This is a genomic window from Mycobacterium triplex, from assembly GCF_000689255.1.
Classification (GTDB): domain Bacteria; phylum Actinomycetota; class Actinomycetes; order Mycobacteriales; family Mycobacteriaceae; genus Mycobacterium; species Mycobacterium triplex.
This window is the reverse complement of sequence record NZ_HG964446.1, coordinates 5,486,751-5,713,117: the sequence shown is the minus strand read 5'-3', so window position 1 is coordinate 5,713,117 and position 226,367 is coordinate 5,486,751. Positions and strand designations below refer to the sequence as shown.

At 66.2% G+C, this 226,367-nt stretch carries 232 protein-coding genes, 5 tRNA genes and 4 pseudogenes (1 of these 241 only partly in view); 120 read left to right on the top strand and 121 right to left on the bottom strand.

Going from position 1 to position 226,367, the window contains the following annotated elements; all coding sequences use genetic code 11:
• From BN973_RS31460 to BN973_RS26530, 3 genes are all read left to right on the top strand, one after another.
• Nucleotides 1–294, top strand: partial view of an MAP_0585 family protein gene (locus BN973_RS31460; RefSeq protein ID WP_036471691.1) — the 3' portion only. Its footprint begins 630 nt before the window's first position; the window shows 294 of its 924 coding nt (coding positions 631–924); the start codon falls outside the window, past its left edge; its stop codon occupies nt 292–294.
• 19 nt (nt 295–313) lie between these two features.
• A complete protein-coding gene (locus BN973_RS26535) occupies nt 314–1,084 on the top strand; it encodes an enoyl-CoA hydratase (RefSeq protein WP_036471689.1) in 771 nt (256 codons plus the stop codon).
• Nucleotides 1,085–1,190: 106 nt separating this feature from the next.
• Nucleotides 1,191–2,828 (top strand): diflavin oxidoreductase, encoded by a 1,638-nt coding sequence (locus BN973_RS26530; RefSeq protein WP_036471688.1) that lies wholly within the window; start codon nt 1,191–1,193, stop codon nt 2,826–2,828.
• Here BN973_RS26530 and BN973_RS26525 read toward each other — a convergent pair whose 3' ends face one another.
• Nucleotides 2,829–3,098 carry a hypothetical protein gene (locus BN973_RS26525; RefSeq protein WP_051641500.1) on the bottom strand — a complete coding sequence of 90 codons (270 nt, stop codon included), beginning with the start codon at nt 3,096–3,098 and terminating at the stop codon, nt 2,829–2,831. It abuts the gene before it with no gap.
• Between the two features lie 111 nt (nt 3,099–3,209).
• On the opposite strand from BN973_RS26525, the gene BN973_RS26520 reads away from it, so the two are divergent.
• A complete protein-coding gene (locus BN973_RS26520; protein WP_051641499.1) occupies nt 3,210–3,656 on the top strand; it encodes a cytochrome P450 in 447 nt (148 codons plus the stop codon).
• 16 nt (nt 3,657–3,672) lie between these two features.
• On the opposite strand, the gene BN973_RS26515 is transcribed toward BN973_RS26520, so the two are convergent.
• Both BN973_RS26515 and BN973_RS26510 read right to left on the bottom strand, forming a co-directional pair.
• Nucleotides 3,673–4,122, bottom strand: a complete 450-nt coding sequence (locus tag BN973_RS26515; protein ID WP_036471686.1) for an ATP-binding protein — start codon at nt 4,120–4,122, stop codon at nt 3,673–3,675.
• A gap of 135 nt (nt 4,123–4,257) precedes the next feature.
• A complete protein-coding gene (locus tag BN973_RS26510; RefSeq protein WP_084163555.1) occupies nt 4,258–4,701 on the bottom strand; it encodes a hypothetical protein in 444 nt (147 codons plus the stop codon).
• A gap of 381 nt (nt 4,702–5,082) precedes the next feature.
• Between BN973_RS26510 and BN973_RS26505 the strand changes: the two genes are divergently transcribed.
• Nucleotides 5,083–5,865, top strand: a complete 783-nt coding sequence (locus BN973_RS26505) for a DUF732 domain-containing protein (protein ID WP_036471683.1) — start codon at nt 5,083–5,085, stop codon at nt 5,863–5,865.
• A gap of 19 nt (nt 5,866–5,884) precedes the next feature.
• Here the strand turns inward: BN973_RS26505 and BN973_RS26500 are convergent.
• Both BN973_RS26500 and BN973_RS26495 read right to left on the bottom strand, forming a co-directional pair.
• Nucleotides 5,885–5,956: transfer RNA gene (locus BN973_RS26500), tRNA-Thr, on the bottom strand.
• Between the two features lie 28 nt (nt 5,957–5,984).
• Nucleotides 5,985–6,710 (bottom strand): hypothetical protein, encoded by a 726-nt coding sequence (locus BN973_RS26495; RefSeq protein ID WP_036471681.1) that lies wholly within the window; start codon nt 6,708–6,710, stop codon nt 5,985–5,987.
• A 158-nt stretch (nt 6,711–6,868) separates the two neighbouring features.
• Between BN973_RS26495 and BN973_RS26490 the strand changes: the two genes are divergently transcribed.
• Nucleotides 6,869–7,588 (top strand): response regulator transcription factor, encoded by a 720-nt coding sequence (locus BN973_RS26490; protein ID WP_036471679.1) that lies wholly within the window; start codon nt 6,869–6,871, stop codon nt 7,586–7,588.
• A gap of 14 nt (nt 7,589–7,602) precedes the next feature.
• Nucleotides 7,603–9,100, top strand: a pseudogene (locus BN973_RS26485) (sensor histidine kinase).
• Here the strand turns inward: BN973_RS26485 and BN973_RS31835 are convergent.
• From BN973_RS31835 to BN973_RS26435, 10 genes are all read right to left on the bottom strand, one after another.
• Nucleotides 9,072–9,476 (bottom strand): HIT family protein, encoded by a 405-nt coding sequence (locus BN973_RS31835; protein ID WP_036471677.1) that lies wholly within the window; start codon nt 9,474–9,476, stop codon nt 9,072–9,074. The pseudogene BN973_RS26485 and the gene BN973_RS31835 overlap by 29 nt on opposite strands.
• 38 nt (nt 9,477–9,514) lie before the next feature.
• Nucleotides 9,515–9,934 carry a ketosteroid isomerase family protein gene (locus BN973_RS26475; RefSeq protein WP_036471676.1) on the bottom strand — a complete coding sequence of 140 codons (420 nt, stop codon included), beginning with the start codon at nt 9,932–9,934 and terminating at the stop codon, nt 9,515–9,517.
• A gap of 17 nt (nt 9,935–9,951) precedes the next feature.
• The gene (locus BN973_RS26470; RefSeq protein WP_036471675.1) at nt 9,952–12,006 is read right to left on the bottom strand and encodes an FAD-dependent oxidoreductase; all 2,055 of its coding nucleotides are present in this window, start codon (nt 12,004–12,006) and stop codon (nt 9,952–9,954) included.
• Nucleotides 12,007–12,021: 15 nt separating this feature from the next.
• The gene (locus BN973_RS26465; protein ID WP_036471674.1) at nt 12,022–13,149 is read right to left on the bottom strand and encodes an NDMA-dependent alcohol dehydrogenase; all 1,128 of its coding nucleotides are present in this window, start codon (nt 13,147–13,149) and stop codon (nt 12,022–12,024) included.
• A gap of 205 nt (nt 13,150–13,354) precedes the next feature.
• Nucleotides 13,355–13,909 carry a nuclear transport factor 2-like protein gene (locus BN973_RS26460; protein WP_036471673.1) on the bottom strand — a complete coding sequence of 185 codons (555 nt, stop codon included), beginning with the start codon at nt 13,907–13,909 and terminating at the stop codon, nt 13,355–13,357.
• A gap of 3 nt (nt 13,910–13,912) precedes the next feature.
• On the bottom strand, nt 13,913–14,119 hold the full coding sequence (locus BN973_RS26455) for a ferredoxin (RefSeq protein ID WP_036471671.1): 207 nt from the start codon (nt 14,117–14,119) through the stop codon (nt 13,913–13,915).
• A gap of 6 nt (nt 14,120–14,125) precedes the next feature.
• The gene (locus BN973_RS26450) at nt 14,126–15,478 is read right to left on the bottom strand and encodes a cytochrome P450 (protein ID WP_036471670.1); all 1,353 of its coding nucleotides are present in this window, start codon (nt 15,476–15,478) and stop codon (nt 14,126–14,128) included.
• Nucleotides 15,475–16,299, bottom strand: a complete 825-nt coding sequence (locus tag BN973_RS26445; protein ID WP_036471669.1) for an SDR family oxidoreductase — start codon at nt 16,297–16,299, stop codon at nt 15,475–15,477. The genes BN973_RS26450 and BN973_RS26445 overlap by 4 nt, the downstream gene beginning before the upstream one ends.
• Entirely contained in the window at nt 16,299–17,522 is a 1,224-nt protein-coding gene (locus tag BN973_RS26440; RefSeq protein ID WP_036471668.1) for a cytochrome P450, read from the bottom strand. The genes BN973_RS26445 and BN973_RS26440 overlap by 1 nt, the downstream gene beginning before the upstream one ends.
• Nucleotides 17,523–18,158: a TetR/AcrR family transcriptional regulator gene (locus BN973_RS26435; RefSeq protein ID WP_036471667.1), complete on the bottom strand. Its 636-nt coding sequence runs from the start codon at nt 18,156–18,158 to the stop codon at nt 17,523–17,525.
• Nucleotides 18,159–18,381: 223 nt separating this feature from the next.
• On the opposite strand from BN973_RS26435, the gene BN973_RS26430 reads away from it, so the two are divergent.
• The 4 genes from BN973_RS26430 to BN973_RS26415 are packed head-to-tail and all read left to right on the top strand — an operon-like array spanning nt 18,382 to nt 21,889.
• Nucleotides 18,382–19,848 carry an aldehyde dehydrogenase gene (locus BN973_RS26430; protein WP_036471666.1) on the top strand — a complete coding sequence of 489 codons (1,467 nt, stop codon included), beginning with the start codon at nt 18,382–18,384 and terminating at the stop codon, nt 19,846–19,848.
• A 15-nt stretch (nt 19,849–19,863) separates the two neighbouring features.
• Nucleotides 19,864–20,613, top strand: a complete 750-nt coding sequence (locus tag BN973_RS26425; protein WP_036471664.1) for an SDR family oxidoreductase — start codon at nt 19,864–19,866, stop codon at nt 20,611–20,613.
• Nucleotides 20,610–21,467: an NAD(P)-dependent oxidoreductase gene (locus BN973_RS26420; protein WP_036471663.1), complete on the top strand. Its 858-nt coding sequence runs from the start codon at nt 20,610–20,612 to the stop codon at nt 21,465–21,467. The genes BN973_RS26425 and BN973_RS26420 overlap by 4 nt, the downstream gene beginning before the upstream one ends.
• Nucleotides 21,467–21,889 carry a carboxymuconolactone decarboxylase family protein gene (locus BN973_RS26415; RefSeq protein WP_036471662.1) on the top strand — a complete coding sequence of 141 codons (423 nt, stop codon included), beginning with the start codon at nt 21,467–21,469 and terminating at the stop codon, nt 21,887–21,889. Before BN973_RS26420 ends, BN973_RS26415 begins: the two co-directional genes overlap by 1 nt.
• A 27-nt stretch (nt 21,890–21,916) precedes the next feature.
• Here the strand turns inward: BN973_RS26415 and BN973_RS26410 are convergent, their stop codons facing one another.
• Nucleotides 21,917–23,002: an aldo/keto reductase gene (locus tag BN973_RS26410; protein ID WP_036471661.1), complete on the bottom strand. Its 1,086-nt coding sequence runs from the start codon at nt 23,000–23,002 to the stop codon at nt 21,917–21,919.
• A 78-nt stretch (nt 23,003–23,080) separates the two neighbouring features.
• Here BN973_RS26410 and BN973_RS26405 point away from each other — a divergent pair, with 78 nt between their 5' ends.
• Both BN973_RS26405 and purD read left to right on the top strand, forming a co-directional pair.
• Entirely contained in the window at nt 23,081–23,488 is a 408-nt protein-coding gene (locus BN973_RS26405) for a MarR family winged helix-turn-helix transcriptional regulator (RefSeq protein ID WP_036471660.1), read from the top strand.
• Between the two features lie 25 nt (nt 23,489–23,513).
• Complete coding sequence (gene purD, locus BN973_RS26400; RefSeq protein ID WP_036471659.1) at nt 23,514–24,782, top strand: phosphoribosylamine--glycine ligase; 1,269 nt, start codon at nt 23,514–23,516, stop codon at nt 24,780–24,782.
• Here purD and BN973_RS26395 read toward each other — a convergent pair.
• Together BN973_RS26395 and BN973_RS26390 are read right to left on the bottom strand one after the other, a co-directional pair.
• Complete coding sequence (locus tag BN973_RS26395) at nt 24,779–26,362, bottom strand: gamma-glutamyltransferase family protein (RefSeq protein WP_036471658.1); 1,584 nt, start codon at nt 26,360–26,362, stop codon at nt 24,779–24,781. The genes purD and BN973_RS26395 overlap by 4 nt on opposite strands.
• A gap of 45 nt (nt 26,363–26,407) precedes the next feature.
• A complete protein-coding gene (locus tag BN973_RS26390) occupies nt 26,408–27,325 on the bottom strand; it encodes an alpha/beta hydrolase-fold protein (RefSeq protein WP_036471657.1) in 918 nt (305 codons plus the stop codon).
• Between the two features lie 73 nt (nt 27,326–27,398).
• Between BN973_RS26390 and BN973_RS26385 the strand changes: the two genes are divergently transcribed.
• Entirely contained in the window at nt 27,399–28,016 is a 618-nt protein-coding gene (locus BN973_RS26385; RefSeq protein WP_036471656.1) for a TetR/AcrR family transcriptional regulator, read from the top strand.
• 4 nt (nt 28,017–28,020) lie between these two features.
• Here BN973_RS26385 and BN973_RS26380 read toward each other — a convergent pair whose 3' ends face one another.
• Nucleotides 28,021–28,758, bottom strand: coding sequence for a DUF429 domain-containing protein (locus BN973_RS26380; protein WP_036471655.1), 738 nt, complete (start codon nt 28,756–28,758; stop codon nt 28,021–28,023).
• Nucleotides 28,759–28,839: 81 nt separating this feature from the next.
• On the opposite strand from BN973_RS26380, the gene purB reads away from it, so the two are divergent.
• From purB to BN973_RS26365, 3 genes are read left to right on the top strand one after another with little or no spacing between them, the layout of a single operon-like run.
• The gene (purB, locus tag BN973_RS26375; RefSeq protein WP_036471654.1) at nt 28,840–30,258 is read left to right on the top strand and encodes an adenylosuccinate lyase; all 1,419 of its coding nucleotides are present in this window, start codon (nt 28,840–28,842) and stop codon (nt 30,256–30,258) included.
• Nucleotides 30,255–31,502: a cytochrome P450 gene (locus tag BN973_RS26370; RefSeq protein WP_036471653.1), complete on the top strand. Its 1,248-nt coding sequence runs from the start codon at nt 30,255–30,257 to the stop codon at nt 31,500–31,502. Before purB ends, BN973_RS26370 begins: the two co-directional genes overlap by 4 nt.
• Nucleotides 31,499–32,476, top strand: a complete 978-nt coding sequence (locus BN973_RS26365; protein WP_036471652.1) for a tellurite resistance/C4-dicarboxylate transporter family protein — start codon at nt 31,499–31,501, stop codon at nt 32,474–32,476. Before BN973_RS26370 ends, BN973_RS26365 begins: the two co-directional genes overlap by 4 nt.
• On the opposite strand, the gene BN973_RS26360 is transcribed toward BN973_RS26365, so the two are convergent.
• On the bottom strand, nt 32,473–33,093 hold the full coding sequence (locus BN973_RS26360; protein ID WP_036471651.1) for a hypothetical protein: 621 nt from the start codon (nt 33,091–33,093) through the stop codon (nt 32,473–32,475). The genes BN973_RS26365 and BN973_RS26360 overlap by 4 nt on opposite strands.
• A 57-nt stretch (nt 33,094–33,150) precedes the next feature.
• On the opposite strand from BN973_RS26360, the gene BN973_RS26355 reads away from it, so the two are divergent.
• Entirely contained in the window at nt 33,151–34,056 is a 906-nt protein-coding gene (locus BN973_RS26355; protein ID WP_036471650.1) for a phosphoribosylaminoimidazolesuccinocarboxamide synthase, read from the top strand.
• Nucleotides 34,053–36,203 carry a S9 family peptidase gene (locus tag BN973_RS26350; RefSeq protein ID WP_036471649.1) on the top strand — a complete coding sequence of 717 codons (2,151 nt, stop codon included), beginning with the start codon at nt 34,053–34,055 and terminating at the stop codon, nt 36,201–36,203. The genes BN973_RS26355 and BN973_RS26350 overlap by 4 nt, the downstream gene beginning before the upstream one ends.
• Here BN973_RS26350 and BN973_RS26345 read toward each other — a convergent pair.
• On the bottom strand, nt 36,132–36,578 hold the full coding sequence (locus tag BN973_RS26345; protein WP_036471648.1) for a DoxX family protein: 447 nt from the start codon (nt 36,576–36,578) through the stop codon (nt 36,132–36,134). The two genes, BN973_RS26350 and BN973_RS26345, sit on opposite strands and share 72 nt — an antisense overlap.
• A gap of 93 nt (nt 36,579–36,671) precedes the next feature.
• Here BN973_RS26345 and BN973_RS26340 point away from each other — a divergent pair, with 93 nt between their 5' ends.
• On the top strand, nt 36,672–37,235 hold the full coding sequence (locus BN973_RS26340) for a TetR/AcrR family transcriptional regulator (protein WP_036473107.1): 564 nt from the start codon (nt 36,672–36,674) through the stop codon (nt 37,233–37,235).
• A 15-nt stretch (nt 37,236–37,250) separates the two neighbouring features.
• Here the strand turns inward: BN973_RS26340 and BN973_RS26335 are convergent, their stop codons facing one another.
• Entirely contained in the window at nt 37,251–38,891 is a 1,641-nt protein-coding gene (locus BN973_RS26335; protein ID WP_051641649.1) for a DHA2 family efflux MFS transporter permease subunit, read from the bottom strand.
• Nucleotides 38,892–39,095: 204 nt separating this feature from the next.
• Nucleotides 39,096–40,715, bottom strand: coding sequence for a DHA2 family efflux MFS transporter permease subunit (locus BN973_RS26330; RefSeq protein WP_232232153.1), 1,620 nt, complete (start codon nt 40,713–40,715; stop codon nt 39,096–39,098).
• Nucleotides 40,716–40,937: 222 nt separating this feature from the next.
• On the opposite strand from BN973_RS26330, the gene BN973_RS26325 reads away from it, so the two are divergent.
• Nucleotides 40,938–41,642, top strand: coding sequence for a DUF2334 domain-containing protein (locus tag BN973_RS26325; RefSeq protein WP_036471647.1), 705 nt, complete (start codon nt 40,938–40,940; stop codon nt 41,640–41,642).
• Between the two features lie 49 nt (nt 41,643–41,691).
• A complete protein-coding gene (locus tag BN973_RS26320; RefSeq protein ID WP_036471646.1) occupies nt 41,692–43,359 on the top strand; it encodes an FAD-binding dehydrogenase in 1,668 nt (555 codons plus the stop codon).
• Nucleotides 43,360–43,362: 3 nt separating this feature from the next.
• On the opposite strand, the gene BN973_RS26315 is transcribed toward BN973_RS26320, so the two are convergent.
• On the bottom strand, nt 43,363–44,001 hold the full coding sequence (locus BN973_RS26315; protein WP_036471645.1) for an MBL fold metallo-hydrolase: 639 nt from the start codon (nt 43,999–44,001) through the stop codon (nt 43,363–43,365).
• Here BN973_RS26315 and BN973_RS26310 point away from each other — a divergent pair.
• From BN973_RS26310 to purQ, 3 genes and pseudogenes are all read left to right on the top strand, one after another.
• Nucleotides 43,978–44,711 (top strand): annotated as a pseudogene (locus BN973_RS26310) (ATPase). The gene BN973_RS26315 and the pseudogene BN973_RS26310 sit on opposite strands and share 24 nt — an antisense overlap.
• 55 nt (nt 44,712–44,766) lie before the next feature.
• The gene (purS, locus tag BN973_RS26305) at nt 44,767–45,006 is read left to right on the top strand and encodes a phosphoribosylformylglycinamidine synthase subunit PurS (RefSeq protein ID WP_036471643.1); all 240 of its coding nucleotides are present in this window, start codon (nt 44,767–44,769) and stop codon (nt 45,004–45,006) included.
• The gene (gene purQ, locus BN973_RS26300; protein ID WP_036471642.1) at nt 45,003–45,677 is read left to right on the top strand and encodes a phosphoribosylformylglycinamidine synthase subunit PurQ; all 675 of its coding nucleotides are present in this window, start codon (nt 45,003–45,005) and stop codon (nt 45,675–45,677) included. The genes purS and purQ overlap by 4 nt, the downstream gene beginning before the upstream one ends.
• Here purQ and BN973_RS26295 read toward each other — a convergent pair.
• On the bottom strand, nt 45,648–47,060 hold the full coding sequence (locus BN973_RS26295; RefSeq protein ID WP_198048963.1) for a WS/DGAT/MGAT family O-acyltransferase: 1,413 nt from the start codon (nt 47,058–47,060) through the stop codon (nt 45,648–45,650). The two genes, purQ and BN973_RS26295, sit on opposite strands and share 30 nt — an antisense overlap.
• Nucleotides 47,061–47,248: 188 nt before the next feature.
• Between BN973_RS26295 and BN973_RS26290 the strand changes: the two genes are divergently transcribed.
• A complete protein-coding gene (locus BN973_RS26290; RefSeq protein WP_156959189.1) occupies nt 47,249–48,088 on the top strand; it encodes a mycofactocin-coupled SDR family oxidoreductase in 840 nt (279 codons plus the stop codon).
• On the opposite strand, the gene BN973_RS26285 is transcribed toward BN973_RS26290, so the two are convergent.
• The 3 genes from BN973_RS26285 to BN973_RS26275 form a co-directional block, all read right to left on the bottom strand.
• Nucleotides 48,085–48,891: a lysophospholipid acyltransferase family protein gene (locus BN973_RS26285; RefSeq protein WP_036471640.1), complete on the bottom strand. Its 807-nt coding sequence runs from the start codon at nt 48,889–48,891 to the stop codon at nt 48,085–48,087. The genes BN973_RS26290 and BN973_RS26285 overlap by 4 nt on opposite strands.
• 186 nt (nt 48,892–49,077) lie before the next feature.
• Nucleotides 49,078–49,542: a type III secretion system chaperone family protein gene (locus tag BN973_RS26280; RefSeq protein ID WP_036473101.1), complete on the bottom strand. Its 465-nt coding sequence runs from the start codon at nt 49,540–49,542 to the stop codon at nt 49,078–49,080.
• 143 nt (nt 49,543–49,685) lie between these two features.
• On the bottom strand, nt 49,686–50,894 hold the full coding sequence (locus tag BN973_RS26275; RefSeq protein WP_036471639.1) for a cytochrome P450: 1,209 nt from the start codon (nt 50,892–50,894) through the stop codon (nt 49,686–49,688).
• A 199-nt stretch (nt 50,895–51,093) separates the two neighbouring features.
• Between BN973_RS26275 and BN973_RS26270 the strand changes: the two genes are divergently transcribed.
• Nucleotides 51,094–51,492: a VOC family protein gene (locus BN973_RS26270; protein WP_036471638.1), complete on the top strand. Its 399-nt coding sequence runs from the start codon at nt 51,094–51,096 to the stop codon at nt 51,490–51,492.
• Here BN973_RS26270 and BN973_RS26265 read toward each other — a convergent pair.
• The 9 genes from BN973_RS26265 to BN973_RS26225 all read right to left on the bottom strand — a co-directional run bounded on the left by BN973_RS26265 (nt 51,486) and on the right by BN973_RS26225 (nt 58,895).
• A complete protein-coding gene (locus tag BN973_RS26265; RefSeq protein WP_036471637.1) occupies nt 51,486–51,953 on the bottom strand; it encodes a cupin domain-containing protein in 468 nt (155 codons plus the stop codon). The two genes, BN973_RS26270 and BN973_RS26265, sit on opposite strands and share 7 nt — an antisense overlap.
• A gap of 42 nt (nt 51,954–51,995) precedes the next feature.
• Nucleotides 51,996–53,141, bottom strand: coding sequence for a hypothetical protein (locus BN973_RS26260; protein ID WP_139830140.1), 1,146 nt, complete (start codon nt 53,139–53,141; stop codon nt 51,996–51,998).
• Nucleotides 53,142–53,180: 39 nt separating this feature from the next.
• Nucleotides 53,181–53,864: a haloacid dehalogenase type II gene (locus tag BN973_RS26255; RefSeq protein WP_036471634.1), complete on the bottom strand. Its 684-nt coding sequence runs from the start codon at nt 53,862–53,864 to the stop codon at nt 53,181–53,183.
• Between the two features lie 2 nt (nt 53,865–53,866).
• Nucleotides 53,867–54,460, bottom strand: a complete 594-nt coding sequence (locus BN973_RS26250) for a TMEM175 family protein (RefSeq protein ID WP_232232152.1) — start codon at nt 54,458–54,460, stop codon at nt 53,867–53,869.
• 28 nt (nt 54,461–54,488) lie between these two features.
• Nucleotides 54,489–55,364 carry a DUF427 domain-containing protein gene (locus tag BN973_RS26245; RefSeq protein WP_036471633.1) on the bottom strand — a complete coding sequence of 292 codons (876 nt, stop codon included), beginning with the start codon at nt 55,362–55,364 and terminating at the stop codon, nt 54,489–54,491.
• A 40-nt stretch (nt 55,365–55,404) separates the two neighbouring features.
• Nucleotides 55,405–56,448 carry a zinc-binding alcohol dehydrogenase family protein gene (locus tag BN973_RS26240; protein WP_036471632.1) on the bottom strand — a complete coding sequence of 348 codons (1,044 nt, stop codon included), beginning with the start codon at nt 56,446–56,448 and terminating at the stop codon, nt 55,405–55,407.
• A 137-nt stretch (nt 56,449–56,585) separates the two neighbouring features.
• Nucleotides 56,586–57,248 carry a TetR/AcrR family transcriptional regulator gene (locus BN973_RS26235; RefSeq protein ID WP_036471631.1) on the bottom strand — a complete coding sequence of 221 codons (663 nt, stop codon included), beginning with the start codon at nt 57,246–57,248 and terminating at the stop codon, nt 56,586–56,588.
• Nucleotides 57,245–57,946, bottom strand: coding sequence for a TetR/AcrR family transcriptional regulator (locus BN973_RS26230; RefSeq protein ID WP_036471630.1), 702 nt, complete (start codon nt 57,944–57,946; stop codon nt 57,245–57,247). Before BN973_RS26230 ends, BN973_RS26235 begins: the two co-directional genes overlap by 4 nt.
• 79 nt (nt 57,947–58,025) lie before the next feature.
• Nucleotides 58,026–58,895 (bottom strand): alpha/beta fold hydrolase, encoded by an 870-nt coding sequence (locus BN973_RS26225; RefSeq protein ID WP_036471628.1) that lies wholly within the window; start codon nt 58,893–58,895, stop codon nt 58,026–58,028.
• A 260-nt stretch (nt 58,896–59,155) separates the two neighbouring features.
• On the opposite strand from BN973_RS26225, the gene BN973_RS26220 reads away from it, so the two are divergent.
• Entirely contained in the window at nt 59,156–60,856 is a 1,701-nt protein-coding gene (locus tag BN973_RS26220) for an MOSC and FAD-binding oxidoreductase domain-containing protein (RefSeq protein WP_036471627.1), read from the top strand.
• A gap of 104 nt (nt 60,857–60,960) precedes the next feature.
• Here the strand turns inward: BN973_RS26220 and BN973_RS26215 are convergent, their stop codons facing one another.
• Together BN973_RS26215 and BN973_RS26210 are read right to left on the bottom strand one after the other, a co-directional pair.
• A complete protein-coding gene (locus tag BN973_RS26215) occupies nt 60,961–61,761 on the bottom strand; it encodes a family 1 encapsulin nanocompartment shell protein (protein WP_036471626.1) in 801 nt (266 codons plus the stop codon).
• Entirely contained in the window at nt 61,758–62,789 is a 1,032-nt protein-coding gene (locus BN973_RS26210; protein WP_036471625.1) for a Dyp-type peroxidase, read from the bottom strand. The genes BN973_RS26215 and BN973_RS26210 overlap by 4 nt, the downstream gene beginning before the upstream one ends.
• 94 nt (nt 62,790–62,883) lie before the next feature.
• On the opposite strand from BN973_RS26210, the gene BN973_RS26205 reads away from it, so the two are divergent.
• Together BN973_RS26205 and BN973_RS26200 are read left to right on the top strand one after the other, a co-directional pair.
• On the top strand, nt 62,884–64,140 hold the full coding sequence (locus BN973_RS26205; RefSeq protein ID WP_084163664.1) for a M18 family aminopeptidase: 1,257 nt from the start codon (nt 62,884–62,886) through the stop codon (nt 64,138–64,140).
• A gap of 34 nt (nt 64,141–64,174) precedes the next feature.
• Nucleotides 64,175–64,522, top strand: coding sequence for a VOC family protein (locus BN973_RS26200; protein ID WP_036471622.1), 348 nt, complete (start codon nt 64,175–64,177; stop codon nt 64,520–64,522).
• Here BN973_RS26200 and BN973_RS26195 read toward each other — a convergent pair.
• Nucleotides 64,516–65,100 (bottom strand): TetR/AcrR family transcriptional regulator, encoded by a 585-nt coding sequence (locus tag BN973_RS26195; protein WP_036473096.1) that lies wholly within the window; start codon nt 65,098–65,100, stop codon nt 64,516–64,518. The genes BN973_RS26200 and BN973_RS26195 overlap by 7 nt on opposite strands.
• 132 nt (nt 65,101–65,232) lie before the next feature.
• Between BN973_RS26195 and BN973_RS26190 the strand changes: the two genes are divergently transcribed.
• Complete coding sequence (locus tag BN973_RS26190; protein ID WP_051641648.1) at nt 65,233–66,246, top strand: phosphotransferase; 1,014 nt, start codon at nt 65,233–65,235, stop codon at nt 66,244–66,246.
• 2 nt (nt 66,247–66,248) lie between these two features.
• On the opposite strand, the gene BN973_RS26185 is transcribed toward BN973_RS26190, so the two are convergent.
• The gene (locus BN973_RS26185) at nt 66,249–66,647 is read right to left on the bottom strand and encodes a nuclear transport factor 2 family protein (RefSeq protein ID WP_036471620.1); all 399 of its coding nucleotides are present in this window, start codon (nt 66,645–66,647) and stop codon (nt 66,249–66,251) included.
• A gap of 125 nt (nt 66,648–66,772) precedes the next feature.
• Here BN973_RS26185 and BN973_RS26180 point away from each other — a divergent pair, with 125 nt between their 5' ends.
• The 3 genes from BN973_RS26180 (at nt 66,773) to purL (ending at nt 71,799) form a co-directional block, all read left to right on the top strand.
• Nucleotides 66,773–67,561: a helix-turn-helix domain-containing protein gene (locus BN973_RS26180; protein WP_036471619.1), complete on the top strand. Its 789-nt coding sequence runs from the start codon at nt 66,773–66,775 to the stop codon at nt 67,559–67,561.
• Between the two features lie 49 nt (nt 67,562–67,610).
• Nucleotides 67,611–69,425 (top strand): molybdopterin-dependent oxidoreductase, encoded by a 1,815-nt coding sequence (locus BN973_RS26175; protein ID WP_084163553.1) that lies wholly within the window; start codon nt 67,611–67,613, stop codon nt 69,423–69,425.
• 97 nt (nt 69,426–69,522) lie between these two features.
• Nucleotides 69,523–71,799, top strand: coding sequence for a phosphoribosylformylglycinamidine synthase subunit PurL (purL, locus tag BN973_RS26170; protein ID WP_169718197.1), 2,277 nt, complete (start codon nt 69,523–69,525; stop codon nt 71,797–71,799).
• A 6-nt stretch (nt 71,800–71,805) separates the two neighbouring features.
• Here purL and BN973_RS26165 read toward each other — a convergent pair whose 3' ends face one another.
• Both BN973_RS26165 and BN973_RS26160 read right to left on the bottom strand, forming a co-directional pair.
• Nucleotides 71,806–73,113, bottom strand: a complete 1,308-nt coding sequence (locus BN973_RS26165) for an HAD family hydrolase (protein WP_084163552.1) — start codon at nt 73,111–73,113, stop codon at nt 71,806–71,808.
• A 21-nt stretch (nt 73,114–73,134) separates the two neighbouring features.
• A complete protein-coding gene (locus BN973_RS26160; protein WP_036471617.1) occupies nt 73,135–74,349 on the bottom strand; it encodes an MCE family protein in 1,215 nt (404 codons plus the stop codon).
• A 19-nt stretch (nt 74,350–74,368) separates the two neighbouring features.
• Here BN973_RS26160 and BN973_RS26155 point away from each other — a divergent pair, with 19 nt between their 5' ends.
• The 3 genes from BN973_RS26155 to purM all read left to right on the top strand — a co-directional run bounded on the left by BN973_RS26155 (nt 74,369) and on the right by purM (nt 77,576).
• Nucleotides 74,369–74,758 carry a sterol carrier family protein gene (locus tag BN973_RS26155; protein WP_036471616.1) on the top strand — a complete coding sequence of 130 codons (390 nt, stop codon included), beginning with the start codon at nt 74,369–74,371 and terminating at the stop codon, nt 74,756–74,758.
• Between the two features lie 136 nt (nt 74,759–74,894).
• Complete coding sequence (purF, locus tag BN973_RS26150) at nt 74,895–76,421, top strand: amidophosphoribosyltransferase (protein ID WP_036471615.1); 1,527 nt, start codon at nt 74,895–74,897, stop codon at nt 76,419–76,421.
• A 60-nt stretch (nt 76,422–76,481) separates the two neighbouring features.
• Entirely contained in the window at nt 76,482–77,576 is a 1,095-nt protein-coding gene (purM, locus tag BN973_RS26145; protein WP_036471614.1) for a phosphoribosylformylglycinamidine cyclo-ligase, read from the top strand.
• A 63-nt stretch (nt 77,577–77,639) separates the two neighbouring features.
• Here purM and BN973_RS26140 read toward each other — a convergent pair whose 3' ends face one another.
• Complete coding sequence (locus tag BN973_RS26140; protein ID WP_036471613.1) at nt 77,640–77,819, bottom strand: DUF3073 domain-containing protein; 180 nt, start codon at nt 77,817–77,819, stop codon at nt 77,640–77,642.
• Nucleotides 77,820–77,966: 147 nt separating this feature from the next.
• Complete coding sequence (ygfZ, locus tag BN973_RS26135; protein WP_036471612.1) at nt 77,967–79,061, bottom strand: CAF17-like 4Fe-4S cluster assembly/insertion protein YgfZ; 1,095 nt, start codon at nt 79,059–79,061, stop codon at nt 77,967–77,969.
• A 138-nt stretch (nt 79,062–79,199) separates the two neighbouring features.
• Here ygfZ and BN973_RS26130 point away from each other — a divergent pair, with 138 nt between their 5' ends.
• Nucleotides 79,200–80,072, top strand: coding sequence for an aminodeoxychorismate lyase (locus tag BN973_RS26130; RefSeq protein WP_139830147.1), 873 nt, complete (start codon nt 79,200–79,202; stop codon nt 80,070–80,072).
• A 242-nt stretch (nt 80,073–80,314) separates the two neighbouring features.
• Here the strand turns inward: BN973_RS26130 and BN973_RS26125 are convergent, their stop codons facing one another.
• From BN973_RS26125 to lmeA, 9 genes are all read right to left on the bottom strand, one after another.
• Entirely contained in the window at nt 80,315–81,826 is a 1,512-nt protein-coding gene (locus tag BN973_RS26125; protein ID WP_036471610.1) for a sensor domain-containing protein, read from the bottom strand.
• Nucleotides 81,827–81,977: 151 nt separating this feature from the next.
• On the bottom strand, nt 81,978–84,320 hold the full coding sequence (locus BN973_RS26120) for a RyR domain-containing protein (protein ID WP_232232150.1): 2,343 nt from the start codon (nt 84,318–84,320) through the stop codon (nt 81,978–81,980).
• Nucleotides 84,321–84,468: 148 nt separating this feature from the next.
• Entirely contained in the window at nt 84,469–85,134 is a 666-nt protein-coding gene (locus tag BN973_RS26115; RefSeq protein WP_036471608.1) for a nitrobindin family protein, read from the bottom strand.
• Nucleotides 85,135–85,298: 164 nt separating this feature from the next.
• Complete coding sequence (locus BN973_RS26105) at nt 85,299–85,601, bottom strand: DUF1416 domain-containing protein (RefSeq protein WP_036471607.1); 303 nt, start codon at nt 85,599–85,601, stop codon at nt 85,299–85,301.
• A 1-nt stretch (nt 85,602) separates the two neighbouring features.
• A complete protein-coding gene (locus BN973_RS26100; RefSeq protein WP_036471606.1) occupies nt 85,603–86,436 on the bottom strand; it encodes a sulfurtransferase in 834 nt (277 codons plus the stop codon).
• 37 nt (nt 86,437–86,473) lie between these two features.
• Nucleotides 86,474–86,944 carry a DUF4395 domain-containing protein gene (locus BN973_RS26095; protein ID WP_036471605.1) on the bottom strand — a complete coding sequence of 157 codons (471 nt, stop codon included), beginning with the start codon at nt 86,942–86,944 and terminating at the stop codon, nt 86,474–86,476.
• A 97-nt stretch (nt 86,945–87,041) separates the two neighbouring features.
• Nucleotides 87,042–87,125: an Ms5788A family Cys-rich leader peptide gene (locus BN973_RS32230; RefSeq protein ID WP_414098614.1), complete on the bottom strand. Its 84-nt coding sequence runs from the start codon at nt 87,123–87,125 to the stop codon at nt 87,042–87,044.
• Between the two features lie 41 nt (nt 87,126–87,166).
• On the bottom strand, nt 87,167–87,589 hold the full coding sequence (locus tag BN973_RS26090; RefSeq protein ID WP_036471604.1) for a thioredoxin family protein: 423 nt from the start codon (nt 87,587–87,589) through the stop codon (nt 87,167–87,169).
• The gene (gene lmeA / locus BN973_RS26085; RefSeq protein ID WP_036471603.1) at nt 87,586–88,398 is read right to left on the bottom strand and encodes a mannan chain length control protein LmeA; all 813 of its coding nucleotides are present in this window, start codon (nt 88,396–88,398) and stop codon (nt 87,586–87,588) included. The genes BN973_RS26090 and lmeA overlap by 4 nt, the downstream gene beginning before the upstream one ends.
• Nucleotides 88,399–88,585: 187 nt before the next feature.
• Here lmeA and BN973_RS26080 point away from each other — a divergent pair, with 187 nt between their 5' ends.
• From BN973_RS26080 to pstB, 6 genes and pseudogenes are all read left to right on the top strand, one after another.
• Nucleotides 88,586–89,362, top strand: coding sequence for a winged helix-turn-helix transcriptional regulator (locus BN973_RS26080; protein ID WP_139830141.1), 777 nt, complete (start codon nt 88,586–88,588; stop codon nt 89,360–89,362).
• Nucleotides 89,359–90,306 carry a mycothiol synthase gene (gene mshD / locus BN973_RS26075; RefSeq protein ID WP_036471602.1) on the top strand — a complete coding sequence of 316 codons (948 nt, stop codon included), beginning with the start codon at nt 89,359–89,361 and terminating at the stop codon, nt 90,304–90,306. The genes BN973_RS26080 and mshD overlap by 4 nt, the downstream gene beginning before the upstream one ends.
• Nucleotides 90,307–90,501: 195 nt before the next feature.
• Entirely contained in the window at nt 90,502–91,563 is a 1,062-nt protein-coding gene (pstS, locus tag BN973_RS26070) for a phosphate ABC transporter substrate-binding protein PstS (protein ID WP_084163663.1), read from the top strand.
• Nucleotides 91,564–91,610: 47 nt separating this feature from the next.
• Nucleotides 91,611–92,630 (top strand): annotated as a pseudogene (pstC, locus tag BN973_RS31210) (phosphate ABC transporter permease subunit PstC); the annotation flags it as partial.
• Complete coding sequence (gene pstA, locus BN973_RS30790) at nt 92,631–93,551, top strand: phosphate ABC transporter permease PstA (protein ID WP_232232235.1); 921 nt, start codon at nt 92,631–92,633, stop codon at nt 93,549–93,551.
• 13 nt (nt 93,552–93,564) lie between these two features.
• Nucleotides 93,565–94,341 (top strand): phosphate ABC transporter ATP-binding protein PstB, encoded by a 777-nt coding sequence (pstB, locus tag BN973_RS26060; protein ID WP_025738017.1) that lies wholly within the window; start codon nt 93,565–93,567, stop codon nt 94,339–94,341.
• Nucleotides 94,342–94,346: 5 nt separating this feature from the next.
• Here pstB and phoU read toward each other — a convergent pair whose 3' ends face one another.
• The 5 genes from phoU to BN973_RS26035 form a co-directional block, all read right to left on the bottom strand.
• Nucleotides 94,347–95,015: a phosphate signaling complex protein PhoU gene (gene phoU / locus BN973_RS26055; RefSeq protein ID WP_036471600.1), complete on the bottom strand. Its 669-nt coding sequence runs from the start codon at nt 95,013–95,015 to the stop codon at nt 94,347–94,349.
• Nucleotides 95,016–95,072: 57 nt separating this feature from the next.
• Complete coding sequence (locus tag BN973_RS26050; RefSeq protein WP_232232234.1) at nt 95,073–97,130, bottom strand: LCP family protein; 2,058 nt, start codon at nt 97,128–97,130, stop codon at nt 95,073–95,075.
• A 310-nt stretch (nt 97,131–97,440) separates the two neighbouring features.
• A complete protein-coding gene (dusB, locus tag BN973_RS26045; RefSeq protein WP_036471596.1) occupies nt 97,441–98,574 on the bottom strand; it encodes a tRNA dihydrouridine synthase DusB in 1,134 nt (377 codons plus the stop codon).
• 7 nt (nt 98,575–98,581) lie between these two features.
• Entirely contained in the window at nt 98,582–99,610 is a 1,029-nt protein-coding gene (locus BN973_RS26040; protein ID WP_036471594.1) for an acyl-ACP desaturase, read from the bottom strand.
• Nucleotides 99,611–99,740: 130 nt separating this feature from the next.
• Nucleotides 99,741–100,352 (bottom strand): TetR/AcrR family transcriptional regulator, encoded by a 612-nt coding sequence (locus tag BN973_RS26035; RefSeq protein ID WP_139826937.1) that lies wholly within the window; start codon nt 100,350–100,352, stop codon nt 99,741–99,743.
• A gap of 68 nt (nt 100,353–100,420) precedes the next feature.
• Here BN973_RS26035 and BN973_RS26030 point away from each other — a divergent pair, with 68 nt between their 5' ends.
• Nucleotides 100,421–101,503 carry an oxygenase MpaB family protein gene (locus BN973_RS26030; protein ID WP_036471593.1) on the top strand — a complete coding sequence of 361 codons (1,083 nt, stop codon included), beginning with the start codon at nt 100,421–100,423 and terminating at the stop codon, nt 101,501–101,503.
• Here the strand turns inward: BN973_RS26030 and BN973_RS26025 are convergent.
• The gene (locus BN973_RS26025) at nt 101,481–101,987 is read right to left on the bottom strand and encodes a nucleoside deaminase (protein ID WP_036471592.1); all 507 of its coding nucleotides are present in this window, start codon (nt 101,985–101,987) and stop codon (nt 101,481–101,483) included. The two genes, BN973_RS26030 and BN973_RS26025, sit on opposite strands and share 23 nt — an antisense overlap.
• A 121-nt stretch (nt 101,988–102,108) precedes the next feature.
• Here BN973_RS26025 and BN973_RS26020 point away from each other — a divergent pair, with 121 nt between their 5' ends.
• Nucleotides 102,109–103,008, top strand: coding sequence for an SAM-dependent methyltransferase (locus BN973_RS26020; RefSeq protein ID WP_036471591.1), 900 nt, complete (start codon nt 102,109–102,111; stop codon nt 103,006–103,008).
• Between the two features lie 3 nt (nt 103,009–103,011).
• Here BN973_RS26020 and BN973_RS26015 read toward each other — a convergent pair whose 3' ends face one another.
• Nucleotides 103,012–103,818 carry a TIGR04255 family protein gene (locus BN973_RS26015; RefSeq protein WP_036471590.1) on the bottom strand — a complete coding sequence of 269 codons (807 nt, stop codon included), beginning with the start codon at nt 103,816–103,818 and terminating at the stop codon, nt 103,012–103,014.
• Between the two features lie 132 nt (nt 103,819–103,950).
• On the opposite strand from BN973_RS26015, the gene BN973_RS31205 reads away from it, so the two are divergent.
• Nucleotides 103,951–104,136: a hypothetical protein gene (locus tag BN973_RS31205; RefSeq protein ID WP_139830142.1), complete on the top strand. Its 186-nt coding sequence runs from the start codon at nt 103,951–103,953 to the stop codon at nt 104,134–104,136.
• Between the two features lie 24 nt (nt 104,137–104,160).
• On the opposite strand, the gene BN973_RS26005 is transcribed toward BN973_RS31205, so the two are convergent.
• Nucleotides 104,161–104,236 (bottom strand) — tRNA-Lys (locus tag BN973_RS26005).
• A gap of 111 nt (nt 104,237–104,347) precedes the next feature.
• Here BN973_RS26005 and BN973_RS26000 point away from each other — a divergent pair.
• From BN973_RS26000 to BN973_RS25985, 4 genes are all read left to right on the top strand, one after another.
• Nucleotides 104,348–104,420 (top strand) — tRNA-Glu (locus BN973_RS26000).
• Between the two features lie 48 nt (nt 104,421–104,468).
• Nucleotides 104,469–104,542 (top strand) — tRNA-Asp (locus tag BN973_RS25995).
• A gap of 35 nt (nt 104,543–104,577) precedes the next feature.
• Nucleotides 104,578–104,654, top strand: a tRNA-Phe gene (locus tag BN973_RS25990).
• A 107-nt stretch (nt 104,655–104,761) separates the two neighbouring features.
• Nucleotides 104,762–105,712, top strand: a complete 951-nt coding sequence (locus BN973_RS25985) for a C1 family peptidase (protein WP_036471588.1) — start codon at nt 104,762–104,764, stop codon at nt 105,710–105,712.
• On the opposite strand, the gene BN973_RS25980 is transcribed toward BN973_RS25985, so the two are convergent.
• From BN973_RS25980 to BN973_RS25970, 3 genes are all read right to left on the bottom strand, one after another.
• The gene (locus BN973_RS25980; RefSeq protein WP_036473084.1) at nt 105,709–106,173 is read right to left on the bottom strand and encodes a PPOX class F420-dependent oxidoreductase; all 465 of its coding nucleotides are present in this window, start codon (nt 106,171–106,173) and stop codon (nt 105,709–105,711) included. The two genes, BN973_RS25985 and BN973_RS25980, sit on opposite strands and share 4 nt — an antisense overlap.
• A gap of 64 nt (nt 106,174–106,237) precedes the next feature.
• The gene (locus BN973_RS25975) at nt 106,238–106,717 is read right to left on the bottom strand and encodes a hypothetical protein (protein ID WP_051641495.1); all 480 of its coding nucleotides are present in this window, start codon (nt 106,715–106,717) and stop codon (nt 106,238–106,240) included.
• A 305-nt stretch (nt 106,718–107,022) separates the two neighbouring features.
• Nucleotides 107,023–107,664, bottom strand: a complete 642-nt coding sequence (locus tag BN973_RS25970) for a TetR/AcrR family transcriptional regulator (protein WP_051641494.1) — start codon at nt 107,662–107,664, stop codon at nt 107,023–107,025.
• Nucleotides 107,665–107,786: 122 nt separating this feature from the next.
• Here BN973_RS25970 and BN973_RS25965 point away from each other — a divergent pair, with 122 nt between their 5' ends.
• The 3 genes from BN973_RS25965 (at nt 107,787) to BN973_RS25955 (ending at nt 110,754) form a co-directional block, all read left to right on the top strand.
• Nucleotides 107,787–109,151, top strand: coding sequence for an FAD-binding oxidoreductase (locus BN973_RS25965; protein WP_036471586.1), 1,365 nt, complete (start codon nt 107,787–107,789; stop codon nt 109,149–109,151).
• A gap of 27 nt (nt 109,152–109,178) precedes the next feature.
• Nucleotides 109,179–109,880 (top strand): M15 family metallopeptidase, encoded by a 702-nt coding sequence (locus BN973_RS25960; protein WP_036471585.1) that lies wholly within the window; start codon nt 109,179–109,181, stop codon nt 109,878–109,880.
• Nucleotides 109,881–109,941: 61 nt separating this feature from the next.
• Nucleotides 109,942–110,754: a methyltransferase domain-containing protein gene (locus tag BN973_RS25955; protein ID WP_036471584.1), complete on the top strand. Its 813-nt coding sequence runs from the start codon at nt 109,942–109,944 to the stop codon at nt 110,752–110,754.
• 4 nt (nt 110,755–110,758) lie between these two features.
• On the opposite strand, the gene BN973_RS25950 is transcribed toward BN973_RS25955, so the two are convergent.
• Nucleotides 110,759–111,595, bottom strand: a complete 837-nt coding sequence (locus BN973_RS25950; protein ID WP_084163550.1) for an SDR family oxidoreductase — start codon at nt 111,593–111,595, stop codon at nt 110,759–110,761.
• 70 nt (nt 111,596–111,665) lie between these two features.
• On the opposite strand from BN973_RS25950, the gene BN973_RS25945 reads away from it, so the two are divergent.
• Genes BN973_RS25945 through BN973_RS25930 form a run of 4 tightly spaced genes read left to right on the top strand, consistent with a single transcriptional unit; the run spans nt 111,666 to nt 115,656 of the window.
• Nucleotides 111,666–113,243: a methylmalonyl-CoA mutase family protein gene (locus tag BN973_RS25945; RefSeq protein WP_036471582.1), complete on the top strand. Its 1,578-nt coding sequence runs from the start codon at nt 111,666–111,668 to the stop codon at nt 113,241–113,243.
• Nucleotides 113,244–113,684 (top strand): cobalamin-dependent protein, encoded by a 441-nt coding sequence (locus BN973_RS25940; RefSeq protein ID WP_036471580.1) that lies wholly within the window; start codon nt 113,244–113,246, stop codon nt 113,682–113,684.
• The gene (locus BN973_RS25935) at nt 113,669–114,625 is read left to right on the top strand and encodes an LLM class F420-dependent oxidoreductase (RefSeq protein WP_036471579.1); all 957 of its coding nucleotides are present in this window, start codon (nt 113,669–113,671) and stop codon (nt 114,623–114,625) included. Before BN973_RS25940 ends, BN973_RS25935 begins: the two co-directional genes overlap by 16 nt.
• Entirely contained in the window at nt 114,622–115,656 is a 1,035-nt protein-coding gene (locus BN973_RS25930; protein WP_036471578.1) for a CaiB/BaiF CoA transferase family protein, read from the top strand. Before BN973_RS25935 ends, BN973_RS25930 begins: the two co-directional genes overlap by 4 nt.
• Nucleotides 115,657–115,720: 64 nt before the next feature.
• On the opposite strand, the gene BN973_RS25925 is transcribed toward BN973_RS25930, so the two are convergent.
• Nucleotides 115,721–116,623 (bottom strand): LysR family transcriptional regulator, encoded by a 903-nt coding sequence (locus BN973_RS25925; protein WP_036471576.1) that lies wholly within the window; start codon nt 116,621–116,623, stop codon nt 115,721–115,723.
• A gap of 149 nt (nt 116,624–116,772) precedes the next feature.
• Here BN973_RS25925 and BN973_RS25920 point away from each other — a divergent pair, with 149 nt between their 5' ends.
• Complete coding sequence (locus BN973_RS25920; protein WP_036471575.1) at nt 116,773–117,666, top strand: SDR family oxidoreductase; 894 nt, start codon at nt 116,773–116,775, stop codon at nt 117,664–117,666.
• A 102-nt stretch (nt 117,667–117,768) separates the two neighbouring features.
• Here the strand turns inward: BN973_RS25920 and BN973_RS25915 are convergent, their stop codons facing one another.
• From BN973_RS25915 to BN973_RS25905, 3 genes are read right to left on the bottom strand one after another with little or no spacing between them, the layout of a single operon-like run.
• Nucleotides 117,769–119,031: an amidohydrolase family protein gene (locus BN973_RS25915; RefSeq protein WP_036471574.1), complete on the bottom strand. Its 1,263-nt coding sequence runs from the start codon at nt 119,029–119,031 to the stop codon at nt 117,769–117,771.
• A gap of 26 nt (nt 119,032–119,057) precedes the next feature.
• Nucleotides 119,058–119,372 (bottom strand): DUF4286 family protein, encoded by a 315-nt coding sequence (locus BN973_RS25910; protein WP_036471573.1) that lies wholly within the window; start codon nt 119,370–119,372, stop codon nt 119,058–119,060.
• A 21-nt stretch (nt 119,373–119,393) separates the two neighbouring features.
• Nucleotides 119,394–119,756, bottom strand: a complete 363-nt coding sequence (locus BN973_RS25905) for a 2Fe-2S iron-sulfur cluster-binding protein (protein WP_036471572.1) — start codon at nt 119,754–119,756, stop codon at nt 119,394–119,396.
• 121 nt (nt 119,757–119,877) lie between these two features.
• On the opposite strand from BN973_RS25905, the gene BN973_RS25900 reads away from it, so the two are divergent.
• The 4 genes from BN973_RS25900 to BN973_RS25885 are packed head-to-tail and all read left to right on the top strand — an operon-like array spanning nt 119,878 to nt 124,017.
• Complete coding sequence (locus tag BN973_RS25900; protein ID WP_036471571.1) at nt 119,878–121,281, top strand: class I adenylate-forming enzyme family protein; 1,404 nt, start codon at nt 119,878–119,880, stop codon at nt 121,279–121,281.
• Nucleotides 121,259–122,164, top strand: coding sequence for an acyl-CoA dehydrogenase family protein (locus BN973_RS25895; protein WP_036471570.1), 906 nt, complete (start codon nt 121,259–121,261; stop codon nt 122,162–122,164). Before BN973_RS25900 ends, BN973_RS25895 begins: the two co-directional genes overlap by 23 nt.
• Nucleotides 122,151–123,248, top strand: coding sequence for an acyl-CoA dehydrogenase family protein (locus tag BN973_RS25890; protein ID WP_036471569.1), 1,098 nt, complete (start codon nt 122,151–122,153; stop codon nt 123,246–123,248). Before BN973_RS25895 ends, BN973_RS25890 begins: the two co-directional genes overlap by 14 nt.
• Nucleotide 123,249: 1 nt before the next feature.
• A complete protein-coding gene (locus BN973_RS25885) occupies nt 123,250–124,017 on the top strand; it encodes an enoyl-CoA hydratase/isomerase family protein (protein ID WP_036471568.1) in 768 nt (255 codons plus the stop codon).
• A gap of 36 nt (nt 124,018–124,053) precedes the next feature.
• Here BN973_RS25885 and mbp1 read toward each other — a convergent pair whose 3' ends face one another.
• Together mbp1 and BN973_RS25875 are read right to left on the bottom strand one after the other, a co-directional pair.
• On the bottom strand, nt 124,054–124,296 hold the full coding sequence (gene mbp1, locus BN973_RS25880; protein ID WP_036471567.1) for a microaggregate-binding protein 1: 243 nt from the start codon (nt 124,294–124,296) through the stop codon (nt 124,054–124,056).
• A 141-nt stretch (nt 124,297–124,437) separates the two neighbouring features.
• Complete coding sequence (locus tag BN973_RS25875; RefSeq protein WP_036471566.1) at nt 124,438–125,307, bottom strand: proline iminopeptidase-family hydrolase; 870 nt, start codon at nt 125,305–125,307, stop codon at nt 124,438–124,440.
• 159 nt (nt 125,308–125,466) lie between these two features.
• Here BN973_RS25875 and BN973_RS25870 point away from each other — a divergent pair, with 159 nt between their 5' ends.
• From BN973_RS25870 to BN973_RS25860, 3 genes are all read left to right on the top strand, one after another.
• Nucleotides 125,467–126,606 (top strand): thiolase family protein, encoded by a 1,140-nt coding sequence (locus BN973_RS25870; RefSeq protein WP_036471564.1) that lies wholly within the window; start codon nt 125,467–125,469, stop codon nt 126,604–126,606.
• Nucleotides 126,607–126,613: 7 nt separating this feature from the next.
• The gene (meaB, locus tag BN973_RS25865; protein WP_036473081.1) at nt 126,614–127,501 is read left to right on the top strand and encodes a methylmalonyl Co-A mutase-associated GTPase MeaB; all 888 of its coding nucleotides are present in this window, start codon (nt 126,614–126,616) and stop codon (nt 127,499–127,501) included.
• Between the two features lie 128 nt (nt 127,502–127,629).
• The gene (locus BN973_RS25860; protein ID WP_036471563.1) at nt 127,630–128,529 is read left to right on the top strand and encodes a thiamine pyrophosphate-dependent enzyme; all 900 of its coding nucleotides are present in this window, start codon (nt 127,630–127,632) and stop codon (nt 128,527–128,529) included.
• Here the strand turns inward: BN973_RS25860 and BN973_RS25855 are convergent.
• Complete coding sequence (locus BN973_RS25855) at nt 128,522–129,160, bottom strand: response regulator (protein WP_198049001.1); 639 nt, start codon at nt 129,158–129,160, stop codon at nt 128,522–128,524. The genes BN973_RS25860 and BN973_RS25855 overlap by 8 nt on opposite strands.
• A 128-nt stretch (nt 129,161–129,288) precedes the next feature.
• On the opposite strand from BN973_RS25855, the gene BN973_RS25850 reads away from it, so the two are divergent.
• Nucleotides 129,289–130,491, top strand: coding sequence for a sensor histidine kinase (locus BN973_RS25850; RefSeq protein WP_036471561.1), 1,203 nt, complete (start codon nt 129,289–129,291; stop codon nt 130,489–130,491).
• A 79-nt stretch (nt 130,492–130,570) separates the two neighbouring features.
• Here BN973_RS25850 and BN973_RS25845 read toward each other — a convergent pair whose 3' ends face one another.
• Both BN973_RS25845 and BN973_RS25840 read right to left on the bottom strand, forming a co-directional pair.
• The gene (locus BN973_RS25845; protein ID WP_036471560.1) at nt 130,571–132,184 is read right to left on the bottom strand and encodes an FAD-dependent oxidoreductase; all 1,614 of its coding nucleotides are present in this window, start codon (nt 132,182–132,184) and stop codon (nt 130,571–130,573) included.
• A gap of 14 nt (nt 132,185–132,198) precedes the next feature.
• The gene (locus BN973_RS25840; protein WP_036471559.1) at nt 132,199–132,876 is read right to left on the bottom strand and encodes an IclR family transcriptional regulator; all 678 of its coding nucleotides are present in this window, start codon (nt 132,874–132,876) and stop codon (nt 132,199–132,201) included.
• A gap of 127 nt (nt 132,877–133,003) precedes the next feature.
• Between BN973_RS25840 and BN973_RS25835 the strand changes: the two genes are divergently transcribed.
• From BN973_RS25835 to BN973_RS25800, 8 genes are read left to right on the top strand one after another with little or no spacing between them, the layout of a single operon-like run.
• A complete protein-coding gene (locus tag BN973_RS25835; RefSeq protein ID WP_036471557.1) occupies nt 133,004–133,867 on the top strand; it encodes an alpha/beta fold hydrolase in 864 nt (287 codons plus the stop codon).
• Nucleotides 133,867–135,573, top strand: coding sequence for a bifunctional 3-(3-hydroxy-phenyl)propionate/3-hydroxycinnamic acid hydroxylase (locus BN973_RS25830; protein WP_036471556.1), 1,707 nt, complete (start codon nt 133,867–133,869; stop codon nt 135,571–135,573). The genes BN973_RS25835 and BN973_RS25830 overlap by 1 nt, the downstream gene beginning before the upstream one ends.
• On the top strand, nt 135,521–136,438 hold the full coding sequence (locus BN973_RS25825; RefSeq protein WP_036471554.1) for a 3-carboxyethylcatechol 2,3-dioxygenase: 918 nt from the start codon (nt 135,521–135,523) through the stop codon (nt 136,436–136,438). The genes BN973_RS25830 and BN973_RS25825 overlap by 53 nt, the downstream gene beginning before the upstream one ends.
• Nucleotides 136,435–138,141: an FAD-binding protein gene (locus BN973_RS25820; protein ID WP_036471552.1), complete on the top strand. Its 1,707-nt coding sequence runs from the start codon at nt 136,435–136,437 to the stop codon at nt 138,139–138,141. The genes BN973_RS25825 and BN973_RS25820 overlap by 4 nt, the downstream gene beginning before the upstream one ends.
• Before the next feature lie 18 nt (nt 138,142–138,159).
• On the top strand, nt 138,160–139,467 hold the full coding sequence (locus BN973_RS25815; RefSeq protein ID WP_036471551.1) for an LLM class flavin-dependent oxidoreductase: 1,308 nt from the start codon (nt 138,160–138,162) through the stop codon (nt 139,465–139,467).
• 6 nt (nt 139,468–139,473) lie between these two features.
• Entirely contained in the window at nt 139,474–140,307 is an 834-nt protein-coding gene (locus tag BN973_RS25810; RefSeq protein WP_036471549.1) for a coniferyl-alcohol dehydrogenase, read from the top strand.
• Nucleotides 140,295–141,287 carry a cyclase family protein gene (locus tag BN973_RS25805; RefSeq protein ID WP_036471547.1) on the top strand — a complete coding sequence of 331 codons (993 nt, stop codon included), beginning with the start codon at nt 140,295–140,297 and terminating at the stop codon, nt 141,285–141,287. Before BN973_RS25810 ends, BN973_RS25805 begins: the two co-directional genes overlap by 13 nt.
• Nucleotides 141,284–142,111, top strand: coding sequence for an alpha/beta fold hydrolase (locus BN973_RS25800; protein WP_036471546.1), 828 nt, complete (start codon nt 141,284–141,286; stop codon nt 142,109–142,111). The genes BN973_RS25805 and BN973_RS25800 overlap by 4 nt, the downstream gene beginning before the upstream one ends.
• Here the strand turns inward: BN973_RS25800 and BN973_RS25795 are convergent.
• The 5 genes from BN973_RS25795 to BN973_RS25775 all read right to left on the bottom strand — a co-directional run bounded on the left by BN973_RS25795 (nt 142,108) and on the right by BN973_RS25775 (nt 149,214).
• Entirely contained in the window at nt 142,108–143,763 is a 1,656-nt protein-coding gene (locus BN973_RS25795; RefSeq protein ID WP_036471545.1) for a multicopper oxidase family protein, read from the bottom strand. The genes BN973_RS25800 and BN973_RS25795 overlap by 4 nt on opposite strands.
• A gap of 109 nt (nt 143,764–143,872) precedes the next feature.
• Nucleotides 143,873–144,595, bottom strand: coding sequence for an SDR family NAD(P)-dependent oxidoreductase (locus BN973_RS25790; RefSeq protein WP_036471544.1), 723 nt, complete (start codon nt 144,593–144,595; stop codon nt 143,873–143,875).
• Between the two features lie 22 nt (nt 144,596–144,617).
• A complete protein-coding gene (locus BN973_RS25785) occupies nt 144,618–145,382 on the bottom strand; it encodes an SDR family oxidoreductase (protein ID WP_036473080.1) in 765 nt (254 codons plus the stop codon).
• 96 nt (nt 145,383–145,478) lie between these two features.
• Nucleotides 145,479–148,241: a helix-turn-helix transcriptional regulator gene (locus tag BN973_RS25780; protein WP_051641645.1), complete on the bottom strand. Its 2,763-nt coding sequence runs from the start codon at nt 148,239–148,241 to the stop codon at nt 145,479–145,481.
• Between the two features lie 97 nt (nt 148,242–148,338).
• The gene (locus BN973_RS25775; protein WP_036471543.1) at nt 148,339–149,214 is read right to left on the bottom strand and encodes a hypothetical protein; all 876 of its coding nucleotides are present in this window, start codon (nt 149,212–149,214) and stop codon (nt 148,339–148,341) included.
• 138 nt (nt 149,215–149,352) lie between these two features.
• On the opposite strand from BN973_RS25775, the gene BN973_RS25770 reads away from it, so the two are divergent.
• The 9 genes from BN973_RS25770 (at nt 149,353) to BN973_RS25730 (ending at nt 159,401) form a co-directional block, all read left to right on the top strand.
• A complete protein-coding gene (locus tag BN973_RS25770; protein ID WP_036471541.1) occupies nt 149,353–150,162 on the top strand; it encodes an SDR family NAD(P)-dependent oxidoreductase in 810 nt (269 codons plus the stop codon).
• A 92-nt stretch (nt 150,163–150,254) separates the two neighbouring features.
• Nucleotides 150,255–150,920: a TetR/AcrR family transcriptional regulator gene (locus BN973_RS25765; RefSeq protein WP_036471540.1), complete on the top strand. Its 666-nt coding sequence runs from the start codon at nt 150,255–150,257 to the stop codon at nt 150,918–150,920.
• 11 nt (nt 150,921–150,931) lie between these two features.
• Nucleotides 150,932–151,126 carry a ferredoxin gene (locus BN973_RS25760; protein ID WP_036473076.1) on the top strand — a complete coding sequence of 65 codons (195 nt, stop codon included), beginning with the start codon at nt 150,932–150,934 and terminating at the stop codon, nt 151,124–151,126.
• A 1-nt stretch (nt 151,127) separates the two neighbouring features.
• Nucleotides 151,128–152,384: a cytochrome P450 gene (locus tag BN973_RS25755; protein ID WP_036471538.1), complete on the top strand. Its 1,257-nt coding sequence runs from the start codon at nt 151,128–151,130 to the stop codon at nt 152,382–152,384.
• 176 nt (nt 152,385–152,560) lie between these two features.
• On the top strand, nt 152,561–153,622 hold the full coding sequence (locus tag BN973_RS25750) for an amidohydrolase family protein (protein WP_198049000.1): 1,062 nt from the start codon (nt 152,561–152,563) through the stop codon (nt 153,620–153,622).
• A complete protein-coding gene (locus tag BN973_RS25745; RefSeq protein WP_036471535.1) occupies nt 153,622–154,875 on the top strand; it encodes a M24 family metallopeptidase in 1,254 nt (417 codons plus the stop codon). Before BN973_RS25750 ends, BN973_RS25745 begins: the two co-directional genes overlap by 1 nt.
• Entirely contained in the window at nt 154,865–155,992 is a 1,128-nt protein-coding gene (locus tag BN973_RS25740) for a M24 family metallopeptidase (protein ID WP_036471534.1), read from the top strand. Before BN973_RS25745 ends, BN973_RS25740 begins: the two co-directional genes overlap by 11 nt.
• A gap of 2 nt (nt 155,993–155,994) precedes the next feature.
• Complete coding sequence (locus tag BN973_RS25735) at nt 155,995–156,990, top strand: enoyl-CoA hydratase/isomerase family protein (protein WP_036471532.1); 996 nt, start codon at nt 155,995–155,997, stop codon at nt 156,988–156,990.
• Entirely contained in the window at nt 156,990–159,401 is a 2,412-nt protein-coding gene (locus BN973_RS25730) for a CaiB/BaiF CoA transferase family protein (protein ID WP_036471531.1), read from the top strand. The genes BN973_RS25735 and BN973_RS25730 overlap by 1 nt, the downstream gene beginning before the upstream one ends.
• Here BN973_RS25730 and BN973_RS25725 read toward each other — a convergent pair.
• Nucleotides 159,398–160,237 carry an SDR family NAD(P)-dependent oxidoreductase gene (locus BN973_RS25725; RefSeq protein ID WP_036471530.1) on the bottom strand — a complete coding sequence of 280 codons (840 nt, stop codon included), beginning with the start codon at nt 160,235–160,237 and terminating at the stop codon, nt 159,398–159,400. The two genes, BN973_RS25730 and BN973_RS25725, sit on opposite strands and share 4 nt — an antisense overlap.
• A gap of 88 nt (nt 160,238–160,325) precedes the next feature.
• Between BN973_RS25725 and BN973_RS25720 the strand changes: the two genes are divergently transcribed.
• Nucleotides 160,326–160,811 carry a MarR family winged helix-turn-helix transcriptional regulator gene (locus BN973_RS25720; RefSeq protein WP_036471528.1) on the top strand — a complete coding sequence of 162 codons (486 nt, stop codon included), beginning with the start codon at nt 160,326–160,328 and terminating at the stop codon, nt 160,809–160,811.
• Nucleotides 160,812–160,820: 9 nt separating this feature from the next.
• Complete coding sequence (locus BN973_RS25715; RefSeq protein ID WP_036471527.1) at nt 160,821–161,237, top strand: DUF5313 domain-containing protein; 417 nt, start codon at nt 160,821–160,823, stop codon at nt 161,235–161,237.
• A 3-nt stretch (nt 161,238–161,240) separates the two neighbouring features.
• Here the strand turns inward: BN973_RS25715 and BN973_RS25710 are convergent, their stop codons facing one another.
• Nucleotides 161,241–162,080, bottom strand: a complete 840-nt coding sequence (locus tag BN973_RS25710; protein WP_036471526.1) for a mycofactocin-coupled SDR family oxidoreductase — start codon at nt 162,078–162,080, stop codon at nt 161,241–161,243.
• A gap of 276 nt (nt 162,081–162,356) precedes the next feature.
• Complete coding sequence (locus tag BN973_RS25705) at nt 162,357–163,007, bottom strand: TetR/AcrR family transcriptional regulator (RefSeq protein ID WP_036471525.1); 651 nt, start codon at nt 163,005–163,007, stop codon at nt 162,357–162,359.
• A gap of 240 nt (nt 163,008–163,247) precedes the next feature.
• Between BN973_RS25705 and BN973_RS32225 the strand changes: the two are divergent.
• Nucleotides 163,248–163,901, top strand: a pseudogene (locus BN973_RS32225) (acyl-CoA dehydrogenase family protein); the annotation flags it as partial.
• 96 nt (nt 163,902–163,997) lie between these two features.
• Nucleotides 163,998–164,423 (top strand): acyl-CoA dehydrogenase family protein, encoded by a 426-nt coding sequence (locus tag BN973_RS32220; RefSeq protein ID WP_414098610.1) that lies wholly within the window; start codon nt 163,998–164,000, stop codon nt 164,421–164,423.
• Here the strand turns inward: BN973_RS32220 and BN973_RS25695 are convergent.
• The 8 genes from BN973_RS25695 to BN973_RS25660 are packed head-to-tail and all read right to left on the bottom strand — an operon-like array spanning nt 164,420 to nt 170,486.
• A complete protein-coding gene (locus BN973_RS25695) occupies nt 164,420–164,734 on the bottom strand; it encodes a DUF4190 domain-containing protein (RefSeq protein ID WP_051641493.1) in 315 nt (104 codons plus the stop codon). The genes BN973_RS32220 and BN973_RS25695 overlap by 4 nt on opposite strands.
• Before the next feature lie 46 nt (nt 164,735–164,780).
• Nucleotides 164,781–165,590 (bottom strand): acyl-CoA dehydrogenase family protein, encoded by an 810-nt coding sequence (locus tag BN973_RS25690; RefSeq protein ID WP_036471523.1) that lies wholly within the window; start codon nt 165,588–165,590, stop codon nt 164,781–164,783.
• A 3-nt stretch (nt 165,591–165,593) separates the two neighbouring features.
• Complete coding sequence (locus BN973_RS25685) at nt 165,594–166,700, bottom strand: acyl-CoA dehydrogenase family protein (RefSeq protein WP_036471522.1); 1,107 nt, start codon at nt 166,698–166,700, stop codon at nt 165,594–165,596.
• 7 nt (nt 166,701–166,707) lie between these two features.
• Complete coding sequence (locus tag BN973_RS25680) at nt 166,708–167,142, bottom strand: nuclear transport factor 2 family protein (protein ID WP_036471521.1); 435 nt, start codon at nt 167,140–167,142, stop codon at nt 166,708–166,710.
• A complete protein-coding gene (locus BN973_RS25675; protein WP_036471520.1) occupies nt 167,114–168,352 on the bottom strand; it encodes a metal-dependent hydrolase family protein in 1,239 nt (412 codons plus the stop codon). The genes BN973_RS25680 and BN973_RS25675 overlap by 29 nt, the downstream gene beginning before the upstream one ends.
• Nucleotides 168,353–168,355: 3 nt before the next feature.
• Nucleotides 168,356–168,679, bottom strand: coding sequence for a hypothetical protein (locus tag BN973_RS25670; RefSeq protein WP_036471519.1), 324 nt, complete (start codon nt 168,677–168,679; stop codon nt 168,356–168,358).
• Entirely contained in the window at nt 168,663–169,940 is a 1,278-nt protein-coding gene (locus tag BN973_RS25665; protein ID WP_036471518.1) for an aromatic ring-hydroxylating oxygenase subunit alpha, read from the bottom strand. The genes BN973_RS25670 and BN973_RS25665 overlap by 17 nt, the downstream gene beginning before the upstream one ends.
• Nucleotides 169,941–169,961: 21 nt before the next feature.
• Nucleotides 169,962–170,486, bottom strand: coding sequence for a carboxymuconolactone decarboxylase family protein (locus BN973_RS25660; protein ID WP_036471517.1), 525 nt, complete (start codon nt 170,484–170,486; stop codon nt 169,962–169,964).
• A 421-nt stretch (nt 170,487–170,907) separates the two neighbouring features.
• Here BN973_RS25660 and BN973_RS25655 point away from each other — a divergent pair, with 421 nt between their 5' ends.
• The 9 genes from BN973_RS25655 (at nt 170,908) to BN973_RS25615 (ending at nt 178,645) form a co-directional block, all read left to right on the top strand.
• Nucleotides 170,908–172,206, top strand: coding sequence for an amidohydrolase family protein (locus BN973_RS25655; RefSeq protein ID WP_036471516.1), 1,299 nt, complete (start codon nt 170,908–170,910; stop codon nt 172,204–172,206).
• A gap of 72 nt (nt 172,207–172,278) precedes the next feature.
• A complete protein-coding gene (locus tag BN973_RS25650; protein WP_036471515.1) occupies nt 172,279–173,445 on the top strand; it encodes an acyl-CoA dehydrogenase family protein in 1,167 nt (388 codons plus the stop codon).
• Between the two features lie 56 nt (nt 173,446–173,501).
• Nucleotides 173,502–174,326, top strand: a complete 825-nt coding sequence (locus BN973_RS25645; RefSeq protein WP_036471514.1) for an enoyl-CoA hydratase/isomerase family protein — start codon at nt 173,502–173,504, stop codon at nt 174,324–174,326.
• Between the two features lie 4 nt (nt 174,327–174,330).
• Nucleotides 174,331–175,479 (top strand): thiolase family protein, encoded by a 1,149-nt coding sequence (locus BN973_RS25640; protein ID WP_036471513.1) that lies wholly within the window; start codon nt 174,331–174,333, stop codon nt 175,477–175,479.
• A gap of 114 nt (nt 175,480–175,593) precedes the next feature.
• Nucleotides 175,594–176,220 (top strand): TetR/AcrR family transcriptional regulator, encoded by a 627-nt coding sequence (locus BN973_RS25635; RefSeq protein ID WP_036471512.1) that lies wholly within the window; start codon nt 175,594–175,596, stop codon nt 176,218–176,220.
• On the top strand, nt 176,217–176,732 hold the full coding sequence (locus BN973_RS25630; protein WP_036471511.1) for a hypothetical protein: 516 nt from the start codon (nt 176,217–176,219) through the stop codon (nt 176,730–176,732). The genes BN973_RS25635 and BN973_RS25630 overlap by 4 nt, the downstream gene beginning before the upstream one ends.
• A 146-nt stretch (nt 176,733–176,878) precedes the next feature.
• A complete protein-coding gene (locus tag BN973_RS25625) occupies nt 176,879–178,162 on the top strand; it encodes a cytochrome P450 (protein ID WP_036471510.1) in 1,284 nt (427 codons plus the stop codon).
• Complete coding sequence (locus tag BN973_RS25620) at nt 178,159–178,347, top strand: ferredoxin (RefSeq protein ID WP_036471509.1); 189 nt, start codon at nt 178,159–178,161, stop codon at nt 178,345–178,347. Before BN973_RS25625 ends, BN973_RS25620 begins: the two co-directional genes overlap by 4 nt.
• A gap of 13 nt (nt 178,348–178,360) precedes the next feature.
• The gene (locus BN973_RS25615) at nt 178,361–178,645 is read left to right on the top strand and encodes a DUF1330 domain-containing protein (protein ID WP_036471508.1); all 285 of its coding nucleotides are present in this window, start codon (nt 178,361–178,363) and stop codon (nt 178,643–178,645) included.
• 3 nt (nt 178,646–178,648) lie between these two features.
• Here the strand turns inward: BN973_RS25615 and BN973_RS25610 are convergent, their stop codons facing one another.
• From BN973_RS25610 to BN973_RS25580, 7 genes are all read right to left on the bottom strand, one after another.
• Complete coding sequence (locus BN973_RS25610; RefSeq protein ID WP_036471507.1) at nt 178,649–178,849, bottom strand: ferredoxin; 201 nt, start codon at nt 178,847–178,849, stop codon at nt 178,649–178,651.
• A 10-nt stretch (nt 178,850–178,859) separates the two neighbouring features.
• A complete protein-coding gene (locus tag BN973_RS25605) occupies nt 178,860–180,065 on the bottom strand; it encodes a cytochrome P450 (RefSeq protein ID WP_036473072.1) in 1,206 nt (401 codons plus the stop codon).
• A gap of 120 nt (nt 180,066–180,185) precedes the next feature.
• The gene (locus BN973_RS25600; protein ID WP_084163547.1) at nt 180,186–180,995 is read right to left on the bottom strand and encodes an NAD(P)-dependent oxidoreductase; all 810 of its coding nucleotides are present in this window, start codon (nt 180,993–180,995) and stop codon (nt 180,186–180,188) included.
• Nucleotides 180,992–181,807: an NAD(P)-dependent oxidoreductase gene (locus BN973_RS25595; protein ID WP_036471506.1), complete on the bottom strand. Its 816-nt coding sequence runs from the start codon at nt 181,805–181,807 to the stop codon at nt 180,992–180,994. Before BN973_RS25595 ends, BN973_RS25600 begins: the two co-directional genes overlap by 4 nt.
• Complete coding sequence (locus BN973_RS25590) at nt 181,804–182,727, bottom strand: alpha/beta hydrolase (RefSeq protein ID WP_051641492.1); 924 nt, start codon at nt 182,725–182,727, stop codon at nt 181,804–181,806. The genes BN973_RS25595 and BN973_RS25590 overlap by 4 nt, the downstream gene beginning before the upstream one ends.
• A 7-nt stretch (nt 182,728–182,734) precedes the next feature.
• Nucleotides 182,735–184,390: a thiolase C-terminal domain-containing protein gene (locus tag BN973_RS25585; RefSeq protein WP_036471505.1), complete on the bottom strand. Its 1,656-nt coding sequence runs from the start codon at nt 184,388–184,390 to the stop codon at nt 182,735–182,737.
• Between the two features lie 135 nt (nt 184,391–184,525).
• The gene (locus tag BN973_RS25580) at nt 184,526–184,834 is read right to left on the bottom strand and encodes a hypothetical protein (protein WP_036471504.1); all 309 of its coding nucleotides are present in this window, start codon (nt 184,832–184,834) and stop codon (nt 184,526–184,528) included.
• A gap of 176 nt (nt 184,835–185,010) precedes the next feature.
• Between BN973_RS25580 and BN973_RS25575 the strand changes: the two genes are divergently transcribed.
• From BN973_RS25575 to BN973_RS25565, 3 genes are read left to right on the top strand one after another with little or no spacing between them, the layout of a single operon-like run.
• Entirely contained in the window at nt 185,011–185,934 is a 924-nt protein-coding gene (locus BN973_RS25575; RefSeq protein WP_036471503.1) for an NAD-dependent epimerase/dehydratase family protein, read from the top strand.
• A gap of 11 nt (nt 185,935–185,945) precedes the next feature.
• Nucleotides 185,946–186,689, top strand: coding sequence for a hypothetical protein (locus tag BN973_RS25570; protein ID WP_036471502.1), 744 nt, complete (start codon nt 185,946–185,948; stop codon nt 186,687–186,689).
• Between the two features lie 6 nt (nt 186,690–186,695).
• Nucleotides 186,696–187,652: an LLM class F420-dependent oxidoreductase gene (locus BN973_RS25565; RefSeq protein WP_036471501.1), complete on the top strand. Its 957-nt coding sequence runs from the start codon at nt 186,696–186,698 to the stop codon at nt 187,650–187,652.
• Here the strand turns inward: BN973_RS25565 and BN973_RS25560 are convergent, their stop codons facing one another.
• From BN973_RS25560 to BN973_RS25550, 3 genes are read right to left on the bottom strand one after another with little or no spacing between them, the layout of a single operon-like run.
• Complete coding sequence (locus BN973_RS25560) at nt 187,653–188,828, bottom strand: acyl-CoA dehydrogenase family protein (protein ID WP_036471500.1); 1,176 nt, start codon at nt 188,826–188,828, stop codon at nt 187,653–187,655.
• 28 nt (nt 188,829–188,856) lie between these two features.
• Nucleotides 188,857–189,153 (bottom strand): ferredoxin, encoded by a 297-nt coding sequence (locus BN973_RS25555; protein ID WP_036471499.1) that lies wholly within the window; start codon nt 189,151–189,153, stop codon nt 188,857–188,859.
• Nucleotides 189,150–190,457, bottom strand: coding sequence for an NADH-ubiquinone oxidoreductase-F iron-sulfur binding region domain-containing protein (locus BN973_RS25550; RefSeq protein WP_036471498.1), 1,308 nt, complete (start codon nt 190,455–190,457; stop codon nt 189,150–189,152). Before BN973_RS25550 ends, BN973_RS25555 begins: the two co-directional genes overlap by 4 nt.
• A 36-nt stretch (nt 190,458–190,493) precedes the next feature.
• Between BN973_RS25550 and BN973_RS25545 the strand changes: the two genes are divergently transcribed.
• Nucleotides 190,494–190,967, top strand: coding sequence for a hypothetical protein (locus BN973_RS25545; RefSeq protein ID WP_036471497.1), 474 nt, complete (start codon nt 190,494–190,496; stop codon nt 190,965–190,967).
• A 17-nt stretch (nt 190,968–190,984) separates the two neighbouring features.
• On the opposite strand, the gene BN973_RS25540 is transcribed toward BN973_RS25545, so the two are convergent.
• The 7 genes from BN973_RS25540 to BN973_RS25510 form a co-directional block, all read right to left on the bottom strand.
• Nucleotides 190,985–191,851: an alpha/beta fold hydrolase gene (locus BN973_RS25540; protein ID WP_036471496.1), complete on the bottom strand. Its 867-nt coding sequence runs from the start codon at nt 191,849–191,851 to the stop codon at nt 190,985–190,987.
• A gap of 15 nt (nt 191,852–191,866) precedes the next feature.
• Nucleotides 191,867–192,265, bottom strand: a complete 399-nt coding sequence (locus BN973_RS25535; RefSeq protein WP_036471495.1) for a Rieske (2Fe-2S) protein — start codon at nt 192,263–192,265, stop codon at nt 191,867–191,869.
• A 1-nt stretch (nt 192,266) separates the two neighbouring features.
• The gene (locus BN973_RS25530; protein WP_036471494.1) at nt 192,267–193,412 is read right to left on the bottom strand and encodes an amidohydrolase family protein; all 1,146 of its coding nucleotides are present in this window, start codon (nt 193,410–193,412) and stop codon (nt 192,267–192,269) included.
• Nucleotides 193,413–193,442: 30 nt separating this feature from the next.
• Entirely contained in the window at nt 193,443–194,534 is a 1,092-nt protein-coding gene (locus BN973_RS25525; protein ID WP_036471493.1) for an amidohydrolase family protein, read from the bottom strand.
• Nucleotides 194,535–194,816: 282 nt separating this feature from the next.
• Entirely contained in the window at nt 194,817–195,725 is a 909-nt protein-coding gene (locus tag BN973_RS25520; protein ID WP_269147653.1) for an NAD(P)-dependent oxidoreductase, read from the bottom strand.
• Between the two features lie 2 nt (nt 195,726–195,727).
• Nucleotides 195,728–196,108: a carboxymuconolactone decarboxylase family protein gene (locus BN973_RS25515; protein ID WP_036471492.1), complete on the bottom strand. Its 381-nt coding sequence runs from the start codon at nt 196,106–196,108 to the stop codon at nt 195,728–195,730.
• A gap of 10 nt (nt 196,109–196,118) precedes the next feature.
• Nucleotides 196,119–197,543: an aldehyde dehydrogenase family protein gene (locus tag BN973_RS25510; RefSeq protein WP_036471491.1), complete on the bottom strand. Its 1,425-nt coding sequence runs from the start codon at nt 197,541–197,543 to the stop codon at nt 196,119–196,121.
• Nucleotides 197,544–197,667: 124 nt separating this feature from the next.
• Here BN973_RS25510 and BN973_RS25505 point away from each other — a divergent pair, with 124 nt between their 5' ends.
• The 3 genes from BN973_RS25505 to BN973_RS25495 all read left to right on the top strand — a co-directional run bounded on the left by BN973_RS25505 (nt 197,668) and on the right by BN973_RS25495 (nt 200,611).
• Nucleotides 197,668–198,291 carry a nitroreductase family protein gene (locus BN973_RS25505; RefSeq protein ID WP_051641644.1) on the top strand — a complete coding sequence of 208 codons (624 nt, stop codon included), beginning with the start codon at nt 197,668–197,670 and terminating at the stop codon, nt 198,289–198,291.
• A 162-nt stretch (nt 198,292–198,453) separates the two neighbouring features.
• Nucleotides 198,454–199,452 carry an acyl-CoA dehydrogenase family protein gene (locus tag BN973_RS25500; protein WP_036471490.1) on the top strand — a complete coding sequence of 333 codons (999 nt, stop codon included), beginning with the start codon at nt 198,454–198,456 and terminating at the stop codon, nt 199,450–199,452.
• Nucleotides 199,436–200,611, top strand: coding sequence for an acyl-CoA dehydrogenase family protein (locus BN973_RS25495; RefSeq protein ID WP_036471489.1), 1,176 nt, complete (start codon nt 199,436–199,438; stop codon nt 200,609–200,611). Before BN973_RS25500 ends, BN973_RS25495 begins: the two co-directional genes overlap by 17 nt.
• A gap of 51 nt (nt 200,612–200,662) precedes the next feature.
• On the opposite strand, the gene BN973_RS25490 is transcribed toward BN973_RS25495, so the two are convergent.
• The 6 genes from BN973_RS25490 to BN973_RS25465 all read right to left on the bottom strand — a co-directional run bounded on the left by BN973_RS25490 (nt 200,663) and on the right by BN973_RS25465 (nt 205,064).
• Nucleotides 200,663–201,235, bottom strand: coding sequence for a hypothetical protein (locus BN973_RS25490; protein ID WP_036471488.1), 573 nt, complete (start codon nt 201,233–201,235; stop codon nt 200,663–200,665).
• A complete protein-coding gene (locus BN973_RS25485) occupies nt 201,232–202,125 on the bottom strand; it encodes a hypothetical protein (RefSeq protein WP_036471487.1) in 894 nt (297 codons plus the stop codon). The genes BN973_RS25490 and BN973_RS25485 overlap by 4 nt, the downstream gene beginning before the upstream one ends.
• Nucleotides 202,126–202,180: 55 nt before the next feature.
• Complete coding sequence (locus BN973_RS25480; protein WP_051641643.1) at nt 202,181–202,537, bottom strand: hypothetical protein; 357 nt, start codon at nt 202,535–202,537, stop codon at nt 202,181–202,183.
• 184 nt (nt 202,538–202,721) lie between these two features.
• Complete coding sequence (locus BN973_RS25475; protein ID WP_036471486.1) at nt 202,722–204,086, bottom strand: cytochrome P450; 1,365 nt, start codon at nt 204,084–204,086, stop codon at nt 202,722–202,724.
• Nucleotides 204,087–204,099: 13 nt separating this feature from the next.
• Entirely contained in the window at nt 204,100–204,300 is a 201-nt protein-coding gene (locus BN973_RS25470) for a ferredoxin (protein ID WP_036471485.1), read from the bottom strand.
• A gap of 62 nt (nt 204,301–204,362) precedes the next feature.
• Nucleotides 204,363–205,064 (bottom strand): SDR family NAD(P)-dependent oxidoreductase, encoded by a 702-nt coding sequence (locus BN973_RS25465; RefSeq protein ID WP_036471484.1) that lies wholly within the window; start codon nt 205,062–205,064, stop codon nt 204,363–204,365.
• A gap of 440 nt (nt 205,065–205,504) precedes the next feature.
• On the opposite strand from BN973_RS25465, the gene BN973_RS25460 reads away from it, so the two are divergent.
• The 9 genes from BN973_RS25460 (at nt 205,505) to BN973_RS25420 (ending at nt 216,553) form a co-directional block, all read left to right on the top strand.
• Nucleotides 205,505–206,710: a CaiB/BaiF CoA transferase family protein gene (locus BN973_RS25460; protein WP_036471483.1), complete on the top strand. Its 1,206-nt coding sequence runs from the start codon at nt 205,505–205,507 to the stop codon at nt 206,708–206,710.
• A 355-nt stretch (nt 206,711–207,065) separates the two neighbouring features.
• Nucleotides 207,066–207,884, top strand: a complete 819-nt coding sequence (locus BN973_RS25455) for an MlaE family ABC transporter permease (protein WP_036471482.1) — start codon at nt 207,066–207,068, stop codon at nt 207,882–207,884.
• 9 nt (nt 207,885–207,893) lie between these two features.
• Nucleotides 207,894–208,739 (top strand): MlaE family ABC transporter permease, encoded by an 846-nt coding sequence (locus tag BN973_RS25450; protein WP_036471481.1) that lies wholly within the window; start codon nt 207,894–207,896, stop codon nt 208,737–208,739.
• A gap of 36 nt (nt 208,740–208,775) precedes the next feature.
• Nucleotides 208,776–210,026, top strand: a complete 1,251-nt coding sequence (locus tag BN973_RS25445; RefSeq protein ID WP_407067568.1) for an MCE family protein — start codon at nt 208,776–208,778, stop codon at nt 210,024–210,026.
• Nucleotides 210,023–211,045 carry an MCE family protein gene (locus tag BN973_RS25440; RefSeq protein ID WP_036471480.1) on the top strand — a complete coding sequence of 341 codons (1,023 nt, stop codon included), beginning with the start codon at nt 210,023–210,025 and terminating at the stop codon, nt 211,043–211,045. Before BN973_RS25445 ends, BN973_RS25440 begins: the two co-directional genes overlap by 4 nt.
• Nucleotides 211,045–212,163, top strand: a complete 1,119-nt coding sequence (locus BN973_RS25435) for an MCE family protein (protein ID WP_036473060.1) — start codon at nt 211,045–211,047, stop codon at nt 212,161–212,163. The genes BN973_RS25440 and BN973_RS25435 overlap by 1 nt, the downstream gene beginning before the upstream one ends.
• Nucleotides 212,160–213,578, top strand: coding sequence for an MCE family protein (locus tag BN973_RS25430; protein WP_036471479.1), 1,419 nt, complete (start codon nt 212,160–212,162; stop codon nt 213,576–213,578). Before BN973_RS25435 ends, BN973_RS25430 begins: the two co-directional genes overlap by 4 nt.
• On the top strand, nt 213,575–214,825 hold the full coding sequence (locus BN973_RS25425; protein WP_036471478.1) for an MCE family protein: 1,251 nt from the start codon (nt 213,575–213,577) through the stop codon (nt 214,823–214,825). The genes BN973_RS25430 and BN973_RS25425 overlap by 4 nt, the downstream gene beginning before the upstream one ends.
• Nucleotides 214,826–216,553, top strand: a complete 1,728-nt coding sequence (locus BN973_RS25420) for an MCE family protein (protein WP_036471477.1) — start codon at nt 214,826–214,828, stop codon at nt 216,551–216,553.
• Nucleotides 216,554–216,615: 62 nt separating this feature from the next.
• On the opposite strand, the gene BN973_RS25415 is transcribed toward BN973_RS25420, so the two are convergent.
• The 3 genes from BN973_RS25415 to BN973_RS25405 form a co-directional block, all read right to left on the bottom strand.
• Complete coding sequence (locus tag BN973_RS25415) at nt 216,616–217,137, bottom strand: Rv2253/PknI dimerization domain-containing protein (protein ID WP_036471476.1); 522 nt, start codon at nt 217,135–217,137, stop codon at nt 216,616–216,618.
• A 122-nt stretch (nt 217,138–217,259) separates the two neighbouring features.
• Nucleotides 217,260–217,874 (bottom strand): hypothetical protein, encoded by a 615-nt coding sequence (locus BN973_RS25410; RefSeq protein WP_036471475.1) that lies wholly within the window; start codon nt 217,872–217,874, stop codon nt 217,260–217,262.
• Nucleotides 217,871–218,659: a hypothetical protein gene (locus BN973_RS25405; protein WP_036471474.1), complete on the bottom strand. Its 789-nt coding sequence runs from the start codon at nt 218,657–218,659 to the stop codon at nt 217,871–217,873. The genes BN973_RS25410 and BN973_RS25405 overlap by 4 nt, the downstream gene beginning before the upstream one ends.
• Nucleotides 218,660–218,861: 202 nt before the next feature.
• Between BN973_RS25405 and BN973_RS25400 the strand changes: the two genes are divergently transcribed.
• Nucleotides 218,862–219,263 (top strand): hypothetical protein, encoded by a 402-nt coding sequence (locus tag BN973_RS25400; protein WP_232232148.1) that lies wholly within the window; start codon nt 218,862–218,864, stop codon nt 219,261–219,263.
• Between the two features lie 14 nt (nt 219,264–219,277).
• Here the strand turns inward: BN973_RS25400 and BN973_RS25395 are convergent, their stop codons facing one another.
• Entirely contained in the window at nt 219,278–219,880 is a 603-nt protein-coding gene (locus BN973_RS25395; protein ID WP_036471472.1) for a TetR/AcrR family transcriptional regulator, read from the bottom strand.
• A gap of 104 nt (nt 219,881–219,984) precedes the next feature.
• Between BN973_RS25395 and BN973_RS25390 the strand changes: the two genes are divergently transcribed.
• The 4 genes from BN973_RS25390 to BN973_RS25375 are packed head-to-tail and all read left to right on the top strand — an operon-like array spanning nt 219,985 to nt 222,454.
• Nucleotides 219,985–220,761 (top strand): hypothetical protein, encoded by a 777-nt coding sequence (locus BN973_RS25390; RefSeq protein WP_036471471.1) that lies wholly within the window; start codon nt 219,985–219,987, stop codon nt 220,759–220,761.
• Complete coding sequence (locus BN973_RS25385; RefSeq protein ID WP_036471470.1) at nt 220,758–221,573, top strand: hypothetical protein; 816 nt, start codon at nt 220,758–220,760, stop codon at nt 221,571–221,573. The genes BN973_RS25390 and BN973_RS25385 overlap by 4 nt, the downstream gene beginning before the upstream one ends.
• Nucleotides 221,570–222,169 (top strand): cytochrome c oxidase subunit 3 family protein, encoded by a 600-nt coding sequence (locus BN973_RS25380; RefSeq protein ID WP_036471469.1) that lies wholly within the window; start codon nt 221,570–221,572, stop codon nt 222,167–222,169. The genes BN973_RS25385 and BN973_RS25380 overlap by 4 nt, the downstream gene beginning before the upstream one ends.
• Before the next feature lie 3 nt (nt 222,170–222,172).
• Nucleotides 222,173–222,454: a cytochrome C oxidase subunit IV family protein gene (locus BN973_RS25375; RefSeq protein WP_036471468.1), complete on the top strand. Its 282-nt coding sequence runs from the start codon at nt 222,173–222,175 to the stop codon at nt 222,452–222,454.
• 6 nt (nt 222,455–222,460) lie between these two features.
• On the opposite strand, the gene BN973_RS25370 is transcribed toward BN973_RS25375, so the two are convergent.
• Complete coding sequence (locus BN973_RS25370) at nt 222,461–223,756, bottom strand: cytochrome P450 (protein WP_036471467.1); 1,296 nt, start codon at nt 223,754–223,756, stop codon at nt 222,461–222,463.
• A 187-nt stretch (nt 223,757–223,943) separates the two neighbouring features.
• Between BN973_RS25370 and BN973_RS25365 the strand changes: the two genes are divergently transcribed.
• Nucleotides 223,944–224,645, top strand: a complete 702-nt coding sequence (locus BN973_RS25365) for a TetR/AcrR family transcriptional regulator (protein ID WP_036471466.1) — start codon at nt 223,944–223,946, stop codon at nt 224,643–224,645.
• Here BN973_RS25365 and BN973_RS25360 read toward each other — a convergent pair.
• Nucleotides 224,561–224,935, bottom strand: a complete 375-nt coding sequence (locus BN973_RS25360) for a hypothetical protein (protein WP_407067612.1) — start codon at nt 224,933–224,935, stop codon at nt 224,561–224,563. The two genes, BN973_RS25365 and BN973_RS25360, sit on opposite strands and share 85 nt — an antisense overlap.
• Nucleotides 224,936–224,994: 59 nt before the next feature.
• The gene (locus BN973_RS25355) at nt 224,995–225,738 is read right to left on the bottom strand and encodes an enoyl-CoA hydratase/isomerase family protein (protein WP_036471464.1); all 744 of its coding nucleotides are present in this window, start codon (nt 225,736–225,738) and stop codon (nt 224,995–224,997) included.
• A gap of 110 nt (nt 225,739–225,848) precedes the next feature.
• On the opposite strand from BN973_RS25355, the gene BN973_RS25350 reads away from it, so the two are divergent.
• Nucleotides 225,849–226,271: a lipoprotein LpqH gene (locus BN973_RS25350; protein WP_036471463.1), complete on the top strand. Its 423-nt coding sequence runs from the start codon at nt 225,849–225,851 to the stop codon at nt 226,269–226,271.
• Nucleotides 226,272–226,367: the final 96 nt, after the last annotated feature.

Below are 226,367 nucleotides of genomic sequence, written 5' to 3'. Positions count from 1 at the left end.
GGCCGCGGCGCACCGCCGCCTCCGCCGCCGCGGGGCTGGGGCTGGAACGACGGCCCGCCTCCGGGCCACCCGCCGCCACACTGGTATGGCCCACCGCCTGCAGGTGGCTGGAACGGGCCGCCGCCTCCGGGTGGCTGGAACCGTCCATGGGCCGGGCCGCCGCGTGATGTGGTTTATGCCCGCTCCGACTTCGGGCCGTTCGCCTACAACACCTTCACCGTCGTTCCGGTCTTCAACTGGCAGTTCGGCGGTTGGGGTTACTGGTTCTTCGGCGTGTGGATCCCGCTTTACTGACCACCACGAAATCCCTTAGTTGGAGCGACGATTCGTCAGGCTGGGCCGCGATGGCGGCCTAGTCACGATCGAGTTGACCAATTCCAAGACGCTCAATATCTTGGGTAGCGAGGCCATCGAGGAACTGACTCGGGCATTTCGCGAGATCGGGCACGACGCCGACGTCCGCGTCGTGGTACTGCGCGGAGCGGGCGAGCAGGCATTCATCGGTGGTGCCGACATCAACGAGATGGTCGCCCTGGACCGGTCCAGCGGCGAGGCTTTCATCCGACGTCTCGCGGGCTTGTGCGAGTCGATTCGCGAATGCCCGGTGCCCGTCATCGCCAGGCTCGCGGGTTGGTGTCTTGGCGGCGGCCTGGAAGTCGCGATCTGCTGCGATCTACGGATCGCGGAATCGGGCGCGCAATTCGGCATGCCGGAAGTGGCCGTCGGCATTCCGTCGGTGATCCATTCCGCCCTGCTGCCCGCCCTGATCGGGGCCTCGCACGCGGGCTGGCTGTTGCTGACCGGCGAAACGATCGACGCCGAGACCGCGGCCGGCTGGGGACTCGTCCACGAGGTCGTGGCCCCCGAAGACCTCGACCGCCGCATCGCCGAGCTCACCACGAAACTCAGCGGATTCGGCACAGCTGCGCTCCGCCAGCAAAAACGCTTACTCAACAAATGGTTCGATATGACCGTCCACGGGGCGATCGAAGACAGCGTCGAGCAGTTCGGTCTGGCATTCCTGACGGGGGAGCCCCAGCAGCACATGCAGGCATTCCTGTCCCGTAAGCGCGACAAGAGCTAATCGAGCCCTTCCGCGATGCGGTTGTTGCGGCTGATGCGGACAAAAACTAAGGTAAGGCTAAGCTTATAGACCGTAGGTCTCGCGTGCGACAACAACGGGAGCGATCATGACTTCTCGGCCGGAATTCTCGCTGGTTGTCGGCTACGGCAGTGACATGGGTAATGCCGAGGACGCCGCCATGACGTTCGCCGAAGCTGTCGAAGAAACCCTCGGCGTCAGCGCCACCGCGGTCGAACTCAACCAGGTTGAGCCGGCCGACCTGCAATCGGCGACTCACTTCGTCGTCGTGTGTTCGACGTGGGGCGAGGGTGAGTTCCCGGACAACGCCTCCCTGTTCTGGGAGGCGATCAGCGCCGACGGCGCCGCGCGGCTTGATCATTTGCGGTTCGCGGTGCTTGCCCTCGGGGACACCGGCTACGAACTGTTCTGCAATGCCGGTCGGCTCCTCGACGAGCGACTGGAAGCCCTGGGCGGTATCCGCCTGATGGACCGGGTCGATGTCGACGGCGTCTATGTGGCCGAGGCCGAGGCGTGGACGAATGATCTCGTCAAGCTGCTGGTGGCCGGTCGCAGCGATCCCGGTCCCGCAGTCGTCGACGCGTCGGAGCCGCGCCCGTCCGACAATGCCGAACAAGCGCGCCGCGAACGCGGCCATCCGCTCTTCGATGCGCGCATCGTGGTCAACCGGGTGCTCACCAGCACCGAGTCCGACAAGGAGGTCCGCCATTACGAGGTGGACCTCGCCGGCTCCGGAATCGCTTACCACGCAGGCGATTCCATTGCCGTGCACGCCAGCAACGACCCGATCCTGGTCGACGCGTTGCTGAGTGAACTCGGTGTGGGCGCCGACCGCGCGGTGGCCGGATTCGATGAGCCGCTTGGCACGCTGCTCGCCGACCAACTCGAGATCCGGACGCCGTCGCGAGCTCTGCAGACATTGGTCGCCTCCCGAACTCGCGATGCGGCCGTCGCCAGCGCGCTGAGTGCCGACGCGGTAGCCGGGCCGGGCTCATGGCTGTACGGCAAGGACGTGCTCGACCTGATCAGGATGGGCGAGTTGAATGTCGACGAAGTCGTCGATACCCTGCGCCCACTTCAGTCGCGCGACTACTCGATCGCGTCGAGCCCACTGGTGCACCCCGACCAGGTCCACCTGACCGTGGCGACCGTGCGCTACACGGTCGGCGATCGCCGGCACGGCGGCGTGGCGTCGACCTTCCTCGCCGAGCGCGGCGACACGGTACGGGTTCACCTGCGGCCCAACCATTCCTTCCGGCTGCCCGCGCCCGACGTGCCCATCATCATGATCGGTCCGGGGACCGGCATCGCACCGTTCCGGGGCTTTCTGCAGGAACGACAGGCGATCGGCGCGTCCGGTCGGTCGTGGCTGTTTTTCGGGGACCGGCGACGTCACTGCGACTTCCTCTACGGCGACGAACTCAACGCGTTCGTCGAGTCCGGCACGCTGACCCGACTCGACTGCGCATTCTCCCGCGACGGGGTCCCCGGAGACCCGAAATGCTATGTCCAGCACCGCATGTGGGAGAATTCGGCGGAAATCTTCAGCTGGTTGCAGGATGGCGCGTACGTCTATGTGTGCGGCGACGCCGAGCGAATGGCCAAGGACGTGGACGCGGCCCTGCGCGGCATTGTGGCCAGTGGCGGCGGGATGGACGACGGCGCCGCACACGCGTACGTCAACGACCTGATGAAAAACCACCGCTACTTGCGCGACGTCTACTGACTAGTCGGCGCCGATCGTTTGGATGCGGGCACCCAGGACTTCGGTCCACTCGGCCAGGTATTGATCGTCGGCGACCTGCGCCTGGGACTGGTGAAACAGTCTGGTGGCGAAGCGCGCGCCGAGGATGCCGTTGACACCGATCGCGGCCAGAACCTTGGCCTGTTCTTGGGTCGTTGCGGGCGCCCAAGCGGTAATCCACTCTGCCAGTTCGGTATTGAGTGTGTCGACAAGCGCGGCGTAGGCGGACGTCGTCGAGTTCGAGGTTCTCATCGGCGGCGATATACCCAGCAGGTCGTCGCGGCGCGTCTCGACACGTCACCACCGCGGCGATCATCGGCGTCGCCGGGCACGAAAACAACGGCAAACCTGCTGGGCGCGGCCATGTTTCGGCTCTTGAAACACAAGCCCAACGGAGTTCGGCCCGCCGACACCATCGACGCGGTCGACGATCGACTCGTCAACGAGCTGCTGCGCCTCGACGGCCCCGTACAAGCCGTGGCGCGCACCGCCACCCTCGACCAGATAGTGGGCGGCGTTGCCATCCACGCCGGGGAGCCGGCCGTCGCCGTCATCGGCGCTGCCAACCGCGATCCAGAGGTCTTCAGCTGGCCCAACAGGTTTCAAGTAGACCGTCCCGGGCCCGCACCGCTGACATTCGGCTTCGGACCGCACTACTGCCTGGGTGCGGCGCTCGCCCGGCTCGAAATCACCGTTGCGTTGCAACACATCCTGGCCCGCCGCCCGGTGCTTCGCAGCGATCCGATATGGCGGGACACCCCGACCATCCGGGGGCCCTTGCACTTGACGATCAGCTTCGAGGACGGCTGAAGGGCTTTGAACTGGTTTACGTGAGTACTTTCCGGGGCGCGGAATACTTCATGCAGACGGTGGTGCCGTCGGCGCGCGTGTCGATGGTGCAGTGGTCTGCCACGGCCTGCATCAACATGATGCCGCGTGATGCGCGGGCGTCGTGAGGTTGGCGCGGCACCCGTCGCCGCCAGGTGCCGCGATCGCTGACGCACACGTTGATGGTCTGCGCAGCGGGGTCGTAGCCGGCCTGAAGTCGCATGGTGCCGACCGCATCCTGAGCGTGGTAAGCGTGTTCAACGCAGTTGGCCAGCGCTTCGTTAACCCCAAGAACGATGTCCTCGTTGACCTCCGGGGAGGACTGCGGCAGCTCACGCAGCCAGCCTTGTAACGTGTGGCGCAATTCGGAAGCGGTCGCGGCGTCGGCCGCACCCCCGCAACTCAACTGCGCCGCGGTGGCGGAAACTGCAGGACCCTCAACGCTCATAAGCCTTCGCATACCCGGTCGACCCCGGAGAAAACCAGGGCCGCATATCGCTTCTGTCACAGCTCAGCAGACGCGCTGAGACGTGCCTGAAAGCAATGAGCATTTCTTGAAAGGTGAAGTACTCTCGCCACTAACCTATTGTCCGGCAACGGCATCCATCGGTGGACCTTCGCCGTGTCCATCGTTGCGCTGGGCCAGGCTGGTGGCGAGTGCCCGGTCGCCCTGGACGGTTCCGACGATGTCCACAGCGTCGTTGACGGTTAGAGTCTTGCCGCCGTTGCCGGCGATTACGTTGGTGTCCGGGGTGAGCAGATAGGTCCGCGTGTACCCGCTCGCGCTGCGCGCGGTGATCGAGTCCGCCGACACCGCGATCAAGACTCCCTCTTGACTGACCGGCTGCGGGGCCGGCGCGGGCGCCTCCTCGGCAATCATATGGCTTGGCCCCGTGGGCATTTCGCTGTCGATCCCGGTGACTGCGAGCATCGCGAAGCTCGCCGTACACAACAGCGAAACGGGAGCGGCGGCACCCAGTGATCGGTGTCGCTTGAGCGACCCGGTCATTCGCTGCTTGACGCCCATGATCAATCCCTCTTTCCGGGACAGCCCATCGACATATCGTGGTGCCAACCGGGTCAGATACGTTGAGGAACGACTTACCCGACCCGCCATGCGGGTAAACCCGGTGCCGGTGAACGATGGCCGCGGCACGTTCGGCCGCCTCGTCGTCATCCATCCCGGTCAGGCCGCAATTGTTCGCCTTTTCCGCGGTGTTGACGTTGCGCCGTTTTATCTGACGTATCGGCACAGGGGAAATGCCGGTATTCGCCTTTTTCGGGGGCTCGGCTCCCGTACCGAGCTGTCGGGGTGGCGTCAGCCGGCGGGAACACCCGGCACGCGGTAGCGACCAGCACAGTTGACCGGGACTTGTGACAATCCCGTGACACTCGCAAACTGGATGATGTGCGGGACCGCGAGACGATCGAGGCAGAATTGCGGCGGGTCGCTGCGCGGGGCGGCCAGCTGTCATCCCGAGAGGCCGACGCACTGCTCGACGAGCTCCTGGCCCACAGTTCGGGGATGCCGGTCGCCCACTCGGTGACGGCGTCCGAAAACGAGTTGTTCGTCCCCGACGCCTGGATGCGTGAGAAAACCAGGAAGACCACCCGTCGGCGGCCCCCGGGTGGGCTGCGACGCTTCGGCCTTGTCGCGGCGTTGCCGCTATCTCTGGTAGCCGTCGTCGCCGCGGTGGTGGTGATGCTGGCGCACCATCAGAGTCCCATGGCGCAGTCGGCCGAGACCCCGCCGTCGGCCGCGCCGCCTGAGGAGTCGGCCGCCCCGCCCAAGCCGATCGCGCCGAAGACGCCCGCGCCGCGGATTGATATCGCCGATGCCGCCTTCGTCGGTGCGTTGAAGCACGAAGGCGTGCCGGTTCCCAGTCAGGAATACGTGGTGGCAAAGGGACACGCGGTCTGCGATTTCCTGGCGCACCAACGCAATTTCGCCGACGCCGTCGGATTCGTGCAGCGATCGTCGATCTGGGATGCCAACCAAAGCGCCGACGTCACCGCGGGCGCCATCATCTCGTACTGCCCGCAGTCGCAACCTTCCGTGGCGGACGAGGTGCAGCCGGCCTATCAGAACACGCTGTCTGATCTGCAGGCCATCGAAGGAAAACTCCAAGGCATCCAGGACGACCTGCACGGCATCCAGGGCGGCCTCGACGCCCTCCCGGGCCACCCCTAAACCGCATCATTCAGCGCTGAGCCCCCTGTCAGGATTGAACTGACGACCGCTCGCTTACAAGGCGAGTGCTCTACCACTGAGCTAAGGAGGCCTGGTAAATCGGCTGCCAGCTTAGCCGTTCAGGAGTCGCCCTCGATGATCCGCTGCGAGGGCACCGGTCGGGTAACCGGGCGGCGCCCCGGTCGGCGTCCGGGCAGTGGGATGCGCTCGGCGATATTGCTGAGCGGGTTGACGACCATGGTGAGCGCGTTGACGGCGTCCTGCAAGGTGGCGATGGCCGGCTCCAGCGCCTCCATCCCCGGCGTCAACCGGGCCAGGGTGTCGGCGACGTCGGCAAGTTGGTCCAGTGGACCGTGTTTGGCGGTCAGCTTGTCGATCAGACCGCCCTCCGACAGCAGCCGGTCTGCCAGCCCGTCCTCGGACAGCACCCGTTCGATCAGCCCGTCTTCGGCCAGCAGTTGATCGGCCAGACCGCCCGGCTGCAGCGCCCGGTGTAGGCCGCCGCCCTCCGCGGTCAGGCGATCGACCAGACCGCCTTCCGACATCAACAGGTCGACCACGCCGCCCGGGCGCAGGAGCCGGTCGAGCGGCCCGTCGGCCGCCATCGCGCGTCCCAGCGGCGCGTCATCGTCCATCATTCTGGCCAGCCGATTGGCGCGGTTGATCGCGTCGTCGAGCCCCAACATCGACGTCACCGCGTTGGTGCGGGTTTGACCGCCCTCACCGAGCGATCGCTTCGCCACCGCGACGGCCGCGGTGGCGAGGTTCAGGCTCGCCTCGGCAGCCGCAAGTCCGACTCGGGCGGGCGCGGTCGCCGCGGAAACCATGCTCTTGGCGAGATCCATGGCCCGAGTCTATGCACGACGCGCCCCGAAAAAGTGGGTACCGGTCCAAGCTGATGCACTGATTCCTGGCAGACTACTAGCAGAAGCTTGTCACCGAGCTCTCAGGAATCACACAATCACTGCGAAGACAACGTTCAACCAAGGACGGAACCAACCAGATGACAGCGGCACCCCAGGGCGAAACCAAACCGGAAGCGCGCGTCCTCGTCGTTGACGACGAGGTCAATATCGTCGAACTGCTCTCGGTCAGTCTCAAGTTTCAGGGTTTCGAGGTTTCGACCGCGACCAACGGAGCCCAAGCGCTGGATCGCGCGCGTGAAGCGCGGCCCGACGCGGTGATCCTCGACGTGATGATGCCCGGAATGGACGGCTTCGGTGTGTTGCGCCGGCTGCGGGCCGACGGCATCGATGCCCCGGCGTTGTTCCTGACCGCGCGCGACTCCTTGCAGGACAAGATCGCCGGTCTGACGCTGGGCGGCGACGACTATGTGACCAAGCCGTTCAGTTTGGAGGAGGTTGTCGCGCGGCTGCGGGTCATCTTGCGGCGGGCCGGCAAGGGAGGTGCGGAAACCCACAACGCCCGACTGACTTTCGCCGACATCGAGCTCGACGAGGAAACGCACGAAGTCTGGAAGGCAGGCGAACCGGTGTCCTTGTCGCCGACCGAATTCACGCTGCTGCGCTACTTCGTCATCAATGCGGGAACGGTGCTGAGCAAGCCGAAAATCCTTGACCACGTTTGGCGTTACGACTTCGGCGGGGACGTCAATGTCGTCGAGTCCTATGTGTCGTATCTGCGCCGCAAGATCGATACTGGGGAGAAGCGGCTGCTGCACACCCTGCGCGGGGTGGGCTACGTTCTTCGGGAGCCGCGCTGAGTACGCGCTCGGCCATGCGGGGAAAGCAGCAATCGGTGGCGAAGAAGACAGAATCGACCACACAGGTCCGCCGGGGATTGCCCCTACGAGTGGGTCTGGTCGCGGCAACCCTGGTTTTGGTGGCGTGCGGCCTGGCGGCCTCGGGCATCATGGTCACCTCGATCCTGCGGCACAGTCTGGTCAGCCGGATCGACCAGACGCTGATCGAGGCGTCGCGCGGCTGGGCGCTGGCACCGCGGCGGCAATTGTCGGCGTCGTCCTACGAAGGCCCGGACCCTGGCCGGCCCCCGTCGAAGTACTACGTGCGCGGCGTCGGCACCGACGGCAAACCGTTCACGGCCATCAACGACCGCAACGCCGAACCGGCACTGCCGCCCGACAACGACGTGGGCCCCAATCCGACGACGCTGTCCTCGGTCAACGGCTCCGACATCCAGTGGCGAGCGGTGTCGGTGCACGGGCCCAACGGCCTGACGACGGTCGCGATCGATCTGTCCGACGTCCAGCACACGGTGCGCTCCCTGGTGTGGTTGCAGTTCGGCATCGGGGTCGCGGTGCTGGTGGTGGTCGGCATCGCCGGGTTCGCGGTGGTGCACCGCAGCCTGCGCCCGCTGCTCGAGGTCGAACAAACCGCCGCCGCGATCGCCGCGGGTCAACTGGATCGTCGGGTCCCGGAGCGGGATCCCCGCACCGAAGTGGGCCGACTTTCGTTGGCGCTCAACGGAATGCTCACCCAGATTCAGCAAGCGGTGGCTTCCTCGGAGTCCTCGGCCGAGACGGCCCGCGGCTCGGAGGACCGGATGCGACGGTTTATCACCGACGCCAGCCACGAACTGCGCACCCCGCTCACCACCATTCGCGGATTCGCGGAACTGTACCGGCAGGGCGCGGCGCGCGACGTGGCGATGTTGTTGTCGCGCATCGAAAGCGAAGCAAGCCGGATGGGTCTACTGGTCGACGACTTGCTGCTGTTGGCGCGCCTGGACGTGCAGCGCCCGCTGGAACACCATCGCGTCGACCTGCTCGCGCTGGCCAGTGATGCCGTGCACGACGCGCAGGCCATCGACCCGAAGCGCACGGTCACGATGGAAGTCCTCGACGGCCCCGGCACCCCGGAGGTACTGGGCGACGAGCCCCGGATCCGTCAGGTGCTGAGCAACCTCGTCGCTAATGCCTTACAGCACACCCCGACGAGTGCCGACGTGATCGTTCGGGTCGGCACCGACGGCGACGACGCGGTGATCGAGGTGGCCGACCGCGGGCCCGGCATGAGTCAGCAGGACGCGTCGCGGGTGTTCGAGCGGTTCTATCGCACCGACTCGTCTCGCGCGCGGGCCAGCGGCGGCACCGGCCTGGGGTTGTCCATCGTCGACTCGCTGGTCCACGCTCACGGTGGCAAGGTCACGGTGCGGACCGCGCCCGGCGAGGGGTGCTGCTTCCGTGTCACCCTGCCGCGCGTCAGCGATGTACCCGCCCAGGTGGGCTAAGCCAGTTGCTCCAGGGCCGCCTTGATCCGCGCCTGTGCTTGATCGAGCGATTCCGGCGACGGGTTGCGGTCGACGTTGGCGAAGCCGAAGTCGCTGAGGCTGCGGGTGGGGAACACGTGCACATGCAGATGCGGTACTTCCAGCCCCGCGATGATCAGCCCGGCACGTTCGGCCCGAAACGCCTTGCACACGGCCTTGCCGATCAGCTGGCTCACCGACATCACCCGCGCGAACGCGGGATTGTCGACGTCCTGCCACTGATCGATCTCGGCGCGCGGCACCACCAGCGTGTGCCCTTGGGTCATCGGCTCGATCGTCAGGAAGGCGACGACGTCGTCGTCCTCGTACACGAATCGGCCGGGTAGTTCGCGGTTGATGATCTTGGTGAAGATCGACGCCATGGCCCCAGCATAGGTTCTCCCGATCCGGCGCCCGCGCGTCAGTCCTCCTGGCCGAACTCCATCACATCGAGGTTCCAGTAGCCACGCATGTTGGTGATCAGGCCGGCTTCGTTGACCTTGTAGGTGAACACGCCGCGCACCTTGCTGGTCATGCCGCCCTCAAACTTGCTCTGCAGCACCAGAATATGGGCGATCTCGTTGGGATCACTCGATCCGAACGTCTCCTCGCAGGTGATGGTCAGCTGGTTCTGCGCGATGTTGTTGTCGAAGAACTCGCCGACGGCCGCCTTGCCGCGCACACCGGTGCCATCCGGGTTGGTGACGGACTTGCCGATCGGGTCCTCGATGACGACGTCGTCGGTCATCAACGCCAGCCAGCCGTCGCGGTCTTTGCCCTGCGCGCAGCGCCATGACGACTGCGACGCGGTCAGCGCCGGGGATTGAGCGGTTTGGGTCATCGTTATCTCTCCTGTCACTAGATCGCGCACGCGGCGCGTGCGCCCTCTTCGGTTGCCTTGCGAATGAGCCCCAGCCCGTTGCAATCGCCGGCGGCATGCACGTCGGCGCCGGGCAGCGCGGCCTTCACGCCGTCGAACAGCGTGGTGTCCGGTTCGACGGATCCGGCGATCACGACGCTGTCGGCCGGCAGTTCCCGAGTGGTCCCACCGACGGGCGTGAACGCCACGCCTTGGGTGGTGATGCGGTCGACGGCCGCGCGGATGTGCACGGTGACGCCGAGGCGGTCGAGCCGATCCATGTGCTCAGTCTTGCGCTTGTTGCCCACTTCCGGGGCGATGTCCTTACCGGGCTCGAGGATCGTCACCAGCCGGCCCCGGGCCGCCAGGAACTCGGCGAGTTCCAGCGCGACCAGATCGCCGCCGATGATGACGACGCGCCGGCCGACCGGCATCCAGGCGCGGGTGGCGAGCCGAACGGCGGCCGGGCGCACCAGCCGCTGCCGCCAGCCCGCCAGCAGCGAGGCGCCCAGCCGCTGCCAGGCCGGATCGGTGACGTCGGCGTGGCCGCCGAGTAACTCGCGCAAGCCCGGTCCGGTATGCACGTGCGGCAGATCAGCACCCGGAATCGTCGGCACCGCCACCTGACCCCCGGTGGCCACCACGACCGCGTCGGGCGCCTGTGCGACGACATCGTCAGCCGAGACAGCATGACCCAGATGCACTTTCGCGGTGCTGAGGTTGATCTCGTCGCGCAGGTACCGCAGGAACGGCTGGTTCTCGGGATGCAGTACGGACGCCCAGCGCAGCGCGCCGCCGAGTTGGCCGGCGCGTTCGAAAAGCGTGACGCGGTGTCCGCGTTCGGCGGCCACCCGGGCGGCCTCCAAGCCCGCCGGCCCGCCGCCGATCACCACGACACGCTTGGCGCGACCGGCCCGGGGCGCGGCGAGTTCGCGCTCCTTGCCGGTGCGGGGGTTGACCGCGCAGTCGACCGAGAAGCGCTGTTCCATTGCGTCGATACAGTTTTCGCAGGAGATGCACTTACGGACCCGATGCGGCTGTCCGGCTTGCAGTTTGCGCGTCAGCTCGGGGTCGGCAAGCAGTGGGCGTCCCATCGCGATGAAGTCCGCGCGTCCGTCGGACAGGATCCGTTCGGCCAGGGCGGGGTCGTGGATCCGGCCGACGGCGATCACCGGCACGTCCACCACCTGCTTGACGGCCGCGGCGGCACCGACGTTGAGCGCGTCGCCGTCGTCGGCGGCGTTGACCATGCCGGTGACGAGGCGATCGATAACCCCACCGCTGACGTGAAAGGCGTCGACGCCGGCGGCGACGAGTTCGGGTGCGATGCGGGCGGTTTCGTAGATCGGCCGTCCACCGGCGACCCGTTCGTACCCGGAGATACGCAGCGTGATCGGCAGCGCGTCGCCGACCTCGGACCGAATCGCGGCGAGTGCCTCCAGCACCACCCGCAGCCGGCCCCGGGTCGAATCGCCCCGATAGTCGTCGGTACGCCGATTGCGTTGTGGGGCAAGGAAAGAACCCAGCAGCATATATCCGTGTGCGGCGTGCAGCTCGATACCGTCGTAGCCCGCCTCGGCGGCCCGGCGCACCGCCGCCTTGAACAAATCGAAGATCTCGCAGAGTTGTCGCTTGCTGATCTCGCTGGACGGCCGGCCGGTGAGGTAGGACGGGATCACCGAAGGCCCCAACGATTCGACACCGAAGATCTCGGGCCCCAGCCCGTCGGGACCGGCGTGCACGAGCTGTGGCTGGATCTTGGCGCCGTGTTCGTGCACGACGTCCACCAGCGCCCGATGGGCGTCGACCGCCTCGTCGGTGCCCAGGTGCAGGCCGCCGGGAGTCTCCGGGTGATGGTGGTCAATCCCGGTGGCGCCCAACGTGATCAGCCCAACGCCACCGCGGGCTCGCGCGGCGAAGTAGTCGCGGGTGCGTTCGGACGGCAGCCCGTCGCCGGTGCCGTACATCGTCTCCATCGGAGACATCACGACCCGGTTGCGCACCGTCATGGCGCCGATTCGTCCCGGCGCCAAGAGGTGCGGAAAGCTGGTCACCCAGGACCGGTCGGGTTACCGGTCGGCGTCGGTGTACCGGATAACGCCGCGAATGTTCTTGCCGTCCAGCATGTCCTGGTAGCCCTCGTTGATCTGTTCCAGCCGGTACTGGGTGGTGACCATGTCGTCCAGGTTGAGCTTGCCGGCCTTGTACATCGACAGCAGCTGCGGGATGTCGTACTGCGGGTTACCGCCACCGAAGATGGTGCCCTGCAGGTTCTTCTGCATCAGGGTCAGCATCGCCAGGTTCAGGTTCACGTTGGTGTCCAGCAGGCTGCCGATGGCCGTCAGCACGCAGGTGCCGCCCTTTTGGGTGATGTTGAGGTAGTTGTCGACATCCGCGCCGTGCAGCTCGCCGACGGTGACCACGACCTTGTGGGCCATCAGGCCGTAGGTGACCTCGGCCATGCCCATCAGCGCGGCGTCGATGTCCGGGTAGACGTGGGTGGCACCGAACTTCAGGGCCTGGTCGCGCTTCCACTCCACCGGGTCGATCGCGAAGATGTAGCGCGCACCGGCGTTGACCGCGCCCTGCAGCGCGGCCATGCCGACACCGCCGACGCCGACGATCGCGACGTCCTGGCCCGGCCGGATGTCAGCGGTACGGACCGCCGAGCCGTAGCCGGTGGTGACGCCGCAGCCCACCAGCGCGGCCACCTCGAACGGTACCGACGGGTCGATCTTCACCACGGAGCTGCGGTGCACGACCATGTAGGGCGAGAACGTGCCCAGCAGCGTCATCGGGAAGACGTTCTGGCCGCGCGCCTGGATGCGGAACGTGCCGTCGGACACCGCGGCCCCGCCCAACAGGCCCGCGCCCAGGTCACACAGATTGCGCATGCCGGCCTGGCAGGTCGGACACTGCCCACACGACGGGATGAAAGACAGCACCACGTGGTCGCCGGGGGCGATGTCCTCCACACCGGGGCCGACCTCGGTGACGATGCCCGCGCCCTCGTGCCCACCGAGCACCGGGAAGCCAGCCATCGGGATGCCGCCGGTCACTAGATGGTGATCCGAATGGCACATCCCGGCCGCTTCCATCTGAATCTTGACCTCGTGCGCTTGCGGGTCGCCGATCTCGATGTCCTCGATGGTCCACGGCTGGTTGAATTCCCAGATCAGTGCGCCTTTTGTCTTCATGAAGGTCCTCCGCTAACGTGCCCTGACCCGAGTGCCGGTGAAAGGGGCCGGCCGGGGCCGGATGGCAATTTAGAACGTGTTCTCATTCGCAGACCATTATGACGTGCATCACCGGGCTGTAAACAGCGGGGGACCACCAACCGGTCGGCGCGGCGATCGCGAGCGCGGCGTAGCCGGGCGAGGCGGGTCGGCGCCATTGGTCTAGTCACCAGATCGGAACCGGAGCCTGGCCAAGCGGGTAGTAGCCCGGCAACTTCTCCCCGGCGATGCTGCGCTGGATGCGCTTCTGCATCCCGTCGCTCAGGTCGCCGGATTCGATGAGCTTGCCGAACATGTACGCGACGTGACCGAAGTCGAAGAAGTCACGCTGCCACTCGATGAGCGCTTCGTCGTTGAGCCGGAACCAGCTGCCGCCGATGCCGTAGATCGCGTCCTGGGTGCCGTCGGTCTTGTTGACGATCTGCTTCCAGAACCCGACGATCTCGCCCTGTTTGTCGTCGATGAGCACTTTCTGGTACTCGTAGACCCAGTTCTCCAGGCCCTCCATCTCCAGGCCGAGGGCGACATCGCGAATCTCGTCGACGCCCACGCACATCACGTCTTCCTTGGGGCCGATGTTCCAGCCGTAGGTGGCGTCCTTGGTGTAAAAGTCGGCCAGCGGCTTCCAGTCACCGGCCTTTTCGCAGTCCTTGTTGGCTTGCAGCCAGCGGTCGACCCATGCCTCGAGATCAGCACGCGAGTGTGACGCCTTGTTTGTCATGGGTCAGTCTTCCTTCTCTTTGATGAACAGTGCCTGGGTGGGACACATTTGGACGGCAAGCTCAACTTCGCCGCGGGCTTCTTCCGGCGGTTCCGGGTCGACGATCTCGACCTTTCCGCGCTTGGGGACCCGGAAGACGTCCGGTGCCTCCAGCTCGCACATGGCATGGCCCTGGCACAAGTCCAGGTCGGCCTCGACTCGAAAACTCATGAGCGGTCAGGCTTTCCGCTTGCGGTAGCGGGCCTTGGCGGGCCGGGCCAGCTGTACGACCATCTTGGAGTGGTCGTTGTGGTAGCTGTCGGCCGGCTGGGCCATCTCGAACTCGTACTCGCGCAACAGGACCGAGAAGATCGCCTTGATCTGCATCTGGGCGAATGCCGCACCGACGCACCGGTGCCGGCCGGCGCCGAACGGAATCCAGGTCCATCGATTGACGATGTCGGCCTGCTCGGGTTTGTTGTAGCGATCGGGCTTGAACGCGTCCGGATCGGGAAAGTCCTCCGGAATCCGGTTGCTGATCGCCGGGGAGGCCGCGACGTAGTCGCCGTCGTGGATCGGGAACCCTTCGACCTCGAATTCGCCCTTGGCGACCCGCATCAGGATGATCAGCGGCGGATGCAGGCGCAGGGTCTCCTTGACGACGTTGTCGAGCTTCGGAATCGACCGCAGCGCATGGAAACTCACCTCCTGGCCGTCGGCGTAGAGCTCGTCGAGCTCGGTGAGCACCTCGGCGTACGCCTCGGGATGACGGATCAACTCGATCAAGGTCCACGCGGAGGTGCCCGAGCTGGTGTGGTGGCCCGCGAACATCAGCGAGATGAACATCCCGGTGACCTCGTCGGCGGAGAAGCGCGGATTGCCCTCCTCGTCCTTGATCGAAACCAGCACGTCGAGCATGTCGCGGTCGCTCTTGTCCTTAGGCGGGTTCGCGATGCGCTGATCCATGATTTCCTGAACCAGCGCAACGAGTTTCACGCGAGCCTCATCGCGCAACTTGAAGCTCTCGATCGGCAGGTAGGGGTCGACGTAGCACAGCGGGTCGGTGCCGCGCTCCAACATGTGGTAGTACTCGGCGAACCGGTGGTCGAGCTGTTCGCGAAACTTCAGCCCGATCAGGCAGGCCGTCGAGGTGTAGATGGTCAGCTCGGCGAAGAAGTCGAGCAGCTCGATCTCGCCTTCGTCGCCCCAGTTGGCGATCATCTTCTTGACTTCGCCCTCGATCGTGGCGGCGTGGCCCTTCATCTGCTCGCCGCGCAGCGCGGAGTTGTGCAGCATCTCCTTGCGCCGCTCGGGGCTGGCGTCGAACACCACCCCCTTGCCGAAGATCGGCGTCATGAACGGGTAGGCCTCGGCCTGGTCGAGATCTTCGTCGGCGGACCGGAAGAAGAACTCGTTGGCACTCGCGCCGGACAACAGGATGACGTGCTTGTCGACCAGTTGGAACCAGCCGACGTCACCGCACTCCTCGCGCACGCGCTTCATCAAACCGATTGGGTCGGTGCGGAATTCCTCAAGATGGCCGTGCTCTTCTTCGCCGCCGGAAACCCGGGGCACGATAGCGGTGGTCATGACGGCATCCCCTCTTCGCCGAGTGCGAGTTTCTGGCGGTCCTTGTTGTCGGCCAACGGGGCCTCGGGTTGAAGCTCCATGCTTGCGATGAAGCCACCGCGCGGGGTCTCGGCGACGAAAGCGATTGCTCTGGCCAGATCCGACGCGCGCAGGAAATAGTCGTGTCGGGCCTGGCCCCACTTTGCCCAGTCCTCTAGAGCGGGCCCGATCTTCTCGGCCGGCAGGCTCCAGCCCATGTTGGTCTTCGTCGGGCCGGGGTGCACGATCGAGGCCCGCACGCCGGTGCCCTCGAGCTCCATCTGGAAGTTGGTGACCATCGCGACCAGTGCGGCCTTGGCGGCACCGTAGGCGCCCATGTGCGGCCGCTGACGCAGTGCCACATCGGAACCCACGAAGATCAGGTCGCCGCGCCGGCGCTCGAGCATGCCAGGCAGCACCGCGGCGGCCAGCCGGTTGGCACCGACCAGGTGGATCTGCAGCTGCGACTCGAACTCATCGGTGGTGATTTCGGCGAGCTTGCCGAAGTAGGTGTCGCCCGCGCCGGCCACCAGTATCTCGATGTCACCGAGCGCATCGACAGACTGTGCGACAAAGGATTTCACCGAGTTCGGGTCGGTGACGTCGAGGTGGAATCCGACCGCCTCGCCACCGTCGGCGTTGATCTTGCCGACGATGTCGTCGAGCTTCTCCACCCGGCGGGCGCCCAGGGCAACCGGGAATCCGTGCGCCGCGAGTTCGATCGCGGTGGCCTCTCCGATACCGGAGGAGGCGCCGGCCACGATCACCGGCCGGCGTTCGGGTAGGGGGTCGAAGCGAGGCATCAGCGGGTCTCCACGGTGATGGGTAGGTGAGCGAATCCGCGGACATTGCTGGAGTGGACGCGGACGGCGTTGGCCTCGTCGACTTGATATCCGCGGATTCGCTTGAACAACTCGGTGAGCGCCACGCGGGCTTCCATCCGGGCCAGGTGGGCTCCCAGGCAGAAGTGTGCGCCGCTACCGAAACTCATGAGCTTGGACCCGATCTCACGCCCGATCAGATAGTCGTCGGGGTTGTCGAACACCCGCTCGTCGCGATGGGCGGAACCGGGGAGCAGCAGAAGCACGTCCCCGTCGGGGATCGTGGTGTCGTAGAGGGTGAGCTCGCCGGCCACGGTGCGCGCGAGGATCTGGCTGGACGTGTCGTAGCGCAGTGTTTCCTCGACCCACGGCGTCACAAGTTCGTGGTCGTCGTAGACTGCCGCCAGTTGGTCGGGATTCTTGTGTCCCCAAAATGCGGCGTTGGCAAGCAATTTGGTGGTCGTCTCGTTTCCGGCGATCACCATCAGGAACATGAAGCCGAGCACTTCGTCGTCGGTGAGTCGGTCGCCGTCGATCTCGGCTTCCAGCAGTGCGGTGGTCAAATCGTCGGTGGGCTTGGTGCGCCGGTCTGCGACCATCTGCTGGTAGTAGACGATCAGATTGATCGACGCCTCGACGGCTTCCGGCGGCACGTCGGTGACGCCCTCGTCGCGGTGCATCACGCCGTCGGCCCAGGCCCGGACCTGAACGCGGTCCGCCTCGGGTACACCCATCAGCTCGGAGATCACATCCATCGGCAGCTTGCCCGCGAACTCGTCGACGAAATCCACAGTGGCGGTGCCGGATGCGGCCGCCTCCAGCATGGTGTCGAGGTGCTTGACCGCGATCTCGGTGACTCGCGGTTCGAGCTCGCGGATGCGGCGCGGTGTGAAGCCCTTCGACACCAGCGTGCGCAGCCGCAGGTGGGCCGGATCGTCCATCGCGAGGAAGCTCATCGTCTTGCTGGCGTGCGGGCCGCGCGAGGCCGGGTCCAGCGAGACGCCGAACTTGTTGGAAAGCGTTGTGCTGTTGCGGAATCCCTTCAGCACATCCTGATGCCGCGACAGCGCCCAGAAGTTCAGTTCCTCGTTGCGATACAGCGGAGCCTCGTCGCGCAGTCGCTTGTAGTACGGATACGGGTCTTCGTGGAAGTCGTAGTCGTAGGGATCGAGAACCAGCTCGTGGTCTCCAACATGGATGGTCATCTAAGTTCTTGTCTCCTGGCTCGTCTCCGGAGTGCCGGGCAGGATCAGACTGACCACGTAGGCCAACCGGTCGGCGATCTCGTGGTAGGTGAACTGGCCACTGGCGGCTTGTACCAGTGCGCCGAAGAACGTCATCTCGAGCGCGGACACCGTGCCGGTGTCGGCGCCGGGCCCGATGGCCGTTGCGATGCGGCGGTGGATCTCCGCACCGATCCGGTCACGTGCGGCACCCACCGCGGGATCGGCGCCACCGCCGAGCAGCGCGATCGTGCACGCCGCCCCGACCTCGGGCTCGTCGGCGACCACCAATGCCAGATGGCGCAACACCTTGTCCACCCGAACCGGCATGGGGTCGTTGACATCGGTGAAGAACGGGACCTGCTGCACCAGGTCCAGGTACACCTCGGCGATCAAGTGGTTTTTCGACGAGAAGTAGGTGTAGGCGGTGGCCGGGGCGACTTTGGCGCGGGCCGCGACGGCGCGCACCGTCAGGTCGGCGTACGACTTCTCGCGCAGGGTTTCGATGCCGGCGGCGAGCACCTTGCGGAAGGTCTCCTCCTGGCGGCGATTGCGCGCCGCCTGACCGGGTGGTTGCTCGGTCTGGGCCGTGACCGTAACCAGGGCATCGCTGGACACATGTCCAAGCTATCGGACGGATGGGACAGCAAGCAAGCCCGTCAGCTAAAATTGCAGTTTAATTAGCAGTTATGCCGCAAATTGCGGCCCGTTTCGAGATCGGCTCTTGCACCGCGGATGACCCGACGGCTATGGTTCCAGGGGATATTATCGGACAACTGTCCATTCGAATGGGCGGATCGATTCGCCCCTTGGATTTGCCACGCACAGACGGGAGCGAGAGATGGCCTTGTTGGCCGACGGCGTGAGTGAACTCTTCATCGACGGCAAGATGTCGGCGGGCGGTGCCGGTACCTTCCCGACGGTCAACCCGGCGACCGAAGAAGTGCTGGGAGTCGCGGCTGACGCCAATGCCGACGACATGAGCCGCGCGATCGAGGCCGCGCGTCGCGCTTTCGACGACACCGACTGGTCGCGCAATACCGAACTGCGGGTGCGGTGCGTACGCCAGCTGCGCGAGGCGATGCAGCAGCACCTCGAAGAATTGCGGGAGATGACCATCGCCGAAGTCGGCGCGCCGCGGATGTTGACCGGCATCGCTCAGCTCGAGGTCCCGGTCAACGATCTGGCGTTCGCGGCCGATACCGCCGAATCCTACGAATACAACCAGGATCTCGGCGAGGCCAAGCCGATGGGGATTCCTACCCGGCGCACTATCGCCCGTGAGGCCGTCGGTGTGGTCGGTGCCATCACGCCGTGGAACTTCCCCCACCAGATCAACCTGGCCAAGATCGGGCCGGCGCTGGCGGCCGGAAACACCGTCGTCCTCAAACCCGCCCCCGATACCCCGTGGTGTGCCGCCGTGTTGGGCGAACTCATCGCCGAGCACACCGACTTCCCGGCCGGTGTGATCAACATCGTCACCTCCAGCGACCACAGCGTCGGTGCGATGTTGTCCAAAGACCCTCGGGTGGACATGGTTTCGTTCACCGGGTCGACGGCCACCGGCCGCGCCGTGATGGCCGACGGCGCCGCGACCATCAAGAGGGTCTTCCTCGAGCTGGGTGGCAAGTCGGCGTTCATCGTTCTCGACGACGCCGACCTGGCCGGTGCGGTGGGCGTGGCGGGCTTCTCGGTGTGCATGCATGCCGGGCAGGGATGCGCGATCACCACTCGCCTGGTGGTGCCGCGGGCCCGCTACGACGAGGCCGTCTCCATCGCGGCCGCGACGATGGGCGGCATCAAGGCCGGTGACCCCACTGACCCCGGAACCATTTGCGGCCCAGTCATTTCCGCGCGCCAGCGGGACCGGATCGAGGGCTACCTCGACTCGGCGGTCGCCGAGGGCGGGACGTTTGCCTGCGGGGGAGGCCGGCCGGCCGACCGCGAGGTCGGTTTCTTCATCGAGCCCACCGTGATCGCGGGTCTGGGTAACGACGCCCGCGTGGCGCAAGAGGAGATCTTCGGTCCGGTGCTGACCGTGATCCCGCACGACGGCGACGACGACGCGATCCGCATTGCCAACGATTCGGCTTACGGCTTGTCGGGCACGGTGTTCGGCACCGATCCCGAGCGGGCGGCGCGCGCGGCCGCGCGGGTGCGCGCCGGAACCATCAATGTCAATGGCGGCGTGTGGTATTCGGCCGATGCGCCGTTCGGCGGGTACAAGCAATCCGGCAACGGCCGCGAGATGGGGCTGGCCGGGTTCGAGGAGTACCTGGAGACCAAGACCATCGCGACAGCGGTTTGACCAGAGGAGCGAAGCATGAGATTCGAGAACAAGGTCGCCATCGTCACCGGATCGGGCGGTGGCATCGGCGAGGCCTACGCCGAGGCGCTGGCCCGCGAGGGCGCGGCGGTTGTCGTGGCCGACATCAATGCCGAGGCGGCCGACGGGGTGGCCAAGCAGATCTGCGCCGACGGCGGTACCGCCCTGAGCATCCCGGTAGACGTCTCCGATCCGGAGTCGGCCAAGGCGATGGCCGACCGCACGCTGGCCGAGTTCGGCGGCATCGACTACCTGGTCAACAACGCGGCGATCTTCGGGGGCATGAAGCTGGACTTCCTGCTAACCATCGATCCCGAGTACTACAAGAAGTTCATGAGCGTCAACCTCGACGGCGCGCTGTGGTGCACCCGCGCGGTCTACAAGAAGATGTCCAAGCGCGGCGGCGGGGCTATCGTCAACCAGTCCTCCACCGCGGCCTGGCTGTACTCGAACTACTACGGTCTGGCCAAGGTGGGTATCAACGGGCTGACCCAGCAACTCTCGCGAGAGCTGGGCGGCCGCAACATCCGGATCAACGCGATCGCGCCCGGGCCCATCGACACCGAGGCCAATCGGACCACCACGCCCAAGGAGATGGTCGACGACATCGTCAAGGGACTTCCTTTGTCGCGCATGGGAACTCCCGAGGATCTGGTCGGTATGTGCCTGTTCCTGCTGTCGGACGAGGCCAAGTGGATCACCGGGCAGATCTTCAACGTCGACGGCGGACAGATAATACGGTCATGAGCGACGATTTGCGCCTGGGCTATATCGGGCTGGGCAATATGGGCGCCCCGATGGCCACGAAGATGACCGAATGGCCGGGCGGGGTGACTGTTTACGACATCCGGGCCGAGGCGATGACACCGCTGGCCGAAAAGGGTGCCGGCATCGCCGACAGCGTCGCCGATATCGCCGCGGCCGACATCATCCACGTCACCGTGCTCAACGACGCCCAGGTGCGCGAGGTGGTAGCGGAGTTGGCCGCCCACGCCAAGCCCGGCACCGTCATTGCGATCCACTCGACGATCAGCGACACCACCGCTGTCGAGCTGGCGGCCGAACTCAAGCCGCGCGACATCCATGTCGTCGACGCGCCCGTCAGTGGTGGCGCCGCCGCGGCGGCCAAGGGTGAGCTCGCGACGATGGTGGGCGCCGAGCGTGCGGTGTACGAGCGGATCAAGCCGGCATTCAAGCACTGGGCGTCGGTGGTCATCCATGCCGGTGAGCCGGGTGCGGGCACCCGAATGAAGCTGGCGCGCAACATGTTGACGTTCACCTCGTACGTCGCGGCATGTGAGGCCATGAAGCTCGCCGAGGCGGCGGGCCTGGACCTGCAGGCGCTCGGCCGGGTCGTTCGCCATACCGACGCGCTCACCGGCGGTCCGGGGGCGATCATGGTCCGTGAGGACATGAAAGACCTTGAGCCGGACAACTTCCTGTACGGGCCCTTCCTGCACACGCGCGGGCTCGGCGAAAAGGACCTGAGCCTGGCGCTCGAATTGGGCGAGGCGGTATCGGTTGACTTGCCGCTTGCTCAGCTGGCATACGAACGGCTGGCCGCCGGCCTTGGGGTACCCCACACACAGAAAGAGTCGTAATGGACGAGCTGCGCCGCAAGGGCCTCGAAAAAATGAACGAGGTCTACGGCTGGGAGATGCCCAACATCGAGGGCGACCCGTACTTCGACCTGACCGTCGACCACCTCTTCGGCAGCATCTGGACACGGCCGGGATTGTCGATGCGCGACAAGCGGCTGATGACGCTGACGGCGGTGACCGCGATCGGGAATCGCGATCTGGCCGAAATCCAGATCAACGCGGCACTTCTCAACGGCGAGCTCAGTGAGACGGAGCTGAAGGAGATGGCGGTCTTTTTGACCCACTATCTCGGGTTCCCGTTGGGTTCGGCCCTCAACGGCGCGGTCGATGCCGTCGTGGCCAAGCGTAAGAAGGGGGCCGGCGAAGACAAGAAGGCCAACGTCGAGGGTGCGCTGAAGATGCATTCGGGAAAGAACGACTAAGCCCGCCGAGCAGACACGACTTGCCTCTCAGTACGGCTGGCCGCCTTCGGGCATCACGTATTCCGAGGTCGGTCCGTAGACACCGTTGACGGTTGTGCCGCCGTTGATCATTCCCGGAACCATGTCCAACATGTTTTGGGGGAAGCCAACACTCGGTTTGGTCAGCTTGTCGAGCCGGTCCAATTCCTCGGCGGACAGGTTCACGTCGACGGCGCGGACGTTGTCGTCGAGCTGTGCGAGCGTGCGTGCCCCGATGATGATCGACGAGACGGCGGTCTGGGCGTGCACCCACGCCAGCGCCACGGCGGCTACGTTCGTATCGTGTGCTTTGGCGATGATCTCGAGTTCGTCGATGACCGCGTAGGTCGGCTCGGTGAGTGAGCTGGCCACCAGCGCGCCACGATCGGCGTTGTGCTGACCGGTATTTCGCCGGGTGTACTTGCCGCTGAGCACACCGCTTTTCAGCGGCGACCACGGGGTGATACCGAGGCCGAATTCGCTGGCCATCGGAACCAGCTCTCGTTCGACGGTGCGTTCCAGTAACGAGTACTCGATCTGCAGGCCGATGAACGCCGACCAGCCGCGGAAGCGGGCGATCAGATTGGCCTCGACGATCTTCCATGCCGGGGTATCCGACACCCCGATGTAGCGAACCTTTCCGGCCGCAACGAGGTGGTCGAGTGCCGCCATCGTCTCCTCGATCGGGGTGTTCTTGTCCCACATGTGCAGCCAGTACAGGTCGATGTAGTCGGTCTGTAGCCGTCGCAGCGAATTTTCGCAGGCGTTGATCAGCGATTTGCGGCCCGCGCCACCGCCATTGGGATCGCCGGGATACAAGTTCCCGCTGAACTTGGTCGCGATCACCAGACGATCGCGCCGTGCCGCGTGCCGCCCGACGTGGTCGCCGATGATCTTCTCCGAGTGGCTTCGGGTATAGAAGTTGGCGGTGTCGATGAAGTTGCCGCCGAGTTGGGTGTAGCGATCGATGATCTGTTGAGACTCTTCCACGCTGGTGCCCCAGCCGAGATCTTCACCGAACGTCATCGCGCCCAGACACACGGGGCTGACGCGCAGGCCGGACCGTCCGAGTGTCACGTATTGATCCAGAGGCATGATGGCCGCTTCCTGGTAGATTGTTCGGATATGAGGTTGTTCGCTTCTATACTAGTTTACTACTGAACGATCTGGTCGATGTCTGCGGATGGCGCGGCCAAGATCTGGTCACTGAACTATCGGGTGCTGCTCTCGGTCATCTCGAGTGCCGAGGCCGACATCTGCGCGCTGGGGCTTGAGTCCAAGGAGCTGTTCCTGCTCGCCGAGATCGACGAGCACCCCTACCCGGCCGAGTTGGCCGCGGCACTGAGCATGCCCAAGGCGACGGTGACGCTATATCTGAAGCGGCTCGAGGCCGCCGGATTCGTGCGCCGCGAGATCGACCCGGCCGATCTGCGGCGCCATCGGCTGCTGCTGACCTCGGCCGGTCGCCAAGCCGGCGCCAAGGGCCTGGCGCTGCTGTCCGACGAGTTCGACAAGCGCCTCGGCCGACTCACCGCGGCCCAGCAATCCGACCTGAAAAACCTGCTCGAGAAGATCCTGTAACGCCGTGCCGCTAGTCTGACCTGTCGTGCGCGTTCTGGTGATCGGCTCCGGTGCCCGTGAACATGCCCTGCTGCTGGCTCTCAGTAGAGATCCGCAGGTCACGGGGTTAATCATCGCTCCCGGCAACGCCGGCACGGCCCGGTTGGCCGAGCAGCACGACGTCGACATCAGCTCCGGTGCGGACGTGGTCGCGCTGGCCCGCGAGGTCCGGGCCGACCTTGTCGTCATCGGCCCCGAGGTCCCGTTGGTGCTCGGCGTGGCCGACGCCGTCCGCGCCGCCGGCATCGTCTGCTTCGGGCCCGGCAAGGACGCGGCCCGCATCGAGGGGTCGAAGGCCTTCGCCAAGGAGGTGATGGCGGCCGCCGGGGTGCGGACCGCTTCCAGCGAACTCGTGGACAATCCGGCGCATTTGGATGCGGCCCTGGACCGGTTCGGGCCGCCAGTCGGTGAGCCGGCGTGGGTGGTCAAGGACGACGCCCTGGCGGCCGGCAAAGGCGTGGTGGTGACACCGGATCGCGATGCCGCCCGCGCCCATGGCGCCGGCCTGCTGGAGTCCGGTCATCCCGTGTTGCTGGAGTCCTTCCTCGACGGTCCCGAGGTGTCGCTGTTCTGTGTGGTCGACGGCGAGACGGTGGTGCCGCTGCTGCCGGCGCAGGATTTCAAGCGGGTGGGTGACGGCGACGCCGGCCCGAACACCGGCGGGATGGGCGCCTACGCGCCGTTGCCCTGGCTGCCCGACGACGTGTACCGCGAAATCGTCAGCGAGATCGTCGAACCCGTTGCCGCCGAGATGGTTCGGTGCGGTAGCCCGTTCTGCGGATTGCTCTATGTCGGTCTGGCGATTACCGCAAAGGGGCCGGCGGTGGTCGAATTCAATTGCCGCTTCGGCGATCCCGAGACTCAGGCGGTGCTGGCCCTGCTGGACTCACCGCTCGGACAGCTGCTACACGCCGCCAGCACCGGCGCGCTGGCCGGGTTTGGCGAGTTGCGCTGGAAAGCCGGCGCGGCCGTGACCGTGGTCCTGGCCGCCGAGAACTATCCCGGACGCCCGCGGGTCGGCGATGTCATCGGCGGATCCGAAGCCGACGGAGTGTTACATGCCGGGACGGCGCGCAGAGACGACGGTGCGATCGTCTCGTCGGGTGGGCGGGTGCTGTCGGTGGTGGGCACCGGCGCCGACCTGAGCGATGCGCGCGCGGACGCGTATCGGATTCTCGACTCAATTCGGCTTCCGGGCAGCCACTTTCGCACCGATATCGGATTGCTGGCGCAAGAGGGCAAAATCCACGTCTAGAACGCCGCTGCTTGCCCGTCGCGGCGCGGGTCGCTCGCCGCGACGTACCCGTCGTCGAGACGCCAGATCGCCTGGCAGCTGCCGAATGCGTTGTAGTCGTCGATCATGAGCAGGTCGTGCCCGCGCCGACGCAACTCGTCTAGCGTCGACGCCGGAAAACCCGGCTCGCAGCTGACCTGCATGCCCTGCACCCAGCGAAACCGGGGCCCGTCGCAGGCCGTTTGCGGATTCTGGCCATAGTCGGCGATGCGGACCAACACCTGCACGTGGCCCTGGGGCTGCATCGGACCGCCCATCACCCCGAAGCTCATCACGGGCGCGCCGTTCTTGGTCACAAAGCCCGGGATGATCGTCTGGTAGGGCCGCTTGTTCGGCCCGACTTGATTCGGATGTCCTGGATTCGCAACGAAACCCGCTCCACGGTTTTGCAGTGAGATGCCCGTGCCCGGCACCACCACCCCGGACCCGAACCCCAGGTAGTTCGACTGGATCATCGACACCATCATCCCCGTGGCATCGGCGGCGGTGAGGTAGACGGTGCCCCCGGTCGGGGTGCCCGCCGATGCGGGCCTGGCCCGGTTGCGGTCGATCAGCGCGGCGCGCTGCTTGAGGTACTCGGTGTCCAGTAGGTCCTCGGGGCGTACCGGCATATGGTCGATGTCGGAGACGTAGGCGTCCGCGTCCGCGAACGCCAGCTTGAGCGCCTCGATCTGCAGGTGCACGCTGTCGGCGGAATCGACTGGCAGCGAGGACATGTCGAACTGCGCAAGGATTCCCAGCGCGATCAACGCGACGATGCCCTGGCCATTGGGTGGTATCTCGTGAACGGTGTAGCCGCGGTAGTCTCCGCTGATCGTGCCCACCCAGTCGGCTCGATGGGCGGCGAGGTCGCCGACCCGCAGTGCGCCGCCGTTCCCCGTCGCGTGCGCTTCGAGTCGGGCCGCCAGTTCCCCGCCGTAGAACGACTTGCCGTTGGTCGCGGCGATCTTTTCCAGGGTGGTCGCTTGTTCGGGAAACCGGAAGCGCTCACCGGGTTTCGGCGCCCGCCCGCCGGGCAGAAACGCCTCGGCGAAGCCCGGCTGCGATTCGAACATCGGGACTTGGGCCGCCCACTGCTGCGCAATCGTCGGCGAGACCGGAAAGCCGTTGCGGCCGTAGGAGATCGCCGGCTCGAAGAGGCGCTCGAACGGGAGTTTGCCGAACTTGGCGTGCAACTGGACCCATGCGGACACCGCTCCCGGCACGGTCACCGAATTCCAGCCCGCCACGGGAACACCGTTGCCGCCGAAGTACTCCGGCGTCCACGCCGCCGGCGAACGGCCAGAGGCGTTCAGCCCGTGCAACTGCTTGCCGTCCCAGACGATCGCGAACGCATCCGAGCCGATGCCGTTGGACACCGGCTCCACCACGGTCAGCGTGATGGCGGTGGCGACGGCCGCATCGGCGGCGCTGCCGCCCTCGGCGAGCATCCGAAGACCCGCTTGCGCGGCAAGCGGTTGCGATGTGCTCACGACGTTCGATCCCAGGACGGGCTTTCGTGGCCAGGCGTATGGGAAGTTCCAGTTGAACGGCGCGCTCACCCACGCGAGCGTAGCGCTACGGCTCAAATGCCTTGCTGACAGGGCTTATGCCGTCAACAGCGGTGCCATCCAGGTCAGTTCGGCCGGCAGCTGCGCGCTCCAGAACGCGGGGTTGTGCCCGCCGGGTGAGAAACCACCCGCGGGCGGGTTCGGCAGCTGGGCGATGAACTGCTTGGTCGCGTCGTAGAACGGATCACTGTCGCCGCAGTCGATCCTGATCGGAATGGACGCCAGCGCCGGCATTCCGAACACCGAATTCGCGGCGAAGTCGTCGGGGCCGTCGAAGGCGCCGGGTGCGGCTGCCCCCGAAGACATCCACAGCGCCGGGCTGACCGCACAGATCGCCGCGGTGCGCGCGGGTCCCAGCCGGCCGCCGAGCAGCAATGCGCCGTACCCACCCATGGACCAACCCAAGAAGGCCACCCGGGAGGTGTCCAGCCGCTGGCTGTCCAGCATCGGAATCAGTTCGCCCAGCACCATCGCGCCGGAGTCTTCGCCCGAAGATCGCTTGTGCCAGTAGCCGCCACCGCCGTCGACGGCGACGACCGCGAACGGCGGTAGTCCCGCATTGACGGCTTGGGCCAGACCCTGCTCGACGCCGCCGGCCATCACGGTGGCGGCGTCACTGCCCTTGCCGTGCAGTGCGATCACCGGACGCAGCGCCTTGGTCTGCCCCGGCGGCCGGGCGATCGCCCAGTTCGTCGATATCCCGCCGCGTGCCGCCGACACGAAGGAACCCGTCGTCATCGTCGGCGCCGGGTCCCCGGCGGGAGCCGGCTCGGCGGGAGCGGAAGGTGACGGGGCCAACGGAACCTGCGTGCCGGCCGTCGACACCGGAATGTTGCGAGTTGTACTGGTGTGTAACAGGTTCTCGAGCACGAACGCGCCGGTCGCACCTATTGCCGCGCCGGCACCAAGACCGAGCACCGCGCGGCGGCTCAAGTCGGGCATGCGGGCCATCATGCCATGTTGGTTCGGCGGGCCGTTTAGCGGAAATGGCAATGCAGTACCACTTGGACTGGCACGATGGTCACTCGTGACTGCAGCGGTTACTCCGAAAGGAGAACGTCGACGGTATGCGCTAGTGAGCGCTGCCGCCGAGCTGCTTGCCGAAGGCGGGTTCGAAGCGGTGCGCCACCGAGCCGTCGCACAGCGGGCCGGTCTGCCGTTGGCGTCCACTACTTATTACTTCTCGTCGCTCGACGATTTGATCGCGCGCGCGGTCGAACACATCGCGATGATCGAGGTGGCGCAGCTGCGAGCTCGGGTCAACGCGTTGTCGCGGCGGCGCCGTGGGCCCGAGACCACCGCCGAAGTACTGGTCGACCTGTTGGTGGGCGACCTGTCGGATCAGACCCTTGTCGAGCAACTGATCTCGCGGTATGAGCGAAACATCGCCTGCACCCGCCTGACCGCGTTGCGCGAGACGATGCGCCGCAGCCTGCGCCAGCGTGCCGACGCCGTCGCCGAGGCGATCGAGCGGTCCGGTCGCGCCGTGCGCATCGAGCTGATCTGCACGCTGATCTGCGCGGTCGACGGTTCGGTGGTCTCCGCGCTGGTCGAGGGCCGCGACCCGCGCACCGCGGCGATGGGAACGGTGATCGACATCATCGACGTGCTCGCTCCGATCGACGAGCGGCCGGTGCGGATCTGACCTGTCATTGGTCGGTCGGCAGCGACGGCGTCACGATGTACCCGTCGGCCGCGTCCCCGTAAATCGTGATGCGGCCCGGGCAGCGCTGGGCGAACAGCGCCACATACGCGCAGACCACGGCGTCGACCGGGTCTTCGGCGCGGCGCAGCTCGCTCTTGCGCTGCGCCGTCGCCACCTGTTTGCGCAGCTCAATCCAGTCGGGGTGATCGGCGACGCGCATCGGCACGTCGGTGCCGGCAAGCCGCTCGACACCGTCCATCAGCAGCAGTAACTCGGATTTGAGCCGCTCGAGGGTTCGGCCGGGCTTGGCCTTGTATTTCAGGGTCCGCTCCAGCCGGAACAGCACGACGGTCGCCGCGTGCGGGTAGACCTCGATCGCGCGCCGCACCGCCCGCGAGCGGGGATCCATGTCCAGGCCCAGCGCCCGGGCCAGCCGCGCCGCGCGCGGACCGTTGGCGAACTCGGGTTTCCCGGTGTTGGCCGGATGCGCACCGGCTTCGAACCTGCGGAAGTCGCGGTTGAGCGCGGTCTCGGCGGGGCGCTGACCAGTGGGGTTGTTCACCACCAGCGGCGCGTCGAACCCGACCACACACTCGCCGCCCACGTAAGGGCGCAACGCCGCCAGGATTTCGTCGTCGTCGCGGACCGCGCCGGCGCTCACCAGGCAACCTCCGGAGTCGACGACAGCGACACCGGTCGGGTTGCGGACGCCCCACGCGAGGTCGACGCCGGCGTAGTACATGCCGCGAAACTGTAACCACCGGCGCCGCTACTGGCGCAAATGCGTTGCCAGTCGCAGTCTCGCGGTCGATAAGCTGGCCCAGTGAGCATTCCGAATGTGCTGGCCGCCCGGTACGCCAGCGCCGAGATGGTCGGGATCTGGTCGCCGGAGGCCAAGGTGGTCGCGGAGCGGCGGCTGTGGCTGGCCGTGCTGCAGGCGCAGACCGAACTCGGCGTTCCGGTGCCCGCCGAGGCACTCGCCGACTACGAGCGCGTGCTCGAGGACGTGGACCTGGCGTCGATTGCGGATCGCGAGCGGGTGCTGCGGCATGACGTCAAGGCCCGCATCGAGGAATTCAACGCGCTGGCCGGCCACGAGCATGTGCACAAGGGGATGACCAGTCGGGATCTGACCGAGAACGTCGAGCAGCTGCAGATCCGGCGGTCGCTGGAACTGGTTTTCTCCCACGGCGTGGCGGTGGTCGCGAGGCTTGCCGAGCGGGCGGTGTCCTACCGCGATCTGGTGATGGCCGGACGCAGCCACAACGTCGCCGCGCAGGCCACCACGCTGGGCAAGCGGTTCGCGTCGGCGGCTCAGGAGACGCTGATCGCGTTGACCAGGCTGCGCGAGTTGATCGACCGCTATCCGCTGCGCGGCATCAAGGGTCCGATGGGTACCTCGCAGGACATGCTCGACCTGCTGGCCGGCGACGCGGTGAAGCTGGCCGAACTCGAGCGGCGTGTCGCTGAATTCCTGGGCTTCGCAACGGTTTTGACCAGCGTCGGGCAGGTCTATCCGCGTTCGCTGGATCACGATGTGCTCTCCGCGCTGGTGCAGCTCGGGGCCGGGCCGTCGTCGATGGCCCACACCATCCGGTTGATGGCGGGGCACGAACTCGTGACGGAAGGGTTCGCCGAAGGACAGGTCGGCTCCTCGGCGATGCCGCACAAGATGAACACCCGCAGCTGCGAACGGGTCAACGGGCTGCAGGTGGTGCTGCGCGGGTACGCCTCGATGGCCGCCGAGCTGGCCGGCGCGCAGTGGAACGAGGGCGACGTGTTCTGCTCGGTGGTCCGCCGAGTTGCCTTGCCGGACAGCTTTTTTGCCATCGACGGTCAGATCGAGACATTTCTGACGGTGCTCGACGAGTTCGGCGCTTACCCCGCGGTGATCGAGCGGGAGTTGGATCGCTACCTGCCGTTTTTGGCCACCACCAAGGTGCTGATCGCGGCCGTGCGGGCCGGCATGGGACGCGAGGCCGCCCATCACGTGATCCGCGAACACGCGGTGGCAACGGCTTTGGCGATGCGGGAGCGCGGCGTCGAGCCCGATCTGCTGGACAGGTTGGCCGCCGACGAGCGACTGCCGCTGGACCGCGCGGCGCTGGACGCCGCGCTGGCCGACAAGAAAGCGTTCACCGGCGCCGCCGGCGATCAGGTCGATGAGGTTGCTGCGATGGTGGATTCGCTGGTGGGCCGCTACCCGGACGCGGCCAAGTACGCTCCGGGTGCGATCCTGTGACTCTCGCCGGCGCGCTCTCGGGGATCGATTTCACCGATCTGGATAACTTCGCCAACGGTTTTCCCCATGAGCTGTTCGCGGTGCACCGCCGCGAGGCGCCGGTCTACTGGCATGAGCCGACCGACAACACCCCGGACGGTGAGGGCTTCTGGTCCGTGGCAACCTACGCGGAAAACCTTGCCGTGCTGAAAGACCCGGTGACCTACTCATCGGTGACCGGCGGTACCCGACCGTTCGGCGGGACGCTGTTACAGGACCTGTCCATCGCGGGCCAAGTCCTCAACATGATGGACGATCCGCGGCATTCCCAGATTCGGCGACTGGTCAGCTCCGGGCTGACGCCGCGGATGATCCGCCGCATCGAAGACGACCTGCGGGCCCGGGCACAACGGCTGTTGGATCACGTGGTGCCCGGCGAACCCTTCGACTTCCTCGTCGATATCGCCGCCGAACTGCCGATGCAGATGATCTGCATCCTACTGGGAGTGCCTGAATCCGAACGGCATTGGCTCTTCGAGGCCATCGAGCCGCAGTTCGACTTCGGCGGCTCGCGCAAGGCGTCCCTGTCACAGCTGTCGGCTGAAGAGGCCGGGTCGCGAATGTACAACTACGGCCAAGAGCTGATCGCGTCGAAACGTGCCAATCCGACCGACGACATGTTGTCGGTCGTCGCCAACGCGACGGTCGAACAGGTGGACGGACCGGTCCCGTCCGATCTCGAGGTGTATCTGTTCTTCAGCCTGCTGTTCAGTGCCGGCGCGGAGACGACCCGCAACGCGGTCGCGGGCGGGCTGCTGTCGTTGGCCGAGCACCCGGACCAATTGCGGGCCCTGCGTGCGGATTTCGGATTACTGCCAACGGCCGTCGAGGAGATGGTGCGGTGGACCTCGCCGTCGCCGTCCAAGCGGCGCACCGCCACCCGTGACGTCGTTCTCGGCGGGCAGTCGATCGAAGCCGGGCAGAAGGTACAGATCTGGGAGGGCTCGGCCAACCGCGACGCCGGCGTGTTCGACCGTGCGGACGAGTTCGACATCGGCCGAAAACCCAATCCGCACTTGGGCTTCGGCCAGGGTGTGCACTACTGCCTGGGGGCCAATCTGGCGCGCCTGGAGCTGCGCGTCCTGTACGAGGAGCTGCTGTCGCGCTTCGGCGCCGTGCGGGTGGTGCGGCCGGTGGAATGGACGCGGAGCAACCGCCACACCGGAATCCGGCACTTGGTCGTGGAACTAACCGAGGCATCGTGAGGTTCCGGCTCGCCGACGTCGAGCCGTCACCCGATGTGTTCGCCGCGGTGATGGCGACCGGAATCCTGTCCATCGCCGCGGGCAACCACCACTACGGCGCGATCAGCGAAGGGCTCGGCATTCTCGCTTCGCTGGGCCTGGCGGTCCTGGTCGCGCTCGTCATCGTGACCGGCGCGCGCTGGGACTTCGGCGATCCCGATGTGACGTTGCGGCTGTTCACGTTTGTGGCCGCCTGCGCGGTGCTGGACAGCCGGCTGGCAACCCGGCCGGTCCTGCTGTGGGTGCTGGGGCTTGCCGCGCTGGCGTCCTGGCTGGTGCTGATCGCGCTCAGCGCCCGCAACATGGCGGCGCGACGCTGGAGGGCATTGCGCCACCAGGCGCACGGCGCATGGGAGCTGGCCAGCGTGGGCACCTCCGGCCTGGCGATCTCGGCCGGCAAGGTCGCCCGCTATACGTCCCAGCATTGGTGGCTTTCCGTGGCGGTGCCGATCTGGGTGGTAGCGCTGTGTATCTACGCGCTGATGACCTGGCTGATCCTGTCGCGCACCGTCGCCGAGCGTCAGGATCGGGACGGCTTCGAACCCGACACCTGGATCCTGATGGGCGGCTTGGCGATTGCGACGCTGGCCGGCGACAACATCCATCGCCTGGCCCCGGCGTGGCTCTCCGGGCCGATACTCGTCGTCACGGTCGTGACCTGGGTGGCGGCCACGCTGTGGATACCACCACTGATCTACTTCGGCTTGCACCGGATGAGTCGTCGCCCCGAGATGCTGCACTTCGCCGGGGTGTGGTGGGCGTTCGTGTTCCCGCTGGGCATGTACTCGGCCGCCAGCTACACGATGGCGGCCGAGCTCGGGCATCGCTCGCTGATCACCGTGTCGCTGGTCTTCTTCTGGGACGCGTTGGCAGCGTGGCTGATCGTGGTCGTGGCGGGATTGCTGCGGGCCCGGCGCGCGCTGGCCGCACGCTAGCGCGCGCGCAGCGTGATCCCCGCCGAGCGCAGTTCCAGCGCCGCGAGCGCGCGGATCGTGACGGGGTCCTGCTGACGCCAGCCACCGACCGGATCCGCACTGATCGCGGCCAGCTTCCCCGGTGCACGATTCGTCAGCGCGCGCAGGGCCAACAACTGTTCGCCGGCCGGGGTGGCGGCCAGGGCGGTCACGGTCAGTTTGCGCCGGAAAAACCGCAGCCGCAGGTAAAGCCACGGCATGTCGGCGATCAGGATCGGGGGAGCGACGACGGCCAGGGCGAGCAGCACCGCGAGCCAGCCGGCCGTGGTGACCAGCTCGTGCAGGGCACCCGCGATGTCGAGCGCGGCCTGACTGGCCGAGTTGAGCGGTTTGCTGACATTGTCGCCGACGACCGGAATGTGTTGTGCGCCATGGCCTGCCGAGGCCAGGTTCCCCGCGATGCTGTGGGTTCCATCCTCGACCTGGCGGCCGGCGTCGGCGATCGTCGAGATGGCGTCGTACACGGCGGTGCCGACAAGCAACCAGATCGCCGTCCACACGACGATGACGACGTCGCTGAACAGCTGGGCCAGCAATCGGCCGGGCGTGGTGGCATAGGGCAGGAAGCGCGATCTCATGACCTCGATCCCAGCACAGCTCCAGGACTCCGGTGGGCTTCCCGATAGGCTGGCCCGATGCGCCCTGCACTGTCCGACTACCAGCATCTGGCCAGCGGCAAGGTCCGCGAGCTGTACCGCGTCGACGAAGAGCACCTGTTGCTGGTCGCCAGCGACCGGATCTCGGCGTACGACTTCGTCCTGGACAGCACGATCCCGGACAAGGGCCGCATCCTGACGGCGATGAGCGTGTTCTTCTTCGGCCTCGTCTCCGATCTTGTCCAAGCCCCCAACCACCTGGCCGGGCCGCCCGACGACCCCCGCATCCCCGACGAGGTGCTGGGCCGCGCGCTGGTGGTGCGTCAGCTGGAGATGATGCCGGTGGAATGCGTGGCCCGCGGTTATCTGACCGGCTCGGGGCTGGTGGACTATCAGGCGACCGGCAAGGTGTGCGGCATTGCGCTGCCGCCGGGGCTGGTCGAGGCCAGCAAGTTCGCCCAGCCGCTGTTCACCCCGGCGACCAAGGCCGCCCTGGGCGATCACGACGAGAACATCGCCTTCGACCGGGTGATCGAGATGGTGGGCGGGGTGCGCGCCAATCAGCTGCGCGACCGCACGCTGCAGATCTATGTGCAGGCCGCCGACCATGCCTTGACGAGGGGAATCATCATCGCCGACACCAAGTTCGAATTCGGCACCGACCGCGACGGCAACCTGCTGCTGGCCGACGAGATCTTCACCCCGGACTCCTCGCGGTACTGGCCCGCCGAGGATTACCGCGTCGGGGTGGTGCAGACCAGTTTCGACAAGCAGTTCGTCCGCAATTGGCTCACCAGTCCAGAATCCGGCTGGGACCGGCACGGCACCGAACCGCCACCACCGTTGCCGGACGACATCATTGCCGCCACTCGCGACCGTTATATCAATGCCTACGAACGCATTTCCGGTTTGAGTTTCGGCGACTGGATCGGCCCGGCCGTATGACGGACTCCGGTACCCCACCTGTGGCGAAGCGGGTGGAGACCACCCGCGAGCACCACGGCGATGTGTTCGTCGATCCGTACGAATGGCTGCGCGAAAAGTCGAATCCCGAAGTCATCGGCTACCTCGAAGCCGAGAACGACTATGTCGACCGGTCCCTTGCCCACCTGGAACCGTTGCGGCAGAAGATCTTCGACGAGATCAAGGCACGTACCAAGGAAACCGACCTGTCGGTGCCGACCCGGCAAGGCGACTGGTGGTATTACTCGCGCACTTTCGAGGGAAAGCAGTATCGGGTCCAGTGCCGTTGCCCGGTGGCCGATCCCGACGACTGGGACCCGCCGGCTCTGGACGAGAACACCGACATTCCGGGTGAGCAGATTCTGCTCGATTCGAATGAAGAGGCCGAGGGGCACGACTTCTTTTCCCTGGGCGCCGCCCTGGTCAGCCTGGATGCCAACCTGCTCGCCTACTCCGTCGACGTCGTCGGCGATGAGAAATACACGTTGCGGTTCAAGGACTTACGCACCGGTGAGAAGTATCCCGACGAGATCGCCGACATCGCGAGCGGAGTGACATGGGCGGCCGACCACCGGACCGTGTACTACCTGACGCTGGACGACGCCCATCGCCCGGACAAGGTGTGGCGGTATCGGCTGGGCTCGGGCGATCCGCCGGAATTGGTGTATCACGAAGCCGACGAACGGTTTTGGCTTGGGGCCGGCCTGAGCCGAAGTGAGGCGTATGTCTTCATTGCCTCGGGCTCGTCGGTCACCTCCGAGGTGCGCTACGCCGACGCCGCGGACCCGCACGCCGAGTTCACCGTGGTGCTGCCGCGCCGCGAAGGTGTCGAATACTCGGTGGAGCACGCGGTGGTGGGGGGACAGGATCGATTCCTGATCCTGCACAACGACGGCGCGGTGAACTTCACGCTGGCCGAGGCCCCGGTCAGCGATCCCACGCAGCAGCGCACCCTGGTTGCACACCGCGACGATGTTCGGCTCGAAGCCGTCGACGCTTTTGCGGGCCATCTGGTCATCAGTTACCGGCGTGCAGCATTGCCGCGAATCCAGTTGTGGCCCATCGGTGCCGACGGTGAATACGGTGAGCCCGAGGAAATCGCGTTCGATTCGGAGCTGATGTCGTCGGGCCTGGGTGGCAATCCGAACTGGGTTTCGCCGAAGCTGCGGATCAGGGCGGGATCGCTCGTCACGCCGCTGCGGGTCTACGACGTCGATCTGGGCACCGGTGAGCGCACCTTGTTGCGTGAGCAACCCGTGCTCGGCGACTACCGGCCAAGCGACTACGTCGAACGGCGCGACTGGGCACTCGCCGCCGACGGCACCCGCATCCCGGTGTCGATCGTCCATCGTGCCGGCCTCGAATTTCCGGCGCCCACCCTCATCTACGGCTACGGCGCCTACGAAATATGCACGGATCCAACGTTTTCCATCGCGCGGTTGTCGCTGCTGGACCGGGGCATGGTGTTCGTCATCGCCCACGTCCGCGGCGGGGGAGAGATGGGCCGACTGTGGTACGAGCACGGAAAACTGCTGGAGAAGAAGAACACCTTCACCGACTTCGTCGCGGCGGCACGGCATTTGGTGGATTCGGGTGTGACGCGTCCGCACCAGCTGGTGGCGTTGGGGGGCAGCGCGGGTGGCCTGCTGATGGGGGCGGTGGCCAACATGGCGCCGGATCTTTTCGCCGGGATTCTCGCCCAGGTCCCGTTCGTCGACCCGCTGACCACAATCCTGGATCCCTCGCTGCCGTTGACCGTCACCGAGTGGGACGAATGGGGAAACCCGTTGAGCGACAGCGAAGTCTACGCATACATGAAGTCATATTCGCCTTACGAGAACGTCGAGGCCAAGAAGTATCCCGCGATCCTGGCGATGACGTCGCTGAACGACACCAGGGTCTACTATGTGGAGCCGGCCAAGTGGGTGGCCGCGTTGCGGCACGCGAATACCGATGGAAACCCGGTGCTGCTCAAGACGCAGATGGCGGCCGGCCATGGCGGCGTCAGTGGCCGCTATCGGGGTTGGCAGGAAACCGCATTCCAATACGCGTGGCTGCTAGCCGCTGCCGACGGCGACCGCTACGGCGGCGGCGAGAAAAGCGATCTCGGTGGCGATGCGCTGGGGTAGCCGCGTCGTCATCGACTTGGGCGGGTTGGGCATCCGGGACGCGTAGACGTTGGCCGGGAACATGGCCAGCATCAGCAGCAACAGGCATGCCGCTGCCGTGACCCGGGTCTCGGGAAGCAGCAGCCCGGCCGCGCCCAGCAGCTCCAGCACCCCGGTGATGGTGACAAGCAGGCCGGGAGCGGGCAGTCGCGGCGGCACGATCGCGATCAGGTCGCGGCGCAGCGGCGGGGCGAAGTGGGCGATCCCGGTCAGGACGAACATGGCAGCCAGTCCGACGGCGATCGCCGCGGTCCAGCCGGCGAGGTAACCGACGCCGAGCAAGCCGGCGACCCGGGCGACGATGCTGCCCAACAGCAGGGCGATCAGCGGAGCCATCTCAATTCCAATCTAGACAGTGACAAGTTGGCGCTTTACCCCAGCGTACGGCGGATCTAGTCAATGTCAAGTTCGCTCGATATGCTGGCCGCCATGGACCGCCCGAATTACCACCACGGCGACCTGCGCGCGGTGATCCTGAGCGAAGCGGCACTGCTGGTGGCCGAACGCGGCGCGGACGGGCTGTCGTTGCGCGAGCTCGCCCGGGCCGCGGGCGTGTCACATGCCGCGCCGGCCCACCACTTCGTCGATCGCCGCGGCCTGTTCACCGCCCTGGCCGCGCAGGGGTTCGCGCTGCTGGCCGAGGCGCTGACCAACGCGCGGGGGCACTTCGCCGACGCGGCGCTGGCCTACGTGCGGTTCGCGATCGACCATCCCGGCCACTATCGGGTGATGTTCGACAGGTCGCTGCTGGACGCCGCGGACCCCGAACTGGCCGCGGCGGAAGCCGCTGCCGGTGCCGAGCTCTCACGCGGGGTGGCGACGCTGCGCGATGCCCACGCGCGGGCCGACCCCGCGGGCGCGCAGTTGGCGGCATGGTCACTGGTGCATGGGTTTTCGACGCTGTGGCTCAATGACGCGGTCAACGCCGCGGTCAAACGGGCCGACCCGATGGAAACGGTGCTGCGGATCGCGACGATGCTGTTCGAGGGCTGAGCGGGGTAAGCCGGATCAGGCGGCCGGCGCCTCGGCCGGCTCTGGGTCGTGCTCTGGCTCCGGCCGCTTCATCGGCAGGAACGCCGCCGGGATGATCGTCACCGCCAGCAACGCGACGGCCACCACGAACACCGCGGTATAGGCGTGGGAGAGGCCGTGCGTGACGGTGGTGGCGAATTGGGGGCCCAGGGTGTTCCATGCCGATGCCGAGGACTCGATCGGCATGCGTTTACCGGTGGCTTCTTGTTGCGCCGCGACCAGCTTGTTCGCGGTCACCAGGACCGGGTTGTGGTTGAACAACTGCGTCAGGACCACCGCCATCAACGCCGCCCCGATCGATCCGCTGACCTGCTGGTTGACCGTCACCAGAGTGGTCCCGCGCGCGACCTGATGGGGGGCAAGCGCCTGCAGGACCGCCGCGGACAGCGGCGTGGTGGTGCAGCCGATACCCAGGCCCATGACCGCGAGCCCGATCAGCAGCGTCGGGTTGTAGGCGGCCTCCGTGGCGACTCCCCACGTGAAGATGCCCAGGCCCGCCGCCATCACCGGGAGACCGATCAGCACAATCTTGCCGGGTCCGTGCTTGTCCATGAATGCCCCGGCGAGCGGCATCGTCAACACGGCGCCGAGGCCGACCGGCACCAGATGCATCCCTGACTGCATCGGCGTTTGGTGCATCACGAGTTGGAAGTAGCTCGGGACCAGCAGGCCTACCCCGACAAAGGGGGCACCGAATACCAGCAGGGCAAGATTCGCATGGGTGACCACGCGGTTCTTGAACAGTCGCAGGTCAATGAGCGGGTGTTTGGTGCGGAAGGAGTGGATGACGAATGCCGCGATCAACAACACCCCCGTGATCGTCGGCACCAACACCATGCGATCGGCGACCGTTTCCCGCGCCGGAATGGACGACACTCCGGCCAGGAATAGCGTGACGCCGGGCGGCAGCAGCAGCACGCTTATGACGTCGAGGGATTCCGCGGGGGCGGGGCGATCCTTGGGGAAGGTGATCGCCGCCAGAACGACCGCGAGCAGCCCGATCGGCAGGTTGATCAGGAAGATCCACTCCCAGCCGTAGGCGCCGACCAGCCAGCCGCCCAGGATCGGCCCACCGATCGGGCCGAGCAGGATCGGAATTCCCCCGATCGCCATCAGCCGGCCAACCCGCTTCGGGCCTGCCTCCTGAGTCAGGATCACGAAGCTCAGCGGCATCAGCATGCCGCCACCCACACCTTGCAGCACCCGAAAAGCGATGAGCAGCATGATGTTTGGCGATATCGCGCACAGTAGCGAGCCGAGCATGAACACCAGGACCGACCAGATGAAAAGCCGTTTGGTGCCGAACCTGTCGGCCGCCCATCCGGTAATCGGGATCACGGTCGCAAACGCGAGCATGTAGCCGGCCACCGTCCACGAGACGACGGCCTGGGTGGAATTGAACTGGGTGGCGAAGGTTCCTTGCGCGACCGCGACGACGGTGCTGTCCACGATCGCCATCACGGCGGCCAGACCGCAGACGAACACGACGCGCAACAGCTTGGCGTCGAGTTTGTCGGGGTAGTCGCGGCCGTCCGCAGCCGCCGCACGTCCAATGGAAGCGATGGGCACTGCGACGTTGGGAGCTGCGGAACGCGCATCCATGGCGTCGCTGAGCATGCGGTCGAGCATATCGAGACACCCTCGCGATTTTGTCGCTTTGCCCTGATTGCCGATCTGCTAGCACCGGCCACAAGCCGCTGCGAGCGCCGCCAGTTTGGTGCAACGGATATTTAACGGTCACCCGTCAGTGCGAATTCGGCGCCCGCCGAATGAATTCTGCAGACCGTTCGGGTACATCTGGCAGCGGCCCAGTTCAAGGGCCTATTCGAGGGCTGTTTGGGTGGCGGGCTTTTTCGGCAGAAATGACGCCGGGATGATGGTAAATGCCACCAATATCACCGCGACCACGAATACCGAGGTATAGGCGTGTGAAAGGTCGTGCAGCAGATCGGCGGAAAAATTTGGGTCGAGTGACTGGTGTGGTATTTGTGACGGATCAACCGGAACCCCGGTGATCGCGGCCTGCTGTTGCAACGCCGCCAGTTTGTTAGCGGCGGTGATGTCGTCGCTGCGGTTGAACTGGTTGGTCAGGATCATCGCCATCAGCGCGGTTCCCATTGAGCCGCCCACCTGATGGCTGACGCTCATCAGCGTGGTGCCCCGCGCGATCTGATGCGGCGCCAGCGCCTGCACCGATGCCACCGAGAGCGGCATCATCGTGCACCCCATCCCCAGGCCCATGATCGTCAGCGCGATCAGCAGGGTCGGCGCATAGCCGGCGTGCCTGGCCACCCCGAAAGCGAACGTGCCCAGCCCGGCGATGATCATCGCGATACCGGCCAGCACGTATTTGCCCGGGCCGTGCCGATCCACCAGCGGACCGGCCAATCGCATGGTCAGCATGGCACCGAGTCCCTGCGGGATCAGGTGCACCCCGGCTTGCATCGGCGTCTGGTGCAGGACCTGCTGGAAGTAACTCGGGAGCAGTAGGCCGGCACCGAAGAAGGCGCCCGCGAACAGCAGCATCGTCACATTGGCCCGGGTGAGAACCGGGTTGCCGAACAGATGCAGGTCGATCAGCGGGTGATCGGCGCGTCGCAGCGCGTGCACGACGAACGCGGCGATCAACGCCAGGCCGATGATCGCGGGTATCCAGACGCGACGGTCGGTGAGCGTCCCGCAGCGCGGGATCGACGACACCGCGAACAGAAACGTCGCCAGCCCGGGTGAGAGCAGCAACCCGCCGACGACGTCGAACGTTTCCGACCGTGCGGGGTGATCTCGCGGGAACACCAACCAGGCGAGGACGAACGCGGCCAGCCCGATCGGCAGGTTGATCAGGAAGATCCACTTCCAGCTGGAGGTGTCGATCAGCCAGCCGCCCAGGATCGGGCCGGCGATCGGGGCGATCAACATGGGAATGCTCAAGATCGACATCAACCGGCCGAGACGCGCGGGCCCCGCTTCGCGCGTCATGATCATGAATCCCAGCGGCATCAGCATGCCGCCGCTGATGCCCTGCACGACGCGAAAGATGATGAGCTGCAAGATCGTTGACGCCACCGCGCACAGCAGTGAGCCCAGCACGAACGCCACCACCGAACCCATGAAGAGCCGTTTGGTGCCGAACCGGTCGGCCGCCCAGCCGGTCAGTGGGATCACCGTCGCCAGTCCGAGTGTGTAACCGGTCATCGTCCATGCGACGACGGCCTGGTTGGACTCGAACTCGGCGATGAAGGTGCGTTGGGCGACGGTGACGACGGTGACATCCAGGATCGCCATGATGGTCGCCAGCAGGCACACCCCCGAAATCCGCAACAGCGGGGCGTCGAGTTTGTCCGGATAAACACGTTCCTCGACGCCCAACAGCGCGGCGGGGGCGAGGGGCAGCGCGGCGTCGCCCGCTGCGGAACGGGCCTTCTCCATGGCGTTGCTTAGCATATCGAACCGTTTCCCGATCGCGGTGCCGGTCCGCGTTTGCTCGCGGCGATTCGTCGCCCGGCAGCGCGCCACGGGGCGCATAGTCGATGCGGTAGGCAGCCCAACTCCGTTGCGCGAACACTGCATTCCAGGCTGGAGTGACATCTGGCATACGCGTCGATATACGCCTGCAGTCTGCGTGTCCTTCACCATCCCGACACCTGCGCTCGTCAAACTGCGGTTGTGTCTGGAAAACTGATCGTCTCGGTCTCAGGGATAGGCGAGCGCACCCTGGACGACGTCGAGGCGTTCTGCGCACAGATGGATTCCCGCAAAGTGCCTGTTTCGTTGCTGGTGGCTCCGCGCCTGTCCGGCGACTACCGACTGGACCACGACCCGCGCACCGTCGAGTGGCTGACCGCCCGGCGCGCCGGCGGCGACGCCATTGTGCTGCACGGGTACGACGACGCCGCCACCAAGAAGCGCCGTGGCGAGTTCGCGATCCTGCGGGCACACGAAGCCAACCTGCGGCTGATGGCCGCCGACCGGGTGCTCGAGCACCTCGGACTACGCACCCGGCTCTTCGCGGCACCCGGGTGGACTGTCTCACCGGGCGTTGTCAAGGCATTGCCGGGCAACGGTTTTCGGCTGCTGGCCGATCTGCATGGCGTCACCGACCTGGTGCGCCACACCACGGTGCGCGCCCGCGTGCTCGGCATCGGCGAGGGCTTCCTCACCGAGCCGTGGTGGTGCCGCATGGTGGTGCTGTCCGCCGAGCGGATCGCTCGTCGCGGCGGGATCGTGCGGGTGGCGGTGGCGGCCCGCCAGTTGCGCAAACCCGGTCCGCTGCAAGCGATGCTGGACGCCGTCGACTTGGCTTCGATGCACGGATGCACGCCGACGGTGTACCGCTGGCGGGCCGACAAGGCGATCTCGGACGCGGCCTGACCAAGCCGTCTGATTAATCGGAAGATTGCGGGCACTACCCTGATCCGACATGAGCCATTCTTCGGCGGCAGGCTTCGCCGCTGACGCGATTGTCGTCGGGGCGGGATTGTCCGGTCTGGTGGCCGCCTGCGAGCTGGTGGGCCGCGGCTTGCGGGTGCTGATCCTCGACCAGGAGAACAGTGCCAACCTCGGCGGTCAGGCCTTCTGGTCGTTCGGCGGTCTGTTTTTCGTCGACAGCCCCGAACAACGTCGGCTGGGCATCCGGGACAGTCACGAGCTCGCGTTGCAGGACTGGTTGGGCACAGCGGCTTTCGATCGTGAAGAGGACTACTGGCCCCGGCAATGGGCGCACGCCTACGTGGATTTCGCGGCCGGGGAGAAGCGCAGCTGGCTGCGCGAGCGGGGTCTGAAGATCTTTCCCCTGGTGGGCTGGGCCGAACGTGGTGGCTACAACGCGCAGGGCCACGGCAACTCGGTTCCCCGGTTCCATATCACCTGGGGGACCGGTCCCGCGCTGGTCGACATCTTCGCGCGTCAGCTGCGGGATCGCTCGACGGTCCGTTTCGCGCACCGGCACCAGGTCGACGAATTGATCGTCGAGCGCGGCGCGGTGACCGGCGTTCGGGGGACCGTGCTGGAACCGTCGACCGAAGCGCGCGGCGTGCGCTCATCGCGAAAATCGGTGGGGCAATTCGAATTTCGTGCCTCTGCGGTGATCGTGACCAGTGGAGGGATCGGCGGCAACCACGACCTGGTACGCAAGAACTGGCCCCGGCGAATGGGCCGCGTGCCCGAGCAAATGCTGAGCGGGGTGCCGGCCCACGTGGACGGCAGGATGATCGGCATTTCTCAGCAGGCCGGGGCGCGGGTGATCAACCCCGATCGGATGTGGCACTACACCGAGGGCATCACCAACTACGACCCGATCTGGCCGTTGCACGGCATCCGGATCATTCCGGGCCCCTCGTCGCTGTGGCTGGATGCGGCCGGCAACCGGCTGCCGGTCCCGCTGTATCCCGGGTTTGACACGCTGGGCACGCTGGAATACATCACCAAATCCGGGTACGACTACACCTGGTTTATCTTGAACGCCAAGATCATTGAGAAGGAGTTCGCGCTGTCCGGGCAGGAGCAGAACCCGGATCTGACCGGGCGGAGCGTGCGCGCGCTGGTCCGTAACCGGGCCGGCTCTGGACCGCCCGGGCCCGTCGGAGCGTTCATCGATCGCGGAGTGGACTTCGTCAGCGCAGATTCGTTGGGCGAGTTGGTAACCGGCATGAACAAGCTGCCCGATGTGGCTCCCCTGGACTACGCGACGGTGGAGGCAGCGGTGACTGCCCGCGATCGCGAGGTCGCGAACAAATTCAGCAAAGACGGTCAGATCACCGCCATCCGCGCTGCCCGTGGCTATCTGGGTGACCGGTTGGGCCGGGTGGTGGCGCCGCACCGGTTGACCGATCCGAAAGCCGGGCCGCTGATCGCGGTCAAACTGCACATCCTGACCCGAAAGACGTTGGGCGGCATCGAGACCGACCTGGCCGGGCGGGTTCTCAAGGACGGCGGCACCCCGCTGGCCGGACTGTACGCGGCCGGGGAAGCCGCCGGGTTCGGCGGTGGTGGTGTGCACGGTTACCGAGCCTTGGAGGGCACGTTCCTGGGTGGCTGCATCTTCAGCGGCCGGGCCGCCGGCCGCGGCGCCGCCGACGATATCACCTAGCCACTAGAAGGTGACTGCGCTCTCCTCGGGCAACACCTGGAAGTCGGTGTCGGTCATCTCGGTGAACCGGCCGTAGTAGATCCCCCGTGCGTCGGGAGCGACCACGCCCTGGTGGATGGGCACCGCCCGCGTCGGGGATACCGCGCGCAGGTAGTCGATGGCCTCGGAGATCCGCATCCAGGGGGCGGCCGCCGGCGCGGCCAGCACGTCGACCGGTTCGTCGGGAACGAACAACGCGTCACCGGGATGCATCAATCGCGCACGGTGGTCGCCGTCGCCCACCAGATACGAAAGGTTCTCTATCACAGGGATTTCCGGGTGAATCACCGCGTGCTTTCCGCCGAGCGCCCGAATCGTCAGCTCACCCACCGTCAGCTCGTCGCCCGCGCGCACCGTTTGGAAGGGCGCGTCGAGCTGCGCCGCGGTTTGCGAGTCGGTGTAGAGCGCCGCATTGGGGTTGGCCTCGATCAGGGCGGGCAGCCGTGCCGGGTCGACATGATCCGGGTGCTGGTGTGTGATCAGGATGGCGTCCAGTCCGGTGATGCCCTCGAAGCCGTGTGCGAACGTTCCAGGATCGAAGAGCACGCTAGTGTGGTCGAACTCGGCAAGTAGGCAGGAATGCCCGAAATGCGTCAGTTGCATGTTTACGATTGTGCCCTGACGGGGGTGGTCGTGTGCGGTTAGTTGTCGCGACGATACTGTTCGCCGGCGGCTTGGTGGCTGCCCTGGTCTTCGTGATCCCGGCAGCGGGTGAACCGGAGACCTGCCCGCCCGTCTGCGACCAAATCCCGGCCACCGCGTGGATGCCGCCGCGCGCCGTGCCGCTCAACTCGACCTACAACTGGCCCCCGCTGGCGGGTCTGGCCGTGCAGGTGACCGGGACCGGGGCGGGACCGCGGTTCCGGTTCGAGGAGCTGTGCGCCGCGCGGCCGCCGGCGCAGGACCCCCGCGCCTCGGCGGTGGCGGCGCGCGTGTCGGTGGCGCACCCGGAGGGCCAATGGCAGCTGAAGGCGCAGATCGTGCACTGGCGCGGTGACACGGCCCGGGGCGGCGCGATCGCGTCCTCGGTGTTCGACAACGCCGTCGCGGTGCTGCGCGGCTGCCAGCAAGGGGCACCGTTGCAGTCGCCGTCGATCACCACCGACGAACCGAACCGGATGGCCGCGGTGATCAGCGGCCCGGTGGTCATGCATACCTACCTGGTCGCACACGTCGCGAGCAGCACGATCAGCGAGGTGACGCTGTGGTCTGCGGCGCCGCCGCAGCTGCCGTGGCCCTCGATGGCGGACAATCAGGTGCTGGACTCGATGACGGCCCCGCTGTGCGAGGCCTATATCGCGTCGTGCCCGTAAGCCGCGGCCGGCCGGTAGAGTTGGCGCCGACAGCGACTCGTCAGGAGGAACGCCGGTGGCGCGGGTGATCGTTCATGTGATGCCCAAAGCGGAGATTCTCGACCCGCAGGGTCAGGCGATTGTCGGCGCGCTGGGCCGACTCGGACATCCCGGGATCTCAGATGTCCGTCAGGGCAAGAGGTTTGAGCTCGAAGTCGACGACACCGTCGACGATACCGTGCTCGCCGAGATCGCCGCATCACTGTTGGCCAACACCGTGATCGAGGACTGGACGATCAGCCGGGAAGTGCTGTGACGGCACGGATCGGCGTTATCACCTTCCCCGGCACGCTGGACGACGTGGACGCCGCTCGCGCGGTGCGCCGCGTCGGCGCGGAGGCGGTGAGCCTGTGGCACGCTGACGCCGACCTCAAAGCGGTCGATGCGGTCGTGGTTCCGGGCGGGTTCTCCTACGGCGACTATCTGCGGGCCGGCGCGATCGCCCGCTTCGCCCCGGTGATGTCCGAAGTGGTCTACGCGGCGGGCCGCGGTATGCCGGTGTTGGGGATTTGCAACGGTTTTCAGGTGCTGTGTGAGACCAGGCTGCTGCCCGGGGTGCTGACCCGCAACGCGGGTCTGCACTTCATCTGCCGCGACGTGTGGCTTCGGGTGGCATCGAACTCGACGGCGTGGACGTCGCGCTTCGAGGCCGACGCCGACCTGCTGGTTCCGCTGAAATCGGGCGAGGGCCGCTACGTGGCGCCGGAGAACGTGCTCGACGAACTCGAGGGCGAGGGACGCGTGGTGTTTCGGTACCACGACAACATCAACGGCTCGATGCGTGGCATCGCCGGCATCAGCTCGGCCAACGGGCGCGTCGTCGGCCTGATGCCGCACCCCGAGCACGCCATCGAAGCGTTGACCGGTCCCTCCGACGACGGCCTGGGCTTGTTCTACTCAGCGCTCGACGCGGTGCTCACCGCCTGACTTCGTCTTCGCGGAAATACCTGCGGCCCTGCGTAATTCGGCGAAGGCCTTGGTCATCGCGTCGGTCGCCTCGTGGGGGTCTTCGAACGTCAGGTCGTCGGTGAGCACCGCGATCCCGAGCCCGTCGACATAGCTCCACACCGTGATGTTGACCGGTGCGCCCGGCGAGAGCACCCCGGTGGAGTAGATCTCGGTCACCGCGGCGCCGCCGAAGTGCCCGCGCTCACGCGGCCCGACCACGCTGGAGACCGCGACGTTCATCAGCTTGTTCGGCACGTCATGACGGCCCAGCCAGCGAAACGCCGCCGGGGCGAACGCGGTCGGCAGGTAGGCCATCAGTCGCCCGTAGAGTTCCGGGCCCATGATCTCGTGGTCTTCCTTGGCGATCCGCGTCGCCAGCGAGACCAGCCGCGCCCGCTCGGCGGGGTCGGCGACATGGACCGGCAGCGAAATCATCAGGCCGCTGATCTCGTTGCCGGTGAGGCGGTCCGACTTGTCGGTGGCGGTGGGCACCGAAGCGATGATCGGTCGCCGCGCTTCGCCGTCGTAGTGCAACAGCAGCGTGCGCAATCCGCCGGTGGCGATGGCCAGCACCATGTCGTTGACGGTGCTGTCCAACGCCTTGGCGGTCGCCTTGACCTCGGCCAACGGCAGCGTCGTGCCGGCGAACCGCCGCCGCGGGGACACCACGTGGTTGAGGAATGTCGGGGGTGCGGCGAAGGCGTCGGCCAGATCCGGGTGATCCCCGCGCTGTTTGGACCGGCGTCTTACCCGGCTCATCCCCACCGCGGCGTCCTTGACCAGCCCGGGCAACTCGGCGATTTGCCGGGCATGGTCTCGTGCGGCAGCGCGCAGCAGATCACCCTTCGCCGCGCCGATGCCGGCCTCGTCGGGCTCGCGCTCGTCGGTCACCGAACCCTTGAGATCCATCGCGCGCGCCAGCAGGTTGACCGAGGCGATGCCGTCGGCCAGCGCGTGGTGCACCTTGCCGATCAACGCGAATCGACCGTCGGCAAGCCCTTCGGCGAAATGAAACTCCCACAGCGGGCGACTGCGATCCAGCGGCGTGGACGCTACCTGTCCGACGACGTCGTCGAGTTCGCGGCGGCCGCCCGGCGCGGGCACCTGCACCCGCCGCAGGTGGTAGTCCAGGTCGACGTCACAGTTCTCCTGCCACATCGGGTGATGGAGTTGCCAGGGAATGTCGACGAGCTTGTAGCGCAACGGTTCCAACAGGTGCGGCCGGCGGCGCACGTGTAGCCGGAAGGCCTCGAAATCGAACTCGCCGTCACAGTCGAGTATCGCCACTTTCAACGTGTGCGTATGCAGGTTCGGCGTCTCGCTGTAGAGCAGCATGGCGTCCATACCGTTGAGTCTTTTCACACGCCACCTCGTCGAGTCGACGCGACCTGAAAGCAACTATGCCGTAGCGCTTCCGGGTTTGCTATGGGTCGGCGCTCGCGAATCGTTGGCGGTCGGAGACCGCGCCTCCTTCGTGCTAGGAGACGGGTCATTGTCGGGGCCCTGGAGCAGGCGCACGATCGAGGGATCGGTGCCAGAGGGGGAAGCCAGTGAAACAAGCAGGTACGAGCCTGAAGGGCCGAGTCGCGCTCGTCACGGGGGCGGCCCGCGGGCAGGGACGCGCTCACGCCGTCCGCCTGGCCAACGAAGGCGCCGACATCATCGCCATCGACGCGTGCGCCCCCATCTCCGACACCATCCGTTACCCGGCCGCCACCTCCGCTGAGCTGGTGGAAACAGCACGGGCCGTGGAGGATTCGGGACGCAAGGCGCTGATTCGCGAAATCGATATCCGCAACTTGGCGGCCCTGCAACAGTTGGTTGCGGATGCCGTCGATCAATTCGGCCGGCTCGATGTCGTCGTCGCCAATGCGGGCGTATTGAGCTTCGGTCGCTTGTGGGAGATGTCCGAAGAGCACTGGGACACCGTCATCGACGTCAATCTCAGCGGCACCTGGCGCACCCTGCGCGCCACGGTCCCGGCGATGGTGAAGCTGGGAAACGGCGGATCGATCATCATCGTCAGCTCGACCACCGGACTGAAGGCAACACCTGGCAACGGGCATTATTCAGCGTCCAAGCATGGTCTGGTCGGGCTGACCAACGCCCTGGCCGTGGAATTGGGGGAGTACGGCATCCGGGTCAATTCCGTGCACCCGTACGCGGTGAGCACGCCGATGGGAAGCTCCGAGGAGATGCTGACGTTCCTGGCCGACCACCCGTCGTATTTGCACAGTCTGTCCCCGATGCCGTTTCGGGCGATCGGCGCTCCGGAAGAGTTCATGACGCCCGAGGACATCGCGGATGTCGTTGCCTGGCTTGCCGGAGACGGGTCCGCGAACATGTCGGGCAGCCAGGTCGTCGTGGATCGCGGCCACCTGAAGCACTAGCCCAGGATGGGGAAGCGGCGCCGGGCGGCCAGACGCTTGAGTGCGGCTTGCATCACCGAACGTACGTGCGCGTCGACCTCGTCGATGTCGGGGTCCTTGCCGAACTGGGCGACGACGTCGATCGGCTCGAGCACCTCGGTGACGATCTTGGACGGCAGCGGCAAGTTCGGCGGGAAGATGACGCTCAGCCCGAACGGAAAGCCGAAACTGACCGGCAGAATATCCATGCGCGCCTTGGTGATTCCCAGCTTGCGCGCCAGCCAGTTGCCGCGGGTCAGGAACAGCTGGGTCTCCTGGGCGCCGATCGAGACGGTCGGCACGATCGGCACCCCGGCTTCGACGGCGGTTCGCACGTAGCCGGTGCGCCCGTTGAAGTCGATGGTGTGCGCGCTCAGCGTGGGCCGATACGAGTCGTAGTCACCGCCCGGGAAGACCAATACGACCGCGCCCGAATGCAGTGCGGTAGCGGCATTTTCGCGATTGGCCTCGATCACGCCGACACGGCGCAGCCAGCCGTCCAGAGGCCCGAGGAACACTCCGTAGTGGGCCAGCGTGTACACCGGCCGGTCGTAACCGAACTTGTCGTAGAAGGCTGACGAGAAGATCAGGACGTCGGGAGTGAAGATGCCGCCGGAGTGGTTGGACACCACCAGCGCCCCGCCGGCCGGCGGAACGTTGTCCAGGTCCCGCACTTCGGCGCGAAACCAGCGGTTGACCACCGGGCCGAGGGTGTTCTTCACCTGTTCGGTGAACGCCGGATCCCATTTGGCCGTCTCCCGGCCGTCTTGCTCAGCGTTGCCCATCGCGATTCCCCCCGCGGTTGTTTTCCGCCAGTAGTTGCCAGCGCGAGGCCGTTCCCCCAGGGCGCACCGCGTCTGACATAGGCTACTCTCAATTTGAGAGAATGTCATATCCGTTTGCTGCGGATACCACGCGGGCGTTCTGCTGCCAGCGTCAACCCCGGCCGGAGATGGGTGCGGGGCGGCTCGTCAACCCGCGTCCAGCACCATCGGCTGCGAGGGGCACTCGGCGACGGAGTCCAGATTGGCGAAGAACTCGATCGCGGCGGCGATGGTGTGGTCGATGTAGGTGGCGAAGTCCTCGAAGTCGACGGGTTCCCGGATCTTCCGAGAGCTGCGGGCAACGACGCCGACCCGCTGCGGGTCAGACGACCCGCGGACGGTCACCACGACGTCGCGGCTGCGCCGGTTCCACGAGTCGGCCAGCTCGGCCAGCTCTGCGCCGTCGGCTGCCGGGAAGAAGCAGCCGGGGGTGACTTGAATCGTGAATTCGTCACGGTGCCAACGGGAGATCCCAAGGTGGACATGCAGCCGCCGCGGGCGGGTGTTGGCGACATAGAAAAATTCACCGTCGTGCTGGCCGCGGAAATAGCGGCTGCCCCGGGTGCACAGGTAGCGTTCGATCAGGTCGGCGGAAAACGCCTCAGTCGTCATGAAATACATGGTGCGGCCTGCGGCTTTGCGAATCCTTTGCGCCGAGCAACGTGTCGGCAAAGAATCCGGTGAGAATTTGCTGAGTTTGTAACGATACAGTCACGCGAAGTGAACTGCCCGGCAACGGATTACGGCTGCGAGGTTTAGGGCAGCACACGCACCGGAACATTCGACCAGCCGGCGACATTTTGCATGCTCACCCGTTTGCAGTCGTCCCAGAGCACCTCGTAGCGGGGCATCAGGTCCAGCAGCTTGTTCAGCGCGATCGCGCTTTCCAGGCGGGCCAGTGCGGCGCCCAGGCAACTGTGTACGCCGTACCCGAAGCCGAGGTTCTGCGCCTCGGTGCGATCACGGTCGATGTCGAATTTGTCGGCGTCGGTGAAGGCACTGGGGTCGCGGTTGGCCGAGCCGCCCAACAAAAACACGGGCTTGCCCGCCGGAATCGTGACACCGTGCAGCTGAACGTCTTTGAGCGAGCAGCGGACGTTGTACTGCGCCGGCGCCTCGTAGCGCAACACCTCCTCGACCGCGGCCGGCACCTTGCCGCGATCGTCGAGCAGCTTCTGCCACTGATCGGGGTTGCGGGCGAACTGCACGACCGCATTGCCGACCAACTTGGTCACCGTCTCGGCGCCGGCACCGCCCAAAAGTGTGGCGAAACCTGTGATTTCGAGGTCGTCCAGCCGGGTGGTGCCGCCGTCGTCCCGCTCCACCTCCGCGGCGATAAGACCGCTGATCATGTCGTCTTGCGGCGCCTTTCGGCGTTCCTGGACCAGGTTGAAGTAGTAAGAGCCGATCTGGGTGACCGCCTCCCAATTGGCTTCGCCCATCTCGATCTGCCCCGGCTCGCGATGCAGCGAGGTATCCACCCAGTGCCGGATTTGCTGCCGATGCTCGGCGGGCACACCGAGGACCGTGCTGATCACTTCGACGGGGAACAGCGCCGAGAAGTCGGCGACCACGTCGAAGCGGTCGGGGTCGATTCGCGACAGGTGGTATTCGATCAGCTCGGTGACGGTGTCCTTGAGTGAGGTGATCGCGCGGGGGGTGAAGACCTTGTTGACCAGACTGCGCATCCGCCGGTGCTCCGGGGGATCCATGAAGATCATCGACCTGGAGTCCTTCGGGAGGTCGTTGTTCTTGACCATCGCCAGATCGATCCCGCGCGCCGACGAATACGTCTCGTAGTCCTTGAACGCGGCGCTGACGTCCTCGTGGCGAGCCAGCGCATAGAAGTCGTGCGTTTCGTCGTAGTAGACCGGGGCCTCTTCCCGCATCCGCCGATACGTCGGATACGGGTCGTTGAAGAACTCCTCTGAGAACGGATCGAAGACCAGTTGCGCGGTTGCCATGACTCCTCCTCAAGGCGTGCTGAGCACCTGCTTAGCATTAGCGGCCGGGCCCGGTCAAGGCCCACGCGTCGGAGTTTGCCGGCGCCGGTGAAACTGTCGGTTGTCTGTCGAGTGGGAGTTGCCGGGGCCGATGGTCGCCGCAACCGGCCGCGCTAGCCTTCAGCTATGCGGTCGGCGCACAACGCAAGGAGGACTACGAATGGGGTTTGCGGTGCAACGGTTCGACCATATTGTGGTCAATTGCAACGATATTGAGGCCAGCGCGGCGTGGTACGAGCGAGTTCTCGGGATGAAGCGGGAGACGTTCGGGCCGTCCAACCGGACAGCGCTGTGCTTTGGAAATCAGAAGATCAACCTGCGCCCTGTCGGCGCGCTCGCCGACGACCCCGAGTGGGTGACCGGGACCGTCGAAGCGGCGGGCTCCGAAGATCTGTGTTTCGTCGCCGATTCCAGCCCCGACGAGGTGCGCGCGCACCTGCAAGCGTGCGGCGTGGAGATCACCGCGGGGCCGGTGACCAAGACCGGTGCGCTGGGGTCGATGACCTCGCACTACTGCCGGGACATCGACGGCAACTTGGTAGAAATCGCGGTCTACTGACCGCTTTCGAGCGGATACAGCGCGGGTAGGTTGACCACGATGGCCTCCTGGCTGCTGCGCGCGATCACTACCTCGGCGATCGTGTTGGGGTCGGGGTTCTCTTCCCGGTGCGGCAGATAGGGCGGAATGAAGACGTAGTCGCCGGGTGCGGCCGTGATGCGCACCTCGTCGACGCCGTCGTGAAAGACGAACTCAGGGTTGCCGGCTCGCACATAGATCGCGGTTTCCGACTCGCCGTGGTGATGGTTGGACGAGACGGTCGCGGGTAATGCGTGCGTCTCACCCATCCACAGCTTCTCGGCGCCGACCGACTTACCACTCAGCGCGGCAAACCGGCGCAGTCCTTCCGATTGCGCGGTGTCGGAGCTGATCTCCGACGCCTTGACGTGGTGCACCCGGCGCTGCGTCACCTGCTGCTTGGTGTCGTCGAAGTCAGGGTGAAATCCGTCTGTGGTCGCCATAGTGCGCAATTGTCCCGGTTTTCTGCGCGGCGTGCCGTCGGCTCAGTTGTGTGCGAGCATCGCCGCGTATTTGTGCAGGTCGTCGTCCGGTACCTCGGTGAAGCCGCCGTAGTCCTGGTAGAGCTCGATGCTTGTCGCACCCATCTCGACGCCGTAGCCGATGACGGCACCCAGATCCGGCGGCGCGGCCCCGCCCGTTTGAAACTCCACCTCGGCACCGCTGCGCTTCATCGCCGCGTAGATCCTCTGCAGATCCTTGTTGACCTTCGTCGGCACGTCGAGGTCGTGGTTGTCGAACACGCAGCGGTCACCCGCGCGCTTACGGCAGTCCGCCATCCAGGCCAGCGTGAAATCGACGTCGTGCACCGGCTTGCCGCTGTCGGTGGCCTTGAACGGATTGAGTGGAGTCTCGAAACGAGTCGTCTTCCAGGGCGCGTAGTCGTCGACGATCCGGTTGAGGCAGGCCCGGTAGTTCGCGTCGGTCATTCCGGCTTTGCGCAGTGGTTGCACCGCGGGCGGGCGCGTGTCGATGGAGAACGGCTCGGCGGTGAACATCATGCACGAGGTGACCGCGACCTCGCGGACCAGCGGATCGCCGTCGTACCTGGCGGCGAGCAGTTCCTGCAGATGTGCCCAGCGCAGGTGATACCGATCGTCCCAGACGTGACCCAGGGTGCGGTTCTTCGCGACGCCCCGGAAGTTGGTGTGCACCAACGGGATCTTGCCGCCGCTGTCCTCCATCACCCAGTCGGGCGCCCAGAAGCCGCCCCACACCCGGATCTTCACGGCCAGCGGGGCGTTCGGGTTGTCCTGGTTGTACTTTCGCACATTGGCCAGACCCTGGTCGATCTCGTTGTGGTCGGCCAGGCCGGACGTCGCGGTCGGCTCCAGCGAGCGCCACGAGGCCAGGATGACGATGCCCTGCAGCAGGCCGCTCTTCTGTCGCACGGTATCCAGCGAGTTGTCGGGCTCACCCCATACGGGCGCGAAGCTGTAGGCGCCCATCGAGATCAGGCCACGCAACGGCTCTTTCACTGCCCCGGCTGCCAGTCGCGACGAATCCCGTTGCAATAGTGGTGGATTACCCGGCCAGACGACCAGGACGAAAGCGCACAGGATCGCGACCGGGCGCGCGCACGCGAAACCGGGGCAGGCCCGCCGCGGCGGGTGGGGAGTGCGGCCCCGCACCCGTCGAACAGTATCCGAGTCGGGGGCGGCGTGCGCGGCTCAGCTGCCGATGAGTTTTCCGGCGAGGTCGCGCAAATCGTCGACCACGAGGGTCGGCCGCGGCAGCCCGTCGACCAGCAGTGGGGCATTTCCCGGCCGGGAGACTAGTGCGGTGCTGAAGCCGACGTTGTGCGCGCCCAGCAGATCCCACGCGTGGGCGGCCACCATCATGCAATCGGCGGGCGCCACGCCCAGCGCGTCGCAGGCATACCGGTAGACCACGGGTGACGGCTTGAAGGCGCGACATGATTCCACGCTGAGCTGTTCGTCGAAAAGCGATGCGAGCCCGGCGTTGTCCAGCGGCGTCGCGACCCCGGACCGGTGTGGTGAGTTCGTCAGCGTCACCAGGCGAAACCCGTTGTCGCGCAGCGCGGTGAGGGCTTCGGAGGCGTCCGGATGTGCCGGCATCGTGCGCATCTGCTCCTGCAGGCGACTCGCGTCGGCGTCGGTGACCTGCACCCGATAACCGTCGGCCAGCATGTGCAGTATGCCTCGACCGAGGGTGAAGAAGTCCACATAGCAGTCGGCCATCGTGACCGCCATCGAATACATGACGAGCTGGCCGAACCACTCGCGGAGCACCCGCTCGTCGCCGAACAGCTCCCCGAAAAGCGGTGCTATGGACTCGATGTCGATCAGCGTCTCGTTCACATCGAAAACGAGGACAGACGGTCTCGTCGGCATGCCTACTCCTGTGCCTTCTTGGGAGGTGGAAGGTCCGGCCGTAGGTATCCAACCAGACATGAGCAGATCAACACCATCGCGATGACCGGCCATCTGAGGGCAATCAGGGCGGCCGCGGCGAAGACAAAGATCGTGATGAACGAACGCATCCCCAGCAACCTGCGCAGGCGATGCGAAACATCCTCGTGGGCAGGGCGATCGACGATTTCGGTGCAGAGCAATATGTAGGTGATGTTGACCAGGACGAAGACGGACGCGTACAGCACCACCGGTGCATCGGCCAGCCTGCTGTCGGCGATCCACTCGGTGGTGAACGGAATCAGCGACACCGAAAAGAGATGGGCGAAGTTCGACCACACCAACCGGGGCGTCGCGGTCTGGGCGTAGCCGAACAAGTGGTGGTGGTTGACCCAGACGATCGCAATGAACAGATAGCTGACGACATAACTCAGGCCCGTGGGCCACAGCGGCAGCAGAGCGCTCAGGGTATGAGCACTGGGCGGTTTGAGCTCCAGCACCAAGATGGTGATGATGACCGCGAATACGGCGTCGGAGAACGCCTGCACTCGTTCCGCATTGGCTTTACCCACTGCCACCGCAGTCTCCCCGCGTCGCGTGTCAGGTTCAGTTTGCCCGCGGAGTTCTCCCGAGCACCTCGTCGGTGTCGAGTCCCCGGTCGACGCCGTGCGGAATGACGGTCTGGCCCGGCTCGAGGTGCAGCCGGCGGCCGTCGAGAAAGACGTCGATCTTGTCGGGTTCGAAGGACACCAGGTTGCTGACCCGCTCCACCTCCGTCCACCCGTTGAGGTAGGACCAGGCCGCGCGTTTGCGCTCGCCGATGTCGTAGTAGGAAGCGATGCCCTTGTAGGGGCAGAAGGTTTGTCCGTCGACGGGTTTGAGCGCCGAGTCATCGATGTCGCCGCGGGGCACATACCACCGCGGCGCGAACCCGGATTCGTACAGCGCCAGCGGGTGCTGCGTGTCCGCGATCACCTGATCACCGTCACGGACCACGAGATGCCTTGAGGTCGAACGGATATCGATCCGATGGTAGGCGTCGGCGGCATGCCCGACGATGCGTTCGTCTTCTTCGTAGAAGGCCTCCATGGCGCGCCAGGCGAATGCCACCCGGCCGGCCAATACCGCGGCTTGCTGCGGCAGGCCGGTGTGCCGCCAGGCGCTGTGAATGGCCTCTTGCCCCGAAGCCCGAACGGTGAACCACTGCGTGTCGCCCAGGTCCTTATGCTGCGTGACGCGGTCTTCGGAGATCAGAATGTTCTCTTCGATGTCACCGGTCGGGAAGTAGGCGACGGGGTAGCGTCCCGGCTCGTGTAGCAGCACCACTTCTTCGCTGTCGGCGATCCAGCGGTCGGCGAAGCGCACCCGCATGCGACGGCGCAAGGGCTCGGCGAACAGCAGCCGTGGCGGCAACGGCTGCCCGGTGAGGAAGTGGCCGACCGACCCGGTCGCCAGCGGACCCTGTTGCCATGCTAAACCCATTGTCGTGGACTCACTTTCGCGCGAGTGACGGTCGTTGCCGCTAGTCGATGACTACGACCATCTTTCCGCCAGCCTCGCCAGCCTCCATAATTCGGTGTGCCTCGTGGATCTGGTCGAACGAGAAGACGTGCGACGGCTTCGCATCGAGCTTGCCCTCGGCCACCTGGCGGGCGATGTCCTGCAGGGGCACGTCGGACAATGGGAAGCCGGGAGTTCCAAATACGAAGCTGCCGAAGAAGTTCAGATTCACCCCGCTGGCCATGCGCAACAGCGGGTTGAAGTCGCCTATGGGGTCGAGCCCGCCCAGCCAGCCGGCCAGGCAGGCCGTCCCGCCGCGGCGCAGCAGGTCGAGCGAGTCGAGGATGGTGCTGTTTCCCACCAGGTCCAACACGGCATCGATTTGCTTGGATTCGGCGATGTGGGTGGCGAGGTCGCGCCTTTCCACTTCGACGCGTGACGCACCCAAGTCCTCGAGCGCCGACACGCGCTTCGTGCTGCGGGCGGTCGCGATGACGTGCGCACCGGCGGCGACCGCCATCTTGAGTGCCGCTTGGCCGAACGACGAGGTCGCCCCGCGCAGCAGCAGCGTTTGTCCCGCCTTCAGGTTGAGATTGCGGAAGAGACATGTCCAGGCAACCGCATAGGTTTCCGGCAGGGCGGCCAATTGCGACCATGGCAGTTCGGACTCGATCAGGGCGACGTTCGCGGCCCGTACCCGGGTGTATTGCGCATAGCTGCCGTTGATGGTTCGCCCCAGGCCACCCATCAGGGCCGCGACCTTGGCGCCGACCGGAAACTCGCCGCCCGGGCACGAGTCGACGATGCCCACACATTCGATGCCGCTGACTTCGGCGGCTTCCGCCCATTCCCCGCGGCGCATGTGCAGCTCGGCGTGGTTGACCCCGAATCCCTTGACCTCGATCACCACTTCGCCATCCCGGGGCAGCGGTTTGGGGATTTCGGTGTAGACCAAGCGGTCCAGTCCGCCGAACCCGTTGAGGATGATTGCCCGCATGCTTTCCCCGCCGGGTTGCTCGCGCACCACGGCGGGCGCGGTGGGCGGCGTAGTACTGGTCATCCCCATAGCACCGACCTCCCCCGGGGTTGCGCGAAAACTTTCGCACCTCCGCATTATGCCCCGGTGTCCCACGTAGCCTAAATGGGCTATCTGACCCAATATTATGGGCGAGTAGACCCAAAATTGTCCAGGGCGGGTGCGGATCAGGATTTGCGCCGTTGCGGCGACCGCCTGCGACACTTCTTGTCGGTCTCGGCGGTGAAGGAGCGCACATAGTCGACCGCGGCATTGACCGCGATGCGCAGCGGCGCGGCGTCACCGGTCGCGTGTGTGATCATCGCGCCACCCTGATGCGCGATGACCAGCGAGGCGGCCAGATGTCGCGGGTCGGCGTCGGCGCGCAGGTCGCCGCGCTGACGCATCGCCGCAAGGCCGGTGTGAAACAGCTCGAGCCATAGGTCGTAGCCGTGGGCAAGGTCGTCGCGCACTTCGTCGTCGGCCTCGATCAACTCACCGGCCAGCGAACCATAGATGCACCCGCCCCGCCGGTAGACGGTGTCGATGTCGGCGACGCAGGCGTCGGCCCACGCTTGCAGGTCCTCGATCCGGTCGAGCGCGCCGAGTCGCGGCTGGGTGTGAAACTTCACCACGTCGTTGCGGCGCGCGGCGATGACCTCGCGGGTCAGGTCGCGTTTGTCGCGGAAGTAGTGCGAGATCTGCGACCCGCCCACCCCGGCGGTGCTGCGTACCTCGTCGATGCTGGTGTTGCCCACGCCCCGCTCGAACATCAGCCGGGCGGCGGCCTCGATGATGCGTGCCCGGGTCGCCTGTCCCTTGCGGGTGAATCGTGGCGTGTCGTCAGTCACGTTGCCGCCCTTGGCTTCACGCGCCGACCGCGGGGAAGTCGTGGGGGCCGCGGCGTGCGTTCGTCGGGATCGGCGGCGAACATTCGCAAGTAGTTGACGGCGAACCGGGTGGCATCGGCGTGCGGCCACTCCGCGCGATAGGTGAAGGCCAACGTGGCGCCGCCCTGGTGGGCGCTGATCATGGTGAGCGCCAATCGTCGCGGATCGGCGCTCGCGATCAGCAGTCCATTGTTCTGCATTCGCAGGATCGCCGCTTCCAACAACTCCACCCACTGCCAGTAGCCGGCCGCCAAGGTGGCGCGCGTTGCGTCGTCGGACTTGGCCAGCTGCGCGGTCAGCGCGTGATATGTCGGTGTGCCACCGGAGGTCCCGATGCGCCGGAGGTAGCGCATGTTCAGATCGATCCAACGCTCGAAGTCGTCGAACGTTTCAAGGTCGCCGAGTGCCGGCTGGCGGTGGAAGTCCAAAACCACGCCCATCTGGCGCCTGATCACCGCGCGAATAAGGGCCCTCTTGTCGGCGAAATAGTGGGCGAGCTGCGAGCCGCTGACCGACGCGGCTTTGCGCACGTTCTCCATCTTGGAGGCCGACAGCCCCTTGGTCACGATCAGCTGGGCGGCGGCCTGCACAATCCTGTCGCGGGTGGCACGCCCCTTGGCGGTCAACCGTTGTTCGTCCTGAACATCGGGATGGGCCATCGCGTCAGGCTAGCCCGCGAACGCCCCCGATTATGGGATATGCAGCCCATTGCCGGGCCGTGCCGCCCGCGGGCCGCGGTCAGGCGGGCACCCGATCCGCGAGGAAGTCGCGGATCAGCCCGGCGACTTCGTCGAGTGCGGATTCCAGCAGGAAATGCCCGCCGTCGAGCAGATGAATCTGCGCGCCCGGCAGGTCGTCGGCGAAGGCTTCGGCGCCGGCGGGGCCGAAGATCTCGTCGCCCCGGCCCCACACCGCCAGCAGCGGTACCCGACTGGCGCGAAAGTATTCGTGGACCCGCGGGTACATCGGAGCGTTGGTGGCGTAGTCGCGAAACAGCTTGAGTTGCACCAGGTCGTTGCCGGGACGCGACAGCAAGGCGAAATCGTGATGCCAGCACTCGGGATCGACCAATGTCTCGTCGGCCACTCCGGTGAGGTATTGCCAGCGGGTCGCCTTCAGGGAGAGGAATTGACGTACCGGGGCTTCGGTCTCGGCGCTCGGGTCAGACTGATAGGCCCGCACCACCTTCCAGAACTTTTCCACGAAACCAGCGTCGTAGCCGTTGCCGTTCTGGCTGATGATCGCCGTGATGGCGGACGGATCACGCAGCGCCAGCCGCCAACCGATCGGGGCGCCGTAATCCTGCACGTACATCGCGTACCGCTGGACGCCAAGGCCGCCCAGCAGGCCCGCGGTGAGGTCGGTCAGCGCTTCGAAGGTGTAGTCGAACTCTTCGACGCCGGGCGCGTCCGACAGCCCGAAGCCCAGGTGATCGGGGGCGATCACGTGGTAGCGGTCGGCCAGCGCGGGAATCAGCTGCCGGAACATGTAGGAGCTGGTCGGAAACCCGTGCAAGAGCACCAGCGCGGGCTTTTTTGCGTCCCCCGCCTCTCGGTAGAACAGCCGATGGCCGTCGACGGTCGCGTAACGATGATGAACAGCCGGCATGAGATTCCTCCTGCGCCATGTGGTCCGCCAGACCGCGGTATCCGCAGTTTTGGGATACGTATCCCAGTATGCCCCTAATCGGTGGGCTCGCAATAGTCACGCAGGAGTTGACCGCTTGCCCGCCCTCGAATATTCTGGGTTGGTTATCCCAATATTGTCGCCTTGAGTAGCCTCGGTGGGTAACACGTTGCGCGACAAAATCGTCATCGTGGCTTGGCGCGGTCGCCGATCGAGTGGCGTTGTGGGGTAAGGAGACAACGGTGGGCAGGCTTGTGTCGGTGAACGTGGGCATGCCCACGAATGTGCGGTGGCGGGACAAGACCGTCTATACCGGGATTTGGAAGACGCCGGTCGAGGGGCCGGTCATGGTGCGACGCCTCAACATCGACGGCGACGGTCAAGGCGATCTCGGCGGTCACGGCGGCGAACAACGCGCGGTCATGGTGTACCAGACCGAGTCGTATGAGTTCTGGAAGAGCTACCTCAATCGCGATGATCTGATGCCGGGTCACTTTGGGGAAAACTTCACCATCACCGGGCTGTCCGATTACGACGTATGCATCGGCGACCGCTACCGAATCGGGGACGCCGAGTTCGAAGTCACCCAGCCGCGGGTCACCTGCTTCCGGATCGGGCTGCGGCTCGACGAACCGGAGATGCCCAATCTTCTTGTCGCCCAACACCGGCCAGGTTTCTACTTCCGCGTCATCACCGAGGGCCGCGTCCAGGCCGGTGACCACATCGTGCGGACCCGGCGCGGTCGCCACCAGCTCAGCGTCGCCGACGTCGACGCGCTGTTGTATCTGCCGGACAAAGACACCGAAACGCTTCGCAAGATCGTCGATGTTCCGGCGCTGAGCCCGGGATGGCAGCAATCGTTCAACGACATGCTCGACTCGAGGGAGGAGCCGGCGCCTGCCGTCGGAGTGGAACCGGGGTGGAACGGATTTCGGCCGCTGCGCGTCACCGCCACACATGCCGAGAGTTCGTCGGTGCTGTCGATCCGGTTAAAGGCCGATGACAATGCCTCGCTGCCGCCGCCATTGCCGGGGCAATACCTCACGCTGCGGATTCCCGGAGCCGGCGATCCGGTGCCGCTGCGCAGCTACTCGCTCTCCGGAGATCCCGCGGCCGGCGACTACCGCATCAGCGCCAAGCGCGAAGAGTGCGGCTTGGTCAGTCGGTGGTTGCACGCGCACATAGATCCCGGATCGGTCATCGAAGCCGCGGCCCCGCGCGGCGATTTCTACCTTACCGACGACGACCGGCCGGTGGTCTTGATGTCCGCCGGCATCGGCATCACTCCCGTCTTGGCAATGCTGCATGCGCTCGCGGCGGCCGGTAGTGCGCGCGCCGTGTTCTGGCTGCACACCTGCCGCAATCGCGAAACTCAAGCTTTTGCCGATGAAGTCACGGGTCTGATCGAGTCGTTGCCACACGCGCGCCAGCAGGTGTGCTACACCGAGACGCAGGGGCGGCTGGACCAGTCGGCTATTGCCGCGCTGGGTTTACCGGCTGATGCCGCGGCATATCTCTGCGGCCCAACCCAATTCATGACCGATATGCGCGAGGCCCTGACGGCTGCGGGGCTCGACACGGCGCGTATCCACACCGAGCTGTTCGGTGCGCTACCCGCCATCAATCCCGGCGTGGTCGACGAGGCTGCGCGCGTACCGCCACACGCACCGGCCGGGCCGCCGGGCACGGGGCCGTCAATCACCTTCGCGCGCAGCGGACTTACCGCAAACTGGTCCTCGGACTACGGCACCATCCTGGACTTCGCGGAAGCGTGCGATGTGCCGACCCGCTTCTCCTGCCGAAGCGGTGTCTGCCACATGTGCGTGACCGGCGTCGTCGCCGGCACCACCCGGTATGTCCAGGCGCCGCTGGAGCTGCCCGCACCCGGGACGGTGCTCGTCTGCTCGGCAACGCCGGACAGCGACCTGGTGCTGGATCTCTAAAGGCGTTGTACCACGCGCCAATAGCGCGTTAGCTCGTCGAGCCGGTAATTCTGCAGGCCCCACCGGATTTCCAGGTTCGGTGCAGCACTCGTCGCTGGCGTGTCCTAGGTGCCCAGGGCGACCGACGCCTCGGCGGTGTAGCACAGGAACGTCATCGTCTCCTGCAGATACAGCTGCACGTTGTCGGCGTCGTGGTTGGTGTAGCCGATGGAGACGTCGGTGCCCAATTGCAGATCGAAGTCACCGCCGCGGGTGGTCAGCACGAACGCGCCGTCGATGGCGGGCGCCCAGATGATGTCGCCGTTCACCAGGCGGTTGATGTGCTCGAGGATCGGATAGCCGTGCTCGGTGGTTTCGCTGACCTTGGTGTAGATATCGGCAGACAGCAGCACCGAATACGGGCCGTCGACCCCGGCCAGCCGCAGCTCGGACAGCGCCTGCGTGATGATGTCGGGAATCGCGCGAGGGTCGTCGGGCAACATCAGCGCCGGGTTCGAGCTGCAGTTGCGGATCCCGTCGATCGACGCGGCGGGGTAGCCCTCGAAGATGGCGCGGTCCTCGACGAACGCCAGCTTCTTGGCGGCGGCTTTCACCGGGTCCCAGTCGGAGTCCTGCGAGCCGCGCTCGACGTCGTCGATCTCGTCACGTGACAATGTGAATGGAACCCGCAGGCGGACAAGCGGTTTGCTGGCCCGTAGGTGCGCAATCACACCGTCGGTGGGCGCCGCCACGTCCTGTAGGCGTCCGGTGCTGACCGCGGCGGTGACCGGACCGCCGGGCTCGCTCACGTCGACCACCCGCCGCCCCGCGATGTGCCGTTTGAACGTCCGCGTCGCCTCCAATTCGATTTCGGCCCATGCGGCGTCGGTGATCGGCGCTAGTTCGCGGTAGAGGTTGTTCTTCATTGAGTGGTTCCTTTCAGGCTGCCGATCGACAGTGCGCCGGCGTTCGCGGTGGGCGGTTCGGGTCGCTCGGTCACGAGCGGCGCGGGAAGGGGCGGTGGATCGTCGAGGAAGTCGACGGTGGGGGAGAAGAACAGCCCGCCGGTGACGGCGGTGGAAAAGTCCAAAATGCGGTCGGTGTTGCCGGGCGGGTCGCCGATGAACATGTTGCGCAGCATCCGTTCGGTGACTTGCGGTGTGCGCGAATACCCGATGTAGTACGTGCCGAACTCGCCGGCGCCGAGTTCGCCGAACGGCATGTTGTGCCGCACGATCTTCAGCTCGGTGCCGTCGTCGTCCTCGATGACATTGAGCGCGACGTGCGAATTGGCCGGCTTCACGTCGTCGTCGAGTTCGATGTCTTCCAACTTGGTCCGGCCGATCACCCGTTCCTGCTCGGTGACCGACAGCGATTCCCACGACGACATGTCGTGCAGGTATTTCTGGACGTGCACGTAGCAGGAGCCGGCGAAGTCGGGATCTTCGTCGCCGATTGCGGTGGCGCTCACCGCGATTGGTCCGTTCGGGTTTTCGGTGCCGTCGACAAAACCGAGCAGGTCGCGGTTGTCGAAGAACTTGAAGCCGTGTACTTCGTCGACGACGGTGACCGCGCCGGCCATCGACTTGAGGATGCGGCCGGCCAGTTCGAAGCACACATCCATCGTCTCGGCCCGAATGTGGAACAACAGGTCGCCGGGAGTGGCCGGCGCGGTGTGCCGCGCTCCGCTCAACTCGACGAACGGATGCAGTTCGGCGGGCTTCTTACTCAAGGGAGGCCCGCCGAACAACCGATCCCAGGCATCCGAGCCGATCGAGGTGATCACCGACAGGTGCTTGGTCGGGTCGCGAAAGCCGATGGCGCGCACCAGTCCCGAGATGTCGGGCAGCGCGCCGTGCACGGTCGCCTCGCCGCCGTCGTCGATGGTGACCACCAAAAAAATCGCGGCAGGCGTTAGCGGCGCGAGGATGGGCTGGGGCTGAACCGGAGGCACTCTGGTGACATTAGCGTGGCGACGGTGAGCGCAGGAAGTGCGCCAGTGCGAAGTCGCGCGGTCGGGCCCGATGTGAACTGCCATGATGTTGAACATGTCGGCCAGCGCCGCAGGTCTCTGCGAATTCATCGACGCCTCACCGTCTCCGTTCCATGTCTGCGCCACAGTGGCCGGGCGCCTGCTCGCCGCCGGCTACACCGAACTCCGCGAAGCCGACCCCTGGCCCGGGGAACCGGGACGCTTCTTCACCGTCCGCGCGGGCTCATTGGTGGCCTGGAACACCACCGGCTCCGACGGTGCGTTCCGGATCGTCGGAGCGCACACCGACAGCCCGAACCTGCGGGTCAAGCAGCATCCGGACGGGGTGGTGGCCGGTTGGCAGGTGGTGGCACTGCAGCCGTACGGCGGCGCGTGGCTCAACTCCTGGCTTGACCGCGACCTGGGCATCAGCGGCCGATTGTCGCTGCGGGACGGCTCCGGGCTGGACCACCGGCTGATCCGGATCGACGATCCGGTCCTGCGGGTGCCGCAGCTCGCCATCCACCTCGCCGAGGACCGCGAATCGGTGACCCTGGACCCGCAACGCCACCTCAACGCCGTCTGGGCCGTCGGCGACACGCCGCGCGCATTCGTCGATTACGTGGCCGAGCGCGCCGGGGTGGCGCCGGCCGACGTGCTGGCCGCCGACCTGATGACACATGACCTGACCCCGTCGACGGTGCTCGGCGGCGACGCCAGCCTGCTCAGCGCCCCCCGGCTGGACAACCAGGCCAGTTGCTACGCCGGGCTGGAGGCGTTGCTGAGTGCCGAGCCGAGCGGCAACGTGGCGGTGCTGGTGCTGTTCGACCACGAGGAGGTCGGGTCGTCGTCGGATCACGGTGCGCAGTCCAACCTGCTGAGCACCGTGCTGGAACGCATCGTGCTCGCGGCCGGCGGCAGCCGGGAAGACTTCCTGCGGCGGCTGCCGGCCTCGCTATTGGCCTCGGCCGATATGGCGCATGCCACCCATCCGAACTACCCGGAGCGCCACGAGCCTTCCCACCCGATCGCGGTCAACGGCGGGCCGGTGCTCAAGGTGCACCCCAATCTGCGGTACGCCACCGACGGGCGTACGGCGGCGGTGTTCGCGCTGGCGTGTGAGCAGGCCGGGGTGGCGCTGCAGCGCTACGAGCATCGCGCCGACCTGCCGTGCGGTTCCACCATCGGGCCGCTGGCCTCGGCGCAAACCGGCATCCCCACCGTCGACGTCGGCGCCCCCCAGCTCGCGATGCACTCCGCGCGCGAACTGATGGGTGCTGCCGACGTAGCCGCCTATTCCGCTGCGCTGCAAGCGTTTTTCTCGCCGCAATAGTCTGCGCGGGTCGTCGGGCCTAGAGTCGATCGGTATGACGCTCAAAGTGGAGATGGTCACCTTCGACTGCGGCGATGCCGCGAAGCTAGCCAGTTGGTGGGCCGACCAGTTCGGTGGCACCACACAGGAATTGATTCCCGGTGAATTCGTCGCGGTGATGCGTCCGGACGGACCCCGGTTGGGATTTCAGAATGTGCCCGATCGCACGCCCGGAAAGAATCGGTTGCACCTCGATTTCGCCGCCGACGATGTCGACGGCGAGGTGTCGCGGCTGACCGCGGCGGGAGCCACCGAGCTGGGCCGACACCGGTTCAGCGAGAACTTTCGCTGGGTGGTGCTGGCCGACCCGGAAGGCAACGCGTTCTGCGTGGCAGGTCAGTGATTCGATACGCCGTCGAACAGCGCGTCGACGAGCCCGTCGAATCCGGTGCCCGCCGTCGTCCGCGTGAGCGCGTGGAAGAGCAGGGTGCCGACCAATGCTTGTGCGACGGCATCGATGTCCGCGTCGGCGCGGAGTTCTCCGTCCTCGACGGCTAGGCGCAGCCGCGTCGTCAATCCCGCGAGCTGCGGGGCGCTCAATTGTCGATAGAGATCCTCGCCGTCGCCCGGGCGCGCGGCGGCCGCGGCAACGAGCGCCCGCACCAAGGCGGCGTTCGACGGTTCGGCCAAGAACTCGGCATGCTCGGTCAGCCAGGTCTGCAGATCGGCGCGGACGTCTGCGGTCTCGGCGACCGGGAATGACCCCGACCCGCCGTAGGCTTCCAGCACCGCTTCGGCGACCATCGGCGCCTTCGACGGCCATCGCCGGTAGAGGGTCTTTTTCCCGACGCCCGCGCGTGCCGCGACGCTTTCCATCGACAGTTCGGCGTAACTGCCGGCGGTGAGCAGTTCGCGGGTGGCGTCCAGGATCGCGTGATGCAGCCGGCTGTCGCGGGGCCGGCCGCCGCGCTCGGCGGGCAGTGGCGGCACCGGGTCGGGTTGGGCTACCTTCATCGTGCACAGTTTAGGAAACGATACGTGTCGTTTCTACGAAAGGACTCGCCGGTGAGTGCGTGGGTGCCGAAGAGCTGGGACGAGATCACGCCCGAATGGATGTCGGCGGCACTGGCCGCGGACTTTCCCGGCGCCGAGGTCGACACGGTCTCCGTCGAGCTTCGTGACGACGGCACCAATCGCCGCGCCCGGTTGGGCGTCACGTATCGGGCCGGGGCGGGGCCGGCGACGGTCTTCGTCAAGGCCGCCGATCCCGCGCACAAGGCGCTGATCCGATTGACCAGTGGGATGTTCCACGAGCCGAGGCTCTTCACCTGCGGGGTGGATCTGCCGCTCGAGCATCCCGCCGTCTACACCGCGCTGATCGACGAGGCCGACTACGACTTCGTGCTGGTGATGGAAGATCTCCGCGCCCGGGGCGCCGATCCCCGCGACGGCAGCCGGCCGATGACCGTCGAGCAGGTCGCCGCCGGCGTGCGCGGCCTGGCCCGCATGCACGGCAAATACTGGGGCGAACGGGTGCACCGCGAGCCGGCGCTGGACTGGCTCGAGCCCTTCGTGACGTGGGAGGGCATGCAGGCGGCACCGTTACCCGTCGCGCTGGAAAGCCTCGGCGCCGACGCACCCGCCCAGGTCATGTCGTTGACCATCGACGAGCTGATCGAGTCCGTCTGGAAGCCGTACATCAGAACGCTGACCACCTCGCCGCAGACCCTGCTGCATGGCGACCCCCACATCGGTAACACCTACCTGCTGCCCAGCGGAGAGGTCGGGTTCCTGGACTGGCAGGTGGCCCGCAGGGGCAATTGGTCGCTGGACCTGGGCTACTTCCTGCAGGGCGCGCTGACCGTCGAGGATCGTCGCAACAGCGAACGCGACCTGCTGGCCGAATACCGAGACTCGCTGGGTTTACCGGCCGGCGAGCTGCCCAGCGCCGAGGAGATCTGGTTGCGCTACCGGGCGTCCGTTGCGCACGGACTGACCCTGTGGCTGGTGACCGCCAGCGCCGGCGAGTGGCAACGCACCGACGTCTCGGTCCCACTGGCGCAGCGGTATTCGTTCGCCTACGCCGACCTCGATACCTCCTCGGCGCTGGCCGAGATCGCGGGCTGAGTTCAGCCCTGCGGTAGAAACGGCGGGTCGTAACGGATCACGTTCTCCACGACCAGGCCGTCGCGAGTGCGCACCCGGTCGAGGCCGCGGATCTGCAGCGGGCCGTCCGGCCCGGTGGCCCGGCCGATGTAGTGCAAGAACACCAGCTCCTCGCCCTCGGCGGAACCGGCCACCGTCGCGCTGTCGACGACCTCGAGCTGCAAATCCGGTGCGGCTTTTAGGATTTCGGCGATCTTGGCGGTGTATGCCTCGACCCCGCGGACCGGTTCCGGGTCTCCCGGCCAGTAGCCGACGATGTCATCGTCCAGAATGTCCAATCCGCGCGACAGGTCGGGTGCGGCCCAAAATGCCGCGAACAGCTCGGCGCTGAACTTGCGCGAAGCGGAAGCGATGTCGGTCATGATTCCCTCCTGGGGCAGACGCTCCGATTGAGCGCGTTCGCAGCAAGGGTGTCGCGGCGTGGCGCAGCGGCACAATTACCTCCGAGGTCATCGCCGCGGGTACCGATTGTGGCTACCGTGAGTGCGTGAGCCACGCGCCGGTCGGTGTCCTGTTGCGTGAATGGCGCACGCGCCGACGAGTCAGCCAGCTTGACCTGTCGCTGAGCGTGGGCGTGTCGGCGCGACATCTGAGCTTCATCGAGACCGGGCGCTCCCGCCCGAGTCCGGAGATGGTGCTCACGCTGGCCGAGGGCCTCGACATCCCGCTGCGGGAGCGCAACACGCTGCTGCTGGCGGCCGGGTTTGCCCCGCGCTACCAGTCGCGGCCGCTCGAGGACGCCGCCCTGTCCCCGGCCCGGGACGCCGTGCAACGCCTCCTCGATGCGCACGACCCCTACCCGGGCGTGGTCATCGATCGGTGCTGGAACATCGTGGGGGCCAACGCCGCCGCGGCTGCGCTCACGGCCGGCCTGGCCGGGGAACTGCTCGGCCCGCCGGCCAACGTCTACCGGCTGTGCCTGCATCCCGACGGTCTGGCCGGGCGGACCCTGAATTTCGGAGAATGGGCGGGCTACCTGTTGCACCAGCTGCAGCGCACGATCGCGCTGACCGGCGACCCGGCAGTGCGGGCCCTCGGCGACGAGGTACGCGAATACCCCGGCGTCGCCACTGCTGCCAAACCGTGGGGCACGCCGTCGGACGGCGCGTCGCTGCTCGTTCCGCTGGTGCTCGATGCCGGCGGCGGTCAGCGGTTGTCGATGTTCACCACGCTGACGACCTTCGGGACGCCGCTCGAAGTCACGCTCGCCGAATTGGCCGTCGAATTGTTCTATCCGGCCGACGCCGAAAGCGCCCGCCTGCTGCGCGGCGAGTAGGTTTTAGATTGACGTTTTGGTGCCGGCGTCACAGGGAGGAAGGCACACAATGGCTGACCATCCACCCAGCAATGGATCCGCCACGGTTGCGCGAGCCCGTCTCGAGTCGTTGCTCGACCAGCGTGCGCGCCGGCGGCTGCTGGATCAACGCATCGACCTCGACGAGTGGGCGGGGGGATTGCCGCAGCAGGAAATGGCGCGTCTGCCCTCGGTTCGGATCGGCCGACGCTGGTTCAACCTGCTGTGGTTGCTGCCGCTCGGGGTGGCCGGAATGCTGGTGGCAGTCGCGCTGGCACAGCAGTTGCGCCAATACGAGTGGATGCAGGCCTTCATCGAGCGTTACCCCGGGACATCGAAAAGCTTTGCACCACCGGTGTATTCGGGCTTTCCGAGTTGGCTGCGCTGGCAGCATCTGTTCAACATCGTCTTTATGATGTTCATCGTCCGCGCCGGGCTGCAAATTCTCGCCGACCATCCGCGGCTGTACCTGAACGCGGGATGCCGACCGGGAACCGAATGGTTGCGGATCCGCGGTCCGGTCCCGGCCGATCGCCAGGACCGCAGCGACGCCGCCCGGGTGTGGACGGCCAAGGACGATTCGGTGGCCATTCCGAAGTGGTTGGGCATACCCGGGTTTCGGCATTCGATCGGGCTGGCCCGGTGGTGGCATTTCAGCTTCGACCTGTTGTGGCTCGCCAATGGATTGATCTTTTACGTGCTCCTCTTCACGACCGGGCAGTGGCGCCGGATCGTCCCGCAATCGCTGGATGTCGTCCCGAACGCGCTGTCGACGGCGATCCAGTACGCCTCGCTGGACTTCCCGGCCAACCATGGCTTCACCAGCTACAACGGCATGCAGATCACCGCCTACTTCACCACCGTGTTCATTGCCGCACCACTGGCGTTTGTCACCGGCCTGCTGCAGGGCCCGGCGATCGCGGCGTGGTTGGGTTTCGGTCGGGGTCCGCTGAACCGACAGGTGGCGCGCACCGTGCATTTCGCGGTGCTGGTGTGGATGGTCTTTTTCATCGCGGTCCACACCGTCATGGTCTTCGTGACGGGATTCGTCGGCAACGTGAACCATATTGTGTTCGGTACCAACACTCAATCATATTGGGCGGTAGTGATTTACGCCTTGGCCATGGCGGTCATCGTGGCGTTGTGGATGCTCGCGTCCCCCTTCACGGCGCGATATCCCGGCGTGGTCCGCCGGGTTGGTCGCGGGACGGTCGGCTGGGCCAAGGAACTGCTGGAACTACCGCATCCCAACGCGACGTATTCCGAAAAGGACATCTCGCCGTACCTGTGGCCCAACGGCACGATCCCCGATTCCGAGCGCTATCGCCGGCTGCAGGCCGCCAACTGGTCGCACTATGCGTTGTGCATCGAGGGCCTCGTCGAGAATCCGGTCAGTCTGTCCTACGACGAGTTGCGCGCGCTGCCCAAACACGACCAGATCACCCAGCATTACTGCATTCAGGGTTGGTCGGGGGTGGCCAAGTGGGGAGGCGTGCGGATGTCGGACATCCTCGATGTGGTGCGCCCGCTGCCCTCGGCTCGCTGGGTGGTCTTTTATTCGTTCGCCTACGGGGCCGGCGGACCGGCCGAAGGCCGCTACTACGACTGCCACAAGATCGAGCACATGTGCGAGCCGACCGCCATGCTGGCCTACGAGATGAACGGTCAACCACTCACCGAAACCCACGGCGCGCCGTTGCGCCTGCGAAACGAACGGGAGCTCGGCTTCAAACAGGTCAAATGGATCGAGGCGATCGAGTTCGTGGAGAGTTTCGACCACCTCGGACTGGGACACGGCGGCTATAACGAAGACCACGAATACTACGGCTATCGGATGCCGATCTGAGGCCCGTCGCTATCCGCGATTCGGCGAGCCGGAGCCGAACGGCCCGGGACCCTAGACTGTGTGCGTGACTGTCTCAGGAGCGGGCGCCCGCACTCATGTGGCCGACACCGTCGAACATGCGGCCGCCACCCCCGACCAGCCGCAGCCCTTCGGTGAATTGGGTCTAAAAGACGACGAGTACCAGCGGATTCGCCAGATTCTGGGCCGCCGGCCCACCGACACCGAGCTGGCGATGTACTCGGTGATGTGGAGCGAGCACTGCTCGTACAAGTCGTCCAAGGTCCATCTGCGCTACTTCGGCGAGACCACGACCGACGAGATGCGCGCGGGCATGCTGGCCGGCATCGGCGAGAACGCCGGCGTCGTCGACATCGGCGACGGCTGGGCCGTCACGTTCAAGGTCGAGTCGCACAACCACCCGTCCTATGTCGAGCCCTACCAGGGCGCGGCCACGGGTGTCGGCGGCATTGTGCGCGACATCATGGCCATGGGCGCCCGGCCGGTCGCCGTGATGGATCAACTGCGGTTCGGCCCCGCCGACGCGCCCGACACCCGCCGCGTGCTCGACGGCGTGGTCCGCGGTATCGGCGGCTACGGTAACTCGCTGGGCCTGCCCAACATCGGCGGCGAGACCGTCTTCGACGCGTCGTATGCGGGCAATCCGTTGGTCAACGCGCTGTGCGTGGGCGTGCTGCGCAAGGAGGACCTGCACCTGGCATTCGCCTCGGGAACCGGCAACAAGATCATCCTGTTCGGTGCGCGCACCGGCCTGGACGGGATCGGCGGGGTGTCCGTGCTGGCGTCGGAGACCTTCGGCGGCGACGAGGGCGGCGGCCCCGGCCGCAAGAAGCTGCCGTCGGTACAGGTCGGTGACCCGTTCACCGAGAAGGTGCTCATCGAGTGCTGCCTGGAGCTGTATGCGGCCGGCTTGGTGATCGGCATCCAGGATCTCGGTGGTGCCGGGTTGTCTTGTGCGACTTCAGAACTCGCATCGGCCGGTGACGGCGGTATGGAAGTGGAGCTGGAGAGCGTCCCGTTGCGGGCGGCCAATATGACCCCCGCCGAGATCCTGTCCAGCGAGTCCCAGGAGCGGATGTGTGCCGTGGTCGCTCCGGAGAATGTCGAGGCCTTCCTGGCGGTGTGCCGCAAGTGGGAGGTGCTGGCGACCGTGATCGGCGAGGTCACCGACGGTGATCGGCTGCGCATCACCTGGCACGGCCAGACCGTGGTCGACGTGCCGCCGCGCACCGTGGCGCATCAGGGCCCGGTCTACGAGCGTCCGGTGGCGCGCCCGGAATCGCAGGACGCGTTGAATGCCGACAGCTCGGCCACGCTGCCCCGGCCGGCCACCGGTGACGAACTGCGCGCGACTTTGCTTGCGCTGCTGGGCAGCCCGCACCTGTGCAGCCGGGCATTCATCACCGAGCAATACGACCGGTACGTGCGCGGCAACACCGTGCTGGCCGAGCACGCCGACGGCGGAGTGCTGCGCATCGACGAGGCCACCGGCCGTGGTATCGCGCTGTCGACCGATGCCTCGGGGCGCTACACCAAGCTGGACCCCTACACCGGAGCCCAGCTGGCGCTGGCCGAGGCCTACCGCAACGTCGCGGCCACCGGGGCCGTGCCGGTCGCGGTGACCAACTGCCTCAACTTCGGCTCGCCCGAAGATCCCGGAGTGATGTGGCAGTTCTCGCAAGCCGTCCGGGGACTCGCCGATGGCTGTGTGGCCCTGGGGATTCCAGTGACCGGCGGCAACGTCAGCTTCTACAACCAGACCGGAACGGTCGCCATCTTGCCGACTCCGGTGGTTGGCGTGCTCGGCGTCATCGACGATGTCGATCGGCGCATCCCGACCGCCCTGGGCACCGACCCGGGAGAGTCCCTGCTGCTTCTCGGCGACACCCGCGACGAGTTGGACGGGTCCATCTGGGCCCAGGTGACCGGCGATCATCTCGGTGGGTTGCCGCCGGCGGTCGACCTGCAGCGCGAGAAGCTGCTGGCCGAGGTGCTCAGCGCGGCATCGCGCGACGGGCTGGTGACCGCGGCCCATGACCTGTCCGAGGGCGGGCTGGCCCAGGCCATCGTGGAATCGGCGCTGGCAGGTGAGACCGGTTGCCGCATAGTGCTTCCCGAGGGCAGTGACCCGTTCGTGACGCTGTTCTCCGAGTCGGCGGGCCGGATGCTCGTGGCGGTGCCGCGCACCGAGGAGAGCCGGTTTCGTTCCATGTGCGAGGCGCGCGGACTTCCTGCCGTCCGCATCGGCGTCGTCGACCAGGACTCGGACGCACTCGAGTTTCAAGACCTGTTCACGGTGTCACTGGCCGAACTGCGCGCGACATCCGAAGCGGTGCTGCCGCGATTCTTCGGCTGAGCCAAGCTATCCCGCGTGTACCCGATCCTGTTGGTCGGGGACGACGCTGCCGTCGGGTCGTAGCAGCGGTGCCCGGCCGCCGTCGGGAGCGTCGAAACCCTGTGTCGCACAAGGGTAGGGCGGGCGCACACCCAATGGATTGGTGAACATCGGGTTGACCAGCCATCGCCCGTCGGGATTGGCGTAGGCCCGGCACATCAACTCGATCTGGTTGCGATTGATCACCAGGCGCAGCGCGGTCGCGTCCGCGGTGAAGGTGACGTCTCCGTCGGAGTCGCCGGCCCCGAACACCTGGCGCCGCGGCTCGGCCGACTGGTCGAACGCCGACGGCCCCCGGATGCCGAACACCTGCTCGTTGATCCGGCAGCGCTTGCCCTCGTTGAAGGGAATCGACGGTTCGCCACCACAGGACGCCAATCGGGAGGTCAGGACGTCGCCATCGTGCTCGGTGCGGGTGCCCATCACATGGTCGGCGGCGATTCCGAGATCGGCGGCCCAGACTCGCACCACCGGCTCGGGCGACGCGGAGATAATACGCACGTCAAATCCGTTGGCCTGCAGGGTAGCAACCAGATCTCGCATCTGGGCGTAATAGCGCACCCACCCGATTTGGCGGGTGCTGCCCACCTGTTGTTCGGTACCCTCGGGCGCCTCGAGGTTTTCCCGCCGGGCCGCTTCGCTGAATCCGTTGATGTCGGCCTCGGTCCAACCGGCCAGCAGTTGCGACCCCCAGGCGGCGGAGGGATTGATGCGTCGGTGGTTGTAACCGGCGAATGCCGCTGCGCCCGTGCGGGTCTGACGATCGCTGGCTATCGAGACCAGTTCGTCGGCGCATCCGGCGTTGGTTCCCGTCGGCAGCGGCTCACCCGGAGGGGCCAGCGCGCCGCACGCGGATGCCAGTTCCGCGGCGGCCGGCGCGGTGAGGTATTGGCTTGTCTCGCTCCAATTTCCACCGGGAGGTTGACGCACCTTGGAGTTGCGCACCATCCAGAAGAAGGTGGCGTCGCCACCGTCGTTTTTCACCATCGTGTTGTCCCAGTCGAACACCGCCAGCGGCGGGTCGTCCGCCTCGGGTTCCAGCTTGCCGCAGCTGCCGAGGTGGCTGATCATCGCGTTGAGCCGGTCACGGTTGTCGCCATACCAACCTGGATCGGCGGCCAGCGTGCGACAGCCGTTGTCGCTGGCGTCGCCTTCGCGATGGTCACCGGAGTCGCCACAACCCGACACCGACAGCGCCAGCGCGGTGATCGCCAATGCCACGAGTCGACGAGCGACAGTCGCCGCCCGGTGAGCGGCCAAGCGTGCGATAGTCATTGCGTCTTTTCAGGTCTCTCTTCAGGGGTTGATCGTGTTGTCGCCCAGTTGGCGGCCCCACACATACTCCACCGCGACCGGTGAACCGACCTCAAAGTGGTTGTAGGGGGCCACGCTCGCGCCGGTATCCATGACGAGCATCGGAGCAGGCCACAGTTCGCGGGTGATCGACTGCCAGCATCCCGGGCGCCCGCCGGGGCCGCCCCTGGCGTTGGTCCGGGGCAGGTTTTCTGGGTAGGTGTACGGATTGGGCGCTCCCGCAATCGAGCCCGACGAGTGGGCCCCCAGCGCGTATCCGTTATCACCGAGCGCAACGTGAAGCTTGGGTGCGACCTGGTTGAAATTGCGGATGGTGCAAAAGATTTCGGGGCTGTACTCGTCCAGCAGCTGGGCGGTGGGGACGAGATCGGCCGCGCCACGCGCCAGGTAGGGTCCGCTTCGGCCGAACAGGTCGGCGCCGCTGCTGCCCAAGCCCGCCGCCGCCAGCAATGCCGCATCCAGATCTCCCTGCTGCCGGTTGAGTGTCCGCGCGGTGGTCACCGCGTGGTCGAGCGCGTCCCACAGGTCCGGTGCGGCGTCGGCGTAGGTGTCGCCCAGCGCCGCCAGCCGCGCAATGTCGAGGTGAATCATCGGCAGCTGCGGGTTAACGTCGTCGAGGATCGCGTTGCCGTTGAGTAGCGAGGCGCCGAATTTCTCGCCCAGCCCGGCCAGCGCCTGTGCCGCGGCGGACAGCGTCAGGTTCACCTTGACCGGATCGATCTTCTCGGTGATCGAGGTCAGTGTCTCGAACAAGGTGTTGAACTCGGTCGTCACCGTGGTCGCGTCGATCACCATTGAGGGTGTAATCGATTGTGGCACAGGGTTTTTAGGAGATGCCAAGGCGACGTACTTGTTGCCGAACACGGTGCTCGCCTTCACCTCGGCCGCCACGTTGGCCGGAATCATGTTGACGTACTTCGGCGTCACGTCCAGCACCACTTTGGCGGCCGGCTTGCCGTCCCGGGTGATCTCGGAAATGCCGGCCACCCGGCCGATCTCGACACCGTTGTAGGTGACCTTGGAGCCGGGGTCCATCACCAAACCCGCGCGCGGGGCCACCATGGTCAACTTCGTCCTCGGTGTGAAGTCTCCGCGAAATTGCGAGTACAAGACCAACCCGAGAAGCCCCATGACCACGATCGTCACGAGGCCGACGGTCTTATACGGGGGCGGCGGCCTGGACCGACGACGCTCCATGATTCTGAGACCCTAGGGTATGGCCGCCCGTGATAGTGCTGATCCGGCCAAGACACGTGAGGTCCTTACGACCATGGCGGACTGGTTGCGCGACGAAACCCGTCCGGCACCCGATCGCGCCACGCTGGCGACCGCGGTGCGGCTCACCGCGCGCACCCTGGCCGCGCTGGCGCCCGGTGCCAGCGTCGAGGTCCGGATCCCGCCGTTCGTCGCGGTGCAATGCGTGGCCGGGCCGAAACACACCCGCGGTACCCCGCCCAACGTCGTCGAGACCGATCCGCGGACCTGGCTGCTGCTGGCGACCGGAAGGTTGGCGCTCGCCGACGCGAAGGCCGCCGGATCACTGACGCTGTCGGGAGCCCGCGCGGGTGAAATTGACCACTGGCTGCCCCTGTTCGATGTGGGCTGAAGATAACTCTGAACTGCAGGTTTAGGGTGACACGCCGATAATTTCGGCGTTCAACACGCCCAACAGATTCGTCCGCGGGGCTTACGTGCCCGTAAACTCCGAAGCGTCACTACCCCGCGCTAGGGAGCCGCCCACCGTGACCGCCCAGGAATCCGAGCAGGACCTGAACTCGCCCCGCGAAGAGTGCGGTGTATTCGGGGTATGGGCCCCGGGCGAGGAAGTTGCCAAACTCACCTACTACGGCCTCTACGCGCTGCAGCATCGCGGCCAGGAAGCCGCCGGTATCGCCGTCGCAGACGGATCCCAGGTGCTGGTCTTCAAAGACCTCGGCCTGGTCAGCCAGGTGTTCGACGAGCAGACGCTGGCCGCCATGCAAGGCCACGTCGCGATCGGGCACTGCCGGTACTCCACCACCGGCGACACCACCTGGGAAAACGCCCAGCCGGTGTTCCGCAACACCGCCGCCGGCACCGGGGTTGCCTTGGGACACAACGGGAACCTGGTCAACACCGCCGAACTCGCCGCGCGCGCGCGCGACGCGGGGCTGATCGCCAAACGCGCCCCGGCCCCGGCGACGACGGACTCCGACATCTTGGGCGCGCTGCTCGCCCACGGCGCGGCCGACTCCACCCTGGAGCAGGCGGCGCTGGAACTGCTGCCGACCGTGCGCGGCGCCTTCTGCCTGACATTCATGGACGAGAACACGCTGTACGCCTGCCGCGATCCCTATGGGGTGCGGCCGCTTTCGCTGGGACGCCTGGACCGCGGCTGGGTGGTGGCCTCCGAAACGGCCGCGCTCGACATCGTCGGCGCCTCGTTCGTCCGCGACATCGAACCGGGTGAATTGCTGGCCATCGACGCCGACGGCGTGCGCTCCACCCGCTTCGCCAACCCCACCCCGAAGGGCTGCGTCTTCGAATACGTCTACTTGGCCCGGCCGGACAGCACCATCGGCGGTCGGTCGGTGCACGGCGCCCGGGTGGAGATCGGTCGCCGGCTGGCTCGCGAATGCCCGGTGGACGCCGACCTGGTGATCGGCGTCCCGGAATCGGGCACCCCGGCCGCGGTCGGATACGCGCAAGAGTCCGGCATCCCGTACGGGCAGGGCCTGATGAAGAACGCCTACGTCGGGCGGACATTCATCCAGCCGTCCCAGACGATCCGGCAGCTGGGTATCCGGCTCAAGCTGAACCCGCTCAAAGAGGTGATCCGCGGCAAGCGGCTCATCGTGGTGGACGACTCGATCGTGCGGGGTAACACGCAGCGCGCGTTGTTGCGCATGCTGCGCGAGGCCGGCGCCGTCGAGGTGCATGTGCGGATCGCCTCGCCGCCGGTGAAGTGGCCGTGCTTCTACGGCATCGACTTCCCGTCGCCGGCCGAATTGATCGCCAACGCCGTCGAGGACGAGGCGGAAATGCTCGAGGCGGTGCGGCACGCCATCGGCGCCGACACGCTGGGCTACCTCTCGCTGCGCGGCATGATCGCCGCGACCGAGCAGCCGGCCTCCCGGCTTTGCGCCGCCTGCTTCGACGGCAAGTATCCGATCGAGCTGCCGAGCGAAACCGCACTGGGCAAGAACGTCATTGAGCACATGCTCGCCAATGCGGCGCGCGGTGCGGAGCTCGGCGATGTTGCGGCCGACGAGGTTCCCGTCAACCACTGATCGGGTCCTTCAAAGACGTTTGATTCCGACGGGAAGCGTCTACCGGTAGCCTTTATCGCGATGACGGATCCCGCAAAAAGCCCCGGCGAAGAACCGGGCAGCCAGGGCATTACTTACGCGTCGGCCGGGGTGGATATCGATGCCGGCGAGCGCGCGGTCGATCTGTTCAAGCCGCTGGCGGCAAAGGCCACCAGGCCCGAGGTGCGCGGCGGGCTGGGCGGATTCGCCGGATTGTTCGCGCTGCGGGGCGACTACCGCGAACCGGTGCTCGCCGCCTCCAGCGACGGCGTCGGCACCAAGCTGGCGGTCGCGCAGGCGATGGACAAGCACGACACCGTCGGCCTCGACCTGGTGGCCATGGTGGTCGACGACCTCGTTGTCTGCGGCGCCGAGCCGCTGTTCCTGCAGGACTACATCGCCGTCGGCCGCACGGTGCCCGAACGGGTGGCCGCGATCGTCGGCGGCATCGCCGAGGGATGCGTGCGGGCCGGTTGTGCGCTGCTGGGCGGCGAGACCGCCGAACACCCCGGCTTGATGGAACCGGACCACTACGACATCTCCGCGACCGGAATCGGTGTGGTCGAGGCCGACGACGTGTTGGGTCCCGACCGGGTCAAGCCCGGCGACGTCATCATCGCGATGGGGTCCTCGGGCCTGCATTCCAACGGGTATTCCCTGGCCCGCAGCGTCCTACTGGAGATCGATCGGATGAACCTGGCCGGCTACGTGGAGGAATTCGGTCGCACGCTGGGCGAAGAGTTGCTCGAGCCCACCCGGATCTACGCCAAGGACTGCCTGGCGCTGGCCGCCGAAACCCATGTCCGCACGTTCTGCCACGTCACCGGCGGCGGATTGGCGGGCAACCTGCAGCGCGTGATCCCGCACGGGCTGACCGCCGAGGTGGACCGCGGCACCTGGACGCCGGCGCCGGTGTTCGCGATGATCGCCCAGCGCGGCCGCGTCTCCCGCGAAGAGATGGAAAAGACCTTCAACATGGGCGTCGGCATGATCGCCGTCGTCGCCCCCGAAGACACCGACCGCGCCCTGGCGATATTGACCGCGCGCCACCTGGACTGCTGGGTGTTGGGGACGATCTGCAAAGGCGGGAAAGAAGGCCCGCGCGCGAAGCTGGTTGGGCAGCACCCCAGGTTTTAAGAGCCTGCGTCTAGCTGGGAGCAAGACTGTGCCGATGCACGCGGCATCGGCACGGGGTAAGTTCTAGCGGCGCCAGTCGTCTTCGCGATCCCAAGATTCGTCGGCGCCATCCAGGTCGCCGGATTGGTCCACACCGGTCCCCGCCAGCTCGCGCTGAAGCCGATCGAAGTCGGTCTGCGGGGAGCTGTATTTAAGTTCTCGAGCAACCTTGGTCTGCTTTGCCTTAGCCCGGCCGCGGCCCATGGGGGAACCCCCTCGCGCAATAACGGAGCGGCCTAACAAGTAGGCGGCTCCGATCTCTTGGTGTCGTTATTGTCCTGCCAACAGCTTACCGTGCCTCGCGGATGAGCGTCGGTGCCCCCTGCCCGCCGTGTTGGACTTCAACGGACATTATCGCGTCCCGCCCCGCAACCGCTCGACGGCGAGCCGTCCGGCGCCGATCTGGTCGCTCGGCGGCAGCGAATCGGTGTCGATAACCGCCGCTACCGACCCTTCCGCGCCCGTCGTCAATTGGGTGTCGGCAGGTATCCCGCGCTTTAGCAACGCCAGCGCGATCGGCCCCAGATCCACGTGGTCGACGACGGTGCCCAGCCGTCCCACCGAGCGCCCGGCCGCGAGCACCGCGTCACCGGTCAACGGCCGGTCCACCGAGCCGTCGAGGTGCAACAGCACCAGCATTCGGGGCGGTTTGCCCAGGTTGTGGACCCGGGCGACGGTTTCTTGCCCGCGGTAGCAGCCTTTGTCCAGGTGGACGGCCCCGACGCCGGGACCACCGATCCAGCGCACCTCGTGCGGAATCGTGCGTTCGTCGGTGTCGACGCCCAGGCGCGGGCGCAGGGCCGCAACCCGGTTGGCTTCGTAGGCCCACACCCCGGCCGGTCGCACGCCGGCCCGGGTGAAGCGGGCTTCCCAGTCGGCCACATCGGCGCGCGGCACCACCAAATCGAGTTCGACCTGACCGGCGGCCGACGCCGGCATCCGCCGCACAAAACCACCGCTGGCCAGCGCGATTGCGGCCAGTTCGGCGGGCAGGGCGTCCAGGCCGAGCACGTCGAGCACCGCCCGGTCGGCCAGGTGCGGACCGATCAGCGACAACACCGCCAGGTCGGCGGCCGCGGGCGTGACGGCCGACCAGAACACCATCTTGCTCAGGTAGCCCAGCAACGGCTCACCGCGCCACGGCTCGGTGTCGAGGTAGGTGATGCCGCCGAGCTCGGTCTGCATCCAGTGGTCCTCGACGCGGCCCTGCCCGTCCAGGCTGAGATTCTGCGTGCTGGCGCCGTCGGGAAGTTCGCTGACGTGTTGGGTCGAGATGTTGTGCAGCCAGCTTTGCCGGTCCGCGCCGGTCAACGTGAGGACCGCGCGGTGCGAACGGTCCACGAGCACAGCCTCGGTCTCGGCGGCGCGCTGCTCGCCGAGCGGATCGCCGTAGTGCCAGACCGCGCCGGCGTCGGGCCCGGAATCGGGTGCGGGTACCGCAGTCATGTGCGCCGCTCCTCCTCATCGTTTCGCCCTGCATCGTCGACGGCGCGGGTCACACGTCAACTCTACGGACCGGCGTCCGCCCGGCTGCGCTTGTCGCCGCGACGGCTAGGCTCTGTCGGCATGGCAGCCCAGACGGGTGTGATCGTCACCCTCGACGGCGAAATACATCCGCCCGGCACCCCGCTCTTGCACGCCGACGATCTCGCGGCCGTCCGCGGTGACGGGGCCTTCGAGACCCTGTTGGTCCGCGACGGCAGCGCCTGTCTCGTCGGGCCGCATCTGCAGCGTCTCACTCAGTCCGCCAAATTCATGGATCTGCCCGAGCCGGACCTGCCGAAGTGGCGGCGCGCGATCGAGATCGCCACCCGGGAGTGGGTGGGTGGCTCGGCTGCCGAAGGCGCGCTGCGGTTGATCTACAGCCGGGGTCGCGAGAGTGGTTCGCAGCCGACCGCGTACGTGATGGTCAGCCCGGTCCCGGAAAGGGTTGCCGTAGTTCGCCACAACGGGCTCGCGGCGATCACGCTGGACCGTGGACTACCCGCCCTCGGTTCCGGAGCGATGCCGTGGCTGCTGGCCGGCGCGAAAACCCTGTCGTACGCGGTGAATATGGCCGCCTTGCGGTACGCGGCCCAACGGGGCGCCGGCGACGTGATTTTCGTCAGCTCGGACGGCTACATCCTGGAAGGCCCGCGTTCGACGGTGGTGATCGCCACCGAATCTTATGCGGGCCCGGACAGTAATCTGTGCCTGCTGACGCCGCCGCCCTGGTATCCGATTCTGCGTGGCACCACGCAGCAGGCGCTGTTCGAGGTGGCACGAAGCAAGGGCTACGACTGCGACTATCGCGCCCTGCGGGTCGCAGATCTGCATGCCGCCCAAGGGATTTGGCTGATATCAAGCATGACGCTCGCGGCCCGCGTGCACACGCTCGACGGTCGTCCGATGGGCCGATCACCGATGGCCGAGGAATTCGCGCAACTGGTGGACGCGGCGATCATCAGCGATCGCTGAGCGCTGAATTGTGTTGTCGGCTCGTTCAGCGGCGGGTACGGTCGGCCGTACACAGGGAAGGAGGTGGTCCGCGAAATTGATAGCTTCATGGACATGTGAGGTGGCTACGCGCTAGCTGCAATGGCTCGGAAGAGCCGGCGATTTACGCGCGCTGGCGAATTCCCCGTAGCCACCCGGCCCCCGAGCTTCCCGGTCTGTCCAACCAGGAACACGGCTCGGGGGCCGTTCCATGTCTTGGGCTGCTATTGATTGGATTTCGCGGCGATCTGCTCGGCGATCTTGCCCGCCTGGCCGGGTGCGGCATTCGGGCCGCACACCGTCACGTCGATGACCCTGGCGCCGTCGGCGTGCAGCACGTGGTGGCAGATTTTGCCGTTGTCTCCCCGGGTGCGCTGCTGGGCGATCTTCGGGACGGTGCCGGTCACGTCCGCGAAGGCCCAGTCAAAGCTGTTGCCGTTGAGCGTCTCGGTCACCGTCTTACCGGCACACGACTTCCACTTGTCCGCGGACTCCTGAACGAAAGCGCTGGCCTTGTCGGGCGACGAGAATTCCGCGACCGTCTCGATGATCCGGTTCGGCGGGTCCTGCCCGGCCGTGTGCACGATCAGGCCGCCCACCGCGCTGAAGCCGCCGGCGCCCTGGTATGCCGCGGCCACGGCGGGTTCGTAGGTTCCCGCGCACGCCGGGTCGGTCAGGGTCCACTTGGGGTTTCGCAGCTGGCTGATCTTTTCGCCGGCCACCACGGTCGGGTCACCCACGATGGCGCCGACTTCGGGTGCACCGACCAAATAGGATTCCAGCTTGCTCGCGTTCGCCGACGGACCCGAATTCGCCGCCGTCGGAGCCGAATTCGAGTTCGACGCCCGGGGAGCCGGCTTGGTCTTGCCGCTCTGCGTGGTCATCACCACCACGATCGCGATCGCGGCGATGACCGCGACTGCGGCACCGCCGATGATGAGCAGCCGCTTGTTCGATCCGCCGGTTGCCGCACCGTCGCTCGCCGCGGCCGGGGCGGTGGCCGCGGTCGCGGCGCTCGCTGCCGGCGCGGGGGCCGACGCGGCGGCCGGGGCCTTCGCGGCGCCGCCCGGCGAACCGTCCTTGGCCTCGATTTCGGCCAGCACATTGTCGATTTCGCTGCGGGTGCGGTACGTGACGTCGTGCCGCAGGCGCAACATGCGCAGCAGTTGCGCGATGTCGCCGCGGGCGCTGGGGTCATCGCCGTCCTCGTCGAGCCCGGACCGCAGCTCGACCAACAGCTGGAGCTGCTGCTGCGGGCTGAGCTCCTTTTCGGCCATCTGGTTGCCCAGCCGGGTGATGTATCCGAACGGCACCGGAGGCTCTTCGGGCAGCGGGTCGGGCAACGGCACGGGCTTGCTGCGCAGCGCGTGCACGGCGGTGACCAACTGGATGCCGGCATCGACCGTCGGCTCCCGGTAGTCGATGATCTGCAATGCGGCAAGGGGATTCACGCGCATGCTGTCGACTTCACCGATGCGCACGGGCAGGATCGGGCGGCCCAGGGCCTGGGCGTAGCGCAGCTCGGCCTGACTCGGCTTGGATTGCAGCCAGTTGCTGGACAGCGCGACGATGAACACCTCGCAGTCGCGGATCTGCTCGAGAATTTTGGCCCACCACGAGTCGCCGCCGCCGAGCTCCTGGTCGAACCACACCTGGTTCTGACCGCGCCGCAGCGCGGTGGTCAGCGCGTCGACCGTCGACCGATCTTGGCTCGAGTAGCTGATGAACAAAGCCATCGCAGTCTCCTAGGGTGAAGCGAAGCGAACGAACTGGGGCGAACGCCTGCCTGCGCGACCCATACGCACATGCGCCGATACCGTATCAGTGTTGGGCCGCTTCAGGATGCGCAAATTTTGCGCGTATTTCCGGGTCGACAATGCCGACCGGTTACCCGGGTCCGCCGTCCTGGGCATGGGCCTCTTCGGGCGGCCGGTATTCGACGTAGCGGCGCGCGAACTCGTCGCCGGGAACCGGCCACTGCTCACCGCCGGATCCCCGCACCACCCAGTCGCCCTCGGCGGCGTTCGTCGGCCCCTCCAGGGTATTGATGGTCTCGCCCGGATAGGCCGGGCGAGCTTGTACCCGCCCCTTGCGCTGCCAGCGCCCATCGCCCGCGGGCTCGTAGGTGTCCCGGAAGATGTCGTCGCGCACCGACCAGACCTTTCCGTCCTCGGAGATCGCCCAGTCGCCGGCATCGGCGCGCATCGTGTGTCCCGAGTCCGACACCCATGTCCATGGCGTGCTGCGTTGTTCGGCGGCCACCGTCCCCACCCGGGTGAAGGACTGCCACAGCGGACGCGACCGGAAGCCCAGCTGGCGCAGGCTCCACAGCGTGCCCGCCAGACTGCGCACCGCCGCGTTGAGCAGATCCGGGTCGCTTTCCACCACCGACCAGTCGACGAGCTTGTTGTGGATCTTGCGCGAGTCGTCGCGCACAGAGCCGTATTTCCAGCCGTTGCGCCGGTAGTAGCGGCACCAGTCCTCGTGCTCTGCCTGGGCCATCTGCAGCGCGGAGTCGTGGTCGAAGCCCATCAGCGCAAGCTGTTCCAGCGGCGCCAACTCTCCCATCTCGCTGCCCGACAGCTGCTGTGGCGGGCTGCCCCAGGTGTTCCAGGTGTGGCCCGCGATCTGCTCGACCATCCACAACGCGTTGCGGACCTGGCGCCGGTTGGAGCCCCGGTAGAACTCGTCGAGCTCGGTCCACGGCACCGATGCGGGCCCCCGCGTCCAAGTTGGGTCGATCGTGGCGACGTAGCGCTCGTGGATCAGCCGCGCCGCGCGCTCCCACGCGTCCTGAACCTGACCCTCCTGGGTGTCGAGCACCAGCGAGTAGGACTGCAGTCGGCCGACGACCTGGATGGAGTCGTCGGTGAGGCTGGTGTTGAGGTCCGAGGCGTAGATCGGCATGTCGGGAAAGCGGGCGGCCAGCCTCGCCGCCGTTGTTCCGGCATGTGCATCGACGAAGATGACCGCGGCGGTGGCGGGGTCGACGTCGCCGATCAGCTTCAGCATGGTCGGTATCGTCGGGGCCTCGGCGACCGCGTCGATCGTCGGCCCCTCGGAGGCGAATCCGGCTTGCTGACGGTGGAACTCGTGGTCGCGCAAGTACTCCTCGGCGTCTCGTTCGACCAGGGTCAGCGCGGGCAGCTCGACCGCGCCGGGCGGAGTGTAGAAGTCGCGTTCCAGCGCGCGTTGGGTCAAATCCGCGCACAGTGCCAGCGTCAATTGTGAAGTGCCACAGACGAACACATGTTTGGTCCGCCCGGTCGCCATGATGCTGTTGAGCAGCCGGCCCGCGGTCACCTCGTATTTGCCGACTACGTCGGCCGCCCATCGGGTGTCGGATCCGCCGAACTGCTGGGCGCGCCACGCCTGGGCCAGCCAGGGATCGTCCATCCGCACGATGAGCGGTAGCCGCCGTTTGTGCGCGATTTCGGCGAGCCGGCGACTGATCAGGTCCAGCCACATCAGGTTGAGCGCCGGGTCCGGTGCCATCAGGTAGAGCCGAGAAAGGCGGCGCCACAGCCGAAGTGACACCCAGGTCGATGGGGTGTTGAAGTCCACCAGCACCACCCGGGCGCCCTGGCGGCGGGCCCGCTGCACGCGATCGTCGCTGGCGCCGGTGAGGACGACCAGGGTGCTGCGCCGGTCCAAGGTGCGCGACACGGCGCTCAGCATCGACTGGGTGTCGCCGTCGATACCGACGACGGCCGTGACGGATTCGGCCCAGTTGGCCCGCATCCGGTCCACCTGGGACCGGAAGACCCCGACCACGGCACCGCCCAATCCGGTGAAGATCGCCGACAGCGCGGCGATCCGGGCCAGTTCCAGGCCCACCGGTGTCGGGTTCGGGCAGGTCTTTCCGCCGACGGAGAAGTCGCCGGTGCCGCCCTTGACCAGGCTGGCCGTCGCCATCAGGGGAGTGAAGAACGCCGGATGGTTGGCGTCGTGACATCCCCAATAGGAGGTCAGCCCGAGAATCGCCGTCATCGGGACCAGGGCTGCGATCAGGGTGAACGAAATACCCACCACCCGGTGGCTGCCCGAGCGAAAGTTCAGCACGGACGCCCAGATGAGCACGGAGACAACGACCAACAGCGTCGGCATCGATCCGGGCCGGCCGAACCACGCCAGCCAACCCGGAAAGGAGTCGTCGAGGGAGGGGCGCGCGTCCAGCACGGCCAGGTAGGCGATCAGCAGCAGGCCGACCGCCGTTACGGCCCAACGCAATATGGGCGAGGGTGCCCTCGTGGGACGCATCCGCCGATCTCCCTTCGCACGGCTGCTCGGACGTCGAACAGTACACGCAAAAGATCGGGCGAAAGCAATGGTTCGGTGTGAGCGCCGAATTAGCTACTCGGGCAACGGCAGCGGGCCACTAGCCGACGAATCGCGACAGCCGCGCCGACAGGTGCGGGACCAGTCCGCCGTCGGCGTCGACTCGCTCCTCGACGTAGGCGAGGTCGCCGCCTTCGACGATGCCGTAGAGGCGCTTGGCGCCGCCGACCAGAACACCGGATCGGCTGCGGGCCAACGCGTCGGTCACCAGCTCCCAGGACGACTGGTTGCGCGGGCGCCCGTAGAAGAGTTCGACGTAGCCCGCCGAGTGCGCGAGCAGCAGCTCGATGGCTTGCGATTCGCTCGGGTCGTCTGGATCGAGGACAAAGCGCCAGAAGCCGGTCTCACGCAGGCCGGGCTCCTGATAGTTGCCGTCGCTGTCGAGCCGCCAGGAGCGGGCTTCCCAATTCAGGTAATCGCCGCCGTCGTGGGAGACCACGATCTGCTGGCCGAATCGGTAGTCGCCGTCGGGGCCGCGCCCCTCGCCCTCACCGCGCCAGACGCCGACCAGCGGCAGCAGGGCCAGCAGCGCGTCGTTGAGGTTGGCGCCTTCGCGCAGGTTCGCCGTGTCGGCCGGCACCGGCAGATCGTCGAAACCGGGAATGTTGCGGGCCGCGGTCACCTTGGCGCGTTCAGCGGCGGCGGCCACCGCGCGGTCGCCGGAGCCTGCAGAACCGGCCGGTCCCTCAGGGTCCTCGTCAGTCACGACTCGTCGGTGATGAGCCGGTAGAGGGTGTACAACGCAAACCAAGAGATGACCACGACTGCCGCGACCAGCATGATCTCGAAGAAGAGCACCACGCCAGCGAGTCTATTCGCCTCGCGCCGTCAACCGTGCTTCCGGGGGATCGGAGGCCGCGGCCGCAGCGGTCAAGCGATCTTGACGTCCACCTCGTGGATACCGGCGCCGGACGGCGCGACGACGGCGTCGCCGTTGCCCGCCTTGGACAGGGCACGCAGTGTCCACGCTCCCGGTGCGGCGAAGAACCGGAAATCACCGGTGGCCGACGCGACGACCTCCGCCGTGAACTCGTCGGACGAGTCCAGCAGGCGGACGAACGCGCCACCGACGGCCTGGCCGTCGCGGTCGACGACGCGGCCGGTGATCACCGTTTCCTTCTCCAGGTCGACGCTGGCCGGCAACGTCTGTCCTTGCCTAGGTGCAGAGCACATATCAGCTTCCCAACTCGATCGGGGCACCCACCAGGGAGCCGTATTCCGTCCAACTGCCGTCGTAGTTCTTGACGTTCTTATGCCCGAGCAATTCCTGCAGAACGAACCAGGTGTGCGACGAACGTTCCCCGATTCGGCAGTACGCAATCGTTTCCTTCGTGCCGTCCAGGCCGGCGTCGGCGTACAGCTTGGCCAACTCCTCATCCGACTTGAAGGTGCCGTCCTCGTTCGCGGTCCGGCTCCACGGCACGTTGATCGCTCCCGGAATGTGGCCGGGTCGCTGGCTTTGCTCCTGCGGCAGGTGCGCGGGCGCCAGGATCTTGCCGGAGAACTCGTCGGGGGAGCGCACGTCGACGAGATTCTTAACGTTGATGGCCGCGATGACCTCGTCGCGGAACGCGCGGATCGTGTTGTCCGGCGGTGCCGCGGTGTAGGAGGTGGCCGGCCGGCTGACGGTGTCGGCGGTCAGCGGGCGCCCGTCGAGCTCCCACTTCTTGCGGCCACCGTCGAGCAGCTTGACGTTCTCGTGGCCGTACAGCTTGAAGTACCAGTAGGCGTAGGCGGCGAACCAGTTGTTGTTGCCGCCGTAGAGGACCACGGTGTCGTCGTTGGCGATGCCGCGGTCGGACAGCAGCTTGGAGAACTGCTGGGCATCGACGAAGTCGCGCTTGACCTGGTCCTGCAGGTCGGTGCGCCAGTCCAGCCTGATCGCACCGGCGATGTGGCCTCCGTCGTACGCACTGGTGTCCTCGTCGACCTCGACGAACACGACGTTCGCCGTGTCGAGATTTTTCTCAGCCCATTCGGCGGAGACCAGGACGTCGGAGCGTGCCATGGTGTGGATCCTTTCGATTACTTGCGATGAACTTGGGTTACGCCGGACCGGCGGTCGGTCGTAAGCGAACCACGAGCGGGTAAAGCTGGCAGCCCAGGCAGATGCCGAAGGCCGCATTCAGGAACGCCGCCACCAGAGCGAAAGCCGTCGCGATGACGCCGGTCAGCGGCGCACCGACGGCGAATCCGGCGGTACCGGCGACCGCGAAGATCAGTCCGACCAACTGGGCGAATTTCAGGGGAGCCACCGGTTCGCGATCTTTTACCGCGCCCAGCCGAGGGGCCACCAGGGTGGCGAACAGCCGGCCGTAAGGGTGCCGGCGCGGGCCGCCGAAGGCACCGATCGCGAAGACGACGGCCTGCGCTCCCAGAATGATCGCGGCCGCCAGCGGGCTGCGCGCCGAGACGAGCAGCGTCGCGACCAGCACGGCCGTGGTAACCCAGGCGGCGAATCTGGGTCCGCGAACGTCGACGCGGTCCAGCGGGGCGCTGGGATCACTGCTTGACACGAAAGACTCCTATTTGCCTGTTGCACGGAAGAAGTGGAGACATGCCACGGTGGGGCTCCGGGCTGGCTCCGAGCGCTGCGCGGGCGGGCGCGGCTACTCAGCAGCTACAGCAACAGCGACAACAACAACCCGCGATGCGGCACAGATCGACTGCGCGACGCTTGGTGAGCATGGGCTCCATGCGGGATGACACGTCGGTCAGCTTACCCAATGACATCGCGATCAAGCCAACAGCGGTTCGAGCGCAGAGCGCAGGTCGGCGGCCTTCGGGACACCCGATGCCCGGTAACGCTGACGTCCGTCGACGTCGAAAATCAAGGTGGTCGGCAACGACAGCACCGAAAACCGCCGTGCGGCTGCCGGGTTGGCGTCGATGTCGACTTCCACATGCGCCACGTCGCCCATGTTGTCGCACACCTGGTCGACCACCCGGCGGACGCGATCGCAGGGTCCGCACCACGGTGCGCTGAAATGCACGACCGTCGGTCCGGTGCCGGACAGTCCCAGGTCAGCGGTGTCGGCGCCGGCCCGTGGGCCCGGGCCCGAATCGACTGCTGTGATGCTTCCGGAGCGCCGGGTTACCAGCCAGCCGACTACTGCCGCCAGGGCGAGCGCCGCGACGATCGCGACGACGACGGTACTCATGATGGGTTAAACCCTTCGAGGGTCACGGTTACTCCCGTGGTGATGCCCTCGATGATGACGTCCGAGCCGCGTGCCCCCACGGTGCGCGGCGCCACGCCGAACGGAAGCCGCTGATCGGGCAGTCGGGCGGTGAAGGCGCGCAGCACGGCGTCGCGCTTGTCGTCCGGCACGGATTGGTTGGCGGTATCCGGGCCGGTGAGGATGCCGGTCGGGGTGAACACGAGCGTCGCCGGATCGTCGGGGGCGATCGAAAGGTCCACCGAGGTGCTCACCCGGTGATCGAAGTCGGCGGATTTCGGGGTGCCGCTGAATACCAGCCCGTGGCTTCCCGAAATGCCCGATTCGGTGGTGCCGCCGGTGGCGTCGTTGGTCTCGGCGGGCGGCGCCTCTACCATCAGGTCGTCGATGCCGAGGTATCGGCCCAGGTGCGAGGAGTCGAGGATGATGCGGCTCTCCAGCTTGCCTACCGGCAGCTTCGCATCGGGTCTGATCAGCCACGACGCGTAGGTCAGGTCGATCGAGTGCATGGTGGCTTCCAGGGTGGCCTTGCCCGTCGGCGCGTGATCAATGGCGTTTGCCTTGATCTCCAGCTCTCGGTAATGGCGGTGCATCGCCTCCGGAATGAACGGGAAGGCCAGGATGGCGACGAACGGGTCGGAGCCCAGATTCGCCGCCTTGCGGACGTTGCGCGACAGGTGGTATTCGGCGTAGATGCTGGCGCCGTAGTCCGTCCCGACGGCGCCGACGACGATCACCGCCACGACCGAAACCGTGGCGATCACACTGATCAGCAGCCTGCGCATCCGCATATTGTGGCGCAGTTCGCCGCGGCGCGCGGCGCGGGATTCCGGTCTGGATGAGCTCGTGGTGGGGCTCACAGTCGCGAGCAACGAGGCGCACAAAGGCCAGGTAGCACGTTATCGTTAGATGGCCTGGCCACTAACGCCACGTGGCTTTATGAATCTGGGAGATGCCTTTCCCACGAGCTGGAGGGGCTTGTTGGAGCTACTACTACTCACCTCTGAGCTGCACCCGGACCCGGTCCTGCCGTCGTTGTCGTTACTTCCCCACACCGTGCGGACGGCGCCGCCCGAACCGTCCTCGCTGCTGGAAGCGGGCACCGCGGACGCGGTGCTCGTCGACGCGCGCACCGATCTGTCGGCCGCGCGCGGGCTTTGCCGCTTGTTGAGCACCGCGGGCCGGTCGGTCCCGGTCGTGGCGGTGGTGGCGGAGGGCGGCCTGGTGGCGGTCAGCGCCGACTGGGGCCTGGACGAAATCCTGCTGCCCGGCACCGGACCCGCCGAGGTCGATGCCCGCATCCGGCTGGTGGTGGGTCGCCGCGGCGGCCTGGCCGACCAGGAAACCGCCGGGAAGGTCACCCTCGGCGAGCTGGTGATCGACGAAGGCACCTACACCGCGCGGCTGCGGGGCCGCCCGCTTGACCTCACCTACAAAGAGTTCGAGCTGCTGAAGTACCTCGCCCAGCATGCGGGCCGGGTGTTCACCCGTGCTCAGTTGCTGCACGAGGTGTGGGGATACGACTTCTTCGGCGGCACCCGGACGGTCGATGTGCACGTACGTCGGCTGCGGGCCAAGCTCGGCCCCGAGTACGAGGCGTTGATCGGCACGGTCCGCAATGTGGGCTACAAGGCCGTTCGCCCGGCGCGCGGACGAGCGCCGATCCCTCCGCCCGACGACGACGCCGACGAGACGGACGAGACCGATTCCGAGGATCTGCAGGACCCACTGGCCGACCCGCTGCGTAGTCAGTGATCGCGCCCGGCTGGCGCTCCGCGCTGAGCGCCGAAGAGCAGCAGGGGGTGCGTGAACTGGTCGCGGCGGCAACCGAATTCGACGGGGTAGCGCCCGTCGGCGAGCAGGTTCTTCGAGAACTCGGGCACCACCGCACCGATCATCTGGTGATCACCGGCGCCGCAGATTCGGGTGCCGACACGATCGAGGGCTATCTCAATCTAAGTGCGCCGCGCGGCGGCGGCGATCCGATGGCCGAACTCGTGGTCCATCCGCGGGCCCGCCGGCGTGGTATCGGCTCGGCCATGGTGCGGGCGACGATCGGCAAAACCGGTGGAACTAACCGCTTTTGGGCGCACGGCACACTGCGGCCGGCCGCCGCGACCGCGTCCGCGCTGGGTCTGGTCGCGGTGCGCGAACTCGTCCAGATGAGACTCACGCTGCACAACGTTCCCGACCCGGTGGCCCCGCCGCCCGGCGTGCTGGTGCGCACCTACGCGGGTAGCGACGACGATGCCGAGCTGCTGCGGGTCAACAACGCCGCGTTCGTCGAGCATCCCGAACAGGGCGGCTGGACCGAGGCCGACCTGGCCGAGCGGCGCGGCGAGCCGTGGTTCGACCCGGCGGGTTTGTTCCTGGCGGTCAACGAGAGCGACGACGAGCTGCTGGGCTTCCACTGGACCAAAGTGCACCTCGATCAGCCGCGCCTCGGCGAGGTGTACGTCCTCGGCGTCGACCCGTCCGCGCAAGGCCGTGGGCTGGGGCAGATGCTGACCGCCGTCGGCATCGAGTCGCTGGCCCGACGCCTGTCCGGGCCTCCGCACCCGGGTTGTCCCGCTGCAGAAGTCACCGTGCTGCTCTACGTCGAGTCGGGCAATGTCGCTGCGGTTCGGACCTATCAGCGACAGGGATTCACCACCTACAGCGTCGACACCGCATATGCGCCGGGGCCGGCCGCGGGCTGAGGCGAAAGCGCAGGCAGAAGTGGCGTGCCGGCAAATTATTCACCGCACGTTCACCGCTTAGGCACTCATGTGAAAGGGGCTTCAGCGCATAGTTTCGATCGGCGGCCGCATGCGTCGAAACTGCGTGAGAAAGCGAGATCGGTGAGCCTGGGCAACGTGGGCAAGACGCTGGCGGCCGCGGCGTTGACGATCACGATGATGGGCCTGACGGCCTGCGGCAGCGACGACAATCACCACGACCCGGCCTCGCCGGCGTCCTCGGGACCCGGCACGCCGGCCTGCAGCGGCAAAGGCGAACTGACGGCCGAGGGGTCGACCGCTCAGCAAAACGCGATGGCGATGTTCAGCCATGTCTGGGGTCAGTACTGCCCGCGCAAATCCGTGTCGTACAACGCGACGGGGTCGGGAGCGGGCCGCGAGCAATTCATCGCCGGCCATGTCGACTTCGCAGGGTCGGACTCTCCGCTGAACACCGACCAGATCATGCCCGCCACCAAGCGGTGCAACGGAAATCCCGCGTGGGACTTGCCGCTGGTGTTCGGGCCGGTGGCCCTGGTCTACAACCTGCCCGAGGTCAAGACGTTGACCGTCAACAGTGATGCGCTGGCCCGGATCTTGACCGGCCAAATCGCCGTCTGGAATGACCCCGTGCTGGCGGCGCTGAATCCCGGTATCGCGATGCCCGACACCAGGATTGCGCCCATTTACCGGATGGACTCCTCGGGTACCACCGACAATGTGCAGAAGTTTCTGACGGCCGCCGCACCGGAGAGCTGGTCTCGTGGAGTCGGCACCGAATTCCAGGGCGGCGTGGGCGAAGGTGCGACGAAATCGTCCGGTGTCATCCAGGCGGTGCGGGCCACGCACGGCGCCATCGGATATGTGGAAAAGGGCTTCGCCGATCAGGCGGGTCTTCCCTATGCGCAACTCGTCACCGCCGGCGGCGTGGTTCCGTTGACCACCGAGACGGCCAGCACCGCCATTGACACGGCCACCTTCGTGTCCGGCGGCAATGACCTGGTGCTGAACCTGAATTCGATGTACGCCACCCAACAACCGGGTGCCTATCCGTTGGTGCTGGCCACCTACGAGATCGTCTGCTCGAAGGGTTACGACGCGGAGACCGCGAGGGCGATCAAGTCGTTCCTGACCGTGGCCGCGAACACCGGTCAGTCCAACCTTGCGGCGGCCGGCTACATCCCGTTGACCGATAAGGTCAAGAAGCGACTGGTCGCCGCGATCGATGCGATGCAGTAGCCCTCGGGTCCAAGGAGCGACACCAAACCAGCAGTGACGGATTCACAGTGACTACGCCAGATCCAGCCCACCCGGGTTCGGGTGCGGTCGTTGCCGCCTCCTTTCCGGAGGCGCCGGTTCTGCCCATCCGGCAATGGAAGGGTGTGCAATCCCGTTTCGGCGACCGGATATTTCGCAAGTTCGCCGAGGCGTCGGCGGTCCTGATCGCGATCGTGGTCGTCGCGATCGGCGGCTTCTTGTTGTGGCGCGCGGTGCCGGCGCTAAAGCGCAATCAAGAGGACTTCTTCACCTACCGTGGCAACTGGGTCACCACCAACACCTCGGCGATGCACTTCGGCATCCTCGATCTGCTGCAGGTGACGCTGTTCATCTCGGTGTTCGCGTTGATCCTGGCGATGCCGGTCGCTTTGGGTGTCGCCATCTTCCTCACCCAGTACGCACCGCGGCGGCTCGCGGGGCCGCTGGCCTACACCGTCGACCTGCTGGCCGCGGTTCCCTCGATCATCTACGGCGTGTGGGGTCTGTATGTGCTTGCTCCGCAACTGCGGCCGGTCGCGACCTGGCTGAACCATTCGCTGGGCTGGCTTTTCCTGTTCGCCGACGGCACGGTGTCGGCGGCCGGCGGCGGCACCATTTTCACCGGCGGGATCGTGTTGGCGGTGATGATCCTGCCGCTCATCACCGCGGTCACCCGCGAAGTTTTCGTGCAGACGCCCCACGATCAGATCGAGGCCGCACTGGCGCTCGGCGCCACCCGCTGGGAGGTCGTCACCACCACGGTTTTGCCGTTCGGGCGGTCCGGGTACATCAGCGGCGCGATGTTGGGGCTGGGCCGCGCGCTGGGTGAGACGGTCGCGCTGCTGATCATCTTGCGCGGCACGCAAAAGGCGTTCGGCTGGTCGCTGTTCGATGGTGGCTCGACCTTCGCGACCAAGATCGCGGCCACCGCATGGGAATTCAACGACAAGTACAAGGCCGGCGCGTACATCGCCGCGGGACTGGTGCTTTTCGTGCTGACCTTCGTGGTCGATGCGTTGGCCCGCGGCGCCCTCGCCGGGACCAAGCGGGTGCGCGATGACCTCGATCTACGACCGCCCCTCAAGGCACGCAGGCTGTCCGGGCTCGGTCGGCGCCGCCGGGCCTCGAACATCGTTGCGACGGTGCTTGTTTCGCTGGCGATGCTGATTGCGCTGGCGCCGCTGCTGTGGGTGCTGTGCGCGGTTATCATCAAGGGGTTCAAGGCAATAGCGTCCCTGTCGTGGTGGACGCATTCGCAAGCGGGCACGACGCCGTTCCTGGCCGGGGGCGGCGCCTATCACGCGATCGTCGGCACCGTGCTGCAGGGATTGGTGTCCGCCGCGATCTCCGTCCCGATCGGTGTGATGCTCGCGATCTATTTGGTGGAGTACGGCGGCGGGACCAGACTCGCCAGGGTCGCCACTTTCATGGTGGACATCTTGTCCGGCGTGCCATCAATAATTGCCGCACTGTTCATCTACGCGTCGTGTGTGGCCACGCTGGGACTTGGCCGCTCCGGGTTCGCGGTGTCGTTGTCGTTGGTGCTGTTGATGCTGCCGGTAATCGTGCGATCGACGGAGGAGATGCTTCGGATCGTTCCGATGGATCTACGCGAAGCCAGCTATGCGTTGGGGGTTCCAAAGTGGAAAACCATTGTCAGGGTGGTGATCCCGACAGGGTTGTCGGGCATCATCACCGGGATCATGCTGGCGCTGGCCAGGGTGATGGGTGAGACGGCTCCGCTGCTGATCCTGGTCGGCTACTCGCAGGCGATGAACTTCGACATCTTCAAGGGGTTCATGGGGACATTGCCTGGCATGATGTTCAACGAGACAGCGGCGGGCGCAGGCGTCAACCCGGTTCCCACGGATCGACTGTGGGGTGCGGGGCTGACGCTGATCTTGATGATCGCCGTTGTCAATGTCGGAGCCAGGGTGGTCTCGATGATGTTTGCTCCCAAGAAGTCCTAGGGAGGAGTGCTGGGTGGCAAAGCGTTTGGACTTGAAAGACGTCAACATCTATTACGGATCGTTTCAGGCGGTCGCCGATGTGACACTGTCGATTCTCCCGCGCAGCGTGACGGCGTTCATCGGCGCGTCGGGCTGCGGCAAGACGACCGTGCTGCGGACGTTGAACCGGATGCATGAGGTCATTCCCGGTGCGCGGGTCGAGGGCACCGTGTTGCTCGACGACGAGAACATCTACGCCCCGGGTATCGACCCGGTGGGGGTGCGCCGGGCGATCGGCATGGTGTTCCAGCGACCAAACCCGTTTCCCGCCATGTCGATTCGCGACAACGTGGTCGCGGGCCTGAAGCTGCAGGGGGTGCGCAACCGCAGGCTGCTCGACGACGTCGCCGAACACTCGCTGCGGGGCGCCAACCTGTGGGACGAGGTCAAGAACCGGCTGAACCGGCCCGGTGGCGGGCTGTCCGGCGGGCAGCAGCAGCGGTTGTGCATCGCGCGCGCGATCGCGGTGCAACCCGATGTGTTGCTGATGGACGAGCCGTGCTCGGCGCTGGACCCGATCTCGACGATGGCGATCGAGGAACTGATCAGCGAGCTGAAGCAGGACTACACGATCGTCATCGTCACGCACAACATGCAGCAGGCCGCCCGCGTCAGCGATCACACGGCGTTCTTCAACCTGGAAGCGGCGGGAAAGCCCGGCCGGCTCATCGAGATCGACGACACCGAGAAGATCTTTTCCAATCCCTCGCAGAAGGCCACCGAGGACTACATCTCCGGTCGCTTCGGCTGACGGGTTTACGGCGTCGTGGGCGCGGTCTCGTCGTCGGGCAACTTGCCCGTCGCCTGGAAGATGACGCGCCTGGCGACCTCGACCGCGTGGTCGGCGAAGCGCTCGTAGAAACGGCCGAGCAGCGTCACGTCGACGGCGGCGGCCACGCCGTGCTTCCACTCGCGATCCATCAGCACCGAGAACAAATGCCGGTGCAGATCATCCATCGCGTCGTCTTCCTCGCGTATCCGGGCCGCCTTCTCCGGGTCGCGGGACAACACCACCTCTTGTGCGCTGTTACCCAATTCGACTGCGACTCTGCCCATTTCGGCGAAATAGCCGTTGACCTCCTCGGGCAGGGCGTGCTGAGGGTGGCGCCGGCGGGCGATCTTGGCGACGTGCAGCGCCAGTGCGCCCATCCGGTCGATGTCGGCCACCATCTGGATGGCGCTCACGATTGACCGGAGGTCGCCGGCCACCGGTGCCTGCAGCGCCAGCAGCACGAACGCGCTCTCCTCGGCGCGGGCGCTCAACTCCGCTATGTCTTCGTGGCCGGAGATCACCTGTTCGGCGAGGACGAGGTCGGCCTGCAGGAGTGCCTGGGTTGCCTGTTCCATGGCTACACCCGCCATCCCGCACATCTCGCCAAGGCGCTCGGATAGATCCGAGAGTTGCTCATGGTAGGCGGTCCGCATGACGCCAAGCCTACTGACTCGGCGACCGAATCGGCGATCTACTGAAGCGAAATACGGTTATTCACAGGTGGTATCGGCGGCGTTGGTCACCGACAGGTCGTCCGGCAGCTTGGTCGGCGTGCTGCCCGGGCTGCGATCGATCTGGACGGACAGCGACGAACCACTGGGCGCGGGAGCGGTCACCGACTTGAAGTCGGGGCCGAGCACCACCTGAACGACCTGCCCGTAGCCGGAAACCCGGGCGACCTTCGAGTTGGCGAACGCCGATGCCACCGTCGCGGCCGCCTGCTCGTTGCCGGGGGAGAAGAACACCGTCGTGGTGTTCACCGAACTCGGATAGTCATCGGGTGACATGACGTTGAACCCGTTGCGCTTGAGCTGACTGGTGGCGGTGGCGGCAAGCCCGCTCTGTGCCGTCGCGTTGGAGACGCGCACGGTGACCTCGTCCGGCGAGGTCGTCAACACCTGCTCGCGTCGTGCCTCGGGCGCGGCGCTGGGCGGCGCCGACTTCTTGGTCGTCGGTGCGGCCGACGCCCCCGTGGTCGGCGTCGTCGACAGGTTCTGCGCGTTCTGGTCGTTTTCTTCGGGCAGCGGATCGTCGTTGATGATCGCGTTGAAGAGAGCCTTCATGTCGGCCGTCCGCGGCGGTTCATCGCCGTTCTGGTCGGTCACCCCGGTGGGCACCGTGACGAACGTGAAGTGCCCGGCCGCCATCTTCTGCAGCGACTGACCCAGCTGAACAAGGTCTTTGGTCTGGACGTTGTCCACTTGGCTGTTGCTGATGAACATGTTGACGACGTTGTTGAGTTTGTTGAGGTCGGTCAGCGTGTCTTCGGAGATCAGCGCGCGCAGCAGCGACGACAGGAACAGCTGCTGGCGTTTGATGCGGCCGTAGTCACCGTTGAACTCGGTGGTGACCTGACGGGCCCGCACGTAGTTCAGGGCCGTCGGGCCGTCGATGAGCTGGCGTCCCGAATGCTCGAGGACGGTACCGAGTTCGTAGTCGTGCAGCGGGGTCTTGCTGCACACCTCGACACCGCCGAGCGCCTCGACCATCTTGGCGAACCCGGCGAAGTCGACGGCGATGAACCGGTTGATGCTCAACCCGGACAGCTTCTGGATTTCCTTCACCAGACACTTCGGGCCGCCGAAGGAGAACGCCGAGTTCAGCTTGGTCTCGGTGTAGACCATCTTGGGACCCCAGGTCTTCGTCTTCTCGTCGTAGAGGGGTCCGTACTTGCCGGTTTCGGGATTCCACGCTTCGCACTGCAGCGGAGTGATCGCCAGGTCGCGGGGGAACGAAACCGCTACCACGCGTTTGCGGTTCGCCGGGATGTTGACCAGCATCACGGTGTCCGACCGGGCGCCGCCGGCGTCCTCGGTGTCGCCCGCGCCCATGTCGGCGTTCGCGCCGGAGCGCGAGTCCATCCCGACGATCAGGAAGTCTTCATCGCCGTACTGCCCGCCCGGGTCGACGATGTCGCCGGAGTCCGGGTCGAGCGCGTTGACGACGTTGAGCCGGTGGTTCTTCGACGCGCTCCACTGGTAGGCGCCGCCGGTCAGGGCCAGCGCCACCCCGGCGCACAGGGCGGCCATCGAGCGGGTGGCAACCAGGATCGGCTTGCGGCGGGACTTGAGTTTCGGCGAGGAGTTCGCGGGAGATTTCGGGCGGCGGGTCCGCTTCGGCTTGACGGGGTGAGACCCGGCCGACTCCTCGACCGGGAGGTCGAACTCGGGCTCATCGCCGGGCGGGTAGTTCGTGAGTTCGAGGTCGGGAACCTCCGAGACCACGTCGAGTGAGTAGGCGGGGATATCGATGACCTGGGTGTCCTGCAGGTCGGCCAATGGCTCCGGATCGGGTTGGGCCGGTTCGTCGTCGAGGGCCGCGCGGCGGTGCCGGGTGCCGGTGTTGCCGGCGCCGACCCTGGCGATCAGGTCGGCGACGCTGAGCGCACCCGAGGCATGGCTTCCGCTTCGCTCCGCGCCGCGCGGCGACGGCTCGACGCGTTCGGCCGGCTCTTCCCCGGGTGTCTCGGCGGGCGGCTTGATCTGCCAACGGTGGACGCTGTCGTCGACCGGCGGTTCGGAAAATCGCTCCCACGGTGCGGCGCTCAAAGCCACGGCCGCGGCCGGGGTTGCCGGTGGACGGTTGCGGGGGCCACGGCGATGGCCAAGAGTGGCGTCTACCTCGCCGTCACTCATGTTCTATCCGCCTCCGAAGCTCTGATGCCGCCGTCAGTGATGTCCGTGCGCCACTTCACCGCCGCGCCGCGCTAACAGCGCTGCAACTTCGCTACCCGTCAGGTCGCGCCGTAATCCATCGCCCGGTGCAGCGGGTTAAACCGCCCGCTACCCGAGCGCAATACGGCAAGGTCCACATCGTACTGATTTATCGCCGGAGACGCGATTTCGCGCGTGGTTCGGCTCAGCCGCCGGAGTGCATGACGTCGGCTCCGGCCGGAACCGTGCAGTCGTCGGGATCGTTCAGCCAGCCCTCGGGCAGGCTGACGCGGGCCGGTGAACCCTGCCGGCCGCGCGGCCCGGTCGCCGTCTCGGGGAACTCGACGGTGCCGTCCAGCCGGTCCAGCAGAGCGTCGAGCTCGTCGAGCGTCTTGACCAAGGCCAACGCGCGCCGCAAATCGGATCCGGCCGGGAAGCCGTGCAGGTACCAGCCGACGTGTTTGCGGATGTCGCGCATGCCCTTGTCCTCGCCGAAGTGCGCGGTGAGCAACTCGCCGTGACGGCGCACGATGTCCGCGACCTCGCCCAGCGTCGGCGGGGTGGGGGACGCACTGCCGGTGAACGCGGCCGACAGTTCGGCGAACAGCCACGGCCGGCCCAGGCAGCCGCGGCCGATGACGACGCCGTCGCATCCGGTGCTGGCCATCATGGTCAGCGCGTCGCTGGCGTCGTAGATGTCGCCGTTGCCGAGCACTGGAATCGTTTTGACATGCTGCTTGAGCAGGGCGATCTGCTCCCAGTCGGCGGAGCCGGAGTAGCGCTGCGCCGCGGTACGAGCGTGCAGTGCGACGGCTGCCGCGCCCTCGGCTTCGGCGATGCGGCCGGCGTCGAGGTGGGTGTGGTGTTCGTCGTCGATGCCGATGCGGAACTTCACCGTCACCGGGATGCCGGTTCCTTCGGTGCCGCGCACCGCGGCGGCCACGATCTGGCCGAACAGCCGCCGCTTGAACGGCAGCGCCGCGCCGCCGCCGCGCTTGGTGACCTTGGGCACCGGGCAGCCGAAGTTCATGTCGATGTGGTCGGCCAGGCCCTCGTCGGCGATCATCTTGGCCGCCGCGTAGGTGGTGGCGGGATCGACGGTGTAGAGCTGCAGCGAGCGCGGCGACTCGTCCGGGGCGAACGTCGTCATGTGCATCGTGACCGGATGCCGCTCGACGAGGGCACGGGCAGTCACCATTTCGCAGACATACAGCCCGCTGACCGTGCCGACCTTCGACTGCTCGAGTTCACGGCACAGCGTGCGGAAAGCAACGTTGGTCACGCCCGCCATCGGGGCCAGCACCACCGGGCTGGCGAGCGTGATCGGGCCGATACGCAATGCCGGGCTACCGGCGGCTCATCGCCAGCTTGCCGGCGGTCTGGTGCAGCTCGAACGCGGTGACCTTCTTGCCGGTGCGAGCTTCCCGCTCGAGTTGGCGCTGCTTGGAGACCTCGAACTTGTCGCAGGCCTCCTCGAGCTCTTTGATCAGCAGTCCCAGGTCGTCACGCAACGCGGCGGCTTCACCGGTGATGTCCTCGCGCTCGAAGAAACGCCATTTCTTCAGCACCGGCATCACGACCTCGTCGAGGTGAATGCGCGGGTCGTAGACGCCCCCGACGGCGATGTACACCGCCTTGCGGCGGAACTCGGGCACCTGGAAACCGGGCATCTGGAAGTTGCGCAGGATCTTGTGCAGCGACTTCGTCGCCTGGTTGGGGTCGATCTCGAACCCGGCCTCGCTGACATCACGGTAGAAGATCATGTGCAGGTTCTCGTCGGCCGAAATCTTGCCCAGCAACTGGTCGGCGATCGTCTCGTTGCAGGCCCGACCCGTGTTGCGGTGCGAAATCCTGGTGGCCAGCTCCTGGAACGTGACATAGATGACCGAGTCGAACAGGCTCTCGGCGAACAGGTCGTCGCGGACCTGGTGGTTCTGGCCCGGGCTGAAGCCGCGGTTGACCACCTCGATGCGCAGCTTCTCCAGCTCGACCGGGTCGACCGCGCGGGTCACGACGAGGTAGTCGCGCAGCGCGATGCCGTGCCGGTTCTCCTCGGCGGTCCAGCGGTTGACCCAGGTGCCCCACGGGCCGTCCAGCCCGAAGTTCATCGCGATCTCGCGGTGGTAGGAGGGCAGATTGTCTTCCGTCATCAGGTTCTGCACCATCGCCACCTGGGCGAGATCGGACAGTTTGCTCTGCTCGGGGTGCCAGTCCTGGCCGCCGAGGGCATAGAAGTTCTTGCCGTCCGACCACGGGATGTAGTCGTGCGGGTTCCAGGGCTTGTGCATGGACAGGTGCCGGTTCAGGTACTTCTCGACGACCGGCTCAAGCTCATGCAGAAGCTGCAGATCGGTCAGGTCGGCTGACGCTGGCATGTCACCCCCAGTTATCTGTGTCTAATGGTTGCAGTCAATATATCTGTGTCGATCAGTAGCATCAAGTTCCACCCGGGCGCGGCGGGTAACAACTTGACGTACTTATGCAGGCGCCTACGGACAAACGGCGTTACTCGGATACTCCATCCAGCGGCGGTACATACGGGGCCGCCGTGTTGAAGAGCATGTTGACGCAGTAATCGATGAATTGCTTGCGGGTGGCGCCGAGCTGTCTGTTCAGATACGCGGTGAACAGGCTGGTCAGGCCGCCGACCAGGCTGGTGGCGATCATCTTCTGCAGCACCGGGTCGCCGATGTTGGACAGCTTTTTCTGCAGCAGGTCGATGAAGCTGGGCATCCATTCGGCGCCCGACTGGGTCAGGATCGGCTCGACGGCCGGCGCCAACAGCAGCACGCGCCCGCGCACCGGGTCGTCCACCATCAGCTCGACGAACTGCTCGACCGCTTCCCGGGGGGTGTCCGCCGAGGTGAGAGTCGTCATGGCCCGGGCGCAGACGTCGTCGTAGACCGCTCGCACGAATTCGTCGCGGTCGGAAAAGCTCTCGTAGAAGTACCGCTCGGTCAGGGCCGCCTTGCGGCAGACGGCCCGGACGGTCAGCGCGGGCCCGCGCTCGCTGCCCAGTAGTTGCACGCCGGCGGCGATCAGGTTGTCGCGTCGGAGCGCGTGACGACTTTCCAGGGGGACGCCTGACCAACGGCCCCGTCGTTGACCGGACTGCACATCGCTCCTAAGCTTTAAATTGACAACGCACGTAGTCAGAATTTCGGCTAGCTACAGGAAACCCAACAGTGACCCAACATACGTCCGCAGCCTGCCCACTGACCAGCGCCGAAGCTGGTAGCGACGCGACCAGTTTCGGCAAGGTGGCAATGTCTGTCGAGGGGCCCGACGCCGTCGCCGGCGGGTGCCCGGTGTCGCCGTCGGGATATCAGGCGCCACCGACGCCGCTCGGCCCGGATTCTTTGACGTGGCGCTACTTCGGAGATTGGCGTGGCATGCTGCAGGGGCCCTGGGCCGGCTCGATGCAGAACATGCACCCGCAACTGGGTGCCGCGGTCATCGATCACTCGACATTTTTCCGGGAGCGCTGGCCCCGCCTGCTGCGGTCGTTGTATCCGATCGGCGGCGTCGTCTTCGATCAAGACCGCGCCCCGATCACCGGCGCTGAAGTGCGCGACTATCACGTCGAAATCAAGGGCGTCGACGACCGGGGTCGCCGCTACCATGCGCTGAACCCCGACGTCTTTTATTGGGCGCACGCCACCTTCTTCGTCGGGACTATCCATGTGGCAGAACGGTTTTGCGGCGGGCTGACCGAGGAGCAGAAGCGTCAGCTGTTCGACGAACACGTCGACTGGTACCGCATGTACGGCATGAGCATGCGTCCGGTGCCGGCGTCCTGGGAGGAATTCCAAGTCTACTGGGATCATATGTGCCGCAACGTGTTAGAGAACAACGAGGCGGCGCGCGCCGTGCTGGATCTGACCGACTTGCCCAAACCGCCGTTCGCCCGTATGGCGCCGGACTGGTTGTGGGCGGCGCAGCGCAAACTGCTGGCGCCGTTCTTCGTCTGGTTCACCGTCGGTCTCTACGATCCACCGGTGCGCCGGCTGATGGGCTACCGGTGGTCGCGCCGCGACGAATGGCTGCACCGGCGCCTCGGTGATCTCGTTCGCCTCGTGTTCGCTTGTGTGCCAGCACGATTCCGCAAACACCCGCGGGCCAGGGCAGGTTTGGATCGTGCCTCCGGGCGGATCCCGGCGGACGCGCCGCTGGTGCACACACCGGCGCGCAACCTGCCGCCGCTCGACGAGCGCGGAAACCCAATGCATTACTGTCCCAACGTTTCTAGCTCGACGTCTCGGGGATGACCGTCGATTTGCGCTCGCCGCCGTTGCGTTCGTTCCACAACCGATAGACCTCGACCGCGGCATCCCGCGGCTGGTATCGCATCGGCAGGCGCCGCTGGTCCCAGCTCTTCGAGAATTCGTCGTAAAACGTTGAGACTTCGAAGTATTTGCGGTCGTCGAGGTAGTACTGCTCATAGGACTCGCGTGTGATCAAGAAGATGACTTCCTTCGGGGAGCAGTAGTACAGCGAGCCCAGGCACATCGGGCACGGGTGGGCCATCACGTAGACCGAGGCGTCGACCAGGTGCTCGGTGCCCAGCTTCCGGCACGCCTGGCGGATCGCGAGGATCTCGGCGTGGGCGGTCGGATCGTTGGTCTGGGCGACCTTGTTGGCGCTCTCGGCGAGGACTTCGCCGTCCCGGACTATCACCGTGGCGAACGGGCGGCCGCCCTCGGCGACATTTCGGCGGGCCAGGTCGATGGTGCGTTGGGCGAAATCGGTCACGGGTCCTCCGGCGCACGGGCATCAGATAGTTGGGAGGGTAGTCCCGGCAGGTTCTCGCACCGGCGCTGTGGTAATAACTAGCCTATCTATGTTTATTGGGAAGTCGGATTAGGGGAGCAGCATGGCGCGCACCGAGAGTGATCGCTGGGACCTCGCGACGAGCGTCGGGGCCACGGCAACCATGGTCGCCGCCCAGCGGGCGCTGTCCGACCAGGAGAAGTTGATCGACGACCCGTACGCCGCATCGTTGGTGCGGGCGGTCGGAATCGATGTGTACGTCCGATTGGTCAACGGGCAGATTCCCGTCGGCGGGGACACCGAATTCGATCCCCGGCGGATGGCCGAGGCGATGGCCTGTCGCACCAGGTTCTACGACCAGTTCTTCCTTTCGGCCGCGCGCAGCGGCGTCGCCCAGGCGGTGATCCTCGCCTCGGGTCTGGATGCGCGTGCCTACCGCTTGCCGTGGCCGGCGGGCACCGTCGTCTACGAGGTCGACATGCCCGCTGTGATCGAGTTCAAGACCCTGACCCTGGGCGATCTCGGCGCCGCGCCGACCGCCGAGCGGCGCACGGTCGCGATCGATCTGCGCGACGACTGGGCCACCGCGCTGCAAGCCGCCGGATTCGACCCGAAGGTTCCGTCGGCATGGAGCGCCGAGGGCTTGCTGGTGTATCTGCCGGACGAGGCGCAGGACGCGTTGTTCGGCAACATCACCGAGCTCAGCGCCCGGGGCAGCCGGCTGGCCTTCGAATTCGTGCCCGACACAGCGATTTTCGCGGACCCGCGCTGGCGCGCCCACCACGACCGGATGGGTGAACTCGGCTTCGAGGTCGACTTCAACGATCTGGTCTACCACGGCCACCGCAGTCACCTCATCGACCACATCGACCAGCGCGGGTGGGACGTGACCTCCCAAACGGTCAAGGAGCTGCACGCGGCCAACGGTTTTCACTATCCCGAAGACGAGGTCGCGCGGGCTTTCGCCGATGTGACCTATGCCAGCGCGGTGCTCACCCGCTAGGCCTCAGCCGAGCAGGTCATCCTTGAGCCGGCTGGTGAGCATCTCCTGAAACACCGCATGGGCCGGCTCGTAGAGATTGTCAAAAGTCGCACGAACCGCATCCCGGTTGTACTCGGGGATCGAGGCGGCCGGGGTCCAAAAGCTGTCGATGTCCAACTGGAAAAAGGGTCCGGGTTGTGCCGGCAAGGTCCTGCGCAGGTAGTAGTTCGGGTCGAGGGCCTGGCCCATGCCCGGTCCGTAACGCACGATCATCGATTTGCCCGGTTGCTGCTCGCGGTAGACGGCGGCGCCCTGCCATTCGGTCAGGGTCAGCTCACCCGGAGCGATGCGCTGCGGCCCCAGCAGGGGCTCGGCGATCCATTCGGCCCAGTCGATGCGACCGTCGGCGCCCAGCGGGACCCGGATCTCCAGGAGATACCGCAGCCCGATCCGTTCCACCCCGACGATCGAGGACACCTGCGAACGGGCCTCGATGACGCGCATCGCGACGTCCGACAACGCGGCGAAGGAGGAGTAGGCGGTGGTCTCGATGACGATCGCCTGGCCCTTGATCGAGGCGGCCAGCGTGCCGTCGCGGTTGACGTAGCGGGCGAACTGCTCGGCCGCCGGCGCCGGGTTACCCCCCGGGCCCATCGCCCAGGCCACGTCCTGAGCTTGGCGTTCGATGGGCAGGTCGTCGGCGAGCAGACTCTTGAGCTCGCGGCTCGACGATTCGGTGAGGGGATCCGTTGCGGGGTGACGGATTTCCATCGTTACCAGGGCTGCGGGCGCGTTTTGCCAGGCCGGATCGACACTCACCTCGCGAAGCATAGCCAAGTCGCGTAGCGGTCAAACGGGGGCCGTTCCCCGCGTGAACCGCCCGGCTGTTATCTGCCCCACAAAGCGGTGTCGGGCCATATCCTTAAACGCGCCAACGGTGCCGGAGGGCGGAAGGTTGTTGAATTGCTCGGGAATCGCTTAGCCGCCTTGGTCGCGGCGTTCGCGCTTGTCCTGCCCGCCGCGCCGGCGGTGCCGGATCCCCAACCTCACATCGAGGAGAACGATCGGGAGCGCCGAACGGACGTTGTCGACCCGCCTCCGCCGCCCAATCCCGACGTCCCGCCCGACCTCGCGCCGCCACCCCAGTAGCCGGGCGGCGTAAGAATCACGCTTTGGTGCCCCCACTAGGACTCGAACCTAGGACCTGCGGATTAAAAGTCCGTAGCTCTACCAACTGAGCTATAGGGGCGGCGAATGTTCAGGATACTTGGGCTTCAAACGCGGCTCGAACGGCGCTCGTTTGAGGATTAGGCCTGCGGTGACCTAAGCTGGCGTGGCTCCCAACGGTAGTTGGACTTTGGCCCCCATCGTCTAGTGGCCTAGGACGCCGCCCTTTCACGGCGGTAGCACGGGTTCGAATCCCGTTGGGGGTACCCGCAACGGCGGTAACGTCGAAGCGAGCAGTACAAGTAGGAAAGCAAGGCCCTGTGGCGCAGTTGGTTAGCGCGCCGCCCTGTCACGGCGGAGGTCGCGGGTTCGAGTCCCGTCAGGGTCGCCCATAAAGGCGAGGCACGTCATCGGTGCCTTCCGGGCCAGGTAGCTCAGTTGGTATGAGCGTCCGCCTGAAAAGCGGAAGGTCGCCGGTTCGATCCCGGCCCTGGCCACCATCGATTGATTCGCGGCGCGCTTTTCCCGCACCCGGCGAGCTCCGTTCGGCGCAATTAGGTTATGAGGCGTCGTTGGCAAACTTCGCGGTGTGACCTAGGAGAAACCCGTGGATCCAGGGATCAGCAGGCGTTCGATGCTCGGCTTGTCGGTGGCGGGCGCCGTGGCATTGGCGTTGCCCTCTTGCGGCAACCGGGAGCAACCCGAGGATCAACGCCAAAATCAGAGCGAAGAACCGGCCGACCTCACCTCCTATGGCTACGACCCCGACGCCGCGGAACCCGGCGAAACGGAAAAGCCCAGGCGCCGTGGCGAAGTGCCGCCGGCCGCATCCGTCCCGCAGGAGTGGTTACCCCCGGTCGGTCGGCAGACAATGCCGAATTGCTTCGTGTGGGCCTCGGTGTACGGCCTCGCGACGTTCTACGCGGCCCGGAAGAGCCGCACTCCGCCAACCAATCCGGAACGGCAGGCCGGACCCGACTACGCCTACATCCGGTACGAAATCGCGAACAAAACCGCCGAGAACAACTGTCACGGCGGCCAAATCACCAAATGCCTGGATTGGCTTCGAGCCAATGGCGGCACGCCGTCCTTGGCCGCGGCCCCCAACCGCAAGCCGGGAGCCAAAGCAACGTGTCAGGTGGAGTGGTCGGAATACGGCTCGCAGACAATCCCGCCCGATCCCAGCTTCCGCATCCCGGAGTACAAGTTGACGCGCATCACCGGCGCAGACGGTTTGAACAATCTTCGTACCGTCATCGCATCCGGCGTGCCGATTGCCTTCGGCACCTCGCTTTACACCGACTTTCCGCGCTACCGCGGCGAACCGTCGCCCTATGTCGGGAATGGAAAGTTGAGTCGCGACCGCAACGGCAAGAAATCCGGCCATGTGATGCTCATCGTGGGCTACGACGACGCATACACGAACTCGACCGGCGCGGTGCGGATTCAGAACAGCTGGGGAAGACGTTGGGGCGAAAAGGGATTCGTGTGGATGGCGTACGACACGCTGGAAAAACTGGCCCAGGGGCAGGGGGTCTACGTGCCCGATTCGGTCTAGGGACGCCACTTCGGCGGGAACCCGCCGGTGGCCACCGGTCCCCAGCGCCGCGGGGTGATGCGAATCAGGCATTTGCCCTGATCCACAATGGCGCGACGGTAGTCCGCCCAGTCCGGGTGTTCTCCGGAGATCACCCGGAAATAGTCGACCAGCAGCTCCACCGCTTCGGGTAGGTCGATTACCTCCGCGTCCCCGTCGACCTGCACGTAGGGCCCGTTGAAGTCATCGGAGAGAACGACCACGCTCGCCGACGGGGTGCGGCGGATGTTCACACTTTTGGCGCGCTGCGGGTAGCTCGCAATCACGATGCGGCCCCGCTCGTCGACGCCACCGGTCACCGGTGAACTGTGCAACGACCCGTCCGACCGGAAGGTGGTCAGCAGCATCTTGTGTCTGGGCCGGATGAACTCGAGAAGTTCGGGAAGACCGACCACGTCCGCGGTCGCCACTTTGGGAGCCATGAAACCCATCGTAGCGACCGTCGATGTGGTCGCTTAGATACGTTGTGCCGCAATGTATCCGCGGCTAAATGGGCGTGACGATTTCCGACGTGTAGAAGTCGATCGGTGTCTGCGAGTGCGGCGACGGGCGGTCAACGAAAACCCAGACGCCGGTGGTGTTCGCTGAAATCGGGCCTTCCAGCGTTGCCGTGCCCGCGCCGCTGCCGTCGGTGTCGATTCCGCCGACGGTGACCCCGGCATCCGCGGCGCCGCATCCGGCAGAAGTCCGGGGCGACTGGATCAGCCTGGCGTTGTAATGCGCTCCCGGTTCGGCGGCAATCAGTTGCACCTGTGCGACGACCTTGTTGGATCCGGTCCGGCTGATGACGGCCTGGCCGCTGCCCTTGCCCATCGTCGGCACATTGACCGCCCAGGTGAAGTCGCACGCCCGGAACTTCGGTGTCAACGGCACCAGGGACCCACCGGAATTGGCATCGGCGGCGGCAACACCCGTTGCGACGCAGAACAACGCGGTTCCAAGCATATTGGCGGTGACGAACGACATCGCGGTGATTCTTCGCATTGTTTTTTAGACCATCATTCCTGCCACAGGGTGCGCTGTGAACGTATCAAAGCTAGTGAACGAACTCGGCTATAAAGGGGCAGACCGTTAGGCAAATCACATGCAGCGCAATGTGAAATCCAGCTCACACATCTTTGAGCGTGAGCATTCACTGCGAATCCGGGTCTTCGCACTAGTCCTCGGCGACAAGGCCTTTCACTTGTTGGTAGTACCGACGTTGCCGCGCGGTGAGCTGTTCGTTGCGGGCCTTGTCGAGTGGACGGTGACGATAAGTGATCGGCCGCGGTTCATCGATCGGGCCGCAAAACCGCCTGGCTTACCGCGTCGCAAAGCCATTGTTCGGCCTTGGCGTAGCTCCAACCGTTGTCGTCGACGAGGGTGAAGAACCCGGCATAGCCCAGGTAGAACCAGATGATGTCGAGGGCGGCCCCGGCGTCCAGGCCGTCGCGTAAGCCGCCTAACTCGGCGATGCGCCGCGCGACGATTTCGGTGCCGTGCCGGTAGCGACGGGTGCCGATCGCGAGCCCCTCGGCAGCGGTGCCGTCGTGAGGTGCGGCCGCAATGACGACGCGCATGATGTCGCCGTAGTCCTGCCGCATCTGGCGCGTCAGCGCGGTGGTGTAGCGCAGGATTTCGGCGGGATCGTCGAGGCTCTCGATGTGTTGGACCGCCTCGGCGACCTCGGGTGCGGCCGACCAGATGTCGATCAGTGTGCTCAGCAGTCCTTGCTTGCCCCCGTTGACGGCGTACACCGTGGCCGGTGAAACCCTTGCCTCGGCGGCGATTTCATTGACTGTCGTGGCGAAGTAGCCCTTCTCGCGGAACAGGCGTCGCGCGGCGTCGACGGCGGCTTGGCGAGTCGCTTCGGCGTACTCCGCCCGTCGGCTGACGGCCCGACCCGGCGTCGCTGCGGTCTTGCGACGCGTCATGTCGACCCCCTTTCGTTGGAGTTGCACTCTGGTGAGGCTAGCACTACTCTCGCCTACTAGAGTCATGCTCTAGAATTTCTAGTCATGCTCTAATCATTGGTCGGTCACGCAAAGGAACAGCCATGTCGACACGCCCCTCGACTACTTCAGCGGCGGCGGCGCTCGCCGACGAGCTCCATCGGCGCCTCCCCGGCGGGCGCGTCCTGACCGGCGCCGCCTATGACCAGAGCCGCCGAATCTGGAACGGCGCCATCGATCACGCACCCGCGGTGATCGTGCGTCCGCAGACGCGGGCCGAGGTGCAGACCGCGGTCCGCGCGGCGCGGCATCACGGCGTGCCGTTGTCGGTGCGCGGCGGCGGTCACGACTGGGCGGGTCGGGCGCTGCGCGAGGGCGGTCTGGTGATCGATCTGACCGCGATGGCGCACGTCACCGTCGACCCGCTGAGCCGCGTCGCGACCGTGCAGGGCGGTGTTACCGCGGGCGGTGTGATCGGCGCGGCGCACCCACATGGACTAACCGCGGTCACCGGAACCGTTGGCGCAGTGGGCATGACGGGGTTGACGCTGGGTGGCGGTTATGGGCCGTTGATGGGCCGCTACGGCCTGGCGCTCGACAACCTGCTCGGCGCCGAGGTGGTGCTCGCCGACGGCCGCGCGGTCACCGCCACGCAAGAGGAGGAACCCGAGCTGTATTGGGCATTGCGCGGCGGAGGCGGCAATTTCGGGGTGGTCACATCGCTGAGTCTGCGGCTGCACCCGGTACCCGAGGTACTTGCGGGGCTCATCGTGTACCCGTGGTCGGACGCTGTCCGGGTGTGGACACAGCTGGACGACATCCTCGCCGCCGCACCGGACGAGCTCACCGTGCAAACCGGAATCCTGGCCGGCCCCGACGGAAGACCCACCGTGTTTGTGTCGCCGGTCTGGTGTGGTGATTTGTCGGACGGCGAGCGGGTCATCGAGCCGCTGCAGTCGCTGAGCACCCCGCTGATGGTCGGCGTGGCGCCGACCAGTTACGTGGAGCTGCTACGGCAGTTCGACTCGTTTGTCGTCGACGGACGCCACTACGCGGCGCGGACTCGCAACGTCGGGCACTTGACACCGGAAGTCATCGCCGCGCTGTTTGAGGCGGGCCGACGTCAAACATCAAGGTATTCAGGCATTGTCGTGCACCACTTCCACGGCGCCGCCACGCGGGTTCCGCTCTCGAGTACCGCGTTCGGCCTGCGTGCGCCGCACCGCATGATCGAGATCGTGGCGACCTGGGAGCCCGGCGACGACGCGGCCGCACACGTCGATTGGGCGGAACGCGTCGATGCGGAATTGGCTCCGCACGCCCTGCCCGGCGGCTACCCCAACATGCTCGGCCCGGACGCGCCCGAGCAGACCGCGCATGCGTACGGCAGCAACGCGGCGCGCCTGGCTGCGGCAAAGCAGCAGTTCGACCCCGACGGGGTGTTTACCGCGATTGCCTTACCGGCCTAATCGACCACCAGCCGCGACAATGGCTGGATGCGTTGTGCGCGCCCGGTTCGCTCGCTGGCGGTCGCCATCGTGCTGGTCGCGGTCTCCCAAACCGGGATCGCGCGGGCCGGCCCCGACGTGCCGCCCGTCAGCGACGCGGCGCGCGCGGCCGGTTTCGTCGACGTGCGCACCGTCGTCCCCGACGCGGTCGTCGACCTGCGTTACGCGACGACGAACAACTTCACCCACACCCAGCTGTATCCGGCCGACGCTCGCTGCCTGGTGCACCAGTCCATGTCTCAAGGACTCGCGACTGCCGCGTCGGCGCTGCGCCCGCAGGGGCATCTGCTGGTGTTCTGGGATTGCTACCGCCCGCACGAAGTTCAGGTCCAGATGTTCAAGGTGGTGCCCAATCCGGCCTGGGTGGCGCGACCGGGCCCGTATGCGACCAGCCACGAGTCGGGGCGTTCGGTGGACGTGACATTTACCAGTGTGGAGCCGCAGTGCCCGCCGCAACGTCACGCGGGCGGGCTGTGCCTGGCTGACATGGGCACCGACTTCGACGATTTCACCGCGCGCGCAACGGCATTCGCGACCCAGGGCGTCAGTGCCGACGCTCAGGCGAATCGGGCGCGGCTGCGCGACGCGATGAAGTACGGCGGGCTGTCCCCGTACTCCGGTGAGTGGTGGCATTTCGACGGGCCCGGCGCCGGCGTGCACCTCCCGATTCTCGACGTCCCGGTCGATTAGCCGTCTCATATAGCGAGACATTGGTTTCATAATGTGACAACGCGCCGGTAGGATCTGTGCCATGAACGACGACCGCCGGGCCGGCTACACGCACGGCCATCACGAGTCGGTGCTGCGCAGTCACCAGCGGCGCACCGCGCAGGACTCCGCGGGCTACCTGTTGCCGTACCTGAAGCCGGGGCTGTCGCTGCTCGACGTGGGCTGCGGTCCCGGGACCATCACCGCGGACCTCGCGGACATCGTGGCGCCCGGGCCCGTCACGGCCATCGATCAATTCGCCGACGTCCTCGACGTGGCCCGCGGCGAGGCCGAGCAGCGCAACCTGTCCAACGTCTCGTTCGCGACCGCGGATGTGGAGCGGCTCGACATGGCCGACGGCACATTCGATGTCGTGCACGCCCACCAGGTGCTGCAGCACGTCGCCGATCCGGTGCGGGCGCTGGCCGAGATGCGCAGGGTGTGTGCGCCCGGCGGCATCGTGGCGGCGCGCGATGCCGACTACGCGGGGTTCGTCTGGTTCCCACGCCTTGCGCCGCTGGACTTTTGGCGCGACATCTACCAGCGGGCGGCTCGCGCCAACGGCGGTGAGCCCGACGCCGGCCGGCGGCTGCTGTCGTGGGCGCTGGAAGCGGGCTTCGACGACGTCACTCCCACCGGAAGCCTCTGGTGCTATGCCACTGCCGAAACCCGCGAATGGTGGGGCGGGATGTGGGCCGACCGGATCCTGCACTCCGGCATCGCCCGCGACATTCTGCGATATGGCCTCGCCACCACCGCGCAGCTCGAGGAGATCTCGCAGGCGTGGCGGGAGTGGGCCGCGGCGAAAGACGGCTGGCTTGCGATACCGCACGGCGAAATCATCTGCCGTGCCTAGACATTCAGTCCAGGAATAGATCTGGAATCGGACTGTCCCCGCCGCCGTACCGGGACAGGTCCGTGACCCCGGCCGATCGCAGAACCTCGGAATCGATGTAGCAATTGCCGGTGGCTTCCCGAGCGGGGCGGGAAACGATTTCGACGGCGGCGTCGGCCATGATCTCGGGGCTGCGCGACGATTCGGCCAGCTTCTCCCCGTCGGCCATGTTCGCCACCGCGGCGGTGGCGATATAAGTCTGCGGCCAAAGGCAATTCACGCCGATCCCGGCTGTGCCGGGTTGGAAGGCGAATTCTGCCGCCCAGCCCAGCGACAGCAGCGTCATCCCGTATTTGGACAGTGTGTAAGCCGGATGGGCGCCCAGCCAGCGCGGGTTCATGTTCACCGGCGGTGAGATGGTGAGCACGTGTGGGTTGGCCGATTTCCGCAGATGCGGCACGCACGCCTTGGTCAGCAGGAAGGTGCCGCGCAGGTTGATCTCCTGCATCAGGTCGTACTTCTTGGCCGACAGCGTCGCGGTCGGTTCCACCGCGATGGCGCTGGCGTTGTTCACGCAGACGTCGATGCCGCCGAACCGCTGCACCGCGGCGTCGACCGCCCGCTGCACGTCCTCTTCGCGGCGGACGTCGCCGACGACCGCCAGCGCCTTGCCGCCGGCGGCCTCGACATCGGCTGCCGCGGTGTGCACCGTCCCGGGCAGGCGGGGATGCGGAGTGTCGGTCTTGGCCAGCAGCACCACGTTGGCGCCCTGTCGAGCGGCGCCGATGCCGATCGCGAGCCCGATGCCCCGGCTGCCGCCGGAGATCACGACGGTGCGGTCGGCGAGCTTCTTGTCAGCCACTGGCATCTCCTTTGTCCAGGTCAGCGTATGGTATTGGCATTCTCTTTTTTTGCAAGTACGTTATTCATCGATGGATAATACGGCCCACACTCCCTCCGGTATCCCGCTGCAGCCCGTCTACGGGCCGGCGGATAGGAGTGCGGAACCTCCGGCGCCCGGAGAGTTCCCCTTCACCCGGGGCAACTTCGCGTCCGGCTATCGCGGCAAGTTGTGGACTTTCCGGCAGTACTCCGGCTTCGGTACCGCCGAGGAATCCAACCGCCGCTACCGCTACCTGCTCGAGCAGGGTGGCACCGGGCTGTCGGTGGCCCTCGACCTGCCCACGCAGTGTGGGTACGACTCCGACGACCCCGAGTTCGGCGAGGAGGTCGGCCGGGTCGGTGTCGCGGTCGACACCCTGGCCGACTTCGAGATCCTGTTCGACGGCATCCCGCTGGACAACCTCAGCACCAGCATGACGATCAACGGAACGGCGGCGATCCTGCTCGCCTTCTACGTCGCCGCCGCCGAGAAAAAGGGGATTCCGCGGGCGAAGCTCACCGGGACCATCCAGAACGACATCCTCAAGGAGTACGCCTCACGCGGAACCTGGATCTGGCCGCCGGAGCCATCGCTGCGGTTGATCGCCGACACCATCGAATTCTGCGCGGCCGAGGTCCCGAGGTTCAACGCGATCTCGGTGGCCGGTGCGCACTTCCGCGACGCCGGGGCCAACGCGGTGCAGGAGATGGCGTTCACCCTGGCCGACGGCGTCACCTATTGCGACACCGTGGTTGAGCGCGGCCGCATGACGATCGACCAATTCGCACCGCAGATCTCGTTCTTCTTCTACACCCACGGCGATTTCTTCGAGGAGATCGCCAAATACCGTGCGGGACGCCGACGTTGGGCGACCATCGTGCGGGAGCGCTACGGGGCGACGACGGCCAAGGCGGCGATGTTCCGGTTCGGCTGCGTCTGCGGTGGCGCATCGCTGTACGCGCCGCAGGCGCACAACAACATCGTCCGGGTGGCCTACGAGGCCATGGCCGCGGTGCTGGGCGGTGTCCAATCGATGTTCACCGCGGCGTGGGACGAGCCGTTCGCGCTGCCCACCGAGGAAACCACCACACTGGCGCTGCGGACCCAGCAGATCCTGGCTCACGAAACCGGGGTGGCCAGCGTCGCCGACCCACTGGGCGGCTCGTATTTCGTCGAGGCGCTGACCGATGCCACCGAGGCTCGCATCATCGAGATCATGTCCGATCTCGAACGCCACGGCGGGATGGTCCATGCCATCGAGGACGGGTACCTGCAGGGCCTGATCGCCGACGAAGCCTTCAACATGCATCAGGACATCGAGGCCGGTACCCGCCCGGTCGTCGGGGTCAACCGGTTCGTGACCGAGGAGCCGGAACACGATGTCGTCACCTACGAGCTCGACGCCGAAGGGCGTGATCTGCAGCTCAAGCGGCTGTCGAAGGTCAAGGCCGAAAGAGATTCGGCCGCAGTGCAATCCAGCCTGGCAGCGTTGTCGCGTGCCGCCGAGGGGGATGACAACCTGATGCACAAGTTGATCGACTGCGCCAACGCCTACTGCACGGTCGGGGAGATGGTCTCGGCCCTCAAGGCGGTATGGGGCGAATTCCAGCAACCGGTGGTGTTCTAGATGGCGGTCAGGATTCTGGTCGCCAAGCCCGGCCTGGACGGACACGACCGGGGCGCCAAGATCGTCGCCCGCACCTTGCGTGATGCCGGATTCGAGGTCATCTACACCGGCATCCGTCAGCGCATCGAAGACATCGCGTCCATCGCGGTGCAGGAAGACGTCGCGGTCGTCGGCCTGAGCATCCTGTCCGGTGCGCATCTGGCGCTGACCACCCGGACCGTCGAAGCGTTGCGCGCCGCCGACGCCGCCGACATCGCCGTCGTCGTCGGGGGAACCATCCCGCACGCCGACGTCCCCAAGCTGCTCTCCGCCGGCGCCGCCGCGGTATTCCCCACCGGGACACCGCTGGAGAGCCTGGTGCGCGAAATCCGCGCACTGACCGGCACGGCGGAAACTGAACCGAAGGCACCCGTGATGGAGGAACCATGCGCGTCGGAGTGATGATCGGCGCCGAGCGTGGCGACATGGCCCGCAAGGTGGACAAGCTGGCCTCCGATATCGAATGGGCCGAATCCGCAGGTATGGACACCGCGTGGATGCCGCAGGTGCCCAACGACTTCGACTGCCTGACCATGGTGTCGCTGATGGCCGCCCACAGCTCGCGCATCGAGCTGGGTACCGCGGTGGTGCCGCTGCAGGCACAGCACCCGATTGCCCTTGCCCGCCAGGCGCTCTCGACGCACGCGGTGGCCGGCGGACGGCTGGCGCTTGGCGTCGGACCGTCGCACCACTGGATCATCCGGGACATGCTGGGCTTGCCGTATGAGAAGCCGGCCGCCTACACCCGCGACTACCTGCAGGTGCTCAACGCCGCGGTCGCCGGCCCGGGATCGGTTGACGTCGAGAATGACTCGTTCACGGTGCACAACCCGATGGCGATCGGGGCCGACACCCCGATGCCGGTGCTGGTCGCCGCGCTGGGGCCGGTGATGCTGCAGATTGCCGGCGAGCTCGCCGACGGCACGGTGTTGTGGATGGCCGACGAGCGTGCGATCGGTGACCACATCGCGCCGAAGATCACCAAGGCCGCCGCGGACGCCGGTCGCCCGGCACCGCGGATCATCGCGGGTATTCCGGTATGCCTCTGTGCGCCTTCACAAGTCGACGAAGCCAAAGAGCGGGCCAACCGTATCCTGGGCGAGGCCGAGGTGTCGCCCAACTATCAGCGACTGCTCGACCGCGGCGATGCGCGCAATGTCGGCGATCTGTGCGCGGCCGGCGACGAGGAAGCGATCCTGCGGCGATTCCGCGCCTTCGCCGACGCCGGTGTGACCGACCTGTCGGTGCGGCTGCTGCCGATCGGCGAAAACCGGGACGAGTTGGTCGCTTCCAAGCGCCGCACCCGCGAAGTGATCGCCTCCCTCGCAGCGGAATTGCGGTGACTGGCAACAGCACCGGTCCGCTGGCAGGGATACGCATCCTGGAAGTCGGCACCATGCTGGCGGGTCCGTATGCCACCATGCTGCTCGCCGATCTCGGTGCCGAGGTCATCAAGATCGAGCCGGCCGGCGGCGAGATCTCTCGCAGTGTCGGTGCCACCTACTTCGCCAGCCTCAACCGCAACAAGTCCAGCATCGTCCTCGACCTGAATTCCGAAGCGGGACAAGAGCGATTGGGTGAACTGGTTGGCGAGGCGCACGCGCTGCTGGTGAACCTGAAGCCGTCGGCGATCCGACGGTTGGGCCTCACCTATGACGAGCTGCGGCGGCACAACGAGCGGATCGTCTGCGTCGCGATCACCGGGTTTGGGTTGTACGGCGGCGACGACCCGGCCTTCGATTACGTGGTGCAGGCCGGCGTCGGCACCGCCGCGCTGACCGGCGACCCGGACGGCCCGCCGACGCTGCCCGGTTACTCCTCGGCCGACAACTCCACCGGAATGACTGCGGCACTGGGGCTTTTGGCCAAGATCATCTCTGGAACCGGCGGGCAAGTGGATGTGTCGCTGCGCGACGTGATGCTGTCGCAGCTCAACTACCACGCGTCGGCCTACCTCAACAGCGGCGTCGAGCCGCAGCGCCGGCCGTACGGCGCCCACTCGTATTACGTTCCGGCTCAGCTCTTTCCGACGGCCGAGGGCTATCTGGCGCTGTTCATCACCCACGACGGCTTCTGGAAGTCGTTTGCCGCCGAGGCGGGCATCGGGGGCTTCGAAACGATGGCCGAGCGAGTCGCCCGCCGCGACGAAGTGCTGGCGGTGGTGACGGCGATGCTGGCGACCGACTCCGCGAGCGGTTGGGAACGACGGCTGCGCCCGCTGGGCGTTCCGGCGGCGGCGGTGCGCACCCTGCCCGAGGCGCTCGAGGCGACGCCGGAAGTGGTTGTCACGGCCGGAGAATTCCGCCTCGTCGGCAGCCCGATCCACGTGTCCGGCTATCAGCCCGAGTATCGGCCACCACCGGAATTGAGGTAGCCGCCCAACGTCGAGTTGTTGCGGCGAATTGGGGCAATTTCGCGCAGCAAGTCGACGGTCGGCGTCAAGGCGACGGCGCGGTGAGGTGGGCCTCGGCCAGCTTGCGGAACGCCCCGACCAGTCGGCCGCGGTCCCCGGCGCGGGTCGCCAAGACAACACGGCTGGGCTCGACGTTTTCCAAGGGGACAGTCGTGATGTCGGGTCGCAGGCTATTGCCGTGAAAGCCGGCCATGATGGCGACCGCCTGCCCGGACGCGATGAGCTCGAATTTGTCCTCGAGCGCATCGATGAACGGACCGTCGGGTGCCCGGCGTCCATTCGGCCGAGGATCGATGCGCCAGAAGGCACTCCACGCCGGATCGGAGTGCCGTAGCCGCGGCATGGGCTCGTCGGCGATGTCGTCGAGGGTAACCGACTCGCGGCCCGCCAGGCGGTGATCGATGGGCACCGCCAGTACCCGGGGCTCGTCGTAGAGGATCGTCACGTGCAACCCGTCGGTCGGAAACGGCAGCCGGGTGACCACCGCATCTACTTGATGGTCGAGCAGTGCATGACGCGCGTGGTTCCAATCCAGGTGCGTCACTTGCACATCGGCGTCGGGATGTTCACGACGCAACTCGCGCACCGCCGGGGTGACGATCATCCCTGTCGTGTACCCGACGATGACGCGGTGCGGTTGGGCGGCGGCCCTCGCCTGCGCCGTCGCCTGGGCGGCCGAGCGCAGCAGGGACTTGGCCCGGGGAAGGAACACGTCGCCGGCTTCGGTCAGCCGGGTGCCCTGGGGTGTGCGATCCAACAGGCGGACACCGAGCTGCTGTTCGAGGCGGCGGATCTGGCGGCTCAGTGACGGCTGCGCGATGCGCAGCGCGGCGGCGGCGCGACCGAAATGCCGGTGTTCGGCCACCACCACGAAGTATCCGACCAGCCGCAGATCGAGATCCACCTGGGGCGATGCCGCATCGGTCATGGTGTCATCCTAGCCAGGCGGCGCAGAAATGCCGTCAGTCTGCGGTGATACCGAAATTGCATCGCTTCATCTGGAAGAGGTCTTGGACAGGTTCGGGAGCTGGCCATTGACTGGGTGTCACGAACGAGAAGCAATCGAAGGGAACATTCATGCGTGTCTTTGTGACCGGCGCGACCGGACACATCGGTTCGGCCGTCGTCGACGAACTCCTGGAAGCCGGCCACCATGTCACCGGCCTGGCCCGCTCCGACTCATCCGACGCGGCATTGCGGGCCAAGGGTGCCGCGGTGCACCGGGGCGACCTCGACGATCTCGACGGCTTGCGCGAGGCGGCCGCGGCGTCCGACGGCGTTATCCACCTCGCCTTCAAACATGACTTCGACGACTTCGTCGGCGCTGCCGAGACGGACTTGCGCGCCGTCCAAGCCATCGGGGAGGCGCTGGCCGGTTCCGACCGGCCGTTCGTCAGCACGTCGGGAACGCTGCTGCTCGCGTTCTTGGGCGAGGGCGGCGTTGCTACCGAGCAGGACACGCTGCCCGGCGGACCGCGGGTTGACTCGGAGAACGACGTCATCGCGCTGGCCGAGCGAGGGGTGCGATCGTCGGTGATCCGGCTGTCACCGCTGGTGCACAGCGATCTCGATCACCACGGGTTCGCTCACCACTTGATCAACACCGCCCGCGGCACGGCGAAGTCCGCCTACCTCGCCGACGGCGCCAACCGCTGGCCCGGCGTCCACACCCTCGACGCCGCGCACCTGTATCGGTTGGCGCTCGAAAATGCGCCCGCGGGAACGCGTTTGCACGGCGTCGCCGACGAGGGAGTGCCGTTCCGCGACATCGCCGCTGTCATCGGGCGCCACCTGAACGTCCCGACCGTCAGCATTCCCGCGGAAGAAGCCGGTCACTTCGGCTTCCTCGCGCTCTTTGCGGCACTGGACAACCCGACGTCGAACGCCTTGACGCAGAAGGTGCTGGACTGGCATCCGGAGCGCGCCGGACTGCTCGAGGATCTCGACGCCGGCCATTACTTCGGCGAGTGACCGACGCCATGGCTGACGATGTGGTGGATGCGGCCCGAGTCGCCCAGCGTCGAGATGTTGTGCCGAAATCGCAAGATTCGCCCGACGAGTCGACGCTCGACGTCAAGATCTGGCCAGCTGCTTCTCCTGGTAGAGCCGCGCCCACTCGGCGCGCGGTCGGATCGATACGTCTACGTCAGTCGCCTTGGCGCGCAGGGCCTTAACGGTCGCCTGATCGCGGGGCGTCTGGGCGAACGGGTCCCAGCTGAAGAACCGGCAGGCGTTGGCCCAGGTGATCTTGTTGATGTCGGTGTCGTCGGCGCCGGCGGCGTTCAGCTCGGCCAGCACCTGCTCGGGCGCGTCGGGCCAGAAGCAGTCCGAGTGCGGGTAGTCGCACTCCCAGGCGATGATGTCGATGCCGATCTCGTGACGCAGCCGCAACGACGTCTTGTCGGTGACGTAGCAGGCCAGCGAGTGCTCGCGGAAGATGTCGCTGGGCAGCTGAGAGCCGAAGTCGCGGCGCAGCCACTTCTGGTTGGTGTAGTGGCGGTCGCTGCGGTCCAAATAGAAAGGAATCCAACCGATCCCACCTTCGGAGAAGGCGAATTTCAGGTCGGGATAGTTGCGCATCGCCGGGCCCCACAGCAGATCCTGTGCGCACATCGCCGAAACCTGGGTGGCCAGAATGATCATGTTGTCGATCGGCGCGTTCGGGGCCATGCTGATCGCCCCGAATCCGGTGCCGATGTGCAGACACATCACCACGTTGCATTCGGACAGCGTGCGGAACACCGGGCCCCAGTAATCCTCGTCGTGGTAGCTCGGAAGGCCTTCCAGATGTGGCAATTCCGGCATCGTCACCGCCCGGCAGCCCTTTGCCGCGACCCGGCGGATCTCGGCGCTCATCGCCTCCGGATTCCACGTCGGCAGGATTGCGATCGGGATGAAACGGCCCGGGTAGGAACCGGCCCACTCGTCGATGTGCCAGTCGTTGTAAGCCGACACCATCACCAGCGTCGCTTCCTCACGGTGCATGTTGAGGTGGCGCGCGGAGAAGCCGGTGAATGTCGGGAAGCACATCGACGCGAGGATGCCGTTGCGGTTCATGTCCCGAACGCGCTCGTGGACGTCGTAGACGCCGGGGCGCATCTCGGCGAAACCGGCGGGGTCGCGACCCCATTCCTCGGCCGGCCACGACACCACGGCGTTCAACCCGCTCACGCCCTGCGGCCGGCCCTGGTACATCCACTGGTCGACGCCCTTGTCGTCGACCACGACGATCGGGGCCTCGGCCTTGTACTTGGCGGGTACGTGACGCAGGAACATGTCCGGTGGCTCGACGACGTGGTCGTCAATGCTCACCAGGATCAGGTCATCGACATCCATTCAGGGGTTCCTCTCCCAGACGGTGGCTAGCCGCCGCACTCGGTCGTCGTTGCCAGCAGCCGGGGGATCGGCGCGGGATCCAACAGCAATGCATCCGACATCGTCAGATTGCCGGCGTTGGCGATCATGTTGTCCAGGACTGCTTGCAGATCGTCGCCCTCGATCTCGTAGATGGCGACGTAGGGGCCCTCACCGTTGACCGGACGCAGCCGTCGCGCCGAGACGATTCCGTCCAGAGCCAGGAGTTCGGGCAGATGAACTTCGTCGTACCAGGTGTTGTACTCCTGTTCGCGTTCGGGCGAACTGGGTCGGCTCTCCACGAGCATGATGCCCTTGGCCATTTGACGCCACCTCTTTCGTGACTATTCGTAGCGCACCGTGATCGAATCCGAATCGGGCACGCCCTGGCACGTCAAAATGTAGCCTTCGTCCACCTCGTCGTCGTCGAGAGCGTCGTTGATCCGCATCGTCGCGTGCCCGCTCTCGAGGCGGGCCATACACGTGCCGCAGTTGCCGGCCTCGCAGTTGAACGGCGGATCCAGGCCCGCCCGCCGCGCGCTTTCCAGGAGCGTCTCGCCGGGAACCAGCGGCACCGTCGCCTTCTTGCGTTCCAGGTAGATCGTCACCGTGCCGGGCTCGGCACCGTTTGATGTGGGATCTGCCACCCTTGGAGTCTCCTCGATCGTCGCGGTGAGCGCCGCGCGCCGGAACGCTTCGGGTTCCACCGTTGGCCGCCCCGCCCGTACTTGCGTTCTTCAGTATAGAGAATACTATTCTCACTAACCGATAGCATCTTCTCTACTGCGCCGATGTCGGGTCAGCCTGGCCTGCGGGGAAGGACAGGACGTGACCGAGCCGGCCGCGCTCGTGTTTGAGGAACGGCAGTTCAGCCTGCCTCAGCTCGACACGATGGCCAACAGTCTGGCCGCGGCCCTGGGCAAGCGTGGCGTGACCGCGGGCCAGCGGGTTGCGGTCATGTCGTCGAATCGGCCGGAGTTCGTCGCCGCCCTGCTGGGGATCTGGCGGCTGGGTGCCACGGCGGCGTTGTTCAGCCCCGCGTGGAAGCACGACGAGGTCGACCACGCGCTGGCGCTGACCAACCCCACCTATGCGGTGGGGGATCACCCGGTGCTGGCCGGGATGATGCCGATGCTGCACCTGGACGAACCGGTCGCCGCCGGGGACCCGATGTCGCTGTCGTGGCCGCCGCGCGCCGACGCGGTGCTGGTGTTCAGTTCGGGTACCACCGGCTTACCGAAGGCGGTCCGGCACACCCACCAAGGATTGCTCGACGCCGTGCGGCACTGGCGCGACGCGCTGCGACTCACGCGCCGGGACCGGATCCAGGTCGCCACGCCCCCGTCGCATATCCTGGGTCTGCTCAACATCGTCACCGCGCTGCGTAGCGGCGCCTGGGTGCGACTGCACCGCCGCTTCGACATCGACACGATGCTGCACCACATCGAATCCGACCGCATCACAATCGAAATGGCGGTCGCGCCGATTGCCCTGGCCATCGCTTCGCACCCGGCGCTCGAGTCGTACGATCTGTCGTCCCTGCGCTTCATCATGTGGGGCGCCACGCCGGTCAGCACCAGCGTGGCCGAGACCGTGACACGGCGCACCGGCATCGGATGGGTTCCGGCCTATGGCACCACGGAACTGCCCGTCATCGCCTGCAATCCGCTCGACGGCGCCCGGCTCGACACCGTCGGCCAACCGGTGTCAGGAGTGCAGCTGCGGGTGGTCTCGCTGGAGACCGGCCAGCCGGTCGGCGCCGGCGAGGTCGGTGAGATTCAGGCGAGGTCGACCTCGCTGATGGCCGGTTACCTGCCGGCCGCGGCGACCGGCGAGGCGGTGCGCGACGGCTGGTATCGCACCGGGGACGTCGGCTGGGTCGACGCCGATCGGTGGCTTCGGATCACCGACCGCCTCAAAGAAATGATCAAAGTGCGCGGATTTCAGGTCGCGCCGGCCGAAATCGAGACGGTGTTGCATGGCCACCCCGCGGTCAAAGACTGTGCGGTGTTTGGCATTCCGGACGGCATCAATGGCGAGGCCGTCGTGGCCGCGGTCGCCACGCGCGCACCCGTCGACGCCGCCGACCTCACCGCCCGGGTGGATGAGAAGCTGGCGTCCTACAAACATCTGAGCCGGGTCGTGTTCGTACCCGATATTCCTCGCCTGCCGTCGGGCAAGGTGCTGCGCCGAGTGCTGAAGGAGCGCTATGGATGTACGTCTGACAGCTGAACAGCAACAGTTGCGTGATGCCGCCGCGAAGCTGGCCGATGACCTCGGGCCGGCCGTGGTTGCCGACCTCGCCGACGACAGCCGAATCGCCAGGCTGGACAAGCAGATTGCGGCGACGGGTTGGCGATCGCTGCGTTCCGACGGAGCGTCCGGGGTGGAAGTCGCGATTGTCGCCGAGGAATTCGGTCGCCGGCTGGTGGACACCCCGTTCCTCGGGCCGGTGCTGGCCGACGACCTGGCGCACCGCGTCGGGGCCGACGTCGCCGAGGCGACGGTGGCCGTCGACGATCGCGCGATCGACGCGCGAGGTGCCCGAAAAGCGTTGTCGCTGACCGGCAACACGGTCCAGGCCATAAACCTCGGCGATGTGTGTGCGGGTGCCGACTTGACCAGGGCCGAAGCCGAATTGGCGGGCTCGGCCGAGACGCTCGGCGAGCTGGAGGGCGACGCCGGGGCACGGTGGTACGCGCTCGCGCTGGTCGCCACGTCGGCGGACCTGGTCGGAATCGCCCGCGGCGCGCAGGCCGTCGCCTGCGACTACGCGAAGATTCGCGAGCAGTACGGCAAACAGATCGGCTCGTATCAGGCCATCGCGCATCTGCTCGCCGAAAGCCTTGCCCTGATTGAGGGTTCGGTCAGCGTGCTGCGGCACGCCGCGTGGGGAGTAGACGAACTCGAGCCGGCACAAGCCATTCGGGCCGCCCAGATCGCGAAGGTCTACTGCGCGCGTGCCAGCAGAACCGTGTGCGAGACCACGGTTCAGGTTCACGGCGGTATCGGCAATACCTGGGAGTGCATCGCGCATGTCTACCTGCGCCGCGCCCTGACATCGACAGAGCTGTGGCCTGTCACGTTGAAGGAGATCGATCTTGGACTTTCGTGACTCACCCGAAGAGGCGGCCTTCCGTGAGCGGCTGCGCACCTGGCTTTCAAAGCACGCCAAGGAGTTCTCCGGCTCGGGCGACGAGTATTGGGCGCGGATGGCCGACTGGCATCGCGCCCTGTACGAGAACGGCTTCTTCGGCCTGTCCTGGCCGCGCGATTGGGGCGGGCAAGATTTGGCGCCGGTGTACGACGTCATCGTCGACGAGGAGCTGGTTCGCGCCGGCGCCCCGCCGCGCCCCAGCGTCGGGTACCTGGTGTACGGCATCGGTGAACACGCCAGTGACGAGGTGCGGAAGCGCTTCCTGCCCGGCATCATCAACGGCACCGAGCGCTGGTGCCAGGGCTTCAGCGAACCGGGCGCGGGTTCGGACCTGGCGTCGCTGACCACCACCGCGACCCGCGACGGCGACAACTACGTCATCCACGGGCACAAGATCTGGACCAGCTACTCCGACGTGGCCGACTGGTGCCTGCTGCTGGCGCGCACCGATCCCGACGCGAAGCGGCACCGGGGCCTGTCGGCTTTCGTGATCGCGATGAAACAGCCTGGCGTGCAACAACGTCCGCTGCAGATGATGAACGGTGTCACCAACGAGTTCGGTCAGGTGTTCTTCGACGGCGCCACGGTGCCGGCGGACCGGATGGTCGGTGCGCCCGGGGACGGCTGGGCCGTCGCGATGACCGTCGTCGGGCACGAGCGCGAGCCCTCCACCCTCGGCTACGCCGCGCGATATGGCAAGCTTGTCCGACAACTGTTGGCGCACTGGGATGATCGCGAAGGCCCGGTTCCTGAAGAGCTGGCCTGGGCCGCGGTTCAGTCGGACATGCTGACGCATCACGTGCGGCGGCGGTTGTCCGAACAGCTGGACGGGGTGTCGCACGGGTCGGAAGGCTCGCTGGACAAGTTGTTGATGACCTGGGTCGAACAATCCGTGGGACACGCCGCGCTGGCGGTCGCCGGGACCCGCGATCCGGATCTGCTCAGTGCCTACCTGTACAGCCGCGCGCAAAGCGTCATGGGCGGGACATCACAGATACAGAAAAACATCATCGCTTCGCGCATCTTGGGATTGGGAGTCTGACGTGTACGACATGCCTGCTGAAATCGACGTCCGCGCCGACGGTCCGCTGCGGATCATCACGCTGAACCGGCCGGATTCGCTGAACTCGGTCAACGACGACCTGCACTCCGGGCTGGCCCGGATATGGCAGCGGCTGACCGATGACCCGGACGCCCGGGCCGCGGTGATCACCGGTGCCGGCCGGGCCTTCTCCGCCGGCGGTGATTTCGGGTACCTCGAAGAACTCTCCAACGACGCCCAGCTGCGGGCCAAGACCATCCGCGACGGACGCGAGATCGTCCTGGGCATGGCGCGGTGCCGAATTCCCGTGGTAGCGGCGGTAAATGGGCCCGCCGTCGGCCTGGGCTGCAGCCTGGTCGCGCTGAGCGACCTCGTCTACATCGCCGAGGACGCCTACCTCGCCGACCCGCACGTGCAGGTGGGTCTGGTCGCCGCCGATGGCGGGCCGCTGACCTGGCCGCTGCACATCAGCCTGCTACTGGCCAAGGAGTATGCGCTGACCGGCACTCGCATCAAGGCGCAGCGCGCCGTCGAACTCGGGTTGGCCAACCACGTGGCCGCCGACCCGGTTGCGGAGGCAATCGCTTGTGCCAAAAAGATCTTGGAGCTTCCGCAGCAGGCGGTCGAGAGCACCAAGCGGGTGCTCAACATCCATCTGGAGCGCGCGGTGCTGGCCAGCCTGGACTATGCCCTCTCGGCCGAGAGCCAGTCGTTCTTGACCGAGGATTTCCGGGCCAACGTCGCCAAGTTCAACGCCGCGAAAAACTGAGCCGCGGGCTGCGACTCAGTTCTCCGACGGGCGTAATTAGCTCTTGGCCGCGGCCTTTTCGCGGGCTTCGGCCGTCTTCTCCGCCCCACGGGCGGCCTCGGCCTGGGCCTCTTTCTTGGCCACGTCGCGCTGCGCCTTGGCCTTGTCCTGCTGGGCGCGGCCTTCCTTGCGCAGACCTTCGTGGCTGATCAGGATGCCAACGATTTCCTTGGTCTTTCCGATGGCGTCTTCGATGACGCCCCTGATGCCTTCCACGAGTCCATTGTCGCGGTCACTCATAACGCAGCCCCCTTCGTGAGAAGTTGATGGTCTAGTGACCCGTACCCGAAGCGGCCGACGCGGCAACGTCTTACGGCGTGTCGCGGGTGTGGTGTCGGTCACGTTCCGCGTCCACCAGCGGCAACGGCTCTCGAACCCGCGTTAAAAGTCGTGGTGCCGCAGAAAGTCCCGCATCACCTCGTCGAACCGGTCTGGTTCTTCGATGAACGGCATATGTGAACTCGACTCGAACAACTCGAAGCGGGAGTCCTTGATGCGCCGGTGCATGGCCCACATATGTTCGTGGTCGCATTCGTCATATCTGCCCGCGACCACGAGGGTCGGCAGGTCGAGTTCGGTCAGCCGGTCGTGTACATCCCAGTTGCTGATGTTGCCGACGATGCGAAAGTCGCTGGGCCCGAACATGGTTTCGAAGACCTCGGCCCCCATGCGGATGAACGCTTCCTGAAGTTCCGGCGGCCACGGGTGCACACGGCACAGATACGTCTCGTTCCAGGTGCGGATCGCATCCTGGTATTCGGGCGAGTGCGTCGTGCCGGCTGCTTCGTGGCGGTCGATGGCGGATTGTGTAGCCGGGTCCAGGTCGCGCTTGAGCCGGGCCACCATCTCCGAGAACGCGGGGATGGACGCGATGCTGTTCGAAATCGTCAGGCTGGCCGCGGGAGACGGGACGTCGAGCAGGTACTGCTGCGCCAGCATGCCGCCCCATGAATTGCCGAACACATGGAAGCGTTGCAGGCCGAGCGCACCGATGACGGCATCCATTTCGGCGACCGAGCGTTGCATCGTCCACAGGGTGGTGTCCGACGGGCATTCGGAATTTCCGCAGCCAAGCTGATCCCAGAAGATGACCTCGCGTTCATCGGCCAGGCGTTGCAGCGAAAGCAGATAGTTGTGCGGTAAGCCGGGGCCGCCGTGAACGGCCAGCAGCGGAAGACCCGGCCCCCCGCCGACCCGCTTGAACCACACATTTCCACCCGGAACCGCGACGGTCCCCTCCGACTGACTCATCGCTGCCCATCTTTCGTTATTGCCGCGAAAGTGCAACCGGCGACACGTTGCCCGAGGAGTAACAACGCCGGTAGCGGGACTCTCGCGCGCTGAACGTTGTTGCAACTCGGACTCTCCAACTGAGAGAATAGTGTTCTCATCACCGAAACGGAGAAACCCGTGCCTGAAGCTGTCATCGTGTCCGCCCTGCGCACCCCCATCGGCACCGCCCGCAAGGGGACGCTGCGCGACACCACCGCGTTCGAGCTCGCACACCACGTCGTCTCGGAGGCGGCGACGGATCTGGATCCGGCGCAGGTCGACGATGTGATCCTGGGCGAGGGGCTCTATGGCGGCGGCGTGGTCGCCCGCCACGCGGCCATCACGGCCGGGCTGTCGCACGTGCCCGGGCTGGCCAACAACCGGCATTGCGCGGCCGGGCAGGCGGCGGTGCAGAGCGCGGCGGCAAGCGTGCGCGCCGGGATGGACGAGCTGATCATCGCCGGCGGTGTGAACGCGGCGTCGACCTCGCCGCGTTCCCGCATCCAGGTGGACGGCGAATGGGTGGACTGGTTCCCGCCGACCCACCCGGACCGCCCCGACGCACCGAACATGGACATGTCGATCACCGTGGGCTGGAACGCCGCGGTCAAGGCGGGCGTGAGCCGCGAGGAGATGGACGCCTGGGCGCTGCGGTCGCACCGCAACGCGATCGCCGCGATCGACGAAGGCCGCTTCAAGGAGGAGATCGTCCCGATCGAGACGCCGCACGGGCTGTTCTCGGTCGACGAGCACCCGCGTCGCGACACCACGATGGAGAAGCTGGCCGGGCTCAAGCCGCTGCATCCCGAGATCGAGGGCTTCTCGATCACGGCCGGCAACGCGTGCGGCGCCAACGACGGTGCCGCGGCGTTGGTCATCGCCAGCGATCGGCTGGGAATACCCGCGCTAGCCACCGTGCGGTCCTGGGCCTCGGTCGGTGTCGACCCGGCGATCACCGGGCTGGCACCCGTCGATGCCATCCCGAAAGCCCTTGCCCGTGGCGGTCTTTCGATTTCCGATGTGGACCTGTTCGAAATCAACGAGGCGTTCGCGGCGATGTGCGTGGCGACCGTCAAGATGCTCGAGCTCGACCCGGACAAGGTGAACGTCAGCGGCAGCGGCTGCGGGCTGGGGCATCCGGTGGCGGCAACCGGAGCCCGGATGCTCGTCACGCTGGTGCACGAACTGCGCCGGCGCGGTGGCGGAATCGGTGTCGCCGCCATGTGCGCCGGCGGCGGCATGGGTTCCGCGACGGTCATCGAGGTACCGGCTCCATAATGTGCTCATGACCATCGCCGACCTAATCACCGGAGCGCGCAACGGATCTCAGCGCGCGGCTGGTCGGCTGCTCAGCTTGGTCGAGAGCGAACAGCGGGACGAGGTGCTGGCCGCCGTCGGCCCGGCGAGCGCTCTATCGGTGCGTGTCGTCGGCATCACCGGTCCGCCCGGGGCGGGTAAGTCGACGACGGTCGCGGCCCTCGTCGGCGCCTACCGCGAGCGCGGCTGCCGGGTGGCAGTGCTGGCCGTGGACCCGTCGTCGCCGTTCAGCGGCGGCGCGCTACTGGGCGATCGCATTCGAATGGCCGCCCATATCAACGACTCTGACGTGCTGATCCGCTCGGTGGCAAGCCGCGGACATCTAGGGGGACTGGCCGCCGCGGTTCCGGCGGCCATCCGTCTGCTGGGCGCGATCGGTTACGACGTGGTGCTGCTGGAAACCGTCGGGGTGGGGCAGTCGGAGATCGAGATCGCCGCCGTCGCCGACCCCACCATCGTCATCCTCAACCCGGGGGCCGGCGACGCCGTCCAGGCCGCCAAGGCCGGCGTGCTCGAAGTCGCCGACATCGTCGCGGTCAACAAGGCCGACCGCGAGGGCGCCGAACAGACCGTGCGAGATCTGCGCGCCGAGACCAAGGCCCCGATCGTCAGCCTCATCGCCGCTCGGGGTGAGGGCGTTGCCGACCTCGTCACCGCCATCGACGACCATCACCGCACGGACAGCCGTGAGCGTCGGGTGGCGCGCGCCCGCGCCCAGATCCTTTCCCTGGCGCAAAGCCAGCTGCGGGCCCAGACGGATCTCGACGCGCTTGCCCTAGCGGTCGTCGACGGACACGACGACCCCTATTCGGCCGCCGCGCAACTGCTGCTACGCGCAGGTCAGGACCGGGACTGAGCTTCGCTTGTCCCCCGATCGGGGGACGGGGCGTTCATCTGTTTTCGGGCCCGATCGGCGGAGTTTCGCCCAGCTAAACCGGCCTAACTTAACTCTTGTATCCACGACGAGTTAGGAGACCCCCGGACATGACTCGCACACCCGAACTCTCCGCGGCACAGTTGCGTGACCAGCTGGAGCTGTACCGCCAAATGTGGGTCTTGCGCCTGCTCGACATGGCGGTGGAGGAGTTGCGCATCGACGGTCGTCTCAACCAGCCCGTCCAGGCCGCGTTCGGCCAAGAGGCGGTGGCCATCGGCACCGCGGCGGCCCTTCGCCCGGGTGACCTCATGACCACCGGCATCATCCATCTGCAGCACGCTCAGCAGATCGCTTGCGCGCTGCCACTGGGTCCGGCCATCGCCGCTTTGATCGAGCCCGAGTTCGGCCCGGACGGCGAGGCCGAAGCCCCGTTCGTGGCGTCGGTTCGTGGATTGTCGGCTTTCTCAAGCGCTTTGCAGCAGTCACCGCTGCTGGCCGTGGGACACGCCTACGGCAAGCAACTGGTCGACGACGGCAGGGTCACGGTGTGCGCCATGGAAACTCGCGACGTGAAGTCCGCGGACTTTGCCGAGGCCGCCCACATCGCGGTGTCCTGGCAGCTTCCGGTGGTGTTCGTCGTCGAGAACGCAAGTCAAGACGCCTACGCGGCCGAATGCCACGGAATCCCGGTGCTCTCGGTCGACGGCAACGACGTTGAGGCGGTTCGTGACTCGGTCGCCGAGGCGGTGCGACGCGCGGGCGCGGGCGAAGGCCCCGTTCTCGTTCAGGCGAGGACCCAGCGCAGCAACGGTGTCGCCTCGATGGACCCGCTGGTTATCGAACGGCAGCGCCTGATCGGCGCGGGCATCAACGCCGGCCACCTCTACGAGCTGGAGCGGCGGGCTCGCCACCTGGTCGCCGAGGCCGAAGCTCAGGCGAAGGCGATGCTGGCCGAAGAGCAGCCGGAGCCGATTCGGGAGCCGGAAGTCTGGCCGGCCGCTAGTTGAGCAGACCTTGGCGCATAGCCTCGGCGACGGCGGCCGCGCGATCGCTGACCCCGAGCTTCTCGTATAGCCGCTGCACATGCGTCTTGACCGTGGACGGCGCTACGAACAACTCGCCGGCGATCGCGGGGATGCTTTGACCGCGGGCAATTCGATTGAGTACCTCGCGTTCCCGGGCGGACAGGACCGGAGCCGACGGTTCGGCTCGCTGCCGAATCTGGGCGGCCAGGCCGCCGGCCAGCGACGGCGCCACCACGTCGTTTCCGCTCGCGCAATCGAGCACGGCTTTGACGATCTCGGTGCGCGTCGAGTCCTTGAGCAAAAAGCCGGCCGCGCCCTGCTGCAGCGCCTGATACACGATGGCCGCCTCGTCGTGGGCCGACAGCAGCAGCACGCGGGTGGGCAATTCGTTGCTTCGCACCGCCGCGGCCACCTGGGCGCCATCCATGCCGGGCATCCGGAAGTCGAGCAACGCGACGTCGGGACGGTGCTCCTTGATCAGTTCCAATGCCTGCGTGCCGTCGTCAGCCTCGCCGACGACGTTCACCTCGCCGCTGAGCGCGAGTGCTCGCACAACCCCTTCGCGGAACAGCGGGTGATCGTCGCCGACGACGACGCGGACCTTCTCGGGCATTGCTGCGCCGGCCATGGCGGTCAGTGTAGCCGTTTGCCGCACCAGCGCAGATTGTCGCCACGGAGAATCTGATGCGGGTTCTGCCACTTAGCCTCGGAGGGGCCGGCACAGATGAGTACTGTGTTCGGGTGGCGGATACCAGCGACGCAGAGTTGCGTCGGGTACGCAGGATCCACCAGCTGCGGTCGTATCGAATCGCGTCGGTGGTACGGATCGGCGTGGTGGGGCTCATGGTCGCTGCCATGATCATCGGCACGGCCCGGTTCGAGTGGCCGCGGCAGGGCATATTGATCGTCGCCTACTCGTTCGTCGCACTGTGCGCCGTGGCGCTGGCGTTCTCTCCGTTCCACCAATGGGTTGCGCTGGGCCGGCTGGAACCGGTCGCGTTCACGGTCATCGACGTCATCGCGCTGACGGTCTTCCAGCTGCTGTCCACCGACGGCGTCTATCCGCTGCTGATCATGACGATGCTGCCCATCCTGCTGGGCCTCGACGTCTCGTCGCGGCGCGCCGCGGTGGTGCTGATCTTCTCCATGGCGGGGTTCGCGATCGCGGTGCTGCAGGACCCGGAGATGCTGCGCTCGATCGGGATCTTCGAGGCCACTTTCCGCTTCGCGCTGTACGGGTTCCTGTGCGCCACAGCGTATACGGCCGTGCGCATCGCGGAGCGGCACACCCGTTCGGTGGCCGGCCTGAGCGTGCTGCGCGAGGAATTGCTCGCCCAGACGATGACCGCACAGGACGTGCTGCAGCGCCGCATCTCGGAAGCCATTCACGACGGACCGCTGCAGGACATCCTCGCGGTCCGGCAGGAACTCGTCGAGCTGGAAACCATGCTGCCCGGCGACGAGCGCGTCGAGCGCGCGCTGGCCGGTCTGCAAGCCGCGTCACAAAGCCTGCGGCAGGCGACATTCGAGCTGCATCCGGCCGTGCTCGAGCAGGTCGGTCTGGGTGCCGCGGTGCATCAGTTGGCCTCCGATGCCGCGGACCGTTCGGGCATCGAGATCTCCACCGACATCGACTACCCCGACCGCAATGAGATCGACCCGATAGTCTTCGGCGTGGTGCGCGAATTGGTCTCGAACGTGGTGCAGCACTCGCAAGCCCGGCGCGCCTCGATCACGCTCGGGGTCACCGACAACCGATGTGTCCTGCATGTGGTCGACGACGGGGTGGGCTTCAACACCGAGACGATGGCACGCCGACTGGGGGAGGGCCACATCGGACTGGCGTCGCACCGGGCCCGGATCGACGCGGCCCGGGGCGTGTTCGTCTTCCTCGACACCCCGGTAGGCACCCACATCTGCGTGGAAGTGCCGCTCAAGTCGTGAACCGGCGCGAAACTTGAACTGCGGCGGGCTTATTCGGCGTGTCGCCGCCAAGGTTTAAGTGTCGCGGCCAAGACCGGGCCTACTGCAGGTCGACGGACTTCCCGGTGGCGGCGGCGTAGCCCGCGCGGTAGCCGAAAACCATTGCCGGGCCGATGGTTCCGCCGGCACCACCGTAGGCCCGTCCGGTCGCCCCGGCCATCGCGTTGCCGGCGGCAAACAGGCCCGGGATCGGTTCCCCGTTGACGTGCAGCACCCGGCCGTCATGGTCGGTGCGCGGCCCGCCCTTGGTACCCATCGCGCCGATGGATACCGGCACCGCGTAGTAGGGCGCGGTGTCGATCGGGCCGAGCGTCTTCCCCGCGGCGGTGGTGGCACTGTCGTCGCCCCAATAGCCGTCGTAGGCACTGGAACCGCGGCCGAAGTCGGGATCGGCGTCCTCGGCGACGTGGCGGTTCCACTCGTCGATCGTGCGGATCAGACCCTCGGCGTCGATACCGGTCTTGGCGCCCAGCTCGTTCAGATCCGCGGACTCGCAGAACCAGTCCGGGACCGGCTCGCCCGGTGCGACGCCGAGAAATCCGTAGCGCTGCAAGTGAACCGAATCGAACACTATCCAACCGCGATCGTTGACGTACCCGCCGCGCGGATCCAGGTAGTGGAACGCGCCGGCCATCGAGTTGTAATCGCATGCCTCGTTGACGAAGCGGTGCCCGGCCTGGTTGACGATGATGCTTCGCGGCCGAGTCCGCTCCAGTCGCACGCTGCGGGAGCGCTGTTTGCCTTCGATGGTGTCGCCGGGGATTTGCACGATCGGGACCCACCACGCTTCGCCCATGTTGGCTAGATCCGCGCCGTGTGCCATTGCCATGCGCAGCCCGTCGCCGGTGTTGTTAGGCGGCGAGACCGCGCCGTGCATCGGGCCGCGCAGGAATGCCTGCACCAAGCCCGGATCCCATTCGAAGCCGCCGACACCCAGGACCACACCGCGACGCGCGCGCACGTTGATCCGCTTGCCGTCCAAGGCAATTCGGACGCCGGTGATCTCGCCACCCGCGGCGATGAGTTCCTCGGCGCGGGCATTGGTGTGCGGTGTGACCCCGGCGTCGAGTAGGCCCTTGAGCAGCCCCGCGATCAGCGCGGTGCCGGCGACGCACAGATCGCTACCCTCCTCGACCGTGACGTGCAGGCGCGCCCGGGTTTCGGCATCGATACCGACGTTGGACCAGTCGGCGGGAAACGACGTGATCCGGTTGCCCCACTCGCCGATCTGGTTCAGGTCGAAGGGGCCCGCACTCAGCGACCGGCCCCCCTTGGGCTGCCCGCCCGGCAGCTCCGGGCGGTAATCGGGGAAACCGGCGGCGATTTCGAAGCGCAGGGCGCTGTGACCCTCGACGAATTCCAGCATCCTCGGGCCGGTCCGCACGAACGTCTCGACCAGCGCGTCGTCCATCGTGCCGAAGGACTGTGCGCGCAGGTAGCGCAGCGCGTCGGTTTCCGTCAATTCGCCTTCGGGAGAACGGTTATGGGCGGGGATCCACACGACGCCACCCGAGACCGCGGTGGTCCCGCCGACGGTCGGGGCCTTCTCGAACACCGCGACGGAGGCGCCGGCGGCCACCGCCGACAGTGCGGCGGTCAGCCCGGCCCCGCCGGTGCCGAGCACGACGACATCGACTTCGGAGTCCCAAGACATCAACTGCAATCCCTTCAGCTCAGCAGCTCGGACAACTGCTTGGCGGCTTTGACGACCGCCTCCCGGCCGCGCATCACGACGTCTTCCCGGTGGGAGATGAGGTTGATGCAAGTCGGGGGGGACGGTGCCGGGCGGTCGACGGCCACGGCCAGGCCGTAGGTGTTCGGTTCGATCTCGCCGTAGGTCGTCACCCAGCCACGCTCGCGCGCTCGGGACACCAGATCCCGTTCGCCCGGGCGCGGGGGCAGGCTTGCGAGCAAGGCGATTCCGGCGGCCCCGCGATCGAGCGGATACCGGCTGCCCTCGTGGAAGGACAGTTGGTAGGCGACGTGGCTCGGCACGATCACCGCGACCGCCACCTGCTGATCGCCCTCGGCGACGAGCAACGACACCGTGGTGCCCAGCTCGTCGGCCAGGGCACGCAGCGTCGGTAGGCTCAGCTGGCGCACATTGCGGTCGAACGAGGCGCCGAGCACCGCGAGGCCGGCGGCCGGCCGGTAGCGCCCGTCTTCTCCCTTGGCCACCAACCGAAATTGGGCCAGTGTCGACAGCAGGCGGTAGGCGATGGTCCGGTGCACCCCGATCTGGTCGGCGAGCTGCTGGACGGTCAGTCCGGCCGGGGAATCCGCCACCAATTGCAGCGCGGTGATCCCCCTGGCCAGCGTCTGCGAGCCGGTACCCGAACCCGTCACAGCCTTGACATACCTCCACGCGAGAGCGAAGCTCTATTATATAACGCACGTTAGTGTGCGATATTCGCACACATGGTAAGTCTAAAACGAGAACCAGATTTCCACCAGTAGTAGGCAGAGAGGAACCGTGGCCGAGTTCGAGAGCATCTGGAGTGACCTGCAGGGGGTCGCGTTTGAGCAGGGCTATCTCAACGCCGGCGGAGTCCGGACCCGCTACTTGCGCGCCGGCGATCCCGGCAAGCCGGTGTTGATGCTGCTGCACGGATCCGGCGGCCACGCCGAGGCTTACGTGCGCAATCTGGGTGCGCACGCCGAACATTTCTGGACCTGGTCGATCGACATGCTGGGGCACGGGTACACCGACAAGCCGGGCCACCCGCTGGAGGTCAGCCATTACGTCGAGCACCTGATGGCCGTGTTGCGCACCATCGGTGTGAACCGCGCCTGCATCAGCGGCGAATCGCTCGGCGGCTGGGTGGCCGCCCGCACCGCGGTCGACCATCCGGATGTGGTTGAGCGACTTGTCCTCAACACCGCCGGCGGCTCCCAGGCCGATCCGGTGGTGATGAAACGGATCATCACGCTGTCCATGGCGGCCGCGGAGAATCCGACCTGGGAGACGGTGCAAGCCCGCATCAAATGGCTGATGGCCGACAAGTCCAAGGATTACGACGACCTGGTCGCCAGCCGCCAACGGGTGTACCGGCAACCGGGATTCGTCTCGGCCATGAGCGACATCATGGCGTTGCAGGACCCCGAGATTCGCGCGCGCAACATTCTCGGCCCGGCCGAATACGGGTCGATCGTCGCGCCGACACTGGTGCTGTGGACCAGTGACGACCCCACCGCCGACGTCACCGAGGGACGCCGGATGGCATCGATGATCCCGGGCGCGCGCTTCGAGGTGATGCCCGGTTGTGGTCACTGGCCGCAGTACGAGGACGCCAAGACCTTCAACCAGTTGCATCTCGACTTCCTGCTGGGACGCTGATGGCAACAGATGGGCACCAGAAACCAGATGTCGACGTCGTCATCGTCGGCGCGGGTCCGGTCGGCTTGACGCTGGCCAATATCCTTGGCGCCCAAGGTGTCCGCACGCTGCTGGTCGACGAGCGGGACACGCTCATCGACTACCCCCGCGGAGTCGGCCTGGACGACGAGTCGTTGCGCACCTTCCAGTCGATCGGGCTGGTCGATCGCGTCCTGCCGCACACGGTGCCGAACCAGATCCTGCGTTTCTTCGACGGCAATCGCCGGGTGCTCGCCGAAATGGCGCCGCCCGACGCGCGTTTCGGTTGGCCGAAGCGCAACGGATTCGTCCAGCCGCTCGTCGACGCCGAACTGCTGGCCGGCCTGGACAGATTCGACTGTGTCGAGGTGCGCTGGAGCCGGCCGATGACGGCCTGCGCGGAAACCGCCGACGGGGTCACGGTCGAACTCGGCGGCGACGGCGAGAGCTCGACGGTGCGCGCCCGCTACGTCGTGGGCTGCGACGGCGGTCGCAGTATGACCCGCCGGGTGATGGGGGTGTCGTTCGACGGGACGACGTCGTCGACGCGGTGGCTGGTGGTCGACATCGCCAACGACCCGCTGGGTCACCCCAACAGTGAGGTGGGTGCCGACCCCGAACGTCCGTATGCGTCGATTTCGATCGCGCACGGAATTCGCCGCTTCGAGTTCATGATTCACGCCGACGAGACCGACGAGCAGGCCGAGGACCCGGCGTTCCTGCAGCAGATGCTGGCCCGCATGGTGCCGCAACCCGACCGCGTCGACGTGATCCGGCGCCGCGTGTACACCCACCATTCGCGAATCGCCGAGGCGTTCCGCAGCGGCCGGCTGTTGCTGGCCGGCGACGCCGCGCACCTGATGCCGGTGTGGCAGGGGCAGGGCTACAACAGCGGAATCCGGGACGCGGCGAACCTGGGCTGGAAACTGGCCGCGGTGGTCAACGGCCTGGCCGACGACAAATTGCTGGACACCTACGACATGGAACGACGCAAGCACGCGCGGGCCATGATCGACCTGTCCACGATGGTGGGCCGGGTCATCTCGCCGACCAACCGTCGCGTCGCCACCGCGCGCGACCTGCTGGTGCGGTCGGCGTCAATCGTGCCCACGCTCAAGCGTTATGTGCTCGAGATGCGCTTCAAGCCGATGCCGCGCTACGAGCATGGGGCCGTTGTGCATTCGGCGTCGCACCGCGGTGAATCGCCGGCCGGCACGCTGTTCATCCAGCCCCGGGTCGACACCCGGACTCGGCAAGACGTCCTGCTGGACGACGTGCTGGGCCCGTGGTTCGCGGTGCTGTGCTGGAACAACAACCCGCGCAAGATTCTCGGCGACGAGGCGTTTGCGAAGTGGAAGGCATTGGGCGCCCGCTTTGTTGCGCTGCGGCCGCAGACTCAGCTGCACTGGACCGGGCACGACGACCCGGATGTCGTCGTCGTGGGCGATCGCACCGGAGGCCTCAAGGCCTGGTTCGACGTGCACCCCGAATCGGTGGTGTTCCTGCGTCCCGATCGGTGCATCGCGGGTGCCTGCATCGCCCAGCTCTCTCCCGAACTCAGCGCGTCGCTGCTCGATGCCCTGACGCTCATCCCGGGAGGGGGTGATGTCGACAGTGGCAATGGCTCTGTGCTGTATGTCCCACAGCCCGCTCCTGAATCTTCCGGGGCCGTCGCGGGACCTGCTTGAGGACATCGAAGGCGCCATCGCGCAGGCTGCCGAATTCGTCCGCGATTACGATCCCGAGCTTGTCGTCATCTTTTCGCCGGACCACTACAACGGTTTCTTCTACAAGACGATGCCGTCGTTCTGTATCGGCTTGAACGCCACCGGGGTTGGCGATTACGGAACGCATGCCGGTCCGCTCGACGTCCCGACCGAGCTGGCCTCGCAGTGCGCCGAGGCCGTTCTCGACGCGGGCGTCGACGTGGCGGTATCGGCCAGCATGGACGTCGATCACGGCACCGTCCAGCCGCTGGAGAAGCTGTTCGGGGACGCGTTGTCGCGTTCGGTCATACCGATTTTCGTCAATGCGGTCGCGGTGCCGCTGGGACCGCTGCACCGGTGCCGCGCACTGGGCGCTGCCGTCGGCAACTATCTGGCCACCGTGGACAAGCGAGTCTTGGTGATCGGGTCCGGTGGACTCTCGCACAGTCCGCCGGTGCCGACGCTGGCGACCGCGCCCGAAGCGGTCCGGGAGCGCATCGTGCAGGGCCGGCCGATGACACCAGAGCAACGGCAAGCCAGGCAGGCCGCCGTCATCGAGGCGGCCAAGGTCTTCGCCGGCGGCGAGAGTGATCTGCAACCGCTGAATCCGGCGTGGGACCACCGCTTCCTGGAGATCATCGACGCCGGCCGGCTCGACGAGTTCAACCTCTGGTCGAACGCGTTCGTGCTTTACGAGGGTGGCAGCTCCGCGCACGAAGTCCGCACCTGGATAGCGGCTTTCGCCGCACTGGAGACCGCGGGCCGCTACGAGACGGCGCTGCGCTACTACAAGCCGGCCGAAGAGCTGATCGCCGGGTTCGCGATCAGGACGGCGATGCCGGCATGACGGATACGAACGGCTTCGATCACGTCGTCGACGTATTGATCGTCGGCTCCGGCGGTGGCGGCATGGCCGCCGCTCTGACCGCGCATGCCTGCGGCCTCGATGCGCTGGTGGTCGAAAAAGCTTCCTATTTCGGCGGTTCCACCGCGTTGTCCGGCGGCGGCATCTGGGTTCCCGGTGCGCCCGCACAACGGCGCGAGGGCTACTCCCCGGATCCCGAAGGCGTGGTCGAATACCTACTCAGGATCACCGAGGGCCTGGTCAGCGAGGCGCGCATCCGCCAGTACGTCGAGTCGGCGCCGAAAATGCTGGAGTTCCTCGAAGGGCTCTCCAGCTGGTTCGAATTCGTCTGGAAGCCCGGCTATGCCGACTACTACCCGGAGTTGCCCGGCGGCTCCGAACTCGGTAGCACCATCAACGTGCCGGCCATCGATCTGCGGAAGCTGGGTGCCGACGAGCAGCTGATGCTCAAGCCACTGGCGCTTGCTCCCCGGGGAATCTGGCTGGGCCCCAAAGACCTTCGCACCTTCTACCGAATCAGGCAGTCGTGGGCCGGCAAGGGCGTGCTGCTCAAGCTGGTCTGGCGGATGTTCAAGGCGCGAGCCTTCAACGAGCGGATGGCCGCGATCGGCCAGTCGCTGGTGGCCCGGCTGCGGCTGGCCATGCGGGAGAACGGTATTCCGCTGTGGCTGGACGCGCCGATGATCGAGTTGCTCACCGACGCCGACGGATCGGTGAGCGGAGCGGTGCTCGAACGGGACGGCGCCAAGCAACGCATCGGTGCCCGCCGGGGCGTCATCCTGGCTTCCGGGGGCTTCGATCACGACCTCGCCTGGCGCAAGGAGCAGCTGCCCGTTGTAGACCAGGACTGGAGCTTCGGCAACCCCGTCGCGATGGGCGACGGCATCCGCGCCGGTGAAAAGGTGGGCGCGGCGACCGATCTGCTGGACGAGGCCTGGTGGTTCCCGGCGATCCAATGGCCGGACGGCCGAATGCAATTCATGCTCAACGAACGGATGATGCCGTCGCAGTTCATCGTCAACGGCGAGGGCAAGCGGTTCATCAACGAAGCGGCGCCGTACATGGACTTCGGCCACGCCATGATCGACGGCCAGAAATCCGGGGTCACCCACATCCCGTGCTGGTTGATCACCGACCATCGCTCGTGGAAGCGCTACGTCGTCGGCGGCCACCTGCCGCTACCGAAGATCCCCGGCGCTCCGGTACCCACCGGGCGCAAGATCCCGAAGGCCTGGCTGGAGTCCGGCGTCGTCAAGGCGGCGACCAGCTGGGACGAGATGGCGACCAAAATCGGTGTCCCGGCAGCCGAACTTCGCGCCACCGCAGCGCGTTTCAACGAGCTCGCGTGCAGGGGTCACGACGACGATTTCAACCGAGGGGACAGCGTCTACGACAACTACTACGGCGATCCGACCCTGCCCAACCCCAATCTGTATCCGTTGGGCGACCCGCCCTACTACGCGTTCCGCATCGTGCTCGGCGACCTCGGGACCTCGGGTGGTCTGCTGACCGACGAATACGCCCGAGTGCTGCGGCCCGACGGCACCATCGTGTCCGGGCTGTACGCGGTGGGTAACACCTCCGCGCCGGTGATGGGCCGCAGCTATGCGGGCGCCGGGGCGACCATCGGCCCCGCCATGACCTTCGGCTTCGTCGCCGCGAAACACCTTGCCAGCCAGGCCTAGTCTCTTAAGGAGGTAACAATGAAAATTTCACTGTTCTACGAGTTCGCTCTACCTCGTCCGTGGGCGCCCGATGACGAACACATCATGATGCAGGACTGCCTGGACGAGGTGGAGGCCGCCGACAAGGCGGGGTTCTCCACCGTCTGGCTGACCGAGCACCACTTCCTCGAGGAGTACTGTCACTCCACCGCGCCGGAGATCTTCCTGGCCGCGGCGAGCCAGCGGACCAAGAACATCCGGCTCGGGTTCGGCATCATGCACATGCCGCCCGTGGTGAATCACCCCGCGCGGGTGGCCGAACGCATTGCCACCCTGGACCTGTTGTCCAACGGGCGCGTCGAGTTCGGCACCGGCGAATCCTCCTCCGTCGGTGAGCTGGGCGGATTCAACATCGATCCCGCCGACAAGCGCGCGCAGTGGGAAGAGGCGCTCGAGGTCTCGATCCGCTGCATGATCGAGGAACCGTTCTCCGGGTTCCAGGGCGAGCACGTCCAGATGCCGGCGCGCAACGTGGTGCCCAAGCCACTGCAGAAGCCACATCCCCCCGTCTGGGTCGCGTGCACCCGGCCGGCCAGCGTGCAGATGGCCGCCCAAAAGGCCATCGGGGCTTTGAGTTTCGCCTACACCGGTCCCGGGCCGCTGACCGAGCGGGTCAACGGCTACTACAAGGAGTTCGAGGAGAACGGCGTGCCGGTCACGCCGCAGATCAACCCGAACATCCTGGCCATCGGCGGTGACCTGTCGATGATGGTCGCCAAGACCGACGAGCAGGCCTTGGAGCGACTCGGGCAGGGCGGCGGATTCTTCTCGTTCGGCATCATGCACTACTACATGACCGGCGTGCACACTCCCGGCCGGACCGGGGTGTGGAACCGCTACCTCGAAGAGGTCGAAAAGGATCCGACGCTGGCCTACGGGCCCGGCCGCGGCGCGATCGGGTCGCCGGCCACCGTACGCGAGTTCCTGCGCGGCTACGAAGAAAGCGGCGTCGACGAGATCATCCTGCTGCTCAATCCGCGCAGCCACGAGGGCACCATGGAGTCCATCGAGCTGATGGGCAAAGAGGTGCTGCCCGAGTTCATCGAGCGCGACAAGAAGGCGGTGGCCGAGAAGGCCAAACGGCTAGAACCGGTCATCGAGAAGGTCGAGGCGCGCCGGCCCAAGTCGACCGCACCGACATTCGACGAGAACTACTCCTTCGGCGGCCTGCCCACCGGCCGGGGCGGTAAGTTCACCGCCAGCGAGATCCCCGAGGCCATGGCCGAGATCAACGAGGGCCGGGTCCAGGCGGCGCAGCGCGCAAAGGAAGAACAGAACAAGAAGTAGACGGCCTTGGCAGACATCGACGGGTTGTGGCGATACCTTGGCTATCAAGGCCGCCGAGCGGTGGTGACCGGATGTGCGTCGGGCATCGGCGAACACGTGGTGCGCCAGCTCACCGAACTCGGGGCCGAGGTCATCGGGCTGGACCAGCGTCGACCGGCATTCGAGGTCAACGAGTTTCACGAGATCGACCTCGCCGACCCGCAGGCCATCGACGCTGCGGTAGCGGCCGTCGGCGGGCGGGTCGACGCGCTGTTCAACGTCGCCGGTGTCTCCTCCGGGATCGGCAACCCGTCGCTGGTCGCCACGATCAACTTCCTGGGCACCCGCCACCTCACCGAGGCGCTGGTGCCCCAGATGGCCGCGGGGTCGTCGATCGTCAGCGTGTCCTCGTTGGCGGCCGCCGGCTATCGGGAACATGCGGCGGCGGTGGCGCCACTGCTGAACACCCCGACGATGCAAGCGGGCATCGACTGGTGCCACGCGAATCCCGACGTGCTCGGCAACGGTTACCAGCTGTCCAAAGAGGCGATCATCTTCTACACGATGCGCAGCGCTACACCGCTGGGCGCCAAGGGTATTCGGATCAACTGCTCCGGTCCCGGCGTCACCGAGACGCCCATTCTCGATCAGCTGCGCACGGCCTACGGGCAGGGCTTCCTGGACGACATCCCCAAGCCGCTGGGGCGCGTTTCGGACCCCGCCGAGCAGGCCGCGGTGCTGCTCTTCTTGAATAGTGGTGCGGCCAGCTACATCACCGGACAGATCATCTGGGTCGACGGTGGAAACGTGGGCGCCGCGATCGCGCATGAACTCGAGGAAGGAGCCTCGTGGCCGACTTGACTGATTTCCGGCGGGTCGCGAAGGACGTCTCCAACTGGGGACGCTGGGGGGACTCCGACGAGCTCGGCACGCTGAACTTCATCACCGCGGACACGGTCGCGCAGGCCGCGGGCCTGGTCAAGCACGGCAAGGTGTTTCCGCTTGGCGTCGACTTCGGCGCCTCCGGCCCGCAGGGCGCCTTCGAGTTTCGGCACAACCCGGTGCACATCATGACCGTCGACGGCGGCGATGTGAACACGCTGGCCAGGTACGGGCCGGGCTGGCCGAGTAACCCGGTGGCCCAGCAGCTCAGCGGCTACATGACGGCCGACAACCCGTTCCGCTTCAACGACGACATCATCATCATGCCGCTGCAGGCGGCCAGCCAGTGGGATGCGCTGTCCCACGTCTACTACGACGACCACCTGTACAACGGCTTCCCGGCGGACTCGGTGACCAGTTTGGGCGCCTACCACTGCGGGATCGACAAGGTCGACGTCAAGGGCATCACCTCCCGCGGCGTGCTGCTGGACTTGGTCCGCCATCGCGGGGCGGAGGTGTTCCTCGAAGCCGGAAACCCGATCTCACCCGAAGAACTCGACGACGTGGTTCGCGCTCAGGGCGTGACGATCGGACGAGGCGACATCGTGCTGATCCGGACCGGTTGGTGGACAAGGTTTTCGATGACCGGGAACAAGACCGAAGGCTATTCCGGGCTGGACTGGCGATGTGCCCAGTGGCTGCATGATCACGAGGTCGCCGCCGTGGCCGCGGACAACCTTCAGGTCGAAGACCTCGTGTCCGGGGTCGACGGCATCACCTTCCCCCTGCACCTGCTCTGCCTGCGCGACATGGGGATGATCTTCGGCGAATACTGGGATCTCACCGCGCTGGCGCAGGACTGCGCCGCCGACGGTGTCTACGAGTTCCAGCTCATCGCGCCGCCGCTGAGAGTCGTTGGCGCCGTTGGCTCTCCGGTCAATCCGATCGCGATCAAATGACGGGCTTTGCGCGCAAGACGATGCTGGTGGACGGCCTGGCCACCGGCTACCTCGAGGCCGGCGAAGGCGATCCGGTGGTGCTGCTGCACGGCGGAGAGTTCGGCGCCAGCGCCGAACTCGGCTGGGAACGCAACATTTCCGCGCTGGCCGCGCACTACCGGGTGCTGGCCCCGGACATGCTGGGTTACGGAAATTCGGCCAAGGTGATCGACTTCGTCGACGGCCGGGGCATGCGGATCCGGCATGTGGCCCGCTTCTGCGAGGTCCTCGGCATCGACTCGGCGCATTTCGCCGGCAACTCCATGGGTGCCATCAACCTGCTCAACGACACCACGTCGGAAGCGGCGCGGTTGCCGGTCCGGAGCCTGGCGATCATCTGCGGCGGTGGAGAGATCCAGCAGAACAAGCACTTTGAGGCGCTCCAGGAGTACGACGCGAGCCTGCCGGCCATGCGCCGCATCGTCGAAGCCCTGTTCCACGACCCCGGCTACCCGGCCGACGAGGCATACGTGGGCCGCCGCTACGAGTCGAGCATCGCGCCCGGGGCGTGGGAGGCGGTGGCCGCGGCCCGATTCCGCCGCCCCGGTTCGTCGCGGCCCTCCACCCCGTCGACCGCGCGAGCCTACGAACGCATCGGCGTGCCGACGCTGGTCGTCGAGGGCGGCAACGACAAGCTGCTGCCGCCGGGCTGGGCCGCCGAGATCGCCAAGCAGATCGACGGCGCCCGCTCGCTGGTGGTCGACAACGCCGGCCATTGCCCACAGATCGAGCAGCCGTCGACGGTCAACGACGTGCTGCTGGAATTCCTCGGCGAGGCTTCTTAGAAGACGTATTCCAGCCGGGTCATCATCCCGGCGACCTGGTGGTAGGTGTTGTGGCAATGCAACTGCCACACGCCGGGGTTATCGGCGACCAGGACCGCCATGATCTTCTGCTTGGGCAGCACCATCACCGTGTCCTTGCGCGCGCCGAGTGACCCGTCGGGGTTGATCAGCTGGAATGTGTGCCCGTGCAGGTGGATCGGGTGATACATCATCGTCGGGTTGTCGAATGTGATGGTGGGCCGCTGCCCCTGCGCAACGTGTAGCGGATTGGTCCTGCTGTAGGGCTCGCCGTTGATCATCCAGTCGTACTGGACCATGTTGCCGCCCAGGACGACCGGAATGTTGAGGCCCGGCTCGGGACGGCCCAACATGACCGGCGTTGCGGCGGTGAACATCTCGATGGTGCCCACGCGTCGGGTGAGTTCAGCGGGCTGGAACTGCGGGTCGGGCGGGCTGCCCCTTCCGGTGGACAGCAGCGCACGCGCCAGCGCCCCTTTGCCCTCCGCCATCGCGACCAGTGGGAAGACTCCGTCGGCGGCGGTCACGATGACGTCGTACCGTTCGGCCATCCCGATGAGCAGGGCGTCGACCTGCCGGGGCACGACGGCGTAACCATCGGTGTGGGTGACCGTCATGGGATGGCCGGCCAGCGCGACCCGGAACGTGGTGTCGGAGCCGGTGTTGATGAAACGGATCCGGATCCGCTGTCCCGGCTTCGCATTGAAGGTGGTGGGAGCGGCGGGAATTCGGCCGTTGATCAAATAGTGGGGATAGGCGATGTCTCCGGCGTCGCCGCCGAGCAGGTCGCTGTTTCCGACCCTGGCATTCGGCATGGCGGGCGCCGACGTAGCCGGGCTCGTCGGGCTGGTCGATGTCGTCGGGCTGGTCGGGCTGGTCGATGTCGTGGGACTGGTCGAGCTGGTCGATGTCGTGGAGGTTGTGGTCGGCGATGACGAGGTCGTCTCGGGCATGGCAGGCATGTTGGACATACTCGGCTTGTTCGGATTGGTGAGTTCCTCGTAGAGCTGTTGCGGGCTCTTTCCTGCCCCGTCGGTCCAGTCATCAAGGACCACAACCCATTCGACGTCGTAGTTGCCCTCGGTGGGGTCATCGATGATCACCGGCAGGTACAGGCCGGTGTCTTCGTCGAGGCCGGTGTGCGGGTGGGCCCAGTAGGTGCCCGAGTTCGGCGCGGAGAACTGATAGGTGAATTCCTGGCCGGCTTCGATGTTCGGGGTGGCCGGTTCCGCGCCATCCATGTTGTTGCGCAACGCGATACCGTGCCAGTGCACCGACGTCGGATGGTTGAGTTTGTTCGAGACCTTGACCACGAGCTCGTCACCGGCCCTGGCCCGGATCAGCGGTCCCGGAATGGTGTCGCCGAAGGCCAGCGTCCGCACCACCGGTCCACCCAAATCGATCTGCGTCAGCTGCGGTGTCAGGCTGACGTTCACCGTGCGGCCGCTGTGCGGCCGCGCCGCTTCGGCGGCTGCGATCGCGGCCGCCATCTTGGCCGCGGGACTCAGGTCCTGGGATTTGGAGTGGCCGCAGGCCGCCAGTGTCAGTCCACCCGCGATGCCGGCGGCCATGAAGCCGCGCCTGGTAAGCCGCGCCCCGTCGGTCCCAACCCCACTGGTGGGTAGCAGCGGCATCGTTGCTCCTTGTCGTCGGTCGAAGTGTGCCCGGCGAGTTATACCGTGCTAGGGAGTTAGCCAGAACGCAACCACTGACCGAGAATTGACAAAGAATTGTCGGCCCGTGTCAGACCGCCGCGCCACCTCCGTCGACATGCAGGGTCGAGCCGGTGATGAAGCTGGCTCGAGGGGAGCTGAGGAATAGCACGGCCTCGGCGATCTCGGACGCGAACGCGGTACGGCCGAGCGGCAACGATCGCCCGAGCTCTTCGTTGACCTCGCCCCATGCGGCGGCGACTCCGAGCGTGCGGGTGGGACCGGGTGCCACGCTGTTCACCCGCACCCCGGCCGCCCCGAACTCGGCGGCCCAGGTGCGGGTGAGCGATTCCAGCGCGGCCTTGGAGGCGCTGTAGCCCGACGCGCCGGGGATTCCCTTGAACGCGGCCATGGTGGTGACGTTGACGATGCTGCCGCGACCGCGCTGCAACATTTGCGGGATCAGGCCGGCAACCAGGAAATAGGCGCCCCGGACATTGGTGTTGAACGTCGTCTCGAACACCGTGATGTCCTGATCGACGGTCAACGAGGACGGGAAGCTCCCGGCGTTGTTGACGATGATGTCGACCTCGCCGCACTGCCGCACAAGCGAATTCACCGACTCGGCGTCTGCCATGTCGGTCTGGACGAACCGCGCATTCTGACCTATGGCGTCGACCGCTTCATCGCCCTTGACCCGGTCGCGCCCGGCGATGATGACCCTGGCACCTTCGCTTGCCAGCAGTCGCGCGGATTCCAGTCCGATGCCCGCCGTCCCACCGGTGATCACCGCGGTCTGGTCCAACAGCTCCATCAGGCTCAGCTCCCCTGGACGCTTACTTGGCGTTGCTGGGCACCTGGGAGGCCAGCCAGTCGCCGAACCTGGTGGGGTACAGGGTCACTTCTTCGCCCTCGACGGGAACGATCATGCGGTCGTCGAGCACGGCGCCGTAGTACTGGGCACCGGTGTCGGTGATCACCTGGCGGGAATCGCCGGTTGCGGCGAAACGGGTCCGGATGAAGTCGTCCATGCCCCGCTTCTCCGGGCCGGCGATATTGATCAGCCCGGCCGGGTCACCAATCGCCGCGCGGGTGACAGCCGTAGCCACATCGGCCGCCGCGATGGGTTGGAACGCCCCATGCGGTGCCCGAACCGTGTCGCCATCGGCCATCGAATCGGCAATGCCCGCAACGAATTCGAAGAACTGAGTGGCGCGCACGATCGTGTGCGGAGCTCCCGATTCCGCGATGAGCTTCTCCTGAGCGATCTTGGCGCGCATGTAGCCACTGGCGGCCGCGCGGTCCGCTCCCACGATCGACAGGGCGACGTGGTGCTGCACGCCGGCGGCGCGCTCGGCATCGAGCAGGTTCCGGGTCGAGGTGGTGAAGAATTCCAGCACCTCGTCGTCGCCCCAGGAAGGCGCGTTGGTCACGTCCACCACCGTGTGGACACCCGCGACAGCCGCTGCGAGGCCTTCGCCGGTGATGGTGTTGACCCCCGACCTGGGCGAGGCCGCGACGGCCTCGTGCCCGAGCTCGGTGAGCTGCGCGACAACCTGCGATCCGATGAGTCCACTGCCGCCGACGACCAGAACCTTCATGATCATGCCTTTCGAGTTTCCCGAAACAACTGGTCTGTCCAGCATGGCCCTGATGCGGGTGCGTCGGAACCCTGGAAAGTCCGTAGTCGTATCGACTCAGGGGAGAAGGTCGCAACCCCGGAGTTGTCTGCGCGAGCTGATCCCGAGCTTGGCGAACACCTTCCTGAGGTGCCATTCGACGGTGTGAGTGCTGATGAACAACTGCGCTGCGATCTCGGGGTTGGTCAGGCCGTCACCGGCCAACCGCGCGATCTGCGCCTCTTGGGGCGTCAACTCATGACCCGGCGCCGCCGAGCGCTTGCTCACCTTCTGGCCGGTGACCAAGAGCTCACGACGAGCGCGTGCGGCGAAGGCCTGCGCACCCATCCGCCCGAACATCTCGTAGGCGGTCTGCAGTTGCGCGCGGGCATCGATGCGGCGGTTACACCGGCGCAGCCACTCCCCGTAGACCAGATGAGCCCGCGCGAGTTGCACGGCAATACGCGTCCGCTGCAATCTGTCGATCGCCTCTTGGTAATGCGCTTCGGCGCTCTGGTCGTCGGCCAGCAGTGCCCGTGACCAGGCTAAAACTCCTGCAGCCCAATCTGTTTCGGTGACCAGGGCACGCTCTTCGAGCTGGCGCAGCGCCGCCCGCCCGGCGTCGGGTGCGCCGCCTCTGGCGGCGGCTTCGACGAGTTCGATCAGGCAGAAGCCGAACACGCCGAGATCCTCATGTTCGCAACATCGCCGGGCCGCGGCCAACGCTTCGTTGTAGCGGCCCAGGCCGTTGTAGAGCAAGGCTTTGGTGTAGTTGGCCAGACCGACGATGCGCCCTTCGCCTCTGGACACGGCGCCTTCCGTCGCGGCATCGATGAATTTCAGTGCGTCCGCTTCGGCGCCACGCCAGGCGGCGAGCAGCAGCGTTTGGTACTTCAACGGGGCATAGCCGGTGGCGGCGGCGATCGCGCCGGCCTCCTCGACCAGTGCCGTGGCCGACGCGAGTTCACCGGCCTGCACATGCACGCCGGCACGGTAGACCAGGGCATGCGGCAGCACCGCCAGGGCGCCGGCGTCGCGGGCCAATCGCACCGCGTCGGTAGCCAGGTGATGCCAGAGGTCGTCGTCCCATACCTCGTGGGCCGCCGATTCCTGCACGAGCGGGAAGGCCAACCAGAACCACCGCATCACGTCGTCGTCGCCGCGCGCGGCCGCCGCGCGGACCAGGTGCAGCGCTTCGCGCAGCGCCGGCACGCTCGCGGCGTGGCCCGCGGTGACCCAGATGGCGATGCCGTCCAGCAACAGATCGACCGGGCGGGTGGGTTGCGGTCCCGTCGGCGCCGCGCGGGCAGCCCGCGCCGTTGTCTGGATGCCGCCGTTCGGGCACAGCCGGCCGCCGAAAAGCGCTGCTCCCAACGCTTCCAGGTAGGTCTCGCGGGCCACCGCGTCGTCCAGTGTTTCCAGCCCGCGTGCGGCATCGAGCAGGCCGGCGGCGGCGTCGGAGACGGTGGGTGCGTCCGAGGCGCCCGTGCGGCTGCGAGCGAAGGTGATCTGGGCGCGCAACCGCACGGCGCGGGCCCGCTGCAGCTGATCCAGCGACGCCGACTCGGCGATGGCGAGCAGCTCGTCGGCGGCGTCGAACGCGGCGACGTCGCGTTTGGCCTGCGCGGCGGCCAGCGCACGGGTGCCGCGGCGCGCCGGGTCGGCGGTCAACTGCGTCGCCCGCTCCAGGAATGCCGCCGCGGCGGCCACGCCCCCTCTGGCCTGCGCGCGGTCGGCCGAGCGTTCGAGTGCGGCGGCGACCTCCTCGTCGGGACCGGGCGCGGCGATCGCCAGGTGCCAAGCGCGCCGGTCCGGGTCGGTGCCGGAATCGGTGGCCTCGGCCAGCGCCCGATGCACCCGGCGTCGTTCCATCAGATCCGCTGAGCGGTATGCCGCCGACCGCACCAGTGGGTGGCGAAATCGCACCCGTGTCCCGACGTCGATCAGACCCACCGCCTCGGCTCGCGCCACCGCGTCCGGCGGCAGCCCCAACCGATTGGCCGCGCGGGTAAGCAATGCGGCGTCGCCGACCGGCTCTGCCGCGGCGGTGAGCAACAGCTGCTGGGTCTGATCCGGCAGCGACCTGATGCGGCGCAGAAATGTCTGTTCGATCTGCCCGGCCAGCGGTCGCACGTCGGGCCGTTCGAAGCCGCCCGCCAGTTCCGCGGCCGTCAAACCCCGGGGGAGTTCGAGCAGGGCCAGCGGGTTCCCCCGCGTCTCCGCGACGATGCGGTCGCGCACCTGGTCGTCCAGCCGGCCCAGAATGACCGAATCCAACAGTGCGCGCGCGTCGCCCGGATTGAGCCCGCGGACCGTCAGCTCCGGCAGCCCGTCGAACTCGTCCTCGAACCCGTCGCGCATCGCGAAAATCAGCGCGACGGGTTCGGCGATCAGGCGGCGCGCGACGAAGGCCAACGTCTGCGCCGAGATGCGGTCGACCCACTGGGTGTCGTCGACGAGCAAGATCAACGGCTGGCTCTCGGCGACCGCGGCGATCAGGTTCAGAACTGCCAACCCGACCAGGAATCGATCCGGTGCCGGTCCGTGCCTGCGGCCGAAGGCGATATCCAGTGCCTCCCGTTGCGGCTCGGGTAAGCCATCGATGCGGTCGAGAAAGGGGGCGCAAAGTTGTTGCAAGCCAGCGAATGCGAGCTCCATCTCCGACTCGACACCCGCCACGCGCGCGGCGCGGAAGCCCGCTGCGCGCTCGGCCACGAAATCAAGCAGCGCGGTCTTGCCGATGCCGGCTTCGCCGCGCAGCACCAGCACCTGGCTTCGGCCCGAGCGGGCCGCGGACGTCAACTGTTCGAGGGCGCTGCATTCACCGCGCCGCCCGCGCAGGGACAGCGCCCGATGAGTAGTCACGCACACCGCCGCATCAGTAAGGATTCACGTCCGACCTTACTGGGGCGCTTCTCAATACAACGTTCGCGGTCGGCTAGGCGGAGCGTCGCCCGGGGCCCTCGTCGGTGCTGGCGACCGAATAGCAGGCCGCGGTGGAGATTATCGTCGGCACCAGCAGCGACAGCGCCAAGACGAACATCACGAACGCGCCGTTGGGGGTGGTCAGCCAGCCGATCGGAAAGCGCGCCAGGCTGACAGCGAGCCAGGACGCGGCGACGGCGAGAAACAGCGTGCCCACCGTGGCGACCTTGATCGACCGCAGCGCCAACTGCGTCGGCTCGGCGGTGTTGGCCAGCGAGCGGTTGAGATTTTTCGTGCGGATGTAGACGACCACGAAGTCGAGCACGATGACCAGCGCGCTGAACGTCACGATCGCCCCCGTCTGCCACAGCGGGGGAGTATGGCCGAGCACGAAATGCAGGTAGTCGATGTTCGTCTCGCTCATGATCAAGGTCGTCGCCATCGCGGCCCCGAAGGTCAGCCACCCGCCGAGATCGGCCAGGAAGCAATAGGCGCGGATGTCGGCGGGATCGTCCTTGGGCACCTTGTTCACCACGTGGCTGGCCAGCATCCAGCCCAGCCCGGCGAACAGTCCGGTGGTGCCCGCCGCCAGCATGCCGGTCGCCAGATTGCCCTGGGTCCAGGCGATCGCGCAGATGCCCTGGCGGTCACCGCTGTCGGGCGGATGCGTGCCGCTGATGAGGCTGAACAGAAAGCTGTCCAGCATCAGGATCAGCACCGCCGACGCGAACAGCGCCAGGGTGTGCACGCCTTCGCGGCTGCTGCGGTCGAACAGCAAAGCGATTGCGGTGATCAGGAATCCGCCGAGCACACCGGCGAGCTGTGAGGTCGACGGCGCCGACGCGATCATGCTCCATTGATCGGATGTGCAGAAGGTATCGGGATTCATCCACGCCGCCCGCTCATGCGTCAAACCTTAGCCAGCGCAGGCGCCGGCGACGTCAAAAGTTTGCTGCTTGCCCGGACGGGGCCCTGCCCTTAAATCAACTGCTTGACTTAAAGTGTCGCGCGCCGATTAACTCTCCGTGTGGTTAACGAATTGGACGGCAAGGTCGCCATCGTCACCGGCGGAGCGTCGGGTATCGGCCGCGGCATCGTGGAACGGTTTTTGGCCGAGGGTGCCCGGGTCGTGATCGCCGACATCGAGACCGAGACGGGCGAGCAGCTGGCCGCCACGCTGGGCGCCGACGCGCTGTTTCACCAGACCGACGTCTCCGATCCCGAACAGGTGCAGGCACTGGTCGCGACCACCGTCGAGAAATTCGGTGGCCTGCACGTCATGGTCAACAACGCCGCGGTTTCCAGCCCGTTGCGCCGATTGCTCGACGACGACCTGGCCGATTTCCACCGGATCATGGGGGTCAACGTGCTGGGCGTGATGGCCGGAACCCGGGATGCCGCCCGGCAGATGGCCGAAAGCGGCGGCGGTTCGATCATCAACCTCACCTCCATCGGCGGGATCCAGGCCGGCGGCGGGGTGATGATCTACCGGGCGTCGAAAGCCGCCGTCATCCAATTCACCAAATCCGCGGCAATCGAGTTGGCGCGCTATGAGATTCGGGTCAACGCCATCGCCCCGGGGAGCATCCCCACCCCGATCCTGGGCAAGTCGGCCGCCGGGATGGACCCGGAGCAGCTGGCGCAATTCGAGGCGCGGATTCGTCAGGGGATGCGCGACGACCGGCCGCTCAAGCGCGAGGGTACAACCGACGACGTTGCCCAGGCGGCGCTGTATTTCGCGGGCGACCGCTCGCTCTATGTCACCGGAACCGTGCTGCCGGTCGACGGGGGAACTTCGGCCGGCAAGGTGATGCCGCCCAAGAAGCGCGAGAGATGACGTCCCGGCTCGAGCGCACCGTCACGCCGCAGGCCCGCATGCATTTAAATCAAGCGCTTGACTTAAACCGGTCGGCGAGGTTGACTGATCCAATGACCACGGCAGGCAGGGCCGTTCGCACCGAACGGGCCAGCTCCACCCAGGAGGCGATCCTGGTGGCGGCCGAGCGCCTGTATGCCGAGCACGGCATGTTCGCGGTATCGAACAGGCAGGTCAGCGAGGCCGCGGGGCAGGGCAACAACGCCGCGGTGGGCTACCACTTCGGCACCAAGGCCGACCTGGTGCGCGCCATCGAGGAGAAGCACCGCGGACCCGTCGAGGAGCTGCGCGAGCAGATGGTCGCCGACCTCCTGGCGTCGGGCGGGTCGGGCGAATTACGCGCCTGGGTGGCGTGCCTGGTGCGCCCCCTCACCGACCACCTCGAGGAGCTCGGCAACCCGACCTGGTACGCGCGGTTCGCCGCGCAGGCCATGACCGATCCGGCCTACTACAACATCGTCGTCAAAGGCGCGCTCAGCTCCCCGTCGCTCGTCGAAGTGGTCGACGGCTTCAACCGCTGCCTGCCCAACCTGCCGGCCGATGTGCACTTCGAGCGCAACATCATGGCCCGAAACCTGTTGATGCACACCTGCGCCGACCGCGAACGCGCGCTCGCCGCGGGCGCTGCGATGGCCCAGCCCTCCTGGCGCGCAGCCGCATTCGGCCTCATCGACGCGATCGTGGGCCTGTGGCTGGCGCCGGTCACTCCGTACGAATGAAGAGCAGGCTCATGAAAGTGACTGTCGACCAGAACATCTGCGCATCGTCGGGCAACTGCGTGATGAATGCACCCGAAGTGTTCGATCAGCGCGACGAAGACGGTGTCGTCGTCCTGCTCAACGAGCACCCGTCCGCCGAGCAGAGCGACGGCGCCCGCCAGGCGGCCGCGGCGTGCCCGGCCCAGGCAATCCACATCGAGGACTGACATGTCAGACGCACTGACGAGTATTTCGGCCGACGCCGTTGCCGAGATTCCCGACTACCCGATGGCCCGTAACCGGGGCTGCCCGTTCGCTCCGCCCCCGGACGTGATGGCCCTGGCCGAAGAGCGGCCGCTGTCGCGGGTCCGGATCTGGGATGGCAGCACCCCGTGGCTCATCACGGGTTACGAGCAGGTGCGCGAACTGTTCGCCGATTCCCGGGTCAGCGTCGACGACCGGGTGCCCGGCTTCCCGCACTGGAACGAAGGCATGCTGTCGACCGTGCACAAGCGGCCCCGGTCGGTGTTCACCTCCGACGGCGAGGAGCACACCCGGTATCGGCGGATGCTGTCGAAGCCGTTCACCTTCCGGCGGGTGGAAGGGCTGCGGCCGACGATCCAGCAGATCACCGACGACCACATCGACACCATGCTGGCCGGCCCGCAGCCCGCGGATATCGTTGCCGCCATTGCGCTTCCGGTTCCATCCCTGGTGATCAGCCAGATGCTCGGCGTGCCCTACGAGGATGCCGAGATGTTCCAGGAGCACGCCTCGATGGGGCTGGCGCGCTATGCCACCGGCGCCGACACCGCCAAGGGCGCGATGAGCCTGCACAAGTACCTGGCCCAGCTGGTCGAAACCAAGATGGAGAACCCCGCCTCGGAAACGGCGCCCGACGCGATCTCCGACCTGGCCGAACGCGTGAAGGCCGGCGAGCTCAGCGTCAAAGAAGCCGCGCAACTGGGCACCGGATTGCTGATCGCCGGGCACGAGACGACGGCGAACATGATCGGCCTCGGAGTGCTTGCGCTGCTTGAGAATCCGGATCAGCTGGCCGCGATCCGCGACGCCGAAGACCCGAAGGTCCTGGCCAGCGCGGTGGAGGAACTGCTGCGCTACCTGAGCATCATCCAGAACGGTCAGCGTCGCGTCGCCGTCGACGACATCCACATCGCCGGCGAGACGATCCGCGCCGGCGAAGGCATCATCATCGACCTGGCTCCCGCCAACTGGGATGCCGACGCCTTCCCCGAGCCCGACCGGCTGTATGTGCACCGCGCCGGGGCCGACCGCAACGTCGCCTTCGGCTACGGGCGCCATCAATGCGTGGGTCAGCAACTCGCGCGGGCGGAACTACAGATCATGTTTCAAACGCTCTTCCGGCGCATCCCGACCATGAAACTGGCCGTGCCGTTGGACGAGATCCCGTTCAAACACGACCGGCTGGCCTACGGCGTCTACGAACTCCCGGTTACCTGGTAAACGAAATCCATTGAGCAGCAGCCCGAGATGATCACTCTTCCGCAGATCCGAATGGAGGGTCAATAATGTCAACGCCGACAACCACCACCTCGCTCTACCCGCCCGGAGGCTACGGCGCTCCCAAGGATCGGCGCGGCCACGCCGTGGGCAGCGACGTGGGTCTGCCCGAGGGAACCGTGGTCTTCTCGGCCGACAATCACATCTCGCTGGCCGACGACATCTTCTTCGACCGCTTCCCGGATGACCTGAAGGACAAGGCACCCCGGATCTGGTACGAGGACGGCGCCTACCAAGTCGGCCGCAAGGGACAGTCGTTCCTGCCGGGCGACTTCAGCGCCGTGCTGATGCAGTACGACGACCTGCCCGGCGCCGCGAGCACCAACATCGAGGCCCGGATCGAGGAGTTGCGCGAGGACGGTGTCGAGAAGGAACTGGCCTTCCCCAACGCCATCTTGGCGCTGTTCCACTACCCGGACAAGAAACTTCGCGAACTGGCGTTCCGGATCTACAACGAGTACATCGCCGAGCTCCAAGAGCGGTCCAACGGCCACTTCTACGGCGCGGGCCTGATCAACTGGTGGGAACCCGAAGGCGCCAAGCGGACGCTGGCCGAACTGAAGTCGTTGGGCCTCAAGACTTTCCTGCTGCCCCTGAATCCGGGCAAGGACGACGACGGCAACGTGATCGACTACGGCAGCACCGCGATGAAGCCGGTCTGGGAGGAGATCGAAGCCGCCGGCCTGCCGGTGACCCACCACATCGGCGAGACCCCGCCGAAAACTCCATGCGAGTTCAACAGCGTGGTGGTCGGCATGATGATCAACGTCGACGGCTTCCGCGAACAGTTCGCCAAGTACCTGTTCACCGGGATTCTCGACGATCATCCCGGCCTGCGCATCGGCTGGTTCGAAGGTGGGATCGCCTGGGTGCCTTGGGCTTTGCAAGATGCCGAGCACCTGGTCGCCTCCTACCAGCACATGTTCAACCGGCAGCTGCAGCACGATGTGCGCTACTACTGGGACACCCACATGAGCGCGTCGTTCATGGTCGACCCGCTGGGCCTGCAGCTGATCGACCGAATCGGTGTGGACAAGGTGATGTGGTCCAGCGACTACCCGCACAACGAAAGCACCTACGGGTATTCCGAAAAATCGCTGAAATCCGTTGTCGACGCTGTCGGTCCGGCCAACGCGAAGAAGATCGTCAGCGACAACATCACGAAGTTCTTGGGTGTGTAGTGACGACGATCGCCCAACTGGACACCGGCACCGGTAACGGGCTGGTGATTCCCGAAACACCCGACCTGGGTCGCCTCCGTCGCGAGACCGGGGCCCGGCTGCGCTCGGCGATGGCCGAACGCGGCGTCGATGCGATGATCCTGCTGGGCAACAACGCCGTGGTCTACGCCACCGGTGCCAGCTGGCCACTCGGTGATGCCGGACTGTCCTACGTCGAGCGCCCGGTGGCCGTGGTGGTCGCCGGCGACGAGTGCCCCCACCTGTTCCTGCCGTTCCGCGAGGGCGCTTCGCACGAGACCGACCTGCCCGACGACCACCTGCACGGGCCGGTCTACCTCGAATTCGAGGAAGGCGTAGCCAATTTCGCGCGTGCGATTGCCGGCCTGATTCCGCCCGGAGCGGTGATCGCGGTCGACGAGTGCACGGGCGCGATGTCGCGGGCGGCGAACCTGTTGTTCCCCAATGGCGCTCCGGTCGACGCCGCCGCGATCGTCAGCGCGGCGAAGTCGGTGAAGACTCCGGACGAACTGTCGTGCATGCGCACCGCGATCCGGATCACCGACGAAGCCATGGTCGAAGTCCAGAAGCGGCTGGCTCCCGGGATCCGTCAGATCGATTTGTCGGCAAGCTTTTTGCGCCGCGCCTTCGAGTTGGGGGCCACGGCCAGCATGCTGGAACCGATCTGGCAGGTGATGCCGCCGAGCAAAGCCGAGGGCGTGTGGACCACGCACGGCGACCTGGCGCTGCCACTGCTGAGCACCGAGCGCGAGCTGGTCGAAGGCGACGTGCTGTGGACCGACGTCAGTATCACCTACCAGGGCTACTGCTCCGACTTCGGGCGCACCTGGCTCGTCGGCCGGGACCCGTCGCCGCGCCAGCAGGCGCAGTTCGACAAATGGTTCGAGATCATGACCGCGGTGCTCGGTGTCGCCAAGGCCGGCGCCACCGCCGCCGATCTGGGGCGGGCCGCGATCAAGGCCAACGGGGGCAGCAAGCCGTGGCTGCCGCACTTCTACCTGGGCCACGGCATCGGCGTCAACGCGGCCGAAATGCCGATGATCGGAACCGATCTCGGCCAGGACTTCGACGAGAGCTTCGTCCTCAAGGAGGGGATGGTGCTGGTCCTGGAGCCCGTGGTGTGGGAAGACGGCACCGGCGGCTATCGCAGCGAAGAGGTCCTGGTGATCACCGAGGAAGGCTGGATTCGTTTGACCAACTACCCCTATGACCCTTATGGCTCTCATGTCAGTTGAAGTTTGCCCTGACGAGCGCACGCTGCGCTCGGGGCGTCGCCAGCGGGCGCTGGAGCAAATGGCGGCACACGATCTCGATGTGTTGGTCCTCGGCCGGCAAGCCAACGTCCGTTACGTAACCGGGGCGCCGCAACTGTGGGTCGCCGGCACCCGTCCGTTCGGCCCGAGCTGCGTGCTGGTGCGCGAGACCGGTGCGGTGCACCTGCTCAGCACGTGGGACGAGGGCATCCCCGAGGACATCCCGCACGAGAACCTGTACGGCATCTCGTGGAACCCGATGAACACGATGTCGGCGCTGCAGCGCATCGCCGGGGCGGCAACTGCCCGGCGGGTCGGAACGGACGCCCTCTCACCGGTTTTCGCGCAGCTGCTGCCCACCGCATTTCCGAACGCCCAGCTGGTCGACGGAGAGCTGGCCATGCGGGCCGCGCGCCGGATCAAAACGGCCGAGGAGATCGCCGCGCTGCGCCGGTCCGTCGCCGTGGCCGAGTCGGCGCTGGCGGCCGCGGTTTCGGAATTGCGGCCTGGGGTCGGCGAACAAGCGTTGGCCGGCGCCTTGCTGGAGGCCTCGGCGGCCGGCGGGGTGAGCACGCCGTCGAATCAAGATGTCGCATGGGTGACTTCGCGCCGGCACCCGTGGCGCCGAGCCGACGGCGATGGTCGTATCCAGGACGGCGACCTGGTGGCATTCTCCGCCGGAGTCCTGGCCGGTGGCTATGTCGGCGAGGTCGGACGGACCTGGCCGGCCGATCGCAAGCATGCACCCGATGGTGCCGCCGCTTTGTACGGACGTTGGGAAGGCCTGTGGGGCAGGCTGATCGCCGCCTGCCGTCCCGGTGCGGGCGCGGGCGAACTGCTCGCCGCCTACCAGGCCGCCGGGGAGCCCGAGCCGCCGATGCCGGTGGCCCGCGGCCTGGGCATGGGGTTCGACCCGCCCGTCGTCTCCAAGCATTTGCCGTCGACCGCGGCCGAGGAACGTCTGGAGGCGGGGATGGTGCTCGCCGTGACCGGCTACGTGTGGGAAGAAGGAGTCGGCGCGGTATTCGGGCGGGAAGCGGTCCTGATCACCGCCGACGGTCCCGAAGTGCTCACCGCGAGCCCGTCCTGGCAGCCCTAGCCATGCCTGACCCGTCGGAGCCGGCAGCCGAAGAGATCATCCGGTACACCAAAGACGCCGAGACGCGGATCGCCACGATCACGTTCGACCGGCCGGACTATCTCAACGCGCCGACCATCGCCGCGCGGCTGCGCTACGCGGAGTTGTTGCACCAAGCCGGCATTGATGACGACGTCAAGGTCTTGGTGGTGCGCGGTGCCGGCGACGATCTTGGCTCGGGTGCGGATCTGACCGAGGTCATGCGGGTCCGCGATGCGCCGGATCAGGGTCCACGGCTGGCCGAATACCGGATCAGCCCCGATGACGTCAGGTATCCGCCACCGGGTTCGTTTCGCAACGGCGGGACCCTCGGGCAGTGGTATGCCAACCCGAACTCCGGTATTCGTGGCCTGCAGGACTTCAAGAAGATCAGCATCCTCGAGGCGAAGGGCTACTGCTACGGCTGGCACTTCTATCAGGCGGCCGATGCCGACTTGGTCATCTCCAGCGACGACGCACTGTTCGGGCATCCGTCGTTTCGGTATTACGGCTGGGGACCCCGCATGTGGTGGTGGGCGCAGACGATGGGCATCCGGAAGTTCCAGGAAATGGTCTTCACCGGAAGGGCTTTCACCGCAGCCGAGATGTACGACTGCAACTTCCTCAACAGCGTGGTGCCCCGGGATGAGCTCGAGGGCGAGGTGCAGAAGTACGCGCTGGCGTGCGCCCGCAACCGCCCGACCGACACCGTGTTCATGCAGAAGGTCTTCTTCGAGATCATGAAGCAGTTCCAGGGCGAGTACCTGGGCAGCATACTCAGCGGCGTCTTCGAATCGATGGGCGGCAGCGTCCGCCCGGACGATGGCGACGAGCTGATGCTCGATGACGCCATGAAACAGGGCCTGGGTGACGCGGTCAAGGACAACGACAGCAAGTTCCCCGCCGACTGGGCGCTGAGCAAGAAAGCCCGCAAGAAGGCGCGCACCGGCAAGGACACCAAAGCGAAGAGACGCAAATAGTGGCGCACGTCGAGCCGCCGCTGGCCGGTTACACGGTCATCGATCTGTCCACGGGCATCGCCGGCGCCTACTGCACCAAGCTGCTGGCCGACGGCGGTGCCGACGTCATCAAAGTCGAAGCACCAGAGGGTGATCCGCTGCGCTCGTGGTCGGCCTCGGGGGCGGCCATCGGAGTCGACGGTGACGGCGCCTTGTTCAATTACCTGGCCGGTGCCAAACACAGTGTGGTCGCCGATCCGGTCGCCGATGCCGAACTGGTGAACCGGCTCCTGGCGTCGGCGGACGCGGTGGTCTGGTCGGCCGGGTCGAAAGTCGCTGAGCACCCGGACTTTACGCCGCGCGCCCTCCACGACAACCACCCGCATCTCACCGTAACTGCGATTACCCCGTTCGGGCTGGAAGGCCCCTGGCGAGACCGCGCCGCGACCGAGTTCACGCTGCAGGCGTGGTCGGGCGGAATCGTCGGCCTCGGGCGCGGCGAGCAGGAGCGCGCACCCGTCTTCGTCGGCGGACAGGTCGGCGAGTACTTGGCCGGAGCCTATGCAAGCGCGGCCACGCTGACGTCGCGCTACCGCCGGATAGACGGCGGGCCGGGCGAACTGCTGGATCTGTCGATGCTCGAAACCCAAATCCTGTGCCTCACCTATTACCCGGTCACCTACTTCGAACTGCTCGGCCGTCCGTGGCGAGACGCCCGGCGGCCCACCATTCCGGGAGTGGCGCAGGCGAAAGACGGCTTGGTGGATCTCGGGTGCGGCACGGCGCAACAGTGGTTCGACCTGTGCGCGATGGTGGGTCACCCGGAGTGGATCGACGAGGAGTCGCCGCTTTCGATCACCGAACTGGCCAACGTCTACGCCGACGAGATCTTCGCCTGGCTGGCCGCCACCGGAGTCGACGAAATCCGGGAACTGGCCTCGGCATTCCGCATCCCCAACGCACCGGTCGCCAACGGTGCGAATGTCGCCTCGTTCGATCAGTTCGTGGAGCGCGGCTCGTTCGTGCGCAATCCACACGGCTTTCTACAGCCGAGCCACCCGTATCGGCTGCGGCCGGCGCAGTTGCGTCAACCGCAGCCGGCGCCGCGACTGGGGGAGCACACCGAGCACTACCGTACCGCGCAGCTGTCGCATCGGCCGGTACCGGCCGGGGTAGCAAAACCGTTGCCGTTCAGCGGTCTTCGGGTGTTGGACATGACGACGTTCTGGGCGGGTCCCTGCGGCACCCATTTCCTGGCCATGCTCGGCGCGGAGGTCATCCACGTGGAGTCCGCCCGTCGCCCGGATGGCACCCGGCTGATCGCCGGCATACCGATCACCGAGGACCAGTGGTGGGAGAAGTCGCCGATCTTCGCGGCGTTGAACACCAACAAGAAGGGCCTGACGCTGGACCTGCAGAGCGGGCGCGGCCGGGAGTTGTTGCGGGACCTGATCGCAACCTGTGACGTGGTGGTGGAGAACTTCACACCGCGGGTGCTGGACCAGATCGGCCTGGATTTCGCTGCTGTTCAATCGATTCGGCCGGACGTGGTGATGGTGCGGATGCCCGGCTTCGGCCTCGACGGGCCATGGCGCGACAACCCGGCGTTCGCCTACGTGATCGAGGCCGCGTCCGGCATCAGTTGGCTCACCGGCTATCCGGACCGCACGCCGTACGACCCATATTCGGTCGGTGACGCATGCGCGGGGGTGCACGCGCTCAACGCGATACTGCTGGCGCTCGAGCATCGCCGCCGCACCGGCGAGGGCGTGTTCGTCGAAGCGGCGATGGTCGACGCGGCGTTGAGCATCTCCGCCGAGCAGGTCATCGAGTACTCGGCCTACGGGGCACTGCTGGAGCGCGACGGCAACCGGGGACCGACGGCGGCACCCCAGAACCTCTACCGCAGCAACGATATCGACGAATTCGGCCGGCTCGACAGCTGGGTAGCCATCGCCGTGGCGACCGACGAGCAGTGGGAAAAGCTATGCCGGGCAATCGGATCACCCTCCTGGGCAACCGATCCCGCACTATCCAGCGAAGCTGGCCGGCGTGCGCACCAGGATTTGATCGACGAGCAGCTGGCTGCCTGGTGCGAGAACCGCACCCGCGACGACATCGTCACAACCCTCTGGGACGCCGGCGTACCGGTGGCCAAGGTCCTGCAACCGCACCGGCAGACCGAGCTGGAGCAGCTGGCGTTTCGCGGCTTCTTCGAAGACGTGGACCATCCGGTGAACGGGCGGGCCAGGCTCAGCAGCGTCCCGATGAGGTTCTCCAGCGGGCCGGAGCTTTTTCACGCGAATCCCGCACCCACACTGGGCCAGCACAATCACGAGTTGCTGGCCGAGTTGGGCCTGTCCCCGGCGGAGATCGCGGACCTGGAAGCCGGCGGCGTCATCGGCGTGATACCGGCGATGCGGTCGGGCTAGTGCGTCCACCCTTCGGCGGCCTGGTCGTCGAAGGTGTGGTCGATTCGTTCGAACCTGCGCTTGACCGAGGCCCGGGCCGCCTCGTGCGGCAGGATGTACAACCGATTGGCCAGAATCGCATCGGCGGTCAACCGTGCCACCTCGTCGACCGTCACGCCCTGGTCCTGCGTCGGCGGTAGCGGCCCGAAGCCCTCCGTCAGATCGGGCGTCGAAGCAAGTCCGTAGTCGGCGCCGCGGATGCGTTCGGAGTTGGAGACCAGCTTGGTTTCGACGACCATCGGGCAGAGCACCGAGACGCCGATGCCGTTGTCCTTGACCTCGCGGGCCAGCGTTTCGGCCAGGCCGACAACGCCATACTTGGCAACGCCGTACGCCCCGAGGCCGGCATTGGGCACCAGTCCCGCGAACGACGCGGTGAACGCGATGTGGCCGCCCTTGCCCTGCTCGATCAACCTGGGCACGAACGCCTCGACGGCGTGGATCGACCCCCACAGGTCGATGTCGATCACCCACCGCCAGTCTTCGTGCGTCATGGTCACCAGCGGGCCCGCGACCACGATGCCCGCGTTGCTGAACACGACGTCGACCTGGCCGAGCAGGCGGAAGGATTCGTCGGCGAGGTTCGTCATTTCTTCGACGTGCCGCACATCGCATTCCACACCGTGCGCCTCGACGCCCTCGCTCTTGAGGCGTGCCACGGCGTGTTCCAGCGCGGCCTTGTCGACGTCGGCCAGCACGATGCGGGCGCCGCGTCGGGCGAACTCGGTCGCGGTGGCCAAGCCGATCCCGCTGGCACCGCCGGTGATGACCGCCCCGCGTCCCTCGAATCCGTCCATGGAATCCGAGAGTATTACCCCGGCTATGCAGGCGGTGTGAGAGGACTCATATAGATAGGGCACTAACTATTCGCCTAGGATTGGAAACGTGGCCACGCTGACCGCCCGCGAGATCGATCCACTCGCCCTCGAACACCAGGTGTGCTTCGCGCTGGCGACCACCAATCGCGCGGTGTTGGCGGTCTACCGACCACTATTGGAGCCGCTGGGACTGACCCATCCGCAGTATCTGGTGATGCTGGCGCTGTGGGATCATCGCAAGGCGGCGCACGAGTCCCCGCTGTCGGTCAAGCAGATCGCCGCCGCCTTGCAGATGGAGTCGGCGACGCTGTCGCCGATGCTCAAACGGTTGGAGGCACTGGGCTTGATCACCCGCGCCAAGAACGCCACCGACGAGCGCGCCACCGACATCACGCTCACCGAGCGCGGAATCGCTTTGCGCGAGCGCGCACTTGAGATTCCGCCCGCCGTCGTCGCACGGCTCGGTGTCGAGCTGTCCGAACTTGAGAACCTGCATCAGGTCCTGACCCGAATCAACGCGGCCGCCGTGGCGGCGGGCGCATTGCAACGCTGAGGAGCCACCATGACCGCCGCGAAACCCAATCTCTGGCAACGCATTGGCTATGCCTACGGCCGACGCCTGCCCGACTCGATGCGCAGCTGGGTCGCGCACGACCTCGCCGGCGAGGGAGCGATCCGCCGGCACATGATCAGGTGGGCGATACCGCCCCTGTTCGTGCTGGCCCCGTTCTGGCTGCTGCCCGCCTCGCTCTACGTGCACACAGAGATGACCGTGCCGCTCTACGCGTGGGCGTTGGTGATTAACTTTGCCCTGAACAAGGTTTGGCGCCGACACCGCTTGGCCGTCCACGGTTTGGACCCGAACCTGGTCGACGTGATCAATCGCCAGAAACAGGCCCGGATGCACGAGGACTACGCCCGCCGTTATGGGCCGCGGCCTGCAGAGGCCGAATGGCAGTCCAACAGCAGCCCGTTCTAGCGGCTACTTCAGGCAGCTGCCTCCGTCGACGGGCAGCGTGACGCCGGTGATGTAGCGCGCCTCGTCCGACGCCAGGAACAGCACCGCGTTGGCGATGTCCTCGGGCTCCACCCAGCCGATCGGCAGGGTGTGCATCAGCTGTCCGACGACCTTCATGTCCTCGGGGCCCGGGTTCTCCAGATCGGGACGGAACAGCTTCATCGTGCCCTCGTTCATGAACAACGGGGTGTTGACGTTGGTCGGGTGCACGGAGTTGACGCGGATGTTCTGGGCGCCGAGCTCGACGGCGAAGGTGCGCATCAAACCCACCACACCGTGCTTGGCGGCGACGTAGTGACCGGTGTGCGGGTAGGCCTTGAGACCGCCGACCGAGCTCGTCAGGATGATCGAGCCGCCGTTGCCGCCCGCGAGGATATGCGGGACACCGGCTTTCACGGTCTTCCACACGCCGGCCAGGTTGATGTCGATCATGGCGGTCCAGTCGGTTTCGCTGGTCTTGTCCAGCGTCTGGCCACCGTTACCGATGCCCGCGTTGGCGACGATGATGTCGAGCTTGCCGAGCTGCTCGACGCCGGTGTCCACCGCGGACTTGAGCGCGTCGTAGTCCCGGACATCGACCTCGGCGGTGTAGATCCGACGGTTTTGTGCCTTCACCAGGTCTGCGGTCTCGGCCAGATCCTCCGGAGTGGAGGCGGCGATCAGGTCGACGGTGTCGATCTTCTTGCAGATGTCGACAGCGATGATGTCGGCGCCCTCCTGGGCCAACCGCACCGCATGGGCACGGCCCTGACCACGCGCCGCCCCGGTGACGAAAGCAACTTTGCCTTCAACACGTCCAGTCATCACTACCTCAATTCGTTGATCGAACCGTCACGTCTCAGCGCAGAACCGCCGGCATCGTGTCCCATCCCCGCACTGTCGACCGGGTGCGCCTCGTTCCGGGGCGCGAGGAGGGTACCGCCACTGAACTGTGTCATCACCCGGCAACGGGTGTCAACGGCGAATCCGTTTTGGCTACTTCTAATTCTGAATATTAGAGAACCCGATTCTCACGGGCAAATCACGTGCGCTATTTGCTCAGGTCAGGCGGGTGGCGGCGGAAAAGCCGCGATGCCACTGCTAGCCGACGAATCCGGCTGAGCAGAAGTCCCACACCTCGTCAGCGGTGATCGGGTGAATCGTCGCGTCGTCGGAACCCCCGCTGGACTGCGCGATGAACATGACCGTCTGCATCGTCATCGCGGCGATGCGGCGGGGATTGAGCCCGTCGCGCAACTTGCCGGCGTCGGAGGCTGCTTCCATGAGCTCGGTCAGCAACGCCAGCAGCGGTGCATGGGCGACCTTGACCTCGGCTGGGTGCGTCACCAGCAACCGGGGGGCGAAGTCGGTGAACAGCGGGCGCTTGGCGGCGGGGTCCGGTCGTGAGGCCTCGTACAACAGCTCCACGGCGACCTTGAGCCGCTCCAGCGGGTCGGAATGGCTTTCGGTGGCGGCCCGAATCTGGTCGGCCGACCGGCTCAGCGCATCCTCGAACAATGCCAGCAGCAGCTCGTGCTTACCGTCGAACTGCAGGTAGAAGCTCCGCAGCGACTGGCGAGAGCGATCGACGACCTCCTGGACGGTAAAGTCCGTGCTGCCCTTCTCGATTATGATGGCCTGCGCCGCGTCGAGGAAGCGCTGAACGCGCTGCGCCGCCCGCAGTTTCGCAGTCTTGATGGATCGCTCGACGGCGCGCTGCTTCCAGGCCGGCTCTTCGCTTGGATTGGTCACGGACGGCTCTGGCGATTGCCGCGAGGGGAGAACATGATTGGACTCTACCGGAGAACGCCGTGACATCGCTGCGCTCGACCCCCTCACGGAGCATGTGTCGGAGATTGTAACTTTCTTGCCACGAGAATACTATTCTCCTACACGTGTGTATAGAAGCGGAATCGCAAGAGCGAACCGCACCGTCGGCGGAAACCCGGATCTACCGACGGCCCACCCGCTAGCGAATCCCAGGGGAGTGCTGTGCAGCTGACCTTTGACAGCGACGTCGAGGAGTTCCGCGCGGAATTCGCGGCGTTCCTCGACGCCAATCCCCTCGACCCGGCCCAGACGCGCGAACGGCCGCAATCGAGTTCGGACATTCCCCAGTGGGCCCGTCGCTGGCAACGGCTGCTTTTCGACAACGGCTGGCTGCTGCCCGGGAACCCGCCGGAGTTCGGCGGTCGCAACGCCACGCTGCTGCAGCAATACGTGTACCTCGAGGAATTGTCGCGACGGCGGATCTATCAAAGCTTCAATCCGCAGGGCGTGGGCATCATCGCGGCGTCGTTGTTGTCGTTCGGCACACCGGAGCAAAAACAGCGCTGGGCGGTGCCGATTCTGCGTGCGGAGATGACCGCGTCGCTGGGGATGAGCGAGCCCGGTGCGGGCTCCGATCTCGCCTCCCTGAAGACACGCGCGGTGCTGGACGGCGACCATTTCGTCGTCAACGGGCAGAAGGTGTGGACATCGGGTGCCCATCACGCCGACGTGTTGCTGACGTTCGTGCGCACCGATCCCGATGCGCCAAAACACAAGGGCATCAGCGCCTTACTGATTCCGACGGACACCCCCGGGGTGGTGTGCCGCCCGTTCGCCTCGGTGGGCGACATCGAGGACGTGGACTTCAACGAGGTCTTTTTCACCGACGCCCGGGTGCCGGCGGAGAACTTGGTAGGTGAACTCAACGCGGGCTGGCGCGTCGCGACCGGTTCGCTCGGCCACGAACGCGCGATGCTGTGGCTGGACTACGCCGACATGCTGCACGCGATGACGGTCGAGTCCAACCCGACCGGACCCGTGCAGCTGGATCGCTACGCCACGCTGGTGATGGATTTCTACGCCATGCGGTTGCTGGGGTCGGCGACGCTGGCCAAAGCCGCGCGCGGCGAAGAGGACGTGCCCGCGCAATCGGTGCTCAAACTGCTTGGTTCGGAAGCGATGCAGCGCGCCTGCGAGGACGCGCTGGCCGCCAAGGGGGGCGACGGACTGGTGTTGCGGGGCGTCACCGCGCCGTTCGCCCCACTCAACCTGGACAGCCACTACGGCAGCTGGTTTGACCGCTACACGCGCACCTTCGCCGCGACCATCGCCGGCGGCACGTCGGAAGTTCAGCGCAACATCATCGCCGAACGAGTCCTCGGGCTGCCCCGCGGCTAGCAATTCGTGGTCGCGGGATTGTCCAGGCAGCGCTGCAAACGGTCCGGGTCCTGGGTGTCCAGCCAGGCGTAGTAGCCGATGGCGATGAGCCCGGCCACGATCGCCACCGCCCCCAACACCATGCCGGCCACCGCCGCCCGGGGATTCGTCGCTTCGCCGTGCCTGGCTCGCCGCCGCGCGATATCGCCGGTGATCAGCGCCGCGATACCCAACGGCACCCCGATCAGCAACCAGCAGGTGACCAGTGCCAACCCGCCGAGGATCACCGCGACCACGCCGGCCTGATTTCGGGGTTCCACGGGATAGCGCATGTGCGCCAATACTAGGCAATGCGCATACCCGCAGCACCCGCAGGCGCTACAGCTGCACCAGCCGTGGTGCAGATCCTTTGGCCCGCAGCGCCATTCCAGCCTGTGAGGTCAGTTCCCGGGCGCTGCCGAGCAGATTGTCCAGAATCAGCGACCGTTTGAAGTGGTGGTGCAGCTGGTGTTCGGCGGTGAAACCGATACCACCGAGCACCTGCTGACAGTGCCGGGCCGTGGTCAGCGCCGCCTGACCGGCCGCCGCCTTGGCCAGCAAGCTGGCCAGGTCGTCGGCGTCGTCGGATGCCGTCGTCGCGGCGTGCAGGGTCGCCTCGGCGCCCTCGATCGCGACGAGCGCCTCGGCCAGCCGGTGCCGGATCGCCTGAAATGAGCTGATCTGGCGGCCGAACTGGACGCGATCCAGGGCGTGCCGGCGCGCGAGGGCAAGCATCGCGCGGCTGGCGCCGACCAGCCACCAGCCCAGCGCCCGCCGCGCGGCGGCGAGCCCGGCTTGCGCAGCTGAATCGCCTTCTGCGACAGGATGTATCGGCAACTCGTCGTCGATCGCCGAACTCGGAACGTCCTCGCGCTTCCAAACCACCCAGGAGCCTCCCGCGAACGGGAGCGGGGTGACACCGCCCGCCGCCCGTCCGGCCGCGCGCAGCACCACGTCGTTGAGCACCGGCGCATGCGCACCCGTTTCGCCGAGCAGCCGGAACACCAAAGGGATTGCGATGTCGGGTATTTCGTCGAGCATGTCCTGCCAGCCGAGGTCGGACAACGCCGCATCGAGCTGAGCGCCGGACGCGGCCGTCATCGCGGTGCGCAGCGAGTCGGCCAGCATCTGCAATGCCTCGTGGTCCATGGCTCACTCCTTCCCGAGGTCGAGCAGCCGGCGGGCGATGATGTTGCGCTGAATCTCGGCGGTCCCGCCGTAAATGGTCGACGCGCGCGAGTACAGGTACTCCGAGCGCCACGGCGTGTCGTCGAGCTCGAGGTCGCCCGGCAGCAGGTCGCGCACCGTGTCGTAGAGCTGCTGCTCGGCCGAGGCCAGCAACACCTTGTCGATCGAGGTGTCGGGGCCCAGCCGTGCTCCGTCGCGTAACCGGTACTGGGTGGCGCGGGAGCGGCAACGCAGCGTGTGCAACGCGAGATACGTTGCACCCAACTGGTATTCGTCGTGTCCCCCGTGCTGGCTGCCGCCGGATACCTCGGCGATGAGCGCGTCGAACCGCGAGTAGAGGTAGGCGATCCGCTGCCAAAAACAGGTGGAGCGTTCGAAGGGCAGCAGGTCCATCGCGAGCCGCCAGCCGTCGCCCGGCTTGCCAAGCATCCGGCTCGACGGGATCACCACGTCGTCGTAGTACACCTCGCAGAACTCGTCGACGCCGTGCATCGTGCGCAGTGGGCGGATGGTGATACCGGGGGTGTCCAGGTCGACGAAGAACGCGGTGATGCCGTCATGGCCGGGCCCGGTGCGGGTGAGCAGGATGCAGCGGGTGGAGAACTGCGCGAAGCTGGTCCAGACCTTCTGCCCGTTGACGATCCAGTTGTCGCCGTCCCGGACCGCCCGAGTGGTCAGCGAGGCCAGGTCGCTGCCGGAGCCGGGCTCGGAAAACCCTTGGCACCATTGTTCTTCACCGCGCAGCAGCCTCGGCACCATCTCGGCGGCGAGTTCTGGCGGGGCATAGTCGATCATCGTGGGTGTGAGCACCTCGAGCATCGAATACGGGCCGGGCTCGGCCAACCGCCGGCCCACCACCTCTTCGCCGACGATCGCGCGGAGCAACGCGGGGCCGCCCAAACCGCCGACCTCTTCAGCCCAGCCGTAGCGCATCCAATCGGCGTCGTACAGCGCCCGGCTGACCCGGCGGAACTGCAGCATATGGCCCTGCAGCGAGTGGTCGGGCCCGGGCGTTAGGTCGTTCTCGTCGAGCCACTTACGCAGACCCGACCGGAACTCATCTGCGTTCACAAGACATTCACGGCGTGGGACGGCCGATGGCGTGCGGACGACCGGAGTCGTGTACGCCGCTGCGGCGAATGAACGTCATGGCGCGGGTCTGCAGGCGCCACCCGTCCGCGGTGCGCGAGTACGTGTCGCGGTAGTAGCCGATGCGCATGTCGTGGGTGGAGCCGTCGATGAAGCACAGCGGTTGGGTGCCGCTCGCCGAGTCGCCGTCGAGGTTCTCGATCAAGGCAGTCCCGGTGAGGAACAAGCCCTTTGGCGCCGCGGCCACCAGCTCCGGGAACTTGTCCAACTTGTAGGTGGAGCCGAAGGCGCTGTAGGTGCCGTCCGGGGTGAAGACGCCGATCAGGCCGTCGATGTCTTCTTGGGTGATCGTGACGGCGTAGCGGGCCAGCAACTGCTGAATCTCGACCAGGTCGTCAGTTCTGCTGGGCTGATTTGTCGACATAGACCTTGCCGCCTTTCATGACAAAGCTGACGTTGCGGGTAACCGTGATGTCTTCCAACGGGTTTCCGGGTACCGCGATGATATCCGCCAGCTGGCCCACCGCGAGCCGGCCCCGGTCGTTCGAGTTGATCAGCTCGGCCGCGGTCGTCGTGGCCGCCCGCAGCACCGCCAGCGGCGGCATGCCCCACTCCACCAGGGTGACGAGCTCGTCGGCGTTGCGGCCGTGCGGGATCGCGGGCGCATCGCTGCCGACCGCGATCTTCACCCCGGCCTCGTAGGCGGCCTTGATCGATGTCTCCGCCTTGGGGAACATCTCGGCAGCCTTGTCCTGCAACTCCTTCGGGGCGCGGGACACGTCCATCGCCTGGGCCAGCCGGCGGGTGGTCACCAGGAACCGGTCGTTGTCGACCAGCATCTGGATGGCCTCGTCGTCCATCAGGAAGCCGTGCTCGATGCAGTCGATGCCGCAGGCGACCGCGTGCTTGACCGCTTCGGCTCCGTGTGTGTGTGCGGCCACGCGCAGCCCGCGCCGGTGCGCCTCGTCGACGATCGCGCGCAGTTCCTCGTCCGAATAATGTTGTGCGCCAGCCTCACCGGTCAACGACATCACGCCGCCGGAAACGCACACCTTGATCAACTCGGCGCCGTGCTTGATCTGGTAGCGCACCGCCTTGCGGATCTCGTCGACCCCGTTCGCGATGCCCTCCTCGACCGTGAGCTCGAGTGCGCCCGGCATGAACGCGGCGAACATCGTCGGGTCCAGGTGCCCACCGGTGGGCGTGATGGCGTGGCCGGCCGGAACGATTCGGGGCCCCTCGATCCAGCCCGCGTCGATGGCCTTGCCCAGCGCGACGTCCAGCAGATAGCCGCCGGTCTTGACGAACAAGCCCAGGTTGCGCACGGTGGTGAACCCGGCACGCAGCGTGCGGCGGGCGTTGCCGACCGCGCGCAGCACCCGCGTCGGCGGGTCGTCCTGCACCTGGGACAGCCCGGGCGTCTCGCCACGCCCGCCCATCAGGAGGTTGACCTCCATGTCCATCAAACCGGGCAGCAGGATCGCGTCGCCGAGATCGATGACAGTGTCGTGTGGGCCCGTCGGGCCCGCGCCCCCGACGCCGACGATCCGGTCGTCCTCGATCGCCACGGTGCCGGGCCGGACGATTTCGCCGGCGTCGACGTCGAGCAGGCCGGCGGCCTTGAGGGTCAGCACCGGTTAGATCACCGGTTCCCGCAGCAGTTCCACCCACGCCGCACCGCTGTCCGGGACCCGCGGCTGCTTCCATGCCTCGATCGGGAAGGACACCATCACCAGCGACTGCATCATGTGCATGAGAGTCTTCGCGTCGTCCGGCAAGTCGTCCAGCGGGTACTTGTCGCAGTACGCGATGACGTCGTTGAGCATCGGGAACGCGACGTCGTAGAACTCCTGCATCTCGGGCATCGTGGAGGCCAGCCGCTTGGCGTAGCGTTCGGGCTCGGTGGCCAGATCCCAGTCCAAATATGGCTCTAGGGCGGAGAATTCAGACGGTAGCGACATTGCGCTGGTACTCCTTCACGTAGTCACCGGTCGTCTTGTGCAGGTGGCGGATCAAGACTTCCTGGTCGCACAGCAGGAACTCCTTGACGGCGCGGGTGCCGATCATGGTCTGGGTAGCTTCGAGGGTGTTGGCGTCCTGCAGCGCGTACTCCTTGAACGTCACGGCGGCCAACTCTTGGGCCAGGCGTTCCCGCGCATTGCGGGGCGGCACGAAATACAGCGACGACTCGAAGATGTGCTTGTCCACCGCGGTCGGCCAGTAGTGGTAGGTCAGGTACCAGCCCGGCTCCCAGATCAGCAGCATGAAGTTCGGGTAGAACAGCCACGAGTCGATGCCCCACTGCGGCACCCTCTTCACGTTGACACCGGGCGGCAGTTCGAGGTTCTGGATGATCTCCGGCTTGTCCCACGGGCCGAACAGCCCGCTGCGCAGCACCTGGTCCATCGGCTTGACCATGGACATGTCGGACGGCGGTGCCTGACCACCCCAGGTCGACTGCAGGTTGTGCGGGCCGGCCAGCTCGTAGTGCAGCGCCTCGTAGCCGTACTTCTGGATCTTGGCGGCTTCTTCCTTGGTGTACTGGCCCTGGTGCAGGATCGGCGCGTGGTAGAACTCGACGAACGCGTCGATGAACAGCTTCCAGTTGCTGCCGACTTCGGCGCGGTAGGAGTAGGTCTCGGTCATCTCGCCGAACGGGTAGCCCTCGATGCTCTTGGCCAGCGGGCCGAGATAGTCGGTGAGCGGTGCCGCGTTGTCGTCGAAGTTGATGAAGATGAAGCCTTCCCACACCTCGCAACGGACCGGTGCCAGGCCGAAGTTGCTCTTGTCGAGGTTGAAGAACTCGTCTTCCTGCTGGACGAAGGTCAACTCACCGTCGAGGCTGTAGCGCCAGGCGTGGTACTTGCAGGTGAACTGCCGGCAGGTGCCGGAAGTCTCCTCGTTGGGAAAGTCGTTCCACACCAACTTGTTTCCGCGGTGCCGGCAGACGTTGTGATACGCCTTGACGGTTCCGTCCTTGGTCTTGGTGATGATCACCGAGGTGCCCTTGCCGGCCGACGGCAATTCTCTGGTGAAGTAGCTGCCGGTCTTGGGGAGTCGCTCGATCCGTCCGACGTTGAGCCAGGTTCTCTTGAAGACCGCCTCGCGCTCGGCCTCGAAGAACGCCGGATCGATCGAGTCGGTGTAATCGACCGGCGCGGTTCCCAGGTCGGGATAGTTTTCTGTCCAGCTGCCGGCAGCCGGCTTGGGGAAGTGGGCCACGGTTCTACCTCTCTGATCCGTCTAGTCGTGCTCGAGCTGTATGCCGAAAGTGTTGAAAGCCATGGCCAGCAAGGCGTAGCAGCCGACCGTGAAAACGAAGTCCATGCGTTGCCGGTCGTTGAGACGCTCGCCGAGCGCCGCCCATGTCGCGTCGGACAGCTGCGATTTCTCGTCCAGCTCGTCGACGGCGGTGAGCACCGTGCGGTCGAACGCGTCCAGGTGCCCGGCGCCCTCCCCGGCAAAGGACCGCACCGCGTCGATCTGCTCGTCGGTGATGCCCTCGTCCTTGGCCATGCTGACGTGGTGAGACCACTCGTAGGCGCAGTCGCGGCGATGCGCGACGCGCAGGATGGCCAGCTCGCGGATGCGCGTCGGCAGCGTGGACGTCATCAGCAGGTGGACGTTGAACCGGAGAAACGCCTTGGCCAGTGCCGGGTGGTGGGCCAGGGTGGACAGCGCGTTGTTGGTGTCCGCGCCCCGCATCGCCGAGAGTGCCTGCTGGGTAGCCTCGTCCCACTGATCCGCGGGCAGCGGCGGCAACCGCATCGTCAATGTCCTCTCGGTGAAAGAGAATCGGATTCTCATTTGCAACTAACAGACTGGCACGATTCGCGCAATTGGTCAATGCCAGCGGGTACGGATCCGCGGCTGGAGGAGAAGCTTGCCACTCTGCGCCGCATTGTCGTCGGTCCGGCCGGCTTGATCCGGGCCCGCGACGAACAAATTTTTGGTTTTTTCTTTGGTCCCAGGCCCGGTGCTGGCCTTTCTGTGCTCGCGTAGCCGCACGTGAGAGGGCGATCGGCGCCGAAATGGGGTATACCGGAACAGTGTCTGCATTTGCTCAGGCAATCTCGTGGATGTTGATTCTCACCTGGCGAGAAGCTAGTTTTCAGAGGTAGCGGGGCGAGCCGACAGCCGACGTCCGCCCGAAGCAGGCTGCACGTGGATCCGATGGAGAGGGAAGCTCATGAACAAAGAAGACATGATGCTGATCAGTGTCGACGACCACACCGTCGAGCCGCCCGACATGTTCAAGAACCACCTGCCGAAGAAGTACCAGGATGACGCACCGCGCTTGGTGCACAACGACGACGGCTCGGACATGTGGAAGTTCCGCGACACGGTCATCCCGAACGTGGCACTGAACGCGGTCGCCGGCCGGCCGAAGGAGGAGTACGGCATCGAGCCGACGGGGCTCGACGAGATCCGGCCGGGTTGTTACAACGTCGACGAGCGCGTCAAGGACATGAATGCCGGTGGCATCCTGGCCTCGATCTGCTTCCCTTCGTTCCCGGGCTTCGCCGGGCGGCTGTTCGCCACCGACGACAATGATTTCTCGATCGCGCTGGTGCAGGCCTACAACGACTGGCACATCGACGAATGGTGCGGCGCCTACCCGGCGCGCTTCATCCCGATGGCGATCCCGGTGATCTGGGATGCCGAGGCCTGTGCCGCCGAGGTGCGCCGGGTCTCGAAGAAGGGCGTGCACGCGCTGACCTTCACCGAAAACCCCGCCGCGATGGGCTACCCCAGCTTCCACGACGAGTACTGGAACCCGCTGTGGAAAGCCCTGGTGGACACCGACACCGTGATGAACGTGCACATCGGCTCGTCGGGGCGGCTGGCCATCACCGCGCCGGATGCGCCGATGGACGTGATGATCACGCTGCAGCCGATGAACATCGTGCAGGCCGCCGCCGACCTGTTGTGGTCGCGGCCGATCAAGGAGTACCCGGACCTGAAGATCGCGCTCTCCGAGGGCGGAACCGGCTGGATTCCCTACTTCCTGGAGCGCGCCGACCGGACGTTCGAGATGCACTCCGCCTGGACACACCAGGACTTCAAAGGCAAGCTGCCCAGCGAGGTCTTCCGCGACCACTTCCTGACCTGTTTCATCAGCGACAAGGTCGGCGTGGCGCTGCGCAACATGATCGGCATCGACAACATCTGCTGGGAAGCCGACTACCCGCACAGCGACTCGATGTGGCCGGGCGCGCCCGAAGAACTGTGGGATGTGTTGAGCCTCAACAACGTTCCCGACGACGAGATCAACAAGATGACCTACGAGAACGCCATGCGTTGGTACTCGTTCGACCCGTTCACTCACATTTCGCGCGAACAGGCGACCGTCGGTGCGCTGCGCAAGGCCGCCGAGGGGCACGACGTGTCCATCAAGGCGCAGGGCCACGACAAGGACAGCCGCGGCGGCTCGTCCTTCGCGGACTTCGCCGCTAACGCGAAAGCCCTTACCGGCAACAAGGACTGACCTCAACCGGCCGAATCAATGCGCCGGTGCATGAACTGGCCTGAAGGAGATCTAGCAGTGCCCGGCGGTGGAATGAATTTCGAGCTGACCGACGACCAGGAGCTGATCCGCAAGTCGGTCGCGGAGCTGGCGCGGAAATTCGACGACCAGTACTGGATGGAAAAAGACCAGGCGCACGAATTTCCGTTCGAGTTCTACAACGCCATCGCGCAGGGTGGCTGGCTCGGTATGACGATTCCGACCGAGTACGGCGGTCACGGACTCGGAATCACCGAAGCCACCCTGCTGCTCGAAGAGGTCGCCAAGGCCGGCGGCGCGATGAACGCCGCCAGCGCCATCCACCTGTCCATCTTCGGCATGCAGCCCGTCGTCGTGCACGGCTCCGACGAACTCAAGGCGCGCACCCTGCCCACGGTCGCCAACGGCGAGGTGCACGTCTGCTTCGGAGTCACCGAACCCGGTGCCGGGCTTGACACTTCGCGCATCACCACGTTCGCCAAGCGCGACGGGGACCGCTACATCGTCAACGGCCGCAAGGTGTGGATCTCCAAGGCGCTGGAATCCTCCAAGATCCTGCTGCTCACCCGCACCCAGAGCTACGACGAGGTCGCCAAGAAGACCGACGGGATGACGCTGTTCTTGACCGACCTCGATCGCAATCGCGTCGATATCCGCCCGATCCGCAAGATGGGCCGAAACGCCGTCAGCTCCAACGAGTTGTTCATCGACAATCTCGAAGTACCCGTCGAGGACCGAGTCGGCGAGGAGGGCAAGGGATTTCAGTACATCCTTGACGGCCTGAACCCCGAGCGCATGCTGATCGCGGCGGAGGCGCTGGGCATCGGCCGGGTGGCACTGGAGAAAGCGGTCAAGTACGGCAACGAACGCGAGGTCTTCGGCCGGCCCATCGGGATGAACCAGGGTCTGCAGTTCCCGCTCGCGGATTCACTGGCCCGCCTCGACGCCGCCGAGCTGATGCTGCGCAAGGCCACCTGGTTGTACGACAACGGCAAACCCTGTGGGCGCGAAGCGAATACCGCGAAGTATCTGTGCGCCGACGCGGGCTTCACCGCCGCGGACCGGGCGTTGCAGACCCACGGCGGCATGGGCTACGCGGAGGAGTACCACATCACGCGCTACTTCCGTGAGGCGCGGTTGATGAAGATCGCACCGGTCAGCCAGGAGATGATCCTGAACTTCCTGGGATCCAACGTCCTGAAACTGCCGAGGAGCTATTGATGGGCCGGTGCTGCCGGTGCACGGCGGCTTGGTGATGTGACGTACTTTCGACCTCGATGACCACTACCGACGACCCCGTGCTGCTGTCCGACGACAGCGACGGGGTGCGCACGCTGACACTCAACCGTCCGCACCGCAAAAACGCCATCAGCCCGGAGCTGTGGGTCGCGCTGCGCGACGCGCTGAACGACGCCGGCCGCGACCGCAGGGTGCGCTCGCTGGTGATCACCGGCGCCGGCGGGGCGTTTTGCTCCGGGGCCGACATCGGGATTCCGGACGACATTCATCCGACGTACAAGCTGGCGCGCCTGACCGACGTGGCGCTGGCGTTGCACGAGCTTCCCAAACCGACGGTGGCCAAGGTGACCGGTGTGGCCGTCGGCGCCGGTTGGAACCTGGCGCTGGGCTGTGATCTGGTGGTCGCAACACCGGAATCGACGTTCTCGCAGATCTTCTCGAAGCGAGGTCTGTCGATCGACCTCGGCGGCTCCTGGCTGTTGCCGAAACTCGTTGGCCTGCAACAGGCTAAGCGGCTAGCGCTGCTGGCCGAGACCATCGACGCCGCGGAAGCTTTCGCGCTGAACCTGGTGACCTGGGTGGTGTCGGCCGCGGAGATCGACGCCTTCGTCGGTGATCTGGCCGGCCGGCTGGCGGCGGGCCCGCCGATTGCCTTGGCGCAGACCAAAGCCCTGTTGAACGAGGGCGCCGACCGCACCCTGCGCGACGCGCTGGCCAACGAGGCGCGCGCGCAGATCGGCAACTTCGCGACCGCGGATGCGGCCGCGGCCTATGCCGCCTTCAGCGAGCGACGGGAGCCGTCGTTTACTGGGCGGTGGGCGCTATCGAAATCGGACTCGAAAACTGGCGAGGAATCGGAGTAGGGACATGCGGGAGACGGTCATCGTCGAGGCGGTGCGCACGCCGGTGGGGAAGCGCAATGGCGGGTTGTCGGGCATGCACGCCGCGGACCTGTCCGCGATCGTCCTCAACGAGGTGCTGGAACGCGCCGGCGTGGGTCCGGACATCGTCGACGACGTGATCTGGGGGTGCGTGTCTCAGGTCGGCGACCAGTCCAGCAACATCGGGCGTTACGCGGTGCTGGCCGCCGGCTGGCCCGAGAGCATCCCCGGCACGACGGTCAACCGGGCCTGCGGTTCCAGCCAGCAGGCCCTGGACTTCGCGGTGCAGGCGGTGATGTCGGGCCAGCAAGACGTCGTCGTCGCCGGCGGCGTCGAGGTCATGAGCCGCGTCCCGCTGGGGTCGGCCCGGGCGACCGGCATGCCCTACGGACCGAAAGTCCTTGCGCGCTACGACGACTTCTCGTTCAACCAGGGCCTGTCCGCGGAGATGATCGCCAAGAAGTGGGGCTTCTCCCGTACCCAGCTCGACGAATTCTCCGTCCAATCCCACGAACGGGCCGCCGCGGCCCAGGACGGCGGCGCCTTCACCAATCAGATGATCCCGGTCATCACCGAGGACGAGGCCGTCGTCACCGCCGACGAGGGCGTGCGGCGGGGCAGCACCGTGGAGAAGCTGGCCGCCCTCAAGCCCGCGTTCGCCGAAGACGGCGTCATCCACGCCGGCAATTCCTCGCAGATCTCCGACGGCGCCGCCGCGCTGCTGGTGACGACCGCGGAGCTGGCCATCGAGCTCGGGCTGACCCCGATCGTGCGGTACCGCGCCGGGGCCGTCACCGGGGCGGACCCGGTGCTCATGCTCACCGGCCCGATTCCGGCCACCGAGAAGGTGCTGAAAAAGGCCGGCGTCGCGCTGGCAGAGGTCGGCGCGTTCGAGGTCAACGAGGCCTTCGCGCCGGTCCCGCTGGCGTGGATCGCCGAGACCGGCGCCGACCCGAGCCGGGTCAATCCGCTCGGTGGTGCCATCGCGCTGGGGCACCCGCTGGGCGCCTCCGGCGCGGTGCTGATGACGCGGTTGGCGCACCACATGCGCGACAACGGCATTCGCTACGGGCTGCAGACCATGTGTGAAGGCGGCGGCACGGCCAACGCCACGCTGGTCGAGCTGGTCGCCTGAGACCGGCCCGGAACTTTCTAAGAGTTACCCCTGAGACGCTTGTCACAGCGGGCAAACCTACCTACTGTGTGTTCAGGAGGTTGGTTCAGCCCGCCAATCGGTCAAAGGAGTCCGGTGCCCGACGCACGCCGTTACGACACGCTTCTCGCCAAAGGCGAGGACCGTAAGCAGCGAATCCTCGCCGTCGCGCAGCGTCTCCTCACGCGTAACGGCTGGCGCAACACCACGCTGGCCCAGATCGCCGGCGAGGCCGGCGTCTCGCCCGCGGGGCTGCTGCACCACTTCGAGTCCAAGGAACAGCTGCTGCACGCGGTCCTGGACGCCCGCGATCAGGATGACGATTCCCATGCCGACCGGGCCGGTGACCTGATGGCCCAGATCTCCGCGGTCGCCGATCGATTCCACCGGGCGCCCGAATTGGTCGGCACGTTCACGGTGCTGCTCGTCGAGAACATCCTTCCCGACGCTCCGCTGCACGACCGGATGCTCGATCGGCACCGGCAAGCCGTCGACATCGTCGCCGAGCTCATCCGCACCGGTCAGGCCGACGGCCGGTATCGCGCCGACATAGACCCCACCATCAAGGCAGTGGAAATTCTTGCCTTCGTCCACGGAATGGAAACCACATGGTTGCTCGATCCTTCGATACCTCTGACCGAGGTGTTCAAGCAGTACGCGGAGACACTGGCGCGGGACTTCGCGCCCTCGAAAAAGGCACCGAGCAATCTGAGCACGACATGAGGTACCGGCTCGACGTCGTCGCCTCCAGCGTCCTCGACGTGGTGCGGTTCGCCGGGGGATGGCTGTTCGACCGGTCGATGGCCGGGTGGGACGTCACCGTCCTGCTCACCGATCTGGCCGAGCACCCCGATCTGCGGCCATTGCAGATCATCGGGGCCCGCACCCTGGACCTCGAGTGCGCGCTGGCCTCGGTCGACGATCGTCTCCGTCCGCAGGCCCTGGCGGCCGCGGCGGATCTCGTCGGCTGCGATTCGCGGGTGCGGCAAGGCGTCTTGCAGGCCCTCGACCACGGCGTCACCGAGGTCACGCTGTGGGGAGACACCTGGCCCGCGGAACTCGACGGCAGCGTCGGGCTGGTGCAACACCGGCTGAGCATGGCCGCCCAGATGTTCAAGGGCAAGGCGCTGGCCGCCGCCGCGATGCCCCAGTACTCGGTCGCTCACATCGAGAACTTCCGCAGCGGGCTGCTGGCATGCCCGTCGGTGGCCGCCGATCTGGTCCCGGCCAGCTGAAACCCCGCTACTGACCGGCGGCTCGTCGGCAGGTCGTCACCCAGCCCGCACCGGCCCCCGTCGTTGACGGGGATCACCCCGTGTGGAAATCTAATACTCATCTCTGAGAGGCTCATTCTCACTGCTGAGATTCGAAACGGAGCAAGATGGCGAACGACTTCTCCAAGATGGACTTTTTCCGCGGCAAAGAGCTCATCGCGGACCCGTACCCGTACTACGAGTCGCTGCGGGAGCAGTGCCCGGTGACCCGGGAAGCCCACCACGGGGTCACGATGATCACCGGCTGGGAAGAAGCCTGCGCCGTGCTGAACGACGCCGAGACTTGGTCCTCCTGCATCTCGGTGACCGGCCCGTTCCCCGGCTTCCCGGTATCCCTCGAGGGTCTGGAAGGGGGAGACATCACCGAGCTGATCGAGGAGCATCGCGACGAGCTGCCGTTCAGCGACCAGCTGCCCACCCTCGACCCGCCGACCCACACCAATCACCGTTCGCTGCTGATGCGGCTGATCACCCCCAAGCGCCTCAAGGAGAACGAGGACGCGATGTGGGCGCTGGCCGACCGGGCCCTCGACGACTTCCTGGCGCCCGGGCACGGCGAATGGATCAAGGGCTTCGCCGGCCCGTTCACCCTGCTGGTCATCGCCGACCTGCTGGGCGTGCCGATGGAAGATCGCGACAAGTTCGTCAAGGGCATCGCCGAGCATGCCGGTGGCGGCATCGGGGGCACCGGCAAGGAATCGCTGTCCCACAGCCCGCTGGAATTCCTCTACGGCCTGTTCTCCGACTACGTGCGGGACCGCCGGCAGAACCCCCGCGACGACGTGCTGACCGGCTTGGCGACCGCCACCTTCCCGGACGGCACGATCCCCGACGTCGAGGACGTGGCGCGGGTCGCCAGCAACGTCTTCTCGGCGGGTCAGGAGACCACCGTGCGGCTGCTCGGCGCCGCGCTGCAGACGCTCGGCGAGCGTCCCGACATCCAGGCGCAGCTGCGCAAGGACCGCAGCCTGCTGCCCAACTTCATCGAGGAGTCGCTGCGCCACGAGAGCCCGGTGAAGGGCGACTTCCGGATGAACCGTCGGCCCGTCAATGTCGGCGGCGTGGACCTGCCCGCCGGCACCACCGTGATGATCGTGCAGGCCGCGGCCAACCGCGACCCGCGCCGATTCGAAGACCCCACCACGTTCGACCCGGCCCGCAAGAACGCCCGCCAACACATCTCGTTCGGGCGCGGCATCCACAGCTGCCCGGGCGCGCCGCTGGCGCGGGCCGAAACCCGGGTGGCGATCGAGCGGCTGCTGGATCGCACCACCGACATCAGGATCAACGAGGACAGGCACGGGCCGGCGAATGACCGCCGCTACCAATATGTTCCGACATACATTCTGCGCGGCCTGACCGAGCTGCACCTGGAGTTCACGCTGGCATGAAGGTTTGGGTAGACGACCAACGCTGTCGCGGCCACGGGATGTGCCTCACGCTGTGCCCGGACGTGTTCACGCTCACCGACGACGGCTATGCGGTGTCGATAGACTCCGATGTTCCAACGGAATTGGAAGCCGCCACTGCCGAGGCCATCGAGTGCTGTCCCGAGCAGGCCATCAGCGAAAAGTAACGAAGGAGATTCAATGCCCAAGGGATACGTCATTCTCACCGAGGCCATCAAGGACCCGGAGGGCATGAAGGCTTACGGCAAGGCCGCCGGTTCGACGATGAGTGGTGCCACCGTTCTCGCGGTGGACACCGCGCCCAACGTCGTCGAGGGCAGCTGGCACGGCGACCAGACCGTGGTGCTGGAGTTCGAGTCCGTCGACGCCGCCCGCGCGTGGTACGAATCCGAGGGCTACCAGAAAGCGGCGAAACTGCGTCAGGCAGCCGCCGACTGCAACGCGGTCATCCTGTCCGGAATCTGAGCGCTACTCGCCCACGATCGCGATTGCCTGCCGCGGGCATTGACGGACGGCTTCGCGCACGTCCGCCTCGTTCTCCGGGGTGACCTCTTCTTGGTGGACGGTCAGCATGTCGTCGTCACCCAGTTCGAAGATGTCCGGATTGATGCCCATGCAGACTCCGTTGCTCTCGCAGAGTCCCCAATCGACCTCGATTTTCCTCGTCATCGTGGCCCCCTTATCGAAGCACTTTGACGGGCACGCTCTTCCAGCCCGCGACGTTTTGCATGTTCACCCGTTCGCACCCCGCCCAGTCGACCTCGTAGCGCGGCATGAACTCGACCAGCCGCTCCAGCGCGATCCGGCTTTCCAGCCGGGCCAGCGCCGCGCCCAGGCAGCTGTGAATTCCGTACCCGAGCCCAAGATGCTGCGCCTCGGTCTGGTCGCGCTCGATGTCGAAAGTGTCGGCGTCGGTGAAGGCCTCCGGATCGCGGTTGGCCGCGGCGCCACACAGGAACACCGGCTTGAACGGCGGAATCACGCCACCGCTGACGTGCGCCTCCTTGAGGGTGTAGCGGACGTTGTACTGCACCGGTCCCTCGTAGCGCAGCAGCTCTTCCACCGCGCCCGGGATCTTCTCGGGGTCGTCCTGCAGCTTCTGCCACTGGTCGGGGTGACGAGCGAAGATGACCGCCGCGTTGCCCATCAGTTTGGTGACCGTCTCGGCGCCCGCCCCGCCCAGAAGGGTTGCGAAGCCGCAGATCTCGATGTCGTCGAGTTTGCGGGGATTACCGTCCTCGCCGGGGATCTCGGCCGCGATCAGCCTGCTGATCATGTCGTCCTGCGGGTCCGCGCGCCGCTCCTGGATCAGGCCGAAGTAGTACATCGCCGTCTCGATGTTGGCCTGCATGCCGGCCTCGCTGACCTCGATCTGGCCCGGCTCGTGATGCAGGCTGGTGTCGATCCAGTGGCGCACCTGCTGGCGGTATTCCTCTGGGACCCCGGCCATCCGGGTGATGACCTCCACCGGGAACGGCCCGGAGAAGTCCTGCACCACGTCGAATCTCTCCGGATCGCAAGCGCCCAGGTACTTGTCGATGACCTCGATGATCGTGTCGCGCTGCGACTGGATGGCCCGCGGCGTGAACGCCTTGTTGAGCAGGCTGCGCATGTGGCGGTGCTCCGGCGGGTCCATGAAGATGATCGACCTCTGCTCGGGCGAGACACCCTTGCGCACCATCGCCAGGTCGCAGCCGCGTGCCGAGGAGTACGTCTCGAAGTCCTTGAACGCCGCCGCCACGTCCTCATGGCGGGTCAGCGCATAGAAGTCTTCTTTCTCGTCGTAATACAACGGCGCGTCCTCGCGCATCCGTCGATATATCTCGAACGGGTTGTTGTAGTAGTCCTCGGAATACGGGTCGAAGATGACCTTCGGTTTTGTCACTGACATGCTCCTCAGCGGCGAGGGTTAGGGCGGGCTGGAACCGTTACGATTGAATGCCTGACTGTAACGCTAACGGTAGCGCTTTCGTCGCGAACCTGGAAGAACCGAAGTGCCGTCATGTCAGACCTTTCCGCCGACATCGAGGACTTCGATGACGTCGTCCAGGGCACCGAGGTCGCTGCCCAGCTCTTCGGCGATGCTGCGCACGACTGCCACGTCTTTTCCGACGAATTCCCCGGCTACCTCGATGAACCCCGCGACAGATCCTCGCGCCGCCACGATGTCCAGCACCCGGCTGGTGGCACTGCCATGCGCCAACGCGCCCAGCACCGTCGATTCCGGAACACCGAGGCGCTGGCCCAGCCGGATTGACTCCGCGAGCAGCCCGATGTGGCCGGCGAACAGCGCATTGTTGACCAGCTTCACGCGCTGACCGGCGCCGCGCGGGCCGACGTGCAGCACCGGATCGCCGTAGCAGGCCAATACCGGTTGCACGCGGGCCACGGCCTCGTCGGCACCCCCGACGAACAGCGTGAGCTTTCCCGCCGCGATGTCGTGGGGTCCGCCGCTGACCGGCGCATCGACGACCTCGACATGCCCGGCCCGGGCGGCGATGGCCTCGATCGTTTTCGGGCTGGTCGTGGTGTGCACCACCAGCGTCGAGCCCGGCGGCATCGCCGACGGCAGCGCGCTGTCCAGGCAGACCTGGCGTACCTGCTCGTCGGTGAACACGCACAGCATCACCGCGTGTGCCCGGTCCGCGGCGTCGCTCGTCTGGTTCACCACGGTGGCGCCCAGCTGTTCGAGATCGTGGTGCTTGGCGCCGTCCGCCGCGTCGCGGACCACCACCCGCACGTCGTGGCCGGCCGCGGCGAGACGCGCGACCATCGGGCGGCCCATCCGCCCGGCGCCGACGAAACCGACTCTCACCGCGGGTGATCCATCAGGGTCAGCGCGGCGTCGGCCGCGTCGAGGACGGCGCCCCCGCGCGCGGCGGCCGCCTCTGCGAGGTCGACGACCAGCCGCACATCTTTCTGCAACAGCGCGCCCGCCAGGCCGGCCAGCCGATCCAGAGTGCCTTCGTCACCAATGACATTGAGCGCGAAGCTGTTTCCGCTGCTGCGGGAGACGACTTCGACGAGTCGCTCCGGGGCGACGCCCAGAGACCGTGCCAGCGACAGGGCGGTGGCCGCGGTCCCCAGGTTGGCGGTGAACAGCAAGTTGTTGAGCAGCTTGGTGGTTTGGCCGGTGCCCAGTTCACCGAGATGGACGACGGGATCGCCGTAGGTTTCGAAAACCGGACGGCAGCGCTCGACGACCTCGGTGTCGCCGCCGACCATCACCATCAGGCGACCCTCGGCGGCGGCTGGACCGCCGCCGCTGACCGGCGCGTCGACCACCGAAACACCCTTAGTGCCAACCCGTTTCGCCAGCGACCTGCAGGTGTTGGGGTGCACCGTGCTGTGCACCGCGATCACGCTGTCGGGCTTGAGGCCGGCGAGCAACCCGTGCTCGCCGTTGGCGATCTCCTCGATGTCGGCCTCGCCGACCACACAGAGGCAGACCAGATCGCTGGCCGCGGCGAGCTCGGCCGGTGATCCGGCGATTTCGGCCGCGGTGTCGGCGAACGGCTCGACCGATGCGGGTCGCCGCGCCCAGAGCGTGGTTGCGAAGCCGCCCTCGATGATCCGCCGGGCCATCGGGCCGCCCTGGCTGCCCAACCCGATGAATCCCACTTTCATCCGGCTGCCTTTTCGTTTTCATCTTCGTCCGCCGAGCGTGAAGTTGGTTTCACGCTCGAAGACGCGGCCACGCATTCGTCGACAAAGGCAAGCACCTCCGCGTGGTATTCCGGGGCGGAGTGGCCGAGGCTGATGTTATGGCCCGCGTCAGGTTGGCGGTGCACGGTAAAGCTCGGCACGCCGGAGAACATCGCGGTGATCTCCTGCACCGCCGAATCGTCAGTCTGCCAGACCTTTTCGTGCTCGGCGATGCTGAAGTGCACCGGCACCCGCACGGCGGGGGCCAGCGACGGGAAGGTTTGACGGGCCCAGTCCGATACCATCTGGTCCTCATACGACGGGGCCGATGGGGACACCGTGGCGCCGCCGAGCACCTCGGGCGGATACCTGTCCTCCGGGCTCCACAGCAGGTCGCGCATGCCCGCCGGGCGGCGTTCGCGGGTCGCCGTCTTGAGTATTTCCCTGGCCGCGGGATGATAATGCCGCCCGGTTCCCGCCAGTTCGATGCCGAGCAGATCGGCGCCCCGCTCGTCGGCGGCCATCCGCAAGGTCAGTTCGCAGCCGCCCGAATGTCCCATCACGAACAGGCCTGCGCCGGTTGGTCGTTCACCGATGATGCGCTCGATTGCCCCGTACGCCAGGTTGACGCGCTGGTCGCCGGAGACCATCGCCTCCGGGTAGGGCGCCGAACTGCCATAGCCGGGCCGGTCGAGGGCCACGACCGTGAATCCCGCTGCCGCGCCGGTGCGCAACAGCGAATACGACGGATGGCCGGGGCAGTCGAAATAGACCGCGGTGGTGCCGCCGCCGTGGATTGCCACAAGCACGGCCTTGGGGTCCGGGGCCTCGCAGACGATCGCCGACATCGGCACCCCGTCGACGATCACCAGCCGGGGACGCGGAGTCGGCCGATCGCTCATGCGCTGCTCATTCCGAAGCCCGCAGCAACAGCACGCCGCTCGGTGTCAGGCCGCCGCTGCTGACCACGCCGACCCGCGCGCCGGCAACCTGGCGATCGCCGGCCTCGCCGCGAAGTTGGGTGATGGCCTCGTGCAGCAGGCCCATGCCGTGGGTGCGGCCATGCGACAGCTGACCGCCGTGGGTGTTGAGCGGCAACTGACCGTCGCGGGCGATGTTCTTGCCGCCGTCCAGAAAATCTTTGGCCTCGCCGATCCCGCAGAAGCCGAGCGCCTCGATCCAGGACAGGCAGTTGAAGGAAAAGCCGTCGTACAGCTCGGCGACGTCGACGTCGTTGGGCCGCAGTGAGGTTCGGGTCCACACATGCGCGGATTGGCCCAGCACCTGCGGCTCGTGGGTCAGCGTGCTCTGGTCCCAGTCGAGCCGCTCGACGATCTGCGTGCCGACCGCCTCCACGAACACCGGCGGCTTGGCCAGATCACGGGCGGCGTCGACTGCGGAGACGATCACGGCGATCGCGCCATCGCACGGCACGTCGCAGTCGTACAGGCCGAACGGCGTGGTGATGGGCCGCGCGTTGAGGTAGTCGTCCATCGTCATCGGGGTTCGATAGACGGCCGTCGGGTTGAGTTCGGCGTTGGCCCGCTGGTTCAACGCGATCCAGCCCAGCGTCTCCTTGGTGGTGCCGTACCGGTGGAAGTGGCGCTGCGCGTTCATGGCCAAGGTGTGCGCCGCGGAGGTGGCGCCGAATGGCATCTGCCAGCCCGACATTCGGCCCATCGACGGGGTGATCTTGCCCTGCTTCATCAGCTCGCCGTTGGTGGCTTCCCACAGCGTCCGGAAGCAGAGCACGTGACGCGCCAGCCCGCATGCGATCGCGAGCATCGCGGCGATCACCGAGCCGCCCGGGCCGAACGTTTCCATGGCGCCGTTGTGCCAGGTCGGCCGAATGCCCAGCGCGCCTTCGAGAGCCGTGGTGCCGCCCTCCCCGAATCCGCCGACATTGATCGCGCCGGGGTAGGTGGACAGGCCGTCGATGTCGGCGTACGTCAGGCCGGCGTCGGCGATCGCGGCCTCGCATGCCTGAACCGTCAGCGCCAGCGGCGGCCGCATCAGCCGCCGGCCGATGGGTGACATGCCGATCCCGGTCAGCGCGACCTTGTCTTCGAACTTCTCGGTGGTGAGCATCGGCCGGACGTGTTCGCCGAAACGCGCCGGCGCGATCTCGTCGACCGGCAGGGGAGCGGGCTCCGCGTCGGGCACGGGCCGAAACAGCGGAAACCAGACGTCCTCGACCTGCTCGAAGACGACCTCGACCGGTTGACCGAGTTCGAGCTGATCGGGCTCGCAGTCGACGATGTTGGTGGTCAATCGCACCCGGGGGTCTTCGGCAATCGCCACCTGCGCGATCACGTAGGGCGCTACCAGCCCGGGCAGACTGAACCGCTCATTGACGGTGAACCCGGCCAGCGTCGCCTTGCCGGAGACCGCGCGCACCCCGATATCCAACGACCGGCAATAACGGCACACCGGAGCGGGCGGATGGATCAGGGATTTGCAGGCCTGACATTCCTGCAGCCGTAGCTTTCCGTCGGCTCCCGAGGTCCAGAAAAACTCGTTCTCGAGCGTGACCTGGGGCAATGGGCGGCCCGGTGCTGCTGACACGTCACCTCCGGGAGTCGCACGGCCGGCCTGGTAGGGCCATTATGCAAATTGGAGAATTACGTTATCACTCCGGGCAGGCGCGATCCAGATGGCGTCGGTGCCCGCGTCGCGGGTGGGCGGGGTGGGGCGCCCCCGTCAGTAGGGCACCCAGACGCCGTTGAAATAGGCACCCCATTGGTGGAAGCCGACACTCCACATCGGCGCGTTCGGCGACCACCATGGCCGTGGCGGTGGGGGCGGCACGTCCGGCCCGGCAAACGACGGCGCGTATGCGGGCGGGGCTACATACCACGCGGGCGGCGGCGGCGGCAGTCTGCACTCGCCGGTCACCTCGTTCCACGCCATGGTTTGATCGCACTTCGCCCAGCTGGTGCCCGGCGTCGCGATCATCGCCGCGAAAACGACCGCGATGACGGCGGTTAGACGACCAACAAAAAACCTCATGGCGGGCCTCCCCTTTGAGCCGTCCTGGCCTCGACTGATTCAGCTTATTCCGTTGATATCACCGGGTCGAACAATCGGGGCGACATAACACCGAGCCGGGCCACCCGTCCCATTTCCGGTTGGCCCGGCGTTATGCTGCCACACGGCATATCAAGTACTTCACATTGGGAGGGTGATTGCTCGCGGCGGCGAAGATCCTGATCACCGGGGCGACGGGCAAGATCGCGTTCCCCATCGCGCGGGCCCTTGCCGCGGCCGGCAACGAGGTGTGGGGCGTCGCTCGCCTGAAAGATCCCGCGGACTCCGACAAACTCGTCGAAGCCGGCGTGTCGCCCATTGCGCTCGACATCAGTGCCGGCGACTTCTCCGGTCTTCCGGACGATTTCGGCTACGTGTTCCACGCGGCCGTCGACCCGGGCGCGGGCGACTGGAAGAGCTGCATCGAGACGAACGCGCAGATGTCCGGCGACCTGCTCCACCACTGCCGCACCGCAAAGGGTTTCGTGTTCTGCTCGACCGGCTCGATCTACGCCTACCAGGGCCGGCGTCCGCTGACCGAGTCCGATCCGCCGGGGGTGCCGCTGCGGGCGAACTACAGCATGTCGAAGGTGGCGGCCGAGGCGGTGTGCACGTGGATCGCCAAGCAGTATCGGATTCCGCTCACCATCATCCGGATCTGTTCGACGTACGGGCCCCAGGGCGGTGCCCCGGCCGATCGCCTCGATGCGATGCTGGCGGGCAAGCCAATTCGGCTGCATCCCGACAAGCCGAACAACTACAACCCCATCTACGAAGACGACTATGTGGAACTCGGCATCCGCGCCATGGAGGTCGCCGCGGTTCCCCCGGTGGTGGTGAACTGGGCCGGCAGCGAGACGGTCAGCGTCGAGGACTACTGCACGTTCATGGGTGAGCTGGTCGGTGTCGAGCCGATCTTCGAATACACGCCGCAGGCGCACACACCGCTGTGGCCGGATGTCACTCACATGCACGACGTGCTCGGCCGCACGAAGGTGCCCTGGCGCGACGGCTTCCGCCGGATGATCGAGGCCCGCCATCCGGAAATAAAGCTACCCCAGCATGATTCGACGAGGCCGTAAGGACGTACGCGATGCAGCCATCCGGCACGCCCTCCGACGAGGTCGCTGAGATCCTCGCCGCCGGGCGCGGAGAGATCACCACGCTGTTCGTCTCGATGGCGACTCGACATCCCGACGGAACCGACGCCGATTACCTGCGCTGGCACACGCTTGACCACCGGCCCGAGCAACACCGGCTGGCCGCGGTTCGCGCTTCGTTGCGGCTGGTGTCCACACCGGCCTGCCGCGCCGCGCGGGCGGTCAGCGGTGGGCGGTTGGATGCCGTCGACCACGTGATGACGTACTTCTTCACCGACGTAGCCGGGCTCGCGGGTTTCAACGAATTGTCAACGGCCCTGGGCAATGCCGGTCGCAAACTGTCCTTGCTGCCGCCGGTGGAGCGCGGAGTGTACGCCGTCGGAAGCCGAGCGGCCGCGCCCCGGGTCAGGGTCGGATCGGACGTGCTGCCCTGGCTGCCGGTGCGAGGCGCGTACCTGGTCGTCGAGCGGGGATCGGCGGCGCCGCACCCGCTGGTCGAGGTCGACGGCGTCGCCGGCGTCTGGTCCGCACTGTCGCGCCAGGTGGACGCCAATCTTGCCAGCGCTCAAGGGAATCAGTCGATCACGTACTGCTTTCTCGATGACGACCCGGTCGCAACGGCCGAACGGTTGCGGCCGGTGCTGGCGGCCCGTTGGGCCGAACCGGGCATCGAACCCCTACTGGCCGCACCATTTTTCGCGGTGGTGCCCTACGAGTGGGATCGTTATGTCCCATAGGACCGCATGCGCATCGGGTTGATGGTCGGCTCCGACAGGGAGCGTGCGCGCGCCGATCGGCTGCCGGGGCTGATCGCCGACGCGGTGGCCGCCGAAAGCGTTGGCTTCGCCACGTTTTGGATGCCCCAGGTGCCCGGCTACCTCGACGCGATGACTGCGGTCGCGCTGATCGGGCAGGCAACCGAACGCATCGAAATCGGGACGGCGGTGGTTCCGATCCAGACCCGGCATCCGATGATCATGGCGCAACAAGCCCTGACCACCCAGATCGCGTGCGGCGGACGGTTCACGCTCGGCATCGGGCCGTCGCATCACTGGATCGTCAACGGACAACTCGGATTGGACTACGCGCACCCGGCGAGCTTGATCGACGACTACCTCGACGTGCTCTCGGCGTCGTTCGCCGGCCCGGGCACGGTCGACGTCGAGAACGGCAGCTACCAGGTTCACTCGCCAGTGGATGTCACCGACACCTACCAGGTCCCAATCCTGTTGTCCGCGTTGGGTCCGACCATGCTGCGGCTTGCCGGGCAGCGAACCGCCGGCACCGTGCTCTGGATGGCGGACGAGCGGGCGATCCGCGACCACGTCGTCCCGCGCATCACCGAGGCGGCTACCAGCGCCGGGCGGTCCGCGCCGCGGATCGTCACCGGCGTGCCCGTCGCCCTTTGCTCCAACGACGAGGCAGACGTTGCCCGCGGCTACGCCAGCGAGGTGCTCGGGCACGCCGATTTCTCGCCGAACTATGTGCGGCTGCTGCAACACGGTGACGCCCGGGACGTGGGCGACACCATGGCCGCGGGCGACGAGTCGGCGATCTTGGCCCGGCTGCGGCGCTACCGCGACGCGGGTGCTACCGATCTGGCGGCGCGAATTGTCCCGTTGGGCAGGGACGCAACGCAGCGGACCGCATCCCGACGTCGGACCCGGGAATTTCTGTCGTCGCTGTGTCCGGCTCTCTAGTCAGCGCGACGGGAGACCGAGAACGCGCTGCGCGATGATGTTGCGCTGGATCTCCGAGGTGCCACCGGCGATGGTGCCCGCGTAACTGCTGATGTAACGGGTGAACCAGCCGGCGGTGAACACGTTGGGCGCGTGCGGGTTATACGATGCCGTGAGCGCGGGATCGCGCAATCCGACGACACCCGCCCCGTCCAGCGCATGCCGGAGCGCGTTCTGTTCGGCCTCCGACCCCAAGACCTTCAGCACCGACAGGCCCGCGACGTCGACGTCACCGCGAGCTGCCCGCCCCAGCGCTCGCGAGCCCAGCAGCCGCAGTGCGTAATGGTCCATCGCGATGGTGGCGTAGTGGTCCGCGTTCACCTCGTCGGCCGGCCGATAGTCCTCGAGAAGCTGCTCGAGCCGGTTGGCGAAGGCCAGCCACATCAGGGTGCGTTCATGACCGAGCGAGCCGTTCGCGACCTGCCAGCCGCCATGCAGCGGGCCGACGAGATTCTCCGCGGGCACCCGCACATCGGTGAAGAAGACCTCGTTGAAGTCCATATCGTCACGGTCGTAGACCGAGGCGAAGGGACGGCATACCAGACCGGCAGTATCGACGGGTATCAGCAGCGCGCTGATTCCCTTGTGCCTCGGGGCGTTTGGGTCGGTGCGCACGAACGTGAGGATGACGTCGGCGTCGTGGGCGCCGGAGGTCCAGACCTTCTGCCCGTTGACCACGAAGTGGTCGCCGGCCAACTCGGCCCGTGTCGACAGGCCCGCCAGGTCGGAGCCGGCACCCGGTTCGCTCATTCCCAGCGACGCGGTCATGTCGGCGCGCAGAATCGGTACCGCCCAGCGCTGCTTCTGCTCGTCGGTCCCGAAGGACAGCAGCGACGCCGCGATGATGCCGACGCCCTGCGGATTGAAGCAGTGGTAGATCCGCCGTCGCGACAGCTCCTCGCGGTGCACGAACTGCTGCAGGATATTCGCGTTGCGGCCGCCGAACTCGGGCGGGTTTCCGGGCAGCAGCCAACCGTGGTCGAACTGGAGTCGTTGCCAGCGGCGCGACCAGTCGGGCACATGCGATGTCGACGTCGGCCGTTCGGCGGCCTGTGCCTGCGTCGGCAAATGCTCGTCGAGAAAGCCGACGAACTCCGCGCGGAAGGCTTCCACCTCGGCGTCAAAGGTGAGTTGCATGAACGCTACGAATCAGAGCCGCAGCGGCTCAACGCGTGAATCCCCATTCGGCTTCGTTCTCTTCGGTTTTGAGATGTTCGGCCGGATCGCTTGCGTCGGTGAGCGGCGGCGCGGCGGTGCGGAATTTGCGGTCGCCGATCTCGGTGATGGCGTGTACCGGGCAGTCCAGCAGCGCCCGCATCACCGCGTCGCGATCCGCTTCGGCCACGGTGCCGTCGCCGATGAGGGCGGCGTATCCCCAGTCGTCCAGCGAGAAGTAGCCGGGCGCGTGCTTGGCGCAGACGCCGAAGCCGTCGCAAATGGTGCGGTCCAGGCGGATTTTCATGCTTGCCTCACTGCTTCGGCCTCATACGGCCGCTCGGCGCGGAACGCACCACCGGCGCAATCCGGGCAGGTACCGGAGAGATGCGCGGCGACTTCGTCCGGGAATTGATCGAGCAGGCTGGCGGCCACGTTGGTCGCGGCATCCAGCGTCGCGCAGGCGCCGCGCCCGCGCAGCAGCACCGACCAGCGGCGCAGTCGGTCGACGTCTTCTTTTGTTGCCGCACCTTCGCGCAGTGCCCCGGCGGCGGCCGCCATCGCCGCGGTCCCGTTGAAGCACGACCCGCATTGGCCGGCGTTCTCGCGATCGAAATAGGCCAACACGGACGCCGCGACCGCGACGGGGCAATCGTCGGTGAGCACCGAGACCGCACCGCAGCCCAGGCCGCTGCCCAGGCGCCGCATCGTCTCGTGGTCCAATGTGGTCTCCAGCACGGCGCGGTTGAGCAGGCCGGCGAAGTATCCACCCATCAGCGCCCCGCGCACCTTGTCGGGGGAAATCCCATGCAACGCAAGCAGTTCGGTGAACGCGAGGCCGTGGGGGAGCTCGTAGAGGACCGGCGGCCTACCGCCACCGGTGATGGTCGCCAGGAAGGTGCCCGGCGACAGCGACGTGCCCTGCGAGCGAAACGCCGTCGAGCCGTTGCCCTGCAGGTAAGGCAGGTTGGCCAGCGTCTCGACATTGGAGACCAACGTGGGCAGCTCGTCGACGCCGGCTTCGAATGGGCGTGGCGGCTTGTCGGTCGGCTTGGCGGGGCCGCCGTTGATGACTCGAACCGCGGCGGTCTCCTCGCCGGCCACGTATCCGGGCGGCACGGTCAAGACGTGCACCGTGGCGCCGAGGGTGTCGGAATCGAGTTCGCCGAGCGCGGTTTCGACGCTGTGCGCCGATTCCGGATCGGACACGTATACGTAGGCGCGGTCTGCGGCCACGACCGCCGCAGCCAACCGCAGCCCGTCCAGCACCAGGTGGGGGCGGTTGCGTAGCAGCCAGCGATCCTTCACCGAAGCCGGTTCTCCCTCTTCGCCATTCGCGATAACGACGGGGCCGCCGGCCTCGGCTACCAGGCGTCCGTTGTCGCGCACCGTACGCAACTTCACCGCGAGCGGAAAGGCCGCACCGCCGCGGCCGACGAGTCCGCTGGATTCGACTTCGCTCAGCAACGCGTCGGCGTCGGCGAGCGGACGGTAGCCGCCGAGTTGTCGATATGCAGCCAGGTCTTCGCGGCCGGGTTGCTCACCGAGCAGCCGCGGCGGGCACCCGGGAAGGGTGGCGGTGGTGATCGTCGTTGACTCGGTCGTGTTCAAAGCCGGCCTGCCATCGTCTTGGTTAGGCTTGCGCCCATGCGAACTGCGGTGGTGCGTGTCAACGTCGACCCGGAAAGCGTGCTCACGCGAGCGCAACTACGTGACGGCATGGCAGCGCTCCTGCAGCTCGCGACTCAGGCCGACGCCAGTGTGGTCGAAAACGACCTGGCGGCCATGCCCGAAAGTCGCCGGGAAGTCGAACTGCTCATCACGGCCGACCACAGCGACACGGCCAAAGAAGCCGCAATCGGGCTGTGCACCAAGGCGTTCGGCGTTACCCCGGTCCCGGGCGTGATTACCTTCGTCAGCCGCGGAACCGACGACGACGCCCACGGCGTGCTGTCCGCGTTCGGGCTCACCGGCGACATCGAGCGCACACCCGGCGACGACGGATTCGACATCGTCTACGTGACGCTGCGGGAGGCCGACCTCGAACGCATTCCGGAAAGTCGAGTCCACACGGCGCTGGAAGCGTCGCTCAACTGCGAGGTCCACATACTCACTCGGTGATGCACCGTGTAGTGCCATCACGAGCCCAGGAATTCGAGAATCGCCGGTGCCGCCTGCACCCAGGTGTCGAACATGTTGAAGTGCTTGACCCGGCCCGCCGCGCGGTCCTCGGATGCCCGCTCCCAGGCGTCCTCGGGCCACGGCGGATCGATCAGCTTGGATCCCTTGATCAGGCAGCTGACCTCCAGCGACGTCCGCTTGGGGTGATCCATGTCGTTCTCCCCGCCGCGAATGATCAACGTGGGAACCTTTATCCGGTCGAACATTTCGTCCTCGACACCGGGGATCGTCTGTCCCGGCTTGGAGACGAACGCGTTGAGCCAGCGCAGCATGATCTTGAGGAACTCGTCTTTGTCGAAGTCGAGGAACCGCTGCTTGTTGTTCGGGTTCTCCGCGATCCGGTCCTGCCATTCGGCCACCTTCACCACGCCGTCCATGCCGGTGCCGCGCACCGCGAGAATGCTGGGGATGATGTAGAACGAGCCCAGCACGAAAGTGCCGTAGGTCCCCCCGACGATGTTCCAGACCACCAGCTTGGTCACCATCTCGGGATAGAGCATCGTGGTCAGCATGGAATCCCTTGCGCCACCTGACCCGCCGGCGAGAATGCAGCGCTCGAAGCCCAGCCCGGTCACCAGCTTGTGCAGGGTCTCGGCGCGCATGTGCGACTCGCTTTGCCCGTAGAACTGCACATCGGAGGCCCCGCAGTTGGGCCGGTCCCACAGCAGCACCCGGTAGCCGCCCGCGGCAAGCGCCTCGGCGAGTGGACGCAAACCTTCGATCTCCTTGCTGAATCGCCCGCCGGGGGTCAGGGCAATGAGATCGCCTGAGTCACCGAGGATTTCGTAGACGACATTTCCCCCGTTGATCTCCATTGAAGGCACGCGATTCTCCTGTACTTAGGCCTGAACCAGAACATCGTTACCGACGACACGCACCGGGTAGGTGCGGATACTCCACTCCGGCTTGACCGCAGTGGTGCCGGTCGCCAGCTCGAAACCCCATTGGTGCCAAGGGCAATAGATGAATTCCAGGTCCCGCACCATCACCGCGTCACCCGGCACGGTCTCGTCGACGATCGTGCGCCCGCGCGCGCGTCCCGAGCACAGCGGACCGCCTTCGTGCGGGCAGTAATTCGCGATGGCGTAGAACTTGCCGTTGACGTTGTAGACGCCGACGCCGTGGCGCCCGATCGGTACCAGCTTGTGCGTACCGGGCGGAATCTCGTCTACGGTGGCGACGACGTGCTCGCGGCCCTGGGCGAGGCGTGGCTCGGGCCGTTTGGTTTCTTCTGACAATTCAGAGCACCCGGACCTGACCCTCGAGCACCGGCACCGTCTCCGGCAGGTGATAGGTCGCGATGCCGTTCTTGTACATCACCGCGTCGCGGGCGTGCTTGGGCAAGTGCTTGACCAGCCAGCGCGGGTCATCGAACGTCCAGTGCGGGTAGTCGGACGAGAACAGCAGGATCTTCTCGCACTCCATCCACTCCAGCGCGCGGGTCAGCTCGGTCTTGTCCTCCGGGTAGTCCAACGGCTGAGTGGTGAATTTGATGTGGTCCTTGACGTATTCGGACGGCTTGCGCTTGATGTCCAGCCACGACTTGCGTGCTTGGTAGATTGCGTCCATCCGCCACATCAGCGGCAGGATCCAGGTGAACGCGTGCTCGACGAAGACGATCCGCAGCGTCGGGAAGCGGTCGAAGACGCCGTCGAAGATCAGGCTCATCACCTGGTTCGCGGCCAGCAGCGAGTAGGTCACCATGAAGTCGTGGTTGTAGCTGGGGAATCCCACCGGCGGGATCGGCAGCTCGTCGAACTGGCTGCGCGACAGGTGGCAGCTCACCGTGATGTCGTGCTTGGTGGCGGCCGCCCAGATCGGGTCGTATTTCGGGTGGCCCCACGACGGCCGCGGCTCGGCCTTGATCAGGATCTGCGCCATGTAGGGGTGCCCGGCCCATTTTTCGATCTCGCGCGAAGACTCGTCGGGTTCCTCGATGGCGCAGCAAATCGAACCGCGCCACCGCTCGTGCCAGTTGTTGTGGCTGTCCAGCCAGTGATTGGCCTGCCAGTCGTTCAACGCGGCCGACATCGCGTGCTGTGCTTCGGGCAGCCGGGCCGGGTAGGCGGCCGGCTCCAGGATCGCGATGTCCGAGCCGGCCTCCATGATCAGCTGACGAAACGCCATATCCGGGTCGCTGCAGGGGAATTCACCGTTGGCGGGGAAGGAGTCCACCCGCATCGCGTAGGAGTGCGCGTAGTCGGGGGCGTCATAGTAGATCTGCTCACCCACGGCGCGGGTGAGGAAGTACTTGCTGCGCCAGGGCTCGGGGATGTAGGGGACAAGCTCGCCGCGCTTGGGCGCCGGGTGGACATCCGAATCGACGCATCGGACGGCTATGCGCTCGGAAGCGGGAACCCGCTCCTGCGAATGGGTCAACGTCATCTGGGGTCTCCTCAGTCTGCCGTGTTACTTCTACTGTGCGCCTACCCCGGCGGGGATGTCTATGCCGTAGAGCTGCGCCGCGTTGCGCCAGCACAGCTTGTCGCGCTGTCCGGCCGACAGCGCGCTGGGCAGCTTCTTGACGTCACCGCATTGCCAGTGTGGATAGCTCGAGCCGAACATCACCATGTCGTCCTTGCCGGTGAAGCCGAACCATTCGCCGGCGAACTCGGTGTCGCCGGGACCGTCGAGGCTGCCCTGCACGAAGTACACGTGCCCGGGCAGGTAGTCACTGGGGATCCGCGGCGCCCACGGCGTCTGCTCGAGGTGCGGCCGGCCGAACGTGTCCATCCGCCAGATGAACGGCGTGATGAAGTCCGCGGCACCGTCGCCCCAGACGAATTTCAGGCGGTCGAAGCGCTCGAACACGCCCTCGGCGATCATGTTCATCAGGTGGTACAGGTAGTTCAGCGCCATGAAGCTGACGTACTGCTCGTAGGTGCGGGTGTTCCCGGACGGCGTCGGCGGGAAGGCGATGCCCGAGCCCACCTCGATGTGCGCGGCAACGGGCAGGCCGGCATCTGCCGCCGCCTCCCATAGCGGCCAGAACTGCGGCTTCCCGTACACCTCGCGGGACTGCAGCGGAACGCCGATCTGCACTACCCGCGGATGCCCGCGCCATTTCTCGATCTCGCGCAGCGCGCCCGGAATGTCGTCGGGATTCACCCGGATGGTGCCGCGGAACCGCTCGCCGTACTGGCTGGACTCCAGCCAGTCGGACACCATCATCTCGTTGTGCGCGGCGTGCAGCGCGCTGCCCAGGTGCCGGTCCGGCATGATGCCGCGCGCCATCGGGTGCAGCACCGCGACATCGACCCCGCGCTTCGAAAACAGCTCATTGGCAACGAAATCCGGATCCGATCCGGGGTACTGGCCGTCCGGGCCCTCGGTATCGGGGGCGTACTCGCCGCCCGGCGCCCCGTACCAGTCCATCTCGTAGTCGGGGAACCCGCGGCTCTTGAACGGCTCGCGCAGGGTCTTTCGCAGCGCTTTGTTGGACGGGAAGAAAATGTGCACGCTCGCGTCGATGAGCGGTGTGCTGGTTCCGTCAGCGTGTTCGATCACGACAGCCACCCTTCGGTTCCGGTAGCCAAAGTGGGCCAAACCTGATCATAAGATAGATAATCTAACATTCTTGTGGGCTGTCGATCAATGGAATTTCGGTAAGCGTCTCGGTTAACGATAACCCCTGGTAGCCGCGGGTATTGCCACCATCAGAGCAATCGTCGTTCTTCTATCCGGATAATACCATTCTCGGAGTTCGATGGAAGGCGGCTGCGGGGCGGTCGAGATTGCCTCGCCACAGCCGGGGCCGCTACGCGGCCGTTACAGACTCGGCGAACGGTGTCATGCCATCCTGTCGTCGTCGACGCCGCCGACGGTGATCCCGGCCGCCTTTTCGAACGGTTTGATGACGGCCGTGAAATCCGAGTCGGGGCCTTGGTCGAGCGCGGCCGCCTCCCAGAGTCGGCCGATGGTCTCGGCGACGTCGACCGGCACGCCCAGTGCCTTGGCTTCGTCGAGATAGAGGCGCACGTCTTTGACCATCAGACCGGTGGCGAAGCCGTAGTCGAAGGTGCGGGGCAGCACCGCGCGCGGGAACTTGTCCCGGCTGGCGCTCGTCGCGCCCGAGCCCGCGTTGAGTACGTCGACCATCACGGCCGGGTCGAGGCCGGCCTTGACGCCCATCACGACGACCTCCGACGTCGCGACCAACACGTTGGCCGCCAGGATGTTGTTGGCGAGCTTCATCGTCTGCGCGGACCCGGGCTTCTCGCCGATGTAGTACGGCCGGCCGATCGCTTCGAGCACCGGCCGTATCGCATCGAATTCGCCGCGCGGCCCGGACACCATGACGGCGAGCGCCCCCTTTTCCGCTCCGCCGACCCCGCCACTGACCGGGCTGTCGAGCGCGGCGATGCCGCGCTGGGACAGCAGATCATGGATCTGCACGGCGGTCCGGCTGCCCACGGTCGACAGGTCGACATAGCGCTTGACCCGGCAGCCCTCGATCACACCCGAGGCCCCGGTGGCGACCTGCAGCGACACCGCCGGTGACGGCAGGCTGGCCAGCACCGTCTCCGTGCCATCGGCGACCTCCTTCGCCGATGACGCGGCACGGGCCCCGAGTGAGACGATGCGGTCGAGTGTCGCGCTGCTGGTGTCGAAGGCGATGACGTCGTGGCCGTCGCCGATCAGGCGAGATGCCATGGGAAAGCCCATGTTTCCCAATCCGACAAACCCGATTTCGGTCACAACTAGCCCTCGTCCAGTTCGCCGAACACCTCGCGGGCAATGCGGAAGCTGTCGACCGCGGCAGGCACGCCGGCGTAGATTGCGACCTGCAAGAAGATCTCACAAATCTCTTCGCGCGTCACGCCGTTGGTCAGCGCACCCTTGATATGTGTTCGTAATTCGTTCGGCCGGTTGAGGATTGGGATCATCGCCAGGTTGAGCATGCTGCGGGTCTTGCGCGGCAGGCCATCTCGTCCCCACACCCCGCCCCAGCAGTATTCGGTGACGAGGTCTTGCAGGGGTTTGGTGAAGTCGTCGGTGTCGGCCAGCGCCCGGTTGACGTAAGCGTCGCCCAACACCGCGGAGCGGATTTCCAGACCCCGCCGGTATGTTTCGCTATCCAAATTCTTCTCCTTACTGTCGCACGACCACGGTCTTGGTGGCCGTGAACATGTCGAGGGCTTCGTAGCCCTTTTCGCGGCCGTACCCGGATTTCTTGAAGCCTCCGAACGGCAACTCCACCCCGCCGCCGGCGCCGTAGGTATTGACGTAGACCTGACCCGCCCGGATCTCGGCCGCGAGCCGGTGTGCGCGGGAGAGGTCGGTGGTCCACACCGCGCCCAGCAGTCCATACGCGGTCCCGTTCGCCAAGTCGATCGCCTCGTCCTCGCTACCGAACCTGTTCACGGTCAGCACCGGACCGAAGATCTCCTCCTGAGCGATGGTTTCGGCGGGATCGACATCGGTGATCACCGTGGGCGCAAAGTATGCCCCGTCCGCCAGCTTCGAATCCTTCGGCGGCCCACCGCCGCAACGGATTTCGCCCTTGACGTTGCCACTGACCATAGATTCCACCCGTTGCTGTTGCTTGCGGGAGACCAGCGGCCCTAGATCGGGGTCCTCGAGTCCGGGCCCGATCGTCGCCAACCCCAGCCGCTGACAGACCATGTCGACCAATTCGTCGTGAATCCGGTCGTGTACCAGCAGCCGCGACCCGGCCGAGCAGGTTTGGCCGGCGTTCTGCAGTATCGCCTTCGCGATCGACTCGGCCGCGCGGTCCAAATCCGCGTCGGGGAAGACGATCTGCGGGGACTTCCCGCCCAGTTCCAGGATCGTCGGTGCGACGCGGTCCGCCGCGGCGTGGGCGATCATCGAACCGATCTGGGTGGACCCGACGAAGCCGACGTGGTCGACGCCGGGGTGGGAGGCCAGCGCGGCCCCGGCTTCGGCGCCGATCCCGGTCACCACGTTGAACACCCCGGACGGCACGCCTGCCGCAATCGCGAGCCGGGCTAATTCGACTGCGGTGCGCGGTGTTTCATCGGCTGGTTTGGCCACCGAGCAATTGCCCACGGCGATCGCCGGGGCCACGGCGCGGGCCAGCAACTGCATCGGATAGTTCCAGGCGACGATGTGCCCGGTGACACCGAACGGCTCTCGTCGGGTGTATGCGTGCAGATCCGTTGAGAGCGGGATGGTTTGGCCGTAGTACGAATCGATTGCGTGGCCATAGAAGCGGAAGTAACGCGCGGCGACGGCGGCATCGGCGCGCGCCTGGGTCAGCGGCTTTCCGGTGTCCTCGCTTTCGATCCGGGCCAGCCGGTCCTGGTTGTCACCGATCAGGTCGGCGATCCGCGTCAGCAGGGTGGCCCGCGTCTCCGGGGCGGTGTCCCGCCAGCTTTTCGACGCCGCCGTCGCGGCACGGACGGCGCGATCCACCTCGTCACCGCCGCCGCGCGCCACCGATCCGAGGGACCGTCCGGTGGCCGGGTCAATGTTGTCGTACACCTCTTTCGAGGGCACGGATTCGCCGTCGATGAATGACTCGGTGATGGTCACGGTGACCCCTTGACTTGATTCGTCGTGGCGACGGTTAGCTAGACGCTAGTGAATAGTTGCATCAGATGGCCCGTGCCGAAAGGGAGTGACCGTGACGGGAGCGAGCAGCGACGTTTGGGAAGTGATGTCGACCGCCCGGACGATCCGGCGCTTCACCGACGAACCGGTCGACGACTTCACGCTCGCGCAATGTCTGGAAGCCGCCCGGTGGGCGCCGTCGGGCGCCAATGCGCAGGGCTGGCGCTTCGTGGTGCTGCGCTCACCCGAGCAGCGCGCCGTGGTGGCCAAGGCCGCCGCGCACGCGCTGGAAGTGATCGAGCCGGTCTACGGCATGAGCCGGCCCGCCGCCGGCGACAACAGCCGGCGCGCCCGCACCTACCGCGCGACCTACGAATTGCATGACCGGGCAGGTGAATTCACCTCGGTCTTGTTCGCGCAGCAGCACTACCCGACGGCATCCGAGTTGCTGCTGGGCGGATCGATCTTTCCCGCCATGCAGAACTTCCTGCTGGCCGCCCGCGCCCAGGGCCTCGGCGCCTGCATGACCAGCTGGGCCTCCTACGGCGGCGAGCAACTGCTGCGGGAAGCCGTCGGGGTGCCCGACGGCTGGTTGGTCGCCGGGCACATCGTGATCGGGTGGCCCGCGGGCAAGCACGGCCCACTTCGTCGCCGCCCGCTGGCCGAGTTCGTCAATCTCGACCGCTGGGATGAATCCGCCAGCGGGCTTTTCGCGGCTCCCCCAGGCTGATCGGCGTACCGCACCCCGGCCAGCCGGGCGCTCGAACTCCTGGGCCCGGCCAGCCGGGTGCTCGGCGCAGCGCCGATACGCCATACGCCGAATCCGAGATTATTACTTCCGGAAGGGAGAATGTTATTCTCGCGAGGGCGGTGACGACAGGAGGCGGCCCCGATGCTGTTGGAGTTCGATGCTGATCAGCGACTGTGGCAGGACACGGTGCGTGACGCCGTCGCAAAGCAGTGCCCGCCGTCGCTGGTGCGAAGCGTGGCCGAGGACGGCCTAGACCCGAGCCCGCTGTGGAAGTCGTATGTCGACCAGGGCTGGACCGAGCTGAACGACTCGGAAAGCGCCGTGGAACTGGCCATCGTGCTCGAAGAGCTGGGCCGCGCAACCGATCCCACGCCGTTCCTGGCGACGATGAGCCAGTTCGCACCGCTCGTCGCGGACCGGTTCGACCCGCACCAGTCGGGCACCGCGGTGTACAGCGGGGTGGTGGCGCACCGTGACGCCGAAGGCTGGGTACTGGACGGAACGGCGCGCCATGTCCTCGACGGCGATCGCGCCGACCGGCTGGCGGTCGTCACCGACGCGGGGGTTTTCCTCGTCGCGTCCAGTCAGGTGTCGGCCCGGCGCGTGTCGGTGTTCGACCCGGTACTGCACGTCGCCGACCTGTCGTTCGCCGAGGTCCGGGTGCCCGACACCGAGCGGGTGACCGTCGACGCGGAACGCGCTCATCATCTTGCCCTGACCGGTATGGCGATCACGATGGTCGGCGCCTGCCAACGCATCCTCGACCTGGTGCTCGAGCACGTCAAAAGCCGTCAGCAATTCGGCGTTCCGATCGGTTCCTTCCAGGCCGTGCAGCACAAGGCCGCCGACATGCACGTCGCGGTGGAACGTGCCCGGGCGCTGGCCTACTTCGCCGCGCTGACGATCGCCGCCGACGATCCCCGCCGCCGGCTGGCGGCCGCGATGGCGAAGGCGTCGGCAGGGGAGTGCCAGTCGCTGGTCTTCCGGCACGGTTTGCAGCTGCACGGCGCAATGGGCTTCACTTGGGAGAACGATCTGCAGTTCGCGCTGAAACGGGCCAAGGCGGGCGAGCTGATGCTGGGCGGTGCCGCCGAACACCGGGCGCGGATCGCGGAGGAATACCGTGCAGCTGACTTTTGATTCCGACGTCGAAGAGTTCCGGGCGGAGTTCTCGGCGTTCCTCGACGAAAATCTCCCTGCCGCAAGCGAAACGCTGGAGCGGCCCCGGTCTGTTTCGCACATGCCGCAGTGGGCCCGCGACTGGCAGCGGCTGTTGTTCGACAACGGCTGGTTGCTGCCCAGCCAGCCACCGGAATTCGGCGGGCGCAATGCGACGGTCATCCAGCAGTTCGTCTACCTAGAGGAACTCAGCCGCCGCCGGATCTACCACAGCTTCAACCCGCAGGGCGTCAATATCGTTGGCGCATCGCTGTTGTCGTTCGGCAGTGACGAGCAGAAGCGGCGCTGGGCGGTCCCGATCCTGCGGGCCGAGATCACGGCTTCGCTCGGAATGAGCGAACCCAGCGCGGGCTCCGACCTGGCCTCGTTGCGTACTCGGGCGGTGCGCGACGGCGACCACTTCGTGGTCAATGGGCAGAAGGTGTGGACTTCGGGCGCCCACGATGCCGACGTCTTGTTGACGTTCGTGCGGACGAACCCAGATGTGCCCAAGCACAAGGGAATCAGCGTGCTGATCATCCCCACCGACACCCCGGGCGTGGTGCGCCGGCCGTTCCCGTCGATCTGCGGCGCCGACGATCTGGATTTCAACGAGGTCTTCTTCGAAGACGCGCGCGTGCCCGCGGAGAACCTGGTCGGCGAGATCGACCAGGGCTGGAAGGTGGCCAACGGGTCGCTGGGCCACGAGCGCACGATGATGTGGCTCGGCTTCGCCGATCGACTCGACAACATGATCGACGACTTCCGCCCCAGCACCGACGTCGAACGCGACCAGTACGCTTCCACGATCATGGACAAGCAGGCGCTGCGCTTGCTGGGTTCGGCGGCCCTGGCCCGCGCGTCGCGCGGCGAAGACGACGTGGCCGCCATCTCCGTGCTCAAGCTGCTCGGCTCCGAGGCCGAGTTGCGCGGGATGGAGCTTGCGCTGACCTCGGCGGGATCCGACGGGCTCGTGCACCCGGCTCTGACCGGGCCGTACGCGCACATGAACCTCGACCACTATTTCGCCAGTTGGTTCGAGCGTTATGCGCGAAGCTTTTCCGGCACCATCGCCGGCGGTACCTCCGAGATCCAGCGCAACATCATCGCTCAGCGCGTACTCGGCCTACCCCGCGGTTAACGTCGCCCTGCGGCCGAGTTGCATTTGATCTCAACGGTATTCAACGGCCCTCTAGACCGGGTCGAATTTGGTGATCAGCCAGTTGCCGTTGACTCGGGCCAAACTAACCAGCACGCTGCTGGAAGACATCGAGGGGTCGGGATTGTCCTTGCTGGTGGTGCTCTGGTCGACCAACACCAGCACGACGGCCGAATCCGGATGTAATTCCTGAACCGCGGCACCCAGCACCCGAGCGTTGGTCTTCAGCGACTTCTGCTTGGCGGCCGGCGCCACGATCTGTTCGGTGAACTGGTTGTAGTAGGACAGAAAGTCCCCGGACAGGTGCGACTTGGCCGCAGCGAAGTCCTTGTCGAGTGTGTCGGGCGAGTAGGACAGCAGCGCGACGGTTCCGTCGGAGGCCGAATTGACTACTGCGCTCGCGACGCTGGCGTTGGTCTGTTGATCGGGCCGGTACTGCTTGAAGTACAGCCACGCCGTCGCGCCACCGGAGACCAACAGCAGCAAAATCAGAACAACGGGAAAGACTTTCACCCTGCGTTGCGCCCGTTGCTCGCTACGTCCACCCTTTTCCGGCTGGTCTGAAGAGTCGTCGGCAGCGTCGACGCTGCCGTTGTCCGCGCTCATGGAATGAACTCCAGTTTGGACATCTTGTATTGCCCGCCCTCTTCGGTGACGGTCACCTTGAGCCGCCATCGCCGAGGTTCGTCCTTGGCGCCCGCGGCATTGGTGATCCGCGATGTCGCCGCGACGAGCACCAACGCCGAATTGCCGTCTATGGATTGCACGGCCGCCGCGTTGACGGTTCCCTGGGTGACCACTTTGGACTGCTCAACGACCGTCGTGAAATCTTTTGCGCGCTGCTGGAAGTCGTCCCTGAACTGGCCGGTCGAGCTGTCGATCACCCGTTGGACGTCTTCTTTGGCTTTGTTGAAGTCCAACGACGTCATGTTGACGACACCTTGTCGGGCGCCGGCAAGGAAGCTCGCGATGCGCTGATTGCGCTCGGTGATTTCATGGCGCTGCCACATCATGTATCCGCTGGCGCCGACGAAAGCGCAGATGAGGATGATGGCCGCCGCTTTCCACGCCACGGACAGCGATAGCCATCGCACGCGTGCGGACTCGGATTCCGGTTCGGTGTCTTCGGCCGTCTCGTCGGCGACTTCTTCCTCGGTCTCCGCTTCGTCGGCGTCGGTTACGTCCTCGTCGGACTCCGCCTCGGCGACGCCAATTACGTCCGCGTCGGTCTCGGTTTCGGTGACGTCCTCGTCGGACTCCGCCTCGGCGGTATCGGCGTCCGGGGCTACCTCGGCGACTTCGGCCGTCTCGGCCCCGGCCGCTGTCTCTTCCTCAGCCTGCGCTTCGCGCCGCAGGCGAGCCGCACGGGCGCGGGCACGCGCCGCGGCAGCCAGGGCTTCGGCTTCGGCGGCTTCCGCTTCGGCTTCCGCGATCAGCGCCATGGTGTCGGCTTTCGACTTGGCCGAATTTTGCGGCGGCTTCTTCGCCTCAGCCATCGTCCTTACTCCCCGTCGCCCTCATGAGCGACTGGCTCGTGTACATCTCACGCGGCTACCATCGCACGAGCGAGAACGGGTACGTGTTGCTGCCCCCCGGTGCGCCGCCGCAGCCCGTGTCGAATGTCGACACGACCTCACCCGTCAGCGTCACCGCATCCCACGAATAGACATCATGCGAGGGGAAGAACTGGACCACGCAGCGCACACCGTCGGGCACATCGACGGTCATGGTGTAGCGGCCGTTGGACAGGTGAGCGTCTGACTTCCAGGGTGCCGCTTGCCCGTTGGGTTGCGGAACCCCTTGAATGGTCAGGCATCCCGGAGCTTTGGGAGTGCAGGTGCCGAGGGCCCAGACCCAGAGGTGGCCGGGATCGCGGGGAGTGTCCACGCGGTAGTTGGCAATGATCATGTCCGCGTGGGCGGTCGGGGTGGCAATCAGCGCGGCCGTGGCGAGCGCAAGGCTCGCTGCGAAAGTCTTCACCGGCGGTCTCCCATCTCTGCACACGCGGTTGCCTCAAATATAAGACGCGGTCACGCTGAACAGGCCTACTCGGAAAAGTTGCGGCCGTCAACGGCCGGTGCGTCTAGGACTGTCAGTCGATGACCGCGGCTTCCTTACGCTCGGTGATCGGCAGGGCGAGCTGTTGTTCGTCGCAGATGCGTTGCAACTTGTCCAGCGTTTCGTCGAGGCCGGCGCCGACGGTAGGCCCGGGAGTGAAGGTCGCCGGCAGCTTTCGCATGCCCTGGATGACACCGATGCACTCATAGTGGACGGTGCCGTCGGGGTCGCAGCGGTAATCCGGCATCCGGTCCAACACCGCGGTCAGCATGGACTTGAACACGGTGCGCGCCACGTTCGATCCGACGCATCGGTGCACGCCGATGCCAAAGCTGAAGTGCCGGTTGCCTTTACGATCCAGGATGACTTTGTCCGGGTCGGCGAACACCGCGGGGTCGCGGTTGGCCATGGCCCACGAAATCCATAGCCGCTCACCCTCTTTGAACTTGTTTCCATCGAGTTCGACGTCGTCGGAGAATGTCCTGCCATCGCCTGCGGCCGGCGTAAAGTAGCGCAGGAATTCCTCGGTCGCGGGGTCGAGCAGGGTGTCGCGGTTCTTGGAGAGCAGCTCGCGCTGCTCGGGGTTCTCCGAGAGCCATTCCAGCGAGTGGGCGGTCAGCGCCGTCGTGGTGTCGAAGCCGCCGCCGATGACCAGGCCGAGATTCCCCAGGATTTCCAGGTCCGGGGCGGGCTCGCCGTCAATCCGCATCTGCAGCAGTCCATTGACGATGCCGGGCCGCGGATTCTCGCGAATCTCGAGCATGTTGTTGACCATGTCGAGGCCCATCTCCCGATGCATCGCGGTGACCCGCTCGATGTCGGGGGAGTGCTCCGGTGTGTAGACCGCCGCGTGCACCGGTTCGCTGTACAAGTTCCACTTCTTCAATGGGATGCCCAGCATCGCCAAGGTCAGCACCGCGGGTACGACGTTGGCCAGGTCGTCGACGAAGTCGATGCTGCCCGTTTCGATCTTCTCGTCGAGGCAGGCGCGGGTCACGTCGTGAATGAACGGCTCCCAGCGTTTGACCGCGGCCGGCGACAGGTAGGGGTTGAGCACGTTGCGGTAGGTGCGGTGCTCCGGGTCGTCCATCTCGAGGATGCCGCCGCGCACCATGCTGACGCGCCTGGCCTTCGGGATGGAAATCCCACCGTAGCCGCGGCGTTCGTTGTTGATGTCGTGGTCGTTGGAGACCGCGGGGCAGCGGGCGAGCTCGAACACCTCGTGGCTGCCGGCCGCGACCCAGTGCCCGCCGTAGGTGTCGGTCCACGCCATCGGGCACTTGGCGTGCATCTCCTCGGTGATCTGGTTGAACTGCGAGCGGTACTCCGCGGTGTTGCGGTCGAAGTGGTACCGCGGCTTCTCGTGTTCGCCGTCGCTCGCGACATCGTCGACGCTCAAGTGCTGTCTCCCTTTAGGTTTCGTCCGTGATCATGATCGCCTGCTCCGGACACGAGTGCGCGGCCTCGCGCACCTTGTCCTCCTGGTCGGCCGGCACCACCTCGTTGACCGCCGACGAACTGCCGTCAATGTCGCTGAGCTCGAATGAATCCGGCGCAATCATCGCGCACAGGGTGTGGCCCTGGCAGCGTTCTGAATCAACCCAGACCTTCACGATGTCTCCTCCTGGGGGCTGCGGTGTGGCTGGCGTTACGGTAGTCCCGACGACGACCTCGCTCAGGTGTTTCGGCCGCCATTGACGCCCAATATCTGGCCGGTGATGTAGCCGGCCTCCTCGGATATCAGGAACGCGCACGCGGCCGCGATGTCCTCCGGTTTGCCCATCCGCCGCACTGGGGTACGGGCAATGGTCTCCTCGATATTGCCGAGGAACCCGTTCTTTTCGGCGGCGCGCAGCATCGGGGTGTCGATGAAACCGGGCGGCACCGCGTTGACCGTGATCCCGCTGGGTCCGTACTCGAGGGCCAGCGACTTGGTGAGTCCGTTGACCGCCGACTTGGCCGCGACGTAGTGAGACATATAGGGAGCGCCGGAATGTGTGCTCGACGACGAGATGTTGACGATGCGTCCCCACCCCGCCTCGACCATGTCGGGCAGCACCGCCTGGGTCATGTGGAAGACGCCGTGCAGATTGACGTCGACGACGCGTTGCCAGTCCTCGAACGAGATGTTGCTGAATCGCTTGAATCCGTCCAGGCCCGCGGCGTTGACCAGAATGGCGACCGGTCCCAATTGCGCGCGGATTGCCGACAGCGCGGCGTCCACCTGGGAGCGGTTCGTCACGTCGGCGGTGAAGGACAGTTCGGCGTCCGAGGGCCTCAGGTCGATGGTTGCGACGTCAAGACCGTCGGCGCGCAGCCGATGGGCGACCGCCAGACCGATCCCGGAACCGCCGCCGGTGACCACCGCGGTCTTCACGCCAGTGCCCCGAGGGCAAATGCGGCCGTCTCAGTCACAAAGAATCTCCTTCGCAATTATGAGAACCTTACTCTCGCATCGAAGTGGCGTGCAACATCGCCGCGAAACGCGCTGCTGCCTGGGCCGAGGCTGGTTATGCGCTTCCGTTCCCGGCCCCGCGGCGCTGGTCAGTGACCTTGTCCCATTCCTATGACTTTCTTGAATTCTCGAGATTCGAATGTAAGATTCGCCCGGGAAGAGAATGAAATTTTCGTGACGGTCACCACAAGAGGAGCCGAATGCCAACCCAGGTCACAGTCTCGGACGTCGCGGAAAAGCCAGCTCCTGGGGCCGCCCGCCGACTGCTGATCGATGGCCGGCGGATCGCAGGCGAGAAGGCGTTCCCCTCGATCCATCCCACCCACTCGGGAGGTCATCGGCTCGATGAGGGGCGGCAATAGATGAGGCCGTTAGACGGCATTCGCGTGCTGGAAGTGGCCATGTACGGGTTCGTCCCGTCGGCGGGCGCGGTGTTGGCCGAATGGGGCGCAGACGTGGTCAAAGTCGAGCACGCGGTGACCGGCGACCCCCAGCGTGGACTTCGGCAGACCGGCATGCTGCGCGTCGACGGTGATCCGAATCCCAACATCGAGCACGCCAACCGCGGCAAGCGCAGCGTCGGACTCGACATGTCGGTTCCCGAGGGCAAGGAAGTTCTCTACGAGTTGGCCCGGCGCTCGGACGTGTTCTTGACGAGCTTCCTGCCCGGTGCCCGGCAGAAGTTCGGCATCGATGTCGACGACATCCGCGCGGTGAACCCGTCGATCATCTACGCGCGCGGCAGCGCGCTCGGACCCCGCGGGGAAGAGGCGACCAAGGGCGGTTACGACATGACCGCCTTCTGGTGCCGGGCCGGCACGGCCGCCACCATCACTCCGGCGGGGATGCCCGGCATGATCGCGCCACCGGGACCTGCCTACGGCGACACCATCTCGGGGACCAATCTGGCGGGCGGCATCGCGGCGGCGTTGCTCAAGCGCGAGCGTACCGGCGAACCGTCGATCGTCGACGTGTCATTGCTCGGCAGCGGGCTGTGGTCGATGGGTCACACCGTCGCGTTGACCAAGCACCTGAACCAACGGCTGGAGGCACCGCCACCGGGTGTGCACGGCGCGCCCAACAACCCGTTGGTAGGGCTGTACACGACATCGGACGGCCGCTACATCTCCTTCGTGATGATGCAGCCGACAAAGTTTTGGGCCGATGTGTGCCGGCACGTTGACCTGCCCGAGCTGGCCGACGATCCGCGTTTTTCCACCATCGAGCAGATCACCGCGAATACGGCAGAAGCCGTTGAGATCTTGACGAAGGTGATCGCAACCCGCACTCTTGCCGAGTGGAGCGAGCGCTTTGCCACGTTGGCCGGGCCATGGGCCCCGGTGCAGGACACACTGCAAGCCGTCGATGACACCCAAATCCGCGCCAACGAATACGTTGTCCGGGCAGGCGAACTCGAGCTGGTCGCCAACCCGGTTCAGTTCGACGTCACCGCACCGCAAACCGGGCCCGCGCCCGGATTTGCCGAACAAACCGACGAGATACTGCAGGAATTGGGACTCGACTGGGACCGCATTATCGAACTCAAGACGGCCGGCGCCGTCACCTAAACCCCTCACTCAAGAAGCGGAGCAGCCCTCAATTGTCCAAGCCGAACGTTTCCTGCATGCCGACCCGCCCACCCCATCCGGGTGCGGCGGCTCCGCGGCGTTCGATAACGGTTGCGCGTTTTTTGCTCCGCGTGGACGTGGCATGAGTCACAATGGCCGGACGCTTTCTCACGCGACAGAACGGAGGCCTGGCGTGAGGTTGGTAGCGGCTGCGTCATCGGAGACCGATGCCGGGATCCGGCTGCCCAGTAGGCATCTCGCCAGCGGCGGCAAGCTTTCGCTCCAACCGAATCTATCGCAGCTATTGCGCAAGAACAAGACTGACAGTCTCGTAGCTTGGGAAGGGCTGTCGTAGATGGCAACTAAGGGCGCTGACCACTGGTCGACGGGATTGCCTGCGCTGAAACTGAAATGGGACATTTCCGGGCCCATGCAGGCTGTCGGGGCCTTGTTCGCAATGTCGGCCGACGCGGTCAAGTTCGTGTTCCGCCGGCCTTTCCAGTGGCGGGAGTTTTTGGAGCAGTCCTGGTTTGTCGCGCGAGTGTCGCTGGCTCCCACCTTGCTGGTCGCGATTCCGTTTACCGTGCTCGTCAGCTTCACGCTCAACATCTTGTTGCGTGAACTGGGTGCGGCGGATCTCTCCGGTGCCGGTGCGGCGTTCGGGGCGGTCACCCAGCTCGGCCCACTGGTCACGGTTTTGATCGTGGCGGGCGCGGGTGCCACGGCGATGTGTGCCGACCTGGGATCGCGAACGATTCGCGAAGAAATCGACGCGATGGAAGTGCTGGGCATCAACCCGATCCAGCGGTTGGTCACCCCGCGCATGCTGGCGTCCGGGTTGGTGGCCTTTCTGCTCAACAGCCTCGTCGTCATCATCGGCGTCCTTGGCGGCTACGTCTTTTCGGTATTTGTCCAAGACGTCAACCCCGGCGCGTTCGCCGCGGGTATCACCTTGCTCACCGGCGTGCCCGAGGTGGTCATCTCGTGTGTCAAGGCAGCCCTTTTCGGCCTCATCGCCGGTTTGGTCGCCTGCTATCGAGGCCTGTCGATCACCGGCGGGGGCGCCAAAGCCGTTGGCAACGCGGTGAACGAAACCGTGGTCTATGCCTTCATGTCCCTGTTCGTCGTCAACGTGGTTGTCACCGCGATCGGCATCAAGATGACGGCGAAGTAGGGACTGCCAATGGCACTGAGGGCTGCATATCCGCGATTGGTCCGCCAATTCGAGCGGCCGGTCGCCTCGTTGGGCCGGATCGGCGACCACACGCTGTTTTACGGCAGAGCGCTCGCCGGGGTGCCCTTCGCGGCTACGCACTACCGGCGCGAGGTCATCCGGTTGATCGCCGAGATCAGCATGGGCGCTGGCACTTTGGCGATGATTGGCGGGACCGTCGTCATCGTCGGCTTCCTGACGCTGGCGGCCGGCGGCACGCTGGCCATTCAGGGGTACACGTCGCTGGGCAATATCGGCATCGAAGCGCTGACGGGCTTCCTGTCCGCGTTCATCAATGTGCGCATCGCGGCGCCGGTGGTCGCCGGCATCGGTCTGGCGGCCACCTTCGGCGCCGGGGTGACTGCTCAGCTCGGTGCCATGCGGATCAACGAAGAAGTCGATGCGTTGGAGGCCATGGCGATTCGGCCGATCGCGTATTTGGTGAGCACCAGAATCATGGCGGGAATGATGGCGATCACGCCGTTGTACAGCGTCGCCGTGATCCTGTCGTTCCTGGCCAGCCAGTTCACCACGACGTTCCTGCTCGGACAGTCGCAGGGTTTGTACCAGCACTACTTCAACACGTTCCTGAACCCGATCGACCTGTTGTGGTCGTTCCTGCAGGCCATCCTGATGGCGCTCACCATCCTGCTGATCCACACCTATTACGGCTATTTCGCATCGGGGGGCCCTGCCGGCGTCGGCAACGCGACCGGTAACGCGGTGCGCACCTCGCTCATCGTCGTGGTGTCGGTAACGCTGCTGGTTTCGCTGTCTATTTACGGTACTAACGGCAACTTCAACCTGTCCGGTTAGGAGGCAGACGTGACAGACAAATTCGGGCCGGGACCCATAGACCGGTCTGAAGCCGCCAGTAGCGCGTCTCCTGTGGCCGCGTCCCCCGGGCGCAACTTCGGTGCCCAGTCTTACGCGCGCCCGCTGGCGGGTCTGGCCACCGTCGTCATCGTCGCCGTCATCTTCGCCCTGGCGGTGGGCCTGTTTCAGGGCTCTTTTACCGAATCCGTGCCGGTGACCGTGATTTCGCAACGCGCCGGCCTGGTCATGAATCCGGACGCCAAGGTCAAGATGCGCGGCGTGCAGGTGGGTAAGGTGGCCTCGATCGACTCGCTGCCCAACGGCCAAGCGGCGATTCACTTGGCGATGGACCCGTCGCAGCTGCACTTCATTCCCAGCAACGTGCTGGTGGACATCGCGTCATCGACGGTGTTCGGCGCGAAGTCCATCCTGCTGGTAGAGCCTGCCCAACCCTCGACGCAGCGGCTGCACAGTGGCCAGACGCTGCAGGGCCAGCACGTGATGGTCGAAATCAACACGGTGTTCCAGCAATTGGTGTCGGTCCTGTCCCAGATCGACCCGCCGAAGCTCAACGAGTCATTGGGTGCGCTGGCACAAGCGTTCAGTGGGAGGGGCGCCAAGCTTGGCCAATCCCTGAGCGACCTGGATTCGTTTCTTGCCAGGCTGGAACCGAGCCTTCCCGCATTGCGCCGCGACCTCGCGGTCTTACCGGTGGTGTCCAACGCTTACGCCGACGCGGCCCCGGATCTGGTGAAGACCGCATCGAACGCGTCCCGGATCAGCAAGACGATCGTCGATGAGCAGCGCAATCTGGACGCGCTGCTGATCAGCGCGATCGGGTTGGCCGATATCGGCAATGACGTGTTGTCGACGAACCGCCAACCGCTGACGGATGTGATGCATCTGCTGGCGCCGACCACCGATTTGCTCAACGAGTACCACGAGGCGCTCACCTGTAGCTTCGGGGGGCTCATTCAGATCGGGCACGGTGCGCCACTGTCGGAACCGAGCATCAACATCTCGGCGAGCCTGACGTTGGGCGCCGAACGTTATCGGTATCCGACGAACCTGCCCAAGGTTGCGGCGACGGGCGGCCCGCAGTGCGTGGGTCTGCCGAAGCTGCCGTTCAACACGAACCCACCGCAATTGATCACCGATATCGGCGCCAACCCCGTCGTGTACGGAAACCAACAGACGTTGCTCAACTCCGATTTGCTCAAACAGCTGTTGTACGGGCCGATCGCCGGTCCACCACGCAACCCCGCTCAGATCGGACAACCCGGATGAGACTGCGCCCCACACTGATCAGGTTCGGGATCTTCGCGGTCGTGATGGCGATCCTCACCTCGTTCCTGTTCTTCATCTTCGGCCAGTACCGGACCGGTGCGACGAACGGGTATTCGGCCGTGTTCACCGACGTCTCGCGTCTCAAGCCCGGGCAGTCGGTTCGGGTCGCCGGGATCCGGGTGGGCACGGTCAACAGCGTTTCGCTGCAGCCGGACAAGAAGGTTGTGGTGAAGTTCGACGCCGACCGCAACATTGTCCTCACCGAGGGCACCAGGGCGGCCGTCCGCTACCTCAACCTGGTCGGTGATCGCTATCTCGAACTCATCGAAGGTCCGGGCTCGCCCAAGCGGCTGGCGGCCGGCGGTCAGATTCCCGTCAACCGCACCGCGCCGGCGCTTGACCTCGATCTGCTGCTCGGCGGACTGAAACCCGTTACCCAGGGCCTGAATGCGCGCGACGTCAACGCGCTGACCTCCGCATTGCTACAGGTCTTCCAGGGCCAAGGCGGGACCCTCGAGTCGTTGTTCGCCAAGACGACGTCGTTCTCGAATGCCTTGGCCGACAACGATCAAACCGTGCAGCAACTGATCGACAACCTCAACATCGTGGTCGGCACCGTTTCCAAGGACGGCAAGCAGTTCTCCGGCGCGGTCGATCGCCTCGAGCAGCTCATCAGCGGGCTGTCGGACGACCGCAACACCATCGGGTCCGCCATCGAAGCCCTGGACCGGGGAACGGCCTCGCTGGCAGATCTGCTGTCGAGCGCGCGGCCGCCGCTGTCGGGCACCATTGCGCAGTTGAATCGGCTGGCTCCGATACTCGATGGAGACAAGGACCGCCTCGATGCGGCAATCCAGAAGGCGCCCAAGAACTACCGCAAGCTGGTCCGGCTCGGCGTGGCCGGCGCAACCATCCCTTACTACCTCTGCCAGCTAGAGCTCCGCGGCACGGATCTTCAAGGCAAGACGGTGCACGCCAATGTCTTTAGGTCAGATGCGGGAAGGTGCACGGAACCCTGATGCTCAAGTATCGCGGAGGCGGCCGGGTAAAGGCCGGATTCATCGGCGTCGTCTTGGCGGTGCTGGTCATCCTGGTGGGCCTGTCGCCCGACCGGTTCATTTCATGGGCGACGATGGTCCGCTATCAGGCGCTGTTTACCGAAGCCGGCGGCATTGCGGTTGGCAACCCCGTCATCGTCTCGGGAATAAAGGTCGGCACCGTCTCGGACGTGGCGCTGCAGCACGGCGACGCGCTGGTGACGTTCACGACGAAGGGCAGCGTCGTGCTGGGGTCGGAGACCACCGCGCACATCCGCACCGGCTCGCTGCTGGGCGAACGGATGCTGACCTTGGAGTCCGCCGGTAGCGGGACGATGCACCCGCTGACTCTTATTCCCGTCTCGCGCACCTCCTCGCCGTATTCGCTGACGGAAGCGGTCAGCGACTTGACGACGGACACCGCGGGAACCAACACCACCGCGCTCAATCAGTCGTTGGACACGCTGTCGGCGACGCTCGACCAGCTCGCACCCCAAATGGGGCCGGCCTTCGACGCACTCACCCGGCTATCCCGCACTCTCAACAGTCGCAACAAGAACCTGGGCGAGCTCTTCAAGAGTGCCGCCGACGTCACCAACGTTCTTTCCGAACGCAGCCAGCAGGTCAACAAACTCATCCTCAACTCCGACTCGCTGCTCCAAGTCCTGGTGGCGCGGCGACAAGAGATCGTGGACCTGTTGGCCAACACATCGGTGGTGGCCAAGCAGCTGACGGCGCTGGTGCACGAAAACGAAAGCACCTTGGCGCCGACGCTGGAGAGACTCAACAGGGTGACCGCCGTACTGGAGAAGAACCGCGACAACATCGCCAAGGCGCTGCCGGGTCTTGCCAAATTCGAGATCACGGTCGGAGAGGGCATCGCCAGCATGTATGCCTACTCGGCGTTCGTCCCGAACTTCCTTGCCCCGCAGATCTTCCAGCCGTTCTTCGACTATCTCTGGGGATTCCGCACGTTCGACACTTCTCGCGGTCCCGGCTTCCCGTCGCCGGTACCCCGGTCGCTGGTTCCCTTCCCGTACAACGCAATTCCGATGTGCCCCGGCTGTACGTTGGGCGGACGGATCGGCGGATCACAATGACCATCCCACGCAAGAGGCTGGCGGCCATCGCGTCGGTCGTCCTGGTCGTGCTGATTCTCGCCGGCGCTGCCGTGCTCGTCCGCAGTACGTTCTTCGGCCCGAAGACGATCACGGCGTACTTCACCACCGCCACCGCGATCTATCCCAACGACGAGGTGCGGGTATCCGGTGTCAAAGTCGGCAACATCGAATCCATTACGCCGCAGGGTACGCAGGCGAAGATGACCCTCAAGGTCGATCGCGACGTGCCCATTCCGGCGGACGCGAAGGCGGTAGTCGTCGCCCCGAACTTGGTGGCTGCCCGCTACGTACAGCTCTCACCGGCCTATCGCGACCGTGGGCCGGTCATGCGCGATGGCGCCGTCATACCGGTCGAACGGACCGCGGTGCCGGTCGAGTGGGATGAGGTCAAGACTCAGTTGATGCGGCTCGCAACGGATTTGGGACCCAAGAGTGGGGTGTCGGGCACATCCGTAGGCCGTTTCATCGACAGCGCCGCCAACGCTCTCGAGGGTAACGGCGACAAGCTGCGGCAGACACTCGGGCAATTGTCAGGTGTGGCCCGGATCCTGGCCAACGGCAGCGGCAACATCGTCGACATCATCAAGAACCTGCAGACCTTCGTCGGAGCGCTGCGGGACAGCAACGTTCAGATCGTGCAGTTCAACAACCGCCTGGCCACGCTCACCAGCGTGGTCAACGACAGCAAATCCGACCTCGACGCGGCGCTGACAGATCTGTCGACGGCGGTCGGTGAGGTGCAGCGATTCATCGCCGGCAGTCGCAACCAGACCAGCGAACAGATCGCCAGGCTGGCCGACGTCACCCAGAACCTGGTCGATCACCACATGGCCCTGGAAAACATTTTGCATGGCGCGCCGAATGCGCTCGGCAACTTCTTCAACGACTACAACGCCGACACCGGAACCATCGTCGGAGGGTTCGGACTGATGAACTTCGCGAATCCCACCTGGGGCGGTCAGCTTCTGCTGTCGGCTCCGGGCTGCGACCAAATCGGCGCCATCGAGAACGTCACCGCGGTCGAATCGGGCAAGCTGTGCGCCCTGTTCATCGGTCCCGGACTGCGGCTGCTCAACTTCAACAACTCGCCACTGCCCATCAACTTCATTCTGCAGAAGTCCATCGACCCGTCCAAGATCCTCTACACCGAACCGCGCCTGGCGCCCGGGGGCGAGGGCCCGAAACCCGGACCACCCGAGATCCCGCCCGCGGTGTCGGCCTACACCGGGCTGCCGGGTGATCCGGTGGGACCGCCGGGGGCGGTGCCCCCGGAGCGGATACCGGGCGCGGCGATGCCGCTGCCGCCGCCGCCGACGACTCCGATGCCACCACCACCGCCGCCGGCGGCGAGTGTGTCGGACATGTTGCTGCCAGGCGAAGGGCCACAACAGTGATCGGCTCGGTTGCGGTGCGGCGGGTGTTCGCCGTGGGCTGTTGTGTGGTGTTGTCGGTGTCGGGGTGTGCGTTCCACGGCCTGAATTCGTTGCCGTTGCCCGGTGCGGTGGGGCGTGGGCCGGGGGCGAATATCTATCACGTCGAGTTGCCGAATGTTGGGACGATGGAGTCGAATTCACCGGTGATGGTCGACGACGTCGTGGTCGGCAGTGTCGGTGAGATGCGGGTGCAGGGCTGGCATGCCGACGTCGAGATCTCGGTCAAGCGCGATGTCGTCGTGCCGGCCAATGTGGTGGCCACCGTCGGTCAGACCAGCCTGCTGGGCTCGATGCATGTGGAGCTCAATACGCCGCTGGGCCAGTCGGGCAGCGGTCGGCTGCAGCCCGGGGCCACGATTCCGTTGAGCCGGTCGACGGCGTATCCGTCGACCGAGCAGACGTTGTCGTCGTTGGGCGCGGTCGTCAACGGCGGCGGGCTGGGGCAGATCGGGGAGGTCATCCACAACTTCTCGACCGCGCTGTCGGGGCACGCGGGTGCCGCGCGGGATCTGCTCAACCGCCTGGACACGTTCGTGGGGACGCTGGATCAGCAGCGCGACAACATCGTTGAGTCCATTCAGGCGCTCAACCGGCTGTCGGGCACCTTCGCGGCCCAGCGTGATGTGTTGACCGAGGCGCTGCACAAGATTCCGCCGGCTCTTGAGGTGTTGATCAAGGAGCGCCCGCGATTGACGGAGGCCCTGGATCACCTGCGCGCGTTCAGCAATACCGCGAATCGGTTGGTCAACGACGCCCAGGACGACCTGATTCGGAACCTCAAGAACTTGGAGCCGGCCATCAAGGCGCTCGCCGATGTCGGGCCGGAGTTCGGCATGGCGATCGCGGCGGGTTTCGTGTTCCCGTTCACGCAGAACTTCGTCGACCGCGCCGTGCGCGGCGACTACTTCAACCTGCACGTCGATCTCGACCTGTCGATTCCACGGCTCAAGAAGGGATTGTTGTTGGGAACCCACTGGGGGCAGTTGGACATGCCGGTGGTACCGGAGCCCGGGGATCCGTATCGCATGAATTACACCCTCGATCCGTTGCACAACCCCCTGCGGCCACCGTGGGTCGACCCCAATGCGCTGCCGCTGCCCGCGCCGCCACCGGGATTCGGCCCGCTGCCCGGACCCCCGCCGGCCCAGACGCCCGATGCGGGCCTTGGTGAAGCGCCGGGGCCGGCACCGACGGGAGGTGGCGGATAGATGCTGACGCGTTTTGTTCGGCTGCAGCTGTGGATTTTCACGATCGTCGGAACCCTTGGCGTGATCGCGATGGTCCTCTTCTACATCCAGGCGCCGACCCTGCTGGGCATCGGCCGGATGACGGTGACGCTGGAGCTGCCGGCTACCGGTGGCTTGTATCAGTTTTCGAATGTGACCTATCGGGGAGTTCAGCTCGGCAAGGTCACCTCGGTGGGGTTGACGCCGACCGGTGCGAAAGCGACGCTGTCCCTTAACACTTCGCCCAAGGTCCCCGCGGACCTGACCGCGGAGGTGCTCAGTGTTTCCGCGGTCGGTGAACAGTACGTGGACTTACGGCCCAAGACCGATTCGCCGCCGTACCTGCACGACGGCTCGGTCATCTCCGCGCGTGACACGACGATTCCGCAGGCTGTCGGGCCGATGCTCGAGCAGCTCAACGCCTTGGTCGGCAGCATCCCAAAGACCAAACTCGGCCAATTACTGGACGAGACCTTCCAGGGCTTCAACGGTTCCGGTTACGACCTGGGCTCACTGATCGATTCCTCGGAGACCCTGTCCCGCGACGCCAACGGTGTTGTCGATCGCACCAAGGCTCTCACCGAAGACACTGGGCCACTGCTGGATACGCAAGCAAGCACCACCGATTCGATTCGGACGTGGGCACGTAGCTTCGCCGGGATTTCGGATGTGTTGGTGAACGACGATTCTCACTTCCGCACCATCTTGCGGGACGGTCCCGGCGCTGCGAACGAAGCGTCGCGGCTTCTCGAACAGATCAAACCCACGCTGCCGGTGCTGCTTGCCAACCTGACCACCATCGGGCAGATCGGCGTGACCTATCACCCCTCGATCGAGCAGTTGCTGGTATTGCTGCCGTCGGCGGTTGCCATCGAGCAGGCTGCACAGGGCGAGAACCATCCCGACGGTAAGGCCATGGGCGACTTCGCACTCACGATCGATGACCCGCCCATTTGCACGGTCGGCTTCATGCCACCCAACACGTGGCGATCCCCGGACGACCTCAGCGATATCGACACACCGGACGGGTTGTATTGCAAACTCCCGCAGGATTCACCGTTGGCGGTTCGCGGTGCCCGCAACTATCCCTGCATGGGTCACCCGGGTAAGCGCGCGCCTACAGTCGAAATCTGCAACAGCGACAAGCCGTTCATGCCGCTGGCGATGCGCCAGCACACCCTCGGCCCCTATCCATTGGATCCGAATCTGATCGCCCAGGGCGTCCCGCCGGACGACCGGATTACGGCCGACCAGAGAATCTTTGCCCCGGTCGGGGGAACGCCGTTGCCGCCGGGCGCAGTGCCGCGCGGCGCACCCGCGGGGCCGCGGGGAGACAATCCACCCCCGGGCACGGTCGGAGCCGCGGTACCCCCGGTGCCGTCCTCGGGACCGAGGCTGGCGCCCATTTCGCCCATGTCGGCTGACATTCCGGCGTTTGCGCCACTCGACGTCCCAGCACCGGGAGAGCTTCCCGCGCCACCGCCGCCACCACCGGCCCCCACACCGCCGGATCAGGCCGACGGTGGACAACCCCAGGCTGCGCCAAGTGCGTTCGGGGCCAACGGATCTAAGCCCGCGCCGTCGATCGTGGTGGCAAAGTACGACCCGCACACCGGTCGTTATGTCGGTCCGGACGGGAAGTTGTACGAGCAGTCGGATCTCGCGCCCTCGAAAGCTCCCAAGACGTGGAAGGACATGCTTCCTACCTGAGGCATGTCCTGAAACGCTGTTAGGCCGCGAAACGGCGGACCGGCGGAACTAGGACCGCCCGGTCAGGACACCTGGTCCAGGCGCAACGGCATTGCTATATCAAGCCATTGGTTTTGCCCGCACGCACCGCTTGGGCCGACCGTCTTGTCCTTGCCGGACAACGTCCGCGACCCGATTTGAAATCCGCCATTCTCGTTCACCGGGTAGAAAAAGAAGGTCTGCTGTCCGGGGAATGCGGTACCGTCTTCGCACCGCTCCCAATTCGGCACTTCGCGTCTCACCTTCCACATCTCCCCATCATTCATATAGAGGGGCGCGGTCCATCCCTGGTCGCTCTTCACCGTGCCGTGGCATTCCTGAAATGTGTCGCACGTCGAGCTGATCGTCCATGTTTGGTAGACCGTCGGCTCGGCGAAGTATTGATCGTTTCGCTGGGCCCAGTCGCCGATGGACGTGACGTGGTATGTCCCGTTGATGGCCACTTCTTCCTTGGTCGTTGCCTGGGCTGTCGAGGCCGTGGCCAATCCACCGAATACCGTGCCGGCCACCAGCGTTGCGGTGGCGAGTGTGTTGACTGAACGCATCAGCTGCTCCTCGAAGCGCAGATTCCGACAGTGCCTGTGGCACCTTTCCGCCGTCGGTTGCGGCGTTCTCGAGCGTTGACGTTACACCGTTTTGGCCGATGGGGTAAACGGTTAGATCGGACTCATCCGACCGGTTCGAATTTGGCGATCAGCCACGAATTGTCGACCTTTGTCAGCGTCACTACGACGGCGCTTTCGTTCTTCGCGGGATCTTTCTTTTGCATGCTCGCCGTGGTCTGGTCGACGAAAATCAGTACGACGGCCGAATCGGGATGCAAATCCGAAACTGCGGCCCGAATCACCTTGGCGGTGGTTGTCAGGTGCCCCTGCTTTGCGGTCGGCCCGACGATATCGTTGGTGAATTTGTTGTAGTAGGCCAAAAACTCACCGGTGAGATGCGATTTCGCCCTGGAGAAATCGCGATCCAAGTGGTCGTAGGAATACGACAACACCGCGACGGCGCCATCAGAAGCCGCCTGGATGGCCCGATGGGCCGCCGCGTCGTCGACCCGCTGATCCGGGCGATACACATTGAGGTACACACCGGCACCGACCCCTACGGCGGCAACGACCAACGTGGTCACGACGATTGAACGCCAGCTTGCCAAACAGCGGCGGACCCAGCGGCGGGTCGCCGCCAGCCGGCGCGAACGTGCCGACCGCTCGGGGGGCGGAATCTCCGTGTTGTCCGTTGCCGTTTCGCTGCTACCCAGCGACGAATCACGCTCGAAAGTCATGACAGGTAATCAATTTTCGACATCTTGAGCTGACCGCCGTCGCGATCCAAGGTGACGCTCAGCCGAAACAAGGCCGGCGGTGGTTTCTCGTTATCCGGCCCAGTGGCATCGGTTTTCGCCGCCACCAGCACGACCCCCGAATTGTCGCTCAACGACTCAACGGCGACGGCTTCGACGGTGACCTTGTTTCCGATCTTCGAGTCTTGGGCCTTCTTGACCATGAGGACTGACATCGCCGACAGTTGGGCGTTGAGGTCGCCCGTCGAGACGTCGATCATGCGCTGGACGTTCTCCTTGGCATGTTCGGGGTCAATCGACATCAGCGTCGTGATCCCTTGCCTGGCGGCCGCCGCGAACTCCACGGCGAGCCGGCGATCATGCGCCACGGTGCGGTGGTGCCACATCATGTAACCGCTCGCGCCGAGTGAAGCGCAGGCAACCACGATGCCGACGCCGGCAGCTATTGCTTTGCGCCCTGGGCGGCGAAGCCACCGCGGACGCCCGGGGCGACGCGGCAACCGTTTCCGGGTCCGCTTTGCGGAGCGCTGCTTGGCATGTGGGGACACGACCGCGTCTTCCGCGTCCCCCGATTCCGCCGCGCGATGCAGCCGTTCGACGCGTGCCCTGGCCGCCTCAGCCCGCGCTTCGGCCTCGGCAACTTCGTCTTCTATGTCCGTTTCGGAAGCGGGCGCCGGGACCCGGGAGCACGACTGTGGGTCGTCGGGATCGGTCAGATCCGTCGGGTCACCACAATCGTCGGCGTCAGGCCCCTCCGGATCGTGCACGGAGAAGCAGCTTATCACTTCGGCCTTGGCTCGCGGCCGTCCTCGGGCACCCTCCTTAACGGCTGTTACATGCGGAAATACGCGTCGGCCAGGGAATGCGACGCGGTAGCGTGCGGGGGGCGCCGGCACGGACGGCCGTTCTCGCGCAGGCGATCTTCTCCAACCAGGAGAATTTTCTTTTCAGGTGTGGCAAAGTAATCGGGTGCGATTTATCGTGGCCCTCTTTGCCGCGTTGCTCGGCGTCGGTGTGCTGGCGGCGCCGCCGTCGGTCGCCGGGCCGACCGTGTGCGACTATCCCGACTGCACGCCGGGGATCATGCCGCATCAGGTGCTCGGGGCGCCGTGCGACAACACCACCTACTACGCCTTCGGCGTAACCGACGGTTATGTCTCCTTCGCCTCACAGCCCGGACGCCTGATGTTCTGCGGTTCGCCGCGGAGATATCAGCCCCGGTGGTTCCGGTCCCCCCCGATGGCGGGAGTCAAGAACGAGGGCGACAACTGCCAGTACTACCAAAACTACGTCGCACAGGCGCCCGACGGCCTGTTCCTGATCTGTTTTGCCCACGACGGCATGATGAGCTGGGTCCGCGGCGACACCTAGCCCTACTCGAAACCCTACTCGGCGGGTTCTCGATGCAAACCGAGCAGGCGCCGGATCATGTCGGTGAGCCGCTCGAGCAGCGTGTCGTCGTCGATGTCGGCCAGCAGCGGGTGCATGACCGCGGTGCTGATCGCGCCGGAGAACATGGCCGCCTCGATCCGGCCGTCGAGGCCGGCATCGCTCAGCAGTCCGTCATACAACCGGTCCATAAAGCGTTGGAACGGCTTGTGTTCGGCCAGCAGCCGAACAACGACGGGATCGAACTGCAGCGTACGCACCAGCCGGCGGTCGCGGACGGCCATTTCAACGACGCTCTCCAGCAGCGCATCCCGGGCTTGGCGTCCGTTGCCGTGCGCCTCGGCTGCCTCCAGCGCCGGAAGCAGCCGCCCGAGCTCGCGCTCGGTAACCGCGATCACGATCTGATCCTTGGTCCGGAATTGGTGGTACACAGCGGCTTTCGTGATCCCGACGGCATCGGCGATCATCTGCAGCGACGTACCGCTGACGCCATGCTGCGCGAACAGGTCGAGCGCGGCGTCGAGCACCCGGGTCCGGGCAGGGCTGTAGTGAACAACTCTCAGCTCTTCATCGCTTACCGGCCGTCCTGCTGTTCCCACGGAACGAGCCTAGACGACCGGCTATTGACCCGAGGCTAGCCGACCGGCTAGCTTCGGGGACGAGCCGAATGTAGCGCGGCGATCACGTGCCGAAGGGAGTACCGATGACGGACATCGGCGGTGCAGATGCGGTTGGTGGGCGAGCGGCGCTGCGGCCTACCGACGGCGAAGTCATTCTGCTGTGGACATTGCCCGTCACGGTAATCCTCTGGATCGCCGGCTTCTTGCTGTTTCCGGGGTTCAATCCGCCGATGTCGCCGTCGATGCCGGCCGAACAGGTTGCCGCGTTCTATCGGGATCCGGCCCACATTCCGCAGATCCGGTACAGCATGATCGTGTTCAACTGGTTCGGCGTGTGCCTGGTTCCGATCCTGGCGTTGATCGTGCTGCAGATCCGCAGGATGGCGCACCGGACTCCGATTTTCTCCTACGCGATGCTGGGTTGCGTGGCCGGCGGTCCGACGTTGTTTCTCGTCGCCAACGTCTGCTGGCTGCTGGCCGCCTTTCGTCCCGAGCGCAGTCCGGAGCTGACGCAGCTGCTCAACGATTTCGGCTGGATGACGTTCACCATCCTGGTCCCGTTCCTGATCGGGCAGAGCGTGATCCTCGCCGTGGCAATCTATTTCGATGATCAGCCGCGACCCGTGTTCCCATCCTGGGTAGCCCACTTCAACCTTCTCGTGGCCGCCGCGCTGGTGCCCGCGGCCTTTGTCGGGGTGTCGTTGACCGGGCCGCTGGCCTGGGACGGCTTCTTGTCGTTCTGGGTGAAAAACGTTGCCATCGCGGTCTGGATCGTCGTGATGGGCGTCGCGCTGGGACGGGCCATCTATCGCGAGCGCGCCGAAAATCGTCGGCGCCCAGACGAATTGGTCGACGCATGAGTGCGGTGATCACACCGCCGACCTCGCCGGCCACGCCGCCTTCCGGCCCGCTGCATCGCCGGATCGTCTGGCACCTGCGGTACAACCCCAAGCGTGAACTCTGGTTGGCGTGGTGGGTACTCGTCGCGTTTTACAACCTGTTCTTCCCGGTGTTCTTCATCATCGCGCAAGTTCAGCCCCCACCGGAGCCCACCTGGGACCTCGCGACGCAGGTCGGTTGGTTCTCCGAACGCCACCTCGGCATCCCGGTCGGATTCGGCATCATCTTCGCGATCAGCGGCGCGATCGCGACAAACAATGCCCTGATCGCATATTCGATGCGGCGTATGTCGGTCAGCCGCGCGTTCGGCTACTCGTATCTGATCATCTACTCGCTCAGCGCGGTTCCCGGCATGATCCTGCTCAACATCGCGCTGCTTGTCGGGACGCTGCGACCAGAGCGCAACCCGGAAGTGATCGGCTGGCTCTACGATTTCGCCTTCTTGTCTTTCGACGGAACGATGGGAGTCTTCCTGATCGGCTCGCTGATCTGGATGGTCGCGATCCTGCTCGACAAGAATCGGGTGTTCCCCAAGTGGTTCGGCTATCTCAACCTCTGCAACGCGCTGACCGAGGTCGTCGTCGCGCCCTGCTGGATCTTCCGGCGCGGTGTGTTGGCCTGGGACGGTGAGATCGCCTGGTGGCTGGACATGGTCGTGTTCGGCATCTACCAAGTCACCTTCGTTGTCATGCTGTACCGGATGATCCGGCGCGAAGACTTCGGCACCGGGCGGTTGCCGGACTTCCCGCGGAAAAAGGCTGTTGCGCAATGACCGATCTGCAGACCGACCTGACCGAGAAGGACCAACGTGCCAAATTCGTGCCGGGTCAGCCCGACATGTGGGCCTTCGTGCTGTTCGAGACCCTGGTGTTCACAGGGTATTTCGGCTTCTACCTGTTCTCCCGAGCCCGCAACGCCGAGCTATTCATACACGCTCAGGCGCACCTGGACCTGCGCATCGGAGTTTTCAACACACTCGTCCTGCTGCTGAGCTCGTGGTCGGTGGCCCGGTGTGTTCAGTCGTCGCGCGCCGGCGAATACTCCGCAGCGCTGCGAGACGTCTTCATCACGGCCGCACTCGCCGCGGTTTTCCTCTTCTTCAAGGTGTTCGAGTGGGCCCGGCTGGTCAACAGCGGAAATGGGTTGGACAGCAACGACTTCTTCACCTACTACTTCTTTCTCACCGGGATCCATTTTGTTCATCTGCTGATCGGCTTCGTCGTTCTCGGCGTGATCGTGTACCAACTCCGAAGCGCGGCAACAAGGCCGCGGGAATCCCAGCAGATCGTCGAAACGTGCGCGACCTACTGGCACACCGTCGACTTCCTGTGGGTGCTCATCTTCGCGCTGCTGTACGTGGTGAGGTGAGGCGTGAAATTCAACAAGCGGCTACTGGTTGTGTGGGTGATCCTGGCGTTGCTCACGCTCGGCTACCTGTGGATCGACCACTCGGTCGACGGGTCGCTGAAATCCAGCGCGGTGGTGACCTCAAGCGTCATAGTGATCGCACTCATCAAGGTGCGCATCATCTTTCGCGAGTTCATGGAGGTGCGAAGCGCACCGGTCCTGCTCTGCCGGCTGACCGACGCCTGGGTGATCGTGATGGCCGTCGCGATGCTCAGCTGCTACTTCGTCGGACTGCAGCTCGGGTAGTACGGTTCAGGCCACGGGCGCGACCGCGTCTGCGGTCGTGAACGACAGGTGCAGTTCGCTCAAGCCGCGCAAGATGTAGGTCGGCTCGTAGGTGTAACGACGCTCGCTGGCCGGGCCGTGGTGGGCTTCGTCGATCTCGATGTGCGGCATCCGGTCCAGGATGCGCTCGATCGAGACCCGGCCCTCCACCCGCGCGAGTGGCCCGCCCGGGCACGAGTGCACGCCGCGGGCAAACGCCATGTGCTCGCGAACGTTCTTGCGGCGCAAGTCGAAGTCGTGCGGGTTCTCGAACCGCAGCGGATCGCGGTTGACCGCTCCGGGCAGGATCATCACCACGGTGCCGGCGGGAATGTCGACGCCCCCCAAGGTGGTGGCTCTGCGGGTCAGGCGCGAGTCGCTCTTGACCGGGCTCTCCATGCGCAGTGATTCTTCGATGAATCCGGGAATCAGGCTGCGGTCCTCGCGCAGCTCTTGCTGGATGTCGGGCCGCTCGCCCAAGAACTGCAGCGCGGCGCTGAGCAACTTGGCCGTCGTCTCCTGACCGGCGGCGAACAGGAACGTGGCCGAGCGGACTACCTCGATCACCGGAGGCGTCGACCCGTCCGGGTACAGCGCGGCCGCCAGTGAGGTCAGCACATCGCCGCGCGGTTCGCGGCGCCGGTCCTCGATGTAGTTGCAGAACTTCTCGTCGAGCCACTCCAGTGGGTTGATGCCGACCGAGTTATGGTCTAGAGCACCAACTTTCGCGTCCGGGCGGTCGGCGCCGAGCACAGCGCGGAATTCCTTGTGGTCGTCCTCCGGGACGCCGAGCAGGTCGGCGATCACCAGGGTGGCGAACGGCTTGGAGTATTCGGAGATGAACTCGCACTGGCCGCTGTCGAGAAATTCCTCGAGCTGACGGTCGGCCAGGCGCCACATGAACTCCTCGTTGTGCTTCAACCGGCTGGGGGTCAGCAGCTTGCTCAGCACGGAGCGGGCCTTGGTGTGGTCCGGCGGGTCCATGGTGATCATGTGCTCGTTCATCGGGAAGTAGCTGCGGTGCTCGTCGATCAGTGAGTTGATGTCGTCGCCGTCGGGCGTGAACGGTAGCGGTGGGAACGGGCCGCCCAGGCAGTTGATGTTCGAGAAGGTCTCGGGGTCCTTGTATACCTCGGTGGCTTCCGCGTAGCCCGTGACGGCGACGACTCCGTAATGTGGCAGGCGCAGCACTCGGTTCTGGCTGCGCAGGTAGTCGAAGTATGGGTGCGGATCCGGGACCAGAGACGGATCGGTGAAGAAGTCGATCGAGTCGTAATCGCTCATCGGGTTGTTTCCCCCTGGGCTGGAGTGACCGGTGTGGATCGGCGACAGCCAGTAGCGCCGCCAGAGATTGGAGTTCTGCTGAGCACCTGCTTAGCACGGCAGTAATGTCATGGTCAAGGTCACAAGGGCGTGCCGCGCTACGATTCCCGTGGTCGACGCGCGAGCGAGGACAGGACGGAGTAGCGGTATGACATCGGCCCGCAGGATCGGGGCGCCGGACGCTAAGAACCGCGGTCTGCTGCTCGACGCGGCCGAGCAGCTGATGCTCGAAGAGGGCTACGCCGCCGTCACGTCGCGCCGGCTGGCGAACAAGGCCGGATTGAAACCTCAGCTGGTGCACTACTACTTCCGCACCATGGAAGAGTTGTTTCTCGAGGTTTTCCGCCGCCGCGGTGAGGAAGCGCTCGAGGCGCACGCGCAGCTGATGCAGTCGCCGCAGCCGCTGTGGGCGGTATGGCGATTCGGCACCGATCCGGCATTTACCCGCATCTCCATGGAATTCATGGCGCTGGCCAATCACCGCAAGGAGATGCGGGCCGAAATCGCTTACTACGCCGAACGTTTCCGCGAAGAACAACGGCAAGCAGTGACGACCGCGCTGCAGAAGTACGGCGTGGACAGCACGCAGATGCCGCCCGCGGTGGTTACCGTGCTGATGTCGAGCCTGTCGAGGTTCCTGGTTCTCGAGCAGGCGGTTGGTATTTCCGGCGGCCACGCCGAAACCGTCGAATTAGTCGAAAGCTACCTGCGTCGCCTGGAGGGTGAGCCGCAGCCGATTCCGGGAGTGTCGCAGGCCTGGGTGGTTCACCAGTTGCGCAGCGAGCAGAGCACGCCTTTGAGGCCGTCCTTGGATACGACGACGACGCCGTCCACCGCCAGAACGCAGTGAAGCCCCGGCGTGCCGGGCTCCGTGCCCGTGCTTGCCACGACCATCGCGTAGTGGTCGGGGTCAGTCATGTCCAGGTCGTAGGTCCACGGCTGGCCCGGGACGAGATCGACGTTGACGTGCGGGGTGAACGAGTACGGGTTGTGGCTGTAATCGGAGAATCTGACCGGCTGGTGATCCAGGTAATAGATGTCGACGTAGATCGGATTCTCAGCGGTGACGGCGTATTTGACGTGATGCATGACCGGGTCGGCATTTGCCAGTGGCGCGCTCACGGCCAAACTGGCGCTCATCAACGACCCCACCATCGTCATCGCCGACGCGATGCTCAGCAGTCCTTTCATGCTGGTTCTCATTCCGCTCCTCCGGCCGCCTGCGGCTTGGCGTTTCGGTTCATCAGCCGCTCTGCGGCCTGCCAGTGCGCGTCGGCAACCCACAGTCGTGCAAAGGATGCTATCGCCTCATCAGGCGAAACGCCGTTGATTACCCGTTTTATCTCGGCGGCCGGTTGGTGGGCGAGGGAGGTGGCAAGCGAACGCCAGCCCTCTTCGAACGAGGCGCGTGGTAACACCACGTCCACCAACCCGATGCGCTCGGCCTCGGCGGCGTCCAGGGTTTTTCCGCTGCCCGCCAACAGAAGTGCCCTGCTCTTTCCGACCAGCGCGGCCAGTCTCTCCGCGCCGCCCCAGGCGGGCATGATTTCCAGCGTCGCCTGATTGAACGCAATCTTGACGTCGCTCGCGGCGACCCGGATGTCGGCGGCGACGGCTACTTCGGCGCCACCGCCAAAGGCGTGGCCATTGAGCGCGGCGATCACCGGAGCCGGGAAGCTCGCCAGCTGGTCGCAGATGGACCGCATGCGCTTTGCCATCGCGGTGGCTTCCTCAATGGTCCGCAGCGCGCTGAGCTCCTTGAGGTCACCGCCGGACACGAAAGCCTTGTCGCCGGCGCCCCTGATCACCAGGGCCTGGGCACCGGCCGCGGCATCGAGTGCCTTTTCCAGCTGGTCCATGGTGTCGAGCGCGATCGCGTTGCGCGCGTGAGGGCGGTCGATGGTGAGCACCGCAAGCCCGTTGTCGAGCTCCAAGTCCAGCATGCGTTAGTTGCTCCTCGGAAGAGGCGTCGATATTGGCATTCTCGTGCGGCGAGAATAACATCATCGCTGCAGGCCGCAGGGGTTTGTACATCCAGAATAGAGGTGGCCCAGTGCAGGACCGAACCGTCGCGGCAGTTGCTGCGGTGCTCGCTGTCGCCGGCCTCGGGGCATGCACGTCGCGCCCGTCGACCCAGGTCGCCGGCACGGCATCGGTGACCGTCAACGGGAGCGACGCGAGTTTCCACGTCGTGAAATGCGGCCAATTCCAATGGACCCGGACAATCGATATCGGCGGCAGTTTTGCCGGAGCCAAGATCATCATCGACGAAGGGGCACAGCCGGCGTCAGCGCAGTCCGTGCGCATTCAGAACCTGGGCGGGTTCACCGGCATGTACTCCCGCGGAGGCGAAGGCGACGCCGACATGAGCATGAGCGGTGACAAATTCACGATCAGCGGCACCGCAAACGGATTCAAGACCGACAAGCCGAACGAAGCGGCTTCGGCGACCTTCAAAATCGTCGTGACCTGCTGATCGCAGCGTCGCCGCGGCGGCCGGCGCGACTCGCCCCCGCCGAGACCGCGAGCGGCGGTCAACCCTGGGGATCACGTTTGCGGTGCGGCCTGGTAG

Coding starts and splice junctions, on each gene's coding strand:
- BN973_RS25410 (WP_036471475.1), bottom strand. CDS start 217,874: ATGACTTTCGAGCGTGATTCGTCGCTGGGTAGCAGCGAAACGGCAACG.
- BN973_RS25975 (WP_051641495.1), bottom strand. CDS start 106,717: ATGTCGTTCGTCACCGCCAATATGCTTGGAACCGCGTTGTTCTGCGTC.
- BN973_RS25640 (WP_036471513.1), top strand. CDS start 174,331: ATGCGGGAGACGGTCATCGTCGAGGCGGTGCGCACGCCGGTGGGGAAG.
- BN973_RS26205 (WP_084163664.1), top strand. CDS start 62,884: ATGTCGGCCAGCGCCGCAGGTCTCTGCGAATTCATCGACGCCTCACCG.
- BN973_RS26490 (WP_036471679.1), top strand. CDS start 6,869: ATGACAGCGGCACCCCAGGGCGAAACCAAACCGGAAGCGCGCGTCCTC.
- BN973_RS26360 (WP_036471651.1), bottom strand. CDS start 33,093: ATGAGATCGCGCTTCCTGCCCTATGCCACCACGCCCGGCCGATTGCTG.
- BN973_RS25845 (WP_036471560.1), bottom strand. CDS start 132,184: ATGTCTTGGGACTCCGAAGTCGATGTCGTCGTGCTCGGCACCGGCGGG.
- BN973_RS25385 (WP_036471470.1), top strand. CDS start 220,758: ATGAGTGCGGTGATCACACCGCCGACCTCGCCGGCCACGCCGCCTTCC.
- BN973_RS26460 (WP_036471673.1), bottom strand. CDS start 13,909: ATGACAAACAAGGCGTCACACTCGCGTGCTGATCTCGAGGCATGGGTC.
- BN973_RS26355 (WP_036471650.1), top strand. CDS start 33,151: ATGCGCCCTGCACTGTCCGACTACCAGCATCTGGCCAGCGGCAAGGTC.
- BN973_RS26280 (WP_036473101.1), bottom strand. CDS start 49,542: ATGACGACTGAGGCGTTTTCCGCCGACCTGATCGAACGCTACCTGTGC.
- BN973_RS25875 (WP_036471566.1), bottom strand. CDS start 125,307: ATGAGTCAGTCGGAGGGGACCGTCGCGGTTCCGGGTGGAAATGTGTGG.
- BN973_RS25965 (WP_036471586.1), top strand. CDS start 107,787: ATGTCGACACGCCCCTCGACTACTTCAGCGGCGGCGGCGCTCGCCGAC.
- BN973_RS25740 (WP_036471534.1), top strand. CDS start 154,865: ATGTCAGTTGAAGTTTGCCCTGACGAGCGCACGCTGCGCTCGGGGCGT.
- BN973_RS26475 (WP_036471676.1), bottom strand. CDS start 9,934: ATGACCCAAACCGCTCAATCCCCGGCGCTGACCGCGTCGCAGTCGTCA.
- BN973_RS26165 (WP_084163552.1), bottom strand. CDS start 73,113: ATGACTATCGCACGCTTGGCCGCTCACCGGGCGGCGACTGTCGCTCGT.
- BN973_RS25530 (WP_036471494.1), bottom strand. CDS start 193,412: ATGACGTTGACCCATTCGCAGGAGCGGGTTCCCGCTTCCGAGCGCATA.
- BN973_RS25680 (WP_036471521.1), bottom strand. CDS start 167,142: ATGTCGACAAATCAGCCCAGCAGAACTGACGACCTGGTCGAGATTCAG.
- BN973_RS26520 (WP_051641499.1), top strand. CDS start 3,210: ATGTTTCGGCTCTTGAAACACAAGCCCAACGGAGTTCGGCCCGCCGAC.
- BN973_RS26495 (WP_036471681.1), bottom strand. CDS start 6,710: ATGGATCTCGCCAAGAGCATGGTTTCCGCGGCGACCGCGCCCGCCCGA.
- BN973_RS26200 (WP_036471622.1), top strand. CDS start 64,175: ATGACGCTCAAAGTGGAGATGGTCACCTTCGACTGCGGCGATGCCGCG.
- BN973_RS26155 (WP_036471616.1), top strand. CDS start 74,369: ATGGCCGCCCGTGATAGTGCTGATCCGGCCAAGACACGTGAGGTCCTT.
- meaB (WP_036473081.1), top strand. CDS start 126,614: ATGACCATCGCCGACCTAATCACCGGAGCGCGCAACGGATCTCAGCGC.
- BN973_RS26215 (WP_036471626.1), bottom strand. CDS start 61,761: ATGAAGAACAACCTCTACCGCGAACTAGCGCCGATCACCGACGCCGCA.
- BN973_RS26320 (WP_036471646.1), top strand. CDS start 41,692: ATGAGCCATTCTTCGGCGGCAGGCTTCGCCGCTGACGCGATTGTCGTC.
- BN973_RS26390 (WP_036471657.1), bottom strand. CDS start 27,325: ATGATGGCCCGCATGCCCGACTTGAGCCGCCGCGCGGTGCTCGGTCTT.
- BN973_RS26015 (WP_036471590.1), bottom strand. CDS start 103,818: ATGCTTCGCGAGGTGAGTGTCGATCCGGCCTGGCAAAACGCGCCCGCA.
- mbp1 (WP_036471567.1), bottom strand. CDS start 124,296: ATGAGTGACCGCGACAATGGACTCGTGGAAGGCATCAGGGGCGTCATC.
- BN973_RS25895 (WP_036471570.1), top strand. CDS start 121,259: ATGGATGTACGTCTGACAGCTGAACAGCAACAGTTGCGTGATGCCGCC.
- BN973_RS25570 (WP_036471502.1), top strand. CDS start 185,946: ATGCAGCCATCCGGCACGCCCTCCGACGAGGTCGCTGAGATCCTCGCC.
- BN973_RS25980 (WP_036473084.1), bottom strand. CDS start 106,173: ATGGCTCCCAAAGTGGCGACCGCGGACGTGGTCGGTCTTCCCGAACTT.
- BN973_RS25915 (WP_036471574.1), bottom strand. CDS start 119,031: ATGGATGTCGATGACCTGATCCTGGTGAGCATTGACGACCACGTCGTC.
- BN973_RS25365 (WP_036471466.1), top strand. CDS start 223,944: ATGACATCGGCCCGCAGGATCGGGGCGCCGGACGCTAAGAACCGCGGT.
- BN973_RS25710 (WP_036471526.1), bottom strand. CDS start 162,080: ATGACTGGACGTGTTGAAGGCAAAGTTGCTTTCGTCACCGGGGCGGCG.
- BN973_RS25795 (WP_036471545.1), bottom strand. CDS start 143,763: ATGCCGCTGCTACCCACCAGTGGGGTTGGGACCGACGGGGCGCGGCTT.
- BN973_RS26515 (WP_036471686.1), bottom strand. CDS start 4,122: ATGAGCGTTGAGGGTCCTGCAGTTTCCGCCACCGCGGCGCAGTTGAGT.
- ygfZ (WP_036471612.1), bottom strand. CDS start 79,061: ATGACTGCGGTACCCGCACCCGATTCCGGGCCCGACGCCGGCGCGGTC.
- BN973_RS26510 (WP_084163555.1), bottom strand. CDS start 4,701: ATGGGCGTCAAGCAGCGAATGACCGGGTCGCTCAAGCGACACCGATCA.
- BN973_RS25415 (WP_036471476.1), bottom strand. CDS start 217,137: ATGCGTTCAGTCAACACACTCGCCACCGCAACGCTGGTGGCCGGCACG.
- BN973_RS25595 (WP_036471506.1), bottom strand. CDS start 181,807: ATGAAAGTGGGATTCATCGGGTTGGGCAGCCAGGGCGGCCCGATGGCC.
- BN973_RS26185 (WP_036471620.1), bottom strand. CDS start 66,647: ATGACCGACATCGCTTCCGCTTCGCGCAAGTTCAGCGCCGAGCTGTTC.
- BN973_RS26285 (WP_036471640.1), bottom strand. CDS start 48,891: ATGGGCAACGCTGAGCAAGACGGCCGGGAGACGGCCAAATGGGATCCG.
- BN973_RS26245 (WP_036471633.1), bottom strand. CDS start 55,364: ATGGGTTTAGCATGGCAACAGGGTCCGCTGGCGACCGGGTCGGTCGGC.
- BN973_RS25565 (WP_036471501.1), top strand. CDS start 186,696: ATGCGCATCGGGTTGATGGTCGGCTCCGACAGGGAGCGTGCGCGCGCC.
- BN973_RS26270 (WP_036471638.1), top strand. CDS start 51,094: ATGGGGTTTGCGGTGCAACGGTTCGACCATATTGTGGTCAATTGCAAC.
- BN973_RS25655 (WP_036471516.1), top strand. CDS start 170,908: ATGAACAAAGAAGACATGATGCTGATCAGTGTCGACGACCACACCGTC.
- purM (WP_036471614.1), top strand. CDS start 76,482: ATGACGGATCCCGCAAAAAGCCCCGGCGAAGAACCGGGCAGCCAGGGC.
- BN973_RS25945 (WP_036471582.1), top strand. CDS start 111,666: ATGGATAATACGGCCCACACTCCCTCCGGTATCCCGCTGCAGCCCGTC.
- BN973_RS25650 (WP_036471515.1), top strand. CDS start 172,279: ATGAATTTCGAGCTGACCGACGACCAGGAGCTGATCCGCAAGTCGGTC.
- BN973_RS25735 (WP_036471532.1), top strand. CDS start 155,995: ATGCCTGACCCGTCGGAGCCGGCAGCCGAAGAGATCATCCGGTACACC.
- BN973_RS25435 (WP_036473060.1), top strand. CDS start 211,045: ATGCTCAAGTATCGCGGAGGCGGCCGGGTAAAGGCCGGATTCATCGGC.
- BN973_RS26430 (WP_036471666.1), top strand. CDS start 18,382: ATGGCCTTGTTGGCCGACGGCGTGAGTGAACTCTTCATCGACGGCAAG.
- BN973_RS25790 (WP_036471544.1), bottom strand. CDS start 144,595: ATGGAGCTGTTGGACCAGACCGCGGTGATCACCGGTGGGACGGCGGGC.
- BN973_RS25775 (WP_036471543.1), bottom strand. CDS start 149,214: ATGAATCCCGATACCTTCTGCACATCCGATCAATGGAGCATGATCGCG.
- BN973_RS26330 (WP_232232153.1), bottom strand. CDS start 40,715: ATGCTAAGCAACGCCATGGAGAAGGCCCGTTCCGCAGCGGGCGACGCC.
- BN973_RS25460 (WP_036471483.1), top strand. CDS start 205,505: ATGAGGCCGTTAGACGGCATTCGCGTGCTGGAAGTGGCCATGTACGGG.
- BN973_RS25390 (WP_036471471.1), top strand. CDS start 219,985: ATGACGGACATCGGCGGTGCAGATGCGGTTGGTGGGCGAGCGGCGCTG.
- BN973_RS25490 (WP_036471488.1), bottom strand. CDS start 201,235: ATGAGCGCGGACAACGGCAGCGTCGACGCTGCCGACGACTCTTCAGAC.
- BN973_RS26525 (WP_051641500.1), bottom strand. CDS start 3,098: ATGAGAACCTCGAACTCGACGACGTCCGCCTACGCCGCGCTTGTCGAC.
- BN973_RS26420 (WP_036471663.1), top strand. CDS start 20,610: ATGAGCGACGATTTGCGCCTGGGCTATATCGGGCTGGGCAATATGGGC.
- BN973_RS25970 (WP_051641494.1), bottom strand. CDS start 107,664: ATGACGCGTCGCAAGACCGCAGCGACGCCGGGTCGGGCCGTCAGCCGA.
- pstS (WP_084163663.1), top strand. CDS start 90,502: ATGATGGGCCTGACGGCCTGCGGCAGCGACGACAATCACCACGACCCG.
- BN973_RS26040 (WP_036471594.1), bottom strand. CDS start 99,610: ATGCCAGCGTCAGCCGACCTGACCGATCTGCAGCTTCTGCATGAGCTT.
- BN973_RS25630 (WP_036471511.1), top strand. CDS start 176,217: ATGAGGTACCGGCTCGACGTCGTCGCCTCCAGCGTCCTCGACGTGGTG.
- BN973_RS25820 (WP_036471552.1), top strand. CDS start 136,435: ATGACGGATACGAACGGCTTCGATCACGTCGTCGACGTATTGATCGTC.
- BN973_RS26405 (WP_036471660.1), top strand. CDS start 23,081: ATGTCTGCGGATGGCGCGGCCAAGATCTGGTCACTGAACTATCGGGTG.
- BN973_RS25760 (WP_036473076.1), top strand. CDS start 150,932: ATGAAAGTGACTGTCGACCAGAACATCTGCGCATCGTCGGGCAACTGC.
- BN973_RS25610 (WP_036471507.1), bottom strand. CDS start 178,849: ATGACGAGGAAAATCGAGGTCGATTGGGGACTCTGCGAGAGCAACGGA.
- BN973_RS25500 (WP_036471490.1), top strand. CDS start 198,454: ATGCTGTTGGAGTTCGATGCTGATCAGCGACTGTGGCAGGACACGGTG.
- BN973_RS26265 (WP_036471637.1), bottom strand. CDS start 51,953: ATGGCGACCACAGACGGATTTCACCCTGACTTCGACGACACCAAGCAG.
- BN973_RS32230 (WP_414098614.1), bottom strand. CDS start 87,125: ATGGAGCCCATGCTCACCAAGCGTCGCGCAGTCGATCTGTGCCGCATC.
- BN973_RS26455 (WP_036471671.1), bottom strand. CDS start 14,119: ATGAGTTTTCGAGTCGAGGCCGACCTGGACTTGTGCCAGGGCCATGCC.
- BN973_RS25935 (WP_036471579.1), top strand. CDS start 113,669: ATGCGCGTCGGAGTGATGATCGGCGCCGAGCGTGGCGACATGGCCCGC.
- BN973_RS26410 (WP_036471661.1), bottom strand. CDS start 23,002: ATGCCTCTGGATCAATACGTGACACTCGGACGGTCCGGCCTGCGCGTC.
- BN973_RS26100 (WP_036471606.1), bottom strand. CDS start 86,436: ATGGCACGCTCCGACGTCCTGGTCTCCGCCGAATGGGCTGAGAAAAAT.
- BN973_RS26140 (WP_036471613.1), bottom strand. CDS start 77,819: ATGGGCCGCGGCCGGGCTAAGGCAAAGCAGACCAAGGTTGCTCGAGAA.
- BN973_RS25485 (WP_036471487.1), bottom strand. CDS start 202,125: ATGGCTGAGGCGAAGAAGCCGCCGCAAAATTCGGCCAAGTCGAAAGCC.
- BN973_RS25625 (WP_036471510.1), top strand. CDS start 176,879: ATGGCGAACGACTTCTCCAAGATGGACTTTTTCCGCGGCAAAGAGCTC.
- BN973_RS26225 (WP_036471628.1), bottom strand. CDS start 58,895: ATGCCGGCTGTTCATCATCGTTACGCGACCGTCGACGGCCATCGGCTG.
- BN973_RS31835 (WP_036471677.1), bottom strand. CDS start 9,476: ATGGCGTCGATCTTCACCAAGATCATCAACCGCGAACTACCCGGCCGA.
- phoU (WP_036471600.1), bottom strand. CDS start 95,015: ATGCGGACCGCCTACCATGAGCAACTCTCGGATCTATCCGAGCGCCTT.
- BN973_RS26345 (WP_036471648.1), bottom strand. CDS start 36,578: ATGGCTCCGCTGATCGCCCTGCTGTTGGGCAGCATCGTCGCCCGGGTC.
- BN973_RS25855 (WP_198049001.1), bottom strand. CDS start 129,160: ATGCCCGAGAAGGTCCGCGTCGTCGTCGGCGACGATCACCCGCTGTTC.
- BN973_RS26315 (WP_036471645.1), bottom strand. CDS start 44,001: ATGCAACTGACGCATTTCGGGCATTCCTGCCTACTTGCCGAGTTCGAC.
- BN973_RS26190 (WP_051641648.1), top strand. CDS start 65,233: ATGTCGGCGGCACTGGCCGCGGACTTTCCCGGCGCCGAGGTCGACACG.
- BN973_RS25615 (WP_036471508.1), top strand. CDS start 178,361: ATGCCCAAGGGATACGTCATTCTCACCGAGGCCATCAAGGACCCGGAG.
- BN973_RS26380 (WP_036471655.1), bottom strand. CDS start 28,758: ATGTACTACGCCGGCGTCGACCTCGCGTGGGGCGTCCGCAACCCGACC.
- BN973_RS25815 (WP_036471551.1), top strand. CDS start 138,160: ATGAAAATTTCACTGTTCTACGAGTTCGCTCTACCTCGTCCGTGGGCG.
- BN973_RS26450 (WP_036471670.1), bottom strand. CDS start 15,478: ATGACCACCGCTATCGTGCCCCGGGTTTCCGGCGGCGAAGAAGAGCAC.
- BN973_RS25940 (WP_036471580.1), top strand. CDS start 113,244: ATGGCGGTCAGGATTCTGGTCGCCAAGCCCGGCCTGGACGGACACGAC.
- BN973_RS26415 (WP_036471662.1), top strand. CDS start 21,467: ATGGACGAGCTGCGCCGCAAGGGCCTCGAAAAAATGAACGAGGTCTAC.
- BN973_RS25690 (WP_036471523.1), bottom strand. CDS start 165,590: ATGGACCACGAGGCATTGCAGATGCTGGCCGACTCGCTGCGCACCGCG.
- BN973_RS25695 (WP_051641493.1), bottom strand. CDS start 164,734: ATGCGCTATCCCGTGGAACCCCGAAATCAGGCCGGCGTGGTCGCGGTG.
- BN973_RS26240 (WP_036471632.1), bottom strand. CDS start 56,448: ATGGGGATGACCAGTACTACGCCGCCCACCGCGCCCGCCGTGGTGCGC.
- BN973_RS25360 (WP_407067612.1), bottom strand. CDS start 224,935: ATGAGCGCCAGTTTGGCCGTGAGCGCGCCACTGGCAAATGCCGACCCG.
- BN973_RS25925 (WP_036471576.1), bottom strand. CDS start 116,623: ATGACCGATGCGGCATCGCCCCAGGTGGATCTCGATCTGCGGCTGGTC.
- BN973_RS25590 (WP_051641492.1), bottom strand. CDS start 182,727: ATGAGCGATCGGCCGACTCCGCGTCCCCGGCTGGTGATCGTCGACGGG.
- BN973_RS26275 (WP_036471639.1), bottom strand. CDS start 50,894: ATGGCAACCGCGCAACTGGTCTTCGATCCGTTCTCAGAGGAGTTCTTC.
- BN973_RS25960 (WP_036471585.1), top strand. CDS start 109,179: ATGCGTTGTGCGCGCCCGGTTCGCTCGCTGGCGGTCGCCATCGTGCTG.
- BN973_RS26340 (WP_036473107.1), top strand. CDS start 36,672: ATGGACCGCCCGAATTACCACCACGGCGACCTGCGCGCGGTGATCCTG.
- BN973_RS25380 (WP_036471469.1), top strand. CDS start 221,570: ATGACCGATCTGCAGACCGACCTGACCGAGAAGGACCAACGTGCCAAA.
- BN973_RS25725 (WP_036471530.1), bottom strand. CDS start 160,237: ATGGACGGATTCGAGGGACGCGGGGCGGTCATCACCGGCGGTGCCAGC.
- BN973_RS25355 (WP_036471464.1), bottom strand. CDS start 225,738: ATGCTGGACTTGGAGCTCGACAACGGGCTTGCGGTGCTCACCATCGAC.
- BN973_RS26175 (WP_084163553.1), top strand. CDS start 67,611: ATGGCTGACCATCCACCCAGCAATGGATCCGCCACGGTTGCGCGAGCC.
- BN973_RS25420 (WP_036471477.1), top strand. CDS start 214,826: ATGCTGACGCGTTTTGTTCGGCTGCAGCTGTGGATTTTCACGATCGTC.
- BN973_RS25670 (WP_036471519.1), bottom strand. CDS start 168,679: ATGTCGCTACCGTCTGAATTCTCCGCCCTAGAGCCATATTTGGACTGG.
- BN973_RS25920 (WP_036471575.1), top strand. CDS start 116,773: ATGCGTGTCTTTGTGACCGGCGCGACCGGACACATCGGTTCGGCCGTC.
- BN973_RS26160 (WP_036471617.1), bottom strand. CDS start 74,349: ATGGAGCGTCGTCGGTCCAGGCCGCCGCCCCCGTATAAGACCGTCGGC.
- BN973_RS32220 (WP_414098610.1), top strand. CDS start 163,998: ATGCTGTGGCTGGACTACGCCGACATGCTGCACGCGATGACGGTCGAG.
- BN973_RS26440 (WP_036471668.1), bottom strand. CDS start 17,522: ATGACCATCCATGTTGGAGACCACGAGCTGGTTCTCGATCCCTACGAC.
- BN973_RS25440 (WP_036471480.1), top strand. CDS start 210,023: ATGAGACTGCGCCCCACACTGATCAGGTTCGGGATCTTCGCGGTCGTG.
- BN973_RS25480 (WP_051641643.1), bottom strand. CDS start 202,537: ATGATCATTGCCAACTACCGCGTGGACACTCCCCGCGATCCCGGCCAC.
- lmeA (WP_036471603.1), bottom strand. CDS start 88,398: ATGCGGATGCGCAGGCTGCTGATCAGTGTGATCGCCACGGTTTCGGTC.
- BN973_RS25370 (WP_036471467.1), bottom strand. CDS start 223,756: ATGAGCGATTACGACTCGATCGACTTCTTCACCGATCCGTCTCTGGTC.
- BN973_RS26090 (WP_036471604.1), bottom strand. CDS start 87,589: ATGAGTACCGTCGTCGTCGCGATCGTCGCGGCGCTCGCCCTGGCGGCA.
- BN973_RS25910 (WP_036471573.1), bottom strand. CDS start 119,372: ATGGCCAAGGGCATCATGCTCGTGGAGAGCCGACCCAGTTCGCCCGAA.
- BN973_RS25455 (WP_036471482.1), top strand. CDS start 207,066: ATGGCAACTAAGGGCGCTGACCACTGGTCGACGGGATTGCCTGCGCTG.
- BN973_RS26350 (WP_036471649.1), top strand. CDS start 34,053: ATGACGGACTCCGGTACCCCACCTGTGGCGAAGCGGGTGGAGACCACC.
- BN973_RS25450 (WP_036471481.1), top strand. CDS start 207,894: ATGGCACTGAGGGCTGCATATCCGCGATTGGTCCGCCAATTCGAGCGG.
- BN973_RS26445 (WP_036471669.1), bottom strand. CDS start 16,299: ATGCCTCGCTTCGACCCCCTACCCGAACGCCGGCCGGTGATCGTGGCC.
- BN973_RS25560 (WP_036471500.1), bottom strand. CDS start 188,828: ATGCAACTCACCTTTGACGCCGAGGTGGAAGCCTTCCGCGCGGAGTTC.
- BN973_RS25825 (WP_036471554.1), top strand. CDS start 135,521: ATGTCCCACAGCCCGCTCCTGAATCTTCCGGGGCCGTCGCGGGACCTG.
- BN973_RS25765 (WP_036471540.1), top strand. CDS start 150,255: ATGACCACGGCAGGCAGGGCCGTTCGCACCGAACGGGCCAGCTCCACC.
- BN973_RS25955 (WP_036471584.1), top strand. CDS start 109,942: ATGAACGACGACCGCCGGGCCGGCTACACGCACGGCCATCACGAGTCG.
- BN973_RS25645 (WP_036471514.1), top strand. CDS start 173,502: ATGACCACTACCGACGACCCCGTGCTGCTGTCCGACGACAGCGACGGG.
- BN973_RS25830 (WP_036471556.1), top strand. CDS start 133,867: ATGGCAACAGATGGGCACCAGAAACCAGATGTCGACGTCGTCATCGTC.
- BN973_RS26335 (WP_051641649.1), bottom strand. CDS start 38,891: ATGCTCAGCGACGCCATGGATGCGCGTTCCGCAGCTCCCAACGTCGCA.
- BN973_RS26125 (WP_036471610.1), bottom strand. CDS start 81,826: ATGGCTTTGTTCATCAGCTACTCGAGCCAAGATCGGTCGACGGTCGAC.
- BN973_RS25430 (WP_036471479.1), top strand. CDS start 212,160: ATGACCATCCCACGCAAGAGGCTGGCGGCCATCGCGTCGGTCGTCCTG.
- BN973_RS26465 (WP_036471674.1), bottom strand. CDS start 13,149: ATGAAGACAAAAGGCGCACTGATCTGGGAATTCAACCAGCCGTGGACC.
- BN973_RS25800 (WP_036471546.1), top strand. CDS start 141,284: ATGACGGGCTTTGCGCGCAAGACGATGCTGGTGGACGGCCTGGCCACC.
- BN973_RS25580 (WP_036471504.1), bottom strand. CDS start 184,834: ATGAGGTTTTTTGTTGGTCGTCTAACCGCCGTCATCGCGGTCGTTTTC.
- BN973_RS25555 (WP_036471499.1), bottom strand. CDS start 189,153: ATGAAAATCCGCCTGGACCGCACCATTTGCGACGGCTTCGGCGTCTGC.
- BN973_RS25620 (WP_036471509.1), top strand. CDS start 178,159: ATGAAGGTTTGGGTAGACGACCAACGCTGTCGCGGCCACGGGATGTGC.
- BN973_RS25660 (WP_036471517.1), bottom strand. CDS start 170,486: ATGCGGTTGCCGCCGCTGCCCGCGGATCAGTGGGACGAGGCTACCCAG.
- BN973_RS25755 (WP_036471538.1), top strand. CDS start 151,128: ATGTCAGACGCACTGACGAGTATTTCGGCCGACGCCGTTGCCGAGATT.
- BN973_RS26230 (WP_036471630.1), bottom strand. CDS start 57,946: ATGGCCCATCCCGATGTTCAGGACGAACAACGGTTGACCGCCAAGGGG.
- BN973_RS25545 (WP_036471497.1), top strand. CDS start 190,494: ATGCGAACTGCGGTGGTGCGTGTCAACGTCGACCCGGAAAGCGTGCTC.
- BN973_RS26105 (WP_036471607.1), bottom strand. CDS start 85,601: ATGTGCTCTGCACCTAGGCAAGGACAGACGTTGCCGGCCAGCGTCGAC.
- BN973_RS25785 (WP_036473080.1), bottom strand. CDS start 145,382: ATGAAGGTTCTGGTCGTCGGCGGCAGTGGACTCATCGGATCGCAGGTT.
- BN973_RS26530 (WP_036471688.1), top strand. CDS start 1,191: ATGACTTCTCGGCCGGAATTCTCGCTGGTTGTCGGCTACGGCAGTGAC.
- BN973_RS26255 (WP_036471634.1), bottom strand. CDS start 53,864: ATGCCGACGAGACCGTCTGTCCTCGTTTTCGATGTGAACGAGACGCTG.
- BN973_RS26425 (WP_036471664.1), top strand. CDS start 19,864: ATGAGATTCGAGAACAAGGTCGCCATCGTCACCGGATCGGGCGGTGGC.
- BN973_RS25505 (WP_051641644.1), top strand. CDS start 197,668: ATGTCGACCGCCCGGACGATCCGGCGCTTCACCGACGAACCGGTCGAC.
- BN973_RS25860 (WP_036471563.1), top strand. CDS start 127,630: ATGACTCGCACACCCGAACTCTCCGCGGCACAGTTGCGTGACCAGCTG.
- BN973_RS26020 (WP_036471591.1), top strand. CDS start 102,109: ATGGCGCGCACCGAGAGTGATCGCTGGGACCTCGCGACGAGCGTCGGG.
- BN973_RS25715 (WP_036471527.1), top strand. CDS start 160,821: ATGACCGCCGCGAAACCCAATCTCTGGCAACGCATTGGCTATGCCTAC.